The sequence below is a fragment of the Aquimarina longa SW024 genome (assembly GCF_001401755.1).
Classification (GTDB): domain Bacteria; phylum Bacteroidota; class Bacteroidia; order Flavobacteriales; family Flavobacteriaceae; genus Aquimarina; species Aquimarina longa.
Genome location: NZ_KQ474106.1, coordinates 1 through 219,987 on the forward strand (window position 1 = coordinate 1; position 219,987 = coordinate 219,987).

At 31.9% G+C, this 219,987-nt stretch carries 194 protein-coding genes, 2 tRNA genes and 1 pseudogene; 84 read left to right on the top strand and 113 right to left on the bottom strand.

Annotated elements, in window-relative coordinates:
- Window positions 1–2,042 precede the first annotated feature (2,042 nt).
- Window positions 2,043–2,966, top strand: coding sequence for an RHS repeat-associated core domain-containing protein (locus N456_RS25480; protein ID WP_420834735.1), 924 nt, complete (start codon window positions 2,043–2,045; stop codon window positions 2,964–2,966).
- A 14-nt stretch (window positions 2,967–2,980) separates the two neighbouring features.
- The gene (locus N456_RS21150) at window positions 2,981–3,814 is read left to right on the top strand and encodes a hypothetical protein (RefSeq protein WP_062061772.1); all 834 of its coding nucleotides are present in this window, start codon (window positions 2,981–2,983) and stop codon (window positions 3,812–3,814) included.
- 105 nt (window positions 3,815–3,919) lie between these two features.
- Here N456_RS21150 and N456_RS23855 read toward each other — a convergent pair.
- Window positions 3,920–4,210, bottom strand: a pseudogene (locus N456_RS23855) (helix-turn-helix domain-containing protein); the annotation flags it as partial.
- Window positions 4,211–4,315: 105 nt separating this feature from the next.
- On the opposite strand from N456_RS23855, the gene N456_RS21155 reads away from it, so the two are divergent.
- The 16 genes from N456_RS21155 to N456_RS21220 all read left to right on the top strand — a co-directional run bounded on the left by N456_RS21155 (window position 4,316) and on the right by N456_RS21220 (window position 17,118).
- Window positions 4,316–5,524, top strand: coding sequence for an RHS repeat-associated core domain-containing protein (locus N456_RS21155; RefSeq protein WP_062061775.1), 1,209 nt, complete (start codon window positions 4,316–4,318; stop codon window positions 5,522–5,524).
- Window positions 5,525–5,542: 18 nt separating this feature from the next.
- The gene (locus tag N456_RS21160; RefSeq protein ID WP_062061778.1) at window positions 5,543–5,983 is read left to right on the top strand and encodes a hypothetical protein; all 441 of its coding nucleotides are present in this window, start codon (window positions 5,543–5,545) and stop codon (window positions 5,981–5,983) included.
- 2 nt (window positions 5,984–5,985) lie between these two features.
- On the top strand, window positions 5,986–6,255 hold the full coding sequence (locus N456_RS21165; RefSeq protein WP_062061781.1) for a hypothetical protein: 270 nt from the start codon (window positions 5,986–5,988) through the stop codon (window positions 6,253–6,255).
- A gap of 24 nt (window positions 6,256–6,279) precedes the next feature.
- Window positions 6,280–6,537, top strand: coding sequence for a hypothetical protein (locus N456_RS21170; RefSeq protein WP_062061784.1), 258 nt, complete (start codon window positions 6,280–6,282; stop codon window positions 6,535–6,537).
- A gap of 314 nt (window positions 6,538–6,851) precedes the next feature.
- Complete coding sequence (locus tag N456_RS21175) at window positions 6,852–8,363, top strand: RHS repeat domain-containing protein (RefSeq protein WP_062061786.1); 1,512 nt, start codon at window positions 6,852–6,854, stop codon at window positions 8,361–8,363.
- A 3-nt stretch (window positions 8,364–8,366) separates the two neighbouring features.
- The gene (locus N456_RS21180; RefSeq protein ID WP_062061788.1) at window positions 8,367–8,639 is read left to right on the top strand and encodes a DUF7710 domain-containing protein; all 273 of its coding nucleotides are present in this window, start codon (window positions 8,367–8,369) and stop codon (window positions 8,637–8,639) included.
- A gap of 135 nt (window positions 8,640–8,774) precedes the next feature.
- Entirely contained in the window at window positions 8,775–9,680 is a 906-nt protein-coding gene (locus N456_RS21185; RefSeq protein WP_062061790.1) for an RHS repeat-associated core domain-containing protein, read from the top strand.
- An 8-nt stretch (window positions 9,681–9,688) separates the two neighbouring features.
- Complete coding sequence (locus N456_RS21190; protein ID WP_062061792.1) at window positions 9,689–10,180, top strand: hypothetical protein; 492 nt, start codon at window positions 9,689–9,691, stop codon at window positions 10,178–10,180.
- Between the two features lie 187 nt (window positions 10,181–10,367).
- A complete protein-coding gene (locus N456_RS21195; protein ID WP_062061794.1) occupies window positions 10,368–12,113 on the top strand; it encodes an RHS repeat domain-containing protein in 1,746 nt (581 codons plus the stop codon).
- A 394-nt stretch (window positions 12,114–12,507) separates the two neighbouring features.
- Window positions 12,508–12,663: a polymorphic toxin type 10 domain-containing protein gene (locus N456_RS23860; protein ID WP_262482861.1), complete on the top strand. Its 156-nt coding sequence runs from the start codon at window positions 12,508–12,510 to the stop codon at window positions 12,661–12,663.
- Window positions 12,663–12,953 (top strand): Imm27 family immunity protein, encoded by a 291-nt coding sequence (locus N456_RS21200; protein ID WP_062061796.1) that lies wholly within the window; start codon window positions 12,663–12,665, stop codon window positions 12,951–12,953. The genes N456_RS23860 and N456_RS21200 overlap by 1 nt, the downstream gene beginning before the upstream one ends.
- Window positions 12,940–13,104, top strand: a complete 165-nt coding sequence (locus tag N456_RS24780) for a hypothetical protein (RefSeq protein WP_162838820.1) — start codon at window positions 12,940–12,942, stop codon at window positions 13,102–13,104. Before N456_RS21200 ends, N456_RS24780 begins: the two co-directional genes overlap by 14 nt.
- A 591-nt stretch (window positions 13,105–13,695) precedes the next feature.
- Window positions 13,696–14,568: an RHS repeat-associated core domain-containing protein gene (locus tag N456_RS21205; protein ID WP_262482862.1), complete on the top strand. Its 873-nt coding sequence runs from the start codon at window positions 13,696–13,698 to the stop codon at window positions 14,566–14,568.
- 93 nt (window positions 14,569–14,661) lie between these two features.
- Window positions 14,662–15,234: a hypothetical protein gene (locus tag N456_RS21210; RefSeq protein WP_148639403.1), complete on the top strand. Its 573-nt coding sequence runs from the start codon at window positions 14,662–14,664 to the stop codon at window positions 15,232–15,234.
- A 135-nt stretch (window positions 15,235–15,369) separates the two neighbouring features.
- Window positions 15,370–16,677 carry a M91 family zinc metallopeptidase gene (locus N456_RS21215; protein ID WP_062061805.1) on the top strand — a complete coding sequence of 436 codons (1,308 nt, stop codon included), beginning with the start codon at window positions 15,370–15,372 and terminating at the stop codon, window positions 16,675–16,677.
- Window positions 16,678–16,683: 6 nt separating this feature from the next.
- Window positions 16,684–17,118 carry a hypothetical protein gene (locus tag N456_RS21220; protein ID WP_062061809.1) on the top strand — a complete coding sequence of 145 codons (435 nt, stop codon included), beginning with the start codon at window positions 16,684–16,686 and terminating at the stop codon, window positions 17,116–17,118.
- Window positions 17,119–17,516: 398 nt separating this feature from the next.
- Here N456_RS21220 and N456_RS21225 read toward each other — a convergent pair whose 3' ends face one another.
- From N456_RS21225 to N456_RS21240, 4 genes are all read right to left on the bottom strand, one after another.
- Window positions 17,517–18,779, bottom strand: a complete 1,263-nt coding sequence (locus N456_RS21225; protein WP_062061812.1) for a S8 family peptidase — start codon at window positions 18,777–18,779, stop codon at window positions 17,517–17,519.
- 327 nt (window positions 18,780–19,106) lie between these two features.
- On the bottom strand, window positions 19,107–19,604 hold the full coding sequence (locus N456_RS21230) for a hypothetical protein (RefSeq protein WP_148639404.1): 498 nt from the start codon (window positions 19,602–19,604) through the stop codon (window positions 19,107–19,109).
- A gap of 734 nt (window positions 19,605–20,338) precedes the next feature.
- A complete protein-coding gene (locus N456_RS21235) occupies window positions 20,339–21,958 on the bottom strand; it encodes an ATP-binding cassette domain-containing protein (protein ID WP_062061820.1) in 1,620 nt (539 codons plus the stop codon).
- Window positions 21,959–22,106: 148 nt separating this feature from the next.
- Window positions 22,107–34,214, bottom strand: a complete 12,108-nt coding sequence (locus tag N456_RS21240) for a non-ribosomal peptide synthetase (RefSeq protein ID WP_062061823.1) — start codon at window positions 34,212–34,214, stop codon at window positions 22,107–22,109.
- A gap of 1,738 nt (window positions 34,215–35,952) precedes the next feature.
- On the opposite strand from N456_RS21240, the gene N456_RS21245 reads away from it, so the two are divergent.
- From N456_RS21245 to N456_RS21260, 4 genes are all read left to right on the top strand, one after another.
- Complete coding sequence (locus N456_RS21245) at window positions 35,953–36,249, top strand: putative quinol monooxygenase (protein WP_062061826.1); 297 nt, start codon at window positions 35,953–35,955, stop codon at window positions 36,247–36,249.
- A gap of 11 nt (window positions 36,250–36,260) precedes the next feature.
- Window positions 36,261–37,004 carry a DJ-1/PfpI family protein gene (locus tag N456_RS21250; protein WP_062061829.1) on the top strand — a complete coding sequence of 248 codons (744 nt, stop codon included), beginning with the start codon at window positions 36,261–36,263 and terminating at the stop codon, window positions 37,002–37,004.
- Window positions 37,005–37,109: 105 nt separating this feature from the next.
- On the top strand, window positions 37,110–37,406 hold the full coding sequence (locus N456_RS21255) for a putative quinol monooxygenase (RefSeq protein ID WP_062061832.1): 297 nt from the start codon (window positions 37,110–37,112) through the stop codon (window positions 37,404–37,406).
- A gap of 292 nt (window positions 37,407–37,698) precedes the next feature.
- Window positions 37,699–38,127: a hypothetical protein gene (locus N456_RS21260; RefSeq protein ID WP_062061835.1), complete on the top strand. Its 429-nt coding sequence runs from the start codon at window positions 37,699–37,701 to the stop codon at window positions 38,125–38,127.
- 141 nt (window positions 38,128–38,268) lie between these two features.
- On the opposite strand, the gene N456_RS21265 is transcribed toward N456_RS21260, so the two are convergent.
- From N456_RS21265 to N456_RS21275, 3 genes are read right to left on the bottom strand one after another with little or no spacing between them, the layout of a single operon-like run.
- The gene (locus N456_RS21265; protein WP_062061838.1) at window positions 38,269–38,805 is read right to left on the bottom strand and encodes a hypothetical protein; all 537 of its coding nucleotides are present in this window, start codon (window positions 38,803–38,805) and stop codon (window positions 38,269–38,271) included.
- Between the two features lie 3 nt (window positions 38,806–38,808).
- Window positions 38,809–39,504 (bottom strand): peptide chain release factor H, encoded by a 696-nt coding sequence (gene prfH, locus N456_RS21270; protein ID WP_062061842.1) that lies wholly within the window; start codon window positions 39,502–39,504, stop codon window positions 38,809–38,811.
- A gap of 17 nt (window positions 39,505–39,521) precedes the next feature.
- Window positions 39,522–40,913: an RtcB family protein gene (locus N456_RS21275; RefSeq protein ID WP_062061845.1), complete on the bottom strand. Its 1,392-nt coding sequence runs from the start codon at window positions 40,911–40,913 to the stop codon at window positions 39,522–39,524.
- 993 nt (window positions 40,914–41,906) lie between these two features.
- On the opposite strand from N456_RS21275, the gene N456_RS21280 reads away from it, so the two are divergent.
- The 3 genes from N456_RS21280 to N456_RS21290 all read left to right on the top strand — a co-directional run bounded on the left by N456_RS21280 (window position 41,907) and on the right by N456_RS21290 (window position 46,266).
- Window positions 41,907–44,390, top strand: coding sequence for an ATP-dependent Clp protease ATP-binding subunit (locus N456_RS21280; RefSeq protein WP_062061848.1), 2,484 nt, complete (start codon window positions 41,907–41,909; stop codon window positions 44,388–44,390).
- A 62-nt stretch (window positions 44,391–44,452) separates the two neighbouring features.
- The gene (locus N456_RS21285; protein ID WP_062061851.1) at window positions 44,453–44,902 is read left to right on the top strand and encodes a hypothetical protein; all 450 of its coding nucleotides are present in this window, start codon (window positions 44,453–44,455) and stop codon (window positions 44,900–44,902) included.
- Window positions 44,903–44,913: 11 nt separating this feature from the next.
- Window positions 44,914–46,266, top strand: coding sequence for a DUF5458 family protein (locus N456_RS21290; RefSeq protein WP_062061853.1), 1,353 nt, complete (start codon window positions 44,914–44,916; stop codon window positions 46,264–46,266).
- A 639-nt stretch (window positions 46,267–46,905) separates the two neighbouring features.
- Here the strand turns inward: N456_RS21290 and tssD are convergent.
- The 4 genes from tssD to N456_RS21310 form a co-directional block, all read right to left on the bottom strand.
- Window positions 46,906–47,292: a type VI secretion system tube protein TssD gene (tssD, locus tag N456_RS21295; protein WP_062061856.1), complete on the bottom strand. Its 387-nt coding sequence runs from the start codon at window positions 47,290–47,292 to the stop codon at window positions 46,906–46,908.
- A gap of 241 nt (window positions 47,293–47,533) precedes the next feature.
- Window positions 47,534–48,400, bottom strand: a complete 867-nt coding sequence (locus N456_RS21300; RefSeq protein WP_062061859.1) for a TssN family type VI secretion system protein — start codon at window positions 48,398–48,400, stop codon at window positions 47,534–47,536.
- A gap of 1 nt (window position 48,401) precedes the next feature.
- Window positions 48,402–49,328 (bottom strand): hypothetical protein, encoded by a 927-nt coding sequence (locus N456_RS21305; protein WP_062061862.1) that lies wholly within the window; start codon window positions 49,326–49,328, stop codon window positions 48,402–48,404.
- Between the two features lie 27 nt (window positions 49,329–49,355).
- Window positions 49,356–49,952, bottom strand: a complete 597-nt coding sequence (locus N456_RS21310) for a C40 family peptidase (RefSeq protein ID WP_062061864.1) — start codon at window positions 49,950–49,952, stop codon at window positions 49,356–49,358.
- A 169-nt stretch (window positions 49,953–50,121) separates the two neighbouring features.
- Here N456_RS21310 and N456_RS21315 point away from each other — a divergent pair, with 169 nt between their 5' ends.
- The 9 genes from N456_RS21315 to N456_RS21350 all read left to right on the top strand — a co-directional run bounded on the left by N456_RS21315 (window position 50,122) and on the right by N456_RS21350 (window position 60,060).
- Window positions 50,122–50,553 (top strand): GPW/gp25 family protein, encoded by a 432-nt coding sequence (locus tag N456_RS21315; protein WP_062061867.1) that lies wholly within the window; start codon window positions 50,122–50,124, stop codon window positions 50,551–50,553.
- A gap of 4 nt (window positions 50,554–50,557) precedes the next feature.
- Window positions 50,558–52,393 (top strand): type VI secretion system baseplate subunit TssF, encoded by a 1,836-nt coding sequence (locus N456_RS21320; protein ID WP_062061871.1) that lies wholly within the window; start codon window positions 50,558–50,560, stop codon window positions 52,391–52,393.
- 24 nt (window positions 52,394–52,417) lie between these two features.
- A complete protein-coding gene (locus tag N456_RS21325) occupies window positions 52,418–53,413 on the top strand; it encodes a PKD domain-containing protein (protein WP_062061874.1) in 996 nt (331 codons plus the stop codon).
- 4 nt (window positions 53,414–53,417) lie between these two features.
- Window positions 53,418–54,575 (top strand): hypothetical protein, encoded by a 1,158-nt coding sequence (locus N456_RS21330; RefSeq protein WP_062061876.1) that lies wholly within the window; start codon window positions 53,418–53,420, stop codon window positions 54,573–54,575.
- A 37-nt stretch (window positions 54,576–54,612) separates the two neighbouring features.
- On the top strand, window positions 54,613–55,116 hold the full coding sequence (gene tssO, locus N456_RS21335) for a type VI secretion system TssO (RefSeq protein WP_062061879.1): 504 nt from the start codon (window positions 54,613–54,615) through the stop codon (window positions 55,114–55,116).
- 310 nt (window positions 55,117–55,426) lie between these two features.
- Window positions 55,427–55,600, top strand: coding sequence for a hypothetical protein (locus N456_RS24655; RefSeq protein WP_158447947.1), 174 nt, complete (start codon window positions 55,427–55,429; stop codon window positions 55,598–55,600).
- A gap of 31 nt (window positions 55,601–55,631) precedes the next feature.
- Entirely contained in the window at window positions 55,632–57,299 is a 1,668-nt protein-coding gene (locus tag N456_RS21340; RefSeq protein WP_062061882.1) for a peptidase domain-containing ABC transporter, read from the top strand.
- Window positions 57,300–57,305: 6 nt separating this feature from the next.
- A complete protein-coding gene (locus N456_RS21345) occupies window positions 57,306–58,655 on the top strand; it encodes an HlyD family secretion protein (protein ID WP_062061885.1) in 1,350 nt (449 codons plus the stop codon).
- A gap of 1 nt (window position 58,656) precedes the next feature.
- Window positions 58,657–60,060, top strand: a complete 1,404-nt coding sequence (locus N456_RS21350) for a TolC family protein (protein WP_062061888.1) — start codon at window positions 58,657–58,659, stop codon at window positions 60,058–60,060.
- 45 nt (window positions 60,061–60,105) lie between these two features.
- Here N456_RS21350 and N456_RS21355 read toward each other — a convergent pair whose 3' ends face one another.
- The 4 genes from N456_RS21355 to N456_RS21370 all read right to left on the bottom strand — a co-directional run bounded on the left by N456_RS21355 (window position 60,106) and on the right by N456_RS21370 (window position 65,506).
- Complete coding sequence (locus N456_RS21355) at window positions 60,106–61,311, bottom strand: hypothetical protein (RefSeq protein ID WP_148639405.1); 1,206 nt, start codon at window positions 61,309–61,311, stop codon at window positions 60,106–60,108.
- Window positions 61,312–61,479: 168 nt separating this feature from the next.
- A complete protein-coding gene (locus N456_RS21360) occupies window positions 61,480–62,253 on the bottom strand; it encodes an outer membrane lipoprotein-sorting protein (RefSeq protein ID WP_062061893.1) in 774 nt (257 codons plus the stop codon).
- A gap of 31 nt (window positions 62,254–62,284) precedes the next feature.
- Window positions 62,285–64,669: an efflux RND transporter permease subunit gene (locus N456_RS21365; RefSeq protein WP_062061896.1), complete on the bottom strand. Its 2,385-nt coding sequence runs from the start codon at window positions 64,667–64,669 to the stop codon at window positions 62,285–62,287.
- 240 nt (window positions 64,670–64,909) lie between these two features.
- Window positions 64,910–65,506, bottom strand: coding sequence for a TetR/AcrR family transcriptional regulator (locus tag N456_RS21370; protein ID WP_062061899.1), 597 nt, complete (start codon window positions 65,504–65,506; stop codon window positions 64,910–64,912).
- 777 nt (window positions 65,507–66,283) lie between these two features.
- On the opposite strand from N456_RS21370, the gene N456_RS21375 reads away from it, so the two are divergent.
- The gene (locus N456_RS21375) at window positions 66,284–68,134 is read left to right on the top strand and encodes a M61 family metallopeptidase (protein ID WP_062061902.1); all 1,851 of its coding nucleotides are present in this window, start codon (window positions 66,284–66,286) and stop codon (window positions 68,132–68,134) included.
- 1,026 nt (window positions 68,135–69,160) lie between these two features.
- On the opposite strand, the gene N456_RS21380 is transcribed toward N456_RS21375, so the two are convergent.
- The 6 genes from N456_RS21380 to N456_RS21405 all read right to left on the bottom strand — a co-directional run bounded on the left by N456_RS21380 (window position 69,161) and on the right by N456_RS21405 (window position 74,162).
- Complete coding sequence (locus N456_RS21380) at window positions 69,161–69,436, bottom strand: ATP-dependent Clp protease adaptor ClpS (RefSeq protein WP_062061906.1); 276 nt, start codon at window positions 69,434–69,436, stop codon at window positions 69,161–69,163.
- A 60-nt stretch (window positions 69,437–69,496) separates the two neighbouring features.
- Window positions 69,497–70,336: a 50S ribosomal protein L11 methyltransferase gene (prmA, locus tag N456_RS21385; RefSeq protein ID WP_062061909.1), complete on the bottom strand. Its 840-nt coding sequence runs from the start codon at window positions 70,334–70,336 to the stop codon at window positions 69,497–69,499.
- A gap of 99 nt (window positions 70,337–70,435) precedes the next feature.
- On the bottom strand, window positions 70,436–71,188 hold the full coding sequence (gene tpiA, locus N456_RS21390; protein WP_062061912.1) for a triose-phosphate isomerase: 753 nt from the start codon (window positions 71,186–71,188) through the stop codon (window positions 70,436–70,438).
- Window positions 71,189–71,255: 67 nt separating this feature from the next.
- A complete protein-coding gene (locus N456_RS21395) occupies window positions 71,256–72,329 on the bottom strand; it encodes an ABC transporter permease (protein WP_062061915.1) in 1,074 nt (357 codons plus the stop codon).
- 105 nt (window positions 72,330–72,434) lie between these two features.
- Entirely contained in the window at window positions 72,435–73,529 is a 1,095-nt protein-coding gene (locus N456_RS21400; RefSeq protein ID WP_062061918.1) for a BT_3928 family protein, read from the bottom strand.
- Window positions 73,530–73,613: 84 nt separating this feature from the next.
- Window positions 73,614–74,162 (bottom strand): DUF1599 domain-containing protein, encoded by a 549-nt coding sequence (locus N456_RS21405; RefSeq protein ID WP_062061921.1) that lies wholly within the window; start codon window positions 74,160–74,162, stop codon window positions 73,614–73,616.
- A 175-nt stretch (window positions 74,163–74,337) separates the two neighbouring features.
- Here N456_RS21405 and folP point away from each other — a divergent pair, with 175 nt between their 5' ends.
- The 3 genes from folP to N456_RS21425 all read left to right on the top strand — a co-directional run bounded on the left by folP (window position 74,338) and on the right by N456_RS21425 (window position 77,217).
- Window positions 74,338–75,168, top strand: coding sequence for a dihydropteroate synthase (gene folP, locus N456_RS21410; protein WP_062061924.1), 831 nt, complete (start codon window positions 74,338–74,340; stop codon window positions 75,166–75,168).
- A gap of 481 nt (window positions 75,169–75,649) precedes the next feature.
- On the top strand, window positions 75,650–76,426 hold the full coding sequence (cdaA, locus tag N456_RS21420) for a diadenylate cyclase CdaA (protein WP_062061930.1): 777 nt from the start codon (window positions 75,650–75,652) through the stop codon (window positions 76,424–76,426).
- Window positions 76,426–77,217, top strand: a complete 792-nt coding sequence (locus N456_RS21425; protein ID WP_062061934.1) for a DUF3667 domain-containing protein — start codon at window positions 76,426–76,428, stop codon at window positions 77,215–77,217. The genes cdaA and N456_RS21425 overlap by 1 nt, the downstream gene beginning before the upstream one ends.
- A gap of 6 nt (window positions 77,218–77,223) precedes the next feature.
- On the opposite strand, the gene N456_RS21430 is transcribed toward N456_RS21425, so the two are convergent.
- On the bottom strand, window positions 77,224–78,987 hold the full coding sequence (locus tag N456_RS21430) for an ABC transporter ATP-binding protein (protein ID WP_062061937.1): 1,764 nt from the start codon (window positions 78,985–78,987) through the stop codon (window positions 77,224–77,226).
- Window positions 78,968–79,729: a tRNA pseudouridine(38-40) synthase TruA gene (truA, locus tag N456_RS21435; RefSeq protein ID WP_062062269.1), complete on the bottom strand. Its 762-nt coding sequence runs from the start codon at window positions 79,727–79,729 to the stop codon at window positions 78,968–78,970. Before truA ends, N456_RS21430 begins: the two co-directional genes overlap by 20 nt.
- A 401-nt stretch (window positions 79,730–80,130) precedes the next feature.
- On the opposite strand from truA, the gene N456_RS21440 reads away from it, so the two are divergent.
- On the top strand, window positions 80,131–80,625 hold the full coding sequence (locus N456_RS21440; RefSeq protein WP_062061940.1) for a metallophosphoesterase family protein: 495 nt from the start codon (window positions 80,131–80,133) through the stop codon (window positions 80,623–80,625).
- A gap of 66 nt (window positions 80,626–80,691) precedes the next feature.
- Here the strand turns inward: N456_RS21440 and N456_RS21445 are convergent, their stop codons facing one another.
- The 7 genes from N456_RS21445 to N456_RS21475 form a co-directional block, all read right to left on the bottom strand.
- On the bottom strand, window positions 80,692–81,702 hold the full coding sequence (locus N456_RS21445) for a potassium channel family protein (protein WP_062061945.1): 1,011 nt from the start codon (window positions 81,700–81,702) through the stop codon (window positions 80,692–80,694).
- A gap of 44 nt (window positions 81,703–81,746) precedes the next feature.
- Window positions 81,747–82,043: an S-adenosylmethionine decarboxylase gene (locus tag N456_RS21450; protein WP_062061947.1), complete on the bottom strand. Its 297-nt coding sequence runs from the start codon at window positions 82,041–82,043 to the stop codon at window positions 81,747–81,749.
- A 78-nt stretch (window positions 82,044–82,121) separates the two neighbouring features.
- The gene (locus tag N456_RS21455; protein WP_062061950.1) at window positions 82,122–83,696 is read right to left on the bottom strand and encodes a polyamine aminopropyltransferase; all 1,575 of its coding nucleotides are present in this window, start codon (window positions 83,694–83,696) and stop codon (window positions 82,122–82,124) included.
- A complete protein-coding gene (locus N456_RS21460) occupies window positions 83,684–84,562 on the bottom strand; it encodes a DUF350 domain-containing protein (protein ID WP_062061953.1) in 879 nt (292 codons plus the stop codon). The genes N456_RS21455 and N456_RS21460 overlap by 13 nt, the downstream gene beginning before the upstream one ends.
- Before the next feature lie 8 nt (window positions 84,563–84,570).
- Complete coding sequence (locus tag N456_RS21465) at window positions 84,571–85,362, bottom strand: hypothetical protein (protein ID WP_062062272.1); 792 nt, start codon at window positions 85,360–85,362, stop codon at window positions 84,571–84,573.
- Between the two features lie 37 nt (window positions 85,363–85,399).
- Window positions 85,400–85,954, bottom strand: coding sequence for a DUF4178 domain-containing protein (locus N456_RS21470; RefSeq protein ID WP_062061956.1), 555 nt, complete (start codon window positions 85,952–85,954; stop codon window positions 85,400–85,402).
- Between the two features lie 134 nt (window positions 85,955–86,088).
- Window positions 86,089–86,499: a DUF4293 domain-containing protein gene (locus tag N456_RS21475; RefSeq protein ID WP_062061959.1), complete on the bottom strand. Its 411-nt coding sequence runs from the start codon at window positions 86,497–86,499 to the stop codon at window positions 86,089–86,091.
- Window positions 86,500–86,698: 199 nt separating this feature from the next.
- Between N456_RS21475 and rho the strand changes: the two genes are divergently transcribed.
- From rho to N456_RS21490, 3 genes are all read left to right on the top strand, one after another.
- Complete coding sequence (rho, locus tag N456_RS21480; protein WP_062061962.1) at window positions 86,699–88,390, top strand: transcription termination factor Rho; 1,692 nt, start codon at window positions 86,699–86,701, stop codon at window positions 88,388–88,390.
- 157 nt (window positions 88,391–88,547) lie between these two features.
- Window positions 88,548–89,219 carry a peptide-methionine (S)-S-oxide reductase MsrA gene (msrA, locus tag N456_RS21485; RefSeq protein WP_062061964.1) on the top strand — a complete coding sequence of 224 codons (672 nt, stop codon included), beginning with the start codon at window positions 88,548–88,550 and terminating at the stop codon, window positions 89,217–89,219.
- Window positions 89,220–89,758: 539 nt separating this feature from the next.
- A complete protein-coding gene (locus N456_RS21490; protein ID WP_148639407.1) occupies window positions 89,759–90,913 on the top strand; it encodes an SH3 domain-containing protein in 1,155 nt (384 codons plus the stop codon).
- 613 nt (window positions 90,914–91,526) lie between these two features.
- Here the strand turns inward: N456_RS21490 and N456_RS21495 are convergent.
- A complete protein-coding gene (locus tag N456_RS21495) occupies window positions 91,527–92,417 on the bottom strand; it encodes a bifunctional 5,10-methylenetetrahydrofolate dehydrogenase/5,10-methenyltetrahydrofolate cyclohydrolase (protein WP_062061968.1) in 891 nt (296 codons plus the stop codon).
- 46 nt (window positions 92,418–92,463) lie between these two features.
- Window positions 92,464–93,792 (bottom strand): signal recognition particle protein, encoded by a 1,329-nt coding sequence (gene ffh / locus N456_RS21500; RefSeq protein ID WP_062061969.1) that lies wholly within the window; start codon window positions 93,790–93,792, stop codon window positions 92,464–92,466.
- Between the two features lie 213 nt (window positions 93,793–94,005).
- Here ffh and N456_RS21505 point away from each other — a divergent pair, with 213 nt between their 5' ends.
- Window positions 94,006–94,506 (top strand): hypothetical protein, encoded by a 501-nt coding sequence (locus tag N456_RS21505; RefSeq protein ID WP_062061972.1) that lies wholly within the window; start codon window positions 94,006–94,008, stop codon window positions 94,504–94,506.
- A gap of 434 nt (window positions 94,507–94,940) precedes the next feature.
- On the opposite strand, the gene N456_RS21510 is transcribed toward N456_RS21505, so the two are convergent.
- Complete coding sequence (locus N456_RS21510; protein ID WP_062061975.1) at window positions 94,941–95,408, bottom strand: GNAT family N-acetyltransferase; 468 nt, start codon at window positions 95,406–95,408, stop codon at window positions 94,941–94,943.
- 162 nt (window positions 95,409–95,570) lie between these two features.
- Window positions 95,571–97,349 carry an arginine--tRNA ligase gene (argS, locus tag N456_RS21515; RefSeq protein ID WP_062061978.1) on the bottom strand — a complete coding sequence of 593 codons (1,779 nt, stop codon included), beginning with the start codon at window positions 97,347–97,349 and terminating at the stop codon, window positions 95,571–95,573.
- A 496-nt stretch (window positions 97,350–97,845) separates the two neighbouring features.
- Here argS and N456_RS21520 point away from each other — a divergent pair, with 496 nt between their 5' ends.
- Window positions 97,846–99,267 (top strand): SDR family oxidoreductase, encoded by a 1,422-nt coding sequence (locus N456_RS21520; protein ID WP_062061980.1) that lies wholly within the window; start codon window positions 97,846–97,848, stop codon window positions 99,265–99,267.
- An 85-nt stretch (window positions 99,268–99,352) separates the two neighbouring features.
- The gene (locus N456_RS21525) at window positions 99,353–99,973 is read left to right on the top strand and encodes a chromophore lyase CpcT/CpeT (protein ID WP_062061982.1); all 621 of its coding nucleotides are present in this window, start codon (window positions 99,353–99,355) and stop codon (window positions 99,971–99,973) included.
- Between the two features lie 22 nt (window positions 99,974–99,995).
- Here N456_RS21525 and N456_RS21530 read toward each other — a convergent pair whose 3' ends face one another.
- The 38 genes from N456_RS21530 to rpsL form a co-directional block, all read right to left on the bottom strand.
- Window positions 99,996–100,403 carry an RrF2 family transcriptional regulator gene (locus N456_RS21530; protein ID WP_062061986.1) on the bottom strand — a complete coding sequence of 136 codons (408 nt, stop codon included), beginning with the start codon at window positions 100,401–100,403 and terminating at the stop codon, window positions 99,996–99,998.
- A gap of 71 nt (window positions 100,404–100,474) precedes the next feature.
- Complete coding sequence (ctlX, locus tag N456_RS21535; protein ID WP_062061989.1) at window positions 100,475–101,410, bottom strand: citrulline utilization hydrolase CtlX; 936 nt, start codon at window positions 101,408–101,410, stop codon at window positions 100,475–100,477.
- An 8-nt stretch (window positions 101,411–101,418) separates the two neighbouring features.
- Window positions 101,419–102,381, bottom strand: coding sequence for an arginase (locus N456_RS21540; RefSeq protein ID WP_240315574.1), 963 nt, complete (start codon window positions 102,379–102,381; stop codon window positions 101,419–101,421).
- A gap of 113 nt (window positions 102,382–102,494) precedes the next feature.
- Window positions 102,495–103,781: a citrate synthase gene (locus N456_RS21545; protein WP_062061995.1), complete on the bottom strand. Its 1,287-nt coding sequence runs from the start codon at window positions 103,779–103,781 to the stop codon at window positions 102,495–102,497.
- 174 nt (window positions 103,782–103,955) lie between these two features.
- Window positions 103,956–105,245 (bottom strand): phosphopyruvate hydratase, encoded by a 1,290-nt coding sequence (eno, locus tag N456_RS21550; protein WP_062061998.1) that lies wholly within the window; start codon window positions 105,243–105,245, stop codon window positions 103,956–103,958.
- Window positions 105,246–105,433: 188 nt separating this feature from the next.
- Complete coding sequence (gene carA / locus N456_RS21555; protein ID WP_062062275.1) at window positions 105,434–106,549, bottom strand: glutamine-hydrolyzing carbamoyl-phosphate synthase small subunit; 1,116 nt, start codon at window positions 106,547–106,549, stop codon at window positions 105,434–105,436.
- A gap of 362 nt (window positions 106,550–106,911) precedes the next feature.
- Window positions 106,912–107,385 (bottom strand): 50S ribosomal protein L17, encoded by a 474-nt coding sequence (gene rplQ / locus N456_RS21560; protein ID WP_062062001.1) that lies wholly within the window; start codon window positions 107,383–107,385, stop codon window positions 106,912–106,914.
- Between the two features lie 60 nt (window positions 107,386–107,445).
- Window positions 107,446–108,438 carry a DNA-directed RNA polymerase subunit alpha gene (locus tag N456_RS21565; protein WP_062062003.1) on the bottom strand — a complete coding sequence of 331 codons (993 nt, stop codon included), beginning with the start codon at window positions 108,436–108,438 and terminating at the stop codon, window positions 107,446–107,448.
- A 23-nt stretch (window positions 108,439–108,461) separates the two neighbouring features.
- Window positions 108,462–109,067, bottom strand: coding sequence for a 30S ribosomal protein S4 (gene rpsD, locus N456_RS21570; RefSeq protein WP_062062010.1), 606 nt, complete (start codon window positions 109,065–109,067; stop codon window positions 108,462–108,464).
- A 127-nt stretch (window positions 109,068–109,194) separates the two neighbouring features.
- Entirely contained in the window at window positions 109,195–109,578 is a 384-nt protein-coding gene (gene rpsK / locus N456_RS21575) for a 30S ribosomal protein S11 (RefSeq protein ID WP_062062013.1), read from the bottom strand.
- 8 nt (window positions 109,579–109,586) lie between these two features.
- Window positions 109,587–109,961 (bottom strand): 30S ribosomal protein S13, encoded by a 375-nt coding sequence (gene rpsM / locus N456_RS21580; RefSeq protein ID WP_062062018.1) that lies wholly within the window; start codon window positions 109,959–109,961, stop codon window positions 109,587–109,589.
- 2 nt (window positions 109,962–109,963) lie between these two features.
- On the bottom strand, window positions 109,964–110,080 hold the full coding sequence (gene ykgO, locus N456_RS21585) for a type B 50S ribosomal protein L36 (RefSeq protein WP_013621733.1): 117 nt from the start codon (window positions 110,078–110,080) through the stop codon (window positions 109,964–109,966).
- A gap of 111 nt (window positions 110,081–110,191) precedes the next feature.
- Window positions 110,192–110,407 carry a translation initiation factor IF-1 gene (gene infA / locus N456_RS21590; protein ID WP_008613577.1) on the bottom strand — a complete coding sequence of 72 codons (216 nt, stop codon included), beginning with the start codon at window positions 110,405–110,407 and terminating at the stop codon, window positions 110,192–110,194.
- Window positions 110,407–111,747 (bottom strand): preprotein translocase subunit SecY, encoded by a 1,341-nt coding sequence (gene secY / locus N456_RS21595; protein WP_062062021.1) that lies wholly within the window; start codon window positions 111,745–111,747, stop codon window positions 110,407–110,409. Before secY ends, infA begins: the two co-directional genes overlap by 1 nt.
- 10 nt (window positions 111,748–111,757) lie before the next feature.
- Window positions 111,758–112,210 (bottom strand): 50S ribosomal protein L15, encoded by a 453-nt coding sequence (rplO, locus tag N456_RS21600; protein WP_062062024.1) that lies wholly within the window; start codon window positions 112,208–112,210, stop codon window positions 111,758–111,760.
- A 9-nt stretch (window positions 112,211–112,219) separates the two neighbouring features.
- Window positions 112,220–112,399 carry a 50S ribosomal protein L30 gene (gene rpmD, locus N456_RS21605; protein ID WP_027392536.1) on the bottom strand — a complete coding sequence of 60 codons (180 nt, stop codon included), beginning with the start codon at window positions 112,397–112,399 and terminating at the stop codon, window positions 112,220–112,222.
- A 10-nt stretch (window positions 112,400–112,409) separates the two neighbouring features.
- Window positions 112,410–112,934: a 30S ribosomal protein S5 gene (rpsE, locus tag N456_RS21610; RefSeq protein WP_062062027.1), complete on the bottom strand. Its 525-nt coding sequence runs from the start codon at window positions 112,932–112,934 to the stop codon at window positions 112,410–112,412.
- 6 nt (window positions 112,935–112,940) lie between these two features.
- Entirely contained in the window at window positions 112,941–113,297 is a 357-nt protein-coding gene (gene rplR / locus N456_RS21615; RefSeq protein ID WP_062062030.1) for a 50S ribosomal protein L18, read from the bottom strand.
- 11 nt (window positions 113,298–113,308) lie between these two features.
- Entirely contained in the window at window positions 113,309–113,851 is a 543-nt protein-coding gene (rplF, locus tag N456_RS21620; protein ID WP_062062032.1) for a 50S ribosomal protein L6, read from the bottom strand.
- 20 nt (window positions 113,852–113,871) lie between these two features.
- Entirely contained in the window at window positions 113,872–114,270 is a 399-nt protein-coding gene (gene rpsH, locus N456_RS21625; RefSeq protein ID WP_062062035.1) for a 30S ribosomal protein S8, read from the bottom strand.
- Window positions 114,271–114,340: 70 nt separating this feature from the next.
- Complete coding sequence (gene rpsN, locus N456_RS21630; RefSeq protein ID WP_062062039.1) at window positions 114,341–114,610, bottom strand: 30S ribosomal protein S14; 270 nt, start codon at window positions 114,608–114,610, stop codon at window positions 114,341–114,343.
- Window positions 114,611–114,612: 2 nt separating this feature from the next.
- Complete coding sequence (gene rplE / locus N456_RS21635) at window positions 114,613–115,164, bottom strand: 50S ribosomal protein L5 (protein WP_062062042.1); 552 nt, start codon at window positions 115,162–115,164, stop codon at window positions 114,613–114,615.
- Window positions 115,165–115,166: 2 nt separating this feature from the next.
- A complete protein-coding gene (rplX, locus tag N456_RS21640) occupies window positions 115,167–115,478 on the bottom strand; it encodes a 50S ribosomal protein L24 (RefSeq protein WP_062062045.1) in 312 nt (103 codons plus the stop codon).
- A gap of 13 nt (window positions 115,479–115,491) precedes the next feature.
- The gene (rplN, locus tag N456_RS21645) at window positions 115,492–115,860 is read right to left on the bottom strand and encodes a 50S ribosomal protein L14 (RefSeq protein ID WP_027392543.1); all 369 of its coding nucleotides are present in this window, start codon (window positions 115,858–115,860) and stop codon (window positions 115,492–115,494) included.
- Window positions 115,861–115,862: 2 nt separating this feature from the next.
- Window positions 115,863–116,120: a 30S ribosomal protein S17 gene (gene rpsQ / locus N456_RS21650; protein WP_062062048.1), complete on the bottom strand. Its 258-nt coding sequence runs from the start codon at window positions 116,118–116,120 to the stop codon at window positions 115,863–115,865.
- 12 nt (window positions 116,121–116,132) lie between these two features.
- Window positions 116,133–116,327, bottom strand: coding sequence for a 50S ribosomal protein L29 (gene rpmC / locus N456_RS21655; RefSeq protein WP_062062051.1), 195 nt, complete (start codon window positions 116,325–116,327; stop codon window positions 116,133–116,135).
- Between the two features lie 13 nt (window positions 116,328–116,340).
- A complete protein-coding gene (rplP, locus tag N456_RS21660) occupies window positions 116,341–116,760 on the bottom strand; it encodes a 50S ribosomal protein L16 (RefSeq protein ID WP_062062054.1) in 420 nt (139 codons plus the stop codon).
- A gap of 20 nt (window positions 116,761–116,780) precedes the next feature.
- Complete coding sequence (rpsC, locus tag N456_RS21665) at window positions 116,781–117,509, bottom strand: 30S ribosomal protein S3 (protein ID WP_062062057.1); 729 nt, start codon at window positions 117,507–117,509, stop codon at window positions 116,781–116,783.
- 8 nt (window positions 117,510–117,517) lie between these two features.
- Window positions 117,518–117,925 (bottom strand): 50S ribosomal protein L22, encoded by a 408-nt coding sequence (gene rplV, locus N456_RS21670; RefSeq protein ID WP_062062060.1) that lies wholly within the window; start codon window positions 117,923–117,925, stop codon window positions 117,518–117,520.
- A gap of 8 nt (window positions 117,926–117,933) precedes the next feature.
- The gene (gene rpsS / locus N456_RS21675; RefSeq protein ID WP_024770876.1) at window positions 117,934–118,212 is read right to left on the bottom strand and encodes a 30S ribosomal protein S19; all 279 of its coding nucleotides are present in this window, start codon (window positions 118,210–118,212) and stop codon (window positions 117,934–117,936) included.
- Between the two features lie 6 nt (window positions 118,213–118,218).
- Complete coding sequence (gene rplB, locus N456_RS21680) at window positions 118,219–119,043, bottom strand: 50S ribosomal protein L2 (protein ID WP_062062063.1); 825 nt, start codon at window positions 119,041–119,043, stop codon at window positions 118,219–118,221.
- A gap of 9 nt (window positions 119,044–119,052) precedes the next feature.
- Window positions 119,053–119,343, bottom strand: coding sequence for a 50S ribosomal protein L23 (rplW, locus tag N456_RS21685; protein ID WP_062062066.1), 291 nt, complete (start codon window positions 119,341–119,343; stop codon window positions 119,053–119,055).
- Between the two features lie 5 nt (window positions 119,344–119,348).
- Entirely contained in the window at window positions 119,349–119,978 is a 630-nt protein-coding gene (gene rplD, locus N456_RS21690) for a 50S ribosomal protein L4 (protein ID WP_062062068.1), read from the bottom strand.
- A complete protein-coding gene (gene rplC, locus N456_RS21695) occupies window positions 119,978–120,595 on the bottom strand; it encodes a 50S ribosomal protein L3 (protein WP_062062071.1) in 618 nt (205 codons plus the stop codon). The genes rplD and rplC overlap by 1 nt, the downstream gene beginning before the upstream one ends.
- A 199-nt stretch (window positions 120,596–120,794) precedes the next feature.
- Window positions 120,795–121,100, bottom strand: coding sequence for a 30S ribosomal protein S10 (gene rpsJ / locus N456_RS21700; protein ID WP_010181931.1), 306 nt, complete (start codon window positions 121,098–121,100; stop codon window positions 120,795–120,797).
- An 11-nt stretch (window positions 121,101–121,111) separates the two neighbouring features.
- Complete coding sequence (gene fusA, locus N456_RS21705) at window positions 121,112–123,238, bottom strand: elongation factor G (protein ID WP_062062074.1); 2,127 nt, start codon at window positions 123,236–123,238, stop codon at window positions 121,112–121,114.
- A 12-nt stretch (window positions 123,239–123,250) separates the two neighbouring features.
- Window positions 123,251–123,727 (bottom strand): 30S ribosomal protein S7, encoded by a 477-nt coding sequence (gene rpsG / locus N456_RS21710; RefSeq protein WP_024770882.1) that lies wholly within the window; start codon window positions 123,725–123,727, stop codon window positions 123,251–123,253.
- Window positions 123,728–123,750: 23 nt separating this feature from the next.
- Complete coding sequence (gene rpsL, locus N456_RS21715; RefSeq protein WP_024770883.1) at window positions 123,751–124,125, bottom strand: 30S ribosomal protein S12; 375 nt, start codon at window positions 124,123–124,125, stop codon at window positions 123,751–123,753.
- Between the two features lie 396 nt (window positions 124,126–124,521).
- Between rpsL and N456_RS21720 the strand changes: the two genes are divergently transcribed.
- The 6 genes from N456_RS21720 (at window position 124,522) to rlmB (ending at window position 136,147) form a co-directional block, all read left to right on the top strand.
- Window positions 124,522–127,785 carry a SusC/RagA family TonB-linked outer membrane protein gene (locus N456_RS21720; protein WP_062062077.1) on the top strand — a complete coding sequence of 1,088 codons (3,264 nt, stop codon included), beginning with the start codon at window positions 124,522–124,524 and terminating at the stop codon, window positions 127,783–127,785.
- 16 nt (window positions 127,786–127,801) lie between these two features.
- A complete protein-coding gene (locus tag N456_RS21725) occupies window positions 127,802–129,529 on the top strand; it encodes a SusD/RagB family nutrient-binding outer membrane lipoprotein (protein ID WP_062062079.1) in 1,728 nt (575 codons plus the stop codon).
- Between the two features lie 13 nt (window positions 129,530–129,542).
- Window positions 129,543–130,592 carry a hypothetical protein gene (locus N456_RS21730; RefSeq protein ID WP_148639408.1) on the top strand — a complete coding sequence of 350 codons (1,050 nt, stop codon included), beginning with the start codon at window positions 129,543–129,545 and terminating at the stop codon, window positions 130,590–130,592.
- A 211-nt stretch (window positions 130,593–130,803) separates the two neighbouring features.
- Entirely contained in the window at window positions 130,804–133,869 is a 3,066-nt protein-coding gene (locus N456_RS21735; protein WP_062062083.1) for a SusC/RagA family TonB-linked outer membrane protein, read from the top strand.
- A gap of 14 nt (window positions 133,870–133,883) precedes the next feature.
- Complete coding sequence (locus N456_RS21740) at window positions 133,884–135,326, top strand: RagB/SusD family nutrient uptake outer membrane protein (RefSeq protein WP_082422619.1); 1,443 nt, start codon at window positions 133,884–133,886, stop codon at window positions 135,324–135,326.
- Window positions 135,327–135,412: 86 nt separating this feature from the next.
- Window positions 135,413–136,147 (top strand): 23S rRNA (guanosine(2251)-2'-O)-methyltransferase RlmB, encoded by a 735-nt coding sequence (gene rlmB / locus N456_RS21745; RefSeq protein ID WP_062062084.1) that lies wholly within the window; start codon window positions 135,413–135,415, stop codon window positions 136,145–136,147.
- A gap of 93 nt (window positions 136,148–136,240) precedes the next feature.
- Here the strand turns inward: rlmB and N456_RS21750 are convergent, their stop codons facing one another.
- Window positions 136,241–136,996 carry a rhomboid family intramembrane serine protease gene (locus N456_RS21750; protein ID WP_062062086.1) on the bottom strand — a complete coding sequence of 252 codons (756 nt, stop codon included), beginning with the start codon at window positions 136,994–136,996 and terminating at the stop codon, window positions 136,241–136,243.
- Window positions 136,997–137,279: 283 nt separating this feature from the next.
- Here N456_RS21750 and N456_RS21755 point away from each other — a divergent pair, with 283 nt between their 5' ends.
- A complete protein-coding gene (locus tag N456_RS21755) occupies window positions 137,280–138,563 on the top strand; it encodes a replication-associated recombination protein A (protein WP_062062088.1) in 1,284 nt (427 codons plus the stop codon).
- 45 nt (window positions 138,564–138,608) lie between these two features.
- Here N456_RS21755 and N456_RS21760 read toward each other — a convergent pair whose 3' ends face one another.
- From N456_RS21760 to radC, 6 genes are all read right to left on the bottom strand, one after another.
- Window positions 138,609–139,376 (bottom strand): hypothetical protein, encoded by a 768-nt coding sequence (locus N456_RS21760; protein WP_062062091.1) that lies wholly within the window; start codon window positions 139,374–139,376, stop codon window positions 138,609–138,611.
- A gap of 4 nt (window positions 139,377–139,380) precedes the next feature.
- Window positions 139,381–140,766 (bottom strand): DUF5723 family protein, encoded by a 1,386-nt coding sequence (locus N456_RS21765; protein WP_148639409.1) that lies wholly within the window; start codon window positions 140,764–140,766, stop codon window positions 139,381–139,383.
- Window positions 140,763–141,341: a hypothetical protein gene (locus N456_RS21770; RefSeq protein WP_062062097.1), complete on the bottom strand. Its 579-nt coding sequence runs from the start codon at window positions 141,339–141,341 to the stop codon at window positions 140,763–140,765. The genes N456_RS21765 and N456_RS21770 overlap by 4 nt, the downstream gene beginning before the upstream one ends.
- Before the next feature lie 48 nt (window positions 141,342–141,389).
- On the bottom strand, window positions 141,390–142,076 hold the full coding sequence (locus tag N456_RS21775) for a YjjG family noncanonical pyrimidine nucleotidase (protein ID WP_062062100.1): 687 nt from the start codon (window positions 142,074–142,076) through the stop codon (window positions 141,390–141,392).
- On the bottom strand, window positions 142,069–143,373 hold the full coding sequence (locus N456_RS21780; RefSeq protein ID WP_062062103.1) for a polysaccharide deacetylase family protein: 1,305 nt from the start codon (window positions 143,371–143,373) through the stop codon (window positions 142,069–142,071). Before N456_RS21780 ends, N456_RS21775 begins: the two co-directional genes overlap by 8 nt.
- Window positions 143,374–143,535: 162 nt before the next feature.
- Window positions 143,536–144,234 (bottom strand): RadC family protein, encoded by a 699-nt coding sequence (radC, locus tag N456_RS21785; protein WP_062062106.1) that lies wholly within the window; start codon window positions 144,232–144,234, stop codon window positions 143,536–143,538.
- A 230-nt stretch (window positions 144,235–144,464) separates the two neighbouring features.
- Between radC and N456_RS21790 the strand changes: the two genes are divergently transcribed.
- Window positions 144,465–144,908 carry a hypothetical protein gene (locus N456_RS21790; protein WP_062062109.1) on the top strand — a complete coding sequence of 148 codons (444 nt, stop codon included), beginning with the start codon at window positions 144,465–144,467 and terminating at the stop codon, window positions 144,906–144,908.
- Window positions 144,909–145,424: 516 nt separating this feature from the next.
- Here the strand turns inward: N456_RS21790 and N456_RS21795 are convergent.
- Window positions 145,425–146,777 carry a UDP-N-acetylmuramate--L-alanine ligase gene (locus N456_RS21795; protein ID WP_062062112.1) on the bottom strand — a complete coding sequence of 451 codons (1,353 nt, stop codon included), beginning with the start codon at window positions 146,775–146,777 and terminating at the stop codon, window positions 145,425–145,427.
- A gap of 470 nt (window positions 146,778–147,247) precedes the next feature.
- Here N456_RS21795 and N456_RS21800 point away from each other — a divergent pair, with 470 nt between their 5' ends.
- Window positions 147,248–153,295, top strand: coding sequence for an alpha-2-macroglobulin family protein (locus tag N456_RS21800; RefSeq protein WP_240315575.1), 6,048 nt, complete (start codon window positions 147,248–147,250; stop codon window positions 153,293–153,295).
- 194 nt (window positions 153,296–153,489) lie between these two features.
- Complete coding sequence (locus N456_RS21805) at window positions 153,490–153,942, top strand: carboxymuconolactone decarboxylase family protein (protein ID WP_062062115.1); 453 nt, start codon at window positions 153,490–153,492, stop codon at window positions 153,940–153,942.
- A 398-nt stretch (window positions 153,943–154,340) separates the two neighbouring features.
- On the opposite strand, the gene obgE is transcribed toward N456_RS21805, so the two are convergent.
- Both obgE and N456_RS23865 read right to left on the bottom strand, forming a co-directional pair.
- On the bottom strand, window positions 154,341–155,339 hold the full coding sequence (gene obgE / locus N456_RS21810; protein WP_062062118.1) for a GTPase ObgE: 999 nt from the start codon (window positions 155,337–155,339) through the stop codon (window positions 154,341–154,343).
- A gap of 85 nt (window positions 155,340–155,424) precedes the next feature.
- Window positions 155,425–156,543: an adenylate kinase gene (locus N456_RS23865; protein WP_082422620.1), complete on the bottom strand. Its 1,119-nt coding sequence runs from the start codon at window positions 156,541–156,543 to the stop codon at window positions 155,425–155,427.
- A 251-nt stretch (window positions 156,544–156,794) separates the two neighbouring features.
- Between N456_RS23865 and N456_RS21825 the strand changes: the two genes are divergently transcribed.
- The 3 genes from N456_RS21825 to N456_RS21835 all read left to right on the top strand — a co-directional run bounded on the left by N456_RS21825 (window position 156,795) and on the right by N456_RS21835 (window position 161,537).
- Complete coding sequence (locus N456_RS21825) at window positions 156,795–157,952, top strand: 5-(carboxyamino)imidazole ribonucleotide synthase (protein WP_062062123.1); 1,158 nt, start codon at window positions 156,795–156,797, stop codon at window positions 157,950–157,952.
- 79 nt (window positions 157,953–158,031) lie between these two features.
- Window positions 158,032–158,517 carry a 5-(carboxyamino)imidazole ribonucleotide mutase gene (purE, locus tag N456_RS21830; protein WP_062062126.1) on the top strand — a complete coding sequence of 162 codons (486 nt, stop codon included), beginning with the start codon at window positions 158,032–158,034 and terminating at the stop codon, window positions 158,515–158,517.
- A 995-nt stretch (window positions 158,518–159,512) separates the two neighbouring features.
- Entirely contained in the window at window positions 159,513–161,537 is a 2,025-nt protein-coding gene (locus N456_RS21835) for a M3 family metallopeptidase (protein WP_062062129.1), read from the top strand.
- A gap of 82 nt (window positions 161,538–161,619) precedes the next feature.
- On the opposite strand, the gene N456_RS21840 is transcribed toward N456_RS21835, so the two are convergent.
- On the bottom strand, window positions 161,620–164,001 hold the full coding sequence (locus tag N456_RS21840; protein ID WP_062062132.1) for a M20/M25/M40 family metallo-hydrolase: 2,382 nt from the start codon (window positions 163,999–164,001) through the stop codon (window positions 161,620–161,622).
- Between the two features lie 755 nt (window positions 164,002–164,756).
- On the opposite strand from N456_RS21840, the gene N456_RS21845 reads away from it, so the two are divergent.
- The 8 genes from N456_RS21845 (at window position 164,757) to N456_RS21880 (ending at window position 169,333) form a co-directional block, all read left to right on the top strand.
- Window positions 164,757–165,260 carry a GbsR/MarR family transcriptional regulator gene (locus N456_RS21845; protein ID WP_062062135.1) on the top strand — a complete coding sequence of 168 codons (504 nt, stop codon included), beginning with the start codon at window positions 164,757–164,759 and terminating at the stop codon, window positions 165,258–165,260.
- Window positions 165,261–165,350: 90 nt separating this feature from the next.
- On the top strand, window positions 165,351–165,794 hold the full coding sequence (locus N456_RS21850) for a hypothetical protein (protein ID WP_062062140.1): 444 nt from the start codon (window positions 165,351–165,353) through the stop codon (window positions 165,792–165,794).
- A 12-nt stretch (window positions 165,795–165,806) separates the two neighbouring features.
- Window positions 165,807–166,691 carry a methyltransferase domain-containing protein gene (locus N456_RS21855; protein WP_062062143.1) on the top strand — a complete coding sequence of 295 codons (885 nt, stop codon included), beginning with the start codon at window positions 165,807–165,809 and terminating at the stop codon, window positions 166,689–166,691.
- Window positions 166,691–167,602, top strand: coding sequence for a TIGR01777 family oxidoreductase (locus N456_RS21860; protein ID WP_062062146.1), 912 nt, complete (start codon window positions 166,691–166,693; stop codon window positions 167,600–167,602). The genes N456_RS21855 and N456_RS21860 overlap by 1 nt, the downstream gene beginning before the upstream one ends.
- Before the next feature lie 6 nt (window positions 167,603–167,608).
- A complete protein-coding gene (locus N456_RS21865; RefSeq protein ID WP_062062149.1) occupies window positions 167,609–168,082 on the top strand; it encodes an SRPBCC family protein in 474 nt (157 codons plus the stop codon).
- A gap of 114 nt (window positions 168,083–168,196) precedes the next feature.
- Entirely contained in the window at window positions 168,197–168,751 is a 555-nt protein-coding gene (locus N456_RS21870) for a sigma-70 family RNA polymerase sigma factor (RefSeq protein WP_062062152.1), read from the top strand.
- 5 nt (window positions 168,752–168,756) lie between these two features.
- Entirely contained in the window at window positions 168,757–169,017 is a 261-nt protein-coding gene (locus N456_RS21875) for a hypothetical protein (protein ID WP_062062288.1), read from the top strand.
- Between the two features lie 61 nt (window positions 169,018–169,078).
- Window positions 169,079–169,333 carry a hypothetical protein gene (locus N456_RS21880; RefSeq protein WP_062062155.1) on the top strand — a complete coding sequence of 85 codons (255 nt, stop codon included), beginning with the start codon at window positions 169,079–169,081 and terminating at the stop codon, window positions 169,331–169,333.
- Here the strand turns inward: N456_RS21880 and N456_RS21885 are convergent.
- The gene (locus N456_RS21885; protein WP_062062158.1) at window positions 169,322–170,155 is read right to left on the bottom strand and encodes a UbiA prenyltransferase family protein; all 834 of its coding nucleotides are present in this window, start codon (window positions 170,153–170,155) and stop codon (window positions 169,322–169,324) included. The genes N456_RS21880 and N456_RS21885 overlap by 12 nt on opposite strands.
- 134 nt (window positions 170,156–170,289) lie before the next feature.
- On the opposite strand from N456_RS21885, the gene gcvP reads away from it, so the two are divergent.
- From gcvP to N456_RS21915, 6 genes are all read left to right on the top strand, one after another.
- Window positions 170,290–173,145 (top strand): aminomethyl-transferring glycine dehydrogenase, encoded by a 2,856-nt coding sequence (gene gcvP, locus N456_RS21890; RefSeq protein ID WP_062062161.1) that lies wholly within the window; start codon window positions 170,290–170,292, stop codon window positions 173,143–173,145.
- Between the two features lie 119 nt (window positions 173,146–173,264).
- Complete coding sequence (locus tag N456_RS21895) at window positions 173,265–173,630, top strand: group III truncated hemoglobin (RefSeq protein ID WP_062062164.1); 366 nt, start codon at window positions 173,265–173,267, stop codon at window positions 173,628–173,630.
- Between the two features lie 51 nt (window positions 173,631–173,681).
- Window positions 173,682–174,212: a class I SAM-dependent methyltransferase gene (locus N456_RS21900; RefSeq protein WP_062062167.1), complete on the top strand. Its 531-nt coding sequence runs from the start codon at window positions 173,682–173,684 to the stop codon at window positions 174,210–174,212.
- Window positions 174,213–174,254: 42 nt separating this feature from the next.
- A complete protein-coding gene (locus N456_RS21905; RefSeq protein ID WP_062062170.1) occupies window positions 174,255–175,103 on the top strand; it encodes a glycosyltransferase family 2 protein in 849 nt (282 codons plus the stop codon).
- Window positions 175,104–175,205: 102 nt separating this feature from the next.
- The gene (locus tag N456_RS21910; protein ID WP_158447948.1) at window positions 175,206–176,612 is read left to right on the top strand and encodes a TlpA family protein disulfide reductase; all 1,407 of its coding nucleotides are present in this window, start codon (window positions 175,206–175,208) and stop codon (window positions 176,610–176,612) included.
- A 296-nt stretch (window positions 176,613–176,908) separates the two neighbouring features.
- Window positions 176,909–177,106 carry an SDR family oxidoreductase gene (locus tag N456_RS21915; protein WP_240315576.1) on the top strand — a complete coding sequence of 66 codons (198 nt, stop codon included), beginning with the start codon at window positions 176,909–176,911 and terminating at the stop codon, window positions 177,104–177,106.
- 88 nt (window positions 177,107–177,194) lie between these two features.
- On the opposite strand, the gene pafA is transcribed toward N456_RS21915, so the two are convergent.
- Complete coding sequence (gene pafA, locus N456_RS21920) at window positions 177,195–178,838, bottom strand: alkaline phosphatase PafA (protein ID WP_148639410.1); 1,644 nt, start codon at window positions 178,836–178,838, stop codon at window positions 177,195–177,197.
- A 115-nt stretch (window positions 178,839–178,953) separates the two neighbouring features.
- Between pafA and N456_RS21925 the strand changes: the two genes are divergently transcribed.
- Together N456_RS21925 and N456_RS21930 are read left to right on the top strand one after the other, a co-directional pair.
- Window positions 178,954–179,691 carry an MlaE family ABC transporter permease gene (locus tag N456_RS21925; RefSeq protein ID WP_062062175.1) on the top strand — a complete coding sequence of 246 codons (738 nt, stop codon included), beginning with the start codon at window positions 178,954–178,956 and terminating at the stop codon, window positions 179,689–179,691.
- A gap of 2 nt (window positions 179,692–179,693) precedes the next feature.
- Window positions 179,694–180,458 carry an ABC transporter ATP-binding protein gene (locus tag N456_RS21930; protein WP_062062178.1) on the top strand — a complete coding sequence of 255 codons (765 nt, stop codon included), beginning with the start codon at window positions 179,694–179,696 and terminating at the stop codon, window positions 180,456–180,458.
- Window positions 180,459–180,547: 89 nt separating this feature from the next.
- Here N456_RS21930 and N456_RS21935 read toward each other — a convergent pair whose 3' ends face one another.
- The 7 genes from N456_RS21935 to N456_RS21965 all read right to left on the bottom strand — a co-directional run bounded on the left by N456_RS21935 (window position 180,548) and on the right by N456_RS21965 (window position 186,889).
- The gene (locus N456_RS21935; protein ID WP_062062181.1) at window positions 180,548–180,937 is read right to left on the bottom strand and encodes a DUF5367 family protein; all 390 of its coding nucleotides are present in this window, start codon (window positions 180,935–180,937) and stop codon (window positions 180,548–180,550) included.
- A 132-nt stretch (window positions 180,938–181,069) separates the two neighbouring features.
- Entirely contained in the window at window positions 181,070–181,501 is a 432-nt protein-coding gene (locus N456_RS21940) for a hypothetical protein (RefSeq protein WP_148639411.1), read from the bottom strand.
- Window positions 181,479–181,940 carry a Panacea domain-containing protein gene (locus N456_RS21945; RefSeq protein ID WP_062062186.1) on the bottom strand — a complete coding sequence of 154 codons (462 nt, stop codon included), beginning with the start codon at window positions 181,938–181,940 and terminating at the stop codon, window positions 181,479–181,481. Before N456_RS21945 ends, N456_RS21940 begins: the two co-directional genes overlap by 23 nt.
- Before the next feature lie 148 nt (window positions 181,941–182,088).
- Complete coding sequence (locus N456_RS21950) at window positions 182,089–183,549, bottom strand: DUF389 domain-containing protein (RefSeq protein WP_062062189.1); 1,461 nt, start codon at window positions 183,547–183,549, stop codon at window positions 182,089–182,091.
- 2 nt (window positions 183,550–183,551) lie between these two features.
- Entirely contained in the window at window positions 183,552–184,631 is a 1,080-nt protein-coding gene (locus N456_RS21955) for a mannose-1-phosphate guanylyltransferase (RefSeq protein WP_062062192.1), read from the bottom strand.
- 2 nt (window positions 184,632–184,633) lie between these two features.
- Window positions 184,634–185,230: a SprT-like domain-containing protein gene (locus N456_RS21960; RefSeq protein WP_062062195.1), complete on the bottom strand. Its 597-nt coding sequence runs from the start codon at window positions 185,228–185,230 to the stop codon at window positions 184,634–184,636.
- Between the two features lie 81 nt (window positions 185,231–185,311).
- Complete coding sequence (locus N456_RS21965) at window positions 185,312–186,889, bottom strand: YfbK domain-containing protein (RefSeq protein ID WP_062062198.1); 1,578 nt, start codon at window positions 186,887–186,889, stop codon at window positions 185,312–185,314.
- A gap of 250 nt (window positions 186,890–187,139) precedes the next feature.
- On the opposite strand from N456_RS21965, the gene N456_RS21970 reads away from it, so the two are divergent.
- Window positions 187,140–187,925, top strand: a complete 786-nt coding sequence (locus N456_RS21970; protein ID WP_062062201.1) for a hypothetical protein — start codon at window positions 187,140–187,142, stop codon at window positions 187,923–187,925.
- Window positions 187,922–188,371, top strand: coding sequence for a hypothetical protein (locus tag N456_RS21975; RefSeq protein WP_062062204.1), 450 nt, complete (start codon window positions 187,922–187,924; stop codon window positions 188,369–188,371). The genes N456_RS21970 and N456_RS21975 overlap by 4 nt, the downstream gene beginning before the upstream one ends.
- Window positions 188,372–188,679: 308 nt before the next feature.
- Here the strand turns inward: N456_RS21975 and N456_RS21980 are convergent, their stop codons facing one another.
- The 7 genes from N456_RS21980 to porV all read right to left on the bottom strand — a co-directional run bounded on the left by N456_RS21980 (window position 188,680) and on the right by porV (window position 197,849).
- Window positions 188,680–191,127: a M48 family metalloprotease gene (locus N456_RS21980; protein WP_062062206.1), complete on the bottom strand. Its 2,448-nt coding sequence runs from the start codon at window positions 191,125–191,127 to the stop codon at window positions 188,680–188,682.
- Between the two features lie 196 nt (window positions 191,128–191,323).
- Entirely contained in the window at window positions 191,324–192,004 is a 681-nt protein-coding gene (locus tag N456_RS21985; protein WP_062062210.1) for an SDR family NAD(P)-dependent oxidoreductase, read from the bottom strand.
- Between the two features lie 52 nt (window positions 192,005–192,056).
- On the bottom strand, window positions 192,057–193,031 hold the full coding sequence (locus N456_RS21990) for a M20/M25/M40 family metallo-hydrolase (RefSeq protein ID WP_062062213.1): 975 nt from the start codon (window positions 193,029–193,031) through the stop codon (window positions 192,057–192,059).
- A gap of 92 nt (window positions 193,032–193,123) precedes the next feature.
- Complete coding sequence (locus N456_RS21995; protein ID WP_062062216.1) at window positions 193,124–194,743, bottom strand: pyruvate dehydrogenase complex dihydrolipoamide acetyltransferase; 1,620 nt, start codon at window positions 194,741–194,743, stop codon at window positions 193,124–193,126.
- A gap of 3 nt (window positions 194,744–194,746) precedes the next feature.
- Window positions 194,747–195,748, bottom strand: a complete 1,002-nt coding sequence (pdhA, locus tag N456_RS22000; protein ID WP_062062220.1) for a pyruvate dehydrogenase (acetyl-transferring) E1 component subunit alpha — start codon at window positions 195,746–195,748, stop codon at window positions 194,747–194,749.
- 150 nt (window positions 195,749–195,898) lie between these two features.
- A complete protein-coding gene (locus N456_RS22005; RefSeq protein WP_062062224.1) occupies window positions 195,899–196,381 on the bottom strand; it encodes a cytidine deaminase in 483 nt (160 codons plus the stop codon).
- 292 nt (window positions 196,382–196,673) lie between these two features.
- A complete protein-coding gene (gene porV, locus N456_RS22010; RefSeq protein ID WP_062062227.1) occupies window positions 196,674–197,849 on the bottom strand; it encodes a type IX secretion system outer membrane channel protein PorV in 1,176 nt (391 codons plus the stop codon).
- A gap of 517 nt (window positions 197,850–198,366) precedes the next feature.
- Between porV and gldJ the strand changes: the two genes are divergently transcribed.
- The 7 genes from gldJ (at window position 198,367) to N456_RS22035 (ending at window position 206,889) form a co-directional block, all read left to right on the top strand.
- Window positions 198,367–200,043: a gliding motility lipoprotein GldJ gene (gldJ, locus tag N456_RS22015; protein ID WP_062062229.1), complete on the top strand. Its 1,677-nt coding sequence runs from the start codon at window positions 198,367–198,369 to the stop codon at window positions 200,041–200,043.
- Between the two features lie 87 nt (window positions 200,044–200,130).
- The gene (locus N456_RS22020; protein ID WP_062062232.1) at window positions 200,131–201,411 is read left to right on the top strand and encodes a UDP-N-acetylmuramoyl-tripeptide--D-alanyl-D-alanine ligase; all 1,281 of its coding nucleotides are present in this window, start codon (window positions 200,131–200,133) and stop codon (window positions 201,409–201,411) included.
- A gap of 123 nt (window positions 201,412–201,534) precedes the next feature.
- On the top strand, window positions 201,535–201,888 hold the full coding sequence (locus N456_RS22025; RefSeq protein WP_062062236.1) for an ISAon1 family transposase N-terminal region protein: 354 nt from the start codon (window positions 201,535–201,537) through the stop codon (window positions 201,886–201,888).
- Between the two features lie 296 nt (window positions 201,889–202,184).
- Complete coding sequence (locus N456_RS25085; RefSeq protein WP_240315578.1) at window positions 202,185–202,298, top strand: transposase; 114 nt, start codon at window positions 202,185–202,187, stop codon at window positions 202,296–202,298.
- A 350-nt stretch (window positions 202,299–202,648) separates the two neighbouring features.
- A complete protein-coding gene (locus N456_RS22030; protein ID WP_082422621.1) occupies window positions 202,649–204,397 on the top strand; it encodes an AraC family transcriptional regulator in 1,749 nt (582 codons plus the stop codon).
- Window positions 204,398–204,512: 115 nt separating this feature from the next.
- Window positions 204,513–204,677 carry a class I lanthipeptide gene (locus N456_RS24660; RefSeq protein ID WP_158447949.1) on the top strand — a complete coding sequence of 55 codons (165 nt, stop codon included), beginning with the start codon at window positions 204,513–204,515 and terminating at the stop codon, window positions 204,675–204,677.
- A 28-nt stretch (window positions 204,678–204,705) separates the two neighbouring features.
- On the top strand, window positions 204,706–206,889 hold the full coding sequence (locus N456_RS22035; RefSeq protein ID WP_082422622.1) for a prolyl oligopeptidase family serine peptidase: 2,184 nt from the start codon (window positions 204,706–204,708) through the stop codon (window positions 206,887–206,889).
- A gap of 70 nt (window positions 206,890–206,959) precedes the next feature.
- On the opposite strand, the gene N456_RS22040 is transcribed toward N456_RS22035, so the two are convergent.
- The 13 genes from N456_RS22040 to N456_RS22095 form a co-directional block, all read right to left on the bottom strand.
- Complete coding sequence (locus N456_RS22040) at window positions 206,960–208,174, bottom strand: lanthionine synthetase C family protein (RefSeq protein WP_062062245.1); 1,215 nt, start codon at window positions 208,172–208,174, stop codon at window positions 206,960–206,962.
- 182 nt (window positions 208,175–208,356) lie between these two features.
- Window positions 208,357–208,707, bottom strand: a complete 351-nt coding sequence (locus tag N456_RS23875; protein WP_082422623.1) for an integrase core domain-containing protein — start codon at window positions 208,705–208,707, stop codon at window positions 208,357–208,359.
- 147 nt (window positions 208,708–208,854) lie between these two features.
- Window positions 208,855–209,166 (bottom strand): IS3 family transposase, encoded by a 312-nt coding sequence (locus N456_RS25485; RefSeq protein WP_082422624.1) that lies wholly within the window; start codon window positions 209,164–209,166, stop codon window positions 208,855–208,857.
- Window positions 209,167–209,339: 173 nt separating this feature from the next.
- Window positions 209,340–209,510: a transposase gene (locus N456_RS23885; protein ID WP_082422625.1), complete on the bottom strand. Its 171-nt coding sequence runs from the start codon at window positions 209,508–209,510 to the stop codon at window positions 209,340–209,342.
- 326 nt (window positions 209,511–209,836) lie between these two features.
- Window positions 209,837–211,258, bottom strand: coding sequence for a glycosyltransferase family 2 protein (locus N456_RS22055; RefSeq protein WP_062062248.1), 1,422 nt, complete (start codon window positions 211,256–211,258; stop codon window positions 209,837–209,839).
- Window positions 211,259–211,499: 241 nt separating this feature from the next.
- Window positions 211,500–211,574, bottom strand: a tRNA-Val gene (locus N456_RS22060).
- Window positions 211,575–211,655: 81 nt separating this feature from the next.
- Window positions 211,656–211,730 (bottom strand) — tRNA-Val (locus N456_RS22065).
- 77 nt (window positions 211,731–211,807) lie between these two features.
- Window positions 211,808–213,025 (bottom strand): bifunctional folylpolyglutamate synthase/dihydrofolate synthase, encoded by a 1,218-nt coding sequence (locus N456_RS22070; RefSeq protein ID WP_062062251.1) that lies wholly within the window; start codon window positions 213,023–213,025, stop codon window positions 211,808–211,810.
- A gap of 10 nt (window positions 213,026–213,035) precedes the next feature.
- Window positions 213,036–213,932, bottom strand: a complete 897-nt coding sequence (locus tag N456_RS22075; protein ID WP_062062294.1) for a hypothetical protein — start codon at window positions 213,930–213,932, stop codon at window positions 213,036–213,038.
- 2 nt (window positions 213,933–213,934) lie between these two features.
- Window positions 213,935–214,327 (bottom strand): ExbD/TolR family protein, encoded by a 393-nt coding sequence (locus N456_RS22080; protein ID WP_062062255.1) that lies wholly within the window; start codon window positions 214,325–214,327, stop codon window positions 213,935–213,937.
- A 1-nt stretch (window position 214,328) separates the two neighbouring features.
- On the bottom strand, window positions 214,329–215,024 hold the full coding sequence (locus N456_RS22085) for a MotA/TolQ/ExbB proton channel family protein (protein ID WP_420834734.1): 696 nt from the start codon (window positions 215,022–215,024) through the stop codon (window positions 214,329–214,331).
- Window positions 215,025–215,091: 67 nt separating this feature from the next.
- Window positions 215,092–216,561 (bottom strand): sodium/proton antiporter NhaB, encoded by a 1,470-nt coding sequence (gene nhaB / locus N456_RS22090; protein ID WP_062062258.1) that lies wholly within the window; start codon window positions 216,559–216,561, stop codon window positions 215,092–215,094.
- 27 nt (window positions 216,562–216,588) lie between these two features.
- Entirely contained in the window at window positions 216,589–217,815 is a 1,227-nt protein-coding gene (locus N456_RS22095) for a Glu/Leu/Phe/Val dehydrogenase dimerization domain-containing protein (RefSeq protein ID WP_062062261.1), read from the bottom strand.
- A gap of 442 nt (window positions 217,816–218,257) precedes the next feature.
- Between N456_RS22095 and N456_RS22100 the strand changes: the two genes are divergently transcribed.
- Complete coding sequence (locus N456_RS22100; RefSeq protein ID WP_062062264.1) at window positions 218,258–219,400, top strand: acyl-CoA dehydrogenase; 1,143 nt, start codon at window positions 218,258–218,260, stop codon at window positions 219,398–219,400.
- Window positions 219,401–219,987: the final 587 nt, after the last annotated feature.

Consider the following 219,987-nt stretch of genomic DNA (forward strand, 5'->3'; position numbering starts at 1 on the left):
TGCACCCGGAAAAGCATGGAAAGCTACACAAATCAAACCTGATAACACTCCTAATATCCCCAAAGACATAAGTATTTCTAAGGTAATAACTGCTACCAGTTCTGAACCTGATAGAAATCCTATAGCTTCATCTTCTATAACCTTACAATCTGGTACATGGATACAACCTAATAGTAATTTTAGAGCTAAAATTCATGCTAATACTAGCAACAATAAAAATCATACTATTAAATTTGATTGGACAGCTAATGTAGACAATACAATTCCTCATTTTTATGTAACCTTTGCAGCAAATAATTCAGAACAACCAGAATTACAAAAAAGAAACTCTGGATATCTTGCCAATACGTTATATGTAACCAGTACTAAAGATGAAAATTGGAGCCCAAATCAAACTAATCTTAATGATCATACCACCAAAGAGTATAAAAATAAACAAGGACAGGTAATTCTAAAACGAACCTATGCCGATAATATCGCTCATGATACCTATTATGTGTATGATATCTATGGGAATCTATCATTCGTACTGCCACCTAAAGTCGATACTAATGATGGCGTAGATGCAACCGAATTATCAGAATTGTGCTACCAATATAAATATGATTACAGAAATCGACTGGTAGAAAAGAAAATTCCTGGTAAAGGATGGGAGTCTATTATATACAACAATCTAGATCAACCAATCCTAACCCAAGATGCGATATTAGAAGCACAAAACGCTTGGTTGTTTACTAAGTATGATGCATTAGGGAGAGTAGCCTATACCGGTAAAATTACGATTGTAGATAAAGATAGAAAGGTATTACAAACTGAAGCCACAGCGTATAATGATCCTCTTTGGGTAACACCTCAGAATGCTATTACCATCGGGGGAGTATCGATGTATTATAATGATGGTGGATATCCAAAAACAGCTACAGCAGAAGTCTTAACTATTAATTATTATGATACGTATAGCTTTTTAGGAACTACACCAGCTTCTGAATTTTCTAATCCAAATACGGTTTATGGAAATGCTGTTACTAGCAAAACCAGATCCTTAGCTACCGGTAGTACAATAAAAGTATTAGGAACTACAGATTGGATCACAACAGTAACCTATTATGATGGTAAAGCACGACCTATCTATGTAGCGAGTAAAAATGAGTACTTAAACACTACAGATGTAGTAGAAAGTAAATTAGATTTTGGAGGTAAAGTAGAAGAAACCAAAACCACCCATACTAAAGATAGCAATACAGCAATTGTAACCATTGATACCTTTACCTATGATCATATGGGAAGATTGCTTACACAAACTCAGAAGATCAATTCGCAATCCCCAGAAGTTATTGTATCCAATACCTATGATGCATTGGGGCAATTAATTTCTAAATCCGTAGGAGGAGGTTTACAAGATGTAGCATATGATTATAACGTTAGAGGTTGGCTAACAGCTATTAATAAAGGGGCTACCAATAACGGAAACCTCTTTGGCTTTAAGATCAATTACAATACTCCAGAACACGGGGCTACTGCGCTGTTTAACGGAAATATATCCGAAACCCAATGGCAAACCGCTAATGATCATACCCAGCGATACTATAAGTATAGTTATGATGCTTTAAATAGAATCAATAGCGCTATAAGTAATGATGGGAACTATGACCTAAACAATGTTACTTATGATAAAATGGGTAATATAGAAAGCTTAACTAGAAACGGTTGGCAAAACTCATCAAATTATACTAATCTTGATGTACTAGGTTATGATTACGACAGTGGTAATAAACTCTTAAAAGTAACCGATACCGGAAACAAAACCTATGGATTTAAAGAAAGTAGGAATGCCATTGATGATTTTGAGTATGATAGCAATGGTAATATGACCATTGACCGTAATAAAGGAATTACAGGGATTACCTATAATCANTGCGACAGAGGGAAGTTCATTAACAGAGACAGCGTATGCAGGTAACTACGTCTATAAAAATGGTGCACTCCAGTATTTTAGCACACCCGAAGGATATGCAACACCAAATGGTACAGGATATCGATATGTGTACAATTATAAAGACCATTTAGGGAATACGCGTTTAAGTTATACTAAAAATGATGCAGGGACTCTTGAGATTGTAGAAGAATCGAATTATTATCCCTTTGGATTAACTCATAAAGGATATAACAGTTCTGTATCTTCTTTAGGAAACTCTACAGCTCAATTATTAAAGTTTGGTGGGAAAGAACAACAAGACGAACTTGGGCTTGATTGGATAGATATTACTGCAAGAAACTATGACCCTGCATTAGGTAGGTGGATGAATCTTGATCCGTTAGCTGAAAATATGCGTAGACACTCTCCTTATAATTATGCTTTTGACAACCCTATTTATTACATAGACCCTGATGGAATGGTGTCTATGGCTTTTGATTGGATAAATAATGGAGATGGGACATATACAGCGCAAGCAGGTGATAGTGCTGCGACTTTATCAGAAGATGCTGGAATTTCTTTAGAAGAAGCCGATAAGATTGTTCAATCTCAACTTGGAGAAAATTATGAAGGTGAAGACGGTGAAATGAAATCTGATGTTGAAGTTGGTGATGTTGTAGCTGTTCCAGAGCAAGTTGAAAATATTAAAGAAGAGAAAGACAAAGAAATATTAGATAAAATATCCGAACGAAAAGTTGAAATACAAGAACAAATAAGAGTCGAAGACAGTAAAGAAAACATTGAGAAATTAGATAATTCAATTGATTCTTTATCTAAAGAAATAAAAAAGTCTAACAAGTTATTTCATTCTTTCAAAGGGATGAGAGAAATATCTAAACTAGAGAGAGGGATAGATAAAGGTTATAAAGGAGCAAAAGCTGGTTATCATGATGGAATGGCTCGCACTGAAGGGGATAGTGTAAGGAATGTTAAAAAGCGAAAAACTCTTATTAAAAAAAGAGATTCAATTAAAAAAAGCATTGCTAATTAAAGAAAGTTATAAAAATGAAAATTATTAAAAGCTTACTTCTAATTTTAATTTTATCTAGTTGTAAAAATGAAATAAAAAATTCAGATTTAATAAATGAAATAAAAAATTTAAAAAACATAGCTACGATCTATGAAATTGAAATAGATTCTGTTGGCAATTTTTTAGATACATTATCAATTAGAAAAATCAAAAAAAATAGAGAAGGAGTTGAAGTTTATAAAAAGTATAAAATTTTTGTAGATGAAGAAAGTTTTTATGAAACAACAAATTATTTTAGAGATAATTCAGAGTTATTTTATTCTGCAATGAAATCGTCTGAATATGGACTTATTTCTACTTTTGAATCATGGTATAAAGAAAATAAAATTGAAAAAGGAATTTTTATAAACTATAAAAAAGAAGAAATTAAAGATACTATTTTTTCTAATTATGAATATCATTATGCACTAAATGGAGTATTAAATAAGTTGATAATTACTTCTGAGCAAAATGATACTATTCTTTCTAAAGAACTGATTTTATATAATGAACAAGAAAAACCTATTAAAGAATTTATAATATCTGATAAAGACACTTTGTCTAAAACTATTTATGCTTATAATGGGGAGGTAATGTCAAAAAAAATTATTGAAGATTTTAATGATAAATCAGTTGATATTATTAAATATAATGATAAAAATTTTATATCATCCGAAGAAATTTATATTAGAAATCAAGATTCCTTAATACAGATTGAACAATATAATTTTGAAGTTAATAGTAATGGGGATATTACAAAAAAAACACTTACAAAATATCCTGAAAATATTAAAAAAACTATAATCTACAAAACCCCTACTGTTCCTTAGTATGGTGCTCCCATTGCATCTTCGACTAGTGGCGTTTTGAGTGAGCGGTGAGAGTAAGAAATTAATAATTAACAGGCAGTCATCTAGCAATAGGTGGCTGTTTTTTTATGCATAAGTGTTACGAGTTTTTGCATCCCGTATTAACGCATTGATAGTAGTTATAATATGTTGATGATCTTCATTTTTAAGTTTTTGTAGACTTGTAATGATATCAACGGTATTTTTATCGAGTTCTACATCAGAGAGACCAGTTAAGTAATCTAATGATACTTCTAAAGCTTCTGCAATCTTAGTTGCAATCTCAACAGAAGGCTTTACTTCATCACGTTCATAACGGCCAATTATTGGGGCATGCGCACCAATCTTCTTAGCAAGTTCATCTTGTGAAATCTTTTTCTTTTTACGGGTGCTTAATTAACGTTCTCCAAACAACATAAGTTCTAATTAGATCAATAAAATCAAGTATTGAGCAAATATATAAAACATAAGTTATCTATGTAAATGAATCCAGAAGGATATGCAGAACCAGAAAATGATGGCTCGTTTACTTTTGTATACCAATTTAAAGATTACTTAAAAAATGTACGATTAGCGTATGCAGATAGTGATAAAGATGGTAAGATTGATGTAGTACGAAATGGTACTGATATTGATGGTGATAACGACAATCACCACGAGATTAAACAGGTTAGAGATTACTATCCTTATGGGCTATCTTGGAAATATGGTGCAACACATCCTAACTCACTCATTACAGGGTCAAAACATAATTATGGATATAATGGAAAAGAGTATACAGAAGATTTAGGATTAAACCTCTATGAAATGGATGTTCGTAAGTATGATCCTGCTATTGCTAGATGGTCGAGTATTGACCCAATAATGCACGGTACGTTATCTCCTTATACTGCGTTTGATAATAACCCTGTGTTCTGGAACGATCCAAGTGGAGCTTCAGTAATTATAAAAGATGGTGGTGATAGTGTTACCTTTACAGGACAAGATGCTATAGATGCTTTTAATATGCTTACAGGCGGAAACTCTGAAGGATCAGAAGATGAAGAATCAAACGAAGGCGATGGAGAACAAGGAAAAGGCGAATGTTGTGATGGGATAAAAAAGTTTTTTAGTGATGTACTATCCAAAGCCTATGGTAAAACACTTGCTGATACAGATTTAAAAGGAGAAATCTGGTTTGGTGAAGATGGTTTTGCTTATCTGGTAAGAGGTGATAATGAGTTTTATCGTATCTATTATGATAGCTACGAGCAAGTAGATGAGTTACCTCCAATGAGCCAACATATAGATATTGCAGCTCCTGTTAAAGCCGCGAGTCAAAGTCTTGCAATGATGGGAGCAAAAGCCAGTAAAAATACTATGGTATATTGGGCTATGAGAAATGGAAAGATCATCTATGTAGGTATTACTAACAGCTTTGCCAGAAGATCAGCACAACATCTTTCTAAAAAAGGAATTAAAATAAAAGAAATTGATAAATCATTAAAAAACCTTTCAAGAGATGATGCTAGAGCAGTTGAACAAGTACTAATCGAGTTCTTTGATTTAGGTGGTAAAAAAGGACAAACAGGACAGTTACTAAATCGAATTAATAGTATAGCTGAAAAGAATAAAAAGTATACAGAGGCTTTAAAAAAAAGGGAAAGAATTGTTAGAATCAGCAGGACTTTCATTCTAAATAAATCTAATTAAATTTGTAAATAAAAAAAGATGACATTAGGAGATATAATAGAGCTTGAACAAGATGGTAAAAAAGTTTACTGTCAGTATTTAAAAGAAGTAGAAGATGATAATACCCTAGAAGGGGTTAGGATATTTTATGATGTCTATACAGATAGACCAAAGAATATAGAATCTGTAATCAAAGACGATTTTTTCTTTCTTAAACTACCTTTAAAATATGGTATCAAAGAAAAAGGTGTTACTTTAATGGATAATGTTCCATTACCTAAAGATTTAGCTTTTCCTAAATCTTTTAGAAGAGAAAATATGTTTGGATCGGGATGGAGAATTTTGTTTGCAGAAGGCGGCTCTGAAGTAGTTGAAGAACTTAGTGAAGAGCAAAAAAAGTATCCGCCGTATGGTCATTGGAATATTCCTGAAATCTTTGAGAATCTTGAAAATGGTTGGCGATTAGAAAACTGGATATAGTTATGATGAAATTAGTAAACATTACCATCCCTTTAAGTGAGTCAGAAATAGACGAGCTGGGTATGACCGTAAACAAACGCTATCTATTAAGCGATGTTATAGAAGCACATGAACTATGCGAGTTAATAAATGAAGGTACAGGAGAAAATTATATGGATGTATCTTTTATTACTAAAGATGTAACCAAGATAGAACCTGATCTAAAAAAAGCTATCGCAGGTGCAGACTTTGATCTAGAAGCTAAAATAGAAATAGAAGATTATCAAGAATGATAAAATGAGAAACCACTCCGAAGAGTGGTTTTTTTATGCTTTAAAGCGAAGCCATATTTTTATCAAAGAAACCCTTACTCATTAGCTAATAACAATCCTGTACAATACGTAGATGACTACGGTTTTGGAATATGGAATTGGTTAAAAGCTGTAGGTAGTAAAGTTGGTAACGGTGTTAAGAAATTGTTTAGTGGGAATAAATGTGCTTGTAGTAGTAGTGGAGATTCATTAGCTCAAGCATGGAGAAAACCAGATAATATTTTTCCTACTATGACAAACTAGGGCAATTAATTTCTAAATCCGTAGGAGGAGGTTTACAAGATATAGCATATGATTATAACGTTAGAGGTTGGCTAACCGCTATTAATAAAGGGGCTACCAATAACGGAAATCTCTTTGGTTTTAAGATCAATTATAATAACCCACAACATGGAGCTACACCGCTATTTAATGGAAATATATCCGAAACCCAATGGCAAACCGCTAATGATCATACCCAGCGATACTATAAGTATAGTTATGATGCTTTAAATAGAATCAATAGCGCTATAAGTAATGATGGGAACTATGACCTAAACAATGTTACTTATGATAAAATGGGTAATATAGAAAGCTTAACTAGAAACGGTTGGCAAAACTCATCAAATTATACTAATCTTGATGTACTAGGTTATGATTACGACAGTGGTAATAAACTCTTAAAAGTAACCGATACCGGAAACAAAACCTATGGATTTAAAGAAAGTAGGAATGCCATTGATGATTTTGAGTATGATAGCAATGGTAATATGACCATTGACCGTAATAAAGGAATTACAGGGATTACCTATAATCACTTAAACCTACCCGAAACTGTTACCATAAATAATAGCAAACATACCGGAACTATTTCTTATATTTACGATGCTACTGGCGCAAAACTAAAAAAGATTGCGACAGAGGGAAGTTCATTAACAGAGACAGCGTATGCAGGGAATTATGTTTATAAAAATGGTGTTTTAGAGTTCTTTAACCACCCAGAGGGTTATGTAGAGAAGGAAGCAGATGGGTATAAGTATGTATACCAGTTTAAAGATCATTTAGGGAATATAAGACTCTTATATTCAGATACCGATAATAACGGTAGCATATCAACTTCTGAAATTAAGGAAGAGAAAAATTATTATCCTTTTGGATCTATTCAAAAAGGATATAATAATATCGTTCGTGGTAGAAAACATAACTATGGATATAATGGAAAAGAAGAGCAGAATGATTTAGACTTTAATACTCTTGACTTCGGAGCTAGATTTTATGATCCTGCTTTAGGTCGATGGTTTACTCCTGATGCTCTCGCAGAAAAGTATTATTCTACTTCACCTTTTACTTATGCGTTAAATAACCCAATACTTTATATTGACCCTGATGGAAATCAAGTAGCAATGTGTTGTGAAGAGTTGCAAGGGTTTGTGGCAGGAATGGTTGATAATACTATTGGAACTAATTTTAGGAGCAGAGGAAATACCCAAGCATTTAGAAATGGAGTCAGTATAGCAAATGGTACATCCGCCGCAATTTCTACTATCTTACTTGTGGATGGAGCTACGAATGCTGCAGCAGGAACAGCAGGTTTAGTAGCTTCTGGAGCTGCTACATTAGCTACTGCAGGAGGTGGTTCAATTGCAACAGGACCAACAGCAGCGGCTAGTGGTGCGTTATTAGCAAAAGGAGCTGCAGAAATAGGTGTTAGTGCTATTATAACGAATAATGTTAAGAATAACATGAAGGCGGATGCACAAAATGGAAATAATAATTCTTCTTCGAAATCAAAAACTTCGGAATCAGGTCAATATACAGAACCGACTCTTCCTGAAAAAACTATAGTTGATGAAAAAGGTGTAAAAGTAGAACATTACTATAAATCAGGAGATCATGCACCTGCACACATGCATGTAAAAGGTAAGGGGGCAAATACTAAAATAGGAGCAAATGGAAAGCCGATAAAGGGTAGCGCAGAATTAACTTCTTCTCAAAGTAAAGTAATAGAAGCAAATAAATCAAAAATAAGAAGTGCAGGACAGAAAATAAATAAGTACCAGAAATATCAAAACTATAGAAAGAATCAATAATTTATGGAAAAATATGTATACGCCTTTATAGGAGAAGAATCCAATATTCCATCAGGTATTTTCTCAACATATGAGAAAGGTGAGAAATGGATAAAAGAGAATCTTTTAAATGGAAGTTTGAACAAACTGCCTTTAGATATGAGTATATATGATTGGGCTATTCAGAAAGAATATTTTGAACCAAAAAAGGAATATCAAAAAGAACCAAGGTTTATTCAAAGATTTACTAGTGCATCGATAGATCATTGGCATTTTGAGGATGGAAAACCCAGTTGATATTTCTTACTTTAACGTAGTAGACTTACGGATTTAAGGTTGTAATCTGTGAAACATACGAGTAAGTAATAAATATAAGAAGCAGTTACAGGCTTTAAGTTTGTAGCTGTTTTTATCCCTACTCTGCGAAGAGTAGTGCTCGCAAATGATCATGCCCAGCGATATTATAAGTATAGTTATGATGCATTAAACCGAATCACAGCGGGGATGAGTAATGATGGGAACTATGATGGAGCTAGGAATTATGATGAAGCATTGGGTAGATGGATGAATATAGACCCAATGACAGATAAAAGGGAATGGCTTTCTCCATATCAATATGTTCAAAATAGTCCTATGCTCAGAATAGATCCAGATGGAGCTTTTGATATATACAGCTTAGATAAAGAGTCTGGAGACATTAATTTAGTTGAAACAAACCAGGACGAAACAGATACTTTGATAGACTCCGAGTCTAATGAAACGGTTTCAGAAAATATAGATAAAGGTTTATTGTCAGATGGGCAGAATATTATGCAAGATGGATTAGAAACTAGTAATGTTAAAGGAGGAATCAAACTAGCGGTTGATATTTCTATGCACACAAAGGATGAAATTGGAGGAGTTGTTTACACAGACAAGGTTGGAAACAAAATGCTAAATGTTTTGCCTTACGAACATTCCACTTTTGATTTAGATAGTAATGGAAAAGTAACAGCTGTAAATGGTGGTATTAATTTTAGAATATCACCCGAATTCACATCCTCTGATGGTATTTTTACAGGAAAAGCTACTAGTGCATTTCATACTCATCCAGGACATCCAAATGCAGGAAAAGATATAATAGGAAGTCCTCAACCTTCAGGTAGGGACCTTGAATTGGCGGATAGAAATGCGAGTGTCTTACGAGGAGGGCATAGTTCTTTGAGTAATTTAAAATACTATGTTTTTGGAGCAAAAACGATTACTAAGGGAGGCAACACCTCAAACGCTACCCATTACAGAACTTTTGGAAGATGGGGAGTAATGAAAAAAAGCTATAATGAATTTCTAAAAAAATAAAATCAATTATGAAATACCCAAATATAGTATTAATCATATTTCTTGCTTTTAATTTAAGTTCTTGTTATTCTCAAAAAAAACCTTTTGAAGAAGGAATAACACAATTATTGGAATCAATTTATGAAAACGATAGTATTTCTGAAATTAGTTTAAGAACGACGAATTTGAGCAATGATATTATAAAATCAGAACAGAAAAAATATTTTCATTGTATAGTAAGAGAAGAAGGTAAGTTAATTAATGTTGACATAGTTTTGATTAATAAACCTGCTAAATCATTTTGTTATTCTCTAGATATTAAAGGCTTAAAAGCATTTGTTTATTCGAAAGGGTGCAACTTCAATAAAAGTCAACTTGATGCATTTTTTCGGATAGATTCTGATTATTGGGAATTTATTATTGAAAATTCAGAAACAGAAAGATTTATTTTTTACCAGTTAAAAAAATATCCTAATCTATCTGACAAAACTAAAAGTGATGAAAATACTTTCAAGCTATAAAAACCGTTAATGTCCTATAGCGTGTCACTGATCGCCCCCGCTATGCCTCTGGCTAGTGGCGTCCCCCTGCTGCCACTAGAGTGATCGCTACCGCTAGTTTTCAAAACTAGTGGCGTTCTGAGTGAGGAGATACAAATTAACAGACAGTCATCTAGAAATAGATGGCTGTTTTTTATTGTGCTAGTTTTTGGACTTTAAGATCAATTACAATACTCCAGAACACGGGGCTACTGCGCTGTTTAACGGGAATATCTCTGAGACAAAATGGAAAACTGCTAATGATCATACCCAGCGATACTATAAGTACAGTTATGATGCATTAAATCGTATTACTAGTGCTATAAGTAATGATGGGAACTATGACCTAAGCAATGTTACTTATGATAAAATGGGTAATATAGAAAGCCTAACTAGAAAAGGATGGCAAAACTCATCGGATTATACTAATCTTGATATATTGGGTTATGATTATGACCAAGGTAATAAACTCCTAAAAGTAACCGATACCGGAAATAAAACCTATGGATTTAAAGACGGGGCTAATACCAATGAAGATTTTGAGTATGATAGCAATGGTAATATGACCATTGACCGTAATAAAGGAATTACAGGGATTACCTATAATCATTTAAACCTACCCGAAACTGTTACTGTAACTAATACAGAACATACCGGAACTATTTCTTATATTTACGACGCCACTGGCGCAAAACTAAAAAAGATTGCAACAGAGGGAGGTTCTTTAACAGAGACTGAATATTCAGGTAACTTCGTCTATAAAAATGACCAACTCCAGTATATGAGTACTCCCGAAGGATATGCAACTCCTAATGGTAGTTCATATCGTTATGTGTATCAATTTAAAGATCACTTAGACAATGTTCGTTTAAGTTATACTAAAAATGACACAGGTAATCTTGAGATAATAGAAGAGAGTAATTACTATCCATTTGGAATGAAACACAAAGGATACAATACTATCGTATCATCCCTTGGAAACTCTACTGCGCAAAAAACTGGATTTCAAGGAGTAGAATTAGAAGAATCTCTTGGACTGAATCTTCATGAAATGGAATTTAGAAACTATGATCCTTCACTGGGAAGGTTTACAAGTATAGATCCTGTTACACATCATTCTATGTCACCTTATGTAGCATTTGATAACAATCCGATATTTTGGGTTGACCCTTCGGGAGCTGATGCAACAGACCCTATTAAGGAAACAAATACAGTTGTAAGTTCTAGAGTTGATGAACATAATGTGACACATATTACTCAAACAACAACAACAGCAACAACCACTACAAATGATGATGGTAGCGTATCCGTTGCTTACTCATCAGGCTCAATTACTAATACTGTAGATGCCAATGGAAATGTTACAAATGGAGAAACTGTAACAACCAGTACGGGGGAAATCACAAAGGATGCAGAAGGCAATGTATCTAGAAGTGATCCTAATTCAACTACTAGAGATATTAATAAAAGTGATGATACCTCAGGTTTAAACAAATGGACTGGAGCTATTTCTAACTATAATGCTAATAACGATGGTGTGTATAATAAAAACTTGATAGATACTGGTGGCACATTGACTACTGCTGCATTTGCGGTAGGTGCGTTACCTCTAACTTTAAAAGCGGGAGCTTCTTTTGGTTTATCTGCTGCAATTTCAGAATCATTGAGTGCTATTGGTTTGCCATCTGCTGTATCTTTATCAGGCGCCCTTGCTGTGGGTGGAGCTTTTTCAGGAAAAAAAGCAGGTAAGTGGAGTAATTACGCTATAATATATGATGTAAAGCAGATAAGTAATGGAACACTTACTAAAGACTTTAAAAATGGTAAAAGTACAAGGAAAAATGTTGGACCACAATCTTTTCAAGATTTGTTTAAGGCATCTAAATGGAAAGAAATGTTTGGAGGTTCTAAATAAATAATGTGTATGGCTTCGAAGAATAAATATTCTGTAATTAAGGGTTTTGTAATCCCTGCTTTAATACTTGTAATTTTTATATTTATATTGTTTAAATTATTTGTATACGAGTAAAACCAGATAGTTCGATTGATTAACAAATAGATTAAAGCCACTTCATATATTGAGGTGGTTTTTTTATGAGTACGCTTTTTTACCCATCCAGATCCTTATTTAGCACCATCTTCGGGAGATACTACTTCAGCAGGTGTTATTAAAAGAAGAGCAGGAATTAATACTAGATTTGAGATCTATTCAGCTTTCCTTAAACAATATAAAGATTATAATGAAAACTCGGCAAGTTTTGAATTAGAAGAAATTATTATAACAAATTAATTATGAAATATTTAAAGTAATAGAATTTGGAACACCTAAATCTGGTTTGTCAACACCTATAAATAGAACAAACCCAGGTTTTATAGGTGGAGGAAAAACAGCCGGAGGAGCTAGGGAATTTGCAATCCCTAATCAAAAAATACCTGCTGGGGCAAAAGTTAAAACAGTGAACTAATGGATTTAAAAAAAGAAGAAACTAAATTGATAGGTAAATGGATTTTCCAAGATGGAGAAGTCACAGCAGATAGTACTTCCAAAAGAATAAACTTTTTAAAGGATAACTCTTTGGTTAAGGTTGCTACATCTGAATCAGGATGGGATGTACTTTATCAAGATCCTAAAGATAAAAGGTACTGGGAATTAGTATATCAAGAAAGTGAATTACAAGGAGGAGGAGCTCCTTCACTTATAAACCTAGATAAAGACAGCGTTATTGCTAAATATAGTATCAATGACAGTAAATGAGAGGCTTTATGCAAGTGGATTGATGGATGAATTTGATAAAGCTGTAGAAAACAAGAATATTGACAAAGTTAAGTCTATACTTAAAAAAGTTGAATTAAATGAGACTTCAATAAAACCAATTTTAGAAAGTCTAGATTTAAAAGAAGAATAAATCAATAATCAAATGAAGAACCATCCTTCGGGATGGTTTTTTTATGAATAAGCCTGACGTGCTTTAGCATCCCTTATCATCGCATCAAGAGCAAATAGTATATGTTCGCGGTCTTTTTCTGGTAATTTTTGAAGGATAAGGACTTTATTGGTAATCCCCCAGCTCCGCAAAGAGTGATTACATAAAAACAGATGCTCTACGAATGTCTCCCGACTTCGTAGCGGTACGAGTAAGAAAATAAAGATTAAGAACCAGTTACAGCGATGTAACTGGTTCTTTTATTATAAGAAGATTTATTCTTTGTATAGTTTAGCTACTTTTTTATCAATAAGATAACCCGGAACTATTTCTTATATTTACGACGCCACTGGCGCAAAACTAAAAAAGATTGCGACAGAGGGAGGTTCATTAACAGAGACAGCGTATGCAGGTAACTTCGTCTATAAGAATAATAAACTTGAGTATTTTTCTACACCTGAAGGATATGCAACACCAAATGGCAGCTCATACCGATATGTATATAATTATAAAGACCATCTTGGTAATACACGTTTAAGTTATACCAAAAATGATACAGATAATCTAGAAATTATAGAAGAATCGAATTATTATCCATTTGGATTACAGCACAAGGGTTATAATAATGTGATTGTTGGTACTGAAAACAACTATCAGACATATCAAGGAAAAGAAGACGAAAAAGAGCTTGGGAAAAACACCTATGCTTTTGGATGGCGAGACTATGACCCTGCAATCGGACGCTTCAACAAAGTCGACAGATTTGCTGAGAAGTATCAGTCTATGACACCTTATCATTTTTCAGGAAACAATCCAATATTTTTTAGAGAGATAAAAGGAGACAGTATACATCCAGCAAGTCAAGCTCAAGTAGATGCTTTAAAAACGAATATTAATACTAAGGTTACTGATTTGACTTCTGAAAGAGATGCAATTACAACAGCTGCTACGAATAGACGAGGAAAAGTAAGATATACGGCAGACCAACAAGCACAGGTAGATGAGCTTAATTATAGAATTGGGAACTTGAATAACTCCCTTACAAATATTGCAACTTTAGAAAGTTCTACAGATTTTACTTTTAAATTAAATGCAACAAATGGTAACATAGCAGAAATAACGCCAAGTGTAGCAGATGTTAATAGTAATACCATTACGCTGAATTATATAAGTGGTGATGTCGGTAATCAGGTACACGAAGTCGCCACACACGGTGCACAAATAGCTAATGGAGATATTGTGTTTTCTGTAAATGCAGCTGGAACAGGCGTAAACACAACTATTGGTAATGGACAGACCTCTTTATGGATTAGAAGTTGCTGGTTATCAATCACAATATTCTTATGTAGGAACTTTATCAGGTTTTCAAACACCATCAGCTGGTTCAACACAAGCTACAATGAATACTTTAGGTGGTTTTACAGGTACAGCCAATCAAATCAATAGTCCTTTCACTATAACTAATCATTCCCAAATCAATGTACCATTGATAAGGTCAATGACAGAAGGTAGTATCGGACATACAACAATATATTAGTTATGAGGATAATTATAATTCTATTAGTTCTTTTATTAACCTCTTGTTCTTCCACTTTTGTAAGTAAAAGATTTACAATGGTTAGTACAGATAAAGAATGGGAGTTGGAACTTATTTTGAATCAAGATTCAACATTTACACTTAAGGATGAGTATGGTTGTAATAAGATGTCCCAAAAAGGTAAATGGAAAGTAATAGAAAATACAGATGATGCTTCTGTCAAAACACTCTTACTTATGGATGATATTGAAGTTCAGAATAATACAAATCAATTTGGACATAAGATCATATCTTATGAAAGTGACTTAGATGGGTTGCGTTATAAAAACAAAAAAGAGAATCAGTTCCCTTTGATTCTTAGCGATACCCTGCGTTTAGTGTCTAAAGATAAAGCCCTTTATAAGGCATATACTTTTGATGTTTACAATGGCAATTTACAAGATAAACGTCTAATGCAATTAGAGAAGATTTATATTGATAAAATAGGAAAAGAAAACTACATTAAAAGTTTAGGAGAAGGTAAAGACATCAAAAAAGCGAGAGAAAATTTATTAAAATGTCAGAACGCTTTTTAACACAATAAGCCCCTCGCTGCTCACTAGTATAGAGCTCCCGTTACGTCTTCGACTAGTGGCGTTCTGAGTGAGCGGTATGGGTAATAAATAAATGATAAAAACCAGTTGCATTGTATAGTGTAACTGGTTTTTTATATGATATTAAAAGTAAGAAATAGAAAAGTGACAATTGATAAAAAAAATATTGACTTTTTTCATCTAATAATATGCTATATTTATCATGCCACTGGCGCAAAACTAAAAAAGATTGCAACAGAGGGAGGTTCATTAACAGAGACAGTGTATGCAGGTAATTACGTCTATAAAAATGGTAATCTGGAGTTCTTCAATCATCCAGAAGGTATTGTAGAAAAAGAAGCTGACGGGTATAAGTATGTGTATCAGTATAAGGATCATTTAGGAAATATTAGACTCTCATACAAAGATGCTAACAAAGATGGTTCTATTACTCAAAGTGAAATTGTTGAAGAGAAAAACTATTACCCTTATGGGCTTGAACATAAAGGATACAATAATACCGTATCAGCCCACGGAAACAGTACTGCGCAGAAGAAAGGTTTTGCTAATGAGGAATTAGAAGAAGAGTTGGATAAAAATACTATTGCTTATCAATGGAGGGATTACGATCCTGCAATTGCAAGGTTTAATAAGATAGATAGATTTTCTGAAAAATACGAAAACTTAACCCCTTATCATTATGGCGCTAACAATCCTATGTATTATGTAGATATTCAAGGGGATAGTTTATGGATACGACATAAAGGAAATGATATTTTATATCAAAATGGAGGTGTTTATAATAAAGATGGAACAGAATATACAGGAAAAGGAGTTAAAACAAATAAAGATGGAACTACTGAACTAAAAGGTTTCCTTAAAAAAACGGTTAATGCCCTTACAGCAATAGCCAATAGCGCTGAAGGAGCAAGTATGATTTCTGAATTAGAATCATCAGATAATAACTTTACAATTGTAAACGCAAAAACTAGTCAATTTAATAACTCTGATAGTTATAAAGCTTTTGCTAACCAATGGAGAACAGATCCTGCACAAGCCGCGTCTTATGCCGCAATTCAGAATGGAGGAAGGGACTTTTCAGGAGGTGCAGGAGGTACTATACATTGGAATCCTTCAGGAGCTCCATTAGTTACTCTTTCAGGGACAAGAACTAATGGGACAACAGATCTAGCTCACGAAATGTTCCACGCATTAGACTCAAATAGAGGCTTACTTGATAGCAGAGTTCATAATGGTTTAAAGAGAAGTGAATGGCAGGCTACCTATAGAGAGAATGTTTTAAGAACACAATTAGGACTTCCTATACGATCTCATTATAAAACAAGTTTAAATGCTGCAACAGGAGCAAGATCAGGCTTGCCTCCAAGAATGTTAAGTCCTGCTCCAACAAATTCACCAATTTTACCTTCTTGGTATACAAATTAAAATGATATGAAATTTTATATAATAATAGGTCTATTATTCATTATTTCTTGTAAAACAACGCAGAAAAGTAATGTTACTTATTTTACTAATACAATTAAAGTAAATGCAGTAATACCAAAAGGATTTAAAAAAGAAATAATTGAAGTTGGACATAATATTGAATACCACTTTTTGTACCCCGACTCTTCTTTAATCTATATAACAGATGAAAAAGGAACACCTACAGTGAATTATAAAAACATAGATAGTGATTCAATAGCTATACAAAAGAGTTTTTTAGCTTCAATGGAAAATGACACGCTAACCCTACAAGGCAAGGACAAACATGGAAGATATTGGAAAAATAAAAAACTAAAGGAAGTTAGTGTTGGTTATTTTAATGTCCCAGAAAATAAAAAAACAGATTTTGAACAGGCAATATCTTCAATAAAAATAAAATAGCACCCAATAGCTCGGATATGATAGCGCAGAAATGTTTTCTGTGCTGAGTATGAGTAAGCGATACGAGTAAATAAATACAAAAGATAAATCCACAGCAGCAATGTTGTGGGTTTGTTGTTTTATAATGACTACATTTTTGTGTATAAAAATGTAATTTGGTCAAAAACAAGGTTTAGGTTTAGAAAAAGGTATTAAAACTGTTTCATCCTAAAAAGAAACCATCACCTAAAAAAGGTGATGGTTCTATGTATATGCGTTCTATAAGAATTCTAGACTGAAAAATCTATTCACAATTTTTAATCTTTATATAATTACAAAATATAAACATATACCCGACATATACTAGTAAGTAATAAAAGAATACGTATCATCTATACCCTTTTATACTTTTCTCTATGTTACCAATGAGCAATTCCTGCCCAACGCCCGTTTTTATTAATCTGTCCTGCTGTTGGAGCATCTCCCCCTAATATTAACATCATTCCTGCTACATAAGGAGCTGCAAAAGAAGTTCCACTAGCTACAAGATATCCTCGATCTGCTATATAAATACAAGATACATTGTATCCTGGAGCCCATAAAGATACTTTTACTCCAAAGTTTGAATCTGAATTAGGTACTAATGCACCATCATGACTTCCAACTACTTTAATCCCATCAATGTACTCATTAGTAGGGCTTCTAAGCAATACATCTTCATTAAAATTACCTGCTGATACGGTTCCATACGTTACGGCTGCAAGTTTTTTGAACGCATCATTAAATATTTTTGAACGAAAATGTTCATTAAAATTATTGCTAAAGTTCCATACATCTCCTCTTTTAGCATGTTTAGTTACATATTCTATCCCAGCTAATTGTGATATGTCACTACTACCCGTTTGATTATCAGATATTCTTACAGACACTACAGTTGCTCCTGCAGCTATACCTGTTGTTCCGATTCCATTATCTTTTGCTGCTAAAATTCCTGCTATTTTTGTACCATGTAGACTTACTGATCCATCTTGCCAATTTTCTGGTCCTCCATTTGCTGGATTAAAATTTCTGCTTCGTTGTTTGTCAATATTTAACTCTGGAATATCCAGAATCCCAGAATCTATAATCCAAGCAACTTTGCCTCTACCATCTCGAGATCCCCCAATACTAAGAACCCCCCATGAAGCCCGACTAGTCGGGCTATGATCGATATTTTGTAATGGAAGTTGTCCACGATGTGGGTCAATTCCGGTTTTTTTGGCACTAGGCAAATTAGGGTTAGTCATAACAGAAGTGCTTTCTTCAGAATTTCCCTGATATGTTTTATTAGATTCAATATAATCGATATTATGATCTTCTCTAAGAGTAGCTATTTCTGCTTCCGTAATATTTTTGGTAGCAAAACCTTGAAAAATGTTTTCAAATTTAGTGGTTACTTTGCCTGTGTCAATATCATTGGCACTTAAAATTTCGTTTATTCTAGTATCCAGATTGTTTGCTGAGTTTTTTAATACAACGATGTATTCTCCCTTATCATTATTCATGTTAAGAGAATTTGTTGTGTTTTCTTGTCCAGTTGATAAAGATGTTTCTTTTAGATCTTCTTTTTGGCAACTTATAATCATAAAAGTTCCAATAGCTACTAGAGAAATGTTTCTGATGGTTAAAAATTTGTTATTCATTTTTTTTAGGTTTTAAAAGTCTGAAAATCAAATGTAATGAATTGAAGAACCTAAAAGCTGATATATTGTATAACCTCTTTATACGAATACACGAAGTAAGCAAAATTTTGTATAAACAGTCTCGTAATCTATTTTCTATAATAACTCCCTAACGACTAATATATAGTTCGTATACACCTTATAAATCGTTACAAACGATCAAAAAGGCGTTATCCTAGTGTTTATGAGGTGTTCGGAACGGTCAAGGGGGTGTCGAGACACCCCCTATAGCGGGGTTTAAACGACCAATAGGTCGTTCACAACAGCCTAAAGACCGTTCCGAACGACCTATTGATCCTTAGAAGAGGAAGAACTCTTATTCTGTTCTAAAACAGCCGAACTACGACCAGGGAACTGACTGGATAAATCACTATAAATATTAGATGTTCCTGGTACATTTTGTTGACTGATCAGTTTAATATTACGATAGTATGCTATCGCTGCATTATAGATATCAGTACTCAATAATTTAGACGTATCATCTAAACTCTCAAAAACTGAAGTCATACGCCGTAGTACAGGAATAATATCCTCTCTAGCTTGCGTGTCCTTATCAAACTCTTCTTTATCTAAATAAAAAGGAACAAGCTCTGGTTTTTGTTCCATATACTGATTCACTTTTTTTACCCAATTCTCGGTTTTATTACCAAGCTTGCCATATTGTTGGCGCTCATCAGCCGTTAGATTAATCACTTTTCCACTAATCGTATCCTCTATAGTTGTCAAAGCGTGGTTAATCTTCTTCAAGTCCTCGGAAGAAAAAGAAGTCGAAATTAAATTATTCATTGCCATATTACTGTGTGTTTTTTAATACAATCCTAAAGACTGTGTTTAATATTAGGGGGCGAATGTAGATATTAGACATAAGATTTCCATACAGATATCTGTATGGAGAAGCATTTTTATGTTTTGATAATAGTAATAGCCTGTATGATATCATCACTGTTATCCCTACTATTACAAGCGTTTCCAACTGTTACCGATGGTATACTATTAATATCAAAAAAATAAATATATTTTTTCTATAAACGTAAGTTAGGCTTATAAGGCTATAAAAATCGTCAGAAGAGTGGTTTTTAGAAATGATCTCTAGACTGTAGATCAAACGACATCGTTTTATCCCGCTTTATGATATAGAACTCAGTATATAAAATAGGTTAAATATTAATCTCATGGTTTTTTAACCTATGCTAAAATAACAATAGTAATACTATTTACACTTTGAATTTACCGCAATAAAATTCTCTTTTTCGCCTATGCTTCAAAATAAAAAATTAACCGTAGCTATGGTTATGCTGAATTTTTCTTCTTTGTATAAACAAAAAATAACTGATTTTCTTTTGCAGTAAATTTAAGGTACAACTCTGGTATAAGATACTATTTTATCTACTCTTTATCATCCTAGCATAGGTAAAGGGTACTCATAGACTATACAGATACGTTAAATAGCTACAGTATAGCTTTGCTAACTAATCCAAAGTATATGAGTTTAACCCATATTATCTGCTTATTACTATTTTTTAGTGTGCTACTAAAACCTCTTGTTCTACGCTAATTAGATTTCCATATTCCATTTTATATAAGCTATCAGAACAGTGATAATAATGATCATCGTGGGTGATTGCTATAATTGTTTTATTTTCATCTTTTGCTAAATATGGAAGGATTTCTGTATAAAATTTTTGTCTAAATTGAGGGTCTTGATCAGCTGCCCACTCATCTAATACCAGAATAGGTCTATCTTCTAACAAGGCATAGATTAGTGCCAATCTTTTTCGCTGTCCCATAGAAAGATCAATAGTAGAGAATCCCGTATCATCGTATGTAACCTTACCATCAATCTCAAATAATGTTATAAGATCCTTAATCCGTTTATCCTGATGTGCTGGCACTCCATAATTCTGTTTAAATACATGAAAATCACTAAATACAGGAGCAAATATACTCTTGGCTAATTGTGTCCATTTTTTAGATTCAAAAGGAACATCATCTACCGTTATAGTAATTTCTTTAGGAGTATAAATCCCTAAAAGTGTATTGATAAATGTAGTTTTTCCACTACCATTACCCCCATAAATAAAGACAATTTCATTCTTCTTAAACGCTAGATCTATAGGTCCTACTGTAAACCCTGTATCATATGCATAGGTTAGGTTTTTGATTGCTATATTCTTAAAATCAATAGGGTCATTACCCTCACTACTCTCTAGTACCTCTTTTTCACTAAAATCAGTCAATAGCTTTGCTATCTTTTGCGTAGATATTTCTGCATTTGATAAGTTTCCTACCAAACTACTCAATACTTCTATAGGTTTTAATACAAAAAGAAAAACTAAAGCAAAGTTGATAATAACTCCCTTGTCTTCAGGGAAAAAGACAGGGAAAAAGATTAATAATAATCCCAGAAACACAAAACTACAACTCTCGCCCAGAATACCTGCTATAGATAAATTAGAGTATGCACTCACTCTATGATTATATGCCTGATCCAAATTCTTATTAGTAATATCTCCTAATACTTTTCTTTTTAAAGGATATACTGTTAACTCCTTATATCCTTTTAATATCTCATTTAATACTCCTATAATATCATCTTGTAAATTTCTAGATTTTTCTAATCTAGGGTGTGCTACTCGTAATATTGCTCCAAATAATACAATCCCCGTTAAAAATACAAGTATTGTTCCTATCAGTAATTTCCATGATAAAATGCTCATATAAACAAAGCAAAAAACAATGGTAGAAATCGATACAATGATATATACTAAATGCATTAAACTCTCTGAGATTAGATTAACATCGCTAGATAGAGTAGTATATATTAGATCCTTATTTTTCTTTAGTTTTAAATAACTAGAGTTTAATATCTTACTAAATATTTCTCCTTTGATTTCTTTTATTATTTTTTCAGAAATCTTAATCAATCCTCTAAAGAAGACAATACTTACCGCTACATAAACTAGTATTGAAAAGAAATACAAAACGGTATTTTGGGGAGTTGTATCCATAGCTCCATTTATAAAACTATTGACAAAATATACAATTAATGTACTTATAGCGCCTGTTAAAGAGCCTAGTATAAATAAGGCTCCTATTTTTGATCTATTGGTATTTTGGAATAAAAATGTTATTAATTTCATTTTTTTATTTTTTAAATAAAGGTGTATCACCTTCTTATTAATTAATTATTAATCAACTACCTCGGAGCAAGCTTCTGAGGTATGCTTCTGAAAAAAATATTCATTCTCCGAGATTTACCCCGGAGAATGAGATTTCTTGATAGGAGAATTAAAATTCGGGAGCAACAAGGAAAGGTTCTTCTTCTTCACCTTTATCTTTGTTCTTTTGATCAAATAGAAGTGTAGTCTGCTTACAGGAAAATTGTAATGAAAAAGATTCGTTCTTTTCTTGAGCATCAACAGTCTGATCTATTTCTTCTTCTTTAATTCCTGATAACATCCAAGAAATTGATAGGTCTTTTGGTATTGCCAGTTGTAACCACTCTTTTATATCTATCTTTTTTAGGCTTATGTTTTGTGTCACAAAATAAGCTGTTAATAGATCACTTAATTTCTGTGGTTCTTCTAAGCAATGATGTAAAACATTATGTGTTTCTGGCTGTTTTGGAGCTATATTGATGATATAATCGCTTAACCGTTCTACCAACGTATTTACATGAATCACAGGATAATCAGAATTACTGCCAAAAACAGAAGGGTATGTTCCTAATTGTATACAACTTTCGGCTAATTGATAGAACCACTGATTACGATCATACGCATTGGTTTCTGTATCCCAGAGCACCAATCCTAATCGATGTATTGTAGTAGGAAGCCCTATTGCTGAAGCTTTTTCTACCAATTTTTCTCCTATCCATTTACTAGAAGTATATCCACCAGAATTATAATGCACCTCATGATCTGTTGTAGTTAATTCATTGACATGTCTATCTGATTTTTGACCATGTGAGCTAAATACATCAATGGTAGAGACAAAATGTATTGGTTTTAAAGATCCTGATGTGCAAAAATGTAACACATTTTCTACCCCACGAACATTAACATTTTTAGCATCTTCATACGTAGACAAATGATTCATATAAGTTGCATTATGGACAACATTACCTATATTTTCTAACAATAATTCATACTCAGACATAGTTATTCCTAGGTTTGGTTTAGCTAGATCTCCTCTGATAACCTCGATCTGTTGCGTATACCTTTCACTCCACATCTCATTATCTTTCATTTTCTTTTGTATGCGCTCCAAACCATCTATTTTTGATTCGCATCTAATCATACAGTAGATCTTTTTATCTGTATTTTTTAATAGTGATTCTAAAAGATGTATTCCTACAAAACCTGTTGCACCTGTTAACAAGATGTTTTTAGAATTAGTGATCGCAGTTTCTTTTTTAGCAGGAGTTTTTAAGGGTACAGAAAAAATAGCTTCTGTATCTAATGCTATCTGATAATCTTCTTTTCCTCCATCGTCCAATGCTTTACTATAGGTTTCTAATGTTGGTGTATTGAATATTTGCTGCACTGGCACTTCTCTTCCTAATCTTACTTCTATTTCACTTTTTAATTTAATAGTTAATAATGAGTGTCCTCCTAGTTCAAAGAAATTATCTTGAGCTCCTATTTTTTCTACACCTAATAGCGTAGCCCATATATTAGCTAGTGCTATCTCTGTTGCTGTAGAAGGGGCTACATAATTCTCGGCATTATACTGCGATGTATCTGGTTCTGGCAATGCTTTTTTATCGATTTTTCCTGTAATTGTTGTAGGAAATGTATCAGAGAACATATACATGTTAGGTATCATGTATTGTGGTAATTTTTCTTGCAACGTGTTTTTGATATATTGAATATCTACTTTTTGATCAGAAAGAATATATGCGACTAGTTGTTTGCCGATACCATCAGCATCGTGTGCCAGTACAACGGATTGTTTTACTTCTTCTAGCTGATCTAAAGCGTATTCTATTTCTCCTAATTCAATACGATATCCTCTTATTTTTACCTGATCATCTTTTCGTCCAATATATGCTATCGTTCCGTTAGGTAACCATTTTGCTAAATCGCCTGTTTTATATAAACATGTTCCTTGCTCCAGAGGATCTTCTATGAATTTTGACTGCGTTAGCTCATCCATATGTAAATATCCTTTTGAAACACCTGCTCCTTTGATACATAGTTCTCCTACTACTCCTATAGGAACAAGATTAAGAGTATCAGAAAGGATGTAGACCTGAGTATTCGTTATAGGTCTTCCTATAGGAACTATATCCTCTCCCTTATACTGATGCATTAGGGATGTAATGGTAGTCTCTGTTGGACCATATGCGTTATAAAAATCATAGTTTTGAGCTAATTTTTTTGCCAAATGTAGCGAACAGGATTCTCCCCCAGACACCACTCTTTTTACACTTTCTAAACGAGTGTTACTTATTAATTCTAAAAAACTAGGTGTAGCATCTACATGAGTGATCTTATGGAGTGTGATATAAAATTTCAATTCCTCAATATCCATAATACAAGATGTTGTAGGAATATATAATGATGCTCCCGTAGTTATACTTATAAAAATCTGCTCTATAGAAGCATCAAACACATAATTAGAGAATAATAGAATTCGCTCTTCTTCATGTATCGCATAATATTTTGATTGATGTGCTACTAAATTAAAAAAAGCTCCGTGTGGTATCATTACCCCCTTAGGAGTACCTGTTGTTCCTGAGGTGTAAATTATATACGCCAATTGATCTTTACTAATACCGATATTTAACTTTTCTGAAGAAACGGTAGTTAATTCTGAAAACCAGCCATCTAAACAAATAATCTGTATAACCTCATCTTCTTTAGTAAAATTAGTAATCAGATTTTTTTGAGTAACCACTATCTGTGCTGAGGTATCTTGTATTATAAAATCTATTCTGGATTGCGGATAGCTTGGATCTATAGGTACATATGCTCCTCCTGATTTTAGAATTCCTAGAATACCAATGATCATCTCTAATGATCTATCTACACAGATAGGAACCAAAGTTTGGTTATTAACTCCCTGTTGTTGTAAATAGTGTGCTAATTGGTTGGATTTCTCATTCAGTTCTTTATAGGTAAGTTTTTCATTTTCAAAAACTACGGCTATTGCATCAGGTGTTTTTTCTGCCTGAGCCTGAAACATGTTTATGACAGAATTATTTTCTATAGAAGGTATAGCAATAGTATCGATATCAAAATTATCTAACAATTGTTCTTGTTCTCCACTAGGAATAATGTGTTGGCTATTTACCAAAGCTACATCATTCTGTAAATAATTCTTTAGGAAATTATCAAAATACATGATGATATTAGAGAGTCTATGACCTGATTTTATTTTTCTGTTTTGAGTTATTGATACTTCGATTTTGCCTCCTGTAAGACTTACTGTAAAGTCTAAAAAGGTGTTAGTCTCTGCATGTCCCTGACTAGAAAAACTTGTTTCTTTCATCTTTTCCATAAATGTTGCCATTTGTTTATTCTGTAAAAAATCACCGATAATATGGAAATCAACATAATTAAAAATGATATCAAAAAATGGATTACTAGCGTTTTCGCCATGTAGTTTAGATATTTCGAGTAGTGATAATCGATCTTTTCCTTTTAATTCATGTAATTCTGATTCTACTCTTTTAATATAACCTATCCATGAATCTGGGGTCGCAAAATCCATTTGAGAACGAAATGGAATAGTGTTTAGAAAACACCCTAATATTTTATCTCCATCCTCTACCATAGGGCGTCTATGTGTAACGAGTCCTACGGTTATATCTTTTTCTACAGAAAGTAAACTGATTAGATATAGATATCCCGAAAGGAATAATCCTTTTGGGGTTATATTGTCTTTTTTACATTTTTCAAATATCTTTTCAGAATACGTTTTGGTATATTTCTTTGCTAAATGATCATGTACATGCTCACTATCCAATATCTGTAATCGATTATATCCTGCTAGTTTTTCTTTCCAATAGTGTATCGTATCATCATTTCTTCGTTCGATAAGATCAGAAATCACACTTTCATGAATTCCGGCAGAAAGCTTCTGTGGTGTATAGGTATTATCTTTTTTGAGCTCAAAATACGTATTCAATAACTCTATTCTAAAATTAGAATCCGACCAACCATCGATAATGGCATGATGGCATTGAAATATAAAGATCGAATCTTCTTCTCCTATTCTAAAGACTGAAATTCTCCAAAGTGGTGCCTGAGTTATATCAAAAGGATTTTCATTTCTTTCTTGATCCAAAAACCTTCTAACATACATTTTTTGACTTTCTTCTTTTAGCAGTATAATATCTTCATAATGTACCTCAGTTGGTATCTCTTTATGGATAATCTGTACGGGATTACCAAATTCATACAAATGAAGTGAGGTGCGTAAAATCTCGTGCTTAGCTACTAATAAACTTAAGGCCTGCTGCATTAATTCGGGATCCAATGCTCCTACCCGAATTACCATTTGATCATGATATATCCCAGATATGCCTTTTTCGCGCATTAGATTACTAGTATATACCATTCCAAACTGTATGTCGGTCATTGGATATACTCCTGCAATAGTAGTTGCGGATGGATGTTGCTCTATGACTTGCGTCTCGATTTCCTTTAATTCTTCAGTTACTATTTTTTCTAGATTTTCTACAGTTGAAGCAACTACTTTGTTATCTGATATTAATGTAGATAACATTGCTATAGTAGGGTTTTTATAAAATGCTGAGATTGATATATTAGTAGTAAATAATGCATTCAATGCGCTTATTAAACGAATAATCTTAATAGAATCTCCTCCTATAGTAAAGAAGTTATCTTTGATCCCTACATGGTCTATAGAAAGCTGCTCTTTATATATTCTTACAATTTCTTTTTCTACTGCATTTCTAGGTTCACTATGCTCTGATGTTTCAATTTTCCCTACATTAGGTGCTGGTAGTGCTTTTCTATTGATTTTTCCGTTTGATGTCATCGGAAATTCTTTTAAGAAAACATATACTTTAGGAATCATATAACTCGGAAGTTGGTCATGTAAATGTGCCTCTATTACTGGTATTTCTATCTCAGACTCTTTTACTACATAGGTTACTAATTGTTTACTTCCATTTTGATCTTCTTTAGCAATAACTAGTACTTGCTTTATTGCAGGCATTTTTTCTAGTACCGATTCTATCTCTCCTAATTCTATACGATATCCTCTGATTTTTACCTGATGGTCTTTTCTGCCTAAATATTCTAATTCTCCTGTAGCGGTAATTCTGGCTAAGTCTCCACTTCTATAAAATCTTTTTACAGTATTGTTATTACTATCTAAATTAACAAATCGCTCTTGAGTAAGTGATTCTCGATTAAGATATCCTCTTGCTACTCCTGATCCTGACACATACATTTCTCCTATAACTCCTTTGGGAACAGGTTGAAAAGCATCATCTAGAATTATTATTCCTAATGTAGGGAGCGGAACTCCAATATTACTTTGATTAGCTTCTATTTCTGTACGCCCTATTTCTTTATAGGTAACGTGTACTGTTGTTTCTGTAATTCCATACATATTTATTAATTTACATGATGGATACTTTAGGTTCCAGTTTTTTAGATGTATTGGATGTAGTGCTTCTCCTCCAAAAATGACGTATCGAATAGCATGTGGCTTGTTTTCATTTATAATATATTCTTGTACTCCATTAAAATTAGTTGGTGTTTGATTTAATACCGTAACTCCTTGTTCTAGTATTAATTTAGAAAACAAAGCAGGATCTTTGGTACATGATGGAGGTACTACAACTAATTTTCCGCCAAATAATAATGCCCCGTACATTTCCCATACAGAAAAATCAAACGTATAGGAATGGAACATTGTCCATACATCATTAGCATCAAAATTAAATAGTGGAGTATCATTATAAAATAATCGTACTACATTGGTATGTGTTAGTAATACCCCTTTAGGCACTCCTGTAGTTCCTGAGGTATATATCACATAAATTAATTGCTCTGGAGTGATTTCTACGGCTAATGGTAGTGTAGAAAAAGTGTTTATCATCGTAGCAGAAGTATCTAATGTAATACTTTTGTACTCTGTACTTCTTGTACTAAACAGCTCTAATGTATTGGATTCTGCTATCACGATAGCTGCTTTTGTATCTGATAGTATAAAATCTATACGTTCTTGTGGGTATGCTGGATCTATAGGAACATATGCGCCTCCTGCTTTTACAACTCCCAGCATACCAATGATCATATCTACAGAGCGATGCACGCATATAGGAACTAAGCTTTCTTTCTCAACACCTTGCTGTTGTAAATAGTGTGCCAGTTGATTTGATTTCTCATCCAGTTCTTTATAAGTAAGGCTATCTCCCTCATACACTACTGCAATTGCTTCTGGAGCGGCTTTAACTTGATGATTGAATAGGTCTATGACAGTTTGATCTTTTGGATAGGGTATCTCTGTATTATTAAAGACTTCTAATAATGTTGTTTTTTCGTCTTCAGCGATATAAGAAATTTCTTCAATTGTTTCAACTCCGCTTACTAAACTTTCTAGTGCTTGTTTGATGTGACTTTCGATCATACCCATGGTGTCTTCTGGTAATAATCTGTCATTGTACATCATTTTTATAGACAGTCCTTCTGGTGTATTAAAAACGCATATTGATAATGTGTAATTGGTACTCTCGCTACTTCCAATATTTTCAATAGTAAGCTCTGTTTCAGCATCAGATGTCATATGTTCTATCGGATAATTTTCGAACACCATAATGGTGTCAAACAAAGAGCCTGATATGCCACTTTGATCTTCGATAGTGCTTAAAGAGAGGTAGCTATATTCTTCTCTGGCTGTAGTATGCCCCGATTGTAGTTCTTGTAACCAATCTGATACTTTTGCTTGATCGTTTATATGGCTACACACAGGGATTGTATTGATATATAGCCCTACTCTATCCTCAATTCCTTCTATATCGGAGTCTCTTCCTGAAACAGTAGCTCCGAAAACAATATCCGGTGAGCTTGTATATTTAGATAATAAAAATGACCAAACACCTTGTAATACTGTATTGATGGTAATATGATGTTGTTCTGCAAACGTGTTAAGTTGTGTTGTCAAAGTAGTGGAAAGCATAGATCGCCTTTCTTTATTTCCAAAAACCTTATTGCGGTCAGAAGCATTGGTTATAAAAGGTAAATACGTAGCTGTTGTTACTTCTGATAGGTATTCTTTCCAATAGGATAAACCTTCTGGTGTATTTTTGCTTAACACATGATGAATATGAGTGCTATATTGGTCTGGGAGTATCGATGGTAGATTCCCTTTGGCGTCAAACATTTTATAGCATTCCATAAAATTACTGATCAGTTTAGAAAAAGACCACCCATCCCATAAGATATGATGATTGGTAAATGCCATACGGGTACGATTTGCTCCTAAATGAAACAAGGTTATTCTAAACAGAGGTGCTTTTGATAAGGTAAACCTTTCTTTTTTATCTTGCTCAAGGAAAAGTTTAAAAGCTGCTTCTTGCTCTACTTCAGGTAAATGACTATAATCTACTTCTTGTATTGGCAATTCTAATTGATCATAGACACATTGTACAGGGATATCAAGGCCTTCTGCATAAATAGAGGTTCGTAAAATAGTATGTTGCTGCATTAAATGCATCCAACTTTTATCAAATGAGTTTCTGGAAAAAGATCCTATAAGATCACAGTAGAACTGTACTATATATGCTGTATCTTCTTGATCATATAAACTATGAAAAAGTATCCCTTCTTGCAGTGCACTTAGCGGATAGATATCCTGTATGTTTGCTAATTGCTCTTTTTCTTTAGCGGCTTTAAAATCTACTAGTTTCTTATGCGATAATGTAGCTGGTAACCCATAATCTCCAGGAGTTTTTATGGTTTTTGTGATGTTTTGACAATGTGCTACAATCGCTTCTAAAGCTGCGATATAGTTTGATGATAACTCCTTAATGGTTGAGGAATTATATCGATTAGCATCATAGCTCCATTTAATTTCTAGACATCCATCTACAATCATACTATCGATTACTAATTTATTAGGGTTAGTATTAGATGTTCCTACCGAAGGGGCTATTGATTCTTTGGCAAAGCCTAATAAAGTATTTTCAGAAGAAAGACTACTGTCTAAATCTCCCAAATAATTAAAAATCAAATCTTCATAAGCTACTGATAAATCTTCTCTAATATTCTCTGAGTCTGATAAATGACGTAGTATTCCGTAACCTATACCTCTATTAGGAATCTGACGAAGCATATCTTTTGTACTCGATAGTAATGCTGCATATGACGTTTCTTTTTCTTTAGGAATAGATAAACAAACTGGATATAAACTTGTAAACCACCCTACTGTTCTGCTTATATCTACTCCATCAAATAGCTCTTCACGCCCGTGACCTTCTAATCCTATTACAATTTTTGAAGCAGGTATCCAATCTTTTAATGCTACAGATAATGCACTTAATATAATATCATTGATCTCCGTTCCATAGGCATGATGAATATCTTTAACTAACGACTGGGTCTGTGTAGAAGATAATACGGATACATGGGTATGAGTATCTCCATAAGTTGATACTGTAGTACTTGGGATATCTTCTGGTATAGAAGTGTAATTAGCTACTACTTTTTTCCAATATTTATATTCTGATTGAACAGATGGAGATGTGGTATACTCCTCTAGTTTTGACACCCATTGTCTATATGAAGTTCCCTTAGTAGGTAATACAACAGTGGGCGCGTTAGAAGGGTTGGACAATAATGTGATTAAATCTTCTATTAGAATTCTCCAAGAAACTCCATCAACAGCTAGATGGTGTATCGCTATACATAAACGGTTATGTGTCTCTGATTCTGGGGTTCGGATCAAAACAAAACGAATAAGGTCTCCTGTAGTTATATCTAAATCTGACTGATATTGAGCCGATATAGTTGCTAATTCTGATAATGAATGTACTTCTGTTTCTATTAATGGGGAGGTAAAAGCACCGTATGTTTGTTTTGGAAAACTAATACCATCTGTATACTGATAGGTTAATCGTAATGCATCATGATGAGAGCACAAAGTTGACAGAGATGAATCTAAAATATTAGCACTAATGGATTTGGATACCGTAAATAATAAGGATTGGTTATAGTGATTATATGCAGCGTAGTTTTGCTCAAAAAAGTAACGTTGAATAGGGTGTAATCCAACTTCTCCTTCTAGTGCTCCTGATTCTGTAATAACCAAATGCTCTTCCTGTAGATGAGATGCTATTTTAGAAATCGTCTGGTACTTAAAAATATCTTTTACCTTATAATGGAATCCCTGTGATTTACTTTTTCCGACTAATTGAATTGCTTTAATAGAATCACCTCCTAATTCAAAAAAGTTATCACAGATACCAATATTTTCTATTCCTAATGCTATTTCCCAAATCGTTACTAACTGCTTTTCTATAGCTGTGGTTGGAGCAATGTACTGATTCGTTTTAGTAAATGATTCCTCTGGGGCAGGAAGTGCTTTTTTATCAATCTTGCCATTATGAGTTAATGGAAACTCTTCCATCAAAACATACGTATTAGGAACCATATACTCTGGTAATTTCTTGGCTAAATGCTGTTGTATTTCAGTACGATCAACAGCTGTTGTTAAGGTAACATAAGCTACCAGTCTTTTACGACCATTGGTATCTGGTAATGCCAAAACTACAGATTGCTTTATAATCGACAATTGATCTAATGTTGATACAATCTCTTCTAATTCTATACGGTACCCTCTAATTTTTACCTGATCGTCTTTTCTACCTATAAATTCTATATTTCCATCGGGTAACCACCTTGCTAAATCTCCTGTTTTATACAGTCGTTCTCCTTTCTTAAATGGATGAGCAACAAAACTATTCTGTGTTAATTCTGGGCGATTTAGATACCCTCTGGCTAGTTGAGTTCCACTAATACACAACTCTCCTACAACTCCTATAGGTAATAACTCTAATGCTTCAGACAAAATATAAACCGAGGTATTAGGTAATGCTGATCCTATTGTTGCTATAGTATCTGTATATAAAGGAGTTAATGACATGGTAGCACAAACACTATTTTCTGTAGGACCATAACCGTTGATTACCTGTATGCCTTTTGATTGAAATTTTTTAACTAATGAAAGTTGAATCGCTTCTCCTGCAGAAATAATAGTTCTAAGGGATAACAAACTATCCTGTAATGTTTCTTGATATGATGGAGGCAATGTAGCTACTGTGATTTTATTTTTACTTAAAAATAATTGCATTTCTTCTTGAGAATGAAGAATGTCTTTATGAACCATAACAAGTTTTCCTCCAGAAAGTAAACTTGCATATAACTCAGAAGTAAATGCATCAAAGGATATTGAAGCAAATTGCAAAGTGGTATCTTCTGCACTTAATCCTAATTGCTTAATCTGATTCTGTATTACATTCATAATCCCTTTATGCTCGCAGAGTACTCCTTTGGGAGTTCCTGTAGTTCCAGAGGTGTATATTACATAGATCAATTGATCTGGGGTAATACGTTCTGGTAATGGTGTACTGGATATTTGATCCAATGATGTAGCAATAGTATCTAAAGCAATACACTTATATCTCTTGGTATTTTGATTAAAAAGGTGTTCTAAATCGGAACAGGTAATCACGATATCAGCATTTGTATCCTGTAGTATAAAATCGATTCGAGATTGTGGGTAACCTGGATCAATAGGTACATATGCTCCGCCTGATTTTAAAATTCCCAAAATACCGACGATCATCTCTAATGACTTGTCAATACAAATAGGAACCAAAGTTTCTCGTTTAACTCCTTGTTCCTTTAAATAATGTGCTAATTGATTAGATTTTTCATCTAATTCTTTATAGGTCAAACTATCCTCTTCATATAGTACAGCAACCGCATTCGGTGTTGCCATAGCTTGTTGTATAAATACATCTATGACTGTTTGCTCTTTTGGATACTCTAACGATTTGTTATTAAACAGTTCTAATAGTAGTGTTTTCTCTTCGTCAGGAATAATAGAAACATCTTTTAGTGGTTTATCTAAGTTGTATTCGAATTGAGATAGGATATGAAATATACTTTTTACAATTCCTTCTATTTGTATTTTAGTAAAGTACTCTTCTTGATAATCTACTTTTAATTCTAATGGATAATCAGCTCCATAATCACACCATCGAATTGATAAAGGACTTTCTAAATCTAAAATACTAGTTAGATGTTTTGTCTGAATAGTAAGTCCTGAAGATAAAGATTCTGGAAAAGCAAAAGGCTCATAGTTAACGATAATATCAAATAATTGCTTTCTTTTTTTAGACATTAGATTAAGAGACCTGTTTAAATGCGAGATAGGATATGATCGATGCCTATAATCTTCTCGTTGTGTTTTTTTTAATGTTGCTATCAGATCCAACAAAACCTCATCTTCATTATATATTCCTTTAAAAGGAAGTACCGAAGAAAACATTCCTAGTGTCTTTCGTTCTGCTCTACTTCCTCTATTATGAATAGGTACTCCAAAACTAAAAAGAGTATCATTAGTCGTTTTTCCTAAATATACTAATAGAGCAGCTATAGTAAACTGTTGCAGACTAGCCTTTGTTTTAGCAGTTAAATCATTGTATAATAACCTATCTGACTCCGAAATTAAAAAAGATAACCTGTTCCCATTTTCTTCTTTTCCTTCTTTAGAATGATTTAGTATTGAATTAGGTAGTACACTATATTTATTTTTCCAATACATAGCATCTTTGACATAGCTATCAGAATCTAGGTATTTAAGGCTATTTAATATTGCTTCATGGTATGATGGTGCTCCCCCCTCTATCATTGATTGTTCTTCTTCATTTGTTTGCCTATCATATTCTTCCATTATGTGATTAAGCTTAATCATATAGCTATATCCATCTATGAGTAAATGATGAAGACACATCAAACACCAATACTCGTCATCTGCTATTTTTATAAGTGTATAGTTATATAACTTTTCTGATTGTAAATCAAAAGCTGTATTAAATTGCTTTTGCATCCAATCCATTGCCGTTTTTTTAGGGTTAGAGTCTTTAGAAAAATCTAACTCTTCTACTACAAGTTGTGCTACATCTTCTTTTAAATAGCATAAAGGTTCTTCTTCACTAAAATCAAATTTGATATTGAATATATCGAAGAAATAAGGAAGATTATTTATGATTTCTATAAAAATATCAGTATCAAAATTTCCTTTAAAAATAAAATATCCTCCCACATTGTATAGTGAGCTTTCATGGTCAACTAATTGGCCATAATATACTTCTTGCTGAGCTAAATGTAAGCTGTTTTTCAATTTCATGTTGTATGTTTTTAGAATTTGTATCGCTTGTATTTTGGGTGTTTGATTTCTTGCCTAAAAAAATATTAGACACTATTGTAAGCCCCGTTCGGGGTTAAATTTTAAGTTGTATTAGCTTATTCTTTGTTAAAAAAGAAAATCATTCTTGTAGTTTATAATGATTTTGTCAATTTCTCTAAACTATCATTTGCGGATTTAGTATTTCTTGGTTATACATAAATTATAGCATCATGGTATGTAAAGAAAGTATTCTTTCTTTAGCTTTATAGTACTATACAGGTTTTAAGTTGTATTGATATTTCTAATTATAATACGATTAGATTCTAGAATAGATAACTCTTTATAAAAGCATTGATATTACGCTTAATTATGGGTACACGAACCCTAAGGCTTATTTAACAATTAGTCAAAAGGTAATAGTCAAAAAATCAAGAGATTTTAATCAAAATAGAACCTTCAATTAGAAGTAATTCTACTTTTAGGTCTTCATATTTTTCAATTAAAACCTTAAATCATTAAAGTCACAAATCGAACGCTTCATTATCCTAAAAAAAAGAGTAAAAAAATTGCAAACAAATGGGCTATTAATTTAAATCTGTAACTGATACAAAAAGAAATTTTTATTGTTTTATCAACCTTGTATTCTGTTTTTTGATAACTACTATAGATGAGATAAATTTGATCACTTAATTCTTTCTTATTCTTAAAAATGGAATCTTTCTATTACTGATCTATCTAATTCTATCTATACTTTTTGAAACTTGCTTTCTAAAGATTGTTTTTTTATAAATATGTTATCTTAGATTACTAAAATCATCACATTTGAAGACTCATTTTAGAACAAAATTATAGAGGTCATAAATCAAGAGCTTAGACTGTAGAATTAATGTGTTTTTCATTATTGTAGGTTTTTTAAATTGGTAAATTTGTGAGACAAATGTCTTAATAATTTACTCTTTTAACTAGTGAATCAGTATTAAGTATTTGTTAAACTGCGCCTTATAAATTAAGGCAATTAAGAACGTCTTATTTTTGCTTCAATGTAGTCTTTATCACTCTGTATATAATTAACAAAACATTCGAAAAAAAGTATTTAAATAATTTTGTAAAAAACTAATAATCAAATACTTAATAATATCATAAAATCTAATTTAAAAAATAAAAAAAGTTTGGAGCTTCAATCAAAAAAAGCAAAAATAGTACGACACATACTCATCGGCTTTTAGTGTTCCTTTATCCATTATATTATATTGTTTTTTTTAGATTATGTATACATTAATGCTTAGTTAATAAATTGAATTTAGGTAAGGCTAAATAACTTTTTTTATGCTACACATGTACTTCCTCTCTGCAAACTATCTTATGAGATTTAGAAAAGAAATAGTAGATCTGATCAATTCCAAAGTTACTAGACAAAAATCAACAACCTAGGAGCAAGCTCACAAGGTATGCTTCTGAAAAAAATATTTTGATATCGAGGCAAGCTTCGGGGAATTAAACCCTCAATAAAGGATTAAAATTCTAACTTCTTTTTTTGGATAAGAAATTATGTGAAATAGTTTTTTGGATGCTTCATTTCTAAACAAATAGCATTTTGTAATGAATATTACTATAAAGGTCGTTACATAACTTTAGAAGCATCACAAGAAAATAAAAAGGTGTACTTCATTTCTTAATTAAGATTAAGAATACTTACATTTTTGCTTTATAGTTTTGTAATAATTAATCAAGAAAATAAATGAAAACAAATTGTACTGTCATTTTAAAATCAATAACTAAAAGCAAATATCTTGATGATCTTATGATCTTCCTAAAAGAAAATCTTCCTAATGTTAGAAACTTTGATGGTTGTTTATTAGTAGAGATTCTTTTCAATCACCAAAATAATAGCCTTATAATTTATGAAAAATGGGAGAGTAAAGAGAAGCACGCCAATTACATCGAATTTATTTCTACTAATGGAGCTATGGAACAACTTGCTTCTTTTTTAGCAGGACCTCCAGAGGTTTCATATTTTGAAAAATTAAATATATAATCGTATTTATTATGAAAAAAACAGTACCATTTATCCTTCTGGCGATAACAGCCTTAAGTTGTTCTAATACAAGTAAAACAAAAAACAATATAAATCTCACTGAGGAGAATTCAACCGTTCAAGAAATCCCTGTAAAAAAAAAGAGTATGGATAAGACTATAGACAAGAACTTACCAACCATTGGTATTTTAATTTTTGAAGGTGTTATAATTAATGAAGTCGTAGCCCCTTTAGACGTATTTGCAAATTCAAACAAAGAAGGAAAAACACTATTTAATGTAATCACTATTGCCAAAGAAAACAAAACATATAGTAGTGCCCACGGATTAAAAATAACTCCCGATTTTCTCTTTGATGAAACTCCAAAATTATCTGTTTTGGTTATACCAAGTTCTTACAATCCAGAAAATCAAACTGCAGATAAAACATTGATCGATTTTATAACAGAACAAAATAAAACTACCGATTATACAGCAAGTCATTGTGCTGGGGCATTTTTAATCGGTGAGTCAAGAATTGCTGAAAACAAAAACATTGTAACCTATGTAACAGGTGGAGAAGCTTTAAAAACAGCATACCCTAATTTAAAAGTTGCTGATGATACTGAAGTTTCTGTTATAGAAGATGGTAAGTTTATTTCATCAAACGGAAGCCTTGTCAGCTATATTGCTTCTCTTGATTTGTTAGAAAAAATGACCTCTAAAGAACATAGAATATATGTAGAAGAGTCTATTTTATTAAATCGACTTCAATAAACTAAAAATTAAGGCAAGCTAACAACACATTTATCATACCTAATAAGGTTCTTGTTGATTAAATATACTTGTCACATATGAATTAAATTATTTTTAAAAGTAAAAATGGAAAATAGTACAATTGTAATTTTAGAAGTAAAAGTTAAGAAAGACAAAATAATCGAATTACAAAATATTCTTTTAGAAAACTTACCCCAAACAAGAACCTATAAAGGGTTTATTGATATCAAAATACATAAAAACTTAACCGATAATACATTCGTATTCTATGAAAAATGGGAAACCATTGCTGACTACGAATCTTATCTAAAATGGCGTACAGACACAGGTCTAATGGAACTTTTAGGAAAAACATTCGTCTCTCCTCCTACTATTAGATACTGGGAAACTGTAGCTGTATAACATATAAAAAAACTTGAACTTAGAATTATTACTATTTAAATAAGAGGAAAACAAGTATTTCTTATCAAAAGTATTTGGGTTAGCAGAAACGCTACTACCTATATAAGACAATGCAGTTTTGTTCTATGAGAAGTGCTCGTTATAAAATTAAAAGATGGATTCAAAAAAGGTTCAAAAGGAAGACATAGACAATAAAACATATTACGGGTCAATATATCCAACCTGAATTTACCGAATCTAAAGAAATTGGTATAGAAGATATATTTGATAACATCGAAAAACAAAAAATGGAATGAAACTTATGCGTAAAGATTCTATGAATAGTAGTAAGGATAAAAAAAACATGAATATGTACTGGATCAGTGCTGGACTAATAAACTTATTTACAGCTACTTTACATCTTATCGGTGGGCAAATAACATTGGTAAACCCTTTACTTAACACCGAATTAGATAAATTAGTAAAAACAAAATGGCTAGGCGCATGGCATATGGTAACAGTGATACTGATAGTTACCTCTTTTGTTTTTTTACAATTTGGGATTAAAGGACGAAAGGATCAAAACAAAGAACTGCTTAAATTAATAAGTTATTTATATATACTATTCGCAATAACATTTATAGTAGTAAGTAGTTTTCAATGGGCTTTTGCACCACAGTCAATCTTATTATTTCCTATTGGAATTCTTGGATTAATGGGAATTAAAAAAGAAGAAAGATAATGCTAGTACTAAAAAGTGGACAGCTCCAATACCCAATTGGAGATTAATACTTAATCAGTTCTTAACTATATATGAAAAACGGGTTCAACTATAAAAAGTTAAACCCGCTGAAATTTTATTTACACAAAATTATGGATACTGTCATTTTTTCTTAGATTTTTTAGATGATTCTTTAGAATTTTTAGTCTTTGATTTTTTCTTTGGTATTTTACTCTTAATTCTTTTTTTTTCTTCTTTTACATCATCTAAAAATTGACTGTTATACGTTTTTTCTTTCGCTAATTTTAAACATTGTAATGCTTTTTTATATTCCTTTTTTTGCTCAAAAAGAATTGCTTTTTTAACATACAATACTGCTTTATCTGTTCCTTTTATTGTTAATGCAAAGTCTATTAATTTTTCTGCCTCATCTAAATCTTCATTCCATAATAACACATTAATATATTTAGGATACACATCCAATGCATACATATCCTCTGCTAAAGCTTGTTGATAATATTCTTTTGCTGTTTCATAATCTTTTAAACTTTCTGCATATATCTGAGCCAAAAGACTTAATGCAATAGGATTTTTTTCATTATAAGAGAGTGCATAGTTTAATGATTCCACTGCATCTTCTAGATTATAAGGATAAGCATCTAATGCTTGAAATAGGTATTTATCTAATAAATTGCTCATTTCTTATCGTTTTAATTCATTTTTTAAATCTTGTTTTAACTGATTTCGCTTATTCTTAAAGGTTTTTGTCTTTTTTTCTTTTTTAAAATCAGTTCCTCTAAATATTCTTATCGGATTACCCCGTTGTACATTTAGGTGATTTTCCCACTCATCTGACAGCGATTCTTTTAATTTTTCTAGCTGTACCTCTAGCACCTTACTTTTTAATCGTTCAATAGCAATCTTTCGATTTTGATGCTGGGAACGACTATCCATAACCACTACATGTATTCCTGTAGGCTGATGTATTGCCCTAACCGCAGAGTTTACTTTATTTACATTCTGACCTCCTGGTCCCGAACTACGCATAGTTTTATAGACAATGTCTTTTTCTTTAATTTCCTCTAGATGTACTAGATCTAACTCATAAATACCTATAAACCAGTTTTTTCTTTTATGATATTTTCTAAAAGTTGAAGTACCTATCCATTGAACAGTACCTAACCAAGAGCTTAAAAAAACCTTGACTTCTTTTCCTTCGAGTCCAATCGTAACAGATTGTATTGTGCCATTTTCGGCCCCTTTTGTTCGTTCAATAATATGATATGATACGCCTATACGTTGTACTTCTTCTAAAAAGTATTTCAGAATCTGGGCTACAACCCAGCAGCATTCTGCTGGACCTCTTCCTGCCGTTATTTGTATAATTTTTTGATTCATTTTGTTTAAAATTTTAATTACTTGTCCATTCGAACAATTTTAGGAGTGAATGTTCCTACGATTTCTACAAGTTCTTGCTGATTCGACATTACTTTTTCTATGTTTTTGTATGCCATAGGTGCCTCATCAATTCCTCCTCCAATAAGCGTAACATCATGCGCTTTTAACTGCTTCTTGATTTCACTTTTGGTAAATTTCTCTTTACACTTTCTGCGAGAGTGTAGCCGACCAGCACCATGTGATGCCGATTGTAAACTCTCTGTGTTCCCTAATCCCCTTACTATAAATCCCGGAGCAGTCATAGAACCAGGAATAATCCCTAACTCTCCTTTAGCCGCAGGAGTTGCTCCTTTTCTATGCACGATACATTCTTCTCCATTTACCTGTTGTTTCCATGCAAAATTATGATGATTTTCGATCTTTGCTATTGGTTTTGATCCCAATAACTTTGCGATCCTAACATGTATATCATCATGGCATGCTTGTGCATAATCCCCAGCTAGGTTCATCGCTAACCAATACTCCTGCCCATCATGAGTATTTAAATCCAACCAAGCTAACTGTTGCACATGCTTTGGTAATGGACACTGTTTAGTCGCTAGATATGTATAATGTTTTGCGATATTCGCTCCTAAACCTCTAGAACCACTATGTGTTAACACTCCTAGATACTCCCCTATAGCTAACCCCCATTCATTAGCTACATCTGTAATTGTAATCACTCCAAATTCTACAAAGTGATTACCTCCTCCAGAAGTACCTAATTGTTTATAAGCCTTGTCTTTTAATCTTTTTACTAGTGGAATCATTTTAAATTCTTCTCGTTCAAATATTTCATGATCATGCTTTATTTTATGAGTTTCGTACATCCCAAATTTAGTATGCTCAGATAATATATTCTGTAATTGATGCTTCTTACCTTTTAGATATGAGATCGCAATCGGATATATCGTTAAACACATTCTACATCCTATATCCACTCCTACTCCGTAAGGAATTACAGCATTTTTTGTAGCCAATACTCCTCCAATAGGCAAACCATATCCAGTATGCGCATCTGGCATTAAAGCTCCTGCTACTGCCACTGGTAATTTTAGAGCATCAAATAGCTGATACTTGGCTTGATCATCAATTTCATTTTCGCCATAAATTTGAAAAGGAGATCGAGTTGTTTTTAAAGAATGCCTTTTTACTTCTACAGGTTTCAATAAACTCTCTGCTATTTTACCCCAGATACCATCGCCTTGATATGCTTCTGGATTCAGTAATACTTTTTTAGCTTCTATTAATATATGTTCTTTTTTAATTCTTTTTTGATATCTATTAATCTGACCCAAAGTCACATTAATACTATTGTTTTTTGGAAAGCCTAATTTGATTAAGTCTTTTCCACTTAATTTATTTCCCATTAATATAGGTTTTGAAATTAGTCAATAATAAATGATCGAATCATTGTTCCTATTATTGATATTAATTTTATAAAACGTTTCGGGAAATCCTGATAAGGCATCGACAGAATTGATCTGACAAAGTATATAACAAAAAGTCCGAAACTTTATAGATTCGGGCTTTTATTCATATATAGAAAACTATATACTAGTGAAGTCCCGAAGTGTACTCATTAAAGAACCTTGTTCTTCTTTTAGAGTCTCGCAATATATTTTTGTAAAAGTCATATTACTTCGGTTATTAAAGATTAATTATTATTTTGGTAGTATTAAACTGCGGTGCAAATATGAATCTAGTTTTTTAAATACGCAACTAATAATTCAATTTATTTTATTAAAAATCAAGCACTTACATTGATTTTAAAACATAAGAATCCTGTCCGTTTTTCAACAGATAATCTCAAATATGGTAACCAACTGTTTTTCTGAATCTTAGTGTTCAAGTAGCATCTCTATTGGAATTCAATACATTTTTATAAAAAAATAAAAAAAAGCGTCTAATTTCTTAGACGCTTATGCTTTTTATATCTTTTTACTAGTTTATTACCTATACTCTTGATTAAAAAACAGCTTTGCAGCGCCTTTTTTGTATGTAAAAAATGATAACATAGGCATAAAATTTATGTTCTTGTTTATAATGTAGAGTACAAATATGAGATAAACATTAGTAAAATCAAAATTTACTATTCTTACTTAGTGTATTATAAACAGATTTTGTTACCATTATTCTTATACTAATTTTCTTTTTTTTATAAGTTTACGAAATACATAAAAAAACCTTGATTATATATCATAAAACAAATCATCATTTTACTATATTTGGTACGTTTTAAAATTCCCCAGCATTAAAATCAGGTTATTACATTTTTTTTAACACTTTATTTGATGAGTGTTAGTAAATAAAAAATGTAGTTCATTTTGTTAATTATATAATTCTATTATTAAAGCAACTACATGCAAACATTAGATTACACTTGGTCGAAAGAAGTCGGCAGTACTATTTATATTGCGCAATCGATAGCAAAAGAATATCATAATAATCAATATAATGCCGCACATTTACTAAAGGCTTTATTACATAAAGATATTGGGCTAAGAGATTTTTTTGATCAAATAGATGGCGATATTTATTATTATGAAGAATGGTCTGAGGTAAGAATAGAAGCACTCCCTAGAGCTGCTAATATTCCTGATACAATAGAAGGAGACAAATCTATAGAAGCACTATTTAATGAAGCTGATAGTATTAAATTAAAATTAGGTGAAGATGAAATCACCCCTCTTGCTCTTTTAGTATCTTTATGCACACCTGGTGTAGGGTTTTCTTATGAGCAATTAAAAACATTACCTCTAAAAGCTGATGAAGTACTAATTGCTGCACAAAACTTATTGAATGTAGGAAATACAACAACTCCATCAGGAAAAAAACAACCGAAGTCATCTACTGGACAAAAGGTAGATCATAAAATCTTAGAAGAATATTGTATTGACAAAACCTTTGAAGCAAAAAACAATAATTTAAATGACATTTTCGGAAGAGATGCCGAGATAAAAATGATAACAGAAATATTAGGTAGGCACTCTAAACCTAATGTTTTAATCACTGGAGAACCTGGTGTTGGTAAAACAGTATTACTAGATGGGTTTTCTGAAGCCGTAGTGAATGGAACTGTTCCTGATTCTCTAAAAAATGCTCAGATATACGAACTCGATTTTATTCACTTAGTGTCTGGAGCAACCTATAAAAGTGAAGTTGAAGACCGATTTAAAAAAATAATCGCAGCGATCAAAGAATTTGAAAAACCAATTCTATTAATCGATGAGATCAATAACCTTACTAATAAAGATAATAGCAACCAAGGGCTGGTAAATATTCTAAAATCCGAACTTGCTAAAGGAGAAGTTACTTTTATCGCTACTGCCACCAATGATGCATTTAGAAAACATATCGAAACAGATGAAGGCTTATCAAGAAGGTTTGAAGTTATTTCTTTAGAAGAACCCTCTGAAAAAGATGCATTAACAATGATCTCTAATACCATTGACAAGTATAAAAAGCATCATAACCTAGACATCTTAGATGAAACAATTGCAGAGGCCATAAGATTATCCAAACGTTTTAACAAAGATCGTAGTTTACCCGATGCCGCAATAGATTTAATAGACAGAACAATGTCTGCATCTAGATATATGATTGAAACTACTGCTGCAAAAATTGAAAAAGTTACCGATAGCTTACTAGCAATTGAAAAAGAAGAAAAAGAAGATATAGACAAGTTATCAGACATTAACTGGCAATGGGATAATCTAAAAAATGTATTTAGCTATCTTCTATTTACAGAATTAAATGATAAAGACACCTTAGTTAGTACCGACTCTTTAGAAAGTGGTGTTGAAAAAATTAAAAATGCTCTTGATAAATTCTTAAACAAAGCTAAAGAACAAAAAGAACGTATTGATAAAAATGATGTTTCTGCAACTATAGCTAATAAGACAGGGATTCCTGTAGGACAACTTCAGGCAGATGAAAAAGAACGTCTGCTGACTATGGAAGAGCATCTAAAAAAACGTCTTATCGGTCAGGATCACGCTATAAAAACCATTACTGAAGCGGTACTAGAATCTAGATCAGGACTTAGCAAACCAGGATTGCCTATAGGGTCTTTTTTCTTTACAGGTCCTACAGGAACAGGAAAAACTGAATTAGCAAAATCATTAGCAGAATTCTTATTCCAGACAGAAGAATCAATCATCAGATTCGATATGTCTGAATTTAAAGAAGAACATTCTGCGGCATTATTATATGGAGCACCTCCGGGATATGTTGGATATGAAGAAGGAGGATTACTTGTCAATAAAATTAGACAAAAACCATACTCTATTGTATTATTTGATGAAATAGAAAAGGCACACCCCTCTGTTTTTGATATTTTTCTTCAAATCCTAGATGAAGGAAAACTACATGATCGTTTAGGGAAAACAGGAGATTTTTCTAATGCAGTAGTACTGTTTACTTCTAACATAGGAAGCGAACATGTTGTAAAATCATTTTCTGAAGGAGAGATTCCTAAATCTACAGATCTACTAGAGCTAATGTCTAGGAATTTTAGACCAGAATTTTTAGGAAGACTAACAGAAATTGTACCTTTCTCACCGATTACAAAAGAGAATGTTGTAAAGATTTTTGAGATTCAGATGAAAGATTTACATAAAGCATTAAAAAAACAAGAAGTAACACTAGAGTTAACAGATGCGGCAAAAGAATTTTTAGCACATAAAGGATTTACTCCAAAATATGGAGCAAGACCATTAAGAGGAGTTATTAGAACAGAACTAAGATCATCTTTATCAAAAAAATTGATTACTGGTAAGATTGGTAAAGGAAGTTTAGTTAAATTAGACGTCAAAGAGGAAAAATTAATATGGGATTATAGTTAATACTATGATCTGTCATAAAAATTAGTATATTTATATTTTAGCAACCATTAAATACTTATTTCATGGATAATACATACGGATTAGGAGGAACGGAAGTACAAACTGATGCCAATGAAGCAATTTCAGAAATTGGACAGAACAAAACATTACTTATTCAAAAGTTAACTCAGGATCAACCCCTTAAACCAGAAATCGTTACTGGACTTACATCAATTGATCATGTGTTTAATCACTATGCACCAGAAGCAGAGATTGAGTTTGAAGATGCTGATGGCGTAGAAACTAAAGAAACCCTAAAATTTAGACATTTAGGAAACTTTGGAAAAAAAGGAATTGTTGATCAAAGTAAATACTTAAGTGATCTAGATACTGAAAAAGATCAATATCTAAAAGTTGTAAAACAACTTAAATCAAATAAAATCTTAAAAACCGCCCTAGCTGACCCTGATGCTAAAGAGGCGCTTCTAAAATCAATTCAATCTCTAATCGCAGAGATACAGCAACAAGGTTAAAAAAAGACTATATGGCATTAGGACAAAACGCAAAAGAAAACATTAAGATAGAGAATCCTGCTCAGGAGCTAAAAATTAATGAAGAAAAATTAACAAAATATGGTGGATTTGATCTGTTAGAAGCATGTATTGATGATGTTCAAAACATGAATCCAGGTCGTAAAGCAAGAAAAAAAATATTTCTTACAGAATCCGCAAAAAAACTAGAACGACAAAAATTACAGAAGACTCTAGAGATATGGAACGATATTCTTTCCTCTTCTGATGACATCCCAGCAATGGTCGATGAATCTACCAAACGATCAGAAGTCGCTTCAGAATCTCTTAAGAAAAACCTAGGGGCTGCCCTAGAGCAAACAAGAGAAATGGAACAATCCTATAGATCTGTTGCATTGTTCTTTAAAAATACAGAATCTCAGAAAGTAAAAAATATTAATATTCTTAATGCAGAATTAGAACAGCTTAAAGACTTAGACAATACTCGTTTTATTGATGCTGTACAAGAAGAATTAGTACAAGGGTATGATCGTTTAGATCTTAGAGATAACTACGGATTATTAGTAGTCCCTGGATATTTAGGTTCTAACAAGGTAGTGGAGAAATGGGCTAAAATCGCTTATGAGAATAAAGTAATGATGGTTACTGATTTTGAGCATTTAGACGAACCAGATGATGTTATGGAAATGTTCGAATCTGCTAATCTTACAGGGGGTGACAAATATCGCTCTAATGTAGTGATGGCATGTAACTGGCTTGTAGGAAGAGGTAAACATGATGAAGTTGGAGAAGAAGATGATCTTTTTGTCCCTCCATCTAGTGCACTAGGAGGTAAAATATATAAAACATTAATGTCTCAGGTTACTGCCGGAAAGAAATTTGGGGGTATGAACGAAGTTGATGGTGTCCGTTTTGATCTTAAAAAAGGAGAGATCTCTCAACTAGAAAAACTAGGTCTTGTACCAATGGTAAATGAATATGGAAAAGTAATGGCTTTTTCTGCTAAAACCTTATTTAATGGAGATAATCTTGGTCTACAAACCTATTCAGTAGTTCGTGTATTTGATTATGTAACTAAAGTATTAATGGATTTCTTAAACCGAAGAGCTTTTGAGAATTTTAATGCTAGAACACGTAAAGAACTTATGGGACAAATTGTAAAATTCTTAGATGACATTACAGGACCTGACAAATTAATAGAAGATTTTTCTATCAAACGTTTTGAACAAGATCCTACACAAAAAGATAGAGTTCATTTAGACATACATATGAAACCCTATTTTCCTGCTAAAAACTTTATGATAAAAATGGATGGGCAAAAAGGTGATGATGGATCAGAATGGAATTCTGATTATGAACAACAATAAATATTATTAATAAAAAGGCTGCCTGAAAAGGTGGCCTTTTTTATTTGTTTAAATAGTTTTACTTTTTATATATAAATATGTATGAATCGAAAAGCTATTTTTAAGACTTATATATAATCAAGGTCAATTAAGTCTTTTACTACCTAGTTATACTGATTTACTCCTATTAATCATCTATCACTAACCAGTTTAAGTTCCTTGGAAACACATAAAGGAGGATATACCCTCTCAAAGTTATTATTCATACCTATTTACATAATTTATATTCTTAAAAAAAGTAGACTCTTTTATGAGAACATTCATTATATATATGGCTTAATGGACTAATTGCGATGGCATACTACCTTAAAAAATATAGTTTAGTTATCTAAGCTAAGCATACTTCTTCTTTTTTACTTAAAACAACAACAACCTCACACACAATAATTAAGCCTAAAAAAAATGCTTTAAAATTACTTTTTAAAGATCTCTTTTTAACAATCCCTTATCCAAATAATTCAACCTTATGCTATATATTCAAACTTAAACCCTCTTTACTTAAACAAAAGAATCGATCCATTTATTTATAACAAAAAAAAAGCAGAAGTATAAAATACTTCTGCTTTTAAATTAATTATAGAATTAACTATAAGGATACCCTTATACCCATTCGTTTATATGCTCTCCGTTACCCATAGCAATCTGTCTAGCTGAGATTGTAAGTGTTTCTGTCATAGGATTGTTTCCTGAAGCATCAAAATTCTCTCTATACTTTACTGCATATGCATTAGTAAAATTTAATTCTTTTGCTGTAGCTTCTGTATCTCTCTTTAAGAATACAATAGAACCATCTCTCATTTCGAAGTTATTGAACATCCAATCAGACAAACTAGTATCTGCTGTAGACTCTAACTCAATTGTAATCATACCTCCTCTAGTAACAGAAGATGGACGACCTGTAGCATCAGTTTCTTGATGTAAACCATAGTTACAGTTTAATACATTGTACTCTTTTCCTCCTACTTTTAATTTCGCTTTAAAAGACATAATAAATAATTTTTAAATTAATAATAATAATATATAATAATAATAAATGTGATTAACACACTATAAATATAGGCAAAAAAAAGGAATTGGAAAATTAATTTTAGGTTAAGAAAAAGATCATGAAAGAAAAGTAGTACACTATTTCTTTACAAGTGTTTAAATCTAAACTTTAGTCAAAAAAAAGAAGAGTTTTAACCTAAAAGCTAAAACTCTTTTTATATAAAATTTAACATAATTTTAATTATGCTCTACGACATATAATTACATCATCTTCTTTGATATTATTCGATTCTATCGTTCTACTAAAGTCAATATGCTGTTGTACTCCAAACCAGTTTGGTTTTGTATGAAAAATCCATCCAAATGCATTATTACTATCATCAAGGAACTTGATTTCACCCCCAGGATGTCGCTCATTGTAATCATTAATAAAGAAATAAAACAGCTTCCCAAACTCCATTTTTTCTGGAGCTTTTAGCCTAAAATTACTAATCTCTTCTACATCCTTACCTTTATTAAACTCAAAAGATATCACCAACGGATTAGCTAATTCATCATCCTTAGGATCTTTAAGCTTCTCTACAGGATAGAACCATTTTTTATATACTGGTACAGGAACAGCTATTGCAAATTCATACAATTTCACAACTAACAATGGAATTAGGAAACAAATAGTCGCAGCTGTAAATACATAGATATATTCTGGTTTATACATCCCTACTACATACATAAAAGAAAGTAGTCCTAAACATATGATGACCACTGTGTATAAAAATTCTGACCAAAAAGAAGTTGTTTTTTCTGATAGATCCGGAAAAAATTTACGTAATGCAAAAACATTAAGAACACCTAACAATAAAAATATAATCTGAAAACTAATAAAATTATTAAGAGGCATATTATCTAATACCTTATCATTACTCAATAATGCGGTTGCTGCAAACAAAAGTAAAGCCACCAGAACATATAAAAAGAATTTCTTTTTATTTTTCATGAATAACTTTTTGAGTCCTGCTACAAACCCCATTAGAATCATACTGAATACCAGTAGAATAATTCCTACTTTAAAAAAACCAGCACTTCCTACAATTAGTAAAATTCCTTTCATATTATATTGTCGTTGTTAACCCCATACGTGGACTATTTATAGCATCCAGTACAAATTCGCTTTCTTCTTCTAAGTATACTATATTAATTTCTGCATCTATTTCTATAGGTACAAAATAGTCACAAAAGATACTAATAAATTTTGTAGTAATACCATTCTTCAAAAATTTATCTGCATTTTTTCTTTCAATCGGTCCAATCGTAATTTTATACATTGGATATACTACAGTAGTCTCTGTCAATTCTAAAACAAAGTCAACTCCTAGCTTATCCTCTCCCTCTGCACTATCAACATCATGGTAGCTCTTTGTTGTTGTCTTTATTTTTACTTGCTCCTCGATAATATTTTCTAGTCCTATTGCCATAAGCTCTGTATCCCCTGATATTTTATGAGCAAAAGGTAATAGCTGTAATAACTTTATATTATAGTCTCTTGGAATTTCTTTATCTAACCCCCAAAAATCTAATAGAAAATCATTTTTTAGATTAGTAAACTCATCGATTAATACTCTTTCATTCTGTTCAATCCTTACCTTCTGTACAAAAAGTTCATTCTCGATAGGAGTAAAAAATGACCTAGCTTCTTTTTCTTCTTTTTTATGTTTTTGTCGTATATGCTTATAAGAAAGCGCTACATTAGTTTTAGTCTTTATTGGTTCGTGAAAAATTCCTTCAGGAAGTAAATCATAAAGACCATTACGAGCTAAATTTAATTGTAATTTATCTCCTGATTCTGAATATGAATCCATTATAAAACTTATCACATCTCTACGATAAGATCTTGTAAAAGTACTTTTATTAAAAACATCTATGTCTGTAAACTCTAGATTTGATTTTTCGAGAACTTCACATACAAAAACCTCAGCTTTTAGGTTCTTATAGCTCGCTATCAATTCGTCATATACCTCTTGTACTTCCTTTTCTTTCATCCTAAAAAGAATGCTATATTATTAATTTTAATTCTCTTCATCTATCGTATCGTCAGTTTTTATAGGCTTTCTTCCAGCAGCCACAAACAATTTTTGCCAATGATTATCATTAAAATTACTAATCTGCACTCCATTACCTCCCATATTACTTCTCTTAGATGTAGAATGAACAAATTGTCCGTGACCTAAATATACTCCTACATGAGTAATTGGGTGGTGCTGAGATCCCTGAAGATTAAAGAACAAAAGATCTCCTTGTTTTAAAAACTCTTGACCTATAAACTTATCAGTATCTGGAGCCATATATTGTTTTTCTGCTGTTCTTTCAATTAACCCTCCATATACATCATGGTAAAGAAATTGTGTAAAAAAAGAACAGTCAATCCCTTTTCTTGTCTCTCCACCCATTCTATAAGGAGTCCCCATCCAACTGTCTATAAATTTATACAAAGGTATGTTCTTAACCTTCTCTGGCGCTACTCCAAGAATATTTCCATATTTCTTTTGTATTGGCAAGATCTTATCTTTTTTTTCTTGCTTTACAATAACTTCTTGTGTACTTTTACAACTAGCTACCCCAGCAAATAGTACAACAAACACTAATATTTTATATAAAACTTTCATCCCCAAAATTTATACAAATATAGAATTTCTATTGATTTTTTCAAGATCATTTTAAGTTTTATCCATACAAAATCTACATTATATAACTTAATCTACATTATTGGTCGATTGTAACTAAAATCTTTATTAAATTGCGATTTAATTTTTAAAACCTGTTTTTTTTAATTTTATGATTACATCATATTATAGTATACCACTACAAACTAAGAATATTGTATCTAATGTCGAATTACAACAATGCGACATTACACAGTCTATTATAAATTTTATTCACCTTATCACGACTACTCATTTTGGAGAATGTGATTTTGATGAAACTTTTGGATGTTCAATATGGAATATTGATTTCGACAATTTAACGAGTACAAATAAATTACGGGACACTATCACAGAATCATTAGCTGAGAATATAGCATCCACTGAAAAGCGATTAAAAAAAATACAGGTAGAAGTAACTATAAAACAAGAAGAATTTAGAGGTGCAGAAAACAGTAACAGGGTAAAAAAACGAGTAGATATAAATGTAAAAGGGGTTATTCGTCAAACTAATGAAGCGTTTTCTTGTATAGAACGATTTTATATAGCACCACTTTCATACTAGATTTATGGAGATAGAAAACAAAACACAGGTTAAAAATAGAATGATCAAAAAAGCTGCATCTCTTTGGGGAGTTTCTCCTAATGAGATAGAAAGTTCTTTTGATCCTATTGTATCATTACTTATTGGCGCCTGTGCTTCAGAAATAGCCAAAATATCAGGAGAAATTAATAATTCTCAAACAAGAGTTACTGAGCGATTGCTACAAATAATGACTCCTGAAACACTATATGGTGCACGACCTGCTCATGCCATCGCTGTAGCAGAGCCAACGGATGTTACTATAAATATTACACCAGAACATTTATTCTATTATAAGAAAAAAATAAAAACCCGAAATGCAGAACAAGAAGAACAGAATCTTTTTTTCTCTGCGGTACAAGACACTAAATTAGTAGACACACATATTTCTCATATGATCTGCGGTACAGAAATGTATGAAATTGAAGGTCGCTCTGTATCTAATGTTCCTCTTACTCTTAAAGACACATCTCCCCTACCTCAATCCACAATATATCTGGGGATTAAAACAGAGCATGAACATATTTCATTAAAAGACACTTCGCTTTTTTTTGAATTATTAGATGTACAGGATACTGATTTATTTTATCACCACTTACAGCATGCTAATATCTATTATAACGATACATTAATTGATGTCGTTTCTGGTTATTATAACAGTAGAGATTCTGATCGAATACAGATAGAATCTATATTCTCGCTCAAACCAAATAAAACAAAAAACATTGAAAGTCAGGTTAAAAAAGCGTATGAAAGGCATTTTTTAACTATTAAATCAAATATTTCATTACAAAATGAAGGTAAGATTCCTCAGGAATTTACTAAATTTATAGATATAAAAAATCATGAAGAACTTCATGAATATAATTGGATTAAAGTAGTTTTTCCTCGTATTATTGATAATACTGTTTTAAAAAACATATACAGTACCTTTAATGCGTTTCCTATATTAAACAGGAAATTAGAGAGTGTATCTTTTCAACTTAAAGACTATATTGATATTATACCTTTAAGTACTATGGATTTATTTTTAGATATAAAAACTGTTATTAATACTGAAGGTAAAACCTATAAGCTAAGAGAAAATGATTCTGAACATGAAGAAAAAGGAACGTATATTATCAGAAGGGATAATGTTGGTAAACTCGACTCTAGAAAAGCTAAAGAATATTTACTACATCTTATAGGGTTACTAAAAGATGAAAGTGCTGGTTTCTCTATCTATGGAAATGATTTTTTACAAACTAATATTAATGAATTAAATCAAAACATTGCAGCTTTAGAGAAGAAATTGTTTGATATGGATAAGGCAACCGTAGAAACAAACTATGTTTCTATTAAACCTTACAACAAAAAAGATTCTCTTTTATTAGAATATTGGACAACTAACGGTGAAAAAGCTAATCAAATAAAACCAGGAAGTACTTTAGAGATATACAAAGGAACTGACCTGAAACAAAAAGGAGGTTTTTTTCTCACCCCTACTTTTCAAGGAAAAAACAATTTAACCATGGATGAGCGTCTATATACGTATAGAAGAGCACTATTATCCAGAAATAGAATCGTAACCAAAGAAGATGTAAAAGCACTATGTTATGAATTATGCGGTGATAAAATAGAAAAAATAACCATTAGAAAAGGGTTTAAAACAAATATAAAAGCAAATAAAGGTCTAATTCCTTCTATAGAAATACTGCTTACAGTAAGTAAAAGAATTAAGACTTCTGAATTAGAATGGGAATCTATAAAAAGTAATATTTTATCTGTATTAGAAAAACAATCATTAAATGTTTTTCCTTACTATATAACAATCATAAATTAATTTATATTTTGAAAAAAAAGAACAATGGAAACATCTGATAACTTAAAAAATAGTCATATCGACAAAAGTATTATGCTGTTCTTTATCATTACATTTTTGGTAACAGCTACAGTTTTTGCCTTTAAATATGCTAATTACACACCATGCAATATTATTGATTTTGATATAACTGCAAAAAATTATAGAGCTGGAGAAATTATTAGATTTAAAGACCATACCAAAGGAGCTACTAAAAGAGAATGGGATTTTGGAGATAGCACTGAAACACGTGTAGGAGCTACTCCATTTCATACATATGAAAAAGCGGGGAAATATGATGTAAAACTAACTATTAATGGTAAATGTGAGAATATTACAACACTTACTATAAAGGAAAAAGCTTTTATCCTTGATTCTACCAAATTAGCAAAGTTTAAAATTCCAAATTCTATAAAAGTTGGTCAAGTATTAAAATTAAAAGATGAAACTAAAGGTGCTGTTAAATGGGAATGGAGATTTGGAGAAACTGCAGAAGTGAATTCTGATAAAAAGAATCCAAATTATATCTATGAATCGGCTGGATTAAAAACAATCACTCTTGTTGTTAACGGTGATCCTAGATATGGAACAAAGAAAAAAATAAAAGTACTTCCATCTGTAAAAAAGGATACTAAACCAAAAAGAAGAATCCGAAAGCGCCAAGATGCGTCTTCTCTTATCAAATATGCTCCTACAACCGTAAAGCTTAATAATGCTCCAAAAACAGAGTTTAGAGCTCCAAATATTAAAAATAATGATTTTAAGCTTAAGCTTATATTAGTTTCTAATAAGAAAGCTAGTGCTAAAGATTTTAGTGAATATCTATGTGACAACTTACAGATGCCTATGACTGCAAGAGGAAAGAAGACTAATTTTATTGATTTTTGCGACAAAATCAGAGGTAAAAATATTAAAATTAAAGAACTAGAGATTTTTAGAAATAAGAAAACTAATTGTATAGAATATATTACTGTACAATATTCTAAATCAGGTTTATTTTAATACTATGGAATTAAAAAATAAAAATCACCATCGCGTTAATTGGATTGATGGTATGAAAATTAATAAAAGTCATTTTATACAGAGTGAAAATGCACTTACTCAATTTTCTCAAATCATTGGTTCCCAGAATATCAATGCTATTAATTACGGTTTATTCCCTGGATTAATAACAGAAGAAGCCGTAAAAATGTCTTTTTCTATTGATGGGCAAGATACAATTAGCGTACAACTAACTAAGTGCAGTGCTATTACTGCGGGAGGACATCTTATTCATATAACACCTGAGATTTCTTCTTTTTTAGAAAAAAACGGAACCTTAATTAAAGCTGAGTATATCGCTAATGTTGAAGATGAAGAATGTTATATTGTTCTAAAGGTAGATCCCTATAAAAGAATCCCTATAGGCGATTCGTTTCCAGAAGAAGAGCCTCCAAGACATCCTTATGCGCTTCCAGAATACACTCTTAATATTGTAGGGAAAGTCGAAGTTACTAGAGAAGAATTTGGAAAATACCATATTACGATAGGTAAAATAATTTTTACAGAGGGGATACCTTCTTTAGCAGAAGATTTTATTCCTCCTTGTACATCCATACAAAGCCATCAGGATCTTATATATATATACTCAGAAATTGGTTCCTTTTTTAATGCTGTAGAGAAGTATTCTATAAATATTATACAAAAGATTTACCAAAAGAAACAATCTAATGATTTAGCAAGAATGGTGCTTTCTCTTTCTCAAAATGTAATTCAATATATTGGAGGAATGATATCTGAGTTTAGACTCAACGATAAACATGCAGCTCCAGTACTAATGATCTCTAGGCTAATCTCTCTTGCCAGAATTATTAAAAATAGTATCGATGCTTATGTAGGCACAGGAAAAGAAGAACTCGTAAATTACCTTTCTGACTGGTGTGATCTAAAACAAGGTGCTCTTGAAAATGTCCTAGTGGAGATGATTGCATTAGATTACCAACATACAGACATTAATAAATCACTAAATGATGTCTCTAATTTTACAAAACTGATGCTAACTTTATTTAAAAAATTAAATGAATTAGATTATATTGGAAAAAAATCAGATTCTAATATATTTGTAAAAGAAGAAGTGATTGCAAAACAGGATATAAAAAATAGACGTAGTTTCTTGTTAGATTAATAACGATCCCTAAAATAAACCTTGTAAAAAAAATAAAATGAAACCTAAAAACAATAAAGAAAGAAGAAATAGTATATTAAAATTTTCATTATTATTTGTTTTTACCGCAGCACTAATTGTTATTGCTTTCTTTTTTGATTTTGATAGAATACCTCTAAAAGAAAACTCAGTACTTAGAGAACAATCTGTGGCAGTGCAAAAAGAAATAAAATTTCAGGAAAAATTCTCAGATGAGATGATAACAATACGTTCTTTATTAGATTCTCTAGATACTCCTGGACAAAACATACAATATATTAACGCATTAATTAACTCTAAGATTGTTGATTTACAAAAATCAATTCCTAAAGAAGATTCTACATATCGCTATGATATGTACAATAACGTTGTAAAATCATTTGTAGATTTACAAGGTTTAAAAACAAAATTAAAAGAGTTTGATAATGTAGATGCTCAACTAGAAGAATATGAAGATGAGTTAGATCGTGTTAATCAAGAGTTAGATAAAGCAAATAGATATCTTGATGCTTTAAGACGTTAGAAACAAAAATACAATTACTTCGTTTTTTATAGTCCGAAGTATATCTGATACTACAAAAACCACTATAGTTGATCTAAACTATAGTGGTTTTTTTTTGGATTTACAATATCAAAAAACACATCCCATTACACATTCATTTTACAAGTGCTTAGATAGCACCTTTGTTAAACAAAAGTTAAACTATTAAATATTAATAGTATTACTATTATTTTTGATGCAAACATGAACTATCTATTTTAAAATCTAAAAGTTAGCATTACTGATAAAACTTATAGTAGAGATCCAAAATCATTAACTCTTAAGTAAAAAAATGACAAAACAGAATATTTTTATGTTTAAAGAAATAGAAAACAAGTATCTTTTTCATTCTAGCCTATCAGGTACAATTATAGAAGGAATTTTGTCAATAATTTATAAAAGACCGTTTTTCTTCATCAACAATACTGTAATGATACCATTACATATCCTAATAATTATTTTATAACCCTTGTATTTAATTCTATAAATAACATCTAATGGCTAAAAACATTTTAACAGCGTGGCAGAGGTTGATTGGGCTTTTAAAGCTTGATAAAAAAGATATTTTACAAACATTCTATTATGCCATATTTGCAGGATTGGTCAATCTTTCATTACCACTCGGTATTCAGGCTATTATTAGCCTAATACAGGGTGCTCAGATCAGCACATCATGGGTTATTCTAGTTGTTCTGGTTACATTAGGGGTACTATTTGTTGGATTACTTCAATTAATGCAGATTCGAATTATAGAAAATGTTCAGCAAAAAATATTTACCAGAGCTTCTTTTGAATTTTCATATCGTTTTCCTAAAATACAAATGAGTGAACTACGTAATTATTACCCTCCAGAACTTGCTAATCGTTTTTTTGATACCCTAACTGCTCAAAAAGGAATAGCCAAGATATTAGTAGATTTTCCTGCTGCAATTCTACAAATCATTTTTGGTTTAATGTTACTTTCTTTTTATCATCCATTTTTCATTATTTATGGTCTTTTATTATTATCATTAGTATATATTGTTTTTAAGTACACTGCTAAGCGTGGTTTTGAAACTAGCCTAAGAGAATCAAAAAGTAAATATAAAGTAGCACACTGGATACAAGAAATTGCTAGGTCTATAGTAAGTTTTAAACTTTCTGGAAAAACCAATTTAGCATTACAAAAAAATGACACACTGGTTTCTGAATACCTCGCAGCACGAGAAAGTCATTTTAAAATTCTTGTACTACAATTTATACAGATGATTGGTTTTAAAGTCTTAGTTACTGCTGGTCTTTTATTAATAGGAGGAATCTTGGTTATCAACCAAGAGATGAATATTGGTCAGTTTGTAGCCGCAGAAATTATTATAGTATTAGTTATTGGTTCTGTAGAAAAACTGATTACAGGATTAGAATCTTTTTATGATGTTTTAACTTCTTTAGAAAAATTAGGTCAAGTTGTAGATAAGGACATAGAACCACAAGAAGGAGAAAAACCATTTAAAGAAAGTGAAGGTTTTACAGTAGAACTCGATCAAGTATCATATAGTACTCCTGAGTTAACAACAAAAATCCTTGATAATATCTCTCTTACTATAAGCAAGAATTCTAAAATCTTAGTTCGAGGATCAAATGGTTCTGGGAAATCGACTTTATTACGTTTGATCGCTGGTCTTATAGCGCCTGTTAACGGAGCCATTTATATAAACAATAGTAATCTTAAAGGTATCAATATCAACTATTATAGATCTCATCTAGGACAATCATTAACCGAAGAATCCCCTTTTGAAGGGAGCATTCTAGAAAACCTGACTTTTGGAGACCCTAGTATTCCTATGGAGAATGTGTATTGGGCTCTAGAAAAAATTGGTTTAACCAAATTTGTAAAAGAACAACCAAAAGGTTTAAATACAATACTTTATCCAGAAGGAAAGCAGATATCGTATACCATATCCAAAAAAATCGTTTTAGCCAGAAGTATTGTAAGAAAACCTAAACTTTTAATATTAAAAGACCCTCTAGATCAATTTGATGATACCGAAATTAATAAAGTTATGGATTTTTTAACGGACTCTTCTAATTCATGGGCTTTAGTAATCGTAAGTCAGAATAAAAAGTGGATCGACAGATGTGATAACGTCATCAATATCGAAAAAGGTAAAATCATTAGTAAAAAATAGAAAGCTATGCTTAATATCTCTCATAATACTTTAAACAAAAAAGTGGACCTTTCTAAATACAGTGCTATTCAAAAGGTTTTTCATAAGAGGCACTATAAATATTTTAATCGATTTCTAAAAATATTCGCAGTCACTGTAATTATTATATTATTCCTTCCTTGGACTCAAAATGTTAAAGGAAAAGGCTTTATAACTACTCTAAAACCAAATCAACGCCCGCAAACAATTCAATCTCCTATCCCAGGGAAAATCGAAAAATGGTATGTAAAAGAAGGGGATTTTGTTAAAAAAGGGGATACTATATTATTCATTTCTGAAATAAAGAATGAGTATTTTGACCCCAACCTCGTTAAAAGAACTGGTCAACAAATTAAGGCTAAGTCTATGGCTGTCACTTCGTACGAAAATAAAATACAAGCTCTAGAAAACCAAACAAAAGCTTTAATAAATGAAAGGTCATTAAAATTACAACAAGCTAAAAACAAGCTTTTACAAACAAAACTAAAAGCACAAAGCGATAGCATCGATCTAGAAGCTGCAAAAACAAATATCAGTATCGCTAAACGACAGTATGAGCGTGTAGCACAGTTAGAAAAAGAAGGGTTAAAATCATTAACTGATGTTGAAACAAAACGTCTAAAATTACAAGAAACACAAGCTAAATTAATCTCTCACAAAAATAAATTATTGACTAGCAATAATGCTATTATAAATGCACAAGTAGAAATCAATCGAGTACAGGCTGCATATACTGATAAGGTTTCTAAATCTCAAAGCGATAAATTTACAGCACAATCTAATCAGTTTAATGCAGAAGCGCAGGTTACAAAATTGGAAAACAGTTATACCAATTATGAAATGCGTAATGCTATGCATTATATCAGAGCTCCACAAAATGGTTTTATTAATAAAACACTACGTACTGGTCTAGGAGAGACTTTTAAAGAAGGAGAACGATTAGTAAACATCATGCCTTCTGAATATGATCTTGCAGTAGAAACTTTTATTAAACCTATAGACATACCATTACTACATATAGGTGAGCAGGTACGAGTACAATTTGATGGATGGCCAGCAATCGTATTTAGCGGATGGCCAAATGCTTCCTATGGTACTTATGGAGGTAAAATTGTCGCCATAGAGACGTTTATAAGTGAAAACGGGAAATACAGGGTCTTAATCGCGCCTGACCCTGATGCTCAAAAATGGCCTAAAATACATGTAGGCTCAGGAGCAACTACAATAGCACTACTAGAAGATGTATCTATTTGGTTTGAACTATGGAGACAACTAAACAGTTTCCCTCCAAATTATTATCAGCCCGATACAAAAACTACTAAACCTAAAAAGAAGTAATATGAGAACATACATTATGTATTTTATGTTATTTGGGACAACCTTACTCTTTTCTCAGCAAACAAACTCTGAAACATTAAATTTTAAAGAGTATTTAGGATATGTAAAAAAGTACCACCCTATAGCTAAACAAGCAGAATTAAACATTGCCATAGGTCAGGCTAATTTAACAAAATCTAGAGGAGGATTTGACCCTAAAGTAGATGTTGCTTATAAAAAGAAATCGTTTAAAGGAAAGGAATATTATGATTTATTACAATCAACTTTTAAAATCCCTACTTGGTATGGAATAGAACTAAAAGCAGCTTATGAAGAAAACGAAGGCTTGTTTCTAAATCCACAAAACACAGTGCCTAAAGAAGGGCTTTTTAAAGCAGGTATCTCAATTCCTATTGCGCAGGGACTATTGATAAATGATCGAATGGCAACATTGCGTAAAGCAAAAATTTTTAAAGAGCAAACAAAAGCAAGTCGAGATCTTCTTATCAATCAAATTCTTTATGACGCATCTTTAGCATATTTTGATTGGGTAAAAGTTTATAATGAAAAAGAAATGTATTCTCAATTTTTAGCAAATGCCAAAACACGTTTTGAAGGCATTAAAAAAAGCGTTCTAATTGGTGATAAAGCTTCAATTGATACTGTAGAAGCTAAAATTGTTTTTCAGAATAGAACACTTAGCCTAGAGCAATCAAAAATAAAACTGATGAAGCAATCTTTGATCTTATCTAACTTTTTATGGCTAGAAAATAACACTCCTATAGAATTACAATCTAATGTAATCCCTGATCATATAGTAGAAGAAGATATTGATATTGTACTAGAAATACAAGGAAAATCTATAGATAGCTTTACCACTAAAAATCATCCTAAATTAAGGACATTGATGTATAAAATAAAAGGGCTAGAAGTGGATCGAAAACTAAAAGCTAATAAGTTACTACCAAAAATTAATCTGGAATATAATTTTTTAACAGAGACTCCCGAAACGTATTCATCTTTTAATACTACTGATTATATAGGAAGTATTGGTTTTAAATTCCCACTCTTTTTAAGAAAAGAAAGAGGTGATTTAAAATTAGCTAAATACAAATTACAAGATGCTAAACTAGCTTTAAAAACTAATGAAGTAACTATAAAGAATAAGATACAATCTATTTATATAGAATTAGAATCTTTAAAACGCCAAAATGAGCTTGTTACCTCTATTGCTGGAAATTACGAAGCATTACTTGCTGCTGAGGAACGTAAATTTAGTTTAGGAGAAAGCTCCCTATTCTTAATTAATTCTAGAGAAAAAAAATTAATTGATGCTAAACTCAAAGCAATTAAAATGAAGAATACTTTTTTTACCATAAAAGCCAAGCTTTTTAATAGCCTGGCTCTAAATCCTGAAAATATTTAATTCAAATTTTATTTAACATCAGTATAAAAATTAAACTCTGAGTACTTAGAAATACTTAGATATAGAAAATCTAAAAAAGCTATCTTCTTTAAAATTAGAAAGCACTCTGTCTTCTATAGCTATTTCATTAAAAATACGGGCTTCTATTTCTGCTGTCCAACTAGTACCAAAACGTCTGGATGCTTCTAAACTAAAGATCGTACTACTAGATTCTAAGTCTGTAATTCCTCCTATTAATATAGATGTATCTTTGGTATCATTAAAAGCAATACGACTCCCTAAAAAAACATCATTTTGTAGAGAATTAAGTGTTAATTCATCTCGTTCATCATATAGGTACTCTCCTAATATTCCTATATCTAATCCATTAGTATCGATATTAGAGAACGTATACTCTAAACCTGCTACCAATGCAAAAAAATCTTGTATATCTGCACTACGATAAATAGATTCTAGTTTCCATAAAAAAGCATCGTGCGTAACTTGTAAATCTATACCAGTCTGGTTTATTATAGGATAGAAAGCATTGATATTTCCTGTAGCATCAAAGGAAAAAAAAGGCTCTCTACCTGTTCCATAAAAATGAGAGAGACCTATATCTACTATATCAAAATAATGTTTCCATCGCAATGCTATATCTTGTCTCCACTCTTCTGCATCGCTTTCATATTTTATCGCTTCTTTATCAATGATACTCTGAAAACGTAATCTACCTTTTTCACTGGCAAAAGTACGTTTACGGTGATACGGCAGATAAAAAAAATCGAATGTACCATAGTTTTCAGTAATCCAAGTAAATTGCGCCATTGGTTGCCCCAATTTTTCTTCACCATCAAAAGTTTCTACCGCATCAGTTTGATTGATAATATCTACCAAATGGTTACTTTCGGTTACACCCCAGTATACTTTTTTAATTCCTAGATTCAATTCCCAGTTATTTTTAGCTTTTTGATAATACAATTCACGTATATCCCAATGTGTACGTTTATCATCTACATCTAATCTAAGAAATCCTTTAAAATTAATACTTTCGTACCCCTTATTCCATGTTGCTTTATACTCTGGGCGTATCGCTAGAGAAGGAAAATGATCTTCTTGTCCTTTAAAAAGAGGAGCGTCATAAAAATATCGATACTCTCCTTCTAACTCTAGCTCAAACTCGTGCTGTATTTTTTTTGAATCATCATTTTGACCATACATAATAGTAGTACTACATAATAATACTATATAATATATAAATTTAATATTCATGTATTTATTTTTTTATTCCTTGATCTCTTTGTTACATAAAGAATCATACTCAATATTTTAATTGATATAAAAAAAGCACAGAACTGAGAAATTAACTAATAATATAATAACCAAAAACTACTCCTCGGGATATAACAAACTTAGCTCTGTGCATGTACAATTAAGATACTATTGGCCTGCTCGTTTAAGAGCTACCTGAGTAAAATCTTCATCAGAAAGATCTGCCTTAAAATTATAGTCACTAAATTTTAATAAGGTCTCCTTATTACTTTGGTGGTTTACCATATTCATTGATAATGCCCTCCAGAATTTTCCTTTATACAATTTATACTCACTATATTTTAGTGTTTTTAACAATGCATTTTTACGGTCATAGAACTCTACTTTCTCTATACGATATTTTTTATCTTTATTATACGTAACAATACGTCTGGTATATCCTGATTTGGGATCAACAGGATCTTGTTCTACAATCAGAAGATTTCCTTTTTCTTCTAGAAATTTATAACTATACTTTTCTATTTCTTGAGAAGAAAGATCTTCGTAAGCAAACTCACTACCTACAAAAGGTCCTGATTTATTATTAGACGATATTCTTTTTACTCTTTTTATCGATGGTAGAAATAACCACTGATCATCTGATCCAACCTTATGTGTAAATGTTAACGTAGAGGTTCCTTTTACATCTTTAGGGCTATTAAAAACTATCAATGATTTATCACCATCAGTAGTCTGTTCTAGAGTTCTTGTAACTAATAAACGCTCACTGGTTTGCCCATTTTTATTTTTTAGAGTCATTTTTAAATTTACAATAGAACTATTAAAACCCTGATCTGCTTTATCTGCAGCTTTAGCAATCTGTAAACCGCGTTCTTCTGCATTCTGAGCTGTTAATGATGTGATGCTTAATAATGCTATCCCAGCTATAATTAATTTTTTCATAATACTATTATTTCTTATTGTTTTTATGTACTTATTTATCTAGTTGTATCTGTGATTCTATTATTTCTTTTTCTGGTACTCTAACTTCACTTTTTTTACTGATAAGTATTAATAATGATGGAAGTAGTATAAAATCAATAATCAATGCAGACAGAATAATAATTACTGTAATTCTTGCCATATAACTATTTAAGGCAAATGATGAGGTTGATAGTACTGCAAATCCTGATAGTAATACAATCGTAGTGGTCACTAATGCTTTCCCGACTGTTTCAAAAGCATAGATAACAGCTTGTTTTGCATCATATCTTAATTCTCTACGTGCTCGTAGAAACTTACTCATAAAATGTACTGTATCATCTACTATGATCCCTAAAGTCATTCCAAAAACGATAACCATTCCTGTATTGATTTGTGCTTTATACATCGCCCAAAAACCGAATCCAATAAAAACAGGGGTTACATTAGGGATGATACTTAGTAACCCTAGTTTAAAGTTTCTTAATGCAAACATTAATACCAAAGAGATTAGTAATAATGCAATTATATTCCCTTTAAGCATACTATCAGCTTGTCTAAACCCTAATTTTGAAAACATTAAGGTAGGACTCACCCCAATGGCATGCATTGGTTTTGGAGTATTATTTTGCAACCATCGCTCTGCTCTTTTTGAGAAAGCAATCATCTCTGCGCTAGAAATATTTTGTAATGTTATTGTTACTCGGCTTTCTGATTTATCTACATTAATTTGATTATTTAGATCTAATCCAAATGGTAGAGAAAGCTCATATAGTAATAGATATTGTGCTGCTTCTTCTCGGCTATCTGGCACTCGATAAAAAGATTCGTTATCACCATGCATTGACCGATTTACTCTTCTTGCTACCTCACTAAATGCATTGACATGAATTACTTCTGGTTGCTCCTCTAACCAATTTTCAAAATTATTAAGATTTTTAAGATACTCTGGATTATTAATTCCTCCACTTTCTCCGCTTCCTACAGAAAACTCAACATTATAAATCCCTGTAAGGTTTTCACTTATATAGTCTGTATCACTTCTAAATTGAACTGTTTCGTCAAAATAATTAATAAACTCATCATTAAATTGGTTTTTTGTAGCCAAATATGTAAAAAGACCTATAATAATAAAGGATACTACTGCTAATCTTACTGGTTGTTTAGCTACGAAATGTCCTAGATTTGTATACCATCCTAATTTACTAACAGAAGTACTTTTCTTTTCTTTAACTTTTACTGGTAATATTGCCATAAGTGCAGGCAATGCAGTTGTAGAATACAAAAAGGCCATTGTCATCCCAAAAGCTGTAATATTTCCTAAATGCCAGAATGGAGGTACATCACCAAAATTCATGGTTAAAAACCCTATTACTGTAGTCAAACTAGTAATAAAAACAGGCATAAAATTAAGACGCATAGATTCTACAAGAGCTTCATTTTTTGTGTAACCATCTTTACGCATTTTTTGAAGCATTGTAATCAAAATATGAATACTATCTGCAACAGCCAATGTGAGTATCATTGTAGGAAATACAGAAGAAGGAGGCGTAAGTTTAATACCCGTAATCCCTACAAAACCTACTGCACTTATAATAGAAAACAGTACTACTATTAGTGTAACGAATGTGCTAAAAAAGTTTCTAGTTAGGACTAAAGTAGTAATGACTACAATAATTAACATAATCATTGTCAGCATCATATCCCTCATAGAAGATTCAAAAAATGCAGTATTAAGAGGAACTAATCCCGATGAATGTACCTGAAAATTAGGGTGTTTTTCTTGAAAATCAGCAATAGTTTTACGCACAAAAGCGGTTACTTCTGGAATTTCTTTGGCACTATCTTCTCCTGGTAATCGTACTGTAATATTAACCGCTGTTACACTTCCTTTTTTATTAATCAAACGATTAACCAAAAGAGGTTCTTTTAATGCCTTTTCTTTAATCTCTATAATTTCTGTATCCGTTTTCAAAGTAGATTCATATGCCAAGTCATCTACATATAAATCATCCCCTTGAGCACTCGTATGCTGAAAATTTGTAACCGCATCTACTCTAGAAGAATAAGGAGTATTCCACGATTCAGTAGTAAGTTCTTCAATAGCAGTTAGATTATCTTTTGTAAAGACATTTCCATTATCAGGAGTAAGCACAATGACAATATTATCATCTTTAGTATACTTATCTTGTAGTGCATCAAAAGCTTCTAACTCAGGATTAGATTCGCTAAAAAACACATGATAATCCCCATCAAACTCCATATTACCCTGAGAGCCTAGACCCAGAGCTATACCCAAAGTAATGATTAGTACAGGCCATTTAAATTTGATTACAAATTCGGCCCATTTTCTTGCAAACGAATTTGTAATACTACTGATTTTTTTTGTTTCATTCATAGTATGTGTAGTTAGTTGACCAGTCGATTTTTTTATTTATAAATCGATTTGATACATTTTGTGTGATTTATATTTAAACAATTCATGTATACTTATTTGGACATATTCTCAGTGTTTTATTTAAAAATACAGTTGACCGGTCGACTATAATAAATAATTGTTTACTAAACTATACTTTATAATTAAAGTAGCTTGATATTAATAATTGACCAGTCGGCTATAGATGTTTAAAAAAAAAAATTAATCCAAGAATATTTTTTTAACCATATTCATCAAATTATCTACAGGGTAAGCACTTTTAGTTTCTTTCATAGTTGTCATTGCTCCTTTTCCTGCATCTTCTATAAATGCTACCATATCTGGCACATTAATAGAAGGAGCTATTTCTCCATTTTCTTGGGCTTCTAGAGCAACACTAATAATCTCAGATTTCACTAAATTACTTATCTTTAGTACTGCTTCTCTTATGTTATCATTATGCTCTGACATTTCATTACTCAGATTACATCCCATGCAACCCATTTTACACTCTAATTCTTTCTTTATTACTTCGATTCGATATTCATAAAAATCTATAAGTCGCTGTTTTGCAGAAAGTGATTTATCATGTAAAACAGTAAGTGCTGGAGTAAATTGCATAGTAAAATATTTATTCAAAGCCTTAATTGCAAAATCCTCCTTACTATCAAAATAAAAATAAAAAGAACCTTTAGGCACTTCAGCTGCTTTTACAATATCATTAACACTAGTACCATTATAACCTTTCGACCAAATAATCTCCATACCTTTTTCTAAAAGGTAATCAGATTTGATTTCATGCTTACTAGTTTTTGACATTATTTTTATTTTGAAGAAACAAAAGTATGACCAGTCGTCTACCTAAACAAATTTTTTAATGTTAAAGTTTTCTTTAAACTAAACTTACTCATAAAAAAACAAAAAAAACACACTGTTAGTCAGCACTCTTAACCTTAATTAGTATTTAAAAATATAAACCTGAATATTCTTTTCTTTTTTTAATACTAATTATAATTCTTGTAGTATACATCTTATTTTTTTCTTAGAGACTATCATTTTTTATATAAAAATTTATTTTGAAAAAAATATTTTATAGTTAAATCTGTTATGATATGATAGTATGTTCTAAAGGATCAGAAGCACAAAATTATTAAATGAATTGTTTAACTGAATATTAATAAAAAGTTAAAAAAATAAAAGAAAAATAAGAAAATCTATGATATCAATTAAACTTAAAACACTTAATCGTATAGTTTACAGATCAAATAAGCAATACAAAAAAAATATAACTAACTAATAATAAACGATTTAAATTAAATTATTATCATTTTTATCATATAAATAGCCAAAAAGCATAACAATAATAAAAAAAGATTAATCTGAATTTAATTTCTTTATTACAGAAAAAAGAGTCTAATAACTAGAATGATGTTTGCTTAGTTATCAGTTTATTGTACTTTTGAGAATTCAAAAATGTTTGAATATTTTTCTCATACAGAGATCTATTATTTTATGTTAATCACACATGTTATTTTATAGTATTTAAATATTGATGGTAGCAATTTATAATTTATCAAAATCAAAAAACAGTAATAAATGAAGTCTTTTTTAATAGCTATTCTTCTATTTTTCACAGTACAATCAAGTATTAGTCAAATCAGAAATAAATACTCTATTTCGTTTGATAATGCAGAACATCATGAAGCTAAGGTTACTGCTAATTTTACTAATCTTCAGAGGGGAATAATTTCTATACATATGAGTCGCACATCTCCAGGAAGATATGCACTACATGAATTTGCAAAAAACATCTATAATATTAAATTTACTGATAGTAAAGGTAAAGATGTTACTGTAAACAGACCTAATCTACACCAATGGGATATTACAGGTCATGATGGTACTATCAATGTTTACTATACTATTTTTGCTGATCGAGGAGATGGCACCTATTCTCAATTTGATGAAACGCAAGCTATAATCAACAATCCTTCAACTTTTATGTACGTCCCTACTTTAAAGGAACGTCCAGTAGAGATTTTATATGTTTTAAGAGATGATCTTAGGTGGAAAGTTGCAACACAGATGACCGCATTAGGGGCTAATAGTTTTTTAGCACCTAATTTACAATTCTTTATGGATAGTCCGGCTTTGCTAAGTAATCATACTATTAAAGAAGATAAAATTACATCAGGAAATACAAAGTACGCTATTAGATTAGCATTAAATCATACAGGAACAGACGAAGAAGCTGGTGCTTTTTTTAATCAAATTAAAAAAGTTGTTGAAGAACAAAAACAGATATTTGGTGATTATCCAAGTTTTGACAATAATGCATACACATTTTTAGCTAGCTTCATGCCTCAGGTAGCAAACGACGGGATGGAGCATCGTAACTCTACTGTAATTACAAAAACAAAAAGTCTTGCCGATGGAGGAATGCGAGAAAACATTAGCACTTTTGCTCATGAATTTTTTCATTCTTGGAATGTAGAACGTATCCGCCCAATATCTCTAGAACCTTTTGATTTTAATAAAGTTAATATTTCTGAGGAATTATGGTTTGCAGAAGGTTTTACAAGTTACTATACAAATCTAACATTATGCAGAGCTGGTATAATTACCCAAGATGAGTATTTTTCTATTTTAAATAAAACATATAATGAAGTTTGGAATTCTCCTTCTTTACAATATCATAATCCTAGGGAGATAAGTCGTAAAGCTCCTTTTGTAGATGCTACTACATCTATTGATCCAAATAATAGACATAATACATTTATTTCATATTATTCTTATGGTAATATGTTAGGATTAGCTCTTGATTTATCTTTGAGAAGCTATAAAGATGATTTAAATCTAGATGATTTCATGAAATTATTTTGGACAAAATATGGTAAAACAGAGATCCCTTATACTATAGATAATTTGTTTCTTACATTAAGAGAATATGCAGGATCATCATTTGCTGATAGTTTCTTTTCAAAATATATTAATGATAGCCAAGTTCCTGATTTTAAAAAATTATTTGGTGCTGTAGCACTTTACCTTAAGTCCAATAAAACACCTTATATAGGTGCAAAGATTGAGTTTACAAGAAATGGTTTAGCAAGAATATCAGAATATACAAAACAGGGAACACCTGCTTATGAAGCAGGTCTGGAGAAAGAAGATATTATTATTTCTATAGGAAATAAATCATTTTCTGATATCAATCAGTTTTATGAAGTGGTACGCAAGAATAAACCTGGTAAAAAGGTTGTTTTAAAATATAGAAGGCATGGAGTAGAACGAAGTACTTTTGTAAAAATCGGTATTGATCCTACTATCGAAATAACGAAGTATTCTAAGCCTAATGAAAAAGCTTTATCAAAAAGAGCTGATTGGCTAGATGCAAAATCTGAATTAAATAAAGTATCTCCTGTACAAGATGCAGAAACAGATAATTAAAAATAATAGTCTCTATTCTATTTTTTTAATAAACAGAAAAACCTTAGTTGATATTCTTAATTAAGGTTTTTTTTTGTTTTTAGACACTTATTCATTATTTCTGGATTCCCGTAATCAAATAACAAATAAGTTCTTTAAAACGAAAATAAATAGCCTTATTTGACGTTTATTACATCTATAAATAATAAAAAAAGCCATCCCTAGTTAACAGGATGGCTTTAAAACTTGTTTTTAAAGCTTATTTACAAGCTTTAAGACTTACTCTTTAGTAACTTCTGTAGTTTTTTTAACTATCAAAATAGTCAAATTTTAACAAGAAGAAATAAAATCAATAAGTCTAGTGCAAAACACTAATTCTTTGATTTTTCATTCTAAGTAAGTTGAGTTTGTGTAAAATCAAAAACATAGAATTATAATTTCTATGGTTTTCAACTGCGAAAATACACATTTTCACAATTCGAATATATGACGTTTTTTTATTAAAATAAATTCATTTTATAAAGTATTTATTATAAATATCTTAAAATAGCTAAATTTCATCAAAAAAAAACCATATTTATGGCAATAAAAAAACCTGCTAAAAAGGAAGTGAAAACTATATAAAAAGTATGGTAACTACTAAAAACAATAGCTATAAGAAGAATCGTACAATCAATTTAAATCTACAATTAACCCATTAATCATAGAAGTTTTTTCCTACAAATCATAAAATTTCATCTGTAACTATTAAAAATATCAAAATACCCATATATATAACAACTAATTTAAATTTGTACATATATATAACAAGATGTGTTTTAAAGTTTTTATGTAAAAAACAAATTTTTTACATAAAAATTGTTCTAACCTATGTTTTTTAGTAAAATTATTTAAGATATTATCACTATATCTTAATAAAAGAATAGGATATATTTTTTTTTAAATATCAGATTTAAATTTTAAAAATAATTAATCTGACTATTTTAAATATTGTGTATTATTTCAATCTTTAGGATAAAAATTATCGAACACACAGTCTATTTAATCCTATACTATTTCTGCACTAAGACCTGCATCTAATAATTTAGAGCACCTTGGCACTAATTCTTCATAAGCGCCAGTCTTTACAGTACATTTACCTTTATAATGTACTAATAAAGCACATTGCTCTGCTTGTACTGCGGTATGCTCGCAAGAATAAATTAAAGTTTCTATGACATGATCAAATGTATTTACATCATCATTATACAATACAATTTCATTATTACTTTGTTCAACAGATTTTTCCAGAACTTTTTCTAAAACTTCCTCTTGGATACTCATATGGGGGATATTTTTTTACAAATATAATAACTTAACCTATTATATTTAAAAATAAATATATTATTTTAGATCATAAGATACTGCTATCCAATTATTTCTACTCAAGTAATTTACATAAATCAAATTATGATTCTCACATTCTTCTGTAATCATATTTAAATCTTCTTTATAAAACCCACTTAAAAATAACCGCCCTCCAGAGTTTAATGATTTTGCATAATATTGAATATCGTTTAGCAGTATATTACGATTGATATTTGCAATAATAATATCATATTTCTTTCCTGATAAAAGTGATGCATCTCCTTTATATGTTTTAATGTTTTCACAATTATTACGTTCTACATTTTCAATAGTATTTAAGTAACACCAATCATCGATATCGATAGCATCCGTAGGTCCTGCTCCTCTCATTCCTGCTAAAATTGCCAGAACTCCTGTACCACACCCCATGTCTAGTACTTTTTTATCTTTTAATTCCGTTTTTAAAAGATGCTGAATCATCATATGGGTAGTCTCATGATGTCCCGTCCCAAAAGACATTTTGGGCTCTATAACAATATCATACATTGTATCAGGCTTATCATGAAATGGAGCTCTTACACTACAAATATTGTCAATTATAATGGGATTAAAATTCTTTTCCCACTCTGTGTTCCAATTTATTTGTGCGATCTCTTCTATGGTATATTGAATACTAAACTCTCCTGAATTTAATACATAAACTCCCTCTAGAATTGTCTTATTCCATTCTGCACTTTGGATATATGCATTAACCCCTTCTTCGGTTTCTACAAAACTTTCAAATCCTACATACCCCAATTCTGCAATTAAGATTTCTGTTGCGGGTTGTAGTGGCGCTACTTTAAAATAATACCCAATATATTTTGTATTCGACATATTCTTTTTTTATTATTTTGCAAAGGTACTCTTTTACCTAATAAAAAAAGCACCTCATAAAGAGATGCTTTTACTGTTTTTTATTAGTTTTTATTGCATTTAAAAAGCATTTACAATTGCCACAAAACTTTCTGCATCTAATGAAGCGCCTCCTATCAACCCTCCATCAACATCAGGTTTTGCAAAAATCTCATTCGCGTTATTAGGTTTTACACTTCCTCCATACAAAATAGAAACCTCATCGGCAATTTGCTGAGTATAAGCTTTAGCAATTGTATTACGTATAAACGCGTGCATTTCTTGAGCTTGTTCAGGAGATGCTGTTTCTCCTGTCCCTATAGCCCATACTGGCTCATAAGCAAGAACCACATTCTTCCAATCTTCTGTGTTTATATGAAAAAGTCCATTTTTTAATTGATTTTCTACTATCGCAAAATGATTATCACTTTTGCGATCCTGTAGCTCTTCTCCAAAACAGAAAATCACAGTCATATCATGTTGTAGCGCTTTACTCACTTTACTTGCCAGTAACTCATCCGTCTCTCCAAAATATGCTCTACGTTCACTATGCCCCAAAATAACAGTCTCTACCCCTACTCTCTTTAGCATATCAGCAGATATTTCTCCTGTATATGCTCCATTTTCTGCTTGATGCATATTCTGCGCAGCAACCTTAATATCAACTTGTTGTAATTCTTCTGTTGCCATATAGAGGTTGACAGCAGTAGGCGCTACAATAACTTCTGCTTCTCTTGCTTTTTGTAAGTTAGTTTTTAATTCAGAAAGTAATGTTTTGGTTTCTGCCAGATTTTTATTCATTTTCCAGTTTCCGGCTACAATTTTTTTTCTCATTAATTTAGATTTTATATATATGGTTAAAAAGTGTGGTTATTCGTTTAGTACAATATTATTTTTAAAATTAAACTCGTATTCTTGGATCAAGCCATCCATATATTACATCTACAAATATATTGATAAGTATAAACATAGTTGCTATAACAAGTACAGAACCCATTATTATAGGAAGATCTAATGTATTTAAAGCATCTACAATTTCTTTACCCAAACCATTCCATCCAAAAATATATTCTACAAATACTGCTCCTGCTAACATCGAGGCAAACCACCCAGAAACAGCCGTAACTACAGGGTTTAATGAGTTTTTTAAAGCATGTTTTCTTATCACCTGAACCATAGAAAGTCCTTTTGCTTTTGCTGTACGAATATAATCCTGGTTCAACACTTCTAATAGAGAGTTACGCATTAATTGAGTAACTACAGCAAGAGGGCGTATTCCTAATACTACTGCCGGAAGAATTAAATTCTTCCATTGGATATAACTTCCTTCTCCAAAATCATCTACTTCGTATAAACTACCTGTCATATTTAAATGTGTATACTCCTCTAATATATACCCAAATAGCCATGCAAAAATAATAGCGCTAAAAAAAGAAGGGACACTCATTCCTAAAGTACTCAATAATTGAATCATTTTATCTAGCCATCGATCTTTATATAATGCACTTATAACACCTAATGAAATGCCTATAATTATTGCGATACAAATAGCTAGCACTGCGAGAATGATCGTATTTGGCAATGTCTCTCCAATCACTTCACTTACTTTTTTCCCATTCTTTTGAAAAGATTCTCTTAAATAAGGAAGCTTAAATATTGTTACAACCTCTCCTATCGTAAACAATTGAACTCCTGTATATTTTTTAGCATTATAAAACGAAAAATCATCTGAATCTGTACTATGCAATGAGATAGGAGAAAGATCATTTAGATAATACAAGTACTGCTTAGAAATAGGTTGATCAAAACCATATTTTTTACGCACATTTTTCATCTGTTCTTCGGTCTCATTTTGTCCAAGCATCATCTGAGCGGGGTCTCCAGGTAGTAATGTAAATAATAAGAAAATCACTGTTACAACACCTAATAACGTCAATAATGCATATCCTATTTTACCGATGAGATAACTAATCATATGATATTTCTATTTATACTTTTAACGAATCACTAATCTCGGAGCTAACTTACAACCTATACTCCCGAAAATCTATTTTGTCTTCGAATTCTCTCTTGTGAGGGATTAAAAAGATAATTCTTCTACATCGTTCCAATGCAATTTTTTCTGTATCACTCCATTTTTGAGCTTTACAATCCCAGGATTAGAGCGTAATACTGTTTTTAATGCAGTCTCATCAGTCGCATAAAAGTCAAAGTCTAAATCGAACTTTTTCTTCACTTTCTCTATATCTTTTTCACCAGAAGCTGTAAGACCGATTACAGTATACCCTTTAGATATAGCTTCTTTTGTCATTGCTTTTACTGCAGTAAATCCTTCGGATTCACTTTTAGACAAATTGTATGCTATTATGAATATTAGATTATCCTTTTGCAGAAACTCTACGGTATAATCAACTCCATTTTTTTCTATAGCAAAATCATGGATAGGAGGTTCGTACCCTTCTGCTATAGTTTCAGTCTCTACAGATATAAAATCACCATCTACTACAGGATAATCCCCACTAGTAGTTACGATTTTCTCTGTTCCATTAGTATTAAATTTCCAATGATATGCAAATTTTGCCTTTGGAGCACTATCAGGGATTTCCATTCCTTTTTGGATATCTACCCCTTCTTTATAAGCTCTAAAATCAATAGCTGGTAAATGCATTAGTACATAATATGCAAAACCTAAACATAGTGTAAAAGCTCCAAAAACAACCCACTTATGAATAGCGATAGGAGTAATCGGAGTAATATACTTTCTACCAAAAAACAATAGTATTATTAAAACCAATAGAATTATATCTTTGGTAAAAGACTCCCACGGAGTTAGTGGTATAGCATCTCCAAAACAGCCACAATCAGTTACTTTATTAAAATATGCAGAATAAAACGTAAGAAATGTAAAAAAAACAATCATCAATAATAGAGACCACACCGTAAACTTAGGTAAGTACCCTAATAATAATGTAACTCCTAGTATGATTTCGAAAATCACTAAAAAAACGGAAATCAATAACGCAAAGGGAATTAAAAACTCTAAATTAAGTACCCCTTCTCCAAAATATTCTTGAAGTTTATAGGAAAATCCTAATGGGTCATTAAGCTTTATAAATCCTGAAAATAAAAAAAGGGCAGCTACAAATATTCTGGAAAAATTAACGAGTATTTTCATATTCTTAAATCATATTTTACTTAAGCAATACAATATAGTAGGAATACATATTACTAATAGTAGTTTAACAGTATTTTAGGTATCTCATTGTACTTTTGATGCCTCTAAATGAATCATCGCAAAAACGGCATAATTAATCATATCTTGGTAGTTCGCATCAATTCCTTCGCTTACTAAAGTTTTTCCTTTATTGTCCTCTATTTGTTTTACTCTTAATAATTTTTGAATAATCAAATCTGTCAATGAACTCACTCGCATATCACGCCATGCCTCTCCATAATCATGGTTCTTATTCATCATCAATGTTTTAGCTACATTACTATGCTTATCATACAGCTCTGTAATCGTTTCTGGAGATAAATCGGGTTGCTTAGCCACTCCTTTTTCGAGCTGAATCAATGCCATAATACTATAGTTAATGATTCCTATAAACTCTGAAACCTCTCCTTCATCTACCTTACGAACTTCATTTTCTTGCAAACCTCTAATTCGCTGTGCTTTAATAAAAATTTGATCGGTTAGTGATGGTAACCTTAGAATTCTCCACGCACTACCATAATCTTTCATTTTTTTAACAAATAAGGTACGGCATATGGTAATTACCGCATCATATTGTTTAGACGTATCTTGCATAAAACTGTCGAATTTTGTGTAAATTTCGCTTTAATATGGGAATTAAAAAAATCGAAGTCAAAAAATTAATGACATCTAAGTTTAAATACCTCTTTTTAATATTCTTCTAAAAAAGAAAGAATCATTAAGAAACATAATACCGTTTATATACTCTAAAAAAAAAGTATCTTAATCAATGACCATCAACTGCAAAGGCTCTTTAATTGATCTATCAACCCCAAAAGTAATGGGTATCCTTAACCTTACTCCCGATTCTTTTTATGATGGAGGAAAGTATACAAATAAAAATGAAATTCTAAAACAAACAGAGTATATGCTTACTCAGGGAGCTACTTTTATAGACCTTGGGGCTTATTCCTCTAGACCAGGAGCAGATCATATTTCTGCTGCAGAAGAAGAAAAAAGAATCCTACCCATTGTATCTTTACTTGTTGATGAATTTCCTGAGATACTACTATCTATAGATACATTTAGAAGTGAAATAGCCACCTTATGTATTAATGCTGGCGCAGCACTAATCAATGATATCTCTGCTGGTAATATGGACCCTAATATGATTCCAACTATTGGTAAACTAAAGGTTCCTTATAGTATGATGCATATGCGAGGAACTCCAAAAACGATGACCTCTCTCACTGATTATGATAATCTAATCCATGAGATAAACTGCTACTTTGCAGAAAAAGTAACTGAGCTAAGGAAACATGGTGCTAATGATATTATTATCGACCCTGGGTTTGGGTTTGCTAAAGATATATCTCAAAATTTTGAACTTCTCAAAAAACTAAAACTACTAGAAGTAAATGATCTCCCTATCTTAGTAGGAGTATCCAGAAAATCAATGATTTATAAAACCTTAGATATTACTGCATCAGAATCCCTAAACGGTACTACGATCCTTAACACCATTGCACTACTTAATGGTGCAGCTATCATAAGAGTCCATGATGTTAAAGAAGCTGTGGAGTGTATTAAATTGGTACATACCTTAGAGCAAGCACAATAAGATAATCTCTTATAAATCAGATATTAGTAAAAATATAGGGCAGTATCCATAATTTTGTATAAAGAGAATTTCAGCGGGTTTAGCTTTATAGTTGAACCTTTTTTTACTCAAATCTGAATCTTTTTCATTCAAATTTGAACCTTTTATACTCCAACTTCAACCCTTTTTCACTCGAATTTGAACCTTTTTTATTCAAATTCGAAGTGAGTGTTCAATAAAGTGTGTGAGACTGTTCAGTAAAGTGTGTCAAAAAAAGCTTCATCCAACATCAAGCAGATAGTCCCTAAGTTGGGTGTCCGGAGCTCGAAGTCCGAAGTTTAGGTAAACACACACCTATCAACACGTACTCCTTTTTCATATTATCTATCCAGTGGTAATACCTCTGGTAAAAATCTAGGATTTGGTTTTCTAGTACACTCTTTTTAAGTTTTTCAAATCTTAGTATCACTAATTTTTCTATTTTTACAAAAACACCTGACATTTGGATTTAATTAATCTTAGAATACTAGACATACTGGATATTGTACTTGTAGCTTTCTTATTGTACTATGTCTACAAATTAGTAAAAGGTACAGCAGCTATCAATATTTTTATTGGGATAGTAATCATTTACTTAGTTTGGAAACTTACACAACTTCTTGCAATGGAAATGCTCAGTAGTGTATTAGGTGAATTTATTGGTGTCGGAATGTTTGCTTTAATTGTCGTTTTTCAGCAAGAAATACGAAAATTCCTTTTAATGATCGGATCTACTAATTTTGGAAGGCGACGAAAATTCTTAAGACAGTTAAAGTTTATTAGAGATGTACCAGAAGATAGTATTACGAATATCAAAGCTATTATCACTGCCTGTAATGAAATGAGCAAAACATACACAGGCGCACTTATTGTAATTAAAAGAAATACCTCTTTAGATTTTGTTAAAACCTCGGGGGATGCCATGGATATCCGAGTGAATACTCCTATAATAGAAAGTATTTTTTATAAAAACGGCCCTTTACATGATGGAGCTATGATTATAGAAGAGAATCACATTGTAGCAACCAGAGCTATTTTACCAGTCACTAATGATAACACCATCCCTTTGCGATTTGGATTAAGGCATCGGGCAGCAGTTGGTATTACTGAAAAAACAGATGCATTAGTACTAGTAGTAAGTGAAGAAACTGGCAAATTATCATATATTAAAAATGGGGAGTTTGTTATTTTTAAAACAGAGGAAGAGTTAGTAGAAAAAATAAAAAGAGATTTGTCTTAATGAAAAACTTAATTGCTATTACAGCTTGCAAAAACTGTGATCAACAAATTGAAAACTGTAACTTCTGCCCTAATTGTGGAGCTAAAAAAATTACTCAAAGAATTACATTTAAATATCTAGTTTCTGAATTTGCCAATCGCTTTTTTAATATAGACAATTCTTTTATAAAAACGTGCACTCATTTATTTACTAAACCAGAAAAGGTTATTGATGGATATATCAATGGACTTAGAAAACGCTATATAACTGCTTTTGGATATTTTACTATTTCTTTAACCGTTACTAGTTTTTATACTTTTTTGGTAAAAGATCGTTTTACTGAGCTAATAATAAATACAATGAGCTCATTAAGCAAAGAACAAATTGAAACTCAAAAAAATATACTCGATGGAACTTTTCAGTATCAATCCATAATAAACTTAATGCTTATCCCAGTATTAGCATTACTATCCAGATTAGTTTTTATTAATTATAAAAAGTACAATCTTACAGAACACTTAGTCATTTATCTATATGCATATTCGCATATCGTAGGGTTTATGACTATAATTCTTTTACCTATCACCTTTTTGATTGATGATTTAATCACCATAACTATACTTCAGTTTTCGATATACATCACTTACATTGCTTGGGTTTTAAAGAAATTATATCAAATCAGTATCTCTAAGATTCTTATTAAAACCTTACTGTTTATCATCTATGGAAGTATATTCTATATTGTTATAGTAATATTAATTGCTGCATTAGCAATTATGACAGGTACAGCAGATTCAATAGCCATACAATAAATTGGTTCATTCTACTACGGTAGCAAACTGCACTTCGTAAAGGTTTTTATAATATCCATCAGTAATTGTCAATAACTCATTATGTGTACCCTGCTCTACTATCTGTCCTTTATCCATTACAATAATCATATCCGCATTCTTAATAGTTGCTAATCGATGGGCAATAACAATAGATGTTCTTCCTTTGGTAATTTTATTGGTAGCATCTTGGATTAACTGCTCACTATGCGAATCTATAGATGATGTTGCCTCATCTAATACCAAAACTCCTGGATTAGTAACATAAGCTCTTAAAAAAGAAATCAGTTGCCGTTGCCCTGAAGACAACATTGCTCCTCTTTCTTTTACATTATAATGATAGCCATTAGGGAGACTCATTATAAAATCATGAATCCCTATTTCTTTTGCCACTTGATGTACTCTCTCTTCAGAAATATTGGGATTGTTTAATGTTATATTATTAAGAATCGTATCTGCAAATAAAAATACATCCTGAAGCACTACTGCGATATGATCTCGTAAAGATTTTAAATCAACTTTCTTGATATCTATAGTATCTATAGAAATTACCCCACTATCAATTTCATAAAATCTATTTAGCAAATTTATAATTGTCGATTTTCCAGCTCCTGTTGATCCTACTATAGCTACTGTTTCTCCTGCTTTAACATTAAATGAGATCCCTTTTAAGACCTCTTCATTTTCTATATAACTAAATCGAACATTATCAAATGTAATATCCCCTTTTACATTTTCTAATTGTATCGCTCCTTTATTCTCTATTTTAGAATCAGTATCTAAAATAGCAAATACCCTATTTGCTGCCACCATGCCCATTTGTAGCGTATTAAATTTATCAGCTATTTGTCTTAGAGGTCTAAATAAAATCTGAGTCAGCTGAATAAATTCTATAACCAATCCTAATGTTATTCCATCAAGTTGAGCTGCTTTAAGTCCTCCAAACCAAACAATCAGTCCTATTGTTATGGAACTTGACATTTCTGCAATAGGAAAAAATATGGAGTTATACCAAACTGTTTTTATCCAACCTTTTTTATGCTTCTCATTAATCTCTTTAAAATTAGAATATTCTATTTCTTCTCTTGCAAATAGTTGAACAATTTTCATTCCCGTAATGCGTTCTTGCACAAAAGAATTAAGACTAGACACCTGAGTTCTTACTTCCTCAAAAGCTGCTTTCATTTTTTTCTGAAAAACTCTTGTTGCATAAACAACCAAAGGCAATACTATAAATACCAGTAACGCTAATTCCCAACTCTGATATAACATATAGCATAAAACTGCTACCATCTTTAATAAATCACTAATGATAATAAACAGTCCTTGACTAAAAATACTAGCTATAGTCTCTATATCACTTACAGCTCTAGTTACCAATCTACCAACCGAAGACTGATCATAGTACTGCTTCTTAAAACTTAGCATGTGATTAAAAAGCTTAACTCTAATATCACGAATTACTTGCTGACCTAACCAATTAGCAAAATAAATAAATAAAAATTGTGTAATTACGTCTAAAAACAAAACCCCTATCATAACACTAATGAAATAAATCAATAGCTCACTATCCTGAGGAACTATAGTTCTATCAATAGTCTGCCTTAATAAATAAGGATTTGCAATTGATAAAACAGCCAATAAAATAGCTGAAAAGGCTACAAAATAAAAAACTAATCTATAGGGATTAGTATGCGTAATTAATCTTCTGAAAAGCTTAAAATCAAAAGCCTTACCGCTCTTTTCTGCCATCTATATATATTGTTTTTGGGTATTTTACTGCTGTTAAATATAATCCATGAGCAGGAACAGAATATCCTGCCTGACCACGATCTTCACTTTTTATAACAGCAATCAAACCATCTATAGTTAACTTATTCATCCCGATTTCAAGAAGCGTTCCTACAATAGCTCGCACCATGTTTCTTAAAAAACGATTTGCCGAAATCTTAAATACTAACCGATTGTCATTATACTCCCAAACGGCGTTTGTGATAGTACAATTATACGTTTTTACATCGGTTTTAGACTTACTAAAGCATTTAAAATTAGTATAGTTTAACAGTAATTTAGCAGCCTCATTCATTACATTTATATCTAACGATTTCTTAAAAAAATAAGCCTTATGAATACTAAAAGGGTCTTTTACCAACGTAATATGGTATTCATATGATCTACTAATTGCATCAAAACGTGCATGAGCATCCTCATGCATATAAGATACTTTAGTAATAGAAATATCTGCTGGTAGAATTGCATTAAGCTTATATTCTAATTGACTCATTTCTAGATTTTCATTATAATCAAAATGTGCCATAATCTGTTTTGCATGCACTCCTGTATCTGTCCGACCTGCACCCATTATTTCTATTTTAGATCTCAATAGTGTAGATAACGAACTCTCTACAACCTCCTGAACAGAAATCGCATTAGGTTGCCGTTGCCATCCATGATATGGAGTCCCATTATAAGAAAGCTCTAAAAAATATCGCATCATTCTAACTACATCAATTGATTAAAAAAACATAAAGATTTTACAGGCTTTTTTTAGGGTATATACTCTTAATTATTTTTGATATATTTCAAAACAATACCTTATTTTTGTACAAAACCTAAGCGCAAATATACTTCATAAAATAGAAAGCAAACTACTCCGAAGGTAAGTCCGTGAGGTATTCGATTGAAAAATAATTTTGATTCTGAGATAAACCTTGGAGTAATCAACAACCTCGGAGCAAGCTCACGAAGTATGTTTCCGAAAAAAATATTTTGATGTTGGAGGCAAACCTCAGGAAATTAAACCCTCAATTAGGGATTAAAATCTCACTTAATGAGTAAAGTTATGATTTATTTGCTTGTTTCTATCATTTCACAACCCTATAGCACAACTCTATTTTGAAAAAAATACTTTTACTTAGTGATACCCATAGTTATATTGACAATAGAATTTTGCATTATGTAAATGAAGCTGATGAGGTTTGGCATGCAGGAGATATTGGCGATCTTGCAGTTACCGATGCTATTGAAGCACTGAAACCTCTTAGAGCTGTATATGGAAATATTGATGATCATAAAGCTAGAGCATCTTACCCTTTAAACTTACGATTTATCTGCGAAGGGGTTTCTGTCTGGATAACTCATATTGGTGGATATCCTCCAAAATATAATACAACTACTAGAGATGAAATTAAAGCAAATCCACCTCAACTTTTTATTTGCGGGCACTCACATATTCTAAAAGTAATTCCTGATAAAAAAAATAAAGTCTTACATATGAACCCTGGAGCTGCAGGAAAACACGGATTTCATAAAGTACGAACAATGCTCAGGTTTACATTAGATGCTGGTAAAATCGAAAATCTAGAAGTAATCGAATTAGGTAAAAAATAATATGTTTTTTATTTTCAAGATTGCTCAAAAAACAAACCATTACTTTAAAAAGTAAAATCAATAGAGCTATAAAACCTTCTCTAATCGATCAAAAACCGCCCTATTGCTTATAAAAATTAAAATATCCTTATCTTCTATTTCTAAATTTTCTGGATTTTTATGTAATACATTACCTCTAGAAACGCCTAATAATACCGCATTATATTTTTTCTTTACCTCTATAAAAACATCTAAATAATTCTTTTGTATAAGACTACTTTTAGCACCCACTACTTTTTCCCATATATCTAATTCATCATCATTTTTTGAAGTTGCAAGTAAGTCTTCTGCAAACAAAGCTACCTTAGGCTCAAAAATATAACTAGCAATCAATTTTGAAGCTATCTCATTTCTAGAAATCACAAAATCTACCCCCATATAGGTAAATGTCGATTTTAGATCCATATCTTCTAAAGTAATCACAAAAGTAAGGTCTGGAAATATTTTTTTGAGATTAATCATGTACACCAGAGTTTCAGAATCCTCCTTAAAATTAAGATACACTCGATTTGCTTTTTCGATATTTACCTTACTAAAACCTGAATAATCTTTTAAGTCTGATAGATAAGCAAAACAATTATCTCTAGGAAATAGCTTTTTTATTCGATCGATATCCTCTCTTTTATCTGATATAATTGCCAACTCTTTATCAGCACTTATAATTTGCTCTGCCACTTGCTGAGAAAAGTTATCCCAACCTATAATTATATAATGATCTTCCATAATTGTTCCAAAATAACCTTCTTTCTTTTTTCTAACATAATTAGAGATAATTAAACTTAGCTCCGTCACCAATACCCCTAATATCCCTAAACTCCCTATGAGGAACAAAAAACCTATGGTCCGTCCCCAAAAAGTTATAGGATAAAAATCACCATACCCAACCGTTGTTAATGTTACTAAAGAATACCAGTATGCATCACTAAGGCTTACAATATTTGCTCCTTCAAACCTTGATTCAAAAATATATAATAAATATACTAATACATTATACAAGATTGCTAAACCACTAATCAATACAACTGTTTTCTTTCTCATATAAGTATGTTATCCCTGAATGTCTTTTACAAAAAAACGTATCATTATTGTTGAATTAGAGATTTAAAAACAGATAATTTCTCTTCATTACAGCTACTTAATTCTACGTAAGAACATTGATCATCAGGAAATGTGTGTATTGCCAAATGACTCTCTGCTAGCAACCAAAAACAAGTATACCCTTTTACAGGAAAATAATAATCATCAAATTTTACTATTTTAAATCCAGATTGTATCAAGATAGTTTCAAAGGTAACCTTAATTACTTCTGGATCTATTTCTTTTATCCAATATTGATGATTAAATATATTAGGATTAATTGTTTTTGTCTCTATAATCATCTTTTTTTATTATTAAATTAGAGTTTTTCATACTAATTTCATCACTATACACTCTAAAAATTTTATTTATTAATTTTCTTAATACAAGTCCCAATTTCCTTTCAAGTAATACTTATATAATACTGGATTATGAATTTTATTAACCTCTACAGAATCGCTTGGTTTCATAAAAAAGTCATCTTTCCCAAATGATGTAAGGAGATGCATGGCTTCATTATTTAACCATTTCGTTTCGATAGCATCAAACTTAAGAGAGAATAACCTTCTTTTAAGTTCTTGTTGATCAATATTCATATTTTTAACTCCTAGAATCCAACCCCATTCTCCCATAGATACAACTTGATTATGCATAGGTACTGTTACAAAATCAGCTGATTTCATTGTTTTCTCAATACACCTATACGCCTTTGATGCAAAATAAGGACTCCCCGCCTGGGTTACTAATACTCCTCCTGATCGTAATTTCCTATTACATATTGTATAAAACTCATGACTGTACAACCTACTTAATTCTACATTTCTAGGGTCAGGCAAGTCTACAATAATAGCATCATAAAATCGTTTTTCTTGTTTTTCTAAAAAAGAATATGCATCCTGATTATACACTGTTAACTTATCACTATGTAATGCTCCTTCATTAATACGTGTCAGCACAGGGTGTTCCTTAGCTAAATCAGTCATTTTAGGATCTAAATCTACTAAATCTATAGTAGCAATACTTGGATATTTTAATAATTCTCTCACAGCACAACCATCACCCCCTCCTAATATCAAAACATCTTTTACATTCGGATACATTCCCATTGCAGGATGTATAAGAGGCTCATGATACATTTCTTCATCTAATGAACAGAACTGTAGATTACCATTTAGATACAGCCAATACTCATTTTTCCATTCGGTCATTACAATTTTTTGATATTTTGTTTGATCCGAAAAAACTACCTTATCTTTATATTTTTTCTGTTCTCCCCATCTAATCACAGGCTTAGTAAACACTACTCCTAACACCAAAAATATAGTTGTTACTAATAATAGAGGAAGTATTTTTTTTGACTCAGTAGTATTCAATTTACGATACAGCATATATGCTACAATCATAGCAACCCCCAAGTTTACAAATCCTAAAACAAAAGGAGTATACGTAAGTCCTAATAGAGGTAGCCCTATAAATCCAAAAAAGACACCCCCTAATAAACTACCGTAATAATCTTTTTCTAAAACTGAGGATATATTTGTTTTCAACTCCTCATACTCTTCATTTATTCTTATGACTATCGGAATCTCTAAACCTATCAATAAACCTATTGATATACACAATACATAAATAGCAATTCCGTAATAAGAACTTATAGCTGCTAGTGTATATACAATAATCGAAGAAAAAGACACTAAAACAGATAATGCCACCTCTAACATCAAAAACTTACTGATTAAGTTTCCTGATATTCTTTGGCTTAACCTTGCTCCAATCCCCATAAAAAAGAGCATTAAAGACACTATCATTGTCCATTGAAGTACTGAATTACCAATAAAATAAGTAGCTAAAGTAGATAATACATATTCTGCTACAATTCCCGCAAAACCAGTAGCAAAAATTGCAATTTTAAGGATATTAGAATTTCTATTACTTTTCTTTTTTACAAGCTCCATGTAATTAAAATAGCTGCTCCTATATATGCAAATGCTTCTACTAAAGCAGCTCCCACATTTGGTTTTTCTTGATTCATAATTTCATCAGTCAATCGCTGTCCTGGCAATAAAATTTTATCTGCAACAATTCTCATTACTGGCAATGCCAAAAGACCTACAATTGTTTGGGTCCCTACATCTATTAAAGTAGTCTGCCAGTTTTCAAAATCACCTAATAAAGCATTCATAACTACTATTGATATCGCAACAATCGCTCCTGCAAGAGCTAGTCCTGCAGCTACATTATCTTTCTCTATCTCCGAATGCACATCATAACGTACTGAAATTATATACATTTTAGAAGTGATTATTAAAATGATCATGCCAATGGCCCAATATAAAATCGCGGTTATAGTACCCGAAAATAAACTTTCACTTTCTCCTGTTATTGCCCCAAATAACACCAGAGCTGCAGCAATCATAATAGCAGCTTCAATAACCCCTGTTCCTACATTTTGATCTACAATAATCTCTTTTTTAATATTAAATTTATTAATTATAAACTTATGATTAATCCAAATAGAAACATTCAAAAGAACTATACCAATACTACTATAGTATGCGATTGCCAATAGATCCTCCATCCATCCGACAGACTCTCCAACAATAGAAGCACCTATGACAATTAATAGCCCTACAAAATATCCTACATAACTTACAGAAAAGGCAAAATTATCTTTTATTACCAACTCTTCATTTACTTTAATTTTAGAATTTAGCAACTGATATATTATTTTACCTAAAGCAAAAATTATAATTGCTTCTATAAAATAGCTTGTGGTTACAAGCAATTCTAATAAATACGGGTAGTTTTTTAATAATTCCATATATTTTATTATTTTCCATATCCTCCAGCTCGTGAACGAGAAGAAGAATTAGAATACCTAGATGAGTTTCTTGTTGTTTTTGAATATTTAGAATTAGAATTATACGATCTACTTCTAGTAATTGTTGCACTTTTCTTTACAGAGTTTCTCACTTTATTTTTAAAAGCGCTTGATCTACCACTCCATCTATTAGCCGTTCCTTTAGTAACAGAAGAATTTGTACCATATTGATTACGACCTGATCCATAATACCCTCTACTACCTCGGTAGTTCCTATCATAATCCATGTAACTACCCCTGTAATATCTATGCGATGAACCATAGAACATGCTACTTAAAAAATGGTATTGACCATAAAAAGCCCAAAAAGAACCTCCTCCCGAAGTATTATTTTCCCATCTCCCATAACGTTCATTTCCTACATAATTATCATAACCTGCAGGAGATGTTTTCTTATCGAGCACACCATTCTTTTTTGAAAGGATTGTCATTCCAAGATTATTTACATGATCATCAAAAAACACATCACTAACCTTCCGCCATTCAGTATCCTTAACAACAACATCTTCTGCCTTATAATTAGGGGCACTCAATGTCGTAGAATCTACAGTTGTTTTTGGCTTTTCTATAAGTATTCTGTACTTATGGTAATATGAATCCTCTTCTTCTTTATAATCCATATCAGCAAGAATTACACTATAGTTTTGCTCATCAATATATGTTGTCACAAACTCATCTATCGGAGTTTTCTTATACACTTTCTTATTACTAGAACAAGAAAATAAAACGAATACGAACATCAACAACAATATTTTGTGTAAAAAAAATCTTCCAGTTCTAATCATTAGTAGTGTTTTGAGGTAAAATATTACTTACTTTATATTCCGATATATACTCTCCAATTGTTGCTTCATAATTAGATTCTCCTGTTTGTTCTATAGTAATCAGTAATTCTTCTGTGTCATCGAGATACAACCAACTGATAACTTCACTCCAATCTTCATTATCCACATTTCTTACAAAACCCATATTTTCAGAATCCCTATAATAGATCTGATTATCATATACAATCTTCTTAGGAGGTTTTTCTGTTTCCTCGATAGCATCAACGATATGTTCTCCTAAAGTTCTAATCCCTATTTTTTTAGTTACAGAAATCTCTAACTCATCATCGTCTTCTATATGGAGATACAAATTCTTAGCCCCATTATTAATCACAAACTCTCTTGTAAAAAAATTATTCCCCCAATCATATTCATACATCTTTGTTACTATCCAAGACTCTAGATCATAATCTAAGATATAATCTTTTTCTAAATCTGTAATCCGAATATCTGTTACATCGTAATGAGGCGTTTTCTTTTTTCTATTAAAAAAATCTAAAATTCCCATTTGTTTTTATTTATAAGTAACCTTACAGCTAATTTTGTTACAATTTCTATATATTATATTTATATCAATCAAAATAAAACCCAGAGTTGGCATACTCTGGGTTTTAACGCACTAATACTACTAAGATTTTAGGTTTACCGTAATCGATCCACAGATTTTACAAGATTCTCATCCCTTTTAATGGCTTTGTTAGCCATTACTAATAAAACGATAGAAATAACAGGGATAATCATCCCAATACCTTTCTCAGAAATTTTGGTTTCTCCAGATACCGTTAGTGACCAATAAACAAATACTCCTAGTAAAATAAAGTTTAATAAGATATTAATACGCCCCAGTACAAACTGAAGCTGTCTTTTTTTAAATAAAAAAATTGAAATAAGGGATAAAGCAACAGATCCAAAAAACATTCCCATAAGAAATACATCTTCTATAGCATAAAGTTCTACCGCATTTTGATCCAATCCATAAGGAAAGTAAAAACATAACCCTCCTGAGACTATCGCTGCTAATAATAAATATATGGTCTGAATTCTTTGTAACATTATAATTTCCCCTTAAACAAAAGCAAAAATAAGAGTTTCTTTTACATATATGTCTATAATATTAAAAATAAAGTTGTATACTTGCATCACAAAGCTCGTAATCTTCTCAAAACAAGGTTACTTACCTTATAAATAAAATTTTCGTAAAATTCTTCTTTAGAAAATTTATATCAAAACATAAATTATAGAACACATTTAAATGTTAGAGATTTCTGAATTAAAAGCAAAAAAGCTTCCTGAACTGCAAGATATTGCAAAATCCCTCAGTGTACCTAAATTCCGTACACTAAAAAAACTAGATTTAGTATATCAGATACTAGATTATCAGGCTACAAACCCTAATAAAGTAAAGCAAGTTATTACTGAGGATTCTTCAGAAAAAACAAATTCTGAAAAACCAAAGACCAATACTAGTAGCACTGGTACTCGCCAAAGAAGACCTCGCCCTCGTAAATCTGAAAACACTACCACTCCTATTAATAAGGAATCCAAAGCTCCTGCTCCTAAAGAACATAAAAATGAGGCGGCTACAACTACAGTTTCTGCAGCTAAAGAAGAAAATGTCTCTAAAAACAAGGAACATAAAGAAAAAACCAAACCTCAACAAAAAAAAGAGGATAACAACGATACTAGAAATAGAGGGAATGACAAACCTCAACAACATAAGTCTCAACAAAACAAATCACAACAAAACAAATCACGAAATAATAACAACAATAAAAAAGAAAACGGAAACAGAGATAACAGAAATCGTTACAAAGAACCTGATTTTGAATTTGATGCCATCATAGAAAGTGAAGGTGTACTTGATATAATGCAAGATGGTTATGGTTTCTTACGATCAAGTGATTACAACTACCTTTCTTCTCCTGATGATATCTATGTATCTCAATCACAAATTCGTCTTTTTGGACTTAAAACCGGTGATACAGTATTAGGTCAAGTAAGACCACCTAAAGAAGGTGAAAAATATTTCCCTCTTATTAAAGTAAATAAAATCAACGGACTTGACCCACAAGTAGTTCGTGATAGAGTTTCTTTTGAGCACTTGACCCCATTATTTCCTCAAGAAAAATTTAAACTAGCTGAAAGACAAAGTACAATCTCTACCAGAATTATGGATCTTTTTGCTCCAATTGGTAAAGGACAACGTGGTATGATAGTATCCCAACCAAAGACTGGTAAAACTATGCTACTTAAAGATGTAGCTAATGCAATTGCAGCAAATCATCCAGAAGTATACCAAATGATACTACTTATAGATGAAAGACCCGAAGAAGTTACCGATATGCAGCGTAATGTAAAGGGAGAAGTAATTGCCTCTACCTTTGACAAAGAGGCTAATGAGCATGTAAAAGTTGCAAACATAGTACTCGAAAAAGCAAAAAGACTTGTAGAATGTGGTCATGATGTAGTAATCCTATTAGATTCTATCACCAGATTGGCGCGAGCTTACAATACTGTTCAACCAGCAAGTGGAAAAATATTAAGTGGAGGTGTAGATGCTAATGCACTACACAAACCAAAACGTTTCTTTGGTGCTGCTCGTAATATAGAAGGAGGAGGATCTTTATCAATTATCGCAACAGCGTTAACAGAAACTGGATCTAAAATGGATGAAGTAATATTTGAAGAGTTCAAAGGAACAGGTAATATGGAATTACAATTAGACAGACGTATTGCCAACAAACGTATATTCCCAGCTATTGATTTAATATCCAGTAGTACCCGTCGTGATGACCTTTTATTAGACGACACAACAATACAACGTATGTGGATTATGCGCAAATATCTTGCAGATATGAATCCTGTAGAAGCAATGGAATTTATTAATGATCGTTTTAGGCAGACAAAAAACAACGACGAGTTTCTTATTTCAATGAATGGCTAACAAGTAAAATAAAAATAAATAGGGGTGATTATCGATTTTGATAATCACCCCTATTTATTTTTCATACCTTTAATACCTTTGCCACTAATTTATTTTTCAACCGATCATCTGAAAGTTTTTCACCAAGAAACTGACCTAATACCAAAACATAATCCTTATGAAAAATATACTATATATAATATGGAGTATTACTTTATTATTATCAAGCTGTCAAAGTAACAGTCAATCAAAGAAAGACAAAAATGAAATCACACAAACCCAGCACCTACCCCCTGTGCAAGTCAAGCAAATTAACGGCTTAGAAAGAGCTTATTTTGCAAGCGGCTGCTTTTGGTGTGTAGAAGCCATTTACGAAAGCCTAAAAGGTGTAAACGAATCTATATCAGGATACTCTGGAGGCCATACCAAAAACCCTACATACGAAACTAGCAATACAGGTCGTACAGGTCATGCAGAAGCCGTAGAAATACTATATGACCCAAAAATAGTTTCTTTCTCAACATTAGTAGATGTTTATTTTGCTTCTCAAAACCCTACTCAAGTTAATGGACAAGGACCCGATCATGGTTCACAATATAGATCTATTATTTTTTATCAAAATGAAAATCAGAAACAAATAATTGAAGAAAAGAAAGCAGCACTTAGTAAAAAATTAAATCGAAAGATTGCTGCTGAGATAGTTCCCTTTCAAAAATTCTGGAAAGGCGAAGCCTATCATCAAGATTATGAAAAAAGAAATCCAGGAAATAGATACATACAAGGTGTATCAATACCTAGATTAAAAAGGTTTCAAAAGAAATATCCTCATCTCATTAAAAACAAACATTAAAAAAATAAATGAAACACAAGTTTGCAAAAAAAATCACGTATTTACCACATAAAAATTAGTGTTTAACCTCATGCGCATAAAAACCGACAAGCTAAATAAAAAAGTAATTATAAATCGGTTGTATTGATGCAAAAAATCGGTGAAAAACACAAAACAATGAAAATAAAATGTTATTTTAATGCAAATAAAATGAAAAGAAGTTGTATTTTTAAGAATAAAACATTACTTTTGATTCTGATTTAATAGTATTCATTTCAGTATTTTAGTTGAAAATATTAAAGTTAAACTAGAATAAAAACAACATAAAGCACTGAAAAACAATTATTTAAATCAAAAATTTGTTCTTTAAAACATTTGTTTTTGTAAACTAATCATAATTAATGATTTGAGTTTCTAAAAAGTAAAACCAAAATGTTTTTGGTATTTTTTTTTAAAGAATACATTTTAAATAAATTAAAATTTTTTCTATAATTTAGAAATATAAAATAAGTATTAAAATTTTTGAATTATATAACCCAATCTACTTAAAAACAAGCGATATGAAGTCTATTTTTACATTTATTCTGCTTTTGGTGATTACTTTTTCTGCTCAAGCTCAGTCTGAGCAATACTTAATGTCTTCTCGTAAATTAGAAGTTCGAAGTGGTCCTGGATTAAACTATAACACCATTGCTGAAGTTCCTCAAGGAACACAAGTTTACGTAATTAATTCTGGTTACGGAGAATGGAGTACGATACAGTACAAGAGTATGAACGGTTTTGTTATCACAAAACATTTAACAGAAGACAGCCGAATTGCTGACGCAGAAAGAGCAGCAAAAGAAGCAGCAGCAAAAAGAGAAGCAGCTAAACAAGCAGCTGCTCAAGCAATTGCTCAAGCAGAAGCAGCAAAAAGAGCTGCAGAAGAAGCTGCAAGAAAAGCTATTGCTAATGCAGAACGTTTAAAAAGAGAAGCAGAAGCAGCAGCAGTAAAAGCTATTGCAGATGCAGAAGCAGCATCAAGGTCTAAAGACGCTGCAGCAAGAAGAGCTCTTGCTGATACAGAAGAAACAAGAAGAGCCGTAGAAGAAGCTAACAGAAGAGCTGCTAAAGGTAGTGATGTTGTCTCTACACCTATCGAATCAACAACACCATCTTACGGATCAAGCACTAGTACTACTTCACCTAGAGCCGCATCTATAGAAGTATCTAGAGAGGATAAATATTCTAGCTGGGAGAAAAAGACCTATAAATCTGGTGCAACTCCAAAATCATTTAACTTTAAAGGTAAGTTTGATTACAAATTAGATAATTACCTAAAAATTAAAGTAGGAAAAAATACTGATGTAGTAGTTAAGATGTATAAAATGGGTAAAACTGAAAAAGATGATCAGTTAGTTCGTGTAACATACATCAACTCAAGTGCAACTCAATTTATCAGAAACGTACCCGAAGGTGAATATTACCTAAAAATAGCATATGGTAAAGATTGGAGAGAAAACATTGTAGATGGTAAAAAATATGGAACCTTTACTAAGAATGCTTTATATGAAAAAAGTCAGCAAACTCTAGATTTCAATACAATCAAAACTTCTAAAGGTATAAATGTTCCTTCATATAACTTAGCACTTGACCTTCTTCCTAATGGAAATGGATACAGTACAGGTGCTGCTGATGAAGATAATATTTCTCCTGAATCTTTTAATAAAGATTAATTAGTAGTAAAATATAAAACATTTTAATCACCAAAATATAAATGTAATATATAAACGTCAGGACTCTATTGAGTTCTGACGTTTATGTTTTAGATTTTTTTATCCTCTTATTTTCCTCTTAGACAGCTATCATCTTCTACTTCTCCATCAGCTCTATCTACATCCATGCGTGCTGTATTCGATTTTTATAACACTTATTTTACAAAAATACATTACCCATTGTATTAAAAACAAAACCTTTAGTTTCTACACCTAACTAAAACCAGTAGAACTTTTGATTTTAGTTTTCGCCCCCTATTAGCTATAAAAAAGCTAAAACCCTATTAAATCAGATTGTTTTAACCACATCTGTACGATTAATAATACCAATAAAAGAAAACTACACCACCTTTTCCCTCTATACTTAGCACTCTCTATTACAAAAAACACCGCAACCACCACTTAAAAAAAGTACAAACAAATAACATGAATCAAAGTATATTGCATAAAAAAGTCTGTAAGCATTAACAAGCTTACAGACTTTAATTTCTCATTCTATATTGGTTCATAAAAACCAACTAAAAAGCTCTTCTACTAGTGATAATAATATTATACAAGCAAAAGGTTTTTTTAGTTATAAATTATGATTACTACGATGTCTTTCTCTAGCTAACAATGTATTTTTTAACAACATTGCAATCGTCATAGGACCTACTCCTCCTGGTACAGGAGTAATAAAAGAAGCTTTTTTACTTACGTTTTCAAAATCTACATCACCAACAATTCTATACCCTTTTGGAGCAGATTCATCAATTACTCTTGTAATCCCAACATCAATAACAACAGCGTCATCTTTAACCATTTCTGCCTTTAAAAAATTTGGGACTCCTAATGCAGAAATTACAATATCTGCCTGAGAGATAATCTGCGTGATATTTTTGGTATGACTATGCGTTAATGTAACAGTAGAATTCCCAGGCCAACCTCTTCTTCCCATTAAAATACTCATAGGCCTACCTACAATATGACTTCTCCCTATTACAACCGTATGTTTTCCTTTAGTATCTACATCATAACGCTCTAATAATTCTAAAATTCCAAAAGGAGTTGCAGGAATAAAAGTAGACATATCTAATGCCATTTTACCAAAATTCATAGGATGAAAACCATCTACATCCTTATCCGGATCTACTGCCAATAATACTTTTTGTGTATCAATCTGGGGTGGTAACGGCAATTGTACTATAAAACCATCAATATCATCATCTTCATTCAATTCTTTTATTTTAGCCAATAACTCTACTTCACTAGTAGTACTAGGCATTTTAACCAACGTAGATTCAAACCCTATTCGTTCGCAAGCCCTTACTTTACTACCTACATAAGTTAAACTAGCACCATCACTACCTACTAAAACAGCTGCCAGATGAGGCACTTTTTCTCTTCGTTCTTTCATTTTAAGAACTTCCGCAGCTATTTCGTCTTTAATATCGTTACTAATCTTTTTTCCGTCTAATATTTCCATTCTCCCTGATTGCCTTAATTATTAAGTTTCTTATAAAAGTTTATAATTATTTCATTTTACCCATCATCTGCATCATCCGTTTTCCACCGCCTCCCTGCATCATTTTCATCATTTTACTCATTTGATCAAACTGTTTAAGCAATTGATTTACTTGCTGAATTGATGTTCCTGAACCTTTTCCTATCCGTTTTTTTCTGCTAGAATTTATAACTTGTGGTTTTGATCGCTCTTCTGGTGTCATAGAATGGATAATTGCTTCTATATGCTTAAAAGCATCGTCATCGATATCCATATTTTTCATCATTTTTCCTGCTCCAGGTATCATCCCAATTAAGTCCTTCATATTACCCATTTTCTTAATCTGCTGAATTTGTTTTAGAAAATCATCGAATCCAAACTGATTTTTTGCAATCTTTTTTTGTAGTTTCCTAGCTTCTTCTTCATCAAATTGCTCTTGGGCTCTTTCTACAAGAGACACAACATCTCCCATTCCTAAAATACGATCTGCCATACGAGAAGGATAGAATACATCAATTGCTTCCATTTTTTCCCCCGTACCAATAAACTTAATAGGTTTATTGACTACTGATTTTATTGATATTGCAGCTCCGCCTCTAGTGTCTCCATCTAGCTTAGTTAGAATTACACCATCAAAATTCAGTACATCATTAAAAGTCTTTGCTGTATTCACTGCATCTTGACCTGTCATAGAATCCACCACGAATAAGGTTTCATTTGGTGTAATAGCTTTATGAATATTTGCTATTTCTGTCATCATCACTTCGTCTACAGCTAAACGACCTGCAGTATCTATAATAACCACATTATGCCCATTTGCTTTTGCATGTGCAATACCAGCTGTAGCAATCGCTACTGGATCATTATTACCTCTATCGCTAAAAACTTCAACATTAATTTGTTCTCCAACCACATGCAATTGGTCAATTGCAGCAGGTCTATATACATCACAAGCAACAAGAAGTGGTTTCTTAGTCTTTTTAGTTTTAAGAAAATTAGCTAGTTTTCCTGAAAAAGTAGTCTTACCAGAACCCTGCAATCCTGACATTAAAATTACTGATGGCTTACCAGATAAATCTACTCCCGCAACTTCACCTCCCATTAATTCTGTCAACTCATCTTTAACGAGCTTTACCATCAACTGCCCTGGTTTAAGGCTTTTTAATACATTTTGCCCTAATGCTTTTACTTTTACTTTAGCAGTAAATTCTTTTGCAATTTTATAATTTACATCAGCATCAACCAACGCTCTTCGTACTTCCTTAAGTGTCTCAGCAACATTTACTTCTGTTATCTGTCCATGACCTTTTAAAATATGTAAAGCCTTATCTAACTTATCACTTAAATTATCAAACATATATTTTCTCGTATTTTGAAAAAACTACCTTTATCGATAGATTTTGCAAATTTAAGAATTTGAAGCATATAAAGAAAGAATGGAATTATAGAATTGTATAATCTTCATTGAACACTGAAATACAGATATAGAAAGTAGTTAAAGAGGAATAGTATTCTTTGATTACAAAATGTATTCTATATTATGTATATTAAACGTTACCAAACATAAAAAATGCAACTAAATAATAAAGAAATAACTAAACTTAAAATTAGTGTTAATGATGATGTGAACTCTCTAATAAAAAAGCTTGAAACACTAATTTGTCACTTAAATAAAATCTACCTATCCCATTTAATCAAAATTTCTAAAATAAGACAAATTATAAAATCTGGAAATAAGGAAGTTGAGAATGAAATAAAAGAATTTCGCAACAGATATGAATTGGATTTTGAGGAATTTCAATTAATTAAATTTGATGATCATATTATTCTCAATAGTCTTCAAAATAAGTTTTTAGAATATTTTGACTCTAATAAATTGGAAATAGGACACAGAATTAGTAGACCTGATAGGTTTAATGACGTCTTTAATTTGAAAGAGAATGAAAATATTGGGACTATAGAAGTATATCTTGGGAAGTTTAAAAAGAAATTAGAGGAAAATCATAATAGTATTTATCAAAAAATATCTTCAACCATATCCAAAATTATAATGAAAAAACACGTTTGGTAACACTATATATGTGATCATAGCAAGCAATTAGAATTTTAATCGAAAGGTCTTTGTATTTTTGGCAAGACACAATACTGGCAAAAAGTAAAAGCTAACAATCAATGCGCAGATAATGTCAATGGCTCTGTAGTATTTTGTCCTGCTACGACACATATAGTAAAAGTAACTTATTTAAAAAACAAGAAAAACACTTCTAAATTATTCGACGAAAGGAAACTTAGGTGATTCAAATATAGTATTCTACTATATAGCTGTGTTACTATAGGAAAAATGAAAAGAAGTTTTTTTTACAAAATGACTTGATTCTTTATCAAGAATACATCAAACCAAGAAAATACAATTAATAACTATTATAGATATAAGTTATAAAAATAATATTGATAAGGTTAAACAAAATTTAGGACGTACTTTTAATATAATCTTTAGAGCTAATTTTAAAGATATTTAACTCCACTATAACTTATCATTTCTTCTCCACCCACAACTTTTACAGAATTCTTAGTAATTTCAAACCCCTTATTCTCAAAAAAAGATCGAGTTCCTATATTTATCGGAGTAGTGAGAACTTCAATATTAGAATCTCTTGCTACATTTTCAAGTGTTGCATATAAATCCCCTGCAATACCTTGTCCATGATAATTCATATGAACAAAAACATATTCTATATTTCCTTTTTTATCCATACAAAAAGAGCCTACAATTTCGCCATTTAGTTTAGCATTGTAAATAAAATCACTTTTAAACTTTTCTTGCCAATACGCTTTATCTACGGCTAATCTAGAATAAGTTTTTATCTCAGATCTTGTAAATAACTTAGCTCCATATGTTATTACTGTTTGATAAAACAAATGTTGCATTAGTGGTAGATCCTGATATGTTGCTCGTAATATATTGCAATACATCTTACTAAGATAAAAAAAACAAATCTTCCTACACTATATTATTTATTATTTTATCTAATTATCTAGATAAAACACACAAAATAACCGACAAAAATCACAAAAAACATGATTCTCTGTATCAAATAATTGTCGATATCTAACTAGTAAAAAAACATAATATTACTACATTCTCTCAGGAACATCTATCCCCAATAATTTAAATGCAGATTTAATCGTTTTACCAACCATATCAGAAAGCTGAACTCTAAATATTTTTTCTTGATCTGTAGTGGCTCCAAATATAGATACATTCTGAAAGAATGAATTATAACTTTTTACTAAATCATAAGTATAATTAGCAATTATCGCAGGACTGAGCTCATTTGCTGCATTTTGTATAACATCTGGATAAAGCTCTAATTGCTTAATTAGTTCTTTTTCTTTTTCATGCAATATAACATCAAAAACATCTTTATGATAATCAAAATTTGCTTTACGTAAAATTGCTTGAATTCGGGCATAAGTATACTGGATGAATGGCCCTGTATTTCCTTGGAAATCTACTGATTCTTCCGGATTGAAAAGAATACGTTTCTTAGGATCTACTTTTAAAATAAAATATTTTAGAGCTCCAAGACCTATGATCTTATATATATCATTCTTTTCTTCTTCTGTATATCCATCTAATTTACCTAAGTCTTTAGAGATTATACCTGCTGTTTTTGCCATCTCAAGAATCAAATCATCTGCATCCACCACTGTACCTTCTCTACTTTTCATCTTACCACTTGGCAGATCAACCATTCCGTAACTTAAATGATGTAAATTCTCTGCCCAATCATATCCTAATTTATTTAAAATAGCAAATAGCACCTTAAAATGATGATCTTGTTCATTCCCTACAGTATAAATCATTCCTCCAACATCAGGATTGTCTTTAATTCGTTGGATTGCTGTACCGATATCCTGTGTCATATAAACAGAAGTACCATCACTACGCAATACTAATTTGTCATCTAGTTTTTCTTCACTTAGATCACACCATACTGATCCATCGTCTTTCTTATAAAAGATCCCTTTATGTAGACCTTCCTCGATATTATCTTTACCTAATAAATAAGTATTACTCTCATAATAATAGCTATCAAAATCCACTCCTAATGATGCATATGTTTGATCAAAACCTTTATACACCCACCCATTCATTGTTTTCCATAACTGCACTACTTCATCATCTCCTGCCTCCCATTTACGAAGCATTTCTTGAGCTTCGACTATAATCGGAGCTAATTTTTTAGCCTCTTCTTCTGTTTTACCTTCATCAATTAATTGAACTATTTGTTCCTTATATACCTGATCAAATTTCACATAATAATTCCCAACTAACTTATCACCTTTTAGTGCTGTAGTATCAGGGGTTTCTCCGTTTCCATACTTTTGCCATGCAATCATTGATTTACAAATATGGATCCCTCGATCATTAATGATTTGAGTTTTATACACCTTTTTACCACTAGCTTTTATAATTTCGGCTACAGAATATCCTAAAAGATTATTTCTAACATGCCCTAAGTGCAGAGGCTTGTTAGTGTTGGGAGAAGAATACTCTACCATAACAGCTTTACTATCTTCTAGCTGAGTCACAAATCCGTAGTGTTTTTCTGCTTTAATTTTTATAAAGAAATTAGAGTAGTATTCGTTTGAAACGACTAGGTTCAAAAACCCTTTAACAACATTATAATTATCAATTTCTTTTAGATTTTCTACCAAGTATTGACCTACAGATTCTCCTATTTTCACAGGGTTTCCTTTTACGACTCTAAGCATTGGAAAAATAACAACGGTAATATCTCCCTCAAACTCTTTTCGGGTAGCCTGTAATTCTACAGATTCTAAATCAATAGTATATAATTGCTGTATTGCTTCTTTTACTTTTTCCGAAAGGACTTGTTGTAAACTCATTCTCTAAAAAATTAAGCAGCAAAGATAATAGAAAATACTACGTAGCACTAAGTGTTTCCTTATCATTTCGTTTTTCATACCTAAAAAACATACATAGGCAACTCTCTTATAAAACTCTTAAACTTGTTGCAAAAATATATCAAAGAGCAAGCACTTCTTTTATAGTAATGAAACGCATCAAAATAAAAGTATCAGTTCTCCAAAAATTTATAGCCCTGATGCTAACTAGAAATACGTAATATTTTAATTCTAAGCAATAACTAATAAAACATATACTATAGAATTATACCCTAAAGAAATTCTCATCAACTTTAAAATTATATTAGAAATATATCTTCTAATTATTATTTCATTTTTAAAATAAAGAAAATAGACACCTAAATTCATAAGAAAAGTTATGATACTAATAACCGAATAACGGTTAGTGAAAATTTATAATAAATAAGAATTATTTTTTATTCCGATCTTTAATTTCTTTGTAACTTAATCAGAAAAAATGAAAATTCTCCTTACTGGAACGAATGGGTATATAGGAATGCGACTATTACCATTATTATTAAATGCTGGACATGAAGTTATATGCTGTGTAAGAGATAAAAACAGACTATCACTAGATAATGAAACTAGAAACAAGGTTATCATAGTAGAAATAGATTTTCTAAAAACACCAGATTTTTCTATTTTACCTACTAATATTAATATAGCTTACTATCTAATTCACTCTATGAGTTCCTCTACGACTGATTTTGATGAAAAAGAAAAAACATCTGCCCTTAACTTCATTAAATATATCGAAAAAACAACTATCCACCAAGTAATTTATTTAAGTGGCATTGTAAACGAAAAAAACCTATCCAAGCATCTATGGTCTCGCAAAAATGTAGAAGAAACATTGTATAAAGGCAATTACAACTTAACTGTTTTACGATCCGGTATTATTGTCGGTTCCGGAAGTTCTTCTTTTGAGATTATAAGAGATCTATGTGAAAAACTTCCTGTAATGATTACCCCAAAATGGGTAAACACTAAAACTCAGCCAATTGCAATTAGAGATGTCTTATTATTTATGACAGGTGTTTTAGACAATAAAAAATGCTATAATCAATCCTTTGACATAAGTGGTCCAGACATAGTAACATATAAACAACTGTTGTATTTATATGCTAACGTAAGAAAAATAAAGCTATTCATTTTCACAATCCCAATAATGACACCAAAACTTTCGTCTTATTGGCTTTATTTTGTAACATCTACCTCTTATAAACTTGCATTAAATTTAGTCGACAGCATGAAGATTCCTGTTATTGCAAATGATAAACGTCTTCAGGAAATATTAAACATTACTCCAATGAATTATGTGAAATCTTTAGAGTTAGCATTTATAAAAATCGAGCAAAATCAAGTTGTTTCTAGTTGGAAAGACTCTATGGTTAGTGGTCGTTTTAAAAGTAATATTCAAAAATATATTACTGTCCCTAAAAGAGGATGTTTTAAAGACCAAAAAACAGCTATAGTAAAAGATTTAGAAAAAACAGTAGAAAAAATTTGGACAATAGGAGGAGAAAATGGATGGTATTACGGAAACTGGATATGGAAAATAAGAGGATATATTGATAAATTTTTTGGAGGAGTAGGATTACGCAGAGGAAGAACACACTTAGATGAAATATCTTCTGGAGATGCTCTAGATTTTTGGAGAGTATTAGTTGCCGATAAAGGAAATAAACGTCTGTTGCTTTTTGCTGAGATGAAAGTTCCTGGAGAGGCTTGGTTAGAATTCGAAATAGACAAAGACAATATTTTACATCAAACCGCAACCTTTAGACCTAAAGGTATTTGGGGAAGAATATACTGGTATGCAATGATGCCTTTTCATTATTTTATTTTTGATGGAATGATTCGAAAAATAACATTATAGCAAATTTTACTAGGACAAAACACTTATTTTATCGATAAATTGCATTATTACTTTGTTTTTTTCATATATTTAAGAAAACGAATATATGAGGACAACTTTACTATTTATATTTTTATTAATACTATGCTCTTCTTGTAATTCTACATCTGTTAAAGATGAAGAATTACACAAACTAGCACTGTTAATGATTGGCGATTTCTCTAATAAGGAACAATCTATAAACGATACTAGCTTTGAACATCTAGATCTAAAAAATACTAGAATCTGGAAAAACAAGCCTGGATATTGGATACATTCAAAAATATCAGATGGTAAAAACAAAAAAAAAGTGTATTACCAGAGAATAGTTCATTATGAAAGATTAGACTCTTCTACCTTTAAAAGCACTAATTATAAAATAATTAATGCTAAAGATTACGACACAAGCAAAAAGTCAGATTACTCTTACACACTAACAATGAAAGACCTTGAAATAAGAACTGGATGTCATGTATATTTTAAGAAAAAAACTTCGACAATATACTCCGGAAAAACAAATAAGGGGTCGTGTTATAGTGATCTTGATTATATTGATTATCTAATGAATACATTTGTTGTAAGCAAAGACAAAATAACTGTATGGACTAAGGGATATAATAACAAAGGGAAGCAGATATGGGGAAAAATCAAGGGACCATATAAATATAAAAGAATCTCTAATAAATGACCTCCTCTTTAATAAAACAACATCAAATAAAATCTGCTAATGTTTTATTTTCCAAAACCTTTAATGTACTATCTCTTACCTCAATCATAACGCTATGTACTGCACACTTATTCTCATCAGGACAGTCATCACATTTTTCATAAAAATTAAGACTAACACAAGGTAGCATTGCAATGGGACCTTCTAACACTCTAATTACAGATACCATAGTGATATCTTTGGGTTCTTTGATCAAATAATATCCTCCGCCTTTTCCTTTTTTAGAGCCTAAAAACCCTGTTTTTCTCAATGTTAACAAGATACTTTCTAAAAACTTTTGAGAAATATTTTCATTAGTCGCAATCTCAGAAATTAATACGGGATCATCACACCTCTTCCTAGCAATATATGTAAGTGCTTTTAGACCATATTTAGTTTTTTTAGAAAGCATATTTAAAGTAATTTTTCTGGTTTGTGATCTTTTTTTTTAGAGTTAAGTCTAAAATTTAATGTACAAAAACATTAACTACATTTTTTAGGTAGAAAAACTTCTGCCATCATACAACGTGCACTTCCTCCTCCTAATGTTTCAATTGTATTAAGATCACTACTAACAATTTCACAATGTTTTTCTATCCTAGTAACTTGGTCTTTAGTAAGATTTTCAAATGCCATTGCTGACATCACAAGGTAACGTTTATCTTTTGAACCAACAACCTGAAGCATATTTCCTACAAAAGAATTCACTTGATTTTCTGTAATTTTGATAATCTCTTTATCATCATTTTTTAGATGATTTATAAGGTTTTTACGTTCCTTTTTATCATCTATCGCATCTAAACATACTACAGCAAATGTTTCTCCTACTAACATCATAACATTGGTATGATATATTGGTAACCTCTTACCCTCAATAGTTTGATTGGCATAAAAAACAACTGGTGTGTACTCAAAATCCTCACAGAATTCAATTAATAAGTCCTCATCAGCACGTGGAGACAATCCACAATATGCTTTTCTATTTACTCGATCTAATACTAAGCTACCCGTCCCTTCTAAGAACACTCCTTCATCCTCTGCATCTGTATAATCTATGATGTTTTTTATCTCAAAACCAAGTGCTTCCACTTTATCTAATACTTCTCCTCTACGTTCTTTTCTTCTATTCACTGCAAACATTGGATATAATCCTACATCACCATTCTTATGAAAAGAAACCCAGTTATTAGGAAAAATAGAGTCCGGAGTATCATTTCCAGGATCATCATCCACTACAATAACCTCTACTCCTATTCCTTCTAATACGTTTACAAATTGATCAAACTCTTTCTGTGCTTTTTTGTTAGCTTCTTCTCCTGTAATATCAATATCCTTCTGATAATAATTATTTACAGTAGTTTGTTTGTTCATCCTAAAATGCATTGGACGAATCATGATTATAGTATTAGTTACTTGCATGTTCTAAACTAGCTTAACATTTTTTCTGCAATCGTTGTTGTTGTTGCTTTTAACACCTCAAAAGCAGCTTCAGCCATTCTATTACCTTTATTATCTAAAGTAGGGTTGACTTCTACCACTTCAAAACAAACTGTTTTTTTTGTTTCAACAAATGCCTGAATAATATAAATTGCTTCATTAATATCAAAACCTCTAGAAACTGGTGTTCCTGTTCCTTTAGAGATTAAATCACAGTCTAAGCTATCAACATCAAAGGATATATAAATCATGTCACAAGATTCTAATCTTTGAATAGCTTCTTTCAAGCATTTTTCAAAACCACGATAGCGAACCTCTTCTACAGTATAATTCTTTATTTTATTTTCAGATATCACATTTTCTTCTGGTTCTTCTGTATCTCTTACCCCAAAATATATTATATTTTGATGAGCTACTTTCTGCCCTTCAATACCTATATTTTTCATTTCATTCCACAAATTAGCTGTCTCTTGCGACACTTCATTTGTCTTATAATTCATATTATCATCAGAAAGCGCAGCAGCTAATGGCATACCATGTATATTTCCTGAAGGCGATGTATATGGTGAATGCACATCTGCGTGCGCATCTATCCATACTACTCCTAGTGTTTTGTTTGGGTTTGCTGCCTTTATTCCACTAATTGTACCCAAAGCTGATGAATGATCTCCAGACAACACTATTGGATACACACCATCTATCAAATTTCTCTTTACACTATCATTCAATCGAGTACATACATTAAGTACGCTACCTATTCGTTTAGCAAACGAATTATTTACTTTATTGTATATTGTTTCATTTTCTGTTTCTACATTTTCAAATCCATATCGATTAAAATAATCATCACTCTTATTAATAGCTGCAATTTCTATTGCATCAATTCCAAGATCAGAACCTCTTGTTCCGGCACCAATATCTGATCTATTTTTAATTAACTTAATTTCTTTCATTATATATTTCCTAATATATCCGTCAATTTTTTTATACTGTTTTTTAAAATTACAAAAGCCTTATTGATATATGAAATAACATTAAGGCTTTTAAGTTTTATCGGTATAAATTTTTATCTATTTTCCACTTTTACAAAATCTCTATAGTTTTCTCCTGTATATATTTGTCTAGGTCTTCCTATTGGTTCTTTACGAAGCCTCATTTCTCTCCATTGAGCAATCCATCCCGGCAACCTTCCTAAAGCAAACATTACAGTAAACATTTCGGTAGGAATACCTAAAGCTCTATAAATAATTCCCGAGTAAAAATCTACATTAGGATATAATTTTCTTTTTACAAAATACTCATCTTCTAACGCTACCTTTGCCAACCCTTTTGCAATATCTAGAACTGGATCTTCAACGCCCATATCTCCTAGTATTTCTTCTGCTGATTGTTTAATAATCTTAGCTCTTGGATCAAAGTTTTTATATACTCTATGACCAAATCCCATTAGGCGGAAAGGATCATTTTTATCTTTTGCCTTTTCAATATATTTAGCAGTATCTCCTCCATCAGCTTTTATAGCCTCTAACATCTCTATAACTGCTTGGTTTGCACCACCATGAAGAGGTCCCCACAATGCTGATATCCCAGCTGATAATGACGCAAATAATCCTGCATGAGAAGAGCCAACTATTCTTACTGTAGATGTTGAGCAATTTTGCTCGTGATCTGCATGTAGTATTAATAATTTATCAAGTGCATCATTTATAAGTTTATTTGCTTCATAGGCCTTATTAGGTCTTGCGAACATCATTTTATGTAAATTCTCCACATATCCTAAAGAATTATCACCATAATCCAATGGTAGACTTTTTCTTTTTCTCATTGTCCAAGCTGCCAGTACAGGAAACTTTGCTAATATTTTAACTATAGCATTATACATTTCTTCTTCAGAGTCAACATCTACAGATCCTGGGTTAAATGCTATCAAAGCACTCGTCAATGAAGACAACACTCCCATAGGATGAGCACTTTTAGGAAATCCATCAAGGATTTTCTTCATATCCTCATCTACATGAGATTCTTCTTTTATATCTTTATCAAACTTTGCTAATTGTATTGCTGTCGGTAATTCTCCAAAAATTAATAAATAAGCAACTTCTAAAAAATCTGCCTTTTCTGCTAATTCCTCTATAGAATACCCTCGATACCTTAAGATTCCTTTCTCTCCATCAAGAAAAGTAATAGCACTCTCACAACTTCCAGTATTTTTATACCCTGGATCAATCGTTGTAACTCCTCCAGTTACTCCTCTAAGTGTTTTAATATCAATTCCTAATTCTTTCTCTGTTCCTTCTATAATTGGGAACTCATATATATTATTGTCGATTTCTAACTTAGCTGTTTTTGACATTTGATTATTTTAGAATTTTGCTGTTATTGTAGGAATGCTAAATTACAAAATATAGTGTTAATATATTATTAATCATAGCATCATTTTTATTGTATTCTTATTTTAAAATTTCTATAAAAAAAGAGGCTATCTTACAAATAGATAGCCTCCTAGTAGTATACATAATTATTCTACTTATTTTATTTTAAAAGCTTTTTCTTTTGGATAAAAAGCAATAGCTCCTAATTCTTCTTCAATACGAAGTAATTGATTATACTTTGCCATTCGATCACTACGAGATGCTGACCCCGTTTTAATCTGCCCAGTATTTAATGCCACAGCTAGATCTGCTATAGTATTATCCTCAGTTTCTCCAGAACGGTGTGACATCACAGAAGTATACCCTGCATTATGTGCCATATTAACAGCTGCAATCGTCTCTGTAAGTGTTCCTATCTGATTTACTTTTATTAATATTGAATTAGCTATATTATTTTCGATTCCTCTAGAAAGTCGTTCTACATTAGTAACAAATAAGTCATCTCCTACTAACTGAACTTTATCTCCTATTTTATCTGTTAGATATTTCCAACCTTCCCAATCATTTTCATCCATTCCATCTTCTATAGATATTATTGGATATTTAGACGCTAATTCTGCTAAATAATCTGCTTGCTCTTCACTTGTTCTTACAACACCTTTATCTCCTTCAAATTTTGTATAATCATATTTCCCGTCAACAAAAAATTCTGCCGCAGCACAATCTAAAGCAACCATTACATCATCACCTAACTTATACCCTGCTTTTTCTACGGCTAATGCAATAGAATCCAAGGCATCTTCTGTACCATCTAATGTTGGAGCAAACCCTCCTTCATCACCTACTGCTGTACTTAAACCACGATCATGTAATACTTTTTTAAGGTTATGGAAAATTTCTGTTCCCATTTGCATAGCATGTGTGAAATTTTTAGCTTTTACTGGCATTACCATAAATTCTTGAAAAGCTATTGGAGCATCACTATGTGAACCACCATTAATAATGTTCATCATAGGCACTGGTAAGGTATTAGCACTCACTCCTCCTACATAACGATACAAAGGCATATTAAGCTCGTTAGCTGCAGCTTTAGCCGCGGCTAGTGAAACTCCTAATATAGCATTAGCTCCAAGTTTTGATTTATTAGAAGTTCCATCTAATTCAATCATTGTTTGATCTAATAGATTTTGATCAAATATAGAATACCCTAACAACTCTTCAGCAATTATTGTATTTACATTTTCGACAGCTTTAAGAACTCCTTTACCCATATAATCAGTACCTCCGTCTCGTAATTCTACGGCTTCGTGTTCTCCTGTAGATGCTCCAGAAGGAACAGCTGCTCTTCCTAAAACACCATTTTCGGTAACTACATCTACCTCTACAGTTGGGTTACCTCGTGAGTCTAAAATCTGTCTAGCGTGAATATTAATAATTACACTCATGTCTTTAATTTATTTGTTGGATGATTTTAATTCTTCGCAATATACAAAACCAGTAATTTTTAACCTCTTCAAAAAAACCAATTTTACTATAAAAACTCTAATACTAAAAGTAAGTTATCAACTATAACGTTATAGATTAAAAATACTGTTAAAGCACTTTAAGAATTATTCAAACTTGTTGATTCATTTTATGCTTTGGTTTTAGCTTTCTTAATATTATCTATAAATAGGTCAAATAAATAGGTTGAATCATTAGGCCCTGGGCTAGCTTCTGGGTGATACTGTACTGAAAAACAATTCTTATTTTTCATTCTCATTCCTGCAACAGTATTATCATTAAGATGAACATGCGTTATCTCTACATTAGGATGTTTTTCTGTATCTTCTCTATGAATTGCAAAACCATGGTTCTGAGAAGTAATTTCTCCTTTACCTGTTACCAAATTTTTAACTGGGTGATTTATTCCTCTATGACCATTATGCATCTTATAAGTACTAATACCGTTTGCTAATGCTATTACTTGATGCCCTAAACAAATTCCAAATAAAGGCAAATCATTTTCCAAAATCTCTTTAGCAGTAGCTATTGCTTGTGTTAATGGCTCAGGATCACCAGGTCCATTAGATAAAAAATATCCATCTGGCTCCCAATCACTCATTTCAGAAAACTTCGTATCATAAGGAAATACTTTTATATAGGCATCTCTCTTTTCAAAATTGCGAAGTATATTCTTCTTTATTCCTATATCCAAAGCTGCTATTTTATAAGTTGCATTAGGATTACCAACAAAATATGGCTCAGTAGTAGATACTTTTGAAGCTAACTCCAATCCATTCATGTCAGGAACTGCTGCCAATTCTTTTTTCAATCTTTCAATATTATTAACCTCTGTAGAAATTACCGCGTTCATTGCTCCATTATCTCTAATGTAACTTACTAATGCTCGAGTATCCACATCTGATATTGCTAAAAGATTATTATTCTCTAAAAATTCTTGTAACGAACTATCTGCTAGATCTCTAGAAAATTCATAACTAAAATTCTTAACTATTAAACCTGCAATTTTAACTGAATCAGATTCAATTTCTTGATCATTGGCTCCATAATTACCAATATGCACATTTGTTGCAACCATTAATTGCCCATAATATGAAGGGTCTGTAAAAATTTCTTGATACCCTGTCATACCTGTATTAAAACAAACTTCTCCAAAGGCACTACCTTCTTTGCCTACTGCTTTTCCGTAAAAAATAGTTCCATCTGATAATAATAGAATTGCTTTCTTTCGAGATTGATATTTCATCTGCTTATAAATATTGTTTTCTAATGGTTCACGATGTACTTTAAACAACATATATTTAATTAATATTTAAAATTAACTTATATGCAAATCCATCGTTTGACCTAATTTTATTACAAAATTTCCGTTGAGGTGGAAACTAAACCTATACATTCTTATATCTACTTAACTTAAAAACAGCATTAACAAAAGTTTCTTTTTAATTCGTATTGTGTTAAAAAATAACTTTATTTCTATTATATACAATTTTAAAGATAAACCGATATTAAATTAAATTTTATTAGAATCGACAAGATTACTCAAAAAAAAAGGATAAACGGTAAACGTTTATCCTTTTCTTATTATGTGCAATTCGCATCTTTCATCTATTCTTCTTCAGAACTAGTCGTTTCTTTTGCTGCTGCTGGAGCAGAAGCAGTTTTCTTACTTCCACCTCTTCTTCTAGATTTTTTCTTAGCAGGCTTACCAGCATTATAAAGCTCGTTATAATCTACTAATTCAATCATTGCCATATCAGCGTTATCTCCTAGACGATTACCAAGTTTAATAATTCTTGTGTACCCTCCTGGTCTATCGCCTACCTTAGTAGCAACATCTCTAAACAATTCAGTAACTGCATATTTATTACGCAATCTACTAAATACGATACGTCGATTATGAGTAGTATCATCTTTAGATTTTGTTACTAGTGGCTCTACAAATTGCTTAAGTGCTTTTGCCTTTGCAACTGTAGTATTGATTCTTTTATGTTCTATTAGAGAACAAGCCATATTCGCTAGCATAGCTTTACGATGTGCTGTTTTTCTCCCTAAATGATTTACTTTTTTTCCGTGTCTCATGACATTTAATTTTAATCATCATCTTGCTACAACCCTCTCTGGGGAGCAAAATATGATAGATTAGTCTTTATCTAATTTATATTTAGAAAGATCCATCCCAAAGTTAAGTCCTTTAACATTAACTAGCTCTTCAAGCTCTGTTAAAGATTTTTTACCAAAGTTACGGAACTTCATTAAGTCATTTTTATTGTAAGATACTAGATCTCCTAAGGTATCAACTTCTGCAGCTTTTAAACAGTTAAGTGCACGTACAGAAAGATCCATATCGATCAACTTTGTTTTTAACAACTGTCTCATGTGAAGTGATTCTTCATCATAAGTCTCTGTCTGTGCAATCTCATCAGCTTCTAATGTTATACGCTCATCAGAGAATAACATGAAGTGGTGTATTAATATTTTAGCAGCCTCAGTTAATGCATCTTTTGGATGAATAGATCCATCAGTTACAATTTCGAAAACTAATTTTTCGTAATCTGTTTTTTGCTCTACACGGTAATTCTCAATGCTATATTTAACATTTTTAATTGGAGTGTATATTGAATCTGTAAAAATAGTTCCAATAGGAGCATTAGTTTTCTTATTTTCTTCTGCAGGAACATAACCTCTACCTTTTTCAATAGTAATCTCTAGGTTAAGTGCTACTTTTTTATCCATATTACAGATAATCAGATCAGGGTTCAACACTTGGAATCCAGAAATAAATTTCTGAAAATCACCCGCTGTTAATTGTTCTTGACCTGAAATAGATATCGTTACAGATTCATTATCTATATCTTCTATCTGACGTTTAAAACGTACTTGCTTAAGATTTAAAATAATTTCAGTAACATCTTCAACTACCCCAGAAATTGTAGAGAACTCATGATCTACGCCTTCTATTCTAAGAGAAGTTATAGCAAATCCCTCTAAAGAAGATAGCAAAACTCTTCGCAAAGCGTTACCAACTGTTAATCCATACCCTGGTTCTAATGGTCTAAATTCAAATTTACCATCGAACTCAGTAGAGTCAATCATGATAACTTTATCGGGCTTCTGAAAATTTAATATTGCCATATTATTGTTTCTTCTTTGAGTTATTACTTAGAGTATAATTCGACGATGAATTGTTCATTAATATTTTCCGGAATCTGAATTCTAGCCGGAACTGATACAAAAGTACCCTGTCTAGTATCATTATTAAAGGTAATCCATTCGTAAACCTTGCTATTATTAGCTAATGAATTTTGGATTACTTCTAATGATTTTGATTTTTCTCTTACTCCAACAACATCTCCTGGTTTTAATTGATAAGAAGGAATATTAACTTGTTTCCCATTAACAGTTATATGTCTGTGAGAAACTAATTGTCTAGCACCACTACGAGAATTAGAAAGTCCCATTCTATAGGCTACATTATCCAAACGAGACTCACAAAGTTGAAGTAATACTTCACCAGTAATACCTTGAGAGCGTGTTGCTTTCTCAAACATATTACGGAATTGGCGCTCTAATACTCCATAAGTATACTTTGCTTTTTGTTTTTCCATTAACTGGATAGCATACTCACTTTTTTTACCTCTACGTCTGTTATTACCATGCTGCCCTGGAGGGTAGTTTCTTTTTTCGAAAGATTTATCATCTCCGAAGATCGCTTCACCGAATTTACGAGCGATTTTAGTTTTTGGACCAGTATATCTTGCCATTATTAAAATTTTAGTTATTGAGGATAATCATGAATTAAGGTCTCTTTCCTTCGATAATTATTTTTCCTCATTTAGATTTACTTGATAGTTATAAAAAGATCCCGAATCTAAAAATTCGGGATAAAAATTATACTCTACGTCTTTTAGGAGGACGACATCCATTATGTGGCATTGGAGTTACATCAATAATTTCTGAAACTTCAATCCCTGCATTATGAAGAGAACGTATTGCTGACTCTCTACCATTACCTGGACCTTTAACGTATACTTTTACTTTCTTTAATCCTGCTTCAATAGCTACTTTAGAGGCATCTTCTGCTGCTAACTGAGCCGCATAAGGTGTATTCTTTTTAGAACCTCTAAATCCCATTTTACCTGCAGAAGACCAAGAAATAACGTCTCCCTTTTTATTTGTTAACGAAATAATAATGTTGTTAAAAGAAGCTGTTACATGTGCTTCTCCTATCGATTCAACAATTACTTTACGTTTTTTTGAAGTTGACTTTGCCATACTACTTATTATTTAGTTGCTTTTTTCTTATTTGCAACTGTTTTTCTTCTTCCTTTACGTGTTCTAGAATTATTCTTAGTACGTTGCCCTCTAAGTGGCAAACCTGCTCTATGTCGTATACCTCTATAACATCCTATATCCATAAGACGCTTGATATTCAATTGTACTTCAGATCGCAATTCTCCTTCTATGGTATAGTTCCCTACAGCTTCACGAATACGACCAATTTGATCATCATCCCAATCAGAAACTTTTATGCTTTCATCTACTTTGGCAACGTCTAAAATTTCTTTAGCTCTACTTCTACCAATTCCGAAGATATAGGTTAACGCTATAACTCCTCGCTTTTGTTTAGGTATATCTACCCCTGCAATTCTTGCCATAATTACCCTTGTCTTTGTTTAAATCTAGGATTCTTTTTATTAATTACGTAAAGTCGGCCTTTTCTACGCACAATCTTGCACTCGGCACTTCTTTTTTTTATTGATGCTCTAACTTTCATCTCTTTGATTTTTATTTCCAAAACAAACTATGTCTTGGAAGGGATCCGTAACAAGATTTTTTGGGCTGCAAAAGTACACAAAAAATCTTAATTTACAATATTCTTAAATTATTAGTATCTATATGTTATACGAGCCTTTGTTAAATCATAAGGACTCATTTCTAGTTTTACTTTATCTCCTGGTAATAATTTTATATAATGCATACGCATTTTACCTGAGATATGAGCAGTTACAACATGCCCATTTTCTAGTTCTACACGAAACATTGCATTCGATAATGCTTCTATAATACTCCCGTCTTGTTCTATTGCTGGTTGTTTTGCCATTATGCTACTGCTTTACGATTTTTACCAGTTTTCATCAATCCATCATAATGTCTATTTAACAAATATGAATTAACCTGTTGCATTGTATCAATCGCCACTCCAACCATAATCAATAATGAAGTTCCTCCAAAAAATAGTGCCCAACCTTGTTGTACGTTCAATAACTTAACCGCTATTGCAGGAAATATTGCAATTACTGCTAAGAATATTGAGCCTGGTAAAGTGATTTGAGACATTATTTTATCTAGATATTCAGAAGTTTCACTTCCTGGTCGAATTCCTGGAATAAAACCTCCACTACGCTTTAGGTCATCTGCCATCTTATTAGTTGGCACTGTAATAGCAGTATAAAAATATGTAAACACTATAATTAATAATGCAAACAGTAAGTTATACCACAAACCAAAAATATCACTAAATGCGGCTTTTATACCTTGAGAAAACTCAGAGTCTGAAAGACTTGCTACAGCAGAAGGAACAAACATAATTGCCTGAGCAAAAATGATTGGCATTACTCCTGATGCATTGAGTTTTAAAGGTATGTACTGACGAGATCCAAAAACATTCTTTTCATATCCTCCTCCAGCTGTTCTTCTAGCGTATTGTACTGGTATTTGCCTTACTGCCATTACTAATAATATTGATGCTAGTATAACTACAAACCAGATAACTAATTCTATTAATACCATAATCATACCTCCACTATCACCAGAAACTCGTGATGAAAAATTCTGAACAAACGAAAGTGGAAGTGTTGCAATAATACCTACCATAATTAATAATGAGATACCATTACCTATACCTTTATCTGTAATTTTCTCACCTAACCACATTGCAAAGACACAACCTGTCGATATAATAATTACTGAAGACACAACAAAAACAGTTTGACTTATTTCTCCACTAAATGCAGATGGAGGAAGTGTTGCAAATAGATTATAGATATATCCTGGTCCTTGAACTAGGGTAATAGCGATAGTTAACCAACGTGTAATTTGGTTAATTTTTTTCCTACCACTTTCTCCCTCTTTTTGCAATTTTTGTAAATAAGGAATAGCAATTCCCATTAACTGAACTACAATTGATGCAGATATATATGGCATAATACCTAATGCAAACACTGAAGCATTAGCAAATGCTCCTCCTGTAAATGCATTAAGTAATCCTAACAAACCATCTTGGGTTTGTGTCCCTAGATTTGCTAATTCTGAAGCATCTATACCCGGAAGTACAACTTGCGCTCCAAATCGATATACTAAAAGTAACCCTAGTGTAACTAAGATTCTATTTTTTAGTTCTTCGATTTTCCAAACGTTTTTTATTGTGTCAATAAATTTCATGAGTTGTCGATTATAGGGTTACTGCTTCACCACCTGCCGCTTCTATAGCAGCTTTTGCAGTGGCTGTAAATTTGTGAGCTGTGACTTTCAATTTTGCTTTTAATTCACCTCTTCCTAGTATCTTAATCAAATCATTTTTTCCAGCAAGACGTATTGCCAAAATTACATCAAGATCAACTGTATCATTAATTTTTCCATCATCTACTAACTTTTGTAGTGTATCTAAATTAATTCCTTGATACTCTTTTCTGTTGATGTTCTTGAAACCAAATTTTGGTACACGTCTTTGAAGTGGCATTTGCCCTCCTTCAAAACCGATCTTTTTAGAATACCCAGAACGTGATTTTGCTCCTTTGTGTCCACGAGTAGCAGTTCCACCTTTTCCAGAACCTTGTCCACGACCTACTCGTTTACCATCATTTTTTACCGAACCTGCAGCAGGTTTTAAATTACTTAAATCCATTTGCTTTTATTATTTTGTTTCTACCGAAACTAAATGTTTAACTTTATTTACCATCCCAAGGATATTAGGAGTATCATCATGCTCCACAACCTGGCCGATTTTTTTAAGACCTAGAGCCTCTAAGGTTCTCTTTTGTCTTTGAGTGCGATTAATTGCACTTTTTACTTTAGTAATCTTAATCTTTGCCATCGTTCCTGATTTATCCTTTAAACACTTTCTCTAATGAAACTCCCCTTTGAGTTGCTACTTGTTGCGCACTACGCATTTGCAATAAGGCATCAAAAGTTGCTTTCACTACATTATGTGGGTTAGACGATCCTTGGTTTTTAGAAAGTACATCATGCACTCCTACAGCTTCTAATACTGCACGTATTGCTCCACCTGCAATTACTCCGGTACCGGTAGCAGCTGGTAAAAGTAATACTCTAGCTCCTCCGTATTTACCTTTTTGTTCATGAGGTAATGTCCCTTTTTGTAATGGAATGCGAACCAAATTCTTTTTTGCATCTTCTACTGCCTTAGAGATAGCTTCTGCTACCTCTTTAGACTTACCTAAACCATGCCCTACAACACCATTTTCATCACCTACTACTACGATTGCTGAGAAACCGAATGCTCGTCCACCTTTAGTTACTTTAGTAACACGTTGTACACCAACTAAACGATCTTTAAGCTCAAGGCCGCTTGGTTTTACTAATTCTGCGTTTTTATATTTTTGATACATAATTTCTTAGAATTTAAGTCCTGCTTCTCTAGCACCGTCTGCTAATGATTTTACTCTACCGTGATACAAGTACCCCCCTCTATCAAAGGACACTACTTCTACACCAGCGTTTTTAGCTTTCTCAGCAAGTGCTTTACCTACTAAGTTTGCTTTTTCTGTTTTATTTCCTTCTGCCGAAGCAATATCTTTATCTCTTGAAGAAGCAGCACTGATAGTTTTACCAGTTACATCATCTATAACTTGCGCATAGATTTCTTTATTACTTCTATAAACAGATAATCTAGGACGTTGTTCTGTTCCGCTTACATTACCACGGATACGTTTTCTTATCTTTAATCTTCTTAAATCTTTTGAGAATGCCATAACGTTAGTTGTTATGCAGATTTACCTGCTTTTCTTCTTAATTGTTCTCCTACGAATTTGATTCCTTTCCCTTTGTAAGGCTCTGGCTTACGGAAGCTTCTAATTTTAGCTGCTACCTGTCCCACCAATTGCTTATCATGAGAAGTTAATTTTACGATAGGGTTCTTACCTTTTTCTGAAATAGTTTCGATCTTAACTTCTGGTGCTAAGTCCAAAACAATATTATGAGAGAATCCCAAAGCCAAATCTAATTTCTGACCTTGATTAGAAGCTCTATATCCAACTCCTACTAATTCTAACTCTTTTGTAAATCCTTCAGAAACGCCTTTTACCATATTACTAATCAAAGATCGATATAATCCATGCTTTGCTTTATGGTCTTTGACATCACTAGGTCTTTCTAGAACTACTTGGCCATCTTCTACTTTCACATCGATACTATCGATTTCTTGAGAAAGTTCTCCTAATTTTCCTTTAACAGTAACAACATTACCTGTCACTTCAACAGTGACACCAGACGGAATAGTTACTGGATTTTTTCCTATTCTTGACATTTCTTTTGTCTTTTATACTGTTAATATACGTAACAAAGTACTTCTCCTCCTACGTTCTCTTGCTTAGCTCGTTTTCCGGTCATTACACCGTGAGAAGTAGAAACTATTGCAACACCTAATCCGTTAAGGATTCTAGGGATTTCACTAGACCCTGCATACTTACGTAAACCTGGCTTACTTATCCTTTGTAATTCTTTAATAACTGGTTCTTTAGTTATTTTATCGTACTTAAGTGCTATTTTGATAGTACCTTGTGTTGTATTATCTTCAAACTTATAACTTAAAATATATCCTTGATCGAATAATATTTTAGTGATTTCTTTTTTAACCTTTGATGCAGGAATCTCAACTACTCTATGCTGAGCACTATTTGCATTACGAATTCTAGTTAAATAATCTGCTATAGGATCTGTATTCATTATATCTGATTTACGGTATTGGTTTTCAACTTTTTTAGCTGAACCTTATACCAATTAATTCACTTTATTATTACCAACTAGCTTTTGTTACTCCTGGAATTAAGCCTTTGTTAGCCATCTCTCTGAATGTTACACGAGAAATTCCAAATTGACGCATATATCCTTTTGGTCTTCCTGTTAACTTACAACGATTATGCTTACGAATTGGTGAGGCATTTTTTGGTAATTTCTGTAATGCTTCATAATCTCCAGCTTCTTTTAAAGCTTTACGTTTTTCAGCATATTTATCTACCATTTTTGCTCTCTTCACCTCACGGGCTTTCATTGATTCTTTAGCCATAATTAATTCTTTTTAAAGGGTAATCCTAGTTCAGTTAACAATGATTTTGCTTCTTTATCAGTTTTAGCTGAAGTTTCGAAGGTAATATTCATTCCAGCAATCTTATTTACCTTATCGATATCAATTTCTGGAAAAATAATTTGTTCAGTAATTCCTAATGAGTAATTACCTCTACCATCAAAACCTGTAGCTTTTATTCCTCCAAAATCTCTTACCCTTGGTAATGCGGAAGTAATCAAACGATCTAAAAACTCATACATTCTCTCTCCTCTTAACGTAACTTTTGCTCCAATTGGCATTCCTTTACGTAATTTGAAAGTAGCAACATCTTTTTTAGACATTGTTGCTATAGCTTTTTGACCTGTGATGTTTGTTAATTCGTCTACTGCGTAATCTATCAATTTCTTATCAGCTACTGCTGCTCCAACTCCTCTACTTAAAACTATTTTTTTAAGCTTTGGCACTTGCATTACATTATCATAGCTGAATTCTTCTGTAAGAGTAGACACGACTCTGTCTTTATACTCTTGTTTTAATCTTGGGATATAAGCCATAATTATATTACTTCATTAGATTTTTTAGAAAATCTCACTTTCTTATCTCCTTCTATTCTATGTCCAACTCTTGTTGTCTCTCCTTTTGAGGTTAACAATGATAAATTAGAGATATGAATAGGTGCTTCTTGTTTTACAATTCCTCCTTGTGGATTTGTAGCACTAGGCTTTTGGTGCTTTGAAACTAAGTTCACACCTTCTACAATCGCCTTGTTTTTATCTTTCAATACTTTTTGAACTTTACCCTCTTGACCTTTATTGTCTCCAGCGATAATTCGCACTGTATCTCCTGATTTTATTTTTAGCTTTGTCATCTTTACAAATGTTTTAAAGCACTTCTGGCGCTAGTGAAACAATCTTCATGAATTGCTTATCACGAAGTTCTCTTGCAACAGGACCAAAAACACGTGTTCCTCTCATTTCTCCTGCAGGGTTCAATAGAACACATGCATTGTCATCGAAACGAATATAAGAACCATCTGGTCTGCGCACTTCTTTCTTAGTACGAACTACAACTGCGGTTGAAACTGCTCCTTTTTTAATGTTTCCATTTGGAGTTGCTTCTTTTACACTGACAACTATTTTGTCACCTACAGAGGCGTATCTTCTTTTTGTACCACCTAAAACACGGATTACTAAGACTTCTTTTCCTCCTGTGTTATCAGCTACTTTTAATCTAGACTCTTGCTGTACCATAATTACTTCGCTCTTTCAATTACTTCTACTAATCTCCAGCATTTGGTTTTACTCATAGGTCTTGTTTCCATGATCTTTACAGTATCACCAATATTGCAATCGTTTTTCTCGTCGTGTGCAACATATCTTTTTGTTTTTAACACGAACTTTCCGTACATCGGGTGTTTTACTTTTTTAACTTCAGAAACTACAATTGATTTCTGCATCTTGTTACTAGTAACAATCCCTATACGCTCTTTTCTTAAATTTCTTTTTTCCATCTTTCAGCAGAATTAACCGTTTAATTCTCTTTTTGTTAGCTCTGTAGCTATTCTTGCAATAGATCTTCTTACTTTACGTAATTGTAAAGGATTTTCCAATGGAGACATAGCGTGAGCCATTCTTAAATCTGAATACGCTTTTTGAGTTTTACCAAGTTCCTCTTGTAATTCAGCTGTAGATAATTCTTTTACTTCTGATTGTTTCATAGTCTCTCAAATATTAAGCTTGATAATCTCTAGCTACGATAAACTTAGTTTTTACAGGAAGTTTCTGAGCTGCTAAGCGTAATGCTTCTTTTGCCACTTCAAATGGCACACCACTGATCTCAAATAATATTCTTCCTGGTTTTACTACTGCTGCCCAGTATTCTACAGCTCCTTTTCCTTTACCCATACGTACTTCGAGAGGTTTTTTAGTAATAGGTTTATCTGGGAAAATTTTAATCCACAGAGAACCTTCTCTTTTCATATGACGAGTAGCTGAAATACGAGCTGCTTCTATTTGTCTAGCAGTAACAAAACTTGAATCTAATGATTTTATTCCGAAAGTCCCGTTAGAAAGTGTATGTCCTCTTTGAGAAAGACCTTTCATACGTCCTTTTTGTTGCTTACGGAATTTTGTTCTTTTAGGCTGTAACATTGTTAATTTACTTTAAAAAATTACTTTCTACGACGTGACTTGTTATTACCACCACTTCGTCCACCTCGGCTGTCACCTTTTCCTTGTTTTTTGGATAAACCAACCAAAGGAGAAAGCTCTCTTTTACCATACACTTCGCCTTTCATGATCCATACTTTGATACCCAATCTACCATATGTAGTATGCGCTTCTACCAAAGCATAATCTATATCAGCTCTAAATGTTGATAATGGAATACGACCTTCTTTATAGGACTCTGCACGTGCCATTTCTGCACCATTTAAACGTCCTGAAATCTGGATTTTAATCCCTTCCGCATTCATTCTCATCGCAGCTGCGATAGCCATCTTTATAGCACGACGGTATGAGATACGGCTTTCGATTTGTCTTGCGACACTAGATCCAACCAAAAATGCATCAAGCTCTGGTCTTTTGATTTCAAAAATATTGATCTGTACTTCCTTTTCAGTAATTTTCTTAAGCTCTTCTTTTAACTTGTCTACCTCTTGACCACCTTTACCGATAATGATACCAGGTCTGGCAGTAGTGATAGTAACGGTTACAAGTTTAAGCGTACGCTCAATAATTACTCTAGATACACTAGCTTTTGATAAACGTGCGTGTACATATTTTCTAATCTTATCGTCTTCGGCAAGTTTATCACCGTAGTCATTACCTCCATACCAGTTGGACTCCCATCCTCTTATAATACCTAGGCGATTTCCGATTGGATTTGTCTTCTGTCCCATAGTTTATATTAGCTTTGTGTATTATTGTTTGCTGCAACCACAATTGTTACGTGATTAGAGCGTTTTCTTATTCTATGTGCGCGACCTTGTGGAGCTGGACGTAGTCTTTTTAACATACTTCCTCCATCTACACGGATCTCTTTTACAAAAAGATCTGCATCTTCTATGCTAGCGTCTTCATTCTTCGCCTGCCAGTTTGCTATTGCAGAGAGCAATAACTTCTCTAAACGACGTGATGCTTCTTTAGGGTTAAATCTAAGAATATGAAGCGCTTTTTCAACTTTTTCACCACGAACTAAATCCGCTACTAAACGCATCTTACGAGGTGACGTAGGGCAGTTATTAAGTTTAGCAAAAGCAATTTGCTTTTTCTCTTCCTTAATTCTTTCTGCCATTTCTCTTTTACGAACTCCCATGACTTAAATTATTTTTTACCTTTATTTTTAGCACCAGCGTGTCCTCTAAAAGAACGTGTTGGCGAAAATTCTCCTAATTTATGACCTACCATGTTTTCAGTAATATATACTGGTACAAATTGTCGACCATTATGAACTGCAATTGTTTGCCCTACAAAGTCAGGAGTAATCATAGATGCTCTAGACCAAGTCTTTATAACAGACTTTTTATTAGCTTCTACATTTGCAGCGACTTTCTTCTCTAATTTATAGTGAACGTAAGGTCCTTTTTTTAATGAACGTGCCATATCTTATTATTTCTTTCTACGTTCTACAATATATTTATTACTCGCTTTTGTTTTAGAACGGGTTCTGTATCCTTTTGCAGGAAGACCTTTTCTAGAACGTGGGTGACCTCCAGAAGAACGTCCTTCTCCACCTCCCATTGGGTGATCAACAGGGTTCATTGCTACTGGTCTTGTACGAGGACGACGACCTAGCCATCTAGTTCTACCTGCTTTACCTCCAACGATCAATTGATGATCACTATTAGATACAGCTCCTATAGTAGCTAAACAATTAACTAATATCAATCTAACTTCTCCGGATGGTAATTTTACTGTTGCAAACTTACCATCTCTTGCCATAAGCTGAGCAAATGATCCAGCACTACGAGCCATAACAGCTCCTTGACCTGGACGTAACTCTATACAAGAAATGATTGTTCCTAGTGGAATGCTACTAAGTGGCATTGCATTACCAATCTCTGGTGCTACAGTATCACCAGAAACAACATTCTGACCAACTTGCAAACCATTTTGAGCGATAACATAACGCTTCTCACCATCTTGGTAATTCAAAAGCGCTATAAATGCAGTTCTGTTTGGATCATATTCTATCGTGGCAACGGTAGCAGGAATTCCTTGCTTATCACGTTTAAAATCGATAATACGATACCTTCTTTTATGACCACCACCTTTATATCGGATGGTCATTTTTCCTTGACTGTTTCTACCTCCAGATCTTTTTTTCGGAGCCAATAGGCTTTTTTCCGGCTTATCAGTAGTAATGGCGTCAAATCCATTTACTACTCTAAAACGCTGACCTGGGGTAATTGGTTTTAATTTTCTTACTGACATCTTCTAGTCTTAAAGATTACTATATAAATCAATTACTTCACCTTCCGCCACCTGTACAATTGCTTTCTTAAAAGCACTTGTTTTACCAGTGACCATACCTGTTTTTGTATAACGGGTACTACGGTCTGGACGGACATTCATTGTTCGAACTTTAGTAACAGATACTCCATAAGCAGCTTCAACTGCTTTTTTGATCTCTACCTTATTCGCTTTTTTATCTACTACAAAACCATAGCGATTATAAACTTCACTATCTGCAGTAGCCTTTTCCGTAATAATAGGTTTTATTAAGATACTCATGGCTTCTATTTACTTAAATTCGTTTCAATTCCTTTCAAAGAACTCTCTAAAATCACAACATTACCTGCATTAAGTATTTTATAAGTACTTAATTCTGAAGAAGTTATAACTTCTGAGCTTTTTAAATTGCGTGACGACAAATATACATTTTTATTTGACTCAGCCAACACAAATAAAGATTTTTTGTTTTCAAGTCCTAAAGACTTTAAAACAGCAGTAAAATTCTTAGTCTTTATTGTATCAAAAGTAAAGTCTTCAACTACCGTGATAGCCTTATCACTTGCCTTAATACTTAAAGCAGACTTACGTGCTAATCTTTTTAAATTTTTATTCAATTTAAAAGAGTAGTTACGTGGTCTAGGACCAAAAACTCTACCTCCACCTTTAAATATTGGAGATTTTATACTACCTGCTCTGGCAGTACCTGTTCCTTTTTGTTTCTTTATTTTTCTAGTACTACCTGTAATTTCAGCTCGTTCCTTAGCTTTATGAGTACCTTGACGTTGATTAGCCAAGTATTGCTTCACATCTAAGTATACAGCATGCTCATTTGGTTCTATACCAAAAACAGTATCAGAAAGGTCTGCCTCTCTACCTGTTTCTTTTCCATTTATATCAATTACTGCTACTTTCATTACTTCTGAATAGTTACATAAGCGTTTTTATGTCCAGGAACACATCCTTTTACAACAAGTATGTTCTTTTCTGGAACTATTTTTAACACTTTTAAGTTTTGAATTTTTACTTGATCTCCACCCATTCTTCCTGCCATTTTCATTCCTTTGAAAACTCTTGCAGGATAAGATGCAGCACCTATAGAACCAGGAGCTCTTAGACGGTTATGCTGACCGTGAGTTGCTTGACCAACACCACCGAAATTATGTCGCTTAACAACTCCTTGAAAACCTTTTCCTTTAGAAGTTGCTGAAACATCAACGAATTCTCCCTCAGCAAAATGATCCACTGTTACTGTATCTCCTAACTTGTACTCCTCCTCAAAACTTTTGAATTCGACAACTTTACGCTTAGCAACAGTTCCTGCTTTTTTAAAGTGACCTAAAGCCGCTTTAGTAGCATTCTTGTCCGCTTTGTCATCGAAACCTAATTGAATAGCTTTATAGCCATCAACATCTTCAGTTCTGACTTGGGTCACGATGCATGGTCCAGCTTCGATAACTGTACATGGAATATTCTTTCCATTTTCATCGAAGATGCTGGTCATACCGATCTTTTTTCCTATTAACCCAGACATATTTAATTATTTATTAATGATTTACTTATTTATACATTGAAGTCTTCTTCAGTGTATTCTAATATTTTATAAAAAAACAGGGTCAAAAAACAACTCAGACCCTGAATATTTTTTTTACCGTTTTTCCTTCGCACACAGCTTAGGACATTTTTGCTTCGACTTCGCTCAGCAATCTTTATAAAGCTATTTCAAATTGAGATCACACTTTAATCTCAACTTCAACTCCACTTGGTAACTCTAGCTTCATCAACGCATCAATCGTTTTTGAAGAAGAACTATATATATCCAATAGTCTTTTGTAAGAACTTAATTGAAATTGCTCTCTAGATTTTTTATTTACGTGCGGAGAACGAAGAACTGTAAATATCTTCTTATGTGTTGGCAAAGGAATTGGACCTGTTACTACAGCTCCTGTACTCTTTACCGTCTTTACGATTTTTTCAGCAGATTTATCTACTAAATTATGATCGTAAGATTTTAGTTTTATTCTAATTTTTTGACTCATTTCTGTAATAATTAAGCGTTAACACCCTTTGCTGCTGCAATTACTTCTTCTGAAATATTAGAAGGAGTTTCAGCATAGTGAGAAAATTCCATTGTAGACGTTGCTCTACCTGAAGACAATGTTCTTAATGTTGTTACATATCCAAACATTTCAGAAAGTGGAACAGTCGCTTTTACAGTTTTTGCACCTGCACGATCTCCCATATCACTTACCTGCCCTCTACGACGGTTAAGATCACCTACGATATCTCCCATATTTTCTTCTGGAGTAATAACTTCCAATTTCATAATTGGCTCCATTATCACAGCTTTAGCAGCTTTGGCAGAGTTCTTAAACCCTAATTTAGCAGCTAGCTCGAAAGATAGTTGATCCGAATCCACATCGTGATAAGAACCATCTTTTAATGTTACTTTAACAGCATCAACTTCATATCCTGCTAATGGCCCATTAACCATAGCCATTTTAAATCCTTTTTCTATCGAAGGAATAAATTCTTTAGGAACGTTACCCCCTTTAATTGTAGACTCAAACTGAAGTCCTACCTGACCTTCTTCAGCTGGCTCAATAGTAAATACAATATCTGCAAATTTACCACGACCTCCAGATTGTTTCTTATAAACCTCTCTGTGATCTGCAGCTTGAGTAATAGCTTCCTTATACTCTACTTGTGGTTGCCCTTGATTTACTTCAACTTTAAACTCACGTTTTAAACGATCTACAATTATATCTAAATGAAGCTCTCCCATTCCAGAAATAATAGTCTGTCCTGAAGCCTCGTCTGTTCTTACCGTAAAAGTTGGATCTTCTTCAGCTAATTTAGATAAAGACATTCCTAATTTATCTACATCAGCCTTAGTTTTAGGCTCAACCGCAATACCAATTACTGGGTCTGGAAAATCCATAGATTCTAAAACAATAGGATTTTTTTCATCAGACATAGTATCACCGGTCTTGATATCTTTAAACCCTACAGCAGCTCCAATATCTCCTGCTTCGATATAATCGATAGCATTTTGCTTATTAGAATGCATTTGATATATACGAGAAATACGTTCTTTTTTACCTGAACGATTATTTAAGATGTATGATCCAGCATCTAATCGACCAGAGTAGGCTCTAAAAAATGCTAAACGCCCTACAAAAGGATCTGTAGCAATCTTAAATGCTAAAGCAGAAAACGGTTCTTTTACGTCTGGTTTACGTAATTCTTCTTGATCTGTATTTGGATTTACTCCTACAATACCTTCTTTGTCTGTTGGAGAAGGCAAATAACGACATACAGCATCTAAAAGGAACTGAACTCCTTTATTCTTAAATGCTGATCCGCAAATCATAGGAATAATAGACATATCCATCACAGCGGCTCTAAGCGCAGCATGCACTTCTTCTTCTGTAATTGAATCTTCGTCTTCCATGAATTTTTCTAAAAGATCTTCATCATAAGCAGCAACTTCTTCAATAAGTTTACCTCTTAACTCAGCAGCTTCTGCTTTTAATTCTTCAGGAATATCGACAACATCAAATGTAGATCCTTGTGTTTCATCATGCCATATAATTGCACGATTTTTCACCAAATCAACAATACCTTTAAAATCTGCTTCATCACCAATATTCATTACAATTGGCACAGCATTAGATCCTAACATATCTTTAACTTGTTGACATACTGCCATAAAGTTAGATCCTTGACGGTCCATTTTATTTACAAAACCTATACGTGGTACTTTATAGTTATCTGCAAGCCTCCAGTTAGTTTCTGATTGTGGCTCTACACCATCAACAGCACTAAATAAGAATACTAATCCATCAAGAACACGAAGAGATCGGTTAACTTCAACTGTAAAATCAACGTGACCTGGTGTATCAATAATATTAAAGTGATATCCTTTAGTATCATCTATAACCTGTCCGTTTTCAGTTGGAAACTTCCACTCACAAGTTGTAGCAGCAGAAGTAATTGTAATACCTCTTTCCTGCTCTTGTTCCATCCAATCCATTGTAGCGGCACCATCATGCACCTCTCCAATCTTATGACTTACTCCCGTATAATAAAGAATACGCTCAGTAGTTGTAGTTTTTCCTGCGTCAATATGCGCAGCAATTCCTATATTTCTTGTATATTTTAAATCTCTAGCCATTTCTATTGATGATTAAAATCTAAAGTGTGAGAATGCTTTGTTTGCTTCAGCCATTTTATGAGTATCTACTCTTTTCTTTACAGCAGCTCCTTCTTCTTTTTCTGCAGCTATAATTTCTGCAGCAAGTTTCTGTGCCATAGATTTCTCATTTCTTTTACGTGAAAATTGAATCAACCACTTCATAGCAGTAGATATTTTACGGTCTGGTCTGATTGGATTAGGAATTTGGAAAGTAGCTCCACCTACACGTCGGCTTCTCACCTCTACATGCGGCATTACATTAGATAATGCATCTTTCCATATTTCTAATGACGTTTTTTCGTCATTTTGTTTTTTTTCTTCTACAATATCAATTGCATCATAGAATATTTTGAAAGCTGTCGATTTTTTACCATCCCACATCATCATATTTACAAAACGAGTCACTAACTGATCGTTAAAACGTGGATCTGGCAAAATCGGTCTTTTTTTAGCCTTTCTTTTTCTCATGTCTTCTTCTTAAAGTTTTTTAATTACTTCTTAGGGCGTTTTGCACCATATTTAGATCTACGTTGTGTCCTTCCTTCTACACCTGCGGTGTCTAAAGCTCCTCTTACAATGTGATATCTAACTCCTGGTAAATCTTTTACCCTTCCTCCTCTAACTAATACTATCGAGTGCTCTTGGAGGTTATGACCCTCACCACCGATGTATGCGTTTACTTCCTTACCATTTGTTAACCTAACACGAGCTACTTTACGCATAGCTGAATTTGGTTTTTTTGGTGTAGTAGTATAAACACGCGTACAAACACCGCGGCGTTGCGGGCACGAATCCAAAGCAGCCGATTTACTCTTCTTAGTTATTTTGGCTCTACCTTTTCTTACTAATTGTGAAATTGTTGGCATAATTTGCTTTACACTATATATTAATTTTTAAAATTTCCCTTTTTAAAAGGGGGTGCAAATGTAGAACTATTTTTCGGTAAATCAAACTCTAATAGATTAATTTTTATTCCTTTAAATATACTAATCAAAAATATAGCTGTTTCAAAATTAATTACAACTCATTAAACAATCAAATATCATTTTCTAAACACCACCCTCATTACACCCTCATAAATCAGCCAATCTAACCTAAAAAATCTTCACACAAGGATACTCTTAAAGAAAAAATGAATAAATATTAATTTATTATAAATTAACAGTTTAAATTAAAAAAATATCATTTTTTTTAATAAAATCCTTTTATTACTGTTATTTTATTACGAATTTTGAAATAGGCTAATTTTAAATAAATCATACATGAAATCATCAAAAAGGCAAATTCTAATGCTCTTTACAGCATTAGTCGTGCAATTTTCTTTTGCACAGGAAAAAAGCATAACTGGAAACATAACAGACAACAAAGGTTTACCCTTACCAGGCGTTAACATTTTAGTAAAGAATACTAAAACTGGAGTTCAATCAGATTTTGATGGAAACTACACTATCCAAGCACCTGAAGGCAGCATATTAGTTTTTAGCTACCTTGGCTTCTCCAATAAAGAGGTTCCTATTGGAAATAACACCACCATCAATACACAATTAGAACCTGAGGCTTCTCAATTAGAAGAAGTTATTGTAACTGCGCAAGGAATTCGGAGAGAGAAAAAAGCACTTGGATATGCTGTTGCTGAAATCAAAAACAAACAATTAGAGCAACGCTCAGAAGGAGACATTGGTCGTGTTTTATCAGGAAAAGCTTCAGGAGTTAACATTACTCAACAGAATGGTCTTTCTGGATCAGGAACTAATATTGTCATTAGAGGGTTGAGTTCCTTTAGCGGAAGTAATCAACCTCTATTTATTGTAGACGGTGTTCCTTTTAGTAGTGATACAAATTCTCAGGGGTCTAATGATGGAGATAGTCAAAATGATTTTATAGACGGTAATTCAGGGTCTAGTAGGTTTTTAGATCTTGACCCTAATAGTATAGAAAATGTTAATGTCTTAAAAGGTCTTGCTGCTGCCACACTATATGGTACTGCTGGACGAAATGGTGTCATTCTCATTACTACAAAAAATGGATCAGCAGGAAATGCTGTTAAGAAAAACGAAGTAACTATCACTTCTTCAATCTTCTTTAACAAAATAGCTTCTCTGCCAAATTATCAAAATCAATATGGAAATGGCTTTGATCAAGCTTTTGGGTGGTTTTTTAGTAATTGGGGACCTAGTTTTAATCAAGAAGGTGTTGCTGGCTGGGGGAATGGCATTAATAGTAATCCTAACAAAGGTTTTAATCAAGATGGAACTCTAGCTCACCCATATAGTACTGCTGCTTCTGCTACGGGTATTCCTGCTGCTTTTCCGGAATTCTCAGGAGCTCGTTATGAATGGAGACCTTATGATAGTGTAAAAAATTTCTTCAAAACAGGAACTGCTGCCAATACTGCTATCAATTTCAGAGGAACATCTACAGATAATAAACTAAGCTATAATGCAAATTACAGTTATCTGGAAGATGAAGGTTTTACTCCTGGAAACGTTCTAAGAAGAAATACAATTGGATTTGGAGGAAAAGCTGCTCTATCTAACAATTTCACTATTTCAAACACTTTAAATTATTCCAAAACAGATTTTAGATCACCTCCAGTATCTGCTAGTAGAGGTAATGGATCATTCGGAACAGGGTCTTCTGTTTTTGGAGAATTATTCTTCACTCCTCGTAGTGTAGATCTTATAGGGCTACCTTTCGAAAACCCTCAGGATGGATCTAGTGTTTATTATCGTCAAAATAATAGTATACAACACCCCCTTTGGACTGTTAAAAACGCATTAAACAGACAAGTTACAAATCGAGTATTTGGTAATGGGACGTTACAGTATGATTTTAGTGACAGTTTAAATCTAATCTATCGTTTTGGGCTTGACAATTATACTGAATCAAATATTAATCAACAAAATAAAGGAGGAGTTAGTGACAATGCAGCATTACGAAGTGGTATTTATCAAACATGGACTAACACTAACACTATTTTTGATCATAATATTATACTAAATGGTGATTTTGCACTAAGTGATGATATAGGAATGAATTTTAACATTGGAGGTACTAGTAGAAGAGAAGTACTAGAACGTAATGGTGTAGCTAGTAGTAGTCAGGTAGAATTTAATGTTTTCAGGCATGTAAACTTTCTTAATCAAGATGAAATTGAATTTAAACAAGAACGAAATATAGTTGGGCTTTATGGACAAACTAATTTTGATTATAAAAAAATGCTCTATGTTGCTCTAGCAGGAAGGAATGACTGGGTCTCTAACTTAACGACAGAAAACAGATCTATTTTTTATCCTAGTGCTAGTGTATCCTTTTTACCCACATCAGCATTTGAAGGGTTGAGAACTGATAATGGAATAAATTATCTTAAAATTAGAGCTGGATATGGGACTTCTGCTAATTTCCCAACTGGATATCCTGTAGCTGTAACCTTAGATCTTGACACTCAAAATTTCCAAAATTCTGATAGCGGTAACGATATTGTTACCGACTCCACTCCTTCTCGAGAAGGAAATCCTAATTTGAAGCCTGAAAAGCTAAACGAAATAGAATTTGGTATAGAGTCTAGTTTTTTCAGAAAAAGAATTAATTTAAATGCTTCATATTATAATCGTATTACAAAAGACCTTATTATAGATAGACCTTTAGATCCTTCTACAGGAGCCACCATAAGAAGTGAAAATATCGGAGAAATCAAAAGTAATGGGTTTGAGGTAGATTTAGGTATTGACATCATTAGACAACCACAAGATGGGCTTGTCTGGAATACCAATGTAAACTTTACTACTAGCGAAACTACGGTTGAAGACCTAGGTAGTGATACTGATATCATTATATATTCAGGTTTTTCTAACCTCGGTAATGCTGCTATAAAAGGAGAGCCTCTTGGGGTAATTGTAGGTAGTCGCATCAAAAGAGATGATAACGGCAATCCTATTATTAATGATGCAGGTAATTACAGAGAAGAAGAAGGAACATTTGTTATTGGAGATCCTAATCCTGATTACCTATTGAATGTAAACAACTCTTTCTCTTTCAAAAACTTCAACTTAAGCTTTTTGTTTTCCTTTATAAAAGGAGGGGATATTTACTCTAGAACTGTATCAACACTTTTAGGTAGAGGACTGACTACAGACACTGTAGATAGAGAAAACTCATTTATCTTACCTGGAGTTCGTGATGATGGTTCTAAAAATAATATTCAAATAAACAATTCTACATTTTATTTCTCTAATGTTCTATTTGGTCCTGATGAATTAGGAGTATTTGACGGAACCGTCTTGAGACTACAAGAGCTTTCTTTAGGCTATACAATTCCTTCGAAATTTTTAAACAAAACTCCTTTTGGATCAGTTAGTATAAACTTTACAGGGTATAACTTATGGTTTAATGCATTTAACATACCTGACGGGACTAATTTTGACCCTAATGTAGCTGGACTTGGAGTTGGTAATGGTCGAGGGTTTGACTTCCTAAACGGACCTAGCTCAAAAAGATATGGTATGAGTATTAAAGCTTCTTTCTAATAAAAAAATAAAAATCATGAATGTATTAAAATATATATCACACAAAACATCAGTGATCTTTATCCTTATTTTTGGATTATTGTTCATTTCTTGTGAAACCACAGAATTAAATCTTACTGAAGATCCAAATTCTCTTAATCCTAATCAATCTGATCCTGATCTATTCCTTAACTCAATTCAGATTGATTTTGGAAAAGTCATAGAACGCTTTGGTGCTATTGGCAGTCAGGTTGTTAGAATAGATAATATGTATGGTAGAGATTACCAAAATGCATATTCTCCTTCTGATTTTAATGATGTATGGAGTGGATCTTACCAATCTACAGGAGAATCGTATGATGACCAAAATGAACATAGTCAAAAATTTAATGGAATACTAGCCGATATCAGAGCATTACATCCAATAGCTACAAAAGATAAGCTATACTATCACTTAGGAATATCACAAGTAATTGAAGCTTATATCATCGTAACATTAGTTGACTTTTTTGGTGACATTCCATATAGTGAAGCATTAAAAGGGGCTGATAATCTAAATCCAAAATTAGATAGTGGCGCTGAAGTATATAGCAGTGCTATAACTCTACTTGATGATGCTATATTAAATTTCAAAAAAGACATCCCAAATACTCCTAAAAATGATTTTTATTATGGTCGCGATTGGGAAAAATGGATCAAAGTTGCTAACACTATCAAAATGAAAATTTACTTACAAAAAAGTCTTGTTGACAATGATGCAATTTCAAACTTCACTAAAATTGTTGACACAGGTGATTATATAAAAAACATGGATGAAGATTTTCAGTTTAAGTGGGGTACAAATGTTATTCAACCTGACAACCGTCATCCAAGGTATGCTAATAATTATGAAGGAGATGGTGCTGATGAATATATGTCTAACTGGTTGATGAATCTTATGTCTAATGCTAATGACCCAAGAATAAGATATTACTATTACAGACAAAGCAATGTCGTTCCTGGAGCAGAAACAGCTCCTGACGAAGAAACTCTAAGTTGTTCATTAGAAAGTCCTCCTCAACATTATATAGATGGTGGATTTACATTTTGTTTTTTAAACAATGGGTATTGGGGAAGAGACCATGGTGATGATGATGGGACTCCTCCTGATGGGTTTAAACGAACAAATTTTGGAGTATACCCAGCTGCTGGACGCTTTGACGATAGTAGTTTCAAAGGAACTCAGCAAGGCGATGGAGGAAAAGGAGCTGGGATCACTCCTATATTATTATCATCTTGGGTGGAGTTTATGATAGCGGAAGTAGCTTTAGGAAAAATGGATATTTCGAGTGCTAGAACAGCATTTTCTAGTGGGTTAACAAAATCAATAGCCAAAGTAACTACTTTTGGATCACTTGACAATACTGCAAATTTAAGTTTTGAACCAAACACTACTGATATTTCTACGTTTATTAATAACAAGCTTGCTCAATTTGATGCTGCTACAACTCCTAAGGACAGATGGAATATTGTAGCAGAACAATATTGGATATCTTTATTCGGAAACGGTATTGATGCTTTTAACTTCTATAGAAGGACTGGATACCCGACTACCCTACAACCAAATATCGAACCTTTTCCTGCAACAGGTAATTTCATAAGATCTTTCCCTTATCCTTCAGATTTAACAACAAACAATTCTTCTGTAGACCCAAAACCAAATGTAAATCAAAAAGTATTTTGGGATAAGAATGCCGACTCACCAACATTCCCTATTGCTAATTAATAATATTATAGAAATGAAAAAAATAGTTAAATACCTAAATATTGCACTCCTTTCAAGTTTTATATTTGGATGTAGTAGTGACGACAAAACAATAGATACAGTACTTGATGGGATTACTAGTGGTGGTGTATTAAGAACTATCAATATAGATAATAATTTAATATACAACAATACAACTCTCAAGTTTGATGATGAAGCTAACTACACAATTACCTTAGAAGAACAAGATAGCAAAAATGGCAAGCTACTAGATATTGTTGAAATTTATGCTCGCTTTGTTGAAAACACAAGAGTCGACACTAATAATGATGGCAAAATAGATGATAATGATGGTAATTTATCCACAGAAGAAGGTTTAATAAGAACACTTAAAGCTTCAGATTTCACAACAGGAGATAGAGGTGTTCCTATTACTACAATTGTATTCACCGCAGATGAATTAATCTCATTTACAGGGGTTGACGAAAGTAAGCTTCAAGGAAAAGATGACTTTGCCCTTAGGTTTGTACTCAAATTAACTGATGGAAGGTCTTTTTCTGTAGATGATGCTAATGGTAACATTTCTGGAGGGTCTTATTTCTCTTCTCCCTACACTTACAGAACAACTATTGGATGCACAATAACAGAAAGTCTTGCGGGAACCCATACTTATACTGTAACCTCTTTAACATCTGCTCCTGGAGGGAGAAGTCAGTGTGATAGCATGGCATTACCAAGTGGAGTAGTAACATGGTCAGAAACAGATAAAAGAGGTGTATACAAAACAACAGATCTAAGTTTTGGACAATTTAACAATTGTTATGCTAATACTTTTACATCTATAAATTTTGAAAAGGGCAAAATCATATGGGATTGCACAAAACTAGTGGCTGATGATAAAATCATTGTTGAAGAAAGTACTAGTAAAAAAGAAGAATTCAGTTATAGCTATGCAATCACAAACATAGCAGGTGCAGATATTACAATAAAGTTTAGTAATTCTGCTGGAGATAGAGGAACAGTTACACTAACTCGATCAGATAACAAACCTTGGCCTGAATTGCTTAAAGTAACTGACAATTAAGATCTAACAAAAACAATCAAGAGACCAGTTTGAATACAGATTTATAAAAGAATTGCAAAGATCTTTGCAATTCTTTTATAAATCAACCTTAAAAACTCATAACAATTTAGATATATCATATTAACATCAATTTAAAATTTAATATCAAAAAGTTGTTTTATAAAGATATTATTAGGATTTTTGGAACTGGCTAATTCAAATAAATTGTAAAATGAGAACAAAGTTTAGTGGAATTTTAACGCTATTTCTAGCGTTTGTAGTGCAAATAACATTTGCACAAGAGAAAACAATCTCAGGTACGGTAACCGATGATAAAGGTTTACCTCTACCAGGAGTTAATGTTGTGGTGAGAAACACAGCAAATGGTACTCAAACCGATTTTGATGGTAATTACACAATTATGGCTAATAGAGGCGCTGTGCTTTCTTTTAGTTATGTTGGTTTCGAGACTAAAGATTCAGCAGTACAAGACAGCGATGTTATTAATGTTCAATTGGTTGCTTCTGCTGCAGAATTAGAAGAAGTTGTAATACAAGCTTTTGGAGCTAAATCAAGAACACTTACGACAACTGCTATATCTAGTGTTGCTGCTTCAGATGTTAAAGATCTAGTACCATCAACAGGTATTGACAATATGCTTCAAGGAAAAGCTGCTGGGGTTCAGGTTACTGCAGCAAATGGAAGACCAGGACAAACTGCTTATATCCAAATTAGAGGTATTGGATCACTTTCTGCCGACACCTCTCCTTTATATATAGTTGATGGAATACCAATGGATGATGATAACATTCCTAACATCAACCCTAATGATATAGAAAACTTTTCTATTCTTAAAGATGCTGCGAGTTCTGCTTTATATGGTTCAAGAGCTGCAAATGGTGTTGTACTTATAACAACAAAACAGGGAAAAACAGGTCAAGCAAAAATTATATTTAGATCTTCTATAGGTTCTGCAAAAAGAATTAAGGATCCTTTTGATTTGATGAATGCTTCACAAAAATTAGAATTGGAAAGACAATACGCTGCATTAGGTGTTACAGCTGCTGCAAGGTTACCTGGAGCAACTGCTTCTGAAGAAGAACGTGCTCGATTAATATCTTATGATACTGATTGGGAAGAAGAGTTATTGAGAAATAGTTATATTCAATCAAATTCATTGTCTATCTCTGGAGGATCAGAAAAATTCAATTATTTCCTTTCATTAGGATATGATAAAAATAGCGGTATTATTGATCGTATTAAGGGATATGAGCGTATCTCAACAAGACTAAACACTTCATATCAAGCTAAAGATTGGTTAAGAATAGGTGCTAATGTTGCTGTTAGTAGATTTACAGATGACAGACCAAGAGATCGAAATAATGTTCAAAACCCTTTTAGAGGAGTATATGACTACAATCCTTATGATCCATTATACTCAAGAGATGACCAAGGAAATATCGTACTTGATGGATTTGGAAACCCTGTGATCAGTCCAACTAATACAGGTTTCCCTATAGCCAGAGCAATAACTACAGAACCAGATACTGCTACAAACTTACTTACTTTAGGTAATTTATCCGCAGATATTACTTTATCAGAAAACTTCTCTAACTCATTTAAAGTTGGAGTTAGTAACAGACGATTTAATAGATACCAAGCATCTTTAGGAGGTGGAGTATTACAACAGTTTGTTGGTTCTAGAAAGTTCCCTGGTACACAAAGAAACACTCAAACTATTGATTTAGAATTTAACATATCTAATATATTAAGTTATCAGCAAACTTTTGGAGATGCACACAATTTTGGAGCTTCATTTTTAGTAGAATACTTCCAGAGAACATTGACATCTTTAATTGCAGGAAGTAGAGGATTTCCTTCTCCAGATATTAACTACCAAATAGTAGCTGCAGAACCTACTCAAGCTGACACTGACAGAGAACAAAATGCAATATTTGGTCAAGCATTACTTGTTGATTATGATTATGACAGTAAATACATTTTATCTGGATCAATAAGAAGAGATGGATCAACTAGATTTGGACCAAAGGAAAAGTATGGATATTTCTATAGTGGTAGTGCTGCTTGGAACCTTGCTAAAGAAAATTTCCTATCAGATTCTTTTTTCAATGATTTAAAACTTAGAGTATCATATGGTACTGCTGGTAATGACAATATCGATGAATTCTTATATTTAAATCTATTATCATTTAATAGAACTTATAATGGTGAATCTACTGCTCTACCAACTATTATTGCTAACCCTGACATAAAATGGGAGTCTCAATCACAATTAAACATAGGTCTTGAGTTCGGATTATGGAACAACAGAATTACGGGAGCATTTGATTACTACATCAAAAAATCAGATGATCTTTTATTACCTAGACCAATATCGGCAACTGTAGGAGGTTTACCTGCTGTTAGAGATGACACTGATCCAGAAAACATTATCGTATCAAATGTTGGAGAAATAGAGAATAGAGGGTTTGAATTTGGTATCAATGCTGATATAATCAGAAATGAAAATCTAAAATGGACTGTCGGAGGAACTATGAGTATTATTGATAATGAAGTTAAAAAGTTAGTAGGTGGTCAGGACATTACTTCGACTAGAACTATTCTAAGAGAGGGTGAGGAAATAAATTCTTTCTTTTTAGTACGATATGCTGGTGTTGATCCTAATAATGGAAAACCACTATTTCTTGATTTAGATGGAAATGTTACAGATACATACAGTGCTAGTAATGCCGTATTACTAAAAGGAAAATCTCCGCAAGCTAATTTAGAAGGAGGATTTTATACTACTATTAATTATAAAGGGTTTGGTCTAAGAACAGATTTTGTATATAAATCAGGAAACTATATCCTTAATAATCAAAGAAGCTCTACTTTGTCTCCAAATGGGATTAACAGGAATCAAAGTGTAGATGCATTTAATTATTGGAAAAAACCTGGAGATACTGGAGTTTTACCTAGTCCTTTATTTGGAGCTACTTCTAACCAAAGATCTGACAGATTTTTACAAAAAGGAGATTACATACGTTTAAGAAATGTAACATTATCATATGATTTTCCAGAAACTGTATTAAAAATGTTACCTATTTCTGGAATGAGAATATATGCTCAAGGGCAAAATTTATGGACTATAACCAAATATGAAGGAGATCCAGAAATTGGTTTAGGTTCTGCTGAAACTTCTCAGCCTGGTGATGATGGGTTTGTAGCTGGAGCATTTTCTCAATTTAGTTATCCACAAGTTAAATCATATACGGTAGGTTTAGATATCGAATTTTAAAATATATATATAAAATGAAAAAATATTTAATAATATTAATAACACTATTCTTCGTTACCAGTTGTAATGATGAAATAGAGGATCTTAAGCCTTTCTCTCAAGGGGATCCATCGACCTTTTTTAACTCAGTTAGAACTTTTCAACTAGGTGTAGATGGAGCACTACAGCAAATGAGACTATATTATGAAGATGCTGGCTCTGGTCTACAAGGTATACCTGATATTCTTTCTGATAATGTGATCATATCACGTTCAGGAAGACTTTCAAACCGAGATTATTATGAATACACATACAACCCTAATACTTTAGGTCCTGTTTCTCTTTATTTCTATAAAGCTTACAATTCTATTAGAACTGCAAATACAGTTATTAAACAAATAGATAATTTGCCTGCTGGAGAAGATCGAGATAATATTTTAGGGCAAGCACTAGCTATTAGAGCATATGCTCATTTTGATTTAGCAAGAATATATGCAAAAATCCCTACTCAAAGTGATGATGCTAATGGTTCTCTTGGAGTAGCGTATATAAAAGCTGAAGATGGAGATACTGAAGATGAATTAGCTAAACCTAAGCGAGAAACTGTTGCAGCAAACTATACTGAAATAATAGAAGATTTGGAGAAAGCTCTTACACTAGTAGGAGTAGACAATGGATTAGAAAGATTTAACAAAAATTCTATTAATGGGATTCTATCTAGAGTATATTTATACAATGGAGATTATCAAAAAGCTATTGATGCTGCTGATAAAGTAACTACTAAAATAATAAAAGGTGACAAACTAGATGATTTATATACAGATGTTACACAAGATGGTATCGTTTTTACTCTAGCAATTAATTCTGCAACCGAAACTCGTAATAATAATGTTGGGGTTTTATATAATCAATCTAATGATGATGGTGTTAGGTCTGAATATGTTATAGATCATGAATTCTATAACAGCATTCCTGATACTGATCCAAGAAAAGCTGCTATGCGATTTGTAGGAAAGTGGGAAGGTAATGATTATAATGCAGTGAAAAAATTCCTTGGAGAAGCAGGAGAGAATAATGGTAGAGTAGATATCAAAGTATTAAGAGCTGCTGAAGTAATTTTAAACAAAGCAGAAGCTCAATATGAGTTAGGTAAAACAACTGAAGCCCTTGCTACTTTAGATTTGCTACGTGCAGAAAGAAATGGTGGAGCAGGAGCAGGTGGTGAAACAGGAGCAGCTTTAGAAGATGCTATTCAATTTAATAGAAGGATAGAGCTAGCTTTTGAAGGTCATCGTTTTTTTGATATCAAAAGAAGAGGGGAAGATCTTAATAGATCTAATAAAGGAGACCTTATTGATGGTACAGGAACACCTCCTGTAGCACAGACGGTTTCTGCAGGAAATTTTAGATTTCAACTTCCGATTCCTATCTCTGAAAGAAATGTGAACCCTGATTTTAATCAGAATCCTGGTTACTAATTTATTTTTAGAAATATAATACATAGAAAAAATATCCCGATGAAATTTCATCGGGATATTTTTTTTTATAACTACCTTTACTCCCTATGAAAGAAGAATCCCTAGTTTTTGGTATTAGAGCTATAATAGAAGCTATCACCTCTGGCAAAACCGTAGATAAGTTATTCATCCAAAAAGGGCTACAAGGTGACTTGGCTAAGGAATTAATGAGCTTAGTAAAAAAGCATAATATTACTATGACATATGTTCCTGTAGAAAAATTAAATAGACTTACTCGAAAGAACCACCAGGGTGCTGTTGCTTACATCTCTCCTATCGATTTTTATGATCTTGAAAATCTAGTTCTAAATGTAATAGAATCAGGAAAAACACCCTTGTTTTTAATTTTGGATCAACTTTCTGATGTTCGCAATTTTGGTGCTATTATCAGAACTGCGGAGTGTACAGGAGTAGATGGTATTATTATTCAAAAAAAGGGAGGCGCTCCTGTTACTGCTGATACCATTAAAACTTCTGCAGGTGCAATATTTAAAATTCCTATATGTAAAGTAGATCACATAAAAGATGCTATGTTTTACTTACAAGGATCAGGAATACAGGTACTAGCTGCTACAGAGAAGACCACTAATACTATTTATGATATTGATCTAACTACGCCTATAGCAATTGTTATGGGTAGTGAAGGTAAAGGAGTATCATCATCAGTCTTAAAACTAGTAGATCAACAAGCAAAATTACCCATGTATGGAGACATTGCTTCTCTAAATGTATCTGTTGCTTGTGGTGTATTTTTATATGAAACCATTAGACAACGATTGTAGGTATAATATTAGTTGTCTCGTTTATCACATAAATACAAAATAATTAATTACATCACAGAATACACCTTTATCTTACTGTTATTTTTGGAAATTTTAATCTTCATTTTTAGTTTTTGAAGAACGTTCGGAATCAGGTTTATATTCATAAATCACTTCAATTTCTTGCTCTATATTTTCCGGCATAGCGTTTTCAATAAAGTTTCCATTTTCATCAAAATGCTGTAAAAACTCATCTTTTTCTGGATCATAATTTTCAGACTCCCAATTATATTTCTCTGGAGAAACTATACCTTTCTTTATAAAAAACGCCAATACAGCTCCTGATATGATCCCTGACAAGTGGCCTTCCCAAGAAATCTTAGGATCTATCGGCAATACATATACTACCATACTTCCATAAATAAAAACTACAATAAGTGATAATGCAATCAATCGAAAGTGTTTAGCTACAACTCCTTTAAAAAACAAAAAACCAAAGAGCATATAAATCACTCCACTTGCTCCAATATGATTTGCAGGGCGTCCTAATATCCAAGTCAAAAAACCTGTTAAAAAAAAACCTAATATCAACACTTTCCATGCATTTTTTTGATAAAAAAAGAACAACGCCATTGATAATATTAATAATGGTAGTGTATTATGCCATAAATGAGAAATATCAGCATGGATAAATGGAGAAAATATGATCCCTCTTAATCCAGTAAATGTTCTTGGGTATATGCCAAGATAATTAAAATCAAATCCAAATCGAATTTCGACCCAAAAAACTATCCATATAAGTAACACAAACAATAATGGGTATCCCACTACTCCTGTACTAAATTTAAAATCAATGCTTTCTTCTTTCATAACACTAAAAATATATCAAAAAAAAGTCCAAAATATAAAAACCGATAAAATGGCAGGTTTTAATGATTTTTCTCTTTTCATGAGTTTACATCATAATTAAAATTAAAATATAACTAACTCTATCACTACTACTAACTTATTTTATGATTGATTTATTTTCTCTATAGATCCAATGAAGCTTTGTAAATTTGTCTTTAATAAACATACATCATTATTATATTTACATTATTAGAAATTAGTATTACCTAATCGGTCTAAGTTTTAAGATGAAAATTACAAATAAATGAACGCAAACAAACCTTTAGCAGAGCGGATACGTCCAAAATCTTTAGAAGAATATCTTAGTCAAGAACATTTGATAGGTAATAATGGTTCTCTAACTCAACAAATAAAAAAAGGAATTATCCCATCATTAATCCTTTGGGGACCTCCTGGTGTAGGAAAAACAACTCTGGCTAATATTATTTCTAGTGAATCAGGAAGACCTTTTTATACGCTTAGTGCAATAAATAGTGGTGTTAAAGAAGTAAGAGAAGTTATTGATAGAGCTAAGCAAAGTGGAGGCCTATTTACAGCTAAAAACCCTATCCTATTTATTGATGAAATTCATCGTTTTAGTAAATCACAGCAAGATTCATTGTTAGGCGCTGTAGAAAAAGGATGGGTAACTCTTATCGGTGCAACTACAGAAAATCCTAGTTTTGAGGTAATTCCTGCTTTATTATCTCGCTGTCAGGTCTATACTCTTAATCCTTTTGGAAAAGATGAATTAGAAGCTTTACTAAATAGAGCTATGCAAGAAGATGACTACTTAAAAACTAAAACAATAACTCTTCAGGAGACTGAGTCTTTGCTAAAATTAAGCGGTGGAGATGCTCGCAAATTATTAAATATTTTTGAACTCATCATCTCTAGTCAAGATCAAGAACCTATCATAATTACCAATGATCTCGTTTTAAAACTGGTACAGCAAAACACAGTACGATATGATAAAACAGGGGAACAACATTATGATATTATTTCTGCTTTTATCAAATCTATTCGTGGTAGTGATCCCAATGCTGCTGTATATTGGTTAGCTCGTATGATTGAAGGTGGCGAAGATCTTAAATTTATCGCCAGAAGGCTGATCATATTAGCTTCTGAAGATATCGGAAATGCTAATCCAACTGCTCTGATTCTAGCCAACAACTCTTTTCAGGCTGTAAATACGATTGGATATCCAGAAGCCAGAATTATATTAAGTCAATGTGCTGTATATCTTGCCTCTTCTCCAAAAAGTAATGCCTCATACATAGCGATAAATAAGGCTCAGCAATTAGTTAAGCAAACAGGTGATTTATCCATTCCTTTACATCTTCGAAACGCTCCCACTAAATTAATGAAAGAGCTAGGTTATGGAGAAGATTATAAATATTCACATGATCATGAAAATAATTTTATTCAACAAGAATTTCTTCCTGATGAAGTAAAAAACACTAAGCTATATGATCCAGGAAATAATCAAAGGGAAAATTCCTTTAGAACATTTCTCAAATCTAGGTGGAATAAAAAATATGGATATTAACTATACATATCTTATAAGAATCAAACTATATCACAACTAAAAAAATTATTGTCTTGCGAGTGTATCTGTAATTAATTTACTTGTTAAAGGATTAATACGCTCTAATATAAAATTTCCGTAGTTATCAAAATATCCATGACCACTTAAATCACCTGCATCTACTATATAACTTTGCCCATTTGTAGATTTAAAAGCTTTACCAATAGAAACCTGTACTTCTTTTTTAAATAACTCGTAGCCATATTCTTGCTTTTTGAATATATAATTTACATCATTGTACAAATATGTTATCAAGTTTTCTGAAGGAGACGATATAACTACTTTTTCTTTTATCTCTGGGGATTTAACTCTCTCTTTTTTTACAGTATCTTCTTTTTTATCTCCACTATACTTATAATTAAGAGTCTTAACACTTTTAAATAAATCTCTCAATGCTTCATGATATGCCTTCTTAAACTCTTTTTCTCTACTCTTACCTTCTTCAGATGTATAAATTATAGTACCATTACAATCTATTAAATCTAGTGTAAGCTTAGTTACAAACATACTAGATTTTCGTTTTAGATCAGCTCTTAATGCTTTACAACCATTATCTTTAAGATCTTTAGGGTATTCATTCCCTTGCATATACGCTTCAAAGCCATATTTATTAAATAAAAAATTAGTAAGAGAATTCAATTGATACATATCGTCACCTTTTAAAAAACTATAGTTTTTGGGAACAACAATATACTTATAATCATTAATACTTCCTTGTGCTTTAGCACTATGCATTGAAATCAAAATAAACCCTAAAAATAAAATACGTAACATACAATCACATTATAACATTAAAACCTAGTTGCAAAGAAATACCTCTTGCTTTTGCAAGATTAGCATATTCTAATAAATTATTAGCCGAAAGATAAAAATTAATTTTATTAATATGAATTGACATCAAGAATCCTATGTTAAAATAAGAATAATCATCAATTGTATATGCTACTTTAGTTCTCAAGAAATTAGATAATCTTTTATAATAAAATAGTGAAGCTGCATATTGTGGTCTTTTAGGCCTAAATTGCATAAATAATTGCGCTCCAAAAGCATCCATATAAGGAGGTTGTTCTCCATTTTGAAAACACTCACAAGTCCCATCGTCATATCGATTAAAAGAATATTTCATAGATCCATTCAGCTTTAAAGGGCGCATTGCTATATATGTAGTGCTCAAAGTATCAAGTGAAAGTGCTTTTTTTAATTCATCAAAGAAATTCTGAGGGTTTCGCCCAGAAAACTGAATTGGAGTTTCAAATCCTTCAAAAATATAATTACCTCGTGCTTGGTAAGTTTCTACGTCTTTAGTATACACAATCACTCCTAGATCATTTACACTTCCTGTAACTACTAATTGCTTATTTATTTTGTGAGTAAATCCGAGATCTACACCTAATCCTAAATTACCTCCTAATAATGCTTTTCCTATTAATTTATCAACTACTTCTTTTTGTTCCAAATCTTTAAGGGATCTATATCCTGATGTTCTAACAGTTACATCTGCATTACGTATTACATGTTGATACGTATTATTTCCTTGTGGAGTCTCCACAGTAGTAAAAGTTCCTTTGTTTTTGGCACTACGTATATGAAACATACTGGAGTATAGTTTTGCTCTAGCTCCAAAAGTAAGTTTCTTATTTATTTTTTTTGTGTAGCCAAAATGATATATCGCTAATAATTCGCTTGAGCCATTTATAGAAGAAAAACGAAATGGTTGATTTAAAAAATCTTGGTTTCCTTGATACGCAAGAACAGCAAAATCTTTAGGAAAATACCCTATCACATCTAATTCTTGATAAATTCCACCAGAAAAATACATTTTATCATTTTTCTTACTCCTCCATCCAAAATCAACAAGTGCCAATTGCTGTGTTATAGTTATATAATCATTACTTGTAAGTTTATGTAATGTTTGAGCTATCTTATCATTTATACTTCTATCATCATCTGCAAAAACATCATATAAAGAAGCTCCTCTTAATCCCACATTAAGATGAAAATGGGATAAAAAAGGAACCCCTAAGTGGTAATCAAACTTCACATCAGTACCAGGGTTACTGATTAAAGATTGAGGAAGATCTGTAAAATCATATAATAATTCTTTATTTTGAGAATGCATAAAAACTCCCCACAAAACCATAAGTAAGAATACAGAAAACCTCATCTCTTATAATTAAAAAAGTATGTCCCTTTTGATTTCAATTCGAGAATCCCTTGCGCATCACTCCTTACGTTTTGTATACGCATCGAAGAAATCAATTTTTTAGCTCTCTTAAAACGATTTATTGCTACAGTATCAAAAACAATAATTTCTGTTGTTACAACTGCATCACTTTCTTTTCCGTCACCCATAGCAGCAACCATATTATACAATGGACCTATTTGCTCATTATTAGCATTCAAAAATGTAAAATCAAATGTAAAATCCTGTTTAATCGTATTCTTAAACTCAAACGTTAATTCAATTCGTGCTAAATGATCAATTACAAAATCAGTTCCTAAAAAGTCATAATTTAGTGTATCCCTCATTATTATTTCGGGAATAGTAACAACAGGAACTCCTATATTAAAATTGACAAAACGACTCGTATCAAACTTAGAATAAATAAAATCTATTTCATAAACAGGAGTAAGTACCACATCATCTACCTGATCAAAATCAACATCTTTTACACAAGAATTAGACAACAATACTATAGCCAAAAAGCATAACAATACATGTATTTTTTTTATTTTCATTTTAGGGTAAAAACGATTGCTAAATAACTAAAATACAAATATTTATCTTTATAGATGAATTTTAATTTGTTTTAATTCAGATACCTGAAGATATTGAGTCGGTAATTTTTCTTTATGATAATTAAAACATAGTGTTCGTAATCCAGCTGCTTCTGCTCCCTTAATATCTGCTTCATAATTATCACCTATCATCATACTATTTTCTAGTTTTGCTCCGGATTTCTGTATTGCTTGTTTAAAAATAAATGGATTTGGTTTCTTTACACCTGCTACTTCACTATCTGTTATAGTATCAAAATAATGTAGTATTCCTGAACTTGATAGTTTTCTTTTTTGTACTCCTGTAAAACCATTAGTAATAATGTGTAGATTATATTTAGGATTAAGATATTCTAACAGATCTTTCGCTCCATCAATTAAATAATTATTAAGTGGTAAAAAATCAATATAATCATCAGACATTTTATCTATAACCTGTATCGAGAACTTTTTTCCTAGATAAGAAAAAGCCTCTATAAATCGTCCTCTTCTAAGTTCTTGTTTGGTTACATTATCCTCTCTATATAATTTCCAATATTTTAGATTTATTGGTTGGTATATACTCAAAAAATCTGGAACTCTAATATCAATATTATATTTTTCGAATATCATCTGAAATGCTAGCGACGAGTTTTTATCAAAATCCCATAATGTATGATCGAGGTCAAAAAAAATATGTTTTATCGTATTATTCATCTTCTATAGTCCAAATAAATTTTAAAATTGATTTCCAAAATACCTGCCCTTTTAATTCACTTAATAATGTATTACTAAAAACAGGAATAAAAATTCCATTTACCTTTTTTATCTTATCAAGATATGCTGTTATTTCTTTTCTTGCAGATATCGAATCCTTAATATCATCTCTCCCTTCTTGATTAGCAAAACAAAAAGAATACACTACTAAAGGAGTCTGCACCTCATAATCAAGGTCATAAAACATAAATGGTGTACAGGTACCTGCCCTAAAACCAGAATATTTTGAATATCCCATCGAATAATCCTCTCCTATCTCTAACTCAATAAAATTACGATATGCTTCTGGTAATTTTATTTTAAAAAAAGAACAAACCACATGTTGCAATCTTCTATTAAGTATATTTTCTATTCGTAATTTCTCTTTTTTTAAAACTAACAAATCCGATATAGCTTCGTATGAAACTTTTAAGCCTACATCTGTATAATCCGCTATATGTTTTATTATTTTGCGATGATGTGGGCGGTTATACCCTATATTTTTTTCATAATTAGAATAGTCTCCTAATCCAAATAATACTTTAGCTCTTCGTTTTTTTGTTTTTTGTAACTGAATTATAAAATCAAACGTATTATAAGGATCTTTTTTAACTCCTATAGCAACTTTTATTCTATCTGTTAGTTTATCCAATTTTAGATACCATACATCTCTAATCATACCTCCTACAAATCTTAAAATACCTTTATTTTTATATACAAAAGTCTGAGCTACAGAAATAACAGGTATAATACTAAATTTTTTTTCTTGAAACTGAAGGTTAGGATATTTATCCAAAAGGACTTTTCTAAATTTATATCCCCATATGTCTACTACTGGGTCTTGTAAAAAACCATAAGTATATCCGATACTTTCTGTAGCAGGAAAACATCCTTTTTCATCCTTTACATGTGGCAAATATTCTTCATATCGAGTTAAAAGGTAAAAAGTAGCAGAAAAAATATCATATGGTAGTGCAGCATCAATATGTTTAACTTCGAAAAAACATTTTGTTTCCTCCCAATCAGATACCAAAATCTCTATATCATTCAAGCCATGCTCAAAAAGAAGATCAACACTCTGAAAATAAAGTTCTTTTCCTAATGGTTGTTTTCCATATGAAAACTTGGGTCCATCATGAGCTATAAATGCTTCTATTTTAGAAGTCAGATCAATTTCTAAACCTAAAATACGCTTGCATATTTGTTTAAACGTATACGATACTCTAGGAGTGATTTTCTGTACGTGAATTAATAACATACTTCTAATTACTAATTATAATTTTAAAATTATGATGCTATCCATTCATTAATTTTATATCTATCAAACATCTAAATTACTTTTAATTCGTTAGTTTCCTATCAATATTCTCAGAACAAAAACAATTTAAATTAAGTGTTTTAGAAATTCAATTAGTACATATTATAATATAGATTCATCAGCAAAGCTAAAATAGCTTTTTTCTGTAACAACAAGGTGATCTATTAATTTGATATCTAAAGTTAAACCTGCTTGTTTTAATTTCTGAGTCAATATTTTATCTGATTGACTTGGCTGTACTGCTCCACTAGGATGGTTATGACCAATAACTATACTTGTAGCATTGTACTCTAATGCAGATTTAAAAACAATCCGTGCATCGACTAAAGTCCCTGTTTTACCTCCAACACTAATTTGTTTCTTTTGGATAACTTTATTTGCGTTATTTAAAAATAACACCCAAAACTCTTCGTGTTCAAGATCTCCAATTATAGGATACAAAAGATGAAAAGCATCCTTGCTACTTGTAATCTTTGGAATACTCACTACATTTTCTTCTCTCCTCCTTCTTCCTAACTCCATACCAGCAACAATTGTTATTGCTTTTGCTTCTCCGATACCTTTAAAGTGCATCAATTGATGTACTGATAATTTACCCAAAGCATTAATTTTATGATCAACACTAGCTAAAATACGCTTGCTCAATGCAACCGCACTTTCTTCTCGATTCCCTGATCCTATTAGTATTGCAATCAATTCTGCATCTGTTAATGTATTCTTCCCTTTAGCGATTAATTTCTCTCTTGGACGATCATTTTCACTCCATTCCTTGATGGAGAATGAAGAATTTAATTCACTCATTTAATCATTTTAACTGTTAAAAACATTCTATTTATTCTAGATATAAGTATAAACTATTTATCTCAATTACAATACCTTATTGCATAAAAAATATATTCAAAGCTATATAATAAGACGATCTATACTATATAATTTTAGTATATATATTTGTTTGAAAATGAAAGTTTTACTATATTTGGACACCCTTAATTGAATAATGAACACATTAATACTTTCAAATGAACCTATTTATGAAGAATATTTTTACTTTCGTTTTACTTCTTGCAACATTAAGTTTTTACGGGCAGGACAAAAAAATTTCGTTTCTAAATTTAGTAGGAAATAACATACAAGTACCTAATGGATGTCAAGCAAAATCTGTATATGAATTACAAGCTTGTAACGGTACATCTATTAAATGGGACTACTATAGCGATGATATGTTATCTGCTGTTTTTGATGCTACAATAAGTGCTTTTGCAGAAAGCAATAGTAATAAATCAGAAGTGACATTCACCTCTTTTGGAGCTCAACTGAAAGGATACAAATTTAAAATGGGTACCACTTTTCAGTATTTTCTACAAGGAACAATTAAGGATCAACCTTTAATGATTAATTTAGGAACCCCAAAAGATATCGCCACAAATGACGATTTAGATGGTTTCTTAAGTTTATTCTTTGATGAAGTAAGTTAAAAAAATATACCCCTAATTATAGTATTGAAAGCTAATCATAATGATTAGCTTTTTTTTATACAAAAATGTTATTTTTGAATACTGCTCATCTCAAAAACATATGTACGGAATCCTTATTTGATCAGAAAGATTTTGAAAATGAAAAAAAATTCTTTTAAAACTCATAATTGAATTTTCTAGCCAAAAAGATCGACAAAAATGATACCCCTCATCCAATGTTTGGGGAATTTACTAGCGAACAATGAGGAAAAATGTAATACAAGCACTTAAACCACCATCTTCAACAGTTTAATGTATAACTATTTGTTTATTCTAAACTCTCTAAAAACTACTTTCGAAGCATTCATTATTATATCATTTTTGAAAATCATATGATTCTTATATGAAGAAGCATTTGACTATTGATAATAAAAAAACGACAACCTCGAGCAAGCTCACAAGGTATGCTTCCATAAAAATATTTTGGTGTCGAGGAATTATAAACCCTCAATGAGGCATTAAATATGCTATGATAGATTAAATCATAGATTTTACTTCTTCAAAATCCAATCCACCATAATTACCACTACTCATTAACAATACAGCAGAATCAGAAAAATCTTTTTGTTTTAAGTATGCTTTAAAATTCTCCGGATCAGTATAAATAATTAGATCATCTCTATTAAAAGCTTCTGCTATTTGAGTAACAGAAATTTCTTTAAGTCGCTTAATTTTTACAGCATTAGGAGAGTAAAACACTACAGCCTCATCTGCTGCATCCAAAGCTCCCATATATTCTTTTAAAAACTCTGCATTAAGACTACTATAAGTATGTAGCTCCAGACAAGCAATAACATTTCTATTTTGATATTGTTCTTTAACTGCCTTTGTAGTCGCACTTACTTTAGAAGGGCTATGTGCAAAATCTTTATATACAACCGTAGTATTATTCTCTGCAATTTTTTCTAATCGTTTTGATGCTCCTTTAAAAGATGCGATAGCCTCATAAAAATCATCCTCATCAACTCCCATATGTTGACAAATCCATTTAGCTCCAGCTAGGTTGCTTAAATTATGAGCTCCAAATATTTCAATAGGCATTTCTCCTTCTGGAGTATCCAGCAATGTTTCTCCATCTTCTACCCTATATTGTGGTGTCTCATAAGGAAATTTACGCATCGGTACTTCTGCTAACTCAGCTAGTTTTTTTACCTCAATATCCTCTTCATTATATACTAGTGCCCCCCCATTAACGATAGAATTCATAAAAATTCTAAACTGGTCGACATAAGTATCAAAAGTAGGAAATACATTGATATGGTCCCAAGCAATTCCGCTAACCAAAGCTATATTAGGCTGATACAAATGGAATTTTGGTCTGCGATCAATAGGTGATGATAAATATTCATCTCCTTCCAATACTATAAAATCATTATCCTCTGTAAGATGTACCATAGTATCAAACCCCTCTAATTGAGCCCCTACCATATAATCCACCTCTTTTTCATGATAGTGTAGCACATGTAAAATCATTGACGTAATTGTAGTTTTTCCATGAGACCCCCCAATAACTACACGAGTTTTATCCTTAGACTGTTCATATAAAAACTCTGGGTATGAATATATTTTCAAGCCTAACTCTTGTGCCCTAAGAAGTTCTTCATTATCTTCTTTAGCATGCATTCCTAAGATAATAACATCAAGATCTGAAGATATTTTTTTTGGAAACCACCCAAACTCATCAGGTAATAGTCCATATTTTTCCAATCTTGATTTCGAAGGCTCAAAAATAGTATCATCACTACCTGTTACCTGATATCCTTTTTGATGTAATGCTATCGCTAGGTTATGCATTGCACTCCCACCAATAGCTATAAAATGTATACGCATAGCTAATTCTTAAATACAAGAGTAAAGATACAATTAACAATGAGCTAATGAAAAAATGATGTAATGAAAAAATAGAAAACACATAAGATGATTTCTATTAATAGTTAAAAGACTCAAAAATCTCCCTCTTATACTAAACAAAATACACTGTTCCCTAATTTATCATTTTACAAACTATTTTTAAATACTTTCTTTGCACATATATAATTTATAAAGAAATTGCCGTTTTATTTTAAAGTATCGAATGAAAAAGAGAAGTTAGATACCTCAGATTTGTTTTTAACTTTGATTTATAATGTAAAATGCCTCCAACTCATTTCGTTATACGTAGTTTTATACTATAATATTTATTATAAGCGTTACTGTACAAAATGGCACAAGACTTGTTTTCATTTGTTTCACAACCTAATACATCTATGATGAAAAAGCATATCGTCCTTATTATAATCTGCATATCAAACCTATATGTTATGAATAGTCAGAATATTTATCAAAATGATTGGAAAAAAGTTGAAGATTTCAACCAACAAGGGCTGCCAAAATCTGCATTAGAAATAGTAGAAACTATATATGATAAAGCTAAGAAACAAGGTAATGATAATCAAGTCATAAAAGCATTACTTCATAAATCAAAATACACACTACCATTAGAAGAAAATGCGCAATTAACTGTCATTAAAAATTTAAAAAACGAGATTCATAATAGTAAATTTCCAAAAAAAAATATTTTAGAAAGTATTCTTGCAAATCTATACTGGCAATATTTTCAACAAAATAGATGGGAGTTTTATAACCGAACACAAACTTCTGAAAAAGTAGACCAAGAAGATTTTAGAACATGGGATCTAAAAACATTATTTGCAGAAGTACATACGTATTATCAAAAATCGCTTCAGAATGGAGTTTTAGCGCAACAAACAGATCTCAAAAAATTTGACCAAATTTTAACCACAGCCACAGATTCTAAAAAATATCGCCCTACTCTCTATGATCTCCTCGTACACAACGCATTAGAGTTTTACAAAACTTCTGAAACAAACATTACCAAACCCTCATATGCTTTCTCTATAAATGACAGTGTTTATTTAACAGAACATAGTAAATTTTCATCATTAGACATAAAAACTAAAGATTCATTATCACTACAATTTAATGCATTAAAACTATATCAAAACTTACTAAAATTTCATAACAGAACCAAAAACCTTGATGCCTTAGCTGAAGTAAACATAGAACGGATAAAATTTGTTTCTAAGAATGCTGTTTTTACAGATAAAAACAAAATATTATTAGAATGTCTATCGTCCGAAAAAAAGAAATTTCCTACTCATAGTACTTCTGCGCTATATGCATATGAAATTGCTACATTATACAAAAATGAAGGAGCTACATATATCCCTGAAAAAGATGAAACTCATCGCTGGAAACTAAACGAAGCTATAGAATTATGTGATGCAATTATTAAAGAATTCCCAGATTCTAGAGGTGCCGATAAATGCAGTGCATTAAAAAATCAACTACTTCTTTCTGCTTTAGATATTAAAACAGAAAAATACATTCCGATGCAAACATCTGGAAGATTATTAATTACCTATAAAAACCTGAGCAAACTCTATTTTAAAGCTTTAAAAATAACCCCTAAGCAACTAAAAAGCTTAAACAAATTATACAAAACCGAAGATCAGATTAAATTCTTAAAATCTTTACCATTATACACTTCTTGGGAAACCGAAATCTGCAATGAACATGATTATCAAACACACACTACCGAGGTAATAGTACCTAAACTAGAACATAATACTTATCTGATATTAGGAACAATATCAAAAGAACTCTCTAAAGATAGTATGTTTTCTTATGGAAGTACACAGGTCAGTAATCTAGCATTGTTAGAAAACATAACTCCCGAAAAGTCAATTTTTCAAGTTCTAAACCGTACTAATGGAACTCCTATTGCTAATGCTACAATACATCTAAACACCAATAATCAAAATGGATATGGTAAAAAATTAAACAAAACTCTGACTACAGATGCTAAAGGACAAGCCCATCTAAAAACAAATACTTATTATTATGATGTAAATATTACTGTTTCGCATGAAAAAGATAAGGCAGAGTTTGACGGGTATTATATAAATCAAACCCACACGCCAAGCAGTAGTACCTCAACAATACAAACTACTTTTTTATTTACAGATCGTAGCATCTACAGACCAGGGCAAACAGTCTTTTTTAAAGGGATTATGATGTCATCTACAGATAAAAAAGAACATACTGTATTATCAAACCAAAACACTTTTGCTACGCTCAAAGATGTAAATGGACAAGATATAAGAACGTTAAATTTTAAAACTAATGAATACGGGTCTTTTAGTGGTGAATTTATATTACCCGCATCTGGACTTACCGGAGTATACACTATAGAAACCCATAACTATAATAGCACATCATTCTCTGTAGAGGAATATAAACGTCCTAAATTCGAGACTACGTTTAATCCTATAACCAAAACATATAAAGTTAACGACTCTATACAACTTACAGGGATAGCAACCGCATACGCAGGGAGTACAATTACAGATGCCAAAGTAGTATATCGAGTACATAGAAAAGTTCAATATCCACTATGGTGCTACTGGTATCCTCGACATACAGTAGAACCACAAGAAATAACACATGGAGAAACTATAACTGATAAAAAAGGAGCGTACACCATAGCATTTAAAGCTCTCCCAGATGCTAGTGTTGCCAAAGAAAACACACCAACTTTCACTTACGAAATTACGGCAGATGTAACAGATATCAATGGAGAAACAAGAAGTACCACAACTCTAGTTAATGTAGGGTACCATACTCTAGATGCTAACATCATAATCAATACTAAAATTGATAAAACTAAAAACGATCATTCTCTTTCTATAACTACTCTAAATCTAAATAATGAGCCCGTACCAGCTTCTGGTATAATTAAAATCTATAAGCTACAAGCTCCTAGTAAACCAATACGTATTCGTCCTTGGAAAGCTCCCGATTATGAAGGATTTAAAGAAGATGAGTTTAAAAAACTGTTTCCTAATGATGCGTTTAAAAACGAACATGATTACCGCCAATGGAAAAAAGGAAAATTAGTACTAAACAAACCTTTTTCTACTTCTAACATAAAAGAAAATGAAAAAGGAGCACAACAGTTATCACTAGGTAATATTAAAAAATGGGAATCAGGTAAATATACTGTTGAGCTATATACCAAAGATCGATTTGGACAAGAAGTAAAAGATATAAAATATACTACTTTATATAGCCACGATGATAAAATGATTAGTGATCAACAATTATTTGAAATTTCTATTAATAAAGACAGCTACCAAATTGGAGATGATGTGATTGCAAAATTCAGCTCTGCATCAGAAGACATTACAATCACAGTAGATATTGAGAAAAATCGCAACATTATAGAGACACGTCTTATCAAACTCTCTAAAAACAGCAAAACCATTAAAATTCCTGTTACAAAAGAAGATTTAGGAGGATTCTCTATCAATTATAGTTATGTAAATTACAATAGTCATCAGAACGGTTCTATTATAGTTCCGGTACCTTATGAACCCTCAGAACTTAGTATCGAAACCAAAACGTTTAGAGATAAACTATTACCTGGTCAGCAAGAAACTTGGAGTTTTATAATCAAAGGTCCTAAAGGTGATAAAGTTAGTACAGAATTACTAGCCAGCATGTATGATGCTTCATTAGATCAATTTAAACCTCATCAATGGTATTTTTCTCCTATCAATCACCCTATATACTATACACAATACCATCGAAACAAAAAACAAAGTTTTGGAATACAATCATTCAGAACACAAAACAATAATAATTCTAATTATCATCCCAGTAATCAAAGCTACGATCAACTAAACTGGTTTGGGTTATATTTTGGTCAACACTATTTTAGGGGTCGAAACAGAGTGTATGCACCTCAAGAAAGTGGTTCGCCCCATGCTATGGCAATGAGCAAATCTGCCCCTCTAGCAGCTATGTCTGATGAAATGGAAATGAATGAAGCAAAAATTAGTGATAATGAAGATAAAATTGCAGACCTCCCCTCAGAAAAAGATCAGGCAAAAAATGATAGTAAAACATCAAAAAAGAACCGCTCTATAGATGGAGTTAAAATTCGGAAAAACTTACAAGAAACTGCTTTCTTCTTCCCTAAATTGACCACAGATGCAGAAGGTAATATCAGCTTTAACTTTACTGCTCCCGAAGCATTAACTAAATGGAAATTACAACTTTTAGCACATACTAAAAAACTAAATGCTGCTACTACAACTTTAGAAACTGTAACGCAAAAAGAACTAATGATTCTTCCTAATCCGCCAAGATTTTTACGAGAAGGAGATAAGATTATACTAAGTTCCAAAATTGCAAATCTAGCAACCAAAGACCTTAATGGTAGTATCCAATTACAATTATTTGATGCATTGACTAACAAAGCAATTGATTCAGAGCTGCATAATACTATGGCTCTTCAGAATTTTAATGTTACTGCTAAAGGTAATACTAATGTATCTTGGGAACTAATAATACCAGATACTATACAAGCTATACAATATAAAATTATTGCCAAAGCAGGGAATTTCTCTGATGGAGAGCAAAACATACTCCCTGTATTAAGCAATCGAATGCTCGTTACAGAAACTTTACCCATGTGGATTCGTTCTGATCAAACAAAGACATTTACACTAAATAAATTAAAGAATAACAAGTCTAACAGTTTAAAACATCACAAACTTACATTAGAGATGACCTCTAATCCTGCTTGGTATGCCGTACAAGCACTACCTTATCTTATGGAGTATCCATATGACTGTGCAGAGCAAACATTTTCCAGATACTATGCCAATACATTAGCTAGTCATATCGCCAGTATTAATCCGAGAATTCAGGAAGTATTTACACAATGGAAATCCAGTGATGCATTATTAAGTAATCTCGAAAAAAACCAAGAACTAAAATCCCTTATCATACAAGAAACTCCTTGGCTACGTGATGCCCTGAGTGAAACAGAGCAAAAAAAGAGAATTGCATTACTGTTTGATCTTAATAAAATGACCAATGAGTCGCAATCTTCTTTACAAAAGCTAAGACAAATGCAATATGGATCAGGAGGATTTCCTTGGTTTCAAGGAGGGCGTGAAAACAGATTCATCACACAATACATCATCACAGGATTCGGACATCTAAAAAAATTAGGAGTTACACAATACGATAATGATACCGCTAGTATGCTACAGAATGCGATTAGGTTTCTTGATGCAAGGTTTGTAAAAGAGTATGAAGAATTAAAACGCTATTGTGATAAAAACAAGATCGATATTGATAAAAACCATCTAAGCTATACCCAGATACATTATTTATACATGCGTAGTTTTTTTAAGGATATAAAAAGACCTAAAAACACTAATGAAGCTTGGAACTATTATCTAGGGCAATCTAAAAAATATTGGTTAAAACAAAGTCTCTATGCACAAGGAATGCTAGCTCTTATAACTCATAGAAATAATGACAGCAATACATCTAGCAAAATTATCCGATCATTAGATGAACAAAGTATCTCTAGCGAAGAATTAGGAATGTATTGGAAATCAAATAGCCCTAGCTGGTTCTGGTATCAGGCTCCAATAGAAACACAATCCTTAATGATTGAAGTTTTTTCTGAAATAGAAGCAGAACCAAAACGCACAGAAATTGTTGATAATCTGAAGATCTGGTTATTAAAAAACAAACAAACAAATCGCTGGAAGACTACCAAGGCTACTTCTGATGCTGTATATGCTTTATTATTACAAGGCAGCGACTGGATATCCATTACTGATATGGTAGAAATCACATTAGGAAATCAAAAAATTGACCCTAACACTATACAAGATATAAAAGTCGAAGCAGGAACAGGGTATTTTAAAACTTCTTGGAATAGTCTTAAAATTAAGCCCAATATGGCAACCGCCAAAATTTCTAAAAAAGGAAAGGGAATTGCTTGGGGGGCATTATACTGGCAATATTTTGAAGATCTTGATAAAATTACTTCTGCTTCAACACCATTAGCCATAAAGAAAAAATTGTTTTTAAAGAAAAATACTGATACAGGTGAAAAAATTACCGAAATTACTGCCGCAACAAACCTAAAGTTAGGGGATCTGGTACGAGTACGTATAGAATTAAAATCAGATCGTGCAATGGAGTTTGTACACATGAAAGATATGCGAGCTTCTGGATTCGAACCAATAAATGTTATATCACAATATAAATGGCAAGATGGGTTAGGCTATTATGAAAGTACTAAAGATGCCTCTACAAATTTCTTTTTTGACTATCTTCCAAAAGGAGTACATGTATTCGAGTATGATTTACGTATAAATAACAAAGGAGATTTTTCTAATGGTGTTACAACTATACAGAGTATGTATGCCCCAGAATTTTCTAGCCATTCTGAAGGAGTTAGAGTACATATTAAATAAAGAACTCTTGCTTTAAAAATATAATTCTCATCGTTTTCAAAAAAAAAACGATGAGAGAGTTATATAAAACCATTTATACTATGAGTTCACCGTACTAAAATCCTTCGGCGATATTACTAAAATATAGTACATTTCTTAACCTAAGTTATTTTTTTGGTCATTACATATCCTTAATTTAGCCAATTAAAACACTTATGGAAATAGATAGAATAAACATTAGTGATGTTAATCCAGATGCATATAAGCCATTACTAGCTCTATATGAAGATATTAAAAAAAGTTCTTTATCAGATTTAGAGTTTTTATTAATACAGATTAGAGCATCGCAAATTAACGGATGCGCATATTGCTTACAAATGCATATTAGCGAAGCTATCAAGCAAGGAGAAAAACAATATCGTATACATGCATTACCGTATTGGAGAGAATCTCCTTTTTTTTCAGAAGAAGAAGAAGTAATTCTTGAAATGACTGAAGCTATAACCGCTATTTCTGTAAATGGATTAAGTGACGTAATTTATCTAACTGCTATACAACTATTTGGAAAAAATAAAGTAGCAGATATCATTATGGCAATATGCTGCATTAATACATGGAACAGAATAGGGAGAGCTACATTACTGACTCCTATTCCTTCTCAGGAATAAATAAAAAACAGTCAGAAAATAAAAAATTATATAATAAAACCAAAGTAATTCTAAAGTAGATGTTTCTTTAATCTTTCATCTATCATTCGTAGATACAGATAATGATAATGTAATGGTTAAAAGATTATTTAATTAGACTAATACTACATCTCTATTGTATTGACCTGAGACAAGAAAAGGCACAAACAATTGATATGTTTATCATACCTGTTTCTTATTAAAAATTCCTCTACCCATAAAGATTCTAAAAAAAACTTTATCTCAGAGATTACTTTTTTATCTTAATGGATATACTATAAATTAAAATAAAGATTATATTTAAAAATCCACCATAATAACATAAAGAAATGCTCTTAGTTATTATAATGGATTCTTAAAAAATTGTACAAATATTATAATTAAGCGTTTAACATTTGCCAAAGTTTATCTTTCAATTCTTGTAAGCCTTGCTGAGCTACAGAAGAAATAAATATATAAGGTATATTTAATTGTTTATCTAACTCTTCTTTTAATTCTTCTTGTAGTTCATTGTCTAACATATCACATTTAGAGATTGCAATAAGCCGCTCCTTATCTAATAAATCAGGATTATAACGTCTTAATTCATCTAAAAGGATTTCATACTGTTCGCTAATATCGGTAGCATCTGCTGGCACTAAAAATAACAATGTAGAATTTCGTTCTATATGTCTTAAAAAACGGTGCCCTATTCCTTTTCCTTCCGCTGCACCTTCTATAATCCCAGGAATATCTGCTATTACAAAGGTTTGAAAATCTCGATATTCTACAATACCTAGATTTGGCTTTAAAGTTGTAAATTCATAATCTGCAATCTTTGGTTTTGCAGAAGTAATAACCGATAGTAAAGTCGATTTCCCTGCATTAGGAAAACCCACTAATCCTACATCTGCTAATATCTTAAGTTCTAATGTAATATCATGCTCTTGACCTTCTATTCCGGGCTGAGCATAACGAGGGGTCTGATTTGTTGGGCTTTTAAAATGCCAATTTCCTCTACCACCCATACCGCCTTCTGCAGCTATATATTCCTGCCCTTCTTCTGTAATTTCATGGATAATATTTTGAGTTTCGGTATCTCTAATAACTGTTCCCAAAGGCACATCTACAAAAATATCTTCTCCATCAGCTCCTGTACTTCTACTCTTACTACCATGCCCTCCATGTCCTGCTCTTAAGTGACGCTTAAACTTAAGATGGTGTAATGTCCACATATTAGAATTACCACGTAGTACGACATGACCACCACGACCTCCATCACCTCCATCAGGACCTCCTTTAGTAATATACTTCTCACGATGCAGGTGTACAGACCCTTTACCACCATTTCCTGAAGTTATATGTAACTTCACATAATCTACAAAATTTCCTTCCGTCATAATTCAGTTCCTAATATCTCGGTAAAGACCTCGACTTTTTCCAATTTAACGTCTACTATAATATATTAGCTAGTATATCGCAACACTATAATTTATCTATAACATTACTTAATCTTTCTGTAATATCATCGATCTCTCCTACTCCATCAACTCCAAAATATTTATCTTGTTTTTGATAATAATTTTTCAAGATCGCAGTTTCATCATAATATACTTTAATTCGATTGCGTATCACTACTTCTTCTGCATCATCAGGTCTACCTGATGTTTTTCCTCTTTCTAATAATCGTTGTACTAATACCTCATCTTCAACTTCTAGCGCAACCATTGCACTTATTCCCGCACCTTTAGACGCTAATAATTTTGCAAGCGAATCTGCCTGAGTTTCTGTTCTAGGGAATCCATCAAAAATAAATCCTTTCGCATTTGGATTTTTATCAACTTCTGCATTAAGCATATTAATTGTCACTTCATCAGGTACTAATTGCCCTTTATCAATATATGATTTTGCTAAAGTGCCTAGCTCTGTAGCATTTTTCATATTGTATCTAAACACGTCTCCTGTAGAAATATGTACCAGATCATATTTTTGTTTTAAAACTTCTGCTTGTGTTCCTTTTCCTGCCCCTGGAGGTCCGAATAACACTAAATTTGTCATGTTGTCTAATTTTAATTGATAAACCTCTGTAAGATTACGCCCCAATCCATTATAATCAAGTCCATATCCAACAATAAAAGTATTTGGAATTTCGATTCCTATATAATCTATATGTATTTCTTTAGTATATACTTCAGGCTTATAAAATAAGGTTGCTATTTTAAATGATGAACATCCTTTTTTAAGGATTATTTTTTCTAATATCTCTACAGTATTACCTGTATCTACTATATCCTCTAAAACAACTACTGTTCTCCCAGATAATTCTCTATCTACTCCTATCAGTTCTTTAACCTCGCCTGTAGTTTCTGTACCTTTATAAGAGGCTAGTTTCACAAAACTAACCTCACAATCATAATCAAAGCGTTTCAAAACTTCTGAAGCAAACATAAATGCTCCATTTAACACCCCAATAAACAAAGGGTTTTTATCAGCTAGATCTTTATTTAGCCTATTCGCTATTTGATCTATTGCTGTTATTATTTTTCCTTCATTAATAAAAGGAGTAAACTGTAAATCATGCAGTCTTATAGTTTTATTTTGCACCTGCTTTAGTTTGATTTTTTAAATTTGAAGCCGCAAAGATAGTAATTAGAAATGAGCATAACTAAGAATTACAAAAACAACATAAACGGTTCTTATCTTGAATGCTATCAATATTTTAAAATACAAAAACAAGATTATAAAAAAATAACACTTATAATAGCTATACTTTTGTATTTACCATACATTATTATGGTTATTCTTTTTGAAAAAATTATTTTTGCATTTTTAAGACAAATTCTGAAAACCCCATAATGATAAATTTTTTCTCATCAAACTTTAAACTAGGAATACTAGGAGGCGGTCAATTAGGCAAAATGATGTTATATGAAACCCGAAAGTATGACATTAAAACATATGTTCTTGATCCTAGCCAGGATGCTCCGTGTAAAATAGCGTGTGATCATTTTCAACAAGGTAATCTATTGGATTATGATACTGTTTACAATTTTGGAAAAAAAGTAGACATACTTACCTTCGAAATAGAGTCCGTTAACCTAAAAGCATTAGCACAATTAGAAAAAGAAGGCAAGAAAGTATATCCAAGCTACAAGACTCTAGAAAAAATACAAAATAAAGGAATTCAAAAACTTTTTTACAAAGACAATAAAATTCCTACTGCAGAATTTACTCGTTTTTCAAATAAAGCACACCTTACTGAGGGTATCACTAGTAATAAAATCAAACTTCCTTTTGTATGGAAAAGTACCCAAGGAGGATATGACGGTAAGGGAGTATCTATTGTCAAATCAGGTGCTGATTTAGCAAAACTACCCGATACAGAGTGTATTGCAGAAAGTTTAGTTGATTTTAAAAATGAATTAGCCGTAATTGTCGTTCGTAATCCTAGTGGAGAAATTAGAACATATCCTGTTGTAGAAATGGAATTTCATCCAGAAGCTAATCAGGTAGAATATGTAATTTGCCCAGCAAGAATTGACACTACTATTGCTAAAAAAGCCATACAGATTGCCGAAAAAGTGTCTAAAGTTTTTGAACATGTTGGTATACTGGCAATAGAAATGTTTCAAACACAAGATGATGACATTCTTGTAAACGAAGTTTCTCCGAGACCTCATAATAGTGGACATTATAGCATAGAAGCCAGTTACACTAATCAATTTGAGCAACACATAAGAGCCATTCTAGATTTACCCCTAGGATCTACAGAAAGTAAAACTAGTGGGGTTATGGTAAATTTGGTAGGAGAAGAAGGACATACAGGTGATGTAGTATATAAAAACATCGAAGATATTATGAAAATGAGAGGTGTAACCCCTCATATTTATGGTAAAAAACAAACAAGACCCTATAGAAAAATGGGGCATGTTACCATAATACACGAAAATATTGATGAAGCAAGGAAAATTGCTGAAAAAGTAAAAACCACAATACAAGTGATTAGCAAATAAAGAACTGAGTTTGAGGTTTGATAAAAAAGCATATTTACTTTAAAAAAAATATTAAAAAACAATAACAATATATAACACAATGAGTAAAGTAGGGGTAATAATGGGCAGTACTAGCGATATGCCAATAATGGAAAAAGCTATAGAAATATTACAAAGTTTTGATATAGAAGTAGAAGTTGATATTGTCTCAGCGCACCGTACACCAGATAAATTGTTTGATTATGGTAAAAATGCTCATAGTAGAGGGATAAACGTTATTATTGCAGGAGCTGGCGGCGCTGCACATCTTCCTGGCATGATAGCCTCTCTATCTCCTCTACCAGTAATAGGTGTACCTGTTAAATCCCGTAATTCTATAGATGGATGGGATTCTGTTTTATCTATTCTACAGATGCCTGGTGGAGTACCCGTGGCAACGGTAGCCTTAGATGGCGCATTAAATGCAGGTATTTTAGCAGCACAGATTATAGGTACTAATGATACATTAGTTTTGGATAAAATTATAATGTATAAAGAAGGCTTAAAACAAAAGGTTATTGAAGGAGCTAAACAAATTAAAAGATAGCCACAACCATTTTTAAAAACAAAAATAGCAGTTCTCTCCTCCTTTTTTATGTGGATCTCAAATATTTGATTCAGACTATTCAATAGAATCTCATAAAGCTTTAAATGAATTCTAACCTATTTCGGAATGACAATGACGGTAAAAACAATATCACATCGTTGTCATTCCGAAGTAGGTTGTAATTTACAATAGAATAAAATAAGTTTTTATTTTTTCAAGATTTTATAATCATTTATATATCTATAATCAATAACTTTAGGGACATTTTCTATGAGATATATCTTTCTAAAGATATTGTATTATAGCAATTAGAGATAAAGCGTTATAAAACTATTCCTACTCAATTGTAGATCAAAATGTATTTATAGTATAGTAGTTTCTGGCAATAAATTAATAGTTGAAGAAATAAAATGATATCAAAAAAAAAGAGCCACTCCTCAGTGACTCTTTTGAATATCAGGTCTTATAAAAGAATATAACAATATTTATTAACCAACTTAAATATATTACACAAAAAAATTCAATATAAGACCATTACTCTTAAAACCTGAAACAAAGGTAAAACCTTACTTTTGTTACACAAAAAAAGTAATGTTAAAATATTCCACATTTCGACAAAAAGCATATATACTCGTCAAAAAACACAAAAAAACCAATTATTCTTATTTTTTCAGTATTGAAGTAGGTGAAAAAACACGAAATAACAACTAAAAACAATGTAGAAATCAAAAATAGAAAGAAAAAGAGCTACAATAATTGTAGCTCTTTCAATATATTTGGTCATTGTATTAGAACGATTATTAATATTCATACCCCTAATAAAAATAATCGACGATACTAACACTAGACCATACTAATAAACCTGATCAAATCTATCAGTATAAAATTTAGTTTAGTCAAAATTTCATATAACTCATAAGCATTTTTCGATGAAAAGCTATTTTTTTCGATATAAGATCAAGAAATAATTAATATCAAAAGAAATTATCATTACTATGATTACCAATCCATTATTAAAACCATTCGACATAGCTCCGTTTTCTAAAATAACATCAGATCATTTTTTACCAGCAATAAAAAACGGTATAGCAATTGCAAAACAAGAAGTAAATACTATAACTTCTAATAATGAGCCACCTACATTCTCTAATACTATAGAGGCTTTGGATTATTCTGGAGAATTATTAGATAGAATAACCAGTGTATTTTTTAATCTAAATAGTGCAGAGACTACTGATGAAATTCAAAAAATAGCACAAGAAGTATCTCCTCTGCTCTCAGAATTCAGCAATGACATAGCACTTAATTTAGATTTATTTAAACGAATTGAAGTAGTTTACCAACAAAGAGAATCTTTAATGCTAACTCCTGAACAATTTAGGCTTGTAGAAAAAAGATATCGTTCTTTTTCTAGAAATGGTGCAAATCTTCCGGAAAAAGAAAAAGAAAAACTCAGAAAAATAGATACCGAGCTTTCTACATTAAGTCTAAAATTTGGTGAAAATATATTGGCAGAAACAAATAAGTTCGAAATGTTGCTTACTAATGAATCAGACCTAACAGGTTTACCAGAAGGTGCAAAAGAAGCAGCAAAAGCTATGGCAAAAGCTAAAAACAAAGAAGGATGGTTAATAACTCTAGATTATCCTAGCTATATCCCATTTATTACTTATGCTGATAATCGCGAGTTACGCAAAAAAATATCTCTTGCCTTTGGAGCCAAAGGTTTTCATGATAATGATTTAGACAATCAAGAGATTGTATTAAAAATCGCAAACCTTAGACATCAACGTGCACTATTATTAGGATACTCTTCTCATGCAGATTATATTCTCGAAGAACGAATGGCAGAAACTCCTGATAGAGTATTCTCTTTTCTGAATGAAATCCTAGAAAAAGCAAAACCTGCAGCTGAGAAAGAATTTAAAGAACTAGAGGCTTTTGCCAAAGAACTAGACGGAATTGATCGACTTCAAAAATGGGATGGAGCTTATTATTCTGAAAAATTGAAGCAAAAACGCTTTGATTTAGATGATGAAAAATTGAAACCATACTTTAAATTAGAAAATGTAATTAATGGAGTCTTTACTATTGCCACAAAATTATTTGGACTTCAGTTTGAAGAAATAGATACCGTAGATAAATATCATGCAGAAGTAAAAACATATCGTGTCACAAATCTTGAAAATAATTTCGTCTCTTTATTTTATGCTGATTTTCACCCTAGGTCAGGAAAACGTAATGGAGCATGGATGACTTCTTATAAATCACAAATGATAAAAAGTGATAAAAATATAAGACCACACGTTTCTATCGTATGCAACTTTACAAAACCCACTCCTAGCAAACCATCATTATTAACCTTTAATGAGGTTACTACTCTATTCCATGAATTTGGTCATGCATTACATGGTATGCTAGCAAATACGACATATCCAAGCTTATCAGGTACTAATGTATACTGGGATTTTGTAGAATTACCTAGTCAGGTACTAGAAAACTGGTGTTATGAAAAAGAAGCTTTAGAGCTTTTTGCCAAACACTATGAAACAGAAGAAATAATCCCTATGGAATTAGTTAAAAAAATCAAAGAGTCTTCGACTTTTATGGAAGGTATGGCAACATTACGTCAATTAAGTTTTGGATTACTCGATATGGCATGGCATTCAAAAGATCCAAGTACCATTAAGAATGTAAAGGAATATGAAGAAAAAGTTTTTTCGACAACTTCTCTATACCCTAATGTAAAGGAAAATTGTATGAGTACCGCTTTTTCTCATATTTTTCAGGGAGGATATTCTGCAGGATATTACTCATACAAATGGGCTGAGGTATTAGATGCAGATGCTTTTGAATATTTTAAAGAAAATGGAATTTTTAATCCTGAAATCGCAGCAAAGTTTAAAGAACATGTATTAGCAAAAGGAGGTACAGAAAATCCAATGATTCTTTACAAACGTTTTAGAGGTCAAGAACCTAAACCTGAAGCGTTATTAAAAAGAGCAGGATTGATAAAATAACCCCTAGAAATAAATTATATATAAAAAGCGTAGTCGACATATATCGACTACGCTTAATTATATAAAATAACAACTCATTATTTTATTTTATAACCATCTGTTTTGCATAACTTTTTGATCCATTAAAAAGCGTCAGGAAGTATGTACCTGTAGAAAACTTCGAAATATTTATCTGAGTTTCCTTATTTTTAAGTTTAACCTCTTGTACTATATTTCCTTTTATATCTATAATTAGTATACTACCTGTTTTCCATAAATTATTATTGATAGTGACATTTACATAGTCTCCAGCAACAGGATTAGGATAAAATTCAAACAATAGTGTATCGTCTACTAATGTCTTTTCTAAAGAAGTACTTCTTGCAAAACCGCCACAAGATCCAATCAGTTTCCAATCGCCACTTATTCTTTCATATAATCTACCTCTATATGTTACACGATCACCCACCTGGTATGTCTTAGTACCATCATAAGGAGCTACACCAGCACAAGGATCAGAACTTCCTGTAGTTGTAACACTTACAACAGCACTAGCATCAGACACATTTCCTGCAGCATCTTTAGCCTTAACACTAAACTGATATGTTGTACTAGCAGTTAATCCAGTAACATTTGCTGTAGTTCTTGTTACAGAAGTAATTTTAGTAGCACCTTGATATACATCGTACTCAGTTACTCCTACATTATCTGTAGCTGCTGTCCATGATACTGTTAATGTTGTTTCTGTAATATTAGAAGCTGATACTCCTGTTGGAACCGAAGGAGCCTGAGTATCTCCTCCATTTCCTCCATCACCAATAACAACACTATAATCTTCTACCTCTCCATATTCAAAAGACTCGCAAGCAGTAGGAATACCATTATATTTCATAGAAACACGCATTCTTGTTTTTCCGGATTTAGCTCCAGAGGGTACTGTAAAACTACCACTTGCCGGTGTTGTCTTAGAAGCCCCTTTACTCCATACTAATTCTCCTGAATCCAAAAAATCATTATCTTGATTATAATCAATCCATACGGCATATCCTTCATTATAAGTCGTTCCTGTCCACTTTGGTGTAACAGTAATCGTATTGTTACCTGTAGATAAATTAGTAGACTCTGCTGTAAAATCACTATATCCTCCACTTCCTGCAACAGATGTTTTATTAATAGTTCCTAAGGCAACTTTACTAATATATTCATCAGATGTATTTTGACCATTAGAAGCGCAGTAAGTTGTCGGGGTTGGATCTCCTCCTGAAACTCCATTAGAAATCTCTATTAAGTACTCCAAGGCTAATTTTGCAAACTTAGCTGCATGGGTAGAATTAGAAGTAGGAAATCTTGATGATGTATCTCTAGAAGTATGGATATTAGGATTAGACTCGCTAAACTTTGCTTCAATAGGAAAAGCTGTCTCATATCCTTGCTGTGCAAAACTGTGATGATCTGAGCAACCATAATTGCAAGCAGAATTATTATACGTAATTTTATGCTTACCAGAAGCATTATAATGATCCATTAATTTTCTAAGAAAGTTATTTAATGAAGTACTATTATATGAGTCTGTAGTAATAAAAACATCTTCTGTAGACCCTTTATAGTTTGTCATATCCAATTGCATATAACTAACTATATTAACATTTCGATTTTTATAATCTCTTGCTATTTCTTTAGATCCAACTAAACCAATTTCTTCTGCTGCGAATGCCATAAATTCTACAGTTCTCTTAGGTTTAAAGTTCATACTAAATAGCACTCTAGCAACTTCAGTTATCGTTGCTATACCAGAGGCATTATCATCTGCTCCAGGAGCATTATCCTGCCCTTCTCTAGATGTCGAATCTAAATGCCCTCCTAACACTACATATTCATCTGGTTTTTCTGTTCCTGTAACAGTCATAACTACAGACGGCATAGAAGTTCCTGAATGATTTACTAATCTAACTGATACATCACTACGATTACCTGCTAGATTTTCCCACTTTGTTTTTAAATCTCTAGAAGCTTTTGCCGCACTACTTTTAGTATGATAACGAGTCCCATAACTCTCCAGCTCCTTAATTTGCTTATCAATGTTAGTATTATTTACAAGATCTAAACTTTGCTTTACTAATTGATCTTGGGTAATCTCAAAAGCAACCGCCATTTTTGCTAGTGATTTACTTTTTAATTGCTGAACAGAATTAACCTGTTTTATTGCATTTATAGCATCTTCTCTAGATGTTTCATAAAAGTACCCTGGACCATGCCTTAGCCCTGTATGGTGTAATTCTTCTGCAGAATGATGGTTTAGCATTACCGCTGTATAATCATTAACGGATTTAATAATCTTCACATCATCAGGATGGTTTTCTTTTAAATGTAATGCATCCTGAGTATCCATAGTTGCATAAAACATTTTTGATTTTTCTTGTGCATAAATACAAGATGTAACTACGCTCAATAGCCCCGCAAAAATAAATCGATTTAATTTTTTCATTTTTAGTTAAAATTTGTTGAGTTTATATATTTGTGTTGTGTGTTTTAATGTACTGAATATTAAACAAACAAAAAAGACGTTTAACTGTAGAATAGTAATGGTAAATCCGTAAGTGTTACTTAAGTATGATTAATACATTAAATAATTGAAATATTTCAGAAGTTATCATTTAATAAGGCAAACTAAACTTTTGTAAATTCCATATACTGAACTCACTAAGAATAGTGCTGATTTCAAAGCAAAAACTCACATTTTAGAGGTGGAATCAATAGTAAAATGAAGTAACTTGTAGAAAAACAGTTTACTTTAGTTCTTCTAAAATATTTTATCAGGAAATCAATACCTTTTTTTAACTCATTTATATCTTATCACTAAACTAAACTTCTTTCTATTCGAAGATTTGATACAACAAGTCATGAGAGATAATATAAAGGTATAGTCAACACCCTTATATAAAGTTTTAAGTTTCATAAGTCATTTTTTTGTGTTTCAGTAAACGAAACTATCAAAAAAAACATATTTAAGTAATATATAGGTGTCCTAAGTAACTATATATATGTCTCAAACATAATTTAGTACATCTCAATAGGCTATCTAAACAATTTATAATAAGTCATTTATAAAAAGACAACTTCAAACGATTGTTTATTCAATGTAGCATCTTTTTACTATTCTTTTAAATAAAATAATGAGCAAAAAAGTATTTAAACTTTCAAAAAATACTGAAAGTTTAAAATTTTTAATATATTTGTACTATGAATTATGATGAAGCAAAAAACAAATTTATTTCTACATGGGGGTCTTTGGGATCTCTATGGGGAATTAACAAAACAATGGCGCAAATTCATGCGCTACTCCTAATATCTCCAGAACCTCTATCCATGGAAGATATTATGGAACAATTGCAAATTTCTAGAGGAAACACCAGCATGAACCTCCGTCAATTAATGGATTGGGGAATCGTTTTTAAAGAAAATATAATGGGAGAACGAAAAGAATATTTCACTTCCGAAAAGGATATACAAGAATTAACAAAACAAATTGCTAAAGAAAGAAGCAGGAGAGAACTAAAACCTACCATTAAAATCTTAAAAGATGTTTCGAATATGCAGCAAGATGGAACTTCTAAAACTACAGAGCTTATAAAACAAACCAAGGCATTACATGAAATGGCTAGCAACTTAGACACCATGATGAATAAAATTGCTACACACGATCATAATTGGTTTACAAAAACATTACTAAAACTGATTAAATAAAATAACAACTAAAAAAACAAGGAGGAAATCTCTTTGTTTTTTTTCAAAATATAGTTTCAATTTTTTCTGAAACTTTTAAAATAAAGAAATATGAAATTAAATATTCCGAATTGGCTAATTATCATTGCAGGAATCGGTCAAATATTCACTGCATTAATATATCCATATATCAGACATAAAGTATTTGACTGGTATACCGATGTAAAAAAGCTAAAACCTCTAAATCAAGAAATCGCAAAAACATATGGAAGATACATTCAAGGTCTAAATTTTTCATTTGGTCTAATTGCCATTTTACTGTATCAAAATCTCAAAGAACAATCTTTATTAGCCATTGCTATAACAGGTTTAATTGCTGCATACTGGATAGGAAAAGTTGCAACCCAAATAGCTTATTACCCAATGTATGAAATCCCAAAAAAACAACTATTCAAAATCGGTAGTTATTTCATGAACTGCTTATTTGTACTTTTTGCAATTGTATACTCTTTATTACTAATCTATAATTGCATTGGCTTTTTCAATAATAATTAAACCCAAAATACTATGAGTACATTCACTATAACAGAGAAACTAAAAGAAGTTGCTTCGAAAGAAAATATTACTAGGTTCTATGATGAAGCTACAGAGGATTATGAATTTTGGAGTAAGGATTTAAACATGCATTTCGGGTATTACACCCCTTTTAAAACTAGTGTTTTCAGAAGAGACTCTATGCTTAATGAGATGAATAAGCAGGTTTATAATCGATTACAAGTTTCTAATCAAAATTCACTCATAGCTGATCTTGGATGCGGTATTGGAGGAACTATACGGTATGGGTTAAAAAAATATCCATTGCTCCATATTATAGGAGTTACATTATCTTCTTTTCAGGTCCATGAGGGTAATAAAAAATTAAAGGATAAAAAAGGATTAATCTTAGAAGAAGACTACACCTCTACCTCTTTTAAAACGAATAGTATTAATGGAGCATATGCTATAGAGAGTTTTTGTCATTCTGGACATAGTAAAGAAGCCTTCCAAGAAGCATATCGTATTCTAAAACCAAATTCTAAACTAGTTATAGCTGATGCTTTTCTAAAAAAGGATGAAGAACAATTATGTCTTGGTAGTAATTATTGCTATGAGCAACTTTGTAAAGGCTGGAGTCTCGAAGGCTTAGGAAACATACACTCCGTGAAAAATAGGTTAGAGCAAATAGGTTTTAAAAATATCATTGTAGAAGATATATCATACAGAGTAGCTCCTTCTGTACTTCATGTACCTTTTGCTATTACTGGGTTTATACTAAAAAAGCTTTTTAGAAAAGAATTCCTAAAACCTCAAAGTTGGAAAAACTTAAAAGGATCTTTATTTGCTTTATTATCAGGGCTACACATCAATAATTTTGGATATTATTTAATAACCGCTGAAAAAAAACAATTCTAATGAAAAAAATGATAATAGCATCAGGAACAGGCTTTTTAGGGAAAATACTTATAGAATATTTTCAATCAAAAGTAGATACAATTACTGTTCTAACTCGCGGAAAAAGCAGAATAGAAAACAATATTCAATTCATTCATTGGGATGCAAAAACTCTAGGAGATTGGACTAAAGAGTTAGATGATGCTGATATCCTTATTAATATGAGTGGTAGATCAGTAGATTGTAAGTATACCAAAAAGAATAAAGATCTAATCCTAAACTCTAGAGTACAATCTACAGCTATTCTAGGAGAAGCAATAGGCAGGTGTAAAAACCCTCCAAAAATTTGGATTAACTCCTCTACTGCTACAATTTATCGCCATTCTATAGACAAAGAAATGGATGAGACAAATGGAGAAATAGGTACTGGATTTTCTGTAAAAGTTGCCATTTTATGGGAAAAAATATTTTTTAAACAACAAACACCAAAAACGAGAAAGATTGCCCTAAGAACATCAATCGTTTTAGGTAAAAACGGAGGGGCTTTACAACCAATACTACAATTAACCAAACTTGGTTTTGGTGGTAAACAAGGTAATGGAAATCAAAGAATAAGCTGGATACATCAAACCGATTTTGCAAGAAGTCTAGAGTTTATCATAAACAACACACAGATTAAAGGAGTAATAAACATTGTTTCTCCTAAACCGATTACAAATGCAATGTTTATGAAAACACTCCGAAAGGTTATAAAATCTCCTTTTGGTATCCCTTTATCAAAACCATTACTAAAACTTGGCGCAGAAATTATTAGAACAGAACCCGAACTCATTCTTAAAAGCAGAAATGTAATCCCAAAAAAATTAGAAAACAATGGTTTTAAATTCATGCACCCTAACCTAGATTGTGCCTTACAGAACCTTACTAATTAGATACCTATGACGACTATACATCTTAAAACTCTTATAAAATCTCCTGTAGAAGAAGTATTTAATATATCAAGAAATATTGATTTCCATATCACCTCAGCTAAAAAAACTAAAGAAAAAGCCATCGCAGGAAAAACTTCGGGATTAATAAAATTAGGAGAAACTGTTACTTGGAGAGGAAAACATTTTGGAATGTATCTTACGCATCAAAGTTTAATATCTAGATATAAATATCCAAATACATTTACTGATGAAATGATTAGAGGTTATTTTAAAACCTTTAATCATCAGCATATCTTTAATACGATATCATATGGTACTGAGATGATAGATAAGTTAGTATACGAAGTACCTCATGGGGTTTTAGGTAAACTGTTTAATGAAATAGTTCTAAAAAAACATCTTACTAAATTTCTTGTCTTACGCAATCAAGCGATACAATTATATCTAGAAAACAAAAATTTAATAAAAAAAACACTTTAAATAATAGTAATAATAATAGATTCAACAAATACCCCTATAAAGTATTCTTTCTGTAAAGCTCTTATTAGATTCAACTTTTTATCCTATTTTTGGTGAACTAATAATAGAAAAACCATGTCAACAAATACCATAGACCCAAATTTATGGGTGGATAAGTACAGTGATTATCTATTTAACTATACCATTGTAAGAGTTGATGATAAAGAAATTGCACAAGATTTAGTGCAAGAAACATTCTTTGCAGGACTTAAATCCATGAAAAATTTCAAAGGAGAAGCCAGTGAGCGGACTTGGCTTATTTCTATTCTAAAAAGAAAAATTATTGATCACTATCGCAAAATTAATAGTAATAAAGGCAAAGCAGAAGTAAGAATAAAATATGCTACTGATTCTGAAACTGAAGGCGATTGGTTAGAAGAACGCGTGGCCGATCCTTTTGATAGTAATGCCGAGAGTGATATAGAAAATAGAGAACTAGGTCTGGCGATACATAATTGCATGGGAAAACTCCCCAAAAAACAAGCTATTATTTTTAAAATGAAAACAATACAAGGTTTCGACACAGAAGCAATCTGTAATGAATTTGATATTACTGCGTCTAACCTATGGGTTATCATCCATAGAGCACGTACAGCAATGTCTGAGTGTTTAGAAAAAAATTGGTTTTAGAAAAAATGAGTAAGAAAAAAGGAATTTTTGTCGATTGTTCAGATGCAAATCACTTTTGTGATAAAAATCAGTATAAAGAAGCTACTTTTTGGGAAAAAGTAAAACTTAATTTACATCTGATATATTGTAAAGCATGTAGAAAATATTCTATAAATAATACGAAATTAACAAAATTAGTTAAAGATCCTAAAGTTATCAGTATCAATAAATCTGATAAAGAATTAATGAAAGAACGTTTACATCAAAAAATATCAGAACAAGAATGATTATTAAACGCTATTTTAAGTCATAAGACTTCAATACTAAAGAATCACTGTACTAAATATAATGAAATCTACAAGTAATCTGTATGTATCTAGTAAAGAAGCAAAACATATTTGTGATAAAGTTCAATATGGAGAGGCTTCTTTACTGGAAATCATAAAACTCAATATGCGGATAGTGTATTGTAAAGCTACGCGAGCATATTCTGTAAGAAATATAAAGCTTACAAAAGCTATTAATACTTATAAGAGTAATACTATCAACTCCTGTGATAAAGAATTAATGAAACGAAATTTACAAGAAAAACTAACTAAGTAGATCTTGCAAAATAATAAGTATAACCAACCATAATATAGGTATACTCTCTACATAAAAAGAACAATAATACTCGGATTGTTTTTTCTCTGTTCCCCATAAAAAAAACAAACTGATTGTAGTAACTAGTATTGTGCTTAGAATTTCTATAGAAGAAATGAGCTGTCCTTTTAAAGCTATCAATACTAAAAAAATAACCAACAAAACACTACCAAAAACTTTTGTTTTAGTTACTCCTATTTTTTGTGGAATTGTCTCTAATGCCTCAGCATCATACTGAAGATCTCTAACCTCAAAAGGTAACATCATCACTACAATAAACAAAAATCTTTGAATCATTTCTATAAAAAAATCTAAATCAAGAACTTTTCCTGAATGTACTAAAGGAACTAGCACTGTTATTCCTGACCAAGCAACTCCTATAATGAATATTTTAACTCCAGCTAGACTTCTCAAATTTTTTTTATTCGGAAAAACTGGCATAACATACAACACTGTAAGTACTATAAATGGAACCATACTCAATAATGTATTAATTGGTATTTTAAAAGCAGCATAATAGACAAATAATAAGCCGCTAATAATAGTTAATACACTAATACTCTTCATAGATCGAGTCAATCTCTTATGGTAAAGTTTTGACACCTTAGAGTATTTTACAAAATTATAAGCAGTAATAGCGCCAAAAAAAATAAAAGTAAGAAGGGTATACCCATCAAATAGCTGATACTTCATAAAAGTAACTTGTACTAAAGCACATATCGCTAAAGCAACATGGATACTACTATTAATATAAAATCTAAATACACTTTTGAAGGTTTCCACGTTGCAAATTTAGGGTTATATGTTAATAAAACTGAGATTTGGTTAAAAACTTACCCTTCTCATAGCAGTTAATCAAGAAAACTTAGTAATTAAATATGTATTTTTGCCGTCTCAATTTCAACTGTTTTTTCGCTATGAAAACTGATTCTTTTAAACTACGTCATATTGGTCCATCAACAAAGGATCTTGACAATATGTTAAACACAATTAAGGCAGATTCTATAGATCAATTAATTTATGAAACTGTTCCTGATGACATACTTCTAAAAAAGCCATTGAATCTTGCTCCTGCTATGAGTGAGCAAGAATACTCAGCTCATATGCAAAAGCTTTCCGCAAAAAATCGAGTATTCAAAACATATATAGGATTAGGATATCATGAAGCCTGTTTACCCGCAGTTATTCAGCGTAATATTCTAGAAAACCCAGGATGGTATACCGCATACACTCCATATCAAGCAGAAATTGCACAAGGTCGGTTAGAAGCGTTATTAAATTATCAAACGATGGTTTGTGACCTTACTGGTATGGAATTAGCAAATGCCTCTTTATTAGATGAGAGCACAGCTGCTGCAGAAGCGATGACAATGCTATATGCAGTACGATCAAGAGATCAGAAAAAAAATAAGGTCGCTAAGTTTTTTGTTTCTGAAGAAATATTACCTCAGACCCTTTCTTTATTAGAAACTAGAGCTATTCCACTTAATATTCAATTAGTAGTAGGGGATCATCAACAATTTGATTTTTCTTCAGAGTTTTATGGTGCTATAGTACAATATCCAGGTAAATCAGGACAAGTATATGATTATGCTGATTTTGTAGAAAAAGCACATCAAGCCGAAATCAAAGTAGCAGTAGCTGCAGATATTCTAAGCTTAGTATCATTAAAATCTCCTGGCAGTTTTGACGCAGACGTAGTAGTAGGTACTACACAGCGTTTTGGAATCCCATTAGGATATGGTGGACCGCATGCAGCATATTTTGCTACACGAGAAACATATAAAAGAAATATCCCTGGTAGAATTATAGGGGTTACCCAAGATTTAAACGGGGATCGTGCTTTACGAATGGCATTACAAACCAGAGAACAACATATTAAAAGAGATAAAGCAACTTCTAATATATGTACAGCACAAGTACTTCTTGCTGTTATGGCAGGAATGTATAGTGTATATCATGGATCAAAAGGTTTATCTTATATAGCATCTAAAGTAAACAGATCAGCACGCACATTAAGCTCTGCGTTAGAGTCTTTAGGATTTGAACAATTGAACACTACTTATTTTGATACCATACGTATCAAAGGAGATGCGAATACAATACAGAAAATAGCAGAAAAACAAGAAGTAAATTTCTACTATCCAGATACAGATACGATTTCAATTTCAGTAAACGAAGCAACTACAATCGAAGACTTAAATAATATTGTCTCTATTTTTGCTGCAGCTACCAATAAAGAAACAATAACTATTTCTGAGATCGCTGATTCTGATACTATTAGTAAAAATCTAAAACGTAATACCGAATTTTTAACAAACGAAGTATTCAACACTTATCATTCTGAAACCGAATTGATGAGGTATATCAAAAAGCTAGAGCGTAAAGATTTATCTTTAAATCATTCTATGATTCCATTAGGATCATGTACAATGAAACTGAATGCAGCTTCAGAAATGTTACCTCTTAGTGACCCTCAATGGGGAAATATCCATCCTTTTGTACCAATTACACAAGCAGAAGGATATCAAAAAGTACTTAAAAAACTCGAAGACCAGCTTACAGAAATTACTGGTTTTGCAGCCACATCATTACAACCAAATTCTGGAGCGCAAGGAGAATTTGCTGGATTAATGGTCATTCGTGCATATCACGAATCGAGAGAAGATCATCACCGTAATATCTGCCTAATACCATCCTCCGCTCATGGTACTAACCCTGCTTCTGCTGTAATGGCAGGTATGAAAGTAGTTGTTACCAAAGCTACAGAAGAAGGTAATATCGATGTAGAAGACCTTAGAGAAAAAGCATTAAAATATAAAGATAATCTCTCAGCTTTAATGGTTACCTACCCATCCACTCATGGAGTATATGAATCTGCTATCAAAGAGATTACTAAAATCATCCATGACAATGGAGGACAAGTATACATGGATGGTGCAAATATGAATGCTCAGGTCGGATTAACTAATCCAGGAGTAATTGGAGCTGACGTATGTCATCTTAATCTACATAAAACCTTTGCCATACCACACGGAGGAGGAGGACCTGGTGTAGGTCCAATTTGTGTAGCAGAACAATTAGTTCCTTTTTTACCAGGTAATCCTCTTATTACATCAGGAGGAAATCAAGCTATTTCTGCTATTTCTGCAGCCCCTTGGGGGTCTTCTTTAGCATGCCTAATATCATACGGATATATCACTATGCTAGGAGCAACAGGACTAAAAGAAGCTACTCAATATGCTATTCTAAACGCTAATTATATTAAAGAGCGTTTAAATGGTCATTATGATGTATTATATGTAGGAGAAAAAGGAAGAGCTGCTCATGAGATGATTATAGATTGCAGACCATTTAAAACTAATGGAATAGAAGTAACCGATATTGCTAAACGATTAATGGATTATGGTTTCCATGCCCCTACAGTCTCTTTCCCTGTTGCAGGAACCATTATGATCGAACCAACGGAGAGTGAGAGTCAATCAGAACTAGATCGTTTTTGTGATGCGATGATTTCAATCCGACAAGAAATAGCAGAAACAAGTACTGACAATCCAAACAATGTAATGAAAAATGCACCTCATACCTTAGCTATGCTTACGGCTAATACATGGGATTTCCCATACTCTAGAGATCAGGCAGCATACCCATTATCATATATTGCAGAAAATAAATTTTGGCCCTCTGTACGTCGTGTAGACGATGCTTATGGAGATAGAAATTTAATCTGTACCTGTACTCCTATAGAGGAATACATGGATGCTGAAGCCTAAAACTATTATTTTATATTTAAAAAGAGGCGGCTTTATAGTCGCCTCTTTTTAAATCAATAGCTTTACTTAGAATACAACTTAGAGAATTACTATTTTATAAAAAGTTAAACATCTATCCTATGAAAGATATTACTTCAAGACAAGATATAGAATTTCTAATGAAAGCTTTTTACAAAAACGCATTTGATAACCCCGTAATTGGTGTGTTCTTTACCAAAATTGCAAAAATTAACCTCCAAGAACATATTCCAGAAATCACCGATTTTTGGGAACAACAGTTATTTAGGACAGGAACCTATAAAAAAAATGTAATGCAGATTCATAAACAATTGAATACTAAAAAAAAGTTTGACAAAACTCACTTTGATACTTGGTTATCCTTATTCCATAAAACAGTAGACAACAATTTTAAAGGACAAAAAGCAGAACTCATCAAAACCAGAGCTTTATCAATTGCTACAGTTATGCAATTAAAAATAGTATAATCTATCTAATTCTCTATTTTTACATTTATATTTACTTATATTAATACTATTATGTACGAAGGAAGTTTTCCTCATAAACGATATCAAAAAACTTTAGAATTCCTCAGAAAAAACTCCCCTGCTCCTAGCACTATTCTAGATCTGGGTGTAAGAAATCCTTTTGTAGAGTTTATGGAAAAAGAAGGATATAACGTATCCAACACCTCTGGCGAAGATTTAGACATAGACACACAAGCCGTACAAACCGATAAATTTGAAATCGTTACTGCTTTTGAAATTTTCGAACACCTCATCGCTCCTTTTAATGTACTACGAGACATTAAAGCCGATAAGCTAGTCACTTCTATTCCATTAAAACTATGGTTTTCGCCTGCTTATCGTAGCAAAACAGATCCTTGGGATAGACACTATCACGAGTTTGAAGATTGGCAATTCGACTGGCTTCTAGAAAAAGCAGGTTGGGAAATTAAAGCCAGAGATAAATGGACACACCCTATTAAAAAAATAGGTCTTAGACCTTTACTACGGTTTTTTATCCCCAGATACTATATTATATATGCCGAAAGAGTTAAAAATCAATGACATGTCGGCTTAGTCATTATCTTTAAACAAAAAAACACTTCTTTGAAAACATATATTGTTATACCAGCTCATAATGAAGAACGTTTTATTGCCAAAACACTTGATTCTCTGGTTACACAGACAGTACTACCAACCAAAATAGTAGTCGTAAATGATAATTCTACTGATCATACAAAAGATATTGTTAATCAGTTTGTAATAAAATATGATTATATAACATTAATTGACACCAATTCTTCCAAAGATCACATGCCTGGAAGTAAAGTAATCAATGCTTTTTACCAAGGTTACAAAACCTTAGACACGGATTATGATATTATATGTAAGTTTGATGCAGATCTAATCTTTCCTTCTAATTATTTAGAAGAAATCGCAAATCATTTTAACACCCATAATCATATCGGAATGGTAGGTGGATTCTGCTATGTTGAAAAAAATCAAGAATGGATATTAGAAAATTTAACTAATAAAGATCATATTAGAGGAGCCTTAAAAACATATCGAAAAAAATGTTTTGAAGATATTAATGGACTCAAACCCGCAATGGGTTGGGACACTATAGACGAACTACTTGCACAGTATCATAACTGGACAATCAAGACAGACACAACATTACATGTAAAACACCTAAAACCTACCGGAAACACTTATAACCCAAAAGCTAAGTATAAACAAGGAGAAGCTTTTTATCGTATGCGATATGGATTCTGGATTACTTTAATTGCTTCCATTAAACTAGCTTTATTAAAAAAGCAACCTAAACTTATATTCGATTACTTAGCTGGGTACTTTATCGCAAAGAGAAAAAAACAATCCTTTCTTGTTTCTAAAATCGAAGGAGAATTTATTCGTAAACTTCGATGGAAAAAAATAAAAAAGAAATTACTATAAGTATTATTTAAATTATCAATTTAATATCATTTTTTTATTTAAAAAATAATTATAAAATTAATGCTATATTCATACTATCAATTTATTCCAAAATACAAGCTCATGAGAATCACACAATTTTTTCTAGTATGTAGTTACATCTTATTATTAAACTCTTGCAACAAACAAAACAAAACAGGAAAAGTAGATTATGTTTTGTTTTCAGGAAAAATCAGTAACACTACAGAGCATGAACTTAGTGTAGTGGACAGTAACAATGATTTTAATGTCCTAATCCCTATTAACGAGGATGGTACATTTTCTGATACTTTAAAAATAGAGTCCAAAGGCTCTTATAGTTTTATAATTGGTAATGAACATTCTTATATGTTTTTAGACCAAGGAGATCAATTAGAGTTATCAATTGACACTAATAAGTTTGATGAGAGTATAACATATACAGGTACAGCCGCAGATGTAAACAACTATCTTGCTAAAAAAGTTTTATTGCAAGAGAGTTTTTTATCTAATGGACCAAAAAGTTATGAAACCTTATTTAGTAAAGAAGCAACAGAATTCAAAAATGAAGTATCAAAGCAGAAATATGCTAAAAATGAACTTTTAAAAAAGTACCCAAATTTAGATCCCCAATTTGTGACTGATCAGACCAAAGAAAATCATTATGAATACCTATCGATGCTTAATGATTTTAAAGAGACACATACATATTATACCAAAAAATCAGCATACGACACTCCTAAAGGTTTTCTAGACGAGTTAAAGGATTTTGATATTGATAACGCTAATGATTTCAAAACCTCTCAAGCCTACCAAGAACTGATTATCAGCATTTTTAATAAATTATCTAGTGAAAAAGCCTCTAAAGACAGTATCCCATTAAGTAAAGTCCTAAAAGAAAGCTTATCTAATATTAAAAGTAAAAACATCAAAGACGCTTTAATAAAAGAACTCACAACTCAGATATCTCCTAGAAATGAAAATGTAGCTGAATTATACAGCATGATTATAGAAGTCTCTGATGACAACGAAATGAAAGATGAACTTACTCAAAAATTCGAAAAAATAAAACGATTATTTAAAGGTAATAAATCACCATTGTTTAGTAATTACAAAAACTACAGTGGAGGTACAACTTCTCTTAATGAGCTTCTAGGAAAGTATGTCTATATCGATGTTTGGGCAACATGGTGTGCTCCCTGTAAAGCTGAAATCCCATATCTTAAAAAAATTGAAGAAGAGTTTCGTCATAAAAACATAGAATTTGTAAGTATATCAATAGATGAGCAAGCAAAATACGATACTTGGAAAAACATGGTATCAGAAAAAGAACTAAAGGGAGTTCAACTATTTGCAGATGATAACTGGTCTTCAAAATTTGTAACCGATTATATAATCCAAGGAATACCACGATTTATTTTAATAGACCCTGATGGTAATATTGTAACCGCTAGTGCTCCAAGACCTTCTGACTCTAAGCTCTTAGATCTTTTTAAAGAATTACACATCTAATTTGTTTTGTATATATAACTGCTTCTTTTTAATCCATAATTCATATATCATAAAAAAATGCTCTCTTTGCTTTAAAAATAGTCCAAGTAAAAACATTTAAAAACAAAACAACTTTAATTGCTGGAGAAACTAGCGGAATTGGTAAACCAACAGATAATACCTTAATTAAAGAAGGTGCTATAACATGTAGTTGGTAGAAACATTTCTAAAATACTCTCTTACGCAACATCTGGAAATGGAACTTGCTGATTACAGAATTAGAGTAAATGCAGTATCACACGTAGTAGTACCCCCCTATGTATGATAGTGTTTTTGGTCGTGCCGATGAGGCAAAAAAAGCTTTAGTTGGATTTAATAATTCCTACCCTATAGGAAAAAATAGAACATCACAAGATATCGCTAACAGTATTACCTTTCTACTATCAGATCAAACATCTTGGGTAACAGGAGCTATATGGGATACTGATGGAGGAGTCATTGCTAGACAAAATTAAGTATTCAATAAAAAATTAAACTAAGCTAGCTTGTCTAGAACAAATTATCATTACATCTAAACACAAGCTTAGCTTAGTTATACACTTATTATTCTTCTAACACAAAAGAAAGAACATCTCCTGTCGCTCCATTAGGAAAAGTAATCCCTAATAAAGCAGAAATTGTAGGAGCTATATCCGGAATAGATGTTTTTTGAGTAGTACTCCCTTTTTGTATTCCTTTTCCAAAAAATAACAACGGAGCATGAGTATCATACATCAAACCACTACCATGAGTTGATCCTGTTTTAGAATACGATATCGTAGCTGGATCCATTACAACAACAACATCTCCACTCCTCTTTTGATTATACCCTTTTTGAATTAATGCTGCAATACCTATAGAATACTCCGTATTCTGTAATTGACTCCTAGTAAACACTTTATCAACTTGATCTTCTTGTAATATAAAGTGAGCTATAGATTGCTCTAATTTTTGAGGAATGATTCCACTTTTTTTCAAATTCTCATAATTAAAGAATATTTGATGATTCGATATATTTTCGATTAAATCATCTACCTTAAACTTGTCTTTTACAAAAGTTTTAATTTTAGCTTCAAAAGCATCTCTATCAAAATATCCTGCAGGAATCTTAACCGATTTCAAATAAGATGGTACATGAACTGCTCCATGATCTGCAGTAAGAAAAACAGTATATTCTCCCTTACCCACTTTAGCATCTAGAGCTGTAAAAAAACGTTCTAGGTCTTTATCTAATCGTATATACGTGTCTTCAATTTCTTTAGAATTCACACCAAATTTATGTCCTACATAATCTGTACTAGAAAAACTGACCGTAAGAAAATCAGTAATCTTATCACTCCCTAACTGTTCTCCATCAATAGCTGCAATAGCAAAATCAGCAGTCAAACTATTTCCAAAAGCGGATGCTTTAATAATATCAAAACCATAATTCTGATCCTTTAACTTTGCTAAATCATAAGGAAATGTAGCCGTTTCTTTCCCCATATACTTACCTTCAAACTGATTTTGATCAGAACCACTCTCTACATAAGTATCGATATCACGTAGTGTATTCCATACTTTTAGATACGATTCTGCCTGATCAGAATCATTAAACTTCTTAACCCAGTCTGGTAGCTCGTTACGATAATAGGTACTAGTAATCCATTTTCCTTCATCCTTACCTCTAAACCAATATGCTCCATTAGCAGAATGCCCAGCTGGTAAAATTGCTCCTCTATCTTTTATGGCAATACCTATTGTTTTTCCTTTTAACTGAGTGTGTAGCCTATTTTGATCTGCTACCGTAGTAGTTTTCATTCTACGAGGAGACATTCGTTCTTTTTCGCTATCAGATCCTACAGCTTTAACCAAAGAGTCACTAGCACAGTATACCATTGCTTTACCAAACTTATCATACCAGTTATTAGAAATCACCCCATGATTTTGTGGTGTCGTTCCTGTAAAAACAGAGGCATGCCCTGGTCCTGTATACGTTGGGACATAATTGAAGTGATTATTCTTACAATTAAAACCTTCATTAATCATACGCTTAAAACCTCCATTACCAAACTGAGTATAAAAACGAGTTAAATAATCATATCTCATTTGGTCCACAACAATACCAACCACTAATTTTGGTGAACTATTAATAGTAACTTCTTCTTGTGAGTTACAAGGTATATAGCACATTGCAAGCAATGTGATTAGGAATATTTTTTTAATCATTATTTTTTTTAAATTTAGATTGCTAAAATACTATTTGTATAAATGTGAAACTTTAATAGAAGGTTAAATGCTATGGATTTTTTTTTTTCTATTTTAGCCTTTCTAATTATAATGAATGTTTTATTTAGACGATATTGGACGTTATTTTTTGATGCTTAAAGGAGTTTTTAGTCGAATGACTAAACGTTCTGTCATCCGAAATCTAATTTTTAAAGAGATCGACGATCTAATTATAGGATCCTTGGGGATAACAGTATTCTTAGCTTTTTTCATTGGTGCTGTTGTAGCTATTCAGACTGCCCTTAACCTTACTAACCCTCTTATTCCTAAAAAACTTATTGCCTTTGCATCTAGGCAGTCTGTAATATTAGAATTTGCTCCTACTTTTATTTCTGTTATTATGGCTGGTAAAGTAGGATCTTTTATTACTTCTAGTATCGGAACAATGAGAGTTACTGAGCAGATCGATGCTCTAGAGGTGATGGGTATTAATTCTCTTAATTATTTAATTTTCCCAAAGATTATAGCAATGCTCACCTACCCCTTTGTGATTGCAATCGCAATGTTTACAGGAGTATTTGGAGCGTATATTGCTGGGGTATATGGAGGTTTTATCTCTAGTTCGGAGTTCTTAACCGGATTACGAGAAGAGTTTATCCCTTACCACCTTGTATATGCTTTTATGAAAACTTTTTTATATTCTTTTCTACTAGCAACCATACCTTCTTTTCATGGATACTATATGAAAGGTGGTGCATTAGAAGTTGGTAAAGCAAGTACTTCTGCTTTTGTATGGACTACAGTTGCTATTGTCATATCTAATTATATTCTGACTCAATTATTACTAAGCTAAATATGATAGAAGTTACTAACTTACACAAAGGATTTAATGGTGAAAAGATCTTAAAAGGAATCACAACCTCTTTTGATCGGGGTAAAACCAATCTCATTATTGGTACTAGTGGAAGTGGTAAAACTGTTTTTCTAAAATGTCTTTTAGGGCTTTTTACTCCAGAGCAAGGTTCTATATGCTATGATGGTAGTACATATTCAGATCTCGATGAAGAGCAGCAAAGAGATTTAAGAGAACAGATGGGTATGGTTTTTCAAGGAAGCGCACTTTTTGATTCTATGACTGTAGAAGAAAATGTAATGTTTCCTTTGATGATGTTTACTAAGCAAAAAAAAGAAGAAATGCTAGAGAGGGTTCACCAAGTATTAGAGCGTGTGAATCTTGAAAATGCTGATAAAAAACTACCCTCAGAGATTAGTGGTGGAATGCAAAAACGTGTTGCCATTGCACGTGCTATTGTAACTCGCCCAAAATATTTATTCTGTGATGAGCCAAACTCTGGTCTCGATCCCAGAACAGCTATTGTAATTGATAATCTTATCAAAGAAATAACCGAAGAATATGATATCACTACAGTGATTAACACTCATGATATGAACTCAGTGATGGAAATTGGAGAAAAAATCGTTTTTCTAAAAAATGGCTACCTAGAATGGGAAGGTGACAAAAATCAAATCTTTAAAACCGATAATGAAGCGGTAACAGAATTTGTATACTCTTCTAATCTGTTTAAAAAAGTTAGAGATGCACAACTAAAAGGATTATAATGGTTATTTTACAAGTCTCCTTGCTAAATATCTAAAAAATCATTAGTAAACTCATCGTATATTCTATTTTTTGATGTTATCAAAACCAATTATCTATGTGCTTTTCCTGATTTTTTTAGCAATCCTAAGATTAATGCAATAGAATATATCCAGATGACATATGAAATAAAAGAACCTGCATCAAAAATAGTAAGAGCTGGAAATACTACTTGATAATTCATAAAAACTAAAACATCTAATACCAATCCTGGTAAAACCATTAACATCGTAGCCTCTAAAATCTCTGGTTTAGTCAATTGAAATTTAGTGTACACTATAGAAGTTAAAAAGTATAATATTGGGATAATTCCAAAATAAAGCAATAACATTACTAATAAGTTATTAGTAAGAAAAAAAGAATCTCCCCAAAGACTAAAAGGTATTGTTCCGAATAACCAAACTAAAAAACCTAATACCAAACTAAATTTTTTGTAACTCATAATTTTACTGTGATTTAATAATTTATATCACAAAATTATAGTTAGTAAGATTATTCTTCATTGACTATAGTTAAGAAATGAGTTATATCAAAAAGTTTAGATTTACAACAAGAAATAAGTCGTTATAATAATCTATTCTGAATTACTATTTTTTGGTTCAGGGAATAAGTTTTTTAAAACTATTAGATAAAAAACCAAAATAGATGTCGTTAGGGTACCACAAACAAAAATAAATTCTGTTTCAGATACTTTAAAAAAATTTATTTGTTCAAAACCATGTAGTATTATAAAAACTCCAACAAAAATTGCCCAGACGGATGAAAACCAAAAAGCTTTTCTTGCATTATTTTCACGTAAAGTTCTTTCTGAATCTTCTTTTTTCTTTCGTAGTCTAAACTCTTCATGTCTTATCCATTCATCAATATTAGATAAATCCCCATCAAATAATTTATTCTGTTCTAAATTAGATGTAGCAGTAGTTGTAGTAGCAGAAGAGTCTGCCCAATTCGATTGGTTAAAAAAATCTTCGATAGATTTTTGATCAGACACGGCTTTTTTCTTCAATTAAATCTTTATAATACTTTTTTATTTTAGACATGGAGATAGGCACGTTTCTACCTCCATTATAAGAAGTTTCCCAAGGAGTACCTTTTTCATGGGTTTTATCAGAAAGCTGACTTCCCGAATAGTCTTTATAGTGTTTCCAGATGGTATTTAAAAAGTCTTTATCATCTTCTTTAATAACATTTTCTGAATATAAATCTAGAGTTTCTTGATCAACATAGCCACTCCCAAATCTCTTTATAACATGATATAACTCAGGAATAACTGTTCCATATTTCCAAGCTTGTATTTGGTTATTAAAAAGAGGTTTTTCTTTAAAGCCTAAATACCACCCATGTGCAATATAAGTAAGCTTTAGTAATTTCATAGGATCAATTCCTTCTCCTTCCTTTTTTGCTAATTTCACAAAGTATTCTGCTATATCAAAACAGTTATACATATTATTTAATCTTTTTACAAAGTTATTAAAATAAAATAATTATATACACTAATCTACTTACAACTTGTTTTTTAATGGTCTCAAAAACAGTTATTTCATAAAATTACTTCTTTATTTTCTATATTTTTGAATATTTTATAAAATATAATTATTCTACGTACAGCGTATCAGCTTTTATCTCTTTGGTTATCCATTCTTGTAATACTTTTACTCTAAGAGCATCTAAACTATCAGATACCTGAAACTTCCACTTTGGAAAAATAACTTTTACGGTATCCACTTTTAAGAAATTGGATTTTAATACTTCTCCATATCCTAATTCTGCCAAATCAGGGAAACGTATTTTTGCATCTTTTGCGATACTACCATAAGACAACACATCTGTAAGAGCCTTTTTATCAGATTCTTTAAGCTGTTTATTCAGCTCATCAATTTTGGTCTTTAAGTCTATAATCTGAGTGTTTAATGCTTCATTAGTATTCTGTAATCTATCTAATTCTGCAATCGCGCGATCATATGCTTTTGATACCTGATCTATTCCTCTTGCTTTATTACCTCTTACGGTGAGTTTAAAGTCACTAATATTATCATATTTTAAAATCTCATTCTGTAAATCACTAGCTGTAGCTTCTGTAATCTCTCCATCAAAAAACAATTTTATTGTCTTATTTTCATAATCATATATTGGTTTCCTAAGGTATAGATTTTCGTTTGCTTCAATTTCATTAGCAAGAAAATTTTCATAAGCTCCCTGAGCTTGACTTTCATTAAGTGTTACTACAAATGTGTATATCGCAGGAATCATAACCAAAATCGCAACAAATGAAGCTAACTGCGCTGTACGTTTTCTCTTAGCAGAATTTGCATAACGAAGCATTGGAAATTTTAACAGTTTTAGAACAAGAAAGGTTGCTAATGCAATAAAAATAGTATTAATTGTAAACAAATACATTGCTCCAATTGCATAATCATACTTACCAATAGCCAATCCAAAACCTACTGTACATAAAGGAGGCATTAAAGCTGTTGCAATTGCAACACCAAAAATTACACTCGCAATAGTTCCTTTTTTTGTTCTAGCAATTATTAATGCTAGTCCTCCAAAAAATGCAATTAATACATCTCTAATATCTGGTTTCGTTCTGGCTAAGAGTTCTGAGGATTCTTCTTTAAGTGGAAATATAAAGAAAAACAACCAAGCAGTAAGTACACTTAGCACCACCATAACTCCAAAATTAATCAATGATTTTTTTAAGGTATCAATATCATTAACAGCAATAGACATCCCCATACCTAATATAGGTCCCATTAATGGAGAAATTAACATCGCTCCTATAACTACTGGGATCGAATTCGCGTTAAGTCCTATAGAAGCTATAAATATAGAACATATTAAAATCCATGCAGTAGCGCCTTTAAAAGGAATATCTGCTTTTATCAATTCTATGGTACTTTCTCTGTCTGTATCTTCCCTAAAATCAAGTAATTCTTTTAAAAAAGATATTCCACTATTAAACAACCCTCTTGCATCTTTTTTTACTGCTTCTTTTTGTTGTTCTACTTTTTCTTCTTGGGTTTGTTCATTAGGGTTTTGAGTATTTTCTGCCATAGCTATCCGTATTGTTCTCCGTATGTTTCTTTTACTTTTTTAAGTACTTCTTTGATATCCTGTTCTTTCGTTTTAGGGTAAATCAAAAGCACCTCTTGCTTATCTACAATAATATAATCTTGTAACCCATCAACTACTACGACTTTATGATTCGAAGTTCGTATCATATTACCTGATGCATCTTCTGACAACACTTTAGCATTAACAACAGCGTTATTGCTTTCTGTTTTATCTAATTTGTCATATAAAGATCCCCAAGTTCCTAGATCGCTCCAATCAAAAGTAGCTGGTAATACATATATATTATCTGCTTTCTCTAAAATAGCATAATCGATTGATATATTTTCTGCTAAGGGGTAATTTATTTGTATAAAATCGTTTTCTTGTTCAGTATTATAGATGAGTGACCCTTTCTCAAATAATGTGGTCATTTCTTTTTGAAATTTTGAAAAAGCACTTACAATGCTCTCTACACTCCATATAAAAATTCCTGCATTCCATAGATAATTGCCTTCTGATATAAATCTTTTGGCAGTTTCATAATTTGGTTTTTCTGTAAATTGAGCTACCTTTTTATTAGCGATTGTAGACTCTTTATCATATTGAATATATCCATATCCTGTATTAGGAAATGTAGGCTGAACACCTAATGTCATCAAAATATCATTCTCTGAGCATGCTTCAAAACAGTGTTGTAAGTTTACTACAAAAGCATTTTCGTCTTCGATCCAATGATCACTAGGAGCAACAACCATTACTGCATCTGGATTCTCTTTTTGTATCTTTAATGCTGCATATAGTATACATGGCGCTGTATTACGCATTGCAGGCTCAGTTACTATTTGATTTTCTTTTGCTTCTGGCAATTGCCAAAAAACCAATTCCTTATATATCTCGTTAGTAAGTATAATTATATTTTCTTTAGGTACAATCTTGGCTAAACGCGAAAATGTACGCTGAATCAACGTTTCTCCTGTACCTAACATATCATGGAATTGTTTTGGGTATTCGGTAGTACTCACTGGCCAAAACCTTGATCCTACTCCACCTGCCATCAATATTGCGTAATAATTTTTATTCATAGTCAATTCAATAATTCTACTTCTGCATTGGGGTTAAAAAGGTAAACCTTACCTGTATCAAGCTCTACACACTCATATCGTTTTACTCTTTTATTTCCTCTCTTAAAAACTTTTCCATTATACAATCGAAAAACACTTCCCAAAGGCAATTCAAAGATATAATTTTTATCATTAGCAGGGTCATATTGTTTTAATGCTAGTGCTAATTTTTCATCCGTATCACTACTAGCTCTAGGGTTTTTAAAATGATGTGCTATAACAGGCAATAATTTAGATGGGAAAATCTCTGGATTAATATAGGGTAACATTAATTGTTGAAAGGTTCTTTTCCACTCTATCCCATGTGGTTTTATATAACGCCCATGGTTCTCAAAAGTAACCAAATGTGCTATTTCATGAATTAAAGTAATCAAAAAACGATATACATTAAGAGATGCATTTACTGTAATCTGGTGTCTACCATCTGGCATTTTGCGATAATCTCCATGCCGTGTAACTCGCTCATTGACTATTTTTAGATGTACATTCCATTTTATAATTAAATCAAATGCTGGTTCTACAGCACGCTCAGGAATGTATCTAGCCAGTATTTCCTTCATTAGCGCAAAATACAAAATTAAGTGCATCCTGTCGATGCACTTAATTCATTATTTTCTTTGCACTATGCTATTTTTTTAAGACTATTCCATTCCTACATAAGTCTCCATAAGTCTAGCAAATTCTGTTCTATACCCATTAGCATCATCTCCCTTATTACTCTTAGCCAAAGAGATCATATCTTTCGTATTTTGGTTTTTAAGATATTTTGATTCTCTAAGTTTCATACCAAACCATGCTACTGAAGCTGCAAATTTAAAATCTGTTGACGTTTCCTTTGTAGTTGCTTTATACAGATAAACTATTTCTTTACTTTCATTCTCTGTTAGTTTTTTATATCTAAATTTTACAGTAAGCACCTCATCTTCATTAGCTTCTATTTTATCGGTATTTGTATATTTCAACGGCGAAACTTTTTTAAGGTATTCGCTTTTTACTCCAACTGGTAGTATTTCATATAATGCTGTAACGGTATGACCACTACCTAATTCGCCCGCATCTTTGGTATCATCTATAAAATCTTCATCTTGTAACAATCGATTTTCATAACCAATCAAACGATATGCTTGTACTATAGAGGGATTAAACTCTACCTGAATTTTTACGTCTTTAGCAATTGTAAATAGCGTACCTCCAAACTCAGTCCCTAGAACTCTCTGAGCTTCTTGCATGGTATCTATATATGCATGATTACCATTCCCTGCATCTGCCAAAGTCTCTAACTTACTATCTTTATAGTTACCCATTCCAAACCCTAAGCATGTTAGAAATATCCCTGTTTTTCTTTTTTCTTCAATTAAATCCTCCATTGCTCTATCACTAGTTAAACCTACATTAAAATCTCCATCAGTAGCTAAAATCACTCTATTATTGCCTTCTTTAATAAAATTATCTTTTGCAATTTTATATGCCAGATCAATCCCTTCTCCCCCTGCTGTAGAACCTCCTGATGTAAGATTATCTAATGTTGCTATAATTTTCTCTTTTTTATCTCCACTAGTAGATTCTAAAACAACTCCTGCAGCACCTGCATATACCACAATAGATACTTTATCTTGTTTCCTTAGCTGTTTTACCAATAGTTTAAATGCTTTTTTTAATAAAGGTAACTTATTCATTTTTCCCATAGAACCAGATACATCTACTAAAAACACTAGGTTAGAGGCTGGTATATTATCCGTTGATATCTCTTTACCTTTTAGTCCTATTTTAACCAATTTTGTTTGCTCATTCCAAGGGGTATCTCCTGATTCTACATGGACAGCAAAAGGATCTTCACCTATAGGTTGCACATAATCATACTTAAAATAATTAATCATCTCTTCTATCTTAACAGCGTCTTTAGGGATCTTCTGTCCATTATTAATCATTCTCCGTATATTACTATATGATGCTTTATCTACATCTATCGAAAAAGTAGATAATGGTGCTAAGTGAGTTCTCTTAAAATCGTTTTCCGTAATCTCTTTATAATCTTCGGGATTTTGCGCTCCCTCTTCCAAAGCATCAATTGGTTGCTCTAAATCAGTACTTCTTTCTACAACAATCTCTTCATGATGATCCTTGTATTTGTTAGGGTATTGATTACATGAACTTATTCCTAAAAATAATATACTCAGTAATGCTACTTCAATTTTTTTAATCATCTTTGTTTTCATCATCTATAATTTTATTTTTTTAACTGAAAACAAACTTAAAAACTAGTGTAATTTATCTATTGAAAAACACTTGTAAAGCGTTTGTAAAACATTTTACAAAACACAAATTAATCATTATCAATATATTAAAATCATAACTCCCGAAAACAAAATAGCATTCGATCTACTAAAAAAAGTAGTTACTCAGCAGTTTCTGAAAACAAATACCGCATCCAGTCATGCTATTTCTGATTGGAAAGGACAGGATATTGTATTGTTTCAGGAAGATTTACAGAAAACGGTAAACTCATCTATTAGTGAAAAATCTTTCTATAGCTATTTTAAAAACACCTCCGATAAATTACCTAGAGTAGACATCCTTAATCTACTATCACAATATTGTGGATATATAAATTGGAATGATTTTAAAAATAATCATACTTCTACAACATCTATAAAGAAACCATTTACGATCTCTAAATGGTTTTGGATACTTCTTTTAGGTCTTGGAGTAGCTACTATAACATACATATCAATTCCTAATGAGAATACTTTTAGTTTTTGCTTTATTGACCAAGACAGAAACCAACCTATTACCAAAACTCCCATAGATATTATCATACTAAATAATAAAGAATCTCCTTCGTACTCAAAAAGCGATAGCACAGGTTGTTTTATCTGGAAAACAAAAGACGATTATATTCGTTTTATAATACAATCTCCTTATCATAGGACAGACACCATATACAGAATAGCTTCTTCTAATCGTTTTGAGAATTTACAAATCCAAACAGATGATTATGCTTTGATGCTTCATTACTATGCCAATGGAAAAGTAAATGATTGGAAAAAAAGAAGAAAAGAATTATCTAGGATAATTGCTAGTGATGCAACTATTTTTCAGGTACTACCACAACGATTAGGTATTGAGATATATACTAAAGATGAATTTATCAATAAACTAACGACACCTACTAAAAGTTTAAAAAATATCGAAATCATAGAATCCAGAAAAATAAATGGGCAGATTGTTAAACTAAAATTCAGAATAAAATCATGAAAAAGTTTATATCCATTCTCCTATTTCTCCTCTCTTTTAGCTGTGCTAATAATATATCCAAAAAAACGGAAGCAAAAGCTTCTGATAATTTTGAAATTATAGAAAGAGAAAAAACTATTGTATCTGATACCGATGCTTATACCTTATTAATTACACAAAAACTACAGGAATATCTAGATAAAAAAATAGTAGCTAAGACAAATCCTAATTTTAACATTAACATAGAAAATACTACTCTTTTTTCTGTAACAGAAAACACTAAGCTTAACAGTGTTACTCTCATAGCTCCTTTTGAAACTGTTTCTGATTCTGTAAAGAAAGTTCTTACAAAAATTGTTTTAGAGCATAAAACGGACACGATACTTACATTCATTAAAACTTCGGAAATCAACATCGAAGGAGAGCAACTTATTACCAAAAAAGTTTTTTTTGATACAATTAAATAACTCTATACCAGTTATACTTTAAATTCGTTATGAAAAAAAATCAACTATTTTTTGTTTGTACGAAGAAGAAAAATTAAATATAGCTAAAGTATAGATGGTATTAGAATCACTTTTTATATCATACTATTTTCAAACTTTTATATATTTCTTAATTCTTAGTAAGCTTGTTTAGAACAAAACTTGGTGACACACTTTATTGAACACTCCCCATTCTTTGTTCCTTATTCCCTGTAACAAATTCGTTCCTCCTAGCTTCTGGGAGAGGTACAACTAATACTGGGAAAGGGTAAAACAGTTCTGGAAGAGTATTATATCCCATTAATTTCTTTACTCAAATAAAAACTAAAAAGTGTTTTTAATCGATATACATATTCTTGGTTTATGAATTCTGATTTTTTATTTTGCATACTTAAAAAAGAATATAACCCTTCTTGTTCTAGAATCTCTTTTATAGTTTCATAATTAGGATCTAATTTAAATAATGTACTTAAACAAGTTTTTAGATCCTTTGTAATCAACAACCCTACTCTATCTGCCGAAATCTCCATTAACCTCGATGTTGCTAATAGATTCCTCTCTTCTTGCTCTTCTTTAGAAATCATATTTTTTAATTTCCCTCCATACTCTATAGCCGACTGTCCTTTATCGACAACATTATTAATCTTATCTAAACTATTAAAAACTTTTGAAAAGCCCGATAGATTTGTAAATTTCCCTAACACACCTCCTAAAGACCCTAAAACAGGAAGTGCTACTAATAAAACTTGCGCTACATTAACACTTTTATTTTTTGCTCCCCTCCAAATATCCTTAGATGTGATTCTGGTATGTTCAAACACAATATGCGCCATCTCTAATGCCATAGCGAATTGCAGTTCTCTATCTGACAGATATCTTAAGTTGTCAGAATCTAAGTGATCCGACCCTATTATTAAAAAATTAGAAATACTTTCTACTCCAATAACACCTTTAGCATAATCCCCTCTTCCTAAGAAACATTCGATAGTAGAACTCGATAAAGCAGCTGCTACGTCTTCAATTATTTTATAAGAAGTCGGATGATTCTGAGCCGTAATTTTCTCAGAAAAACCAGTTACATTTTTATAATCAGGTGCGTCTATCTGAGCTATCATTTTTGTAAAAGTATCCAAAAAGCCTTGCGCTTTTTTAAAACATTCTGGAACTACGTTATCAAACAATTCTTCTTTGGTATATATTTTATCTATCTGTGTTACTTCATTTTCTTGAAACGTAAAAGAAAAACCATCAAATAAAGAAAGAATATGAGCTGCTTTTTTCGCAATAGTAGGATCACTTACCTCTTTTAGCGCTTCAATATGAGAAAGCACCAAAGGTTGCTGTATTGCTAACGCTAGTAACTCTTGATCATAAGGGATTTTAGCAGCCTTTTTTACATCTCTCAGATCTTCTAAAAGCCGAATCCGTAATGGGTAACTATCCTCTCCTGTGATAATACTAATTGTACTATCAGAAACCATCTCTATAATACTATCTTCCTCCATTGCTGATAGTAGTTTTTCAAAAATAGAGATTGCTTTATCAAATTGATTAATTTCTTTTAGATAACTACCATATTCCAGATCTAACACTAAAACATCTTTTTCTTTCTTTTTATTTTTGATACCTGTATACACTTTCTTATAGAATGTAGCAATATGAAAAATATCAAAGAATTCTTTTTTAGAAATCAAAAACTTTAAAAAGATATATTGCTCGTCTATTTCTATATTCCACTGTACAAAAAGCTCAGACAAATAATTTCCAAAATCCTTATGATCTCTAATTAATTGAAATAGATTGTTTATAGGCAATTCTTCTACCTTATTAAATTCTTTTTTAGAAAATGAAAATACTAAAATCGCTTTCACCAAAGGCATAAGCTCCTCTGATTGCTTATTTGCAAAAAGATATAACTTCTTAATATATGGTAACTGCTTTTTATTAGCCTTATACTTATTCCATAATAGATCTGCAAATTGTTCTACTCGATTAGGAGAGGTCTTTTTTATACTATCTTTAATATCTACAAATAAACCATCATTCCATAATTCTGTATAAAAAGAAAGCTCTTTACTAAAAATATAATCTTTACCTATTTTTTCTTTATACTCTAGAATATGGTTAGAAATATCTAGTACATCTATCTCTTTACCATCAGCACCGGATACCAACAATGTTCTTATATTGGTTACCACCAAATAATAGTTCTTTTTTTTATCAACCTTTACAAGAGTGGTTTTTAAATTGGTAATAGCGAGACAACAAAGCAGTAACTCATTAGAATGACACAGGTATAAAATGTGGTTTTTTGTTTTAGGATGTATTGATGTTATAAATTGACTCGGATCAACAAAACTTCCGTTGGTATCTAACAACTGATTAACGTATACTATTATTTCATTAACAATATAATCTTTATCAGAAATAGCCACAACTACTTGTTCATTATCCTTTTCCTCCTCAATTTTAACACGCTTACATAGTACTTTAAATACGTTATTTAGTTTATATACCTGATAAAGATTATAACCTACCCTTACATCTTTTTTATAAGCAATACTAGTAGTTACATAGATACTATCATCCCTTAATTCTAATTCATACTCCTTTTTTTTATTCTTTTCTAATAGTGCAGTATCTAGATGACTATACAACTGTTCTAGGCTTAGGTTCTCTGGATAGAAAACAAGACATGAATGATCTATAGGTTCGACCTTATGATGATTATCTGTCATTTCTGTTTTTTATAAATATGTAACAATCTATATTGTAAGCCCTTTTATATCTTACAATTAAAACATAGTGGTTTTAAGAAACTTCTTTTGATCAACAACTCTCTTTAACAAACTCACGAGGCATACTCCTAAAAAAAACAATATTTTAATTTCGATGTAAATCTCTAAAAATTAGCCTTCTTAATGAATAATTAAATTATGGTGTACTACTAGAAACCTGAAGTACTTTTCCGTTATAAAACGTATTACCTGTTAAGGAAAACTCTTTGATATAATTTGCCATTTCTGTAGCTGTCAAAGGCGCTTGATACCCAGGAAATGCTTCTTCTAACATTTCGGTTTGTACAGCCCCCAATGCCAAAACATTAAAAGCAATACCACTTTCTTTATATTCTTCTGCCAACAATTCACTTAATGTAATTACAGCTCCTTTACTAGAACTATAAGCAGCTAACCCAGGAAACTTCATACTCCCTTGTATACCTCCCATGCTACTTACTGTAACGACATGGCTTCCTGATTTCATAAAAGGCAATACCAAACGTGTAATTTCGGCTACTCCAAAAACATTTACTTTATATACTTCCTCAAAATCCTGAGTAGAAATTTCACTAAAAGGTTTATTCAATAATTTACCTGCATTATTAATCAACACATCTACCTGTTTCCATGTAGAAGAAATATAATCAGTCATCTTTTCTAAATCTTTTAGATTACTGATATCAAAAGAAAAAGCATGTATATTTTGATGCTGAAGTGCTATAATAGGCTTTTCATTCCTAGATAATGCTAAAACCTGATGACCTTCATTAGCAAGTAGTTTGGATAATTCATATCCTATTCCTCTGCTTGCTCCCGTGATAATAATATTTTTCATTTCTCTACTGAACAGATCTTACAAACCTTTAAGACTTATAAGATCTTATATATTAGTTTAACTTAATTTCTTTATCGTTAGTATTTGCCATTTTTATAATAACCGGAACACAATTATTGATCAGTTCTGACATAAACTCAAAATTCATTTCAGATATCTCATCATCTACATGGTGGTAATACTCATAGTTTGTAAAATCAAATGTAGAAATCGTTTGACAGGGCACATTAAATTGCTCATAAAACGGGTAATTATCACTCCTCATAAACAATTGAAATTCTTTTGCTTTTGGCAAATACCCCGTAAGTTCAGAGCCTGCATATTCATTTATTTTTTCTGCCATATTAGATTTTTCATACCCTGTAATATAGGATTTATATGACTTGTCGTTTAATGGCACTCCTATCATTTCAAAATTAATCATCGTATACAGGTTAAGTTTTTTCATCTTTAACACTCTTGCTAAATGCTTTGATCCTAAGAGTCCAACTTCTTCGGCTTCAAATAGCACAAAAAGGATACTACGCTTATTACTCTTTAATCTAGCTAGTTCTTTAGCTAAAGAAATCACAGCACTACTTCCTGCTGCATTATCATTAGCTCCATTAGCTATAACATCTCCATTAACCTCTTTAGCTTTTCCTATATGATCGAAATGTGCTCCCAATACAATAAACTCTTTTGCTAATTTCTCATCATTTCCTTTTAAATACCCCACAACATTGTATGTTGCTATTCCATTTGCATCAAATGGATCTCTATAGGTCTCAAAATATGGTGCTACCCCATAACTCTTAAACTCTTCTTCTATAAACTGCGCAGCTTTTTCCAAACCTTCACTACCTGTATCACGACCACCTAATTCATCACTAGCTAAAAAATTAATAATATCCGACACCTCTGAAGCTTTGGTTTCTCCCAAAAAAACCTCCTCTACTACTCCCATATCAGGTGATTGTGCAGTAGTTGTATTTTTACAATTAATAAATAAAATTGAAACTAGAATAATGACAATATTTTTTTGCATAACAAGATCTTTTGGCTAAAGATAAAAAAATCCCACTTCTAATGAAGTAGGATTAATTAAATATGAATATACTATGCTAATCAATATTTGATCTATGCCAACATTGTTACTGGATTTTCAAGATATTGTTTTAATGTTTGTAAAAACTGAGCTCCCGTAGCTCCATCTACAGTTCTATGATCACAAGCTAGAGTAACTTTCATTGTATTACCTACAACTACTTGGCTATTTTTAACTACTGGTTTTTCTACAATCGCACCAACAGATAATATTGCCGAATTAGGTTGATTGATAATAGAAGTAAATTCCTGAATCCCAAACATACCTAAATTAGACACCGTAAATGTACTACCACTCATTTCTTGTGGAGTTAACTTTTTATCACGTGCCCTAACTGCTAAATCTTTAACCTTAGTTCCAATTTGAGTAAGCGACATATGATCTGCAAAAGGCAAAACAGGAACTACTAATCCATCTGGTACTGCCACAGCAACACCAACATTGATATGCTTAGCATATTTGGTAACTGCATCTGTCCACTGCGTATTCACTTGTGGATGCTTACGAAGTGCCATTGCACATGCTTTAACCACCATATCGTTAAAAGATACTTTAGTATCTGGTAATGCATTAATATTTTTACGAGAAGCCATAGCATTCTGCATATCTACTTCAATTGTTAAATAGTAATGTGGTGCTGTAAACTTAGATCCCGAAAGGCTCTTAGCAATAGCTTTGCGCATTTGCGAATTCTTTACTTCTTCAAAACTTTCTTCTCCTGCAGGAGTAAACGTTTGTATCTGTGAAAAAACGGCTATTTCTTTAGTTTTTGACTCTGGTACATCTTCTACTTTTATCGAAGGTGTAAATGATTCTATATCTTTCTTTACAATACGCCCATTCTCCCCTGTTCCTGTTACCTTAGAAAGATCTATCCCTTTATCCGCAGCAATTTTTTTAGCTAGTGGTGACACAAATATTCTTCCTCCTCTAACTCCTGAACTTTCAGAAGTATTTGATTCAGTAGATACTTGTTCTTCTTTTTTTATTGTAGTTTCATTTTTTACTGTAGAGGTTGTACTTACAGACACTCCATCTTTAAGACCTGAGATATCGGTTCCTGCTGGTCCTATAATTGCCAACAAAACATCTACAGGAGCGGTCTGTCCTTCCTCTATACCTATATGCAGTAAAGTTCCATTATAGAAAGATTCGAACTCCATAGTAGCTTTATCGGTTTCGATTTCTGCTAGGATATCTCCTTCTTCCACGGTATCTCCTACTTTTTTCAACCAAGTAGCTACTGTCCCTTCTTCCATTGTATCACTAAGACGTGGCATCGTGATTACTTCTACACCTTCAGGAATTGTAGTCACTTCATTAGATACTAAACTAGTTTCTTCTACACTTTCTTCTTTTGGAACACTTGCACTGGGCACAGCGTTTCCATTTAATAAACCAGAAATATCTTCGTTTTCTTCTCCAATAATAGCTAGCAATTGATCTACTGGAGCTGTTTCTCCTTCTTCAATCCCTATATGGAGTAATGTTCCTTCATAAAAAGATTCAAACTCCATTGTTGCCTTATCTGTTTCAATCTCAGCTAGGATATCTCCTTCGCTAATCTTATCTCCTTTTTTAACAAGCCACTTCGCAACAACTCCTTCTTCCATGGTGTCGCTCAATCGCGGCATATTGATAACTGTAGCCATAATTTATTGTGGTTTATGTGATAAAAATGGATAATCATCCTGATCGTACACTACATCATACATTACATTCTTATCTGGGAATGGTGATTCTTCTGCAAATTTTTGGCATTCTGCCACTCTATTCTTCACTCTTTTATCTATCGCAGCAATCTCTTCATCAGTAGCATGATTTTCTTCCTTAATAACATCTAATATCTGAGTTATAGGATCTATTTTTTGATACTCTGCAACTTCTTGCTTTGTTCTATACTTTTGTGCATCACTCATAGAATGCCCTCTATATCGATAGGTCTTTAGCTCTAAAAATGTCGGTCCTCCCCCTGTTCTAGCTCTAGTAATTGCTTCATCCAAAGCTTCTGCTACTTTTATTGGATTCATAGCATCTACAGGACCACAAGGCATCTCATACCCTAATCCTAGTTTCCATATATCAGAATGGTTCGCAGTTCTTTCTACAGATGTCCCCATTGCATATCCATTGTTTTCTACACAAAATACTACTGGTAAGTTCCAAAGCATTGCTAAGTTAAATGTTTCGTGCAATGATCCTTGCCTAGTCGCTCCATCTCCCATAAAAGTTAATGTAACAGCATCTCTTTTACTATACTTATCAGCAAACGCTAAACCTGCTCCTAGAGGAATTTGCCCTCCAACAATACCATGCCCTCCATAAAACCGATGCTCTTTAGAAAAGATATGCATCGACCCTCCTAAACCTTGTGATGTACCAGTACCTTTACCATATAACTCTGCCATTACTCGTTTAGGATCTACTCCCATACCGATAGGCTGCACATGATTACGATATGCAGTAATCATACGATCTTTAGTAAGATCCATAGCATGTAAAGCTCCTGCTAAGATTGCTTCCTGACCATTATATAAGTGTAAAAAGCCTCTTACTTTTTGTTGAATATAAACCTGAGCTAACTTATCCTCGAATTTTCTCCAGAAAAGCATTTCTTCGTACCAATTTAGGTAAACATCTTTGGTTATCTTTTTCATTTATAATTGTGCTGATATGTATATAAAAAAACTAATCTCAAAACTAGTATTCATTTATTTTTCCTCCTACTTTACTAGCAGAACGAAAAGCAAAAATAGCATATTCGAAATTAAAGGGAAAGGAGTTTGCCTATAAAATCCACGAAAACGTTATAAATATGAATTATCAAAAAGAAGTGGTAATATATTAGACAGAGATGAGGATTTAATAATCTTCCCTGTTTCTCCCATAAAATAAATAGCTATTGGCTTGTTTTGTTTTACTTCATATTCTGCTATTGCCTGCCTGCAAGCTCCGCAGGGAGGCGTAGGTGTGTTCAATTCATATTTTAAGGATTTAGCAGAAATAACCATAACAGTAATAGAAACTTCAGGGTAATTTGCTCCTGCGTAGTAAATTGCTGTCCGTTCTGCACATAATCCTGATGGATAACAAGCGTTCTCTTGATTATTACCCAAAATAACTTCTCCATTTTCTAATAAAAGTGCTGTTCCTACTAAAAAACTAGAATATGGAGCATACGCCTTATCTCTAATTTTAACAGCCTGCTTCATTAATTTCTGAATATCTTCTGACAATTCATCAACAGCATCATATACTTGCAAAACAGATTTTATTTCTATTTCTTTCATAAACTTATTATATTACTTATAAAATTTAAAACACTTATTTATAAAACGTTGCAAAATTATATTAATCTTAAAATCTATTCACTAAAGTATAAAAACAATTACCTAATAATACATTACAAAGAAATGATTTAAAATCAATAATTTTCTATAGTAAGCTCACAAAGCATTCTTCCAAAATGTTTTTTTGTTATCGAGGCAAGTTTCGGAGAATTTAACCCTCTTCTTAATGGATTAAAAAAAAATATCAAGCAAATTATGCTTGATACTTTTATATATTGATATTTCTGATTTCTTAATCGTAATACTTATCTCCAAAACTAAAGGAAAGTCCAAAACGCAATGTTCCTTCTAATGGGCTTCTTACTGCTGAGGTAGAAAATAAATAAGACACATCTAGATTAATAACATTGTATTTAAAACCTGCTCCTAATGATAGAAATTTACGCGCTCCTTTTTCCTCGGATTCATTAAAATATCCTGCTCTAAAAGCAAACACATCTTGATACATATATTCCGCTCCTAATGCCCAAGTAATCTCTTTTAACTCTTCACTAAAACCATCTGGTGCATCACCCCATGAAGAAAAAATAGAACCAAATGCGCTTTTATCATTATATTCTTTATTTGCAATACTTCTATCTTCACCATTAACTATTCCATCCCCATTTCTATCTATTGTATCATCCAAAGGAGTCGGCACAAGTAACTTACTAAACTCTAACGAAGGAGTAATTCGATTATCTTCATTAAAAATAAAATCAAAAGATCCCCCTAATCTAAAATTCGTTGGTATAAAATTTTCTTGCCCAGCATCATCATATTTTATTTTTGGTCCTATATTAGAAATTGTAAGACCTGCTCTCCATCTTCCATTAAAGGAATCAAAAGCAATCTCATCACTTCTATAGAAACTTGCAATATCTACACCAAAGCTACTTCCTGCACTAGCATCATCTAAACTATTAGACAACTTAAGATCAGAACGTAAGTAACGTCCCGTAACTGACATTGAAAATTGCTCGCTTAACTTTAATGCATATGAAATATCCAAAGTTAATTCATTAGGTTTCTCTATCAATCCTAAATCATTAGCATTTTCTCTAAATTCTATTTCTCCTAAAGTAAAATATTTAAAACTAGCTGCTACAGCACTACGTTCATTAAGTCTATTATAATATGTTAAATTCCCTAAGCCTATATCATTTACCAAGCTACTAAGGTATGGAGTATAGTTAACCCCAACTCCATGTTTATTTTTCGCAAATGCATATTTAGCTGGGTTCCATTGTTGTGAAAATGCATCCGGAGAAGTAGCAACCCCTTGATCTGCAAGACCTGCAGCTCTCGCATCTGCTGCAATCAATAAAAATGGAGTTGCAGTTGTAATTGCTCTTTTTTGTTCCTGAGCCTGCACTTTAATTGTTAAAAGTGTTACAAATAACAGACTGAGGGTTACTATTTTTTTCATATCCTTTAAAAATTGAGTTTGACAAATATATAGTTATTTAGCTATTAAGAATGTTGTGTTCTTCGTTTTTTTTAAGTTGTAGGTTTATTAACGTGGTTTTTAAAGATATCTTGCATCACATCTAATTTTCTCTATCTTTTTTTAACAAAACCTTTACGACAGAAACCTTTAAACAGTAGTTTATTTAAAAATGATTTTTGTCTTATGGGGCTTATTCCCTACTACAAACACTGATAATGACCTATGATAAAGAGAAAATTGACTCCCCTCCTCTTTAACATTTATTTATGAAAAATGATTTTCAAAAAAATTATAAGAATCAAAATTGTTTTCTGTCTTTCAAAGTTTTCAGTTTTTATAATATTTCGATACTAAACTTATAAATATTACGTTAAACCAGAATCACTGTCAATTTGTTAAAAAACAAGAATTGATAATATTTTAAAAAAATTAGGCTAATTTTAACGTTTATTATTTATATTGCAAGCCCTAATTTCTACTTAACGAACTTAAGATTATGAAGAATCAGTTTATTTTGAAATCGCTAATGGCACTCTCCATTAGTGTTTTACTTTTCAGTTGTTCTAAAAACGACTATGGAAGCAATTCTAGAGCCACAGGTTGGAAATACAATTCCAAAGATGGTGGATTTCAGGTACAAACAAACTATAAAGAACAAGAAACCGGACCTGGACTAGTTTTTGTTGAAGGCGGTACTTTTACTATGGGACGTGTGCAAGATGATGTAATGCATGATTGGAATAACACTCCAACCCAACAGCATGTACAATCATTTTACATGGATGAAACCGAAGTAACTAATGTAATGTACTTAGAATATCTCGATTGGCTAAAAGGTGTTTACCCTCCTACAGAACCAAAATACAGAAATATTTATTATGGAGCACTTCCTGACACTTTGGTTTGGAGAAATCGACTTGGATTTAATGAAATGATGACAAATAACTATTTACGTCATCCAGCCTATGCTAATTACCCTGTAGTGGGAGTAAATTGGATTCAAGCTATCGAATTTAGTAATTGGAGAACTAACCGTGTTAATGAAAGAATTCTTGAAGAAGAAGATGTAATTAAAAAGAATGCTCCTTTTGAAGATGTTTCTGCAGAAAGTACTTTTGATACAGATACTTATTTAAATGCTCCTTCTCAAACTTATGGAGGTAATGATGAAGCTATAAGAGGCGGTAGAGCATCAGAAAGATATGCCAAAACTAATGATTCTACTGGGTTATATATACAACGTAAAGATGGATTACTTTTACCAAAATATAGACTCCCTACAGAAGCAGAATGGGAATATGCCGCTTTAGGATTAGTAGAAATTAGAAGTTACAACATATATAGAGGTAGAAAAAAATATCCTTGGAACGGAAAATATACTCGTTCTGGAAAAAGAAGAACAAGAGGTGATCAATTAGCTAACTTCAAACAAGGCGATGGTGATTATGGTGGAATCGCTGGATGGAGTGATGATGGCGCTGATATTACCGCACCCGTAAAATCTTACGACCCTAATGATTATGGTTTATATGATATGGCTGGAAATGTTGCTGAGTGGGTAGCAGATGTATACAGACCGATTGTAGATGATGAATATAATGACTTTAACTATTACAGAGGAAATGTATATACTAAAAATGCCATAAACCCTGATGGAACTGTAAAAATAGTGATGACAGATTCTATCGTTTACGACACCCTTAGTAACGGTAAAATTATAGCTAGAGTACTACCCGGAGGAATCCTACAAGTACCTGTAGATGAAGATGACACCTATATGAGAACTAATTTCACTGATAGTGACAATAGAAATTATAGAGACGGTGACAAAAGTTCTTCTAGATATTACGAAGGATATCAAGATCAAGACACTCCTAATAAAAGAATGTACAATGCCCCTATTCATTATGTAGGTCCCGATGCTGAAGACAGTACAAAAATGGATAAGAGGTATGATGAATCTAGTAAAAGAACTACTATTGTAGATGATAAGGTTCGTGTCTATAAAGGAGGATCTTGGAAAGATCGAGCATATTGGTTAGATCCTGCACAAAGAAGATTTATGCCACAAGGTATGGCTACAGATTATATCGGTTTCAGAAACGCAATGTCGCGTGTAGGTACTAAAGCACGAAGACAAAAAACACCTAGACATCAGAAACCAAAAGGATAACATATATTACAATAAAAGTTCGTTGTAAAACACAAAAGCCCTGCACATATATCTATATTTGTCAGGGTTTTTTAATACACCAAATCAATGACTATCAAAAAAATACATCAATTACTTTTAGCCAGTAATGGTATCTGTACTGATACTCGAAAAATCAAAAAAAATACTATTTTCTTTGCTTTAAAAGGAGATAGATTTAATGGAAACACATACGCAGAAAAAGCCCTAGAACTTGGAGCATCATATGTTATAATTGATGAAGCTGAATACAAAATAACAGAAAAACATATTCTTGTAGATAATGTATTAAAAACCTTACAAAATCTAGCGCTATATCATAGAGAGTACTTGGACATTCCAATAATAGCATTAACCGGAAGTAATGGAAAAACAACTACAAAAGAATTAATCAATAGCGTTCTTTCTTCCAACTTCAAAACAACAGCCACTGTAGGCAATCTAAACAATCATATTGGAGTTCCTATCACATTATTATCTATGACAAAAGAAACTCAAATAGGAATTATAGAAATGGGAGCTAATCACCTTAATGAAATAGCATTCTTATGCACTATCGCTAAACCTGATTATGGCTACATTACAAATATAGGTAAAGCACACCTAGAAGGATTTGGAAGTCTTGAGGGCGTTTTAAAAGGCAAAACAGAGCTTTATGATTATCTAAAAAAATACAGCAAACTAGTTTTTCTTAATCTTGAGGATAAAAAACTTCTCGAAGCTTCAGCTGGAATGGACATCTATAATTTTTCTCAATCTGAGATTAGTGATGTTAATATGCAACTCATTGACACAACAACCTCCAACGTTACTATTTCTTATAAAAACAAAACAATCTATAGCAATCTAATTGGCGAATACAATTTCACAAATATTGCTGCCGCTATAACTATTGGTCAATATTTTAAAATCAATCCCGATCAAATAAAACAAGCGATTGAATCATACACCCCCACAAACAATCGCTCACAGATTATCAAAAAAGGAAAACACACAATTATTCTTGATGCATATAATGCAAATCCAACAAGCATGAATGCCGCAATTCATAACTTCGCAAAACTACAATATGACTCTAAAATTGTTTTTTTAGGAGACATGTTCGAACTAGGCAGTGAATCTTCCTTAGAACATCAAAAGATAACAGACCTAATCAGCAAAACAGAAGTAGAAAAAATATTCTTAATAGGGAATCTTTTTTTTAACACCATATGTTCAGATTCTCGTATCCACAAGTTTAAATCTTATGAAGATCTTAAAGCTAATTGGAGCTTAAAAGACAAAAAAGATACACTCCTTATCAAAGGCTCTCGAGGAATGAAACTAGAACGAATCTTAGACTTACTTTAACCTCTTATATACTATTATCTTTAATGATGTAGTATGTTTTTTGTCCTTCACTAAAACGGATCATTCCTAAAAGTTGTGTGTGAATTGAAATAAGAATGTGATCTTTGTAAATAAAATCAACTATTGAATTCATATATTGACTTACTAAAGGTTCTGTTACCAAAATTATTAATTACCCATTTTGATATTGTAAAACACGAGACAGCTAATGATGTTCTTCATCTATATTTTGAAGAGAAGAAGGATGTTCCAGAGGAATTTTCATCTAGCATTATTATCTCTCACGGTTTTCATAAAGAAATTACCATTCAAGGTTTTCCTATTCGGGACAAGAAGGTTTATCTTCATATTAAACGTCGTCGTTGGTTAGATAAAAGCACTAAGGAAATAGCTCCAAGAGATTGGGACTTAGTAGCACAGGGAACTCGTATGACAGTGGAGTTCGCTGCTTTTTTAAAAGCACTTAATCAGTACTAAACCTAACGACTGTCATACTATCGGTGGTTTTTATGGTGTCAATGGCAAAAAATTACAGCGTCAGTTTCGAGACTATATGAGTGAATTTAAAGAGGAGAGCTCTACACTATTATTACCAATAAAAGTGCTAAAGGCAAGAAAGGAGCTATCGTTGCTATACTCTCAGGGACTAAGGCTGAACCTATCATAGCACAATTGATTAAGATCCCAAAATCACTTAGGGATAAGGTCAAAGAGATTACTTTAGATATGGCACATTCGATGAAGTTTATTGTAAAAAATGTTTCCCTAAAGCTATCCAAGTTACCGATCGCTTCCATGTACAAAAACTAGCTCTAAAAGCTTTGCAGGATATCAGGATTAAACATCGTTGGGAAGCTATAGACCAAGAAAATGAACAGATCAAGTAAGCTAAAAGCAAACAAAAAGACTATAGTACAGAAACCTTTAGCAATAGGGATAGCAGAAAACAACTCTTAGCCAGAAGTAGATATCTACTCTATAAAGCACCTAATAATTGGACTCAAAACCAATACCGATACCCTAAAACAAATGATATCGGTATTGATTTTAGAATTAAAATTAGCTTTAAAACACTCAAGGTTTTGTTTTTATACTTTTATCGTTTTTATATTAAATGTATATTTGTTCCGTTTTATATGTTACATAACATATAAATTCATAAAATATTGACCTCTTGCACAACCCCCTTTCCTCATAAAATTTTAGATTAAATATTTGAAAAAAACCAACTAAAAACATGTCTATTCATAGAATAATTAGTTTTATAATCCTATCACTACTATATCAACAGATATCCTATTGCCAGATCATATCTGAAACACCTGTTGATTCATTAAGAACTATGAGTTTTCAGGAACTTAAAGAAAAAATTTGGGGAATTCATAAAATAGATACCATAAATAAAGTATATGCAAAAGCTTATTTAGAGAAAGGAAAGGATATTGATAATTCATTTCATATTTCTAGAGGTTATTATAATATGTCTCGCTTGTATCTTGATCATCTCGAAAAGCGAATCACTTATATTGATAGTGCAATCAATGTCATTAAAAATACAGAAGACACTAATTATCTTGCTTTCTTGTATACTCATAAAGGTGCAATATCTGAAGAAAAGGGAGTTTTTGATAAAGCCTTGAACTATTATCTGGAAGGCCTGAAAGTTTCAAAAAAAACAAAGAATACTCGATATAGTGCTATTCTACAGCATAACATAGCATTACTTAAGAGATATTTTGGAAAATATGAAGAGGCAAAAGAATTGTTTAAAAAATGCATCGCCTATGAAAAATTAAATATAGGTAAAAAAAGAAATGACACATTGCCATATCTTTTAGGAATTTCAGAATTGATTGTTACCTATAGAAAGAATAAAGAAATAAACGCTGCTATATGTCTTAATGATCAAAATATTAAGTTAGCAAAAGGAACTGATATAGAATGTCTATTTCTTTTGAATACAGGGATAATTCAATATCATCAAGGGAAATACAAAAAAGCAATTGATAATATAGAAATAGGATTAGATAAATTATCCAAAAGTAAATATCGATTAGAATATGGAAATCATTATCTAATTGATTCTTATCTTTTTTTAGGTAAATCATATAATGCCATATCCAAAAAGGAGATAGCTACTCCTTATTTTAAAAAAATAGATTCAATAATTTTAAAATCGAATTTTTTGATTCCAGAAACTCGATTTGCCTACTTAAAAATTATTGAATACTATAAATCTCGTGACGATAAAAACAATCAATTATACTACATTAATCGATTATTATATAATGATAGTATATTAGATCGTAATTATAGATACCTAAGTAATAAATTAACGGAAGAATATGACACACCAATTTTACTGGAAAATAAAGAAAAACTAATAAAAGAACTTGAAGCTAAAAAAAATAAATTCTACTATGGTTTAATAACTTTATTATTCCTGACGCTTATTATTAGTACTCTATACACAATCAATTATCAAAAAAACAAAAGGTATAAGGTTCGCTTTAATGAATTAATACTCTCTAAAAACGAAAAAACTGAGCCTGAAAAACTATCAAGCCTAAAAACGAGAAATAATACTAATGAATCGAATTCTTTTGCTGATATGAATATCGCAGAGGAAGTTATTGAAATTATCCTGAAAGGTTTGGATGCGTTTGAAAATAAGAATGGTTTTTTGGAAGCTAATATTACTTCTGGAATTTTGGCAAAAAAAATGAATACCAATTCTAAATACTTAACCAAAGTCATCAAATTTTACAGAAAAAAAAGCTTTTCGCCATATATTAACGATCTAAGAATTGATTACATCATAGAAAAACTAACAATAGACACTAAACTACAAAAGTATACAATCAAGGCATTGGCTGTAGAAGCTGGATTTAATTCTGCTGAAGTGTTTTCTAAATCTTTTTTTAAAAAAACTGGGGTATATCCATCTTTTTTTGTGAAGCAAGTTCAACAGCTCGATAATCAATAATTTTGTATTTAATTTTTACTCTTAATTCTAGAATTAAGAGTAATTTATTCAAAAAGGATATGACTTTTAAGGGTTTAATCATATTTTTATAAAAATTTAAATCTAAAATAAAGTGATGAAAAAAAGTAGAGGAATTAAAAAATTGAATCTAAGAAAGATTACTATTTCAAAATTAACTGAAAACCAAATGGCAAAAATTATGGGAGCAGCTACAGCTGATATTGAATGTGATCCTGGAAAAACAAAAAAAAATGAAGATGGGGATAATCCTTTCTGCTAGATTTTATAACAGAATTTATTAAATAATTATGATTTATAAACAAAGTCCGTTTTTGTTGTTTTTTTTAATTCTCATTCTTACATCTTCTTGTGCTAAGCAAATACCTAAACCTCCCCTAGCTGTATCTGTCGTTGTCATGGATGAGTATCACGATCAAATAATACAAGATCCTTATAGGAATTTAGAGAATACTAAAGATTCTACAGTCATAAATTGGCTTAGAAAACAAGAGAATTATGCTTCTAATATACTACAAAACATTCCTAATAGACAACAGTTAATAGATAAACTAGCGGCATTTGATATGGAAAAGGAGTTTGTCATTGATGATATATTGATCACTAAAAATCAAATGTATTTTTATACAAAAACGCTGGCAAAAGACAATATAGTCAAACTGTATTATCGTTCGAGTTTAGAGAGTCCGGAAATACTAATATATGATCCATCAATATATTCTCTTAAACAAAAATATCATATCAACTACTTTAAACCAGATTGGAATGGTGAAAAAGTAGCTGTGAGTCTATCAAAAAAAGGAGAAGAAGCTTCAGAAATCATCATTATAGAAGTGGGTGAAAAAAAAGTAATGCCTAACGTGATAAAAAACTGTACTCCAACTATTGGAGGTATCCAATGGTTATCTGATAACTCTGGATTCATCTACTTACATGTACCTATTATTGATCCTACTCATCCTGACTATTGGATCAATACTAGAGCTATACTATATAAAATAGGTAGTAATCCTAAAAAATTGAAAGATGTTTTTTCTAAGATCAATAACCCAGAACTCCCTCTTAATCCTGAAGATTTTCCGTTAGTTTTTAATATCGATCCTACTGACGATTATGTTTTTGGCTGGGTAGGTGGGTCATCTGCATTCTATGATATATATATTAAAAAAGAAGTGGATTTGTATAAAGAAAATACGTTGTGGCAATTATTATGTAAACAATCTGATAAAATAAAAAAAATTGTAGTTGATAAAGATTGGTTACTGTACTTGACAGCAAAAGATGCTTCTAATTTTAAAATCTGTAGAACCTCATTAACAAAACCTGATTTTGATAACCCAGAGGTATTGGTTACAGAAAAAGAAGATCGTATTATTAACGATTTTATATGGAACGAGAATACGTTATTTTTTACAACAAAAAAAAATGGCGTAGAGGCAAAGTTATATCAAGTCCAAAATTCCATAGAAAAAGAAATTATGCTACCCAAACCTTCTGGTACCGTTAAAATTAAACTCGTTGGATCGGATCAAAATCGATTACGAGTTTCCACAAGTGGATATCTCAACCCTATTGTAGACTATATATATGACATATCAACGAAAAGTTTTAAAAGAGAAAACCTAAAGCAAAACATTGATTATTCTGAGTTTAAAAATCTGATAGTAGAAGAAATGGAAATCCCCTCTCATGATGGAGCTATGGTTCCTATTTCGATTATTAGAAACAAGGAAATCAAAAAAAATGGTCAGAATATTACTTTATTTTATGGTTATGGGGCATATGGAAAAACTGGTGGAGCATCCTTTAATTCCAATTTCCTTACATGGGTCTCAGAGGGAGCTATTCTGGTAATAGCTCGTGTAAGAGGAGGAGGTCATAAAGGAGAAGAGTGGCATAAAAGCGGTTATAAAACGACCAAACCCAATACCTGGAAAGATATGATTGCAACCACAGAATATATGATTAAAGAAGGCTATACTACACCAGAGAAATCAGCGATATGGGGGTCTAGTGCTGGAGGCATTATGGCAGGTAGAGCCATAACAGATCGTCCTGATCTATATAAAGCAGTAATTTTAACTTCTCCAGCCTTAAACATGCTACGTTGTGAAATTCAACCTAATGGACAGAATAGTATTAAAGAATTCGGTACGGTAAAAATAAAAGAAGAATTCGAGGCCTTATTAGAAATGGATTCTTATCATCATATAAAAGAAAAGACTAGTTATCCTGCAACTTTTGTTACTGGAGGGATGAAAGATGGTCGAGTAGTGATCTGGGATCCTGCAAAATTCGTTGCCAAGTTACAGGCCTATAATACATCATATAACCCGATTATATTTGGTATAGATTTCGAAGATGGGCATGCAGGAATGAATAATAATAAATTAGAACGATATAAAAAATATGCCGATGTATTTGCTTTTGCATTCTGGCAAACTGGACATGCAGCGTATCAACCGAAAAACTAAACTAATCCCATTCTTAAAAACTCTTTGTTTATGGTAAACTATTGAATATATAATATATTCGATAGTTTACCTATCCAATTAGTAAAGCTTCATCCCATTTGGTATCAAAATCAGCTAAATAAGAAATAATCGCAAGACCGATCCCAGCTACGCCACCTAATAAACTTGTTTCTGATTTCCAATGATCTCTTCTATAGTATTCTTTATAGCCAGCGTGTCCATCGACATATATTGCCATATCTAGCCCAGTTCTAGCCCAAAAATGACAAGCTTTTTTAAATACTGAATTCTTAGTCTTTTTGTACACATGATTATAGATATGCATAATTCCAAAAGCGCCATGACATATACCGGCATCTTTTACCGTTGTTTCCACAAAAGAACGTCTCTTTGTTGTCTGTTTTAATATGAGAATGGCTTCTTGATAAAGCTCTTCGTCATTTAAGACTTCTCCTACTCTTAACAGGGTCAACCCAATTCCTAAATCACCATAGCACCAAGCCAATCTAGAAAATGGATCAATAAACTCTCCTTCGAATATAAAATTGGAAAAAGAAGAAACTAATTCCGTGTTTTCATTTTTATTGCATATTAAATAGTTAACAGCTAGCTTTAACAGGTTTGATACATCATCATAAAAAACTGGATGTGCGGCAAGTCTTGACAAAAAATTAATAATACTTGATATCCCATGAGATAAACTGAGGTTACAACCCTCAAACTTATTTTGATCTAAAGAATTTCTTGACTTCCACCAAATACCATTTTCGTTCTTAATAGCAGTATCTTTAAAAAAAACAACAAGTACATCCAAATATTCTTTATATCGTTTTTTTGATATTCTGGATATTGAATTTTCATATCTCTTCAGGAAATAAAATCCATATCCAATAGCTCCATGTAAAAAATCATAGTAGTTACTTTCTATATCTTTCTTCATCATTATAAGTAGATATTCATCTGTTTCTGGAGTGATAATATCTTCATCTAACTCTATAAATTGTTCTTCCTTTAGTAATTCTAAACCCCATAAAGCTCCCGATATACCATCACAAAATGTTGGATAGTTATACCCTTTTTGGATACGATCAAAAGTTTCAAAAATCATTTCAACTCCCTTATCAGTATGACTATTTTCGTTCAAGAATTTAGCATAATAAAAATGAAATAATGATACTCCAGTAGTTCCTCCTAAAACACCAATCTCATTATGGTTAGATGTTTCATATAGTAAAACAGCTCCTATTTCCTTCAATTTATCCTTCAGTTCCATTTTTATATCCATAAGTATTTATAAAAAAAATTAGCGTAATATAATAAAAGCACAGAAATACATACATTTACTTATAGGTGATTGTCAAAAAAAATCCCTATATCAGTCTAAAAAACGCAATATTTGATTGCTTCTTAAATACATACAATATAATAATGGACTTGCAAGAGAAATTCGGACAATTTTTCTAAGACCTATGCTGCATTTTTAAGTTTATAATATTCTATTTCGACTTCTAAGGGAGTTTTGTATCCCAAAGAAGAATGCAATCTTTTTCTATTATACCACACCTCTATATAATCAAATACAGCCGTTTTAGCTTCTTGTATTGTTTTGAAACTATGATGGTAAACAAGTTCTGTTTTTAATGTTTTAAAGAAAGATTCTGCTACTGCATTATCCCAACAATTAGCTTTTCTACTCATCGATTGGGTAATTAACTTATTAGTAGTAACAATTTTTCTAAACTCTTTACTAGCGTATTGCACACCTCTATCGGAGTGAAAAAGTAAAGGTGCTTCTATTTTTCTTTTAGAAACTGCCATTTTACAAGCGGGTACTATTGTTTGATCAGTAAACAAAAAAGTACTCAATGATCAACCTATCACTTGACGGTCATATAAATCAATTAATGTTGTTAAATATAACCATCCTTTATTGGTTTTAATGTAAGTAATATCAGAGATCCAAACCTAGTTTAATCTTTTAGGGTTAAAATCCCTATCTAAATGATTTTTGAATATGAGAAAAGAATGATTTGAATCTGTAGTTATCTTATATTTCTTTTTTAATTTACTTCTTAAACCATTAGATTTCATTAAGCGGGAGATCCTGTTTCTAGATACTCTATAGCCTCTTCTAAGAAGTTCTTGTTTAATCCTTGGACTTCCATAAGTTTGTCTACTAGCATAGAAGATGTTTTTTATTTCTAGAGTGAGTTTCTGATCTTCTAAAACCCTATTACAAGAACCATTACTATACCATCTATAACAACTACTCCTAATAAAATTTTAACACTTTACATATCCTCTCGATGGGATACATATGCTTATATAAAACTATGAATTGATAGAATTCCCATCGCTCTTGGAGAAAATGTGAACGGCCTTTTTTAAGCTTTTCAGCTCTAATTGGGCATCTTTAAGAGCTTTACGTAACTCCTTAACTTCCTCACTATCTACTTGAGAAGGTTTTCAGACCCCCTTTCTTCATCATCTAACTTACGCCATCGATAAATCCTATCAACTTTAACACCTAATTCATTGGCTAATTCTTTTATGTTTTCTCGCTGATAGCTTAACCGAACAGCTTCTGATTTAAATTCTTTACTGTAAAATCGTTTCTTCATTGTTCTAAGATATTTATTTAAACATAAACGGTCTTAAATATCTGTCCGAATAAAGGTTAGCAACTCCAATGCAAAGATAAAAGCACTTAGAGCACAATTCAGAGGAGTCAAAAATGTAGAATTCTTCTTATTTAGATTAACCAAAATATTTACATAAACACAACAATTGGTCTTGATCCACTAAAACACTCCAATAACATAAAAACAGTTTTTAAAGCTATCCCAGTAATTTTTAAAAAATTGTCTATAAAAATAGCACCAACTAGAATGTATTCATATTCAATTTCTACAACATAGATGATTTAAGTATAAAACTCCTTTTTAAATCAAGATGATACAGCCAAAATCTGTTGTTTTTTCAATTCCTTTTTAGTTAAATCTCGTGTCAACCACCCCCCTCTACCAGCAGTAGCAATAGCATAAGGAGTAATCCAAAACAAAGTAAAGGCATAAAAGACGCTGTAAGGATATGCCCAAAATGCCTCTGATACACTATGCTTTTTTGCATAAAACAAGGCCTGAATACTTGAAAACAACAATATACCCATCAATGTAGAACTAAAAAATAATATCGGATATGTACATATAAAAAACAGCATTAATAGCATCGCAGGGTAAGCTACTATCATCTTTAACCACTGATTTAACAATAACACTCTAGTCCCGATTTTAGACCCTTCTCTAAAGTTTCTAAAGGCAAATCTACTCATCGCAATATTCTCTCTAACATTACTTCTTTCCCAACGAATAAACATCTTATATAAATTTTTATAACGCTCTGGCACATCCGTATAAACATATGCATTACGTTGAAAAAACACTTTATAGCCTTGTCTCAAAATCATATTAGTCATAGCTCGATCCTCTCCAATTTTTGACACTTGCCCCATAAAAGTTTGATTAATCCATTCTTCACGACAACTAAAAACAGCCTCTCTACGATAAGCTGATAAAGCACCTGGTGTACACAATACTGACCCCAACCTACTTTGTGCAGAACGTATAAATTCAAAACTAAAAGCAAAACTCACATTCAGCATACGAGGAATCAAAGCTTTTTCCCTATTTAAGACACGTACATTTCCCGCTACAGCCCCGCATTGCTCATTAACAACAAAAGGGCTTACCATAAGACGCAACGTATCCTTTTTAACTATAGAATCACTATCAACTGTTATAAAAACCTCTCCTTTAGCCAAACTAAACCCGCGGTACAATGCATGCCTCTTACCCTTATTCTTAGGCTGTTGATAAATCGAAACACGATCTCCCAGTATATCCTTAGCTTTTTTCATCCACTGCCATGTATCATCTTGGCTTCCATCATCAATAGAGATTAATTGCAACTTTTGCTTCGGATAATCACTTTCAGCTAAACTGATTAAAGTTTTACAAACTAATTCTCCCTCATTGTAAGCAGGTACAATAACCGTACACAAAGGTAATTGCTCATCAGATACAGATTTAATAACCTTATATCGTAAATACAAAACCAATATATATATCATAAAACTAATTTTAATAATAAGTAGAGATACAGACATCACTATCAAGAACACTCCCCAAGCACTACTAGTTCTTTCTAAGTAAATTTTATCAAAATAAGGTTGAAAAAAATAAAATAATGATACCGAAGCAAACATCAACAGAAATGTTCCTACTAAAATGAAAGATGATGATAAATTTGAAATATATTTTTTTATAGATATTGTTGTTCCCGAAGATTCAAAAGATGTAAATCCTTTCATAAGTGTTTTTCTAAATTTTATCAGAAGAAAACAATATTGATGCCATTATAAACAGAACTGAATAACAGAGGTTTAAAACAATTTCCATAATTTTAAAGTGTAGAGGTTTTACACACATGTGGATATTTAACTCACAATTACCACAATTGCTTGTTCTTAAAGCCTCTCTAAAGTATCTATTTTAGATATAAATCAGAAACCCCTTGAAAATAGTACTATTTTCAAGGGGTTTCTGATTTTGTGGGCGCTAAGGGATTCGAACCCCTGACCCCTTGGGTGTAAACCAAGTGCTCTGAACCAACTGAGCTAAGCGCCCTATATAAGTGAGAGAGTATTTATAAAATGTATTCACCACTTACATTTCATACAAACTTACATTACAACTAGTAAGTTTTTGTGGGCGCTAAGGGATTCGAACCCCTGACCCCTTGGGTGTAAACCAAGTGCTCTGAACCAACTGAGCTAAGCGCCCTAAAAAACAATCCTTATTGTGATTGCGGATGCAAATATAACATAGTTTTATTGTCTACCAAAAGTTTTTTACAAAAATCAGAGTATTTCTGCTACCACAAATGTACTACCTCCCACATACACTAAATCTCTATTTGTAGCACACTGTAAAGCAGCAACATAAGCCTTCTCTACTGTCACATAACTTTCTCCTCTAAATCCATATGTTTTTGCAATTTTTTGTAATTTTTTTTCATTTAACGCTCTGGATATATCCGGTTTTGTAAAATAATACGTTGCATTCTTCGGAAAAAGCGGTAAAATCGTTTCCAGTTCTTTATCATTTACTACTCCAAGAACGATATGTAATTGCTCATATTCTTCACCTAGTAATTGTTTTACGACTTGTCGTAAACCATCTTCATTATGTGCTGTATCACAAATCACTTTAGGCACATCTTGTAAAATCTGCCACCTACCTAACAAATGAGTATTTTTCACAACATTTAACAAACCATCTTTCATGATTTCTTCAGAGATACTCCACCCTTGATTTCTCAATAAATCAATAACTCTTATAACTATACGGATATTCTCTCTCTGATAATTACCTTTTAAGTCGGATTCATATACATCTCCTTCAAAATGCTCTGCAAAATATAGCGAACTATGAAATGTATCTGCAATGTTTTTAAAAATCACAGCCGTTTCTTCCACATATCTCCCTATAACAACAGGTACGTCTTCTTTAATAATCCCTCCCTTTTCTACTGCTATCTTTGCTAGAGTATCTCCTAAAAAACGAGTGTGATCTAATCCAATATTAGTAATCACTGAAATTTCTGGAGTAATAATATTTGTAGAATCCAACCTGCCCCCTAGACCAACTTCTATGATTGCAATATCTACATGAGATTCTGCAAAATATTGAAATGCCATCCCCACAGTCATTTCAAAAAAAGATAAATAATTTGATTCTAAATAAGATTTATGCTTTGCGATAAAATTGACCACATACTCTTTCGGAATTTCATCCCCATTGATACGAATACGTTCTCTAAAATCTTTTAAATGCGGTGAGGTATACAATCCTACCTTATATCCTGCCTCTTGCAATATAGATGCTAACATATGGCTTGTAGAACCTTTACCATTTGTTCCAGCAATATGAATACTTTTAAACTTGATTTCGGGATTCTCTAAATAGTTTGCTAATTGAATAGTGTTATCAAGATTAGCTTTATATGCACTAGCCCCTTGACGTTGATACATTGGTAATTGGGCAAACATCCAATTTAGGGTCTCCCTATAATTCATAATTCTATTATTATTCAGAAAGTTTAAACTGATAAATAATTGTTCCTACTTGTTTTATTGGAGCTTTAGGATCGCTATTAAATCTAGTAGCCTCAGCAGCCTTCTTTGCTGGCTCCATTAAACATGAAGCATTATTAGTCGTTCCTTTGACTCCTGGTGTAGCTCTAATAACTTTACCACTTTGATTAACCTCTATCTTCACAACAACAATACCTGTTTCATTGCAATCGGGAATAAGACTCTTCTTATTTAATGCTTTCCTTCCTCCTAATCGATAATTACCATCTCCATCCAATCCTTTTCCTGTTCCATAATATGATTTAGCATTAAGATCTCCGTCTGGGTTTCCTTTATCACCTGATACACTATCATCTCCTTCTCCCCCTTTGGCTTTACCATCACTTTTAGAGCCATTAGAAAAACTATTGAGAATATCTAGTGTAGACTTATCTGGTTTAGGGTCCTCCGGTTTCTTTTCGACCTTCTTCTTTACTGGCGTTTTCTTATCTGTTTTTTCTAAAGCTTTCTGATCCGTTGATTTAACTTTCTCTTTAGGCTGTTCTATTTTTTTCTGAAGTTTCTTTTTAGGCTTCTTATCTATTACTGGAGCATCTTCTGATTCTTGCGTAACCACCTTCTCTATAATCTCAGGAGACGCTTTTGGGGATTCTGGAACTGATGAAGAAGATTCTAAGGTTGTTTGTTTAGGTGATGACTTAATAGCCTTATTTGGCTGAATTTTACCTGACCCAGTCGCAGTAGTTCCAAAATTTATAGCAATCCCACTTTCTTCTTCTGGTATTATATAATTTAAACTCAGATAAAATAATAAAAAAATAATCCCTACATGTACTAGCACTGTAAGCACAAAAGACTTTTTCTTATGTTTCGTATCTAGTTTAATCATTCTCATTCTGGTCTTACTGCCAGTATAACTTTAAATTTATTACGATTTGCTATATCCATTACTCCTACTGCTTTTTCTATTGGTACACCTTCTTCTGCTCTAAGAATAATTGTCGGTTCTTGCTTTCCTTTTAATCGAGATAATAATTCTGGTTCTAACCTACTTTGACTTATACGATCATTATCTATATAATATTGCAATTTATTAGTAATACTAACAGAAATATTTTGAACATTAGAACTTTTCCCCTTTGCTTTTGGTAATATTAAATCTAAAGCCTCTGGAGTAATTGCTGGTGATGTTAATAAAAAGAAAACTAATAACAGAAATACAATATCTGTCATAGACGACATACTAAACTCTGGACTAACTTTATTCCTTCCTCTTAAATTCATATCAAGCAGGTTCGTTTAACAAGTCTAGGAAATCTACAGTATTAGCTTCCATACTATGAATTACCTTATCTGTACGCACTACTAAATGATTGTACCCTATATAAGCTACAATTCCAACTACCAAACCTCCAACAGTTGTTGTCATAGCAGTATAAATACCCTCAGCAAGAACACCCATATCTGCAGTTCCTGAACTCGAAGCCAAATTGTGAAATGCTAAAATCATACCAATTACTGTTCCTAAAAAACCTATCATAGGGGCTGCGCCTGCTACAGTAGCAAGAATACTGACATTCTTTTCTAATTTATACACTTCTAATCTACCCGCATTTTCGATTGCTTTATTAATATCTTCTAAAGAATGACCTATCCTAGAGATTCCTTTCTCTGTTAATCTTGCTATAGGATTATTTGTCTGAGCGCATAAAATTTTTGCAGCTTCAATTTTACCACTTGCTACATTCTCCTTAATCTTCTCCATAAAACCTTCATCATAATTCGAAGCTGCTTTTATAGCAAAAATTCTTTCAAAATAAATGTATACTGCTACAAATAATAATACAAAAAGAATTGATATAATTACAATTGCTCCTGTCCCTCCACTGAGTAACAAGTCCATAATAGATAATGAATTCTCTTCTGGGTCAACATTGGGTGTGTCTTGTAGTACACTACCAAACATAAATAAATGCGTCATTCTAATTTTATTAATTTAGTGTTATTATACTAACGTTATTTCTGTAGGTTAAGTATATCACTTAATCTTATAGAAAATATATTACTCCTAGTAAACCAATTCCTCCAAGTACTATTGTATAAGGAAAAGCCATTTTTACCATTCTTGTATATGACAATCCGATTAATGGAGCCAAAGAGGATGTTAATAAAAATAAGAACGCTGCCTGACCATTAGGTGTTGCAACACTCGGTAAATTTGTTCCTGTATTAATCGCAATTGCTAATTTCTCAAACTGATCTCGTGATATTATTCCACTATCAAAAGCTTGCCTAACTTCTCCTATATATACTGTTGCCACAAAAACATTATCACTAATCATTGATAAGACTCCATTAGCCACATAAAACATAGAAGGTTGTTGACTAGGATCTAAAGATAATGCCCAATCAATAATTGGTTTAAAAAGATGTTGGTCATGAATCATTGCTACGATCACAAAGAAAACCACGATTAATCCTGTAAACGGAAGTGCTTCTTCAAATGCTTTTCCTAACTGATGTTCTTCCGTAATCCCCATAAAAGCCGTCTGAACGATAATCAATGCTAGCCCTATTAAACCAACTGGTGCTAAATGTAATGCCAATCCTGCTATTAATAATAGTGCTGATATTCCTTGCACGATTAAGCCATATTTTGATTTATCAGATCTGTTTGCATCTTCCTCTTCTGTATAATTTTCGATAATTTTTCTAGCAACTTCCGGCAACTTTTCTCCAAAACCAAATGATTTTGTACTTTCTAAAGCTGCTGTTGTAAGCAATCCTGCTCCTAAAACAGGTATCGAAACTGGTGCCATTTTTAAAAAGAATTCTATAAAATCCCATCCCATTCGCTCTCCTATCAGTAGGTTTTGTGGCTCTCCAACCAAAGTACATACACCTCCAAGTGCAGTACCGACAACTCCATGCATCACTAAACTTCTTAAAAAACTCCGAAATTGTTCTAAAGTCTCTCCACTCAGTTCTGTTTTATCCAGCACTCCACTTTCATCATAATCTCCTGATCCAGAATGAATTTTATGATACACTCCATAAAACCCTACCGCAACACTAATTAAAACTGCTGTTACCGTTAGTGCATCTAAAAATGCAGAAAGTACTGCCGCTAAAAAAACAAATAATAGCGACAACACCATCTTGGATTTTATTTTGGTAAACACTTTACTAAAGATATACATTAGTAAAGGTTTCATAAAATATATTCCTGCTACCATAAAAACCAGTAGCAAAACTACCTCTAAATTCTGATCAACTTCATGATATGCATTCTTAGAAGTTGTAAGGTTTAATGCTAGAATTTCTATTGCCAATAACCCACCTGATTGTAGCGGGTAGCATTTTAGTGCCATGGCTAGCGTAAAAATAAACTCTCCTATAAACAGCCACGCTGTTATTGTTGGTCCTAGAAGGAAATAAGAAAAAACATTAAAAATTAAAAATCCGATCATTATGGCTTTGAACCATTTCGGACTACTACCTAAAAAATACTTAAACATAGTTTTACTTGGTTAATACGATTTATATTACACTAACTGATTAAGCGCTATCTCAAACGCTGTATTACTTATATTAATTTTTGATTGCTTGCTATTATGTGTATTTTGAATAGCTTTTTTTATGGTTTCTGAAGTATCCATGAAAATAGCTTCATCTGTCATTTGCACTTTTCTCTCCATAAAATATGCAAAAACTCTTGCCATACCACAATTAGAAATAAAATCTGGTATCAAACTTACTCGTTCATCAGTATACTCCATTATTGGTCCAAAAAATATTTCACTATCTGCAAAAGGAACATTGGCTCCACAAGAAATAACTTCTAATCCAGAGTCAATCATTTTATCAATCTGATCCTTAGTAATTAATCTAGAAGCTGCACATGGAGTAAAGATTTCTGTTTGCAAAGACCATACTTTTTCATTCATTTCCTCAAAAGGAATAAGCTTTTCGCTGTATAGTTTATTTCCATTTTTGTTTAAAAACAATTCTTTTATTTCTTCAAAAGAAAACCCTTCTTCATTTATTAACCCTCCTGCATGATCAATGATTCCTACAACTTTTGCTCCCATTTCAGAAAGATAATATGCTGCTGCAGATCCTACATTTCCAAAACCTTGTACTACAGCTCTTTTTCCTTTTACTTCTCCTCCATAGATATCATAATAATGTCGTACTGCTTCTGCAACGCCATATCCTGTAATCATATCTGCTACAGTATATTTCCTATCAACATCTGGAGAAAACATTGTATTTTCTAATACTTTAATAACTCCTTGGCGTAATTGTCCAATTCTATTTATCTTATCTGCTTCAGTAGGTTGAAAATGACCATTAAAAACGCCCTCCTGAGGATGCCAAACTCCACATTCCTCAGTTATTGGTATTACTTCATGAATTTCGTCTACATTAAGATCTCCTCCTGTTCCATAATAACTTTTTAATAATGGTGATACAGCTTTATACCATCTCTTTAGGACTCCTTTTTTACGTGGATCATCAGGATCAAAATTGATACCAGATTTAGCCCCTCCTATTCCAGGACCTGACACTGTAAACTTTACTTCCATAGTTTTTGCCAAAGAAAGAACTTCATTCATGTCTAGTCCTTTTCGCATTCTAGTTCCTCCACCTGCAGCACCACCTCTTAGTGAATTTATAACTGTCCATCCTTCTGCTTCAGTTTCTGTATCTTTCCAATTAAAAACTATCTCTGGTATTTTATTTTCGTATATATTTAATAACTCTTTCATTTTTAAAATTTCAATTCATTTAATAATTGCCGTACCTTTTTTTAAGGCGACTTCTATTCATCGTGCTTTTTAATCAAAAATAATCCTCCACTACGGAGGTTAGAGCTGTGTCATATTACTAAGATATTTATGATACAATTGTAATTTCACAAATATAAAAAACTAAACATGGTAAAAGACAAATAAAAATTAAAAATATGAGAACAATAAAAACAACTTATCATACATCAAGAAAACGATACGCACTACGCTTTAAAATAGTAACAAAAGTTTCTCTACTTTGATCTATAAAATGATCATTCAAAAAATCAAAAAAACAGTAAAACTATCATATTATAGCTTATATTTGTAGAATCTATAAAAAAATAGAGGTTATCCCTGTTTTTTATCATTGAAAAGTACGAATCCCGTGTTATGCACGCATAATAAATTATAAAGAAATATGGATTTTAAATTATCCGAAGAACAGTTAATGATACGCGACGCAGCTCGTGATTTTGCTAAAGCAGAACTATTACCAGGTGTAATTGAACGTGATAACAAACAAGAATTTCCAACCGAACAGGTCAAAAGAATGGGAGAACTTGGTTTTTTAGGAATGATGGCTTCACCAGAATATGGTGGTGGTGGAATGGATACAGTTTCTTATGTTTTAGCTATGGAAGAACTTTCCAAAGTTGATGCTTCTTGTTCTGTAATTGTATCAGTAAATAACTCTTTAGTATGTTGGGGTCTTGACACTTACGGAACTTCCGAACAAAAAAAGAAATATTTAACTAAGCTTACTACAGGAGAATCAATAGGAGCTTTTTGCTTATCTGAACCTGAAGCTGGTAGCGATGCTACTTCTCAAAAAACTACTGCTATTGACAAAGGAGATCATTACATCCTTAATGGGACAAAAAATTGGATAACCAATGGTAATTCTGCCGATTATTATTTAGTTATAGCCCAAACTGACAAAGAGAAAAAACATAAAGGTATTAATGCTTTTATTGTCGAAAAAGGATGGGAAGGATTTGAAATTGGTCCTAAGGAAGATAAACTAGGAATAAGGGGTAGTGATACACATTCACTTATATTTAATGATGTAAAAGTTCCTAAAGAAAATCGAATTGGCGAGGATGGCTTTGGGTTTAAATTCGCTATGAAAACATTAGCTGGTGGTCGAATAGGAATTGCAGCTCAGGCATTAGGAATTGCAGCTGGAGCATACGAATTAGCAAAAGAATATGCAAAAGTTCGGAAAGCATTTGGTACCGAAATCATGAATCATCAGGCTATCGCTTTTAAACTTGCTGATATGCATGTACAAATTGAAGCAGCAAGAATGTTAGTTTATAAAGCTGCAATAGACAAAGACAATCATGAAAATTATGATTTATCAGGAGCAATGGCAAAACTAGCTGCTTCTCAAGCAGCAATGGATGTTTCTATAGAAGCGGTACAAATACATGGCGGTAATGGTTTTGTTAAAGAATATCATGTAGAACGATTAATGAGAGATGCTAAAATCACTCAGATATATGAAGGAACCTCTGAAATACAAAAGATTGTTATATCCAGAAGTATTCTTAGAGATTAGATTAAAACAATGATATGACTAATATAAAGGTTGTTTTCTAGGTAATTGTGCTACTTATCTTAAAAACAACCTTTTCTAATTTAAAAAACTCTTGAGTTCCTATTTAAAATAGTCAATAACCTAAGAGCATATCCTAAGCATTTCGATTAAAAACATCGGAAAATCAAATCCTTAATGGAGACAATCTCTAATAATATTAATATTTCTAGTATAGAGTATACAGATATTATAATTCTCTAATTCAGTAGCGTATTCTTATTATTTTTATATCTTATATTTTACTAAGTACTACAATAGATCCCTCAATATTATCAGTATCTATAGGTATTTTAATTACTTTGGGCAATTCAACTATTTCACACATCATTTTTTAAAAAATAGTAATCAAGATCTCTAAATTTAGATCTTTTAATACTATTTTCTTAGGTATGTACTAATACAATCTGGATTAAGCTATTTTAACAACAGAAATACTAAGATCCAACAGAGTTTTTAATCCAGAAAAACAAAACTAATTATAATAATATTAGTGTTTGTGTGATACTTTATAAGCTACGTCCCAAGTGAAGTTCTATCTTTATCTAAGG

Coding starts and splice junctions, on each gene's coding strand:
- rpsJ (WP_010181931.1), bottom strand. CDS start 121,100: ATGAGTCAAAAAATTAGAATAAAACTAAAATCTTACGATCATAATTTA.
- radC (WP_062062106.1), bottom strand. CDS start 144,234: ATGAGTGAATTAAATTCTTCATTCTCCATCAAGGAATGGAGTGAAAAT.
- N456_RS21750 (WP_062062086.1), bottom strand. CDS start 136,996: ATGAAAGAAGAAAGCATTGATTTTAAATTTAGTACAGGAGTAGTGGGA.
- N456_RS21475 (WP_062061959.1), bottom strand. CDS start 86,499: ATGTTACAAAGAATTCAGACCATATATTTATTATTAGCAGCGATAGTC.
- rpsC (WP_062062057.1), bottom strand. CDS start 117,509: ATGGGACAGAAGACAAATCCAATCGGAAATCGCCTAGGTATTATAAGA.
- rplW (WP_062062066.1), bottom strand. CDS start 119,343: ATGAGTATCTTAATAAAACCTATTATTACGGAAAAGGCTACTGCAGAT.
- eno (WP_062061998.1), bottom strand. CDS start 105,245: ATGAGTGTAATTATTAATATTCACGCTAGACAGATTTTAGACTCACGA.
- N456_RS21935 (WP_062062181.1), bottom strand. CDS start 180,937: ATGAGTTACAAAAAATTTAGTTTGGTATTAGGTTTTTTAGTTTGGTTA.
- rpsG (WP_024770882.1), bottom strand. CDS start 123,727: ATGAGAAAAAGAAAGGCTAAAAAAAGACCGATTTTGCCAGATCCACGT.
- prmA (WP_062061909.1), bottom strand. CDS start 70,336: ATGTCGAATACAAAATATATTGGGTATTATTTTAAAGTAGCGCCACTA.
- N456_RS21995 (WP_062062216.1), bottom strand. CDS start 194,743: ATGGCTACAGTTATCAATATGCCGCGATTGAGCGACACCATGGAAGAA.
- N456_RS21725 (WP_062062079.1), top strand. CDS start 127,802: ATGAATGTATTAAAATATATATCACACAAAACATCAGTGATCTTTATC.
- N456_RS21930 (WP_062062178.1), top strand. CDS start 179,694: ATGATAGAAGTTACTAACTTACACAAAGGATTTAATGGTGAAAAGATC.
- N456_RS23875 (WP_082422623.1), bottom strand. CDS start 208,707: ATGGCAGTTTCTAAAAGAAAAATAGAAGCACCTTTACTTTTTCACTCC.
- rpmD (WP_027392536.1), bottom strand. CDS start 112,399: ATGGCAAAGATTAAGATTACTAAAGTAAAAAGTGCAATTAATCGCACT.
- N456_RS21235 (WP_062061820.1), bottom strand. CDS start 21,958: ATGAAATTAATAACATTTTTATTCCAAAATACCAATAGATCAAAAATA.
- N456_RS21455 (WP_062061950.1), bottom strand. CDS start 83,696: ATGGAGCTTGTAAAAAAGAAAAGTAATAGAAATTCTAATATCCTTAAA.
- N456_RS21520 (WP_062061980.1), top strand. CDS start 97,846: ATGAAAATTCTCCTTACTGGAACGAATGGGTATATAGGAATGCGACTA.
- N456_RS21775 (WP_062062100.1), bottom strand. CDS start 142,076: ATGAATAATACGATAAAACATATTTTTTTTGACCTCGATCATACATTA.
- N456_RS24655 (WP_158447947.1), top strand. CDS start 55,427: ATGACAAAACAGAATATTTTTATGTTTAAAGAAATAGAAAACAAGTAT.
- nhaB (WP_062062258.1), bottom strand. CDS start 216,561: ATGTTTAAGTATTTTTTAGGTAGTAGTCCGAAATGGTTCAAAGCCATA.
- N456_RS21200 (WP_062061796.1), top strand. CDS start 12,663: ATGGATTTAAAAAAAGAAGAAACTAAATTGATAGGTAAATGGATTTTC.
- rplF (WP_062062032.1), bottom strand. CDS start 113,851: ATGTCAAGAATAGGAAAAAATCCAGTAACTATTCCGTCTGGTGTCACT.
- N456_RS21875 (WP_062062288.1), top strand. CDS start 168,757: ATGAGTAAGAAAAAAGGAATTTTTGTCGATTGTTCAGATGCAAATCAC.
- N456_RS21345 (WP_062061885.1), top strand. CDS start 57,306: ATGCTTAATATCTCTCATAATACTTTAAACAAAAAAGTGGACCTTTCT.
- N456_RS21155 (WP_062061775.1), top strand. CDS start 4,316: ATGAATCCAGAAGGATATGCAGAACCAGAAAATGATGGCTCGTTTACT.
- folP (WP_062061924.1), top strand. CDS start 74,338: ATGACCATCAACTGCAAAGGCTCTTTAATTGATCTATCAACCCCAAAA.
- msrA (WP_062061964.1), top strand. CDS start 88,548: ATGAAAAATATACTATATATAATATGGAGTATTACTTTATTATTATCA.
- N456_RS21190 (WP_062061792.1), top strand. CDS start 9,689: ATGAAATACCCAAATATAGTATTAATCATATTTCTTGCTTTTAATTTA.
- N456_RS21720 (WP_062062077.1), top strand. CDS start 124,522: ATGAAATCATCAAAAAGGCAAATTCTAATGCTCTTTACAGCATTAGTC.
- N456_RS22100 (WP_062062264.1), top strand. CDS start 218,258: ATGGATTTTAAATTATCCGAAGAACAGTTAATGATACGCGACGCAGCT.
- N456_RS21430 (WP_062061937.1), bottom strand. CDS start 78,987: ATGGCAGAAAAGAGCGGTAAGGCTTTTGATTTTAAGCTTTTCAGAAGA.
- N456_RS21150 (WP_062061772.1), top strand. CDS start 2,981: ATGAAAATTATTAAAAGCTTACTTCTAATTTTAATTTTATCTAGTTGT.
- N456_RS21925 (WP_062062175.1), top strand. CDS start 178,954: ATGTTTTATTTAGACGATATTGGACGTTATTTTTTGATGCTTAAAGGA.
- N456_RS21740 (WP_082422619.1), top strand. CDS start 133,884: ATGAAAAAATATTTAATAATATTAATAACACTATTCTTCGTTACCAGT.
- N456_RS21280 (WP_062061848.1), top strand. CDS start 41,907: ATGCAAACATTAGATTACACTTGGTCGAAAGAAGTCGGCAGTACTATT.
- N456_RS21165 (WP_062061781.1), top strand. CDS start 5,986: ATGATGAAATTAGTAAACATTACCATCCCTTTAAGTGAGTCAGAAATA.
- N456_RS21160 (WP_062061778.1), top strand. CDS start 5,543: ATGACATTAGGAGATATAATAGAGCTTGAACAAGATGGTAAAAAAGTT.
- N456_RS21840 (WP_062062132.1), bottom strand. CDS start 164,001: ATGAAAAAATTAAATCGATTTATTTTTGCGGGGCTATTGAGCGTAGTT.
- ffh (WP_062061969.1), bottom strand. CDS start 93,792: ATGTTTGATAATTTAAGTGATAAGTTAGATAAGGCTTTACATATTTTA.
- N456_RS21805 (WP_062062115.1), top strand. CDS start 153,490: ATGGAAATAGATAGAATAAACATTAGTGATGTTAATCCAGATGCATAT.
- N456_RS21960 (WP_062062195.1), bottom strand. CDS start 185,230: ATGAAGGAAATACTGGCTAGATACATTCCTGAGCGTGCTGTAGAACCA.
- N456_RS21265 (WP_062061838.1), bottom strand. CDS start 38,805: ATGAGCAATTTATTAGATAAATACCTATTTCAAGCATTAGATGCTTAT.
- rplC (WP_062062071.1), bottom strand. CDS start 120,595: ATGTCTGGGTTAATAGGAAAAAAGATCGGTATGACCAGCATCTTCGAT.
- rplD (WP_062062068.1), bottom strand. CDS start 119,978: ATGAAAGTAGCAGTAATTGATATAAATGGAAAAGAAACAGGTAGAGAG.
- N456_RS21275 (WP_062061845.1), bottom strand. CDS start 40,913: ATGGGAAATAAATTAAGTGGAAAAGACTTAATCAAATTAGGCTTTCCA.
- N456_RS21895 (WP_062062164.1), top strand. CDS start 173,265: ATGAAAGATATTACTTCAAGACAAGATATAGAATTTCTAATGAAAGCT.
- N456_RS24660 (WP_158447949.1), top strand. CDS start 204,513: ATGAAAAAAAGTAGAGGAATTAAAAAATTGAATCTAAGAAAGATTACT.
- tpiA (WP_062061912.1), bottom strand. CDS start 71,188: ATGAGAAAAAAAATTGTAGCCGGAAACTGGAAAATGAATAAAAATCTG.
- rho (WP_062061962.1), top strand. CDS start 86,699: ATGTTAGAGATTTCTGAATTAAAAGCAAAAAAGCTTCCTGAACTGCAA.
- rpsL (WP_024770883.1), bottom strand. CDS start 124,125: ATGCCAACAATTTCACAATTAGTAAGAAAAGGTAGAGCCAAAATAACT.
- pdhA (WP_062062220.1), bottom strand. CDS start 195,748: ATGAAAAAGATAACCAAAGATGTTTACCTAAATTGGTACGAAGAAATG.
- N456_RS21285 (WP_062061851.1), top strand. CDS start 44,453: ATGGATAATACATACGGATTAGGAGGAACGGAAGTACAAACTGATGCC.
- N456_RS21945 (WP_062062186.1), bottom strand. CDS start 181,940: ATGTATAACTGTTTTGATATAGCAGAATACTTTGTGAAATTAGCAAAA.
- N456_RS21980 (WP_062062206.1), bottom strand. CDS start 191,127: ATGACAGATAATCATCATAAGGTCGAACCTATAGATCATTCATGTCTT.
- N456_RS21315 (WP_062061867.1), top strand. CDS start 50,122: ATGATTACATCATATTATAGTATACCACTACAAACTAAGAATATTGTA.
- secY (WP_062062021.1), bottom strand. CDS start 111,747: ATGAAATTTATTGACACAATAAAAAACGTTTGGAAAATCGAAGAACTA.
- argS (WP_062061978.1), bottom strand. CDS start 97,349: ATGAGTTTACAACAAGTCCTTTCGGAAAAAGTAAAAGAAGCAATACAG.
- N456_RS22095 (WP_062062261.1), bottom strand. CDS start 217,815: ATGAAAGAGTTATTAAATATATACGAAAATAAAATACCAGAGATAGTT.
- N456_RS21865 (WP_062062149.1), top strand. CDS start 167,609: ATGACGACTATACATCTTAAAACTCTTATAAAATCTCCTGTAGAAGAA.
- N456_RS21565 (WP_062062003.1), bottom strand. CDS start 108,438: ATGGCAATATTAAATTTTCAGAAGCCCGATAAAGTTATCATGATTGAC.
- N456_RS21325 (WP_062061874.1), top strand. CDS start 52,418: ATGGAAACATCTGATAACTTAAAAAATAGTCATATCGACAAAAGTATT.
- N456_RS21350 (WP_062061888.1), top strand. CDS start 58,657: ATGAGAACATACATTATGTATTTTATGTTATTTGGGACAACCTTACTC.
- N456_RS22085 (WP_420834734.1), bottom strand. CDS start 215,024: ATGACGCATTTATTTATGTTTGGTAGTGTACTACAAGACACACCCAAT.
- rlmB (WP_062062084.1), top strand. CDS start 135,413: ATGAAAGAAGAATCCCTAGTTTTTGGTATTAGAGCTATAATAGAAGCT.
- rpsD (WP_062062010.1), bottom strand. CDS start 109,067: ATGGCAAGATATACTGGTCCAAAAACTAAAATCGCTCGTAAATTCGGT.
- N456_RS21950 (WP_062062189.1), bottom strand. CDS start 183,549: ATGGCAGAAAATACTCAAAACCCTAATGAACAAACCCAAGAAGAAAAA.
- N456_RS21425 (WP_062061934.1), top strand. CDS start 76,426: ATGAAAAACTTAATTGCTATTACAGCTTGCAAAAACTGTGATCAACAA.
- N456_RS21365 (WP_062061896.1), bottom strand. CDS start 64,669: ATGAATGAAACAAAAAAAATCAGTAGTATTACAAATTCGTTTGCAAGA.
- N456_RS21985 (WP_062062210.1), bottom strand. CDS start 192,004: ATGAAAAATATTATTATCACGGGAGCAAGCAGAGGAATAGGATATGAA.
- N456_RS21255 (WP_062061832.1), top strand. CDS start 37,110: ATGGAAAATAGTACAATTGTAATTTTAGAAGTAAAAGTTAAGAAAGAC.
- pafA (WP_148639410.1), bottom strand. CDS start 178,838: ATGATTAAAAAAATATTCCTAATCACATTGCTTGCAATGTGCTATATA.
- N456_RS21530 (WP_062061986.1), bottom strand. CDS start 100,403: ATGCTTTCTAAAAAAACTAAATATGGTCTAAAAGCACTTACATATATT.
- N456_RS21760 (WP_062062091.1), bottom strand. CDS start 139,376: ATGTTACGTATTTTATTTTTAGGGTTTATTTTGATTTCAATGCATAGT.
- N456_RS21225 (WP_062061812.1), bottom strand. CDS start 18,779: ATGAATAACAAATTTTTAACCATCAGAAACATTTCTCTAGTAGCTATT.
- N456_RS21210 (WP_148639403.1), top strand. CDS start 14,662: ATGAGGATAATTATAATTCTATTAGTTCTTTTATTAACCTCTTGTTCT.
- N456_RS22020 (WP_062062232.1), top strand. CDS start 200,131: ATGACTATCAAAAAAATACATCAATTACTTTTAGCCAGTAATGGTATC.
- tssO (WP_062061879.1), top strand. CDS start 54,613: ATGAAACCTAAAAACAATAAAGAAAGAAGAAATAGTATATTAAAATTT.
- rplQ (WP_062062001.1), bottom strand. CDS start 107,385: ATGAGACACGGAAAAAAAGTAAATCATTTAGGGAGAAAAACAGCACAT.
- rpsS (WP_024770876.1), bottom strand. CDS start 118,212: ATGGCACGTTCATTAAAAAAAGGACCTTACGTTCACTATAAATTAGAG.
- N456_RS21855 (WP_062062143.1), top strand. CDS start 165,807: ATGAGTACATTCACTATAACAGAGAAACTAAAAGAAGTTGCTTCGAAA.
- N456_RS21465 (WP_062062272.1), bottom strand. CDS start 85,362: ATGTTCGTATTCGTTTTATTTTCTTGTTCTAGTAATAAGAAAGTGTAT.
- N456_RS21245 (WP_062061826.1), top strand. CDS start 35,953: ATGAAAACAAATTGTACTGTCATTTTAAAATCAATAACTAAAAGCAAA.
- N456_RS21770 (WP_062062097.1), bottom strand. CDS start 141,341: ATGAAAATAAAAAAAATACATGTATTGTTATGCTTTTTGGCTATAGTA.
- N456_RS21755 (WP_062062088.1), top strand. CDS start 137,280: ATGAACGCAAACAAACCTTTAGCAGAGCGGATACGTCCAAAATCTTTA.
- N456_RS21355 (WP_148639405.1), bottom strand. CDS start 61,311: ATGAATATTAAATTTATATATTATATAGTATTATTATGTAGTACTACT.
- N456_RS22005 (WP_062062224.1), bottom strand. CDS start 196,381: ATGAAAGAAATAGAAATAAAATCTGTTTTGCAAGTATATGATGCTGTT.
- N456_RS21370 (WP_062061899.1), bottom strand. CDS start 65,506: ATGTCAAAAACTAGTAAGCATGAAATCAAATCTGATTACCTTTTAGAA.
- N456_RS21545 (WP_062061995.1), bottom strand. CDS start 103,781: ATGTCAAAAACAGCTAAGTTAGAAATCGACAATAATATATATGAGTTC.
- obgE (WP_062062118.1), bottom strand. CDS start 155,339: ATGACGGAAGGAAATTTTGTAGATTATGTGAAGTTACATATAACTTCA.
- N456_RS22030 (WP_082422621.1), top strand. CDS start 202,649: ATGTCTATTCATAGAATAATTAGTTTTATAATCCTATCACTACTATAT.
- N456_RS21965 (WP_062062198.1), bottom strand. CDS start 186,889: ATGATGAAAACAAAGATGATTAAAAAAATTGAAGTAGCATTACTGAGT.
- N456_RS21490 (WP_148639407.1), top strand. CDS start 89,759: ATGAAGTCTATTTTTACATTTATTCTGCTTTTGGTGATTACTTTTTCT.
- N456_RS21860 (WP_062062146.1), top strand. CDS start 166,691: ATGAAAAAAATGATAATAGCATCAGGAACAGGCTTTTTAGGGAAAATA.
- N456_RS24780 (WP_162838820.1), top strand. CDS start 12,940: ATGACAGTAAATGAGAGGCTTTATGCAAGTGGATTGATGGATGAATTT.
- rpsE (WP_062062027.1), bottom strand. CDS start 112,934: ATGTATCAAAAATATAAAAACGCAGAATTAGTAAAACCAAGCGGCCTT.
- N456_RS22035 (WP_082422622.1), top strand. CDS start 204,706: ATGATTTATAAACAAAGTCCGTTTTTGTTGTTTTTTTTAATTCTCATT.
- rplN (WP_027392543.1), bottom strand. CDS start 115,860: ATGGTACAGCAAGAGTCTAGATTAAAAGTAGCTGATAACACAGGAGGA.
- ykgO (WP_013621733.1), bottom strand. CDS start 110,080: ATGAAAGTTAGAGCATCAATAAAAAAAAGAAGTGCCGAGTGCAAGATT.
- gcvP (WP_062062161.1), top strand. CDS start 170,290: ATGAAAACTGATTCTTTTAAACTACGTCATATTGGTCCATCAACAAAG.
- N456_RS21340 (WP_062061882.1), top strand. CDS start 55,632: ATGGCTAAAAACATTTTAACAGCGTGGCAGAGGTTGATTGGGCTTTTA.
- porV (WP_062062227.1), bottom strand. CDS start 197,849: ATGAAAAAAATAGTAACCCTCAGTCTGTTATTTGTAACACTTTTAACA.
- N456_RS21835 (WP_062062129.1), top strand. CDS start 159,513: ATGATTACCAATCCATTATTAAAACCATTCGACATAGCTCCGTTTTCT.
- N456_RS21460 (WP_062061953.1), bottom strand. CDS start 84,562: ATGGAATTATTAAAAAACTACCCGTATTTATTAGAATTGCTTGTAACC.
- N456_RS21795 (WP_062062112.1), bottom strand. CDS start 146,777: ATGCGTATACATTTTATAGCTATTGGTGGGAGTGCAATGCATAACCTA.
- N456_RS21955 (WP_062062192.1), bottom strand. CDS start 184,631: ATGAATAAAAATTATTACGCAATATTGATGGCAGGTGGAGTAGGATCA.
- N456_RS21300 (WP_062061859.1), bottom strand. CDS start 48,400: ATGAAAGGAATTTTACTAATTGTAGGAAGTGCTGGTTTTTTTAAAGTA.
- N456_RS21825 (WP_062062123.1), top strand. CDS start 156,795: ATGATAAATTTTTTCTCATCAAACTTTAAACTAGGAATACTAGGAGGC.
- N456_RS21330 (WP_062061876.1), top strand. CDS start 53,418: ATGGAATTAAAAAATAAAAATCACCATCGCGTTAATTGGATTGATGGT.
- N456_RS21240 (WP_062061823.1), bottom strand. CDS start 34,214: ATGAAATTGAAAAACAGCTTACATTTAGCTCAGCAAGAAGTATATTAT.
- N456_RS22080 (WP_062062255.1), bottom strand. CDS start 214,327: ATGAATTTAAGAGGAAGGAATAAAGTTAGTCCAGAGTTTAGTATGTCG.
- tssD (WP_062061856.1), bottom strand. CDS start 47,292: ATGTCTTTTAAAGCGAAATTAAAAGTAGGAGGAAAAGAGTACAATGTA.
- N456_RS21765 (WP_148639409.1), bottom strand. CDS start 140,766: ATGAGGTTTTCTGTATTCTTACTTATGGTTTTGTGGGGAGTTTTTATG.
- rplX (WP_062062045.1), bottom strand. CDS start 115,478: ATGACAAAGCTAAAAATAAAATCAGGAGATACAGTGCGAATTATCGCT.
- purE (WP_062062126.1), top strand. CDS start 158,032: ATGAGTAAAGTAGGGGTAATAATGGGCAGTACTAGCGATATGCCAATA.
- N456_RS23885 (WP_082422625.1), bottom strand. CDS start 209,510: ATGAAGAAACGATTTTACAGTAAAGAATTTAAATCAGAAGCTGTTCGG.
- carA (WP_062062275.1), bottom strand. CDS start 106,549: ATGAAATATCAATCTCGAAAGAAAGCAATTCTATTATTATCAGATGGA.
- N456_RS21400 (WP_062061918.1), bottom strand. CDS start 73,529: ATGAAAATACTCGTTAATTTTTCCAGAATATTTGTAGCTGCCCTTTTT.
- N456_RS22040 (WP_062062245.1), bottom strand. CDS start 208,174: ATGGATATAAAAATGGAACTGAAGGATAAATTGAAGGAAATAGGAGCT.
- N456_RS21910 (WP_158447948.1), top strand. CDS start 175,206: ATGAGAATCACACAATTTTTTCTAGTATGTAGTTACATCTTATTATTA.
- N456_RS21780 (WP_062062103.1), bottom strand. CDS start 143,373: ATGTTATTAATTCACGTACAGAAAATCACTCCTAGAGTATCGTATACG.
- N456_RS21220 (WP_062061809.1), top strand. CDS start 16,684: ATGAAATTTTATATAATAATAGGTCTATTATTCATTATTTCTTGTAAA.
- rpsM (WP_062062018.1), bottom strand. CDS start 109,961: ATGGCAAGAATTGCAGGGGTAGATATACCTAAACAAAAGCGAGGAGTT.
- rplB (WP_062062063.1), bottom strand. CDS start 119,043: ATGTCAGTAAGAAAATTAAAACCAATTACCCCAGGTCAGCGTTTTAGA.
- N456_RS21845 (WP_062062135.1), top strand. CDS start 164,757: ATGAATTATGATGAAGCAAAAAACAAATTTATTTCTACATGGGGGTCT.
- N456_RS21915 (WP_240315576.1), top strand. CDS start 176,909: ATGTATGATAGTGTTTTTGGTCGTGCCGATGAGGCAAAAAAAGCTTTA.
- N456_RS22055 (WP_062062248.1), bottom strand. CDS start 211,258: ATGAAAGGATTTACATCTTTTGAATCTTCGGGAACAACAATATCTATA.
- N456_RS21320 (WP_062061871.1), top strand. CDS start 50,558: ATGGAGATAGAAAACAAAACACAGGTTAAAAATAGAATGATCAAAAAA.
- rpmC (WP_062062051.1), bottom strand. CDS start 116,327: ATGAAACAATCAGAAGTAAAAGAATTATCTACAGCTGAATTACAAGAG.
- N456_RS21880 (WP_062062155.1), top strand. CDS start 169,079: ATGAAATCTACAAGTAATCTGTATGTATCTAGTAAAGAAGCAAAACAT.
- N456_RS22070 (WP_062062251.1), bottom strand. CDS start 213,025: ATGAATTATAGGGAGACCCTAAATTGGATGTTTGCCCAATTACCAATG.
- N456_RS21260 (WP_062061835.1), top strand. CDS start 37,699: ATGAAACTTATGCGTAAAGATTCTATGAATAGTAGTAAGGATAAAAAA.
- N456_RS21525 (WP_062061982.1), top strand. CDS start 99,353: ATGAGGACAACTTTACTATTTATATTTTTATTAATACTATGCTCTTCT.
- N456_RS21540 (WP_240315574.1), bottom strand. CDS start 102,381: ATGAAAGAAATTAAGTTAATTAAAAATAGATCAGATATTGGTGCCGGA.
- N456_RS21730 (WP_148639408.1), top strand. CDS start 129,543: ATGAAAAAAATAGTTAAATACCTAAATATTGCACTCCTTTCAAGTTTT.
- N456_RS21975 (WP_062062204.1), top strand. CDS start 187,922: ATGAAAAAGTTTATATCCATTCTCCTATTTCTCCTCTCTTTTAGCTGT.
- N456_RS21495 (WP_062061968.1), bottom strand. CDS start 92,417: ATGGAAATATTAGACGGAAAAAAGATTAGTAACGATATTAAAGACGAA.
- fusA (WP_062062074.1), bottom strand. CDS start 123,238: ATGGCTAGAGATTTAAAATATACAAGAAATATAGGAATTGCTGCGCAT.
- N456_RS21990 (WP_062062213.1), bottom strand. CDS start 193,031: ATGCAAAAAAATATTGTCATTATTCTAGTTTCAATTTTATTTATTAAT.
- N456_RS21360 (WP_062061893.1), bottom strand. CDS start 62,253: ATGAAAAAATTAATTATAGCTGGGATAGCATTATTAAGCATCACATCA.
- N456_RS21180 (WP_062061788.1), top strand. CDS start 8,367: ATGGAAAAATATGTATACGCCTTTATAGGAGAAGAATCCAATATTCCA.
- N456_RS21900 (WP_062062167.1), top strand. CDS start 173,682: ATGTACGAAGGAAGTTTTCCTCATAAACGATATCAAAAAACTTTAGAA.
- N456_RS21175 (WP_062061786.1), top strand. CDS start 6,852: ATGGGTAATATAGAAAGCTTAACTAGAAACGGTTGGCAAAACTCATCA.
- N456_RS21450 (WP_062061947.1), bottom strand. CDS start 82,043: ATGATTATAGAGACAAAAACAATTAATCCTAATATATTTAATCATCAA.
- N456_RS21850 (WP_062062140.1), top strand. CDS start 165,351: ATGAAATTAAATATTCCGAATTGGCTAATTATCATTGCAGGAATCGGT.
- prfH (WP_062061842.1), bottom strand. CDS start 39,504: ATGAATCAAAAAATTATACAAATAACGGCAGGAAGAGGTCCAGCAGAA.
- N456_RS21870 (WP_062062152.1), top strand. CDS start 168,197: ATGTCAACAAATACCATAGACCCAAATTTATGGGTGGATAAGTACAGT.
- N456_RS21800 (WP_240315575.1), top strand. CDS start 147,248: ATGAATAGTCAGAATATTTATCAAAATGATTGGAAAAAAGTTGAAGAT.
- N456_RS21230 (WP_148639404.1), bottom strand. CDS start 19,604: ATGAATAATTTAATTTCGACTTCTTTTTCTTCCGAGGACTTGAAGAAG.
- rplR (WP_062062030.1), bottom strand. CDS start 113,297: ATGGCATTCTCAAAAGATTTAAGAAGATTAAAGATAAGAAAACGTATC.
- rplP (WP_062062054.1), bottom strand. CDS start 116,760: ATGTTACAGCCTAAAAGAACAAAATTCCGTAAGCAACAAAAAGGACGT.
- N456_RS21310 (WP_062061864.1), bottom strand. CDS start 49,952: ATGAAAGTTTTATATAAAATATTAGTGTTTGTTGTACTATTTGCTGGG.
- rpsH (WP_062062035.1), bottom strand. CDS start 114,270: ATGAATACAGATCCTATAGCAGATTATTTAACTAGAATTCGTAATGCA.
- infA (WP_008613577.1), bottom strand. CDS start 110,407: ATGGCAAAACAACCAGCAATAGAACAAGACGGGAGTATTATAGAAGCA.
- N456_RS21445 (WP_062061945.1), bottom strand. CDS start 81,702: ATGAGAAAGAAAACAGTTGTATTGATTAGTGGTTTAGCAATCTTGTAT.
- N456_RS22075 (WP_062062294.1), bottom strand. CDS start 213,932: ATGATTAAACTAGATACGAAACATAAGAAAAAGTCTTTTGTGCTTACA.
- gldJ (WP_062062229.1), top strand. CDS start 198,367: ATGAAGAATCAGTTTATTTTGAAATCGCTAATGGCACTCTCCATTAGT.
- N456_RS21290 (WP_062061853.1), top strand. CDS start 44,914: ATGGCATTAGGACAAAACGCAAAAGAAAACATTAAGATAGAGAATCCT.
- N456_RS21215 (WP_062061805.1), top strand. CDS start 15,370: ATGATATTAAAAGTAAGAAATAGAAAAGTGACAATTGATAAAAAAAAT.
- N456_RS21505 (WP_062061972.1), top strand. CDS start 94,006: ATGCAACTAAATAATAAAGAAATAACTAAACTTAAAATTAGTGTTAAT.
- N456_RS21305 (WP_062061862.1), bottom strand. CDS start 49,328: ATGAAAGAAAAGGAAGTACAAGAGGTATATGACGAATTGATAGCGAGC.
- N456_RS21250 (WP_062061829.1), top strand. CDS start 36,261: ATGAAAAAAACAGTACCATTTATCCTTCTGGCGATAACAGCCTTAAGT.
- rpsQ (WP_062062048.1), bottom strand. CDS start 116,120: ATGGAAAAAAGAAATTTAAGAAAAGAGCGTATAGGGATTGTTACTAGT.
- rplO (WP_062062024.1), bottom strand. CDS start 112,210: ATGGATTTAAGTAATTTAAAACCTGCTGCAGGTTCGGTAAAAAATGAT.
- rplV (WP_062062060.1), bottom strand. CDS start 117,925: ATGGGAGTTCGTAAAAGAGAAATGGCAGAAAGAATTAAGGAAGAGAAA.
- rpsN (WP_062062039.1), bottom strand. CDS start 114,610: ATGGCTAAAGAATCAATGAAAGCCCGTGAGGTGAAGAGAGCAAAAATG.
- ctlX (WP_062061989.1), bottom strand. CDS start 101,410: ATGCAAGTAACTAATACTATAATCATGATTCGTCCAATGCATTTTAGG.
- N456_RS21735 (WP_062062083.1), top strand. CDS start 130,804: ATGAGAACAAAGTTTAGTGGAATTTTAACGCTATTTCTAGCGTTTGTA.
- rplE (WP_062062042.1), bottom strand. CDS start 115,164: ATGGCTTATATCCCAAGATTAAAACAAGAGTATAAAGACAGAGTCGTG.
- rpsK (WP_062062013.1), bottom strand. CDS start 109,578: ATGGCAAAGTCAACTTCAAAAAAACGTAAAGTAATTGTTGAATCGATA.
- truA (WP_062062269.1), bottom strand. CDS start 79,729: ATGCGATATTTTTTAGAGCTTTCTTATAATGGGACTCCATATCATGGA.
- N456_RS21790 (WP_062062109.1), top strand. CDS start 144,465: ATGAAGAATATTTTTACTTTCGTTTTACTTCTTGCAACATTAAGTTTT.
- N456_RS21405 (WP_062061921.1), bottom strand. CDS start 74,162: ATGCAAGATACGTCTAAACAATATGATGCGGTAATTACCATATGCCGT.
- N456_RS21395 (WP_062061915.1), bottom strand. CDS start 72,329: ATGATTAGTTATCTCATCGGTAAAATAGGATATGCATTATTGACGTTA.
- N456_RS21510 (WP_062061975.1), bottom strand. CDS start 95,408: ATGTATTGCAATATATTACGAGCAACATATCAGGATCTACCACTAATG.
- N456_RS21375 (WP_062061902.1), top strand. CDS start 66,284: ATGAAGTCTTTTTTAATAGCTATTCTTCTATTTTTCACAGTACAATCA.
- N456_RS21470 (WP_062061956.1), bottom strand. CDS start 85,954: ATGGGAATTTTAGATTTTTTTAATAGAAAAAAGAAAACGCCTCATTAC.
- N456_RS21380 (WP_062061906.1), bottom strand. CDS start 69,436: ATGAGTATCCAAGAGGAAGTTTTAGAAAAAGTTCTGGAAAAATCTGTT.